Below are 230686 nucleotides of genomic sequence, written 5' to 3' on the forward strand. Positions count from 1 at the left end.
AACGGATTTATTCTGTTTACCGTGAACTGCGTTAGGGATGGCAGCGGTATCCTTTTGTGACACCTTTAATCTTCTTATAATCTCCAAAAACTTTTATCGCAAAAGATTTAGCGGACAGCCCGACCCGGAGGGGAACGCCATAGTTATCTTATTAGTTTTGATTCTGTTAAATTATAGTCGATTTTAGTTTTTTAAGTTGGTATGGTAGTTTTTTTTAAAAGTGAATCAGTATTTTTGTTTGAAACATTATAATTTAAGTATGAAAAAAACTATTGTATTGTTGACACTATTTGTAATCTCAAATTTAAGTGCTCAACAGCGCCCTAAGTTGGTGGTAGGTATTGTGGTAGACCAGATGAAAATGGAATATTTGTATCGGTTCTCAGATGATTTTTCGTCTAATGGATTTAAACGATTGATGAATAATGGATATACTTTTCAAAATATGCATTATAATTATATGCCTACCTATACTGCGCCCGGGCATGCTTCTATATATACCGGAACTACGCCTGCAACTCATGGAATTGTTGGGAATGAATGGTTTAGCAGAACGCTTGGTAAGGAAACGTATTGTACGGATGATGCAGGTGTGAAAACAGTAGGAGATGGTACGGTAGAAGAAGGGGCTATGTCGCCTAAAAACCTGCAAAGCACTACTATTACCGATGAAGTGAGAATGGCAACTAATTTTGAAGGAAAGGTGATTGGTATGAGTCTTAAAGACCGTGGAGCGATCTTGCCGGCTGGGCATTTTGCAAACTGGGCTTTTTGGTACAGTAAGACAGGTTCGTTTATTTCGAGTACTTTCTACGGTGAAAAGTTACCGCAATGGGTTTCAGATTTCAATAATGAAAAACATTATATGCCATATATCAATAAGGGATGGGATTTGTTTAAGCCAGCTTCGGTTTATAACGAGAGTTTACCGGATAATAATCCTTATGAAGGAAAGTTATACGGAAGTGCTGCTCCGGTTTTTCCTTATGATTTAAAGAATATGTATGAAAAGAATGATGCCGGAATCTTAAGAGCTACACCTTACGGGAATGATTTATTAGCAGAGTTTGCTATGAAAGCTATCGAGAAAGAAGAATTAGGAAAAGATAGTATTACAGATTTCTTAACGGTTAGTTTTTCTTCTACAGATTACGTAGGACACTTACTTGGGCCAAGATCAATGGAGCTTCAGGATACGTATTTGAGACTGGATCAGACAATCGCTGACTTTTTGAATTATTTAGACAAGACTGTTGGGAAAGACAACTACTTACTATTTTTAACAGCAGATCACGCAGGGGCTGAAAATGTAATTTACTTAAAAGACAGAAAATATAATGTGAATAATTATCCTGCTAAGGAAGTAAAAAAGAGTTTGCAGGATTTCTCTGTAAAAACATTTGGTGTGGATTTAATTTTAAATTATTCCAACTTTAATGTGTTTTTGAATAAACCAGTTCTTAAGAAAAAAGGACTTGAATTAACTAAAGTAAAACAGATTTTCAAAGAGTTTCTGATTTCACAGCCTCAGGTGAAGCGAGTGTATACAGAGGAAGAAATTTTAGCCAATTCCGGTAAAGATTATTACCTTGATTTTGTGGCAAAAGGTTACGATGTCACTCAAAATGGAGACTTAATTATTTTGGATAAACCTGGAGATATCGAATATTCTAATACAGGAACCTCACACGGAACGCCTTATAGTTATGATACTCACGTTCCTGCTATTTTTTATGGATGGCACATTAAAAAAGGAGAATCCTATGATAAAAAAGCGATTACAGAAATTGCTCCGACAATAGCACAAAAAATTAAAGTAACTTTTCCAAATGGAACCGAAGCAAAAGTATTGCAGGAAGTTTTGGATGAAAAATAGTTCATACTTATAAAATAATAAAAAAACCTGTCTTGTTTTTCATGACAGGTTTTTTTGTGGGTGTAAAAAAAGGCTTCTCAATTAAGAAAAGCCTTTTGATAGTGTTTTAGTAAGCACTTATTTTAATGTTAACACCTATGCGTTTGTTAACACTAATTCTTCGTTGAAAGGTAGATTCCAAGCTTCTGCAACTCCTTTGTAAAGGATTTTTCCATTAGCGATGTTTAATCCTTTTTTCAATTCTTCGTTTTCATTACAAGCTTTTTCCCATCCTTTGTTTGCTAATTGTACAGCGTATGGTAAAGTTGCATTTGTTAAAGCTAAAGTAGAAGTGTAAGGAACAGCTCCCGGCATATTAGCTACACAATAGTGAACAATATCGTCAATGATGAAAGTTGGGTTTTCGTGAGTTGTAGGAGTACAAGTCTCGATACATCCACCCTGATCTACAGCTACGTCAACAACAACAGTTCCCGGACGCATTAATTTTAACATATCACGAGTGATCAAGTGAGGTGCTTTTGCTCCTGGAATTAAAACTGCACCAACAATTAAATCAGCTGTAGCGATTGCTTTTGTGATGTTGTAGTGGTTAGACATTTCTGTGTTCACGTTAGCTGGCATGATATCATCTAAATAACGTAAACGTGGTAAGCTTAAGTCCATGATAGTTACCTGAGCACCTAAACCAGCAGCCATTTTAGCAGCCTGAGTTCCTACGATTCCACCACCTAAAACCAATACTTTTGCTGGTGGTACACCTGGAACACCTCCTAAAAGAATTCCTCTTCCTTTTAATGGTTTTTCAAGGTATTTTGCACCTTGTTGAATAGCCATACGTCCGGCTACTTCAGACATTGGTACTAATAATGGTAAACTACGATCTGCTTTTTCAACTGTTTCGTAAGCCAAACATACAGCACCTTTTTCAAGCATAGCGTGAGTTAATGGTTCTGATGAAGCAAAGTGGAAATAAGTGAATAATAATTGATCTTTCTTGATTAATGGATACTCAGAAGCAATTGGCTCTTTTACTTTAATAATCATTTCAGCAATTGCATATACTTCTTCAATAGTTCCTAAAACTACCGCACCTGCATTTGCATACTCTTCGTCAGCGAAACCACTTCCTAGACCGGCAGTAGCTTGTACATAAACAGTATGTCCGTGTTTTTTCATTTCAGAAACTCCTGCAGGAGTTAATGCTACACGGTTCTCATTATTCTTGATTTCTTTTGGAACACCTATTATCATTTTGTTATCTTTTTTATTTTTTGTTGAAATTGTTTTACAAAACTACAGATAGAGAATATATTATTGATTAATGAGTAATAAATAAGAAAATATTATTTTATTTTTTACTTTTACAGAAAAATATACTGTTTAAGGAAATTAAATTGCCTCTAAAAAGAAAAAATGACTAAATTTTATTAATCAATGAAAACGATTTCGTTATGGCTTTAGATGATATTGACAAGAAAATCTTACGACTTTTACAGGAAAATGCGCATTATACTTTAAAAGATATCGCAAACAAAATAAACCTGTCCCTGACACCTGTTCATGATCGGGTCAAACGTCTTGAAAAAGAGGGGGTTATAGAGAAGTATGTTTCTATTTTAAACAAGAAAAAACTAGGTAACAATCTGACGGTGTATTGCCAAGTCACGCTAACCAAACAGACTTATGATACGTCGGAAGGATTCAATCAGTCGATTTTAAACTTGCCGGAAGTGGTTGAGTGTAACTATGTTTCGGGAAATTTTGATTATATGTTAAAAGTGATCATTCCTGATATGGAAAGCTATCATCATTTTCATCAAAAAAAATTATCTGTCCTTCCCGAGGTTTCTCTTATTAATACTGTTTTTGTTATTTCTGAAGTAAAGAGCACTACGGTTTTACCAATATAATTTAAGGAAGTGATGTGAATCTATTTTAAGAGAGTAGAATTGAGCTCGCTTATAATTAAAAAAGCAAAAGCCATCAGGAAAACTTGATGGCTTTTGCAGTATGGATGGTTTTGGTATATCCTAGTAGTAAGTAAAACGTCTTACTTTGGCAATGTATTTTGCCAAACGAATTACCTGGTGGCTATAACCGTATTCGTTATCGTACCAAATGTATAATACAATATTTTTCCCGTCTTTAGAAACAATTGTAGCGTTACTGTCATAAATTGAAGGAGCTGAAGTTCCTACAATATCAGAAGAAACCAATTCGTTATTCAATGAATATTTGATTTGTTCTACCAATTCGCCTTCTAAAGCGTATTTTTTCATGATCTTATTGATCGCCGGGATCGTAGTTGCTTTTTTAACTTCTAAATTAAGAACTACCAAAGAACCGTTTGGAACAGGAACTCTAATCGCATTCGAAGTTAATTTTCCTTCCAATGATGGCAATGCTTTTGCAACAGCACTTCCGGCACCAGTTTCGGTAATTACCATATTTAAAGCTGCTGCTCTTCCACGACGGTATTTTTTATGCATATTGTCGACCAAATTCTGATCGTTTGTATAAGCATGGATAGTTTCTAAATGTCCTTTTACTACACCTAATGTATCTTCGACAGCTTTTAAAACTGGCGTAATTGCATTTGTGGTGCAGGAAGCAGCTGAGAAAATATCAATTTCGTCAGGATTGTATTCGTTATGGTTTACACCATGAACAATATTTGGAACTCCTTTTCCAGGGGCAGTCAATAAAACTTTACTGGCTCCTTTAGAAGTTAAATGTCTTCTTAAAGCTTCTTCTGTAGTAAAAGCTCCTGTATTATCAATTACCAATGAATCATTGATTCCGTATAACGTATAATCAATTTCTTCTGGTGAATTTGCAGTAATGATATGTACGGTGGTTCCGTTGATAATCAATGCATTGTTTTTTGGATCGGCAGTAACTGATCCCTGAAAATCTCCGTGAATTGAATCGTATCGCAATAGAGAAGCTCTTTTCTCTAATGTTGAAGCATCATTTTTATCTCTGGTAACAATTGCTCTCAATCGCAATTGATTTCCTTTTCCGGTTTTAGACATTAATTCTCTGGCTAATAAACGGCCAATTCTTCCAAAACCATATAAAACAACATCTTTTGGTTGAATTTCTTCTGAAGATTTTGCTTCTTTCAATTTCTCGATTACAAAATATCGCGCATCAGGATATTTTTCATCTTCCAAACGATATTCATAAGTTAGTTTTCCAAGATCTAATTTAGCAGGCGGAAGATCTAAAGACAAAACAACTCTGGCGATTTCAACTGAATCAAAAATGGTGATAGGCTTCCCTACAAATTCACCGGCATATTGATGCAAATTGATAATATCGCTGACATTTTTATCCAGTAATTGGTTTTTGAATAGAACCATTTCGATGGATTTGTCATACCATAAATCGCTTATGATTTTAATTAATTCGACACCAGCTCTTCTTCGGTCGACTTGTAATGATACCTCTTTTTGGTACAAAGATTTTTTGCTCATAATTGATTAAATTGAAAAAATAAATACACGACTATTTTTAAATTTTGCGCAAAAGTACCCATTTCAATCGATTTCGTAAACTATTTTATGATTTATTTTTGAATTGGCTGTAAAAAATAATTTTTTTCGAGGAGTAAAAAAGAGGGCTCCGATTAACAAAAATGCAGCTTCGTATTTGGATGAAAATAAAAAAAGTCACCTTATTTCTAAGATGACTTTTTTTGAGTTTTCAGTCGCAGTTTTCAGTTTTCAGTGCAAAAAAACTGAGAACAGTGACTGTAAACTGCGACTGTAAACTGCGACTATAAACGAAGACTTAAATAATAATTCTAAGTATTTCACCTGACTTACTGATCATTTCAAGACGTACGCTTTGTCCTTCATTTTTTCTGTTTAATAACTTAGAAACCGTTTCGATATTGGTTGCTTTTACATTATCAATACTTAGTATGATATTACCTTGCAGCTCATTTTGATACTGCATTAAATTTTCATTCGTTATACTTCTGATTTTTACACCATAGTCAATTTTGAATCTCTTTTTATCCGCAGCATCGATATTTTCTAATTCAATTCCCTTAAATTCAGTACTGAAAAATTCATTTTTACTTAAAGTTACCGGAACTGTTTTTGTTTTTCCATCTTTAATATAGGTCACTTTAACGACATCATTTGGACGTTTTGTATTGATGTAACCTGACAGGTCTGCATAAGTTGCAATATTTTGGTCGTCAAGCTTCACGATAATATCTCCTTTACCAAGTCCGGCTTTTTCGGCACCGGAGTTTTTGGATACCTTACTAATGTAGAAACCTTGTGTCTCTGTAATTCCTAGCTCTTTAGAAGCGGTACTGTTCAATTCGCCACCTTCAACCCCCAGGATACCTCTTTGTACATTTCCGAATTCCATAATGTCTTCGATTATTTTTCGGGCAATATTAGACGGAACGGCAAACGAATAACCTACATAAGAACCGGTCATAGAAGAAATCATGGTATTAATCCCAATCAATTCTCCTCTGGTATTGACTAAGGCACCACCACTATTTCCGGGGTTTACCGCAGCATCGGTCTGAATGAAAGACTGGATTCCGTTGGTGTCCAGATTTCTGGCTTTCGCCGAAACAATTCCGGCCGTAACAGTGGAAGTTAAGTTATACGGATTTCCCACGGCCAAAACCCATTCTCCGATTTTTACAGAATCAGAATTGGCAAATGCGGTATAAGGTAATTTTTCGTCGGCATTAATTTTCAGTAAAGCGATATCCATTTTAGAATCGGTACCTATTAATTTAGCCTTGTATGACTTTTTATTGTTCAGTGTGATTTCAATTTCTGTAGCATCTTTAATCACGTGATTGTTGGTTACAATGTATCCGTCTTCTGAAATTATAACTCCGGATCCGGTTCCAACTTGCTCTTGCTGCTGTTGACCTCCATAACCATAGAAAAATTCCATCATCGGATTGCTGACTGTTCTTCGCGAAACATTTTTTACGTGTACAACAGTGTGAATGGTTTTGTCTGCGGCCGCTGTAAAATCAACCGTTTCAGCAGATAAAGCTACGTTTCTTCCAAATGAATTGGGGGCAAGAGTAACAACAGAATTTCCTCTTCCAAAAAAAGAATTGTTGCTTTCAAATAACAATTTGTAAGCACCAAGGGTAGTCGCACCACTAAGCAGTGAAACTAAAAACAAGGTTGAAAATCTTTTCATATTGCAGTTTATATTATTGGTTATTTTAACGTAAAAATACTTCAAAAAATTATTTGGAAAAACGGTTTAACGCTCTTTAACATTGATTAACATTTCATTAATTATTTGTTCGTACTTTTGTGGTTATTAATGAGAAAAAAATGCAAATAGAATTTTATAAATATCAGGGTACAGGGAACGATTTTGTCATGATTGACAACCGATCAGAGTTCTTTCCAAAAGACAATATTAAATTAATTGAACGCCTGTGCGACAGACGTTTCGGGATAGGTGCAGACGGACTTATTTTGCTGGAAAATGATACCGACACTGACTTTAGAATGGTCTATTATAATTCAGATGGAAATCAGAGTTCGATGTGCGGAAATGGTGGTCGTTGTCTGGTTGCTTTTGCCAATCAGTTGGGGGTAATTGACGATAAAACTACTTTTATTGCAACCGACGGTTTGCATCATGCTTCGGTAGGAGAGGATGCTATTATTTCGTTACAAATGATTGATGTTGATGAAGTGCAAAAGAAAGAGGCTTATACTTTTTTGAATACAGGTTCGCCACATCACGTACAGCTTGTGGATGATTTAGAGCATTACAATGTCAAAGAAAATGGTGCCGCAATTCGTTATGGCGAGTTGTATGGCGAAAAAGGAAGCAATATTAATTTTGTAAAAAAAGTAGACAACAGTACTTTTTCATTGCGTACGTATGAAAGAGGTGTTGAAGATGAAACTTTAGCTTGTGGAACAGGAGCAACCGCAGTAGCAATCGCGATGAATGCTATTGGGTTAACCGATGAAACTTCCATTAATTTGAATGTTGAAGGCGGTAAGCTGGTTGTTTCTTTTGACAAATCAGGAGATCATTTTACAAACGTTTTCTTGACCGGACCCGCTAAGTTTGTTTTCAAAGGAACTATTGAAATTTAAGCACAAAAATCAGAAATCTACAATCAACAATTTACAATTAAATGATAACACTCAAAGGCGACTCGATTTATCTGCGTGCATTAGAACCCAATGATTTGGAATTTGTGTATGCTATGGAAAATGATGAAAGCATTTGGGAAGTGAGTAACACACAAACCCCTTACAGCAGGTTTTTGATACGCCAGTATCTTGAAAATGCACAACAGGATATTTACGAGGCCAAGCAACTGCGTTTGGCTATTTGTCAGGATCAGGACTTTCCGGCGATTGGATTAATTGATTTGTTTGAATTTGATCCGAAAAATAACAGGGCAGGTATTGGAATTGTCATTCAAAAGGATGAAAATAGAAATCAAAAAGTTGGATCTGAGGCATTAGGGCTTTTAATTAACTATGCATTTCACAATTTAAATTTGCACCAATTATATGCAAATATTGCTGTGGGAAATGTACCAAGTGTAGCTCTTTTTACTAAATTTGGCTTTGAGAAAATAGGAATTAAGAAAGATTGGATTTTGCTCCAAAACCAGTATCAGGACGAAGCAATGTTTCAGTTAATTAACAAACACATTTAAATTTAAAACTTTGAGCATAAAAAAAATCATCACGTTAGCTGCTGTTGCCGTAATTTCAGTTTTAATGGTTTACGGATTTATTTTAATTAGTAAAATCTTCAGTGCCAATACCAAATTCGAGAAGAAAGAATTGTACGTGTATGTTCCTACAGGAGCTAATTATACCGATGTAAAGAAAATATTAGAGCCCTATATCAAGAATTTTGAAGATTTTGAGATGGTGGCCAACAAAAGAAGCTACCCTGAAAATGTAAAGTCAGGTCGTTTTTTGCTTAAAAAAGACATGAATAATATGGATTTGGTTCGCGCCATGCGTTCTAATGTTCCGGTAAAATTAGCTTTTAACAATCAGGAGCGTCTGGAAAATTTTGCAGGAAGAGTAGGTTCTGAAATCGAAGCCGACAGTTTGTCTTTGATGAAAGCCTTTAAAGATCCGGAATTTTTGAAAGCAAACGGTTTCAACGAAGACAATGTCTTTGCCATGTTTATTCCGAATACTTATGAAATTTACTGGAATACTTCTGCAGAGAAATTCCGTGATAAAATGATCAAAGAATATCATAATTTCTGGACTGCTGAGAGAATTGAAAAGGCAAAAAAACAGGGATTAACTCCGGTTCAGGTTACTATTTTAGCTTCGATCGTTCATAAAGAATCCGTAAAAAAAGATGAAAGACCCCGTATTGCCGGTGTTTATTTGAATCGTTTGCGTTTAGAAATGCCATTACAGGCAGATCCAACCGTAATTTATGCTTTAAAACTAAGAGATAACAATTTTGACCAAGTGATCAAAAGAGTATTCTACAACGACTTGCTTATGAGATCTCCGTACAATACCTATGTGAATATTGGACTTCCTCCAGGACCGATCGCGATGCCTGATATTACAGCTCTTGAAGCGGTTTTAAATCCGGAAAAAAACGATTATATTTATTTTTGCGCCAGTGTTGAACGCTTCGGATACCACGAATTTGCTGCTACTTTAGCCGAACATAATGTAAATGCAAAAAAATATTCAGACTGGATTGCCAGTCAGGGCGTAACAAGATAGTTTTGAGTTTTAAAAATATATTTTTCTTATCGGTTTTGATGTTGCCGGGTGTTTTTTCTGTGAATGCCCAAAGCAGGTTCGAAAGTTTTTTAACCCCTTTGGACAGCTTAAATAAGAAACGACAAAATACAGTTATCGTTACTGAAGCTGCTCTGGCTTCAGTAACATTGCTAGGTTTAAACCAGCTTTGGTATGCCGATTATCCGCGTTCTAATTTTCATTTTATAAATGATAATAACGAATGGCTTCAGATGGATAAAGTAGGGCATATGTATTCAGCATATCATTTGGGAAGGTTTGGTGCTGAAATGATGAACTGGAGTGGTGCCGATCAAAAAAAGCAACTGATTTACGGAGCAGGTTTAGGTTTTGCCTTTTTAACGGCTGTTGAAGTTCTGGATGGCTTTTCGGCCGAATGGGGCGCTTCTTCAGGTGATATTATTGCCAATGCAACCGGTACTGCCTTATATGTTTCTCAGGAATTACTTTGGAAAGAACAGCGCATTGTTCCAAAATTTTCTTTTCACACTACACATTACGCAAATTTAAGACCTAAGACATTGGGAAGTTCTTTAAATGAACAGCTCTTAAAAGATTACAATGGACAGACGTATTGGCTTTCTGTAAACCTTCATTCTTTCGCAAAACAAAGCAAAATTCCAAAGTGGTTAAATCTCGCTTTTGGTTATGGAGCGGAGGGAATGTTAACAGGAAATTTACAAAAAGATAATCTGGATTTCGCTCAAAACCCTGAAAGATTTCGTCAGATTTATCTTAGTTTTGACGTAGATTTGACAAAAATTGAAACAAAATCGCATTTTTTGAAGACTATTTTTTCCGTTTTTAGCACTATAAAAATTCCGGCTCCAACTCTCGAATACTCCGCCAATAAAGGGCTTAAAGCACATGCCTTCTATTTTTAGAAAATCTTAACTTGTTGATTATCAGTATTGTTTGTTTTTTATTACCTTTGCACCGTAGAAATTTCAAAAAGGTGACAGCGTTTTGAAGAAAAACAATTTATGATAAAGAAGTGGTATTTTTATGCGAGTTTGATCGTTATTATTACATTTTTGACTTTGGGTTTTAAACCCTTTAATCTGGAAACCAAACCGTGGTTTCTAATAGAAAAAACAGATGGATCTGAATACCTGTTTCCATCGCAGGAAGAGGATGATTATCCTACCTTACACAAATTAAACACCCCATTTACCGGAAAGCGTCTTATTGGTTTTAAAGAAGCCGTCGCTTTTAAAGAATCTCAAGGAAAATACCGTTTGGTAAATTCACTTGGTTATATGGGAAAATATCAATTTGGGACTCAGGCACTGAGAGCCATTGGTGTTCGAAACAACAAAGCCTTTTTAAAGGATCCTGCCTTACAGGAAAAAGCTTTTATTGCGCTATTGTCCAAAAACAAATGGATTTTGCGTAATGAAATCGAAAAGTATGAAGGGAAAGTGATCAGTGGTATTGAAATTACCGAGTCTGGTATTTTAGCCGCTGCACATCTTGGAGGTGCCGGTTCGGTTAAAAACTTTTTTAAGAACAACGGAGGCAGACATTTTAGGGATGCTTACGGGACTTCATTAAAAAGTTACCTGAAAGCCTTTGCAGGTTATGATCTTTCTTATATTGAAGCGGATAGTAACGCTACAATACACCGTTAAAAACATCAAACAGAAAAACAAAAAATCCCGAGTTTATCGGGATTTTTTTATTTTAGTCAATTAGAATTTCTAAGATTTTAATAGCGGCTTCACTAATTTTTGTCCCGGGACCAAATACTGCTACTGCTCCGGCATCAAAGAGAAATTGGTAATCCTGTGCCGGAATTACTCCACCCACAATAACCATAATATCTTCTCGTCCGTGTTTTTTAAGTTCTTCAATTACCTGAGGTACCAAAGTTTTATGCCCGGCAGCGAGTGATGAAACACCTAATATGTGTACGTCATTTTCGACAGCTTGTTTGGCAGCTTCAGCCGGCGTCTGGAAAAGCGGACCTATGTCTACGTCGAAACCTACATCGGCATAACCGGTAGCCACTACTTTTGCGCCTCGGTCATGTCCGTCCTGACCCATTTTTGCAATCATAATTCTCGGACGTCTTCCTTCCTGTTTAGCAAAGGCATCCGCTAATTGTTTTGCCTTTTCAAAATTCTCGTCGTTTTTTATTGCTGCACTATACACACCGCTAAAGGATTTAATTTGTGCTTTGAATCTGCCGAATACACTTTCAAGAGCATCGCTAATTTCTCCTAAAGTCGCTCTGTTTCGGGCGGCTTCAATTGCAATTGCTAGTAAGTTTCCTTCTCCGGTTTTTGCACAATGAATTAATTTTTCGAGTGATTGATTTACTTTTTCAGTATCTCTTGTTGCTTTAATTGTTGTAAGCTGATCGATTTGCTGTTTACGTACCATCTGGTTGTCAACATCCAGAATATGCAAAGGATCTTCTTTTTCTAAGCGATATTGATTGACACCTACAATTATATCTTGTCCGCTGTCTATTCTTGCTTGTTTTCTGGCCGCTGCTTCTTCAATTCTTAATTTCGGAATTCCGGCTTCAATGGCCTTTGTCATTCCGCCTAGTTCCTCGACTTCTTCAATCAGTTTCCAGGTACTTTTCAGGATTTCATCGGTTAGGCTTTCCACATAATAACTACCTCCCCACGGATCAACCGTTTTGGTAATTTTAGTTTCCTCCTGTAGAAAGATTTGCGTGTTTCGGGCAATTCTTGCCGAGAAATCAGTAGGTAAAGCAATAGCTTCATCTAGTGCATTGGTATGCAATGACTGTGTTCCGCCAAAGGCTGCTGCTGTGGCTTCGATACAAGTTCTGGCTACATTATTGAAAGGATCCTGTTCTGTTAAACTCCAGCCACTGGTTTGACAGTGTGTTCGAAGCGCTAAAGATTTGTCACTTTTTGGATTAAATTGCTGGACTAGTTTCGCCCAGATCATTCGGCCCGCTCTCATTTTGGCAATTTCCATAAAATGATTCATTCCAATCGCCCAAAAGAAAGACAATCTTGGCGCAAAATCATCAATAGTCATTCCGGTTGAAAGTCCGGTTCTGATATATTCAAGGCCATCGGCTAAGGTGTAAGCCAATTCAATATCGGCCGTGGCACCGGCTTCCTGCATGTGGTATCCTGAAATAGAGATAGAATTGAATTTGGGCATTTTTTTGCTCGTAAATTCAAAAATATCAGCAATGATTTTCATGGAAGGAGTTGGAGGATAAATGTACGTATTACGCACCATAAACTCTTTCAGAATATCGTTTTGTATGGTTCCGGATAATTTTTCGATAGCTACACCCTGTTCTTCGGCTGCCACAATATAAAAAGCCATAATAGGTAAAACGGCTCCGTTCATCGTCATCGAAACCGACATTTCGTCAAGTGGAATCTGATCGAACAATACTTTCATGTCTTCAACAGAATCGATCGCTACTCCGGCTTTTCCAATATCCCCAACTACTCGTTCATGATCAGAATCATAACCGCGATGGGTGGGTAAATCAAAAGCAATGGAAAGTCCTTTTTGTCCGGCAGCTAAATTTCTTCTGTAAAAAGCATTGCTTTCTTCTGCGGTTGAAAATCCTGCATATTGACGAATCGTCCACGGACGTCTCACGTACATTGTAGCATAAGGTCCGCGTAAATTTGGTGCAAATCCGGCTCCGAAATTCAGGAACTCTAAATCTTCAATATCTTTGTCAGCGTACTTTTTTTTGAGCTCAATCCCTTCAGCTGTTGTAAAGTTCTGAAGTGCGGATTCTGAGTCAGGCTTCTGCACGTCTAACTTTGCACTGTTGACATCTAACGTAATATGTGTAAGGTCTTTTCTAATCATGGAGACTCTTCGTTGTATGGTTTAATTAACTACTTTAAAAGATTATTCAAGTTCTAGACGTTCCTGCTCGAGTTTTTCGGCCAGTCTTTTTTCTATTATTGGAGTAATTAATGTTTTTCTTGGTTTTACTTTTACGAAAGGAAACAATTCTAAATCATGTTTCATTTTGTCTTCTTTGTTGGGATGTTTGTTGGTTCCTAACAAAATTTCTTTTTTAGAGTCGAACAATTCCTGCTCTTTTGCGGCACTTTCCTGGATTTTCTTTTTGATCGATCCGTCGTTTAAAAGTTTTAGGAAACCTCCGTTTGCTTCAATGTCTTTAAACAAGGCTAAGCTTTTTTCGGCCAGCTGCAGGGTCAGACTTTCAATATAATAACTGCCATCCGCCGGATTATCGACTTTGTCAAAGTAACTTTCGTGTTTTAAAACCAGCAATTGATTGCGGGCGATTCGGTCACCAAATTCATTGTCTTTATGATACAAAGAATCGTAAGGTAAGTTGGCGATAGCATCTGCACCACCCAAAATAGCCGACATGCATTCTGTTGTGGTACGCAGCATGTTAACGTTATAATCGTAAATCGTTTTATTTCGTTTGGTTGGAGTGACCAATAAATGACATTCTAAGTCGGAATTGTATTCCGCGGCAATTAAGTTGAAAAGCATTCGCAATGCACGAAGCTTGGCAATTTCAAAGAAATAATTGGTGCCTACCGAAACTTCAAAAACAATGGGTTGGGTCGTAGCGGGAAATCGGTTCAGGTATTCGTTGGCGTGTGCTAAACTGTACGCGATTTGCTGTGTGATATTGGCACCGGCATTTTGATATAAACCTAAATCTACGCTTAAAACGGAGATATTGGTTACGGCTTTTGTTATTTTTTCAAGAGTATCAAAATTGCTTTTATCGGCTGTCGTAAACCAGTTTCCTTCTCGCGCCAAATGACCAATAGGGTCAAGGTTACAATAAAAAATCGCTTTCTTTTCAATTGAAATGCGGTCTAATAGTTGTACGAAATCGATTGAAATGAAATTCAAATTAAAGTAAACAATTCTGTTTTCTAAAGGAAGCGCTTCGAGTAATTTCTGAACATCAGTAGTTTCGTTTTCGATGGTAAAACGTAAGCTTTCGGCACCTCTTTCAAGTGTATTGATGGCTCTTTGAATTGATTTCTCGATATCGTAAACAAAAATGTTCTGGCAGATTTTAAAGTTTGAAACCTGCGTTTGTACAGGTGCAGCCTTTGTGAATTCATCACGGTCGTAAAACGGTTTTACCTGAATGTCTTCGGGAGAATTCCAAATTACGGTCTGGTTGTAATCGGCTCCATCTAATTCAAACTGAATTTTTTGTTTCCATTGTTTGGATGAAATCGGGTTAAAATCGTCGAATAGGGTAGTGGCCATTGGGTATTTTTTCGGGTTATTCTTTATCTTGAATGGTGTCTCCTTCAAATTGGATGATGTAAATATCTTCGCTGTCTTTTTTCATAAAGTACTTCTCGCGGGCATATTTCTCTATTTGTTCAGGATTTTTAAGCTGTTTGATCTGTTCCTGATCCTTTTTTATTTCGTCCTGATAGTATTTTTTATTGTCTTGTAATTCGTGGATTTGATTGTCCAGAAAACGATGATCAAAATAAGAATAATTATCTAAGAATAACATCCATACCACAAAAAACAATAACACCCAAACATATTTGTTGCTCAGGAGTTTGAACCATTTTTTGTCTTTATATGGATTTTTCATTTTAGTTTTTATTTAACCGCTTGTGTTGTGTAATTTCGATTGGTGTTTTGATTCTGGCAGAAGTGATAATCCTTTTGTGCCTTGGTCAGGCACAAAAGGTTAAATGGATCTTCTAATTTTGATGCAATAAATTTACAATAAAAATTATAAAATTCGTTGATTAATTACAGCCCGGACAACATCAATGGCAACGGTATTGTATTTGTCGTTTGGAATGATAATGTCTGCAAAAGCTTTAGAAGGTTCTATAAACTGTTCGTGCATTGGTTTTAAAGTGTTTTGATAACGAGTCAAAACTTCGTCAATATCACGTCCGCGTTCAGAAATGTCTCTTTTTAAACGACGGATTAATCTTTCATCTGAATCGGCGTGAACAAAGATTTTAATGTCAAAAAGATCACGTAATTCCGGATTTGTTAAAATTAAAATTCCTTCCACAATCATAACTTTTCTCGGGTGAGTCGAAACCGTATCGTCGGTTCTGTTGTGTTGTATGAAAGAATATACAGGCTGATCGATCGTTTCGCCAGCTTTTAATGCTTTAAGGTGTTTTACCAGTAATTCAAAATCTATCGCACGCGGGTGGTCAAAGTTGATTAATGCTCTTTCGTCAAACGACAAATTCGTAGTCTCTTTATAATACGAATCCTGAGAAATTACGCCCACTTCAGTGTCCGGTAATTCATTCATGATTTGGTGTACTACTGTTGTTTTTCCACTTCCTGTTCCTCCTGCAAGTCCAATAATGAGCATAAAATTTGTGTTATATATTTGTACGGCAAAAATAATAATTTAAGTGGATTGATAATGGAATCCGAACTTTAAAATTGAATTTATAAGAAGAAGTTTAACGGAGATTCCGGATTAATTAAGAAAATTGCGAATGGTGTAAATAATACAACAATTTTGATTCTCCGGTCAGCGGAGCAATACAAGGAAATGTGTGCTGAACCACTTCTGTTGCCGGTTTGCTGGTAGGAGTTAGTATTACGCAAAAAAAATCCCGATAGCAATGCCATCGGGATTTCGTGCAATCAGTATAGTTTTAATAAAGTATTCTGAATTTAGTAAGCACTTGTAATTATTTATTCTTTTTTGCTTTAATCATCATTTCAAGCTGGTCCCAAAGTTCTTCCGGAATTGCTTCCAACAGATTAAATTGTCCGGCACCTTTAAGCCATTCACCACCATCAATGGTAATAACGTCTCCGTTTACATAAGCTGAAAAATCGGATACTAAATAAGCAGCCAGATTCGCCAGTTCCTGATGATCGCCCACACGTTTCAAAGGTACTTTTTTGGCCATATCGAATTTTTCGGCTAGATCTCCCGGTAATAATCGATCCCAGGCTCCTTTTGTAGGGAATGGACCCGGAGCAATTGCATTCGAACGGATTCCGTATTTTGCCCATTCAACAGCCAGACTGCGTGTCATGGCAAGAACTCCTGCTTTTGCAGTTGCGCTTGGTACTACGTATGCTGAACCTGTCCAGGCATAAGTGGTTACAATATTTAAAATCGTAGCCGAGGTTTGTTTGGTATCGATCCAGTGTTTACCAAAAGCCAGTGTACAGTTTTTAGATCCTTTTAATACAATATCGATAACAGTATCAAAAGCATTGGCAGATAAACGTTCTGTTGGAGAGATAAAGTTTCCGGCAGCATTGTTTAAAAGAACATCTACTTTTCCAAAAGTTTTTAAAACTTCCTGAAGCATGTTCTCTACTTCTTCGTAATGACGAACGTCACATTGAAGCGGTAAACATTTTCCTCCGGTTTCGGTTTCAAGTTCGGCAGCAGTATTTTTAAGCTTTTCTAAATCTCTTGAAGTAATGGCTACCTGAGCCCCTAATTCCAGGAAGTATTTGGTCATAGCTTTTCCTAAACCGCTTCCTCCGCCTGTAACAACAATGACTTTGCCTTTTAAAGCGTCATCTCTTAACATTTTATCTGTATAGCTCATATGATTTTCTTTTTATTACAATATTAATTAAATAAATAGGATGCACGCATAATAATGTTATAAATTTTTGATAAACTTTAAATATCACATAGTTTTTTTGCAGCTGCTTCGAGAGTAGCATTGTCTTTGGCAAAGCAAAAACGTATTAGCTTTTGATCTTTGTGATCGGAATAGAAAGAAGAAATTGGAATTGCGGCAACGCCATGTTCGGTGATTAATTTTTTACAGAAAGTAACATCGTCTTCATTTGAAATGCCGGCATAAGAAGCCACCTGAAAATAAGTTCCTTCGCAGGGTTTCAATTCAAATCGGCTGTTTTGAAGCAGTTTTTGAAAATAATCTCTTTTTTCCTGATAGAATTTCCCAAGCAGGCTGACATCCACAACATCTAAATACTGACTGATAGCAGCCTGTAAAATACTATTCACGCTAAAAACCAGAAATTGATGTACTTTTTTGATCTCTTTCATTAAATGTTCCGGAGCAACGGTATAGCCAATTTTCCAGCCCGTAATGTGGAATGATTTTCCGAAGGAAGAAACCATTATACAGCGATTTAGAAGGAATTCTTTGGTGTGAGCTGAAATGTGTTTTTCTTCAAAAGTGATGTACTCGTAAACTTCATCAGATAATACCAGTATATTCGGGTGTTGCTCTAATAATGTTTCAAGTTGAAGAAAATCATTTTGGGTCAAAATTTTTCCTGTTGGATTGTGCGGATTATTGATGATAATCATCTTCGTTTTTGAAGAACAGGCTTTTGCTATCGTTTCCCAGTTAGGCGTATAATCGTCATTTAGTGCGACACGAATTGGTTTTGCATTGCACAATAAAACCGGAGATTCGTACGAATCATAACTCGGATCTAAGATAATGACTTCATCTCCTGTTTTTACCAAAGCCAGTATGGTAGTAAAAATTCCCTGAGTGGCTCCGGCTGTAACCAGTATCTCGGTTTCAGGTCTGATGATTCGGTTATAGGAGGTGTGAACCAATTTTGCGATTTGCTCCATCAATGGCGGATAACCGGCCATTGGAGTGTATTGGTGCACGTTTTCTTTTGTGAGTTTCGCCAGTATGTCTGTTAATCTTTCGTCTACAGGAAAATTCGGAAATCCCTGTGAAAGATTAATCGCATTGTGTTCTGTTGCCATTTTAGACATGACCGTAAAAATACTGGTGGTAATGTTTGGGAGTTTACTCATCTTGATATACGTCTATTGGTATTGTTAAGTAATAACGAACTCTTACGGAATCATTATTATGCATTCCGGGAAACCATCTAGGGCATTTTTTCATAAGACGAACGGCTTCTTTTCCTGTTCCGTAACCTGCGTCTTTGGTGAATTTTGGATCACTCAGAGTGTCATCTTTTTCAACTATGAAATTAACATCGACTGTTCCTTTTACCTGAAGCTCGTCTTCGGGATAGTGATAATTAAATCTGATAAATTTATGAAGTTTTTTTAGTCCTCCTTCAAAATCAGGTTTTACATCTATTGAATCAATATTATAGACTGTGGTGTCTTCTTTTATTTGAATTTCACTATCGTCTGTATGGGTATCTATTTCTGAAACAGCGTTTTCATCGTCATTGGCTGTAGTAACATTTTGTTCTGCGGTTGTATTTTTTGATACTTTTTTAGTGTCAGAAGAGGAAATACAATGTGTTAAACAAAGGAATAGCAGAACTGATATTTTTTTCATAAATAAGATTTAGAAGTCAAATTTACATTTTATGGATGATAAAAATGGTTGGCCTGTTGTGTAAATCTACTTTTAATTTTTTCCAGTCCGAAACACGCATTGTTTTGATGAATTCTGTTGGTAATGTAATGTCTGTTGCGATACACAGATGCGTAGAAGGATTCAGAATTTGTAAAATGTCTTCGACTAATTTATTGTTTCTATAAGGCGTTTCAATAAAAAGCTGAGACTGATTTTTATCCTGAGACAGTTTTTCAAAATACTTTAATGCCGATTTTTTCTCGTCTTTATCAATTGGTAAATAGCCATTGAAAGTAAAACTTTGGCCGTTCATACCAGAAGCCATCATAGCCAATAAAATAGAGGACGGACCAACCAATGGTACTACCTGAATTCCTTTTTCATGTGCCAGTTTTACAATTACAGCACCTGGATCGGCAACTCCCGGACAACCGGCTTCGCTCATTAAACCTACATTTTTCCCTTCGAGTAAAGGTTTGATGAAGTCTAAATGTTCGCTTGGCTCTGTACGTTTATTAAGCGTAAAAAGAATTAGTTCGGATTGCTTTTTCTCCGGAGATACCGCTTTTATTGATTTGCGGGCCGTTTTTTCGTTTTCAACAATATAGTGGTCTATAAAATCGATACTTCTTTTAACAGTTTGAGGTAAAACATCCATCGGATCGCTTTCACCCATTGTTGTTGGAATTAAATAAAGTTTTCCGAGAAGTTTCATGTCTGTCTTTTTATGTTGTTAGGAAAAGAAGAACTTATAAGTGTTTTTCGATAAGTTTCTTCGAAATGATATCGGTTACTTCGTCTAACATTTGATATACATTATCAAATCCGTTGGTGACACCGAAGTAGGGGTCCGGGACATCTACATTTTCGCCCGGAAATAATTCGTCTAAAATGAGACAAACTTTATTTTTTTGTGCTTCGTTCTGAGCCAGTTTGATAACGTCGTCATAATTCGAAGAATCCATCACATAGATGTAATCAAAAGTAGTGAAGTCAGCAGTTTTGAATTGTCTTCCTTTTTGGTTTCCAATGTCGAGGCCGTTTTTTTTGGCAACTGCTATAGATCGTTTGTCAGGGGAGTGGCCTACATGCCAGGATCCGGTTCCGGCTGAGTCAACGATGAAATTATTTTTGGGCAATTTTGAAGCTAAAATACCTTCAGCTAAAGGGGATCTGCAAATGTTCCCCAAACAAACCATTAAGATTTTTACTGGCATGGTGCGCGTTTATAGCGTTAGTTTTTTGTTAATGTCTTCGACAAATTTTTTGAATTGTTTGTCTGTAGAAACTAAATTATCAACTGTTTTGCAAGCGTGTAATACGGTAGCGTGGTCGCGATCTCCAATTTGTGAGCCAATGTTTGCCAAAGAAGCTTTTGTGAATTTCTTTGCAAAAAACATGGCCAATTGTCTCGCCTGTACCACGTGCCTCTTTCGGGTTTTCGATTGAAGCGTTTCGATATCAAGCTGAAAATAATCAGATACAATTTTTTGGATATAATCGATAGAGATTTCTCTCTTTACGTTTTTAACAAATTTCTCTACAACGCTTTTGGCCAATTCAATAGTAACTTCTTTTTTATTGAAAGAAGACTGAGCGATTAAGGAAATAATAGCACCTTCTAATTCTCTAACGTTACTTTTGATGTTGCGCGCTACATATTCAATAATATCTTCCGGCATCTCAACACCATCGCGATATAGGATGTTTTTTAAGATCGAAATTCTGGTTTCGTAATCCGGTTGGTGCAATTCAGCAGACAGTCCCCATTTGAAACGGGATAACAAACGCTGCTCAATATCCTGCATGTCAACAGGAGCCTTGTCAGAAGTTAGAATTACCTGTTTTCCGTTTTGGTGTAAATAGTTGAAAATGTGGAAAAATACGTCCTGTGTTCCTGATTTTCCGGATAAAAACTGAACGTCGTCAATAATTAAAACATCGATTAATTGGTAAAAATGGATGAAATCATTACGATTGTTCTTTTTTACCGAATCAATATATTGTTGTGTGAAAATCTCGGCAGAAATGTATAAAACCGTTTTTTCAGGATATTTATCTTTTACTTCCACACCTATAGCGTGTGCAAGGTGTGTTTTTCCTAATCCAACTCCTCCGAAAATCAATAACGGATTAAAGGATGTTCCTCCAGGTTTGTTGGCAACAGCCATACCTGCAGAACGGGCCAAACGGTTGGAATCTCCTTCAAGGAAATTGTCAAAACTATAATTAGGATTTAACTGTGATTCAATTTTTAAATTTCTGATCCCCGGAATTACAAACGGATTCTTAAGTTCAGGATTTAAGTTTTTAAACGGAGCATCAACCTCTTGCGGTTTCATTGGAACTCTGTTGGAACTTGGCAGCTGCTCGGTAAAAGGCTGTTTATTTCCATAAGTGTTCTCCATTTTAATTTTATAGAGTAACTTTGCGTTTTTTCCCAGTTCTTTGGTAAGCGCAACTTTCAATAATTTTACGTAATGCTCTTCGAGCCATTCATAGAAAAATTTACTTGGTACTTGAATGTATAACGCGTTGTCGGTTAGCTCAACTGATTTGATTGGTTCAAACCAAGTTTTGTATGCTTGATCTTGAATATTGTCCTTTATAAAAGACAAACAGTTTTCCCATACCGATTGAGCAGTTTTAGTCATAGATTCAAATAAATTTTCTTATTATTGATAAAGATTCTCCTAATAAAAAAGGAGCAATTTTATTCCGTATTTCGGGATAACAAATATGTGAACAAATTTCTGTAAAAAAAAATATTTTGAACTCTAATTTTATAAAAAAAAGTTGTAAGTAAACTTTTTAAACTTAATTTTTTTTAATCTGAAAATAATGAAAAATCATCAAACGCAAGTGCGTGTTCGTTACTCGGAAACCGATCAAATGGGCGTTGTTTATCACGGAAATTATGTACCCTATTTTGAGATCGGACGCGTGGAATGGCTTAGAAATAAAGGGATTTCATATAAAAGCATGGAAGAAAGCGGTATTGGACTGCCGATTGTTTCGATGCAAATAAATTATAAAAAATCAGCGCGTTATGATGAGCTTCTTACAATTCATACTGCTTTCAAAAGTCAGTCGTCTGTCAAGATTGAATTTGATTGCGCAATCTATAACGAAGCAGATGAGTTATTAACAACTGCTGTGTTTATTTTAGTATTTATTTCGTTAAAAACGGGTCGTCCTACAGCACCTCCAGATTACATTTTAGAATTATTTAAAACACTGGTATAATTGTTAAAATGTGATGCCTTTTACTGTCAAATTATATAATTTTTATATCGATTTCAAACATTAAATCAAAAATGTCGAATACTGATTCGGCATTTTTTTTTCGCGTTTTAGTCGTTATTTTGCCAATAGGGAGCCCTGTGTCTTCGTTAATTTCCATTTCCTGAGCCGTAATTTCCAGTTTTTTCTCTTTAATAACCCGCATTACTTTGTTTATATTTTTGTAATCAAAAGAGATTAAAAAATGAACATCAATTGTCTTTTCAATGATCTCACATACTTCAAGCGTCATTTGTGCCGTTGTTTTGTATGCACTGATTAAGCCGCCAACACCTAATTTAATTCCTCCAAAAATGCGAACCACTACAACTAAAACGTTGGTTACGCCAAAAGATTGTATCTGTCCGTAAATTGGTGCGCCAGCTGTGTTGCCGGGCTCTCCGTCGTCATTAGCGCGATACGAAATTTTTGGAGCCGTCCCTAATTGATACGCATAACAAAAGTGTACGGCATGGGGATGCTGTTTTTTTAAGTTGTCGATAATGGGTTTTACTTCCTCTTCGCTTTCTATGGGAAAAGCGTAGCCAAAGAACTTACTGCCTTTTTCTTTCAAAAGCATTTCTTCAGATTCAAAAGCAATGGTTTGGTACGTATCGTTAATTTCCAAATTGAGTTTGATTTTTTAAGCTGTGGCAAAAATAACAGCTAAAGTATTTGTTTGTCAAATAAATCAACAACATCTTCCTGTCCAACTTGTAAATTCCAGACATGAAAGCCCAGGGCTGCTGCCGAATCTGTGTTTTCTTTTTTATCGTCTACAAACAAAGTTCTCTTGGGTGACAGTTCGTGTTTGTTGATCAGGTACTGAAAAACTTCAGCATTGGGTTTTCGCATTCCAATTTCAAACGAAAAATAGACCTTTTCAAAACACTGATAAAAATCGCTGTAAAACGAAATGCCGGTTTTGTTTTCGAAAGTTTCGATATGAATAGCATCTGTATTGCTCAATAGAAACAAGCGGTATTTTTGAGAAAGTAGTTGTAAAAACTCCAGTCGGTACAAAGGAAAATCAGCTAGAATGGCATTCCATGCTTCCAGGATTTCTTCGATGGTGGCATTTGGAAGCTGTTTTTGAAAGCCTGCCAGAAAAGCATCACGCGTAATGTCTCCGGTTTCAAACAAAAGGTTCAGACGGTCCAGCTCGGAAGTCCATTCTGTTAATCCTAATTTTTGCAATCCCCAAATAGTGGCTTGTTTGTCTAAATTGATAAAAATATCTCCAAAGTCAAAAATGATAGTATCAATCATGATTTCTAATATTTAATAATTCGTCGCTGAGAATATTAATTTTCGTTAGGTTTTCTTTTCGAATCAGTGGTGCTTTAGTTCCATTTTTGAAAATAGCTTGTCCGATAAAAATTCGGGCTTCGTCCCAAATATTCTGATCGATAAAAGACTGTAAAGTTTGAGCGCCTCCTTCGATAATAACAGACTGAATTTGATTTTGATGTAAAACAGCTAAAATTTGCGGTAGCATATTGCTGCTAAAATCGATTACTGTAAAGGTAGTGTTTTCTGCCGAAAAGCCGGTTTCGGATTTTGTAAATACAATGGTTTTTACGCTCCCGTCAAAAACAAAACTCTCTTTTGAGATGCGATTGTGTTGGTCCAGAATAACACGCACAGGATGATTTCCTGACCAATCCCGGGTGTTTAATTTCGGATTGTCATCTATCACGGTCTGTGTTCCAACCAGAATAGCCTGCTCTTCACTTCTCCATTTGTGAACCAATTGTCTGGAATAGGGATTGGTGATCCAAATGGTTTTTCGTTCCGCATTTTGCTGTTTTTCAGGAGACAGAAATCCGTCCTGACTTTCGGCCCATTTTAGAATGATGTAAGGTCTCTTCTTTTGATGAAAAGTGAAAAAACGCTTGTTGAGTTCGTGACATTCTTTTTCTAAAACTCCAACCGTAACATTGATTCCTGCAGCAATTAACTTTTTAATACCGTTTCCTGCCACTTTTTCATTAGGATCAACAGTCCCGACAACAACATGTGGAATTTTATGTTCTATAATTAAGTCGCTGCACGGAGGTGTTTTTCCAAAATGACTGCAAGGCTCTAAACTAACATAAATGGTAGCTTTGCTTAACAGCGATTTGTCTTTTACCGAACGAACGGCATTGACTTCCGCATGCGGTTCTCCTGCTTTTTTATGCCAACCCTCTCCGATAATCTGATTGTCGTAAACGATTACACTTCCTACCATAGGATTTGGGTAAGTGGTGCCAAAACCATTTTGAGCCAACTCGATGCAACGTTTTATGTATTTTTCATGTATATTCACGATACAAAAGTAGTTATTTTTGAGTTTAGTCCGGATAGTTTTGGGGTAGTTAAGAAACTATCGAAAAACTATTTTTACTTTTGTATAGACATTAAAGGAATAAGGAAATATGGAAAATTGGACGATCAGAGCCATTAAAAAAGAAGACAATCAGGCAGTTGCACATTTAATACGCTCTGTATTTGATGAAATGGAAATACCTAAAGTAGGAACGGCTTATGAAGACCCGTATTTAGACTTAATGTTTGAAGAATACAATAAGCCGAAGTCGGTTTATTTTGTGGTGGAAAAAGACGGCGAAATTATTGGTTGCTGCGGAATTGCGCCCTTAGAAAATGGTGCTCCGGAGATTTGTGAGTTACAGAAGATGTATTTTTTACCGAAAACCCGCGGTTTGGGAATTGGAAGTAAAATGATGGAAAAATGTTTAGAACAGGCAAGAATTTTTGGTTTTGAAAAATGTTATATCGAAACAATGCCTTTTATGCATGCCGCGCAAAAGTTATATGTAAAATCAGGTTTTGAATATTTAGAGGCGCCTTTGGGCAATACCGGTCACTGTTCCTGTCCTGTCTGGATGTTAAAAAAATTATAGGATAATGTTGTAGTGAATTTGCATTACAATACTTACCTTGTAATACCGTTGCCCCTATCTAAAGAATAATGTTCAAATACCTAAAATGAAAATCAAACAATATCGGACTCAGTTCATTAAAGAATTGTCACCTTTTTACGATGCCTACGAAGCGGAGAGTTTTTTCTATTTAATTTTAGAAGACAAGCACCAATTGCGACAAATTGATCTGGCATTAAATCATGAATTGGCTTTTACAGAAGATGATTTTGTAGTATGGAATTTTTTATTACTGCAGTTAAAGAAAGAAGTTCCGATTCAGTATTTATTAGGTAAAACTAATTTTTATGGTTTGGACTTCGAAGTCAACGCACATGTTTTAATTCCTCGTCCGGAGACAGAAGAACTGGTAGAATGGATTATTAATGAGAATTCAGGAAAGGATAAAACAAAAAAAATAAAAATTCTGGATATTGGAACAGGAAGTGGCTGTATCGCCATTTCATTGGCAAAAAACATTCCCAATGCGGAGGTTTATGCGATTGATGTTTCTAAAAAAGCGATAGAAACGGCCAAAAGAAATGCCATTCAAAATAAAGTTGAAGTTACTTTTATGCTTCAGAATATTTTAGAAGCAGAAGCCTTAAAGCATGATTTTGATATCATCGTCTCGAATCCGCCTTATGTCCGGAATTTAGAAAAAGAAGAAATCAAAAAGAATGTTTTGGATTATGAGCCGCACTTGGCTCTTTTTGTAGAGGACAACGATGCTTTGATTTTTTACAGAAAAATTGCCGAATTGGCCAAGAAAAACCTTTTGCAAAACGGACAATTGTATTTTGAAATCAATCAGTACTTAGGCACAGAAATGACAGATTTACTTGAAAAAATGGATTTCAGGAACATTGAATTACGCCGAGATATTTATGATAACGACCGGATGATGAAAGGGGTTGTTTGAGTTTTCAGTCGCGGTCTCAGTTTTCAGTCTCAGTCACAGTTTTCAGTCGTTCAATTAACTGCAAACTGTGACTGAATACTGCGACTGTAAACCGCGACTGCGACTGCATACTAAAAACCTATTCGTAGCGCAAAGCCTCAATAGGATCCAGTTGTGATGCTTTTATTGCCGGATACAAACCAGAGACAATGGCAACCATAAAACTGGTACCAAAAGCGGCAAAAATGGCCATCCACGGAATTACAAAAGCAAAATTCATTGCGGCGGCAAAACCAAAACCTACCAGGATTCCCAGTACAATTCCGACCAAACCGCCAATCTGACCAATTAATAAGGTTTCGATAAAAAACTGTACCGAAATAGTGATTTTAGTCGCGCCTAAAGCTTTTCGAACACCAATTTCACGGGTTCGTTCTGTAACCGAAACGATCATAATGTTCATCAGAGCAATCGACGATCCTAAGATGGTGATGATACTGATGATCCAGGAGGCCCAGCCTAAATATTTGGTAATACCCAGAATTCGGTTAATTAAATCATCGCTTCGGCCAATACCAAAATTGCTTTCGCGAACCGGACTCAATTTGCGAACCCTGCGCATCGTACTTGTGGCATTGTCTACAGCTTCATCCAAAAGCTCTTTTTTAGAAACCATAACACTAATCGTGTAGTTGATTTTTGGTGCTGTAAATAAAGAACGCGCTACCTGAATTGGAATTAATACTCTTAAATCCTGACTGTTTCCAAAAGTGGAACCTTTTTCTTTTAAAACGCCAATAACTTTAAAACGTGCCCCTCGTATCGAAATGATTTTATCAATTGGGTTGACATCTTTTAGTAAACCTTTTTCAAAATCAGAGCCCACGACGCAGGAATAAGTATTGTTGTCAATATCAAATTGATTGAAAGAACGGCCTGAAGTTGTTTCTAAACCCGAGTTTGAGATATAGTGCTCATCAACTCCAAGTATAGTAATTTCGGGATCGGTTTTTTGATCTAGGTATTTTACTTCGGCTTTGGATGTCGCCGTAAAAGAGAGGGATGTTTCTGTAAAAGGGTATTTGAATTTATTTTTGAACGCTACCGCTTCCGGGTAAGAAATAATAGGGTTGACGATTTCACGCTCATTTCCGCCACGATTTTTAACGGTGTTTTCGTACTGATTGATGTTAAAGGTGTTAGCTCCCATCGAAGCAAAGTTGGTAGAGACCGTGTTTTCAAGTGCTGTAACTACGGTCAGGATTCCCACCAAAGCGGTAATTCCGATAGCAATAATAACTACTGTAAGAATAGTTCGTAACAATTGAGTTTTGATAGAACCAAAAGCAATTCGGATATTTTCTTTAAATAATTTTAGCATCATGACCAATTTGTCACGAAAATACGTTTTTTGTTACAAGTTTGTTTTCGAACTGTTATTATTTATTTTAAAAAGTGAGATATTTGCAGACTTAATTAAGTCGAAAGGCTAATGATCCGATAATCTAAAAATATAGAAATAAAATAATTTTAAAGGTTTGCGAATTTAAGTTTCAGAAGAAATCTAAAATCTAAGATCTAAAATCTAAAATCAAAAAAATGGCTTCAAAACCAAGCATACCGCAAGGAACAAGAGATTTTTCGCCTGCAGAGGTGTCAAAACGTCAATATATCATTCAGGTTATAAAAAATAATTTTGAAAAATTTGGCTTTCAGCCGATCGAAACCCCTTCTTTTGAAAACTCAGATACTTTGATGGGGAAGTACGGAGAAGAAGGTGATCGTTTGATTTTTAAAATATTAAATTCAGGGAACTTTTTCTATAACAAAAGTAAAATAGAATTGCCAAAATCTATGGAGCAGCTTCAGGCTTCTTCTGCAGATAAAATTACCATTGCAGAAAGAATCGAATTGAATTCTTTTACCAAACAAATCTCCGAAAAAGCATTGCGTTACGATTTAACCGTTCCGTTTGCGAGATACGTGGTACAGCACCAAAATGAAATTGAGTTTCCTTTTAAAAGATATCAGATTCAACCGGTGTGGAGAGCTGATCGCCCTCAGAAAGGACGTTTTAGAGAGTTTTTTCAATGTGATGCCGATGTGGTGGGTTCAAAATCGTTGTGGCAGGAAGTAGAATTGGTGCAGTTGTACGATACCGTTTTTACGGCTTTAGGTTTAGAAGGAGTTACCATCAAGATCAACAACAGAAAAATATTATCCGGTATCGCTGAAGTGATTGGAGCTTCTGATAAGTTAATCGATTTTACGGTAGCATTGGATAAATTGGATAAGATTGGGGAAGATGGTGTGAAAAAAGAAATGATCGAAAATGGTATTTCTGAAGAAGCATTGGTAAAAGTACAGCCGCTGTTTAGTTTTACAGGAACCTTCGCGGATAAAATCAAGCAGCTTTCCGATTTGTTAGCAGCCTCAGAAGAAGGAATGAAAGGGGTGGAGGAGCTTCAATTTATTTGTGACAATGTGGCAACTTTAGGGTTGTCAACAGCGACTTTAGATTTGGATGTGACGCTTGCCCGTGGATTGAATTATTATACCGGAGCCATTTTTGAAGTAGCAGCTCCAAAATCGGTTGCGATGGGTTCTATCGGAGGTGGTGGAAGATACGACGATTTGACGGGTATTTTCGGATTGAAAAATATGAGTGGTGTTGGTATTTCTTTTGGATTGGATCGTATTTATCTGGTTTTAGAAGAATTGCAGTTGTTCCCGGAGACTGTTTCGGCAACTTCAAAAGCGTTGTTCATCAACTACGGAGATGCTGAGGCGTTGTATGCGTCGCAAGCTATTCAGAAATTAAGACAGGAAAACATAAAAGTAGAGCTTTATCCGGACAATGTAAAAGTCGGGAAACAGTTTCAGTATGCCGATAAGCGTTTAATTCCGTTCGCAGTTATTGCGGGAGATCAGGAAATTGCTACAAAATCGTATGCACTTAAAAATTTAGTGACAGGCGAGCAGGTTACTGTTGATTTTGAGGGACTGAAAAATGCTTTGCTGGCATAATTTGAGGGTAAAGTGTTTTGCCACAGATTAAAAGGATTATTTAGGTTTTTGTTTCCTGCAGGTTTTACAGATCAAAGCAGGGTTAGTATTAAGCAAATCGGCGGTATTTGGCCAAAATCTTTTTTAAAATCTGCCTGAAATAATTGCTTGGGAAGAAAAAATACTTTTAATTTGCCGCTCTAAGTTACGGGCGTAGTTCAAGGGTAGAATAGCGGTCTCCAAAACCGTTGATGGGGGTTCGAATCCCTCCGCCCGTGCAATAAAAAATAACAACCGTTATTAAATTTATCAAAGACTTTCGAGGAGTTACAAGGTAAAAAAGCAACATAAAAAAAAGCTTCGTCTCAAATTAGGCGAAGCTTTTTTTAATATAAGGTAAATTTGAATTAATAATTATTTATGAAGCCGAGGCCAACCCTTAAATTCAATTTTGATAGGTAATAATTTAGTTTTCAATTGTATCTCAAATATACTATAAAGGATATCGTGATAGTCTTAAAATTATACTAAATTTTAAAAAGCTGTTTTTAGTTTTTAAACGGCTCAGTTTTAATAAAGTGACAATTTGACATTTTGAAAGATTTGGCAGTACTTTTGCAATCCAAAAGAAAGAATAAAAAATGAAGTTTAAGAATATTTTTAAAAATAAAAGTAATATGACTACTGAAAATACAGAATTCGATCAGGAATTAGATGATGTAACGTTAGAGAACAATGCCAACGGTGAGCAGTTAATTGTTGAAGAATTAAGTGTTGAAGAGCAATTGGCTCAAGACTTGGCAAAAGAAAAAGATAAGTTTTTGAGACTATTTGCCGAATTCGAAAATTACAAAAAAAGAACTTCAAAAGAGCGTATCGACTTGTTTAAAACGGCAAACCAGGATGTTTTATTGGCGATGCTGCCAGTTTTAGATGATTTTGACAGAGCAATAGTAGAAATCAACAAATCGGAAGATGAAACCTTGACAAAAGGAGTTGAGTTGATTCACGAAAAATTAAAAAGCACTTTAGTTTCTAAAGGTTTAGAGCAAGTTGAAGTAAGAGCAGGTGATGCTTTTAATGCTGATTTTGCTGAGGCAATTACCCAAATTCCGGCTCCGTCTGAGAAATTAAAAGGGAAAATTGTTGATGTTATTGAAAAAGGATACAAATTAGGAGACAAAATTATCCGTTTCCCTAAAGTTGTGATCGGAAACTAAAAAGAGCAAATGACATATTCTGAAAGTCAATTTTTTAAGTATTGGAATTCGGAATTTTAAATTTGGACACAAGCGCTAGCGAACTGGCGAAGCAATTTAACCTAAATTATGAAAAAAGATTTTTACGAAATACTAGGCATTTCAAAAAATGCGGATGCTGCCGAAATTAAAAAAGCTTATAGAAAAAGTGCATTGAAATATCATCCGGACAAAAACCCGGGCGACAAAGAGGCAGAGGAAAACTTTAAATTAGCGGCAGAAGCTTATGAAGTACTAAGCGATCCTAACAAAAAAGCGAAATACGATCAGTACGGACATCAGGCTTTTGATGGTTCTGGCGGATTTGGCGGTGGTCACGGTGGTATGAATATGGATGACATTTTCAGCCAGTTTGGTGATATTTTTGGCGGTGGATTTGGTGGTTTCGGCGGAGGCGGAGGCGGTGGCCCTCGTCGTGCTAAAGGAAGCAATCTTCGAATTAAAGTAAAATTGACTTTAGAAGAAATTGCAAATGGTGTTGAGAAAAAAGTAAAAGTAAAACGTAAAGTTCAGGCTAAAGGAGTTACCTACAAAACGTGTTCGACTTGTAACGGTCAGGGACAGGTAATGCGTGTAACCAACACTATTTTAGGAAGAATGCAGTCTGCGTCAACTTGTCCTACTTGCGGCGGGTCTGGCCAGATTTTAGATAAAAGACCAGCGGAAGCGGATGCACAGGGAATGATTTTAGAAGACGAAACCGTTTCCATCAAAATTCCTGCGGGAGTTGTAGATGGAATGCAGTTGAAAGTTTCTAATAAAGGAAATGATGCTCCCGGAAATAGTATTCCTGGTGATTTAATTGTAGCTATTGAAGAATTAGAGCATGAGTTTCTGAAACGTGAAGGTGAAAACATTCATTATGATTTATACATCAGTTTCCCGGAAGCCGTTTTAGGAGTTTCTAAAGACATCGAAGCAATCAATGGAAAAGTTCGTATCAAATTAGAAGAAGGAATTCAATCCGGAAAAATCTTAAGATTAAAAGGAAAAGGTATTCCGAGTATCAATGGATATGGAAGTGGAGATTTGTTAGTTCATGTAAATGTATGGACGCCAAAAACACTGAGCAAAGAGCAAAAACAATTCTTTGAAAACGCATTGAACGACGATCACTTTATTCCAAGTCCTGAAAAATCAGAAAAATCATTTTTTGAAAAAGTAAAAGATATGTTTTCATAAACAGAGCTTTTTCTAAAATGGAACAATAATAAATTTCAAAACCCATTCTATAGTAAATCATAGAATGGGTTTTTTGTATCAATAGTACAAAATTTCGATACTATTTATTTACTTTTACACTCGTAATGCCGCAATGGTCAAACTGACGCAGAAAATCTTAATTATAGCATGAGCAACTTACTCGAAGTACATAAAGTCGTAAAACAATACGGTGATTATGTAGCGCTTAACGAAGTTTCATTAAATGTACCAAAAGGTAGTATTTATGGACTATTAGGTCCGAATGGAGCCGGAAAAACTTCCCTGATCCGAATTATAAATCAAATTACATTGCCGGATAGCGGTGAAGTAATTTTGGATGGAGAAAAATTGCAGCCCAAACATGTACAGCATATTGGTTATCTTCCTGAAGAAAGAGGGTTGTATACTTCTATGAAAGTAGGAGAACAATGTTTGTATCTGGCGCAGATGAAAGGACTCTCTAAAGCCGAGGCAAAATTACAACTGGAATATTGGTTTGACCGTCTTGGAATTCAGGGCTGGTGGAACAAGAAAATTCAGGAACTTTCGAAAGGAATGGCCCAAAAAATTCAGTTTGTGGTTTGTGTGCTGCACAAGCCTAAATTGCTGATTTTCGATGAGCCTTTCTCCGGATTTGATCCGGTCAATGCAAATGTTATTAAAGATGAGATTCTGGCATTAAAAGAACAGGGAGCCACCATTATTTTTTCGACACACCGTATGGAAAGTGTGGAGGAACTTTGCGATCATATTGCTTTAATTCATAAATCGAATAAACTGATTGAAGGTAAGGTAAGCGATGTAAAACGCCAGTTTAGAACCAATAGTTTTGAAGTTGGAATCCTGACGGATAATGTAGAAGGTCTGATGTACGATATCACACAAAAATTTACCGTTTCGCCTGCTAATTTTAAATCCTTAAATGATGATTTAAAACTGGATATTCAAATTGGAAACGCTGCACCCAACGAGTTACTGCATTTGCTTACACAACGCGGACAGGTGACCCATTTTGTGGAGAAAATACCTAGTGTGAACGATATTTTTATTCAAACAGTTACCGAAAACAAAAATTAAACTCCAAAAAATAAATTCCAAATTCCAATGTCAGAGCGATCAAAATTGGAATTTGGAATTTGAAAATTAAAATATTTATGAGCATCATTTCATTAATTATAAAAAGAGAATTTATTGCAAAAGTGCGCAATAAATCTTTTGTTGTCATGACGTTTTTGAGTCCGTTATTGTTTGTGGCAATTGCAGGTTTTATTGGTTATCTGAGCTCCATGAAAGCAGAGACAAAAAGAATCGCAATTCATGACGAAACGGGTTTGTTTGCCCAGGATTTTGTCAAAAAGAATAAGAAAGAAGCCGAGTTTAAATACCTCAATGTGTCTGAAATTGATACAAAAGCATTAAAAGACAGCATCACTAATGAAAATTATGACGGTTTAATTGTAATTCCAAAAACCAATAATTTATCCGATTTAGAAAGTAAAATCGAGTTCATTTCCAATAACAGTCCGAGTATTTCTTTTATCGAAAAAACACAGCGTGTTATTGCGTCAAAAATTACCAAAGTAAATCTTGAGGCGGCGAAACTGGATACGACGGCCATTCAAAAAGCACAGTCGGAAGTTAATATACATTTGGTAAAAGCATCCGGAGAGGAAAGCTTAAAAGGATTGAATGAAATAAAAATAGGAATCGGCGGGGCGTTTGGATATCTGATCATGATGTTTATTATCATTTATGGTAATATGGTGATGCGAAGTGTGATCGAAGAAAAAACGAACCGAATTATCGAAATCATTATTTCCTCCGTAAAACCTTTTCAGCTGATGATTGGTAAAATCGTGGGAACTTCTCTTGCCGGATTGCTTCAGTTTATCATCTGGGCGATTATTGGTCTGGGATTGATGTTTGCGGCTTCGGCCTTTTTTGGAGTTAATGTCGGACCTACGGCCAGAATCTCGCCAGAATTAATGCAGTCGGCCCAGCATGAAATGTCGGGAACAGCTCAAATGTACATACGCGAATTATGGAATTTGCCTATTGCCAGTATTATCATTGGTTTTGTTATTTATTTCATCGGAGGATACTTTTTATACAGTTCCTTTTATGCAGCCATTGGTGCAGCAGTTGACAACCAAACCGATTCACAGCAATTTCTATTGCCTATTTTAATGCCGCTTATTTTAAGTGTTTATATTGGTTTTTTCACCGTTGTCAATGATCCTCACGGAACCATTGCGGTTGTTTTTTCCATGATTCCATTGACCTCGCCAATTGTAATGTTAATGCGACTTCCGTTTGGAGTGCCGTGGTGGCAAATTGCAATTTCGGTATCATTATTGTTTGCTACCTTTTTCCTTGTAGTATGGTTCGCCGCCAAAATTTACCGAATAGGTATCTTGATGTACGGCAAAAAACCAACCTGGAAAGAATTGTATAAATGGCTTAAATATTAGTTTTAAAAGTTGCAAAGGTACAGAGAGACAAAGGTTCAAAGTTTTTTTGAAAACTTGAATTTAGTACCTTAGAATAAGCAACTTTAAGAACTACACAAAGAACACAATATAAATGTATTACTAATAACAGGTTAAAAGAGGTACCATATCGGCAAAGATTCGAAACTTTGTTCCTCTGTACCTTTGCAACTTTGAACCTTAGAAAAAGAATGAGTAAAATACTAATTATAGAAGACGAAGCATCCATCAGAAGAGTTTTGGTAAAAATTTTATCAGAAGAAAATGATACGTATCAGGTAGATGAAGCTGAAGATGGTGCGGCGGGTCTTGAGAAAATAAAAAACAACGATTACGATTTGGTTTTGTGTGACATCAAAATGCCAAAATTGGACGGGGTTGAGGTTTTAGAAGAAGCAAAAAAAATCAAACCGGAAATTCCGATGGTTATGATCTCCGGTCATGGCGATATGGAAACCGCGATTCATACGATGCGTTTAGGCGCTTTTGATTATATTTCGAAACCACCTGATTTAAACCGCTTACTGAACACTGTTCGTAACGCTTTAGATAAAAAACAACTTGTGGTTGAAAATAAAATCCTAAAGAAAAAGGTCAGTAAAAACTACGAAATGGTAGGAGAAAGTGAAGCAATCAGTCATATCAAATTAATGATTGACAAAGTTGCTCAAACCGAAGCCAGAGTTTTGATTACAGGTCCGAATGGAACAGGGAAAGAGTTGGTAGCGCACCAATTGCACGAAAAAAGTGAGCGCTCTAACTTTCCATTAATCGAAGTAAACTGTGCTGCAATTCCGAGTGAACTGATCGAAAGTGAATTGTTCGGTCACGTAAAAGGAGCTTTTACATCGGCGGTGAAAGACCGTGCCGGAAAGTTTGAAGCTGCTGACAAAGGAACGATCTTCTTAGATGAAATTGGAGATATGAGTCTTTCGGCACAAGCCAAAGTGTTACGAGCGCTACAGGAAAGTATGATTACGCGAGTAGGAGCTGAAAAAGACATCAAAGTTGATGTGCGTGTAGTAGCAGCAACGAATAAAGATCTAAAAACTGAAATTGCAGAAGGCCGTTTCCGTGAAGATTTGTACCATCGTCTGGCTGTTATTCTAATTAAAGTACCACCATTGAACGAAAGACGTGATGATATTCCGGCGTTGATTACTCACTTTACAGAGAAAATTGCTTCAGAGCAAGGAAATTCGGTAAAAGTGTTTTCGCCACAAGCGATCAAGTTACTACAAGAGTACGATTGGACAGGAAATATTCGTGAACTTCGAAATGTAGTCGAAAGATTAATTATTTTGGGAGGAAATGAAATTTCTGAAACCGATGTTAAAATGTTTGCAAGCAAGTAAAGGCAATAGGCTTTAGGCTGGTGTGAGCATAAGAAATAAAATGAATTTTGGCTTGAAGGTTAAGGCTTAAAGCGTAAAGCATAAAAAAAATGAAACTAAAAAAAATAAACGAGAAGTTACAAGAGGCTCTAATTGAAAACGGTTTAACAGAAGCAAATGTTTTGCAGCAGGAAACTTTTTCGACTATTAAAAGCGGGGCTGATTGTATCATTCTTTCTCCGGCAGGGAGCGGAAAATCTACAACAATTGTATTGAATGTGATTCAGCAACTGGCAGGTCACACAGAAGAATCGCCACGTGCGCTGATTTTTGTAGAGGACAAGGCCAAGGTACTGGAAATGGAAGAGCTTTTTGAAAAATACGGAAAATATTCCAAGCTTGAAGTTTACGGAGTGCACGACAAAGGCGACATGGATTACGACAAAAACTATATCTCTACAGGGATTGATGTTTTGATTGGAACGCCAAATAAATTGAGCGACATGTTTACAACAGCGGGCTACAATGTAAATCGCTTGAAAATGTTTGTTCTGGACGATGCCGATCCTATTTTGAAGTTGCGTCACGAAACAAAGATCATGCGTATTTCAAACAGTATCGCCAAAACACAACGCATTATTTTTGCAGAAACCTTAACAGAACGCATTGAAATTTTGGCCGACAAAATGTTGTTGGAGCCTTATGTGTTTGATATGGAAGATGAAGAGGAACTTGAAGATGAAGAGGAAGAAGATATTGAAGAGGAAGAATAATTAAATAACAATAAAAATAAGATGTCATGGGATTAATGAAAGTGTATTCAGGTAGTGAAGTGTTAGCAATTGCTTTACAGGAAAGATTGGAAGAGGCAGGATTGGAAACAGTAAAGAAAGATAACATTCAATCGGCCCGTATGGCTGGTTATGGCGGATCAGATTTGGCAGTAGAGGTATTTATTCAGGAAACTGATTTTGCAAAAGCAAATCCGATTATCGAAGAGTTTAGAATGAGCCTTTAATAATTGTGGTTGTTTGTGAAGTGTGAAGTGTGAGATGTTAGATGTGAAATGTAAAGAAGCACTGCGACCGGGCACTAAGACCAAGAACTGAAAATAAAAAATATGCAATATAAAATGTTAGTGCTTGACATGGATGATACCTTGTTAACCGACGATCATAAAATTTCCGACCTTAATAAAAAAGTACTTCTCGAGGCACAGGCAAAAGGCGTGTACGTGGTTTTGGCTTCCGGCAGACCTACATCTGCAATGACGGCTTATGCTAAGGAATTAGAGTTAGATTTGAACAACTCGTATATCATTTCGTTCAACGGAGCGATCATTAGCACGGTGAAAGACGATGTGATTTTGTTTGAACAAAAATTAACGGTAGAGCAAATTCATGAATTGTACGACTACAGTGTAAAAAAGAACACCCATATCATTACCTATCTGGACGGTCAAATTATAAGTGAAACCGATTCGGAATACATTGAGGTTGAAAAAGAAATTACCGGATTACCTCACAATAAAGTCTATAGTTTTAAAGAAGCTGTGACAGAAGCTGCCGTAAAATGTATATTGCTGGCAGAACCTTCTTATCTGAAAGAAGTCGAAAGTGATTTGAAAGCAGCAATGCCACATTTGAGTGTTGCCATGTCAAAGCCTTTTTTCCTGGAAGCAGCGCAAAACGGAATTGATAAAGCCGCCAGTTTAAAACTTTTAGCCGAAAAGCTAAACATTCATCAAAGCGAGATTATTGCCGTTGGAAATGCGGGAAATGATCTGACCATGATCGAATATGCCGGACTTGGTGTTTGGGTAGACAATGTAACACCGGAATTGCGGGACAAGGCAGATGTAATCGTAGCTTCAAATAATGACGATGGCGTAGCTGAGGTAGTGCAGCGCTATATTTTAAATTAAATTTTTATGAAAGATCCAATTGAAACTGAACGACTACTTTTAAGAGAATTACTTCTCTCGGATGTTGATGGGATGTTTGAATTAGATTCTAATCCCAACGTGCAGCGTTTCGTGGGAAATAAACCCGTGAAAGAAATTGAGGAAAGTGTTGCCATGATAAAACACATTCAGGGGCAATATGAAGCTTATGGAACAGGGCGCTGGGCGGTAATTTTAAAAGAAACCAATGAGTTTTTGGGCTGGTCCGGAATAAAATTTATTACTACGGAAATCAACAACCATAAAGATTTTTATGAAATAGGATATCGTTTCATCGAAAAACATTGGGGAAAAGGCTATGCTACCGAAGCTGGAATAGCATTTGTGAATTATGCTTTTGATGTGATCAAAGCAGAAACTCTTTATGCTTATGCGGATGAAGGAAATAAAGACTCAAGAAAGGCTTTAGAAAAACTGGGTTTTCGTTATGTCAATTCCTTTGAGTATGAAGGGGAGTTGGAAGTCTGGTATGAATTAAAGAATCCCAACATATAAAGAGAATCCTAAGAAATGTGTTCCAAATCTTTGTAAACTCAACATGTATAAGATTTGCAAAGATTTGGAAAACAGCCCATAGTTTTTAATACTTAGAAAAAAGAAAGTATCAGGTATTATTTTTTAGCTACCGAAACAAAATATTTATTTCCGTCACCCATTGTCAGTTTTACGCGTTCGTCACAAAGATCGATTGCAAAATTGGCACTTTCGTAACAAGTACAAGTTGTATTTTTGTCTTTAGACATTTCAGTTTTACAATTGTTGTTTTTAAAAGTTGACAATTGCGGTGTGTATAAGCTTACTAAATCAGTAGAAGCGGTTACCAGTGAAATGATACTTGCTGAATTATTGTTTGTAATTCTGTAAACAATTCTGTCTGTATAGTTTACTTCGTTTACCGTTACTTTACGAATATAAGTGTAAGCTGTTGAGCCTTCACCCGGTTCTTTTACTTCAAATTTAAATCCAACCGCACGAATGGCAATATCAAATTGAGATTGAGAGTTTAAGCTCGCCCAAGTTGTCAATGTGCTGATAGATGGAAATGGATTAGCGGCAGGAGCAGTTTGTGCCTGAGCGCTAAAAAGGGTTAAGAACATCAAGCAGATTGTGGGTAAAAATGCTTTCATATGGAGTTTTAATTTTTAATTTTTGCCTACTCTTTCTGGTTTTCGGCCTTCCCATTTTTTACTGTAACAAAACAACAACATAACGACGGAAAATCAAAATTGTTATGTGCTATTTATAATTTAAACAATACAATTTTCGCTCCCTGTTTTTTGGAGAAGTGAAAGTACTTCTAAAAACAATTCAAACAAAGTTAAATGTAAGAAAATTTCAATTTAACAGCTAAAAAAATGTACTTAATCGATATTATTTGCGTTTAATCGATTTGTTTGTCAATTTATTCTTATCGAATTGCGGCTTTACTTTTTCCGGAGACTTTTTTTTAAAACCGTTATTTTGTTTGATTTATGGTTTTTTAAAATGAATTAAAATAGAGGTTCGTTGCAAAATGTTGATATATAGTGTATTATTGATTTTATTTTAAAGAATATTGTACGTAAATTTGCAAACTCTTCAAAAGAGATGTAAATGTAATATCTTACTACTTAAAACGTAGTTTATTCCTATGGAAAATAGAAAAAAAGTTGCCTTTTATACGCTTGGATGTAAACTGAATTTTTCAGAGACTTCAACTATTGCCCGAAACTTTAACGACGAAGGTTTTGATCGTGTTGATTTTGAGGAAATAGCCGATATCTATGTCATCAATACCTGTTCTGTTACAGAGAATGCCGATAAACAGTTTAAGCAGGTTGTAAAAAAAGCAATGAAACTTAATGAAAAAGCTTTCGTAGCGGCAGTAGGCTGTTATGCCCAGTTGAAACCAGAGGAATTAGCGGCTGTTGATGGGGTTGACCTGGTTTTGGGAGCTACAGAAAAATTTAAAATTACCGACTATATTCACGATTTGAGCAAGAATGATATGGGAGAAGTACACTCCTGTGAAATTGCCGAAGCTGATTTTTATGTGGGAAGTTATTCTATTGGAGATCGTACCCGTGCTTTCCTGAAAGTTCAGGACGGTTGCGATTATAAATGTACCTACTGTACCATTCCGTTAGCAAGAGGAATTTCGAGAAGTGATGCTTTGGAAAATGTATTACAAAATGCAAAAGAAATCTCAGCTCAGAACATCAAAGAAATTGTTTTAACCGGAGTGAATATTGGAGATTACGGAAAAGGGGAATTTGGAAATAAAAAACACGAGCATACCTTTCTGGAACTGGTTGAGGCTTTGGATCAGGTTGACGGAATTGAGCGTTTGCGAATTTCATCTATCGAACCTAATTTGCTGAAGAATGAAACGATTGAATTTGTTTCAACAAGCCGAACTTTTGTACCACATTTTCATATCCCGTTACAATCCGGAAGCAATGACATTTTAAAATTGATGAAACGCCGTTATTTGCGTGAAGTTTATACCGAACGTGTTAATAAAATTCGTGAAGTAATGCCTCATGCCTGTATAGGAGTCGATGTTATTGTAGGTTTCCCTGGTGAAACAGACGAACATTTTCTAGAAACCTATCATTTTCTTAACGAAATGGATATTTCGTACCTACACGTATTCACTTATTCGGAAAGAGACAATACCGAGGCTGCAAACATGTCCGGAAGTGTTCCGGCAAATGTAAGAGCGAAACGCAGTAAAATGTTACGCGGATTATCAGTTAAAAAACGCCGTGCTTTTTACGAAAGTCAATTAGGATCTAATAGAACTGTTTTGTTCGAAAGCGAAAATAAAGAAGGATACATTCATGGTTTTACGGAGAATTACGTAAAAGTAAAAACACCATGGAATCCTGAATTGGTCAATACCTTACAAGAAATAAACCTGACTAAAATTGACGAAGACGGAAGTGTTCGTCTCGAGTTTTTGAATAAACTGACAGAGGCTTAAACTTACATTTGTCATTTCAATTTCTAGTGTCATTTCGACGTAAGGAGAAATCACACAAGAAACACGACAAAGATTAGAGTTCCAGACCAAGTAACCCCCAATCTTGTCATTTCGACGAAGGAGAAATCACATAAGAAACTCGACAAAGATTGGCGAATTTAGGAACGGAGTTATTGATAAAAGACAAAAAAAACAGAAAAGCCCTTTGTTACAAAGGGCTTTTCTGTTTTTAAAATAATTACTGCTGATTTTCCGGAACTACCAGTTTCAGCGAATTGATATAATCGGTATCAAATTCAATTACTCTTATCTTTTGTGGATTAAAGCTTAATTCTCCGCCAAATTGACCTTTTGTATCCAGGAAATCGATGGTAAGTTCCTCCTCCGTCAATTCGATTAGCTTTCCTAAATAAGCCGATTTTGCTGATTTTTTAGAAATCTGAAAAATACCATACTTGCTGGTAATAAAATTTATAATGGAAGTTAAATCCCTTATTGGGATGATATCTTCGGCATTGGTTTTTAGCCCTTTCAGACGGATAATTTTTTCTGTAAATGCCAGATCCTGATCCCTGTGAATGGCTTCGATATTTTTATTTTTCAGCACTACAAAACCATCCAGAATAAAATCTACCGGATTGTTTCGCAATAAAATCCACTCATCCGAATAGTCAATTAGAAATCCTGTAAAAAGTTCTTTCTTGTCTGTGAATTCTATGGCGATTAATTGTCTTAAATATTGTTCCATCATATAAAGTTTTTGAAATCCAAATGGTAAAATCTTAAATATCAATACTAAAATTCCAAATTCCAACATTTTGCAAAAACTCCAAAAATTGGAATTTGGGATTTAAAAAATATTAGAATTTAAATTTAAAGCCTGTTGTATTGGAATTTGGAATTTAAAAATTTGGAATTTTATTATTAAGGGTTAGTAGACCAGATGCTGCTGTTTTTAATGAAAACGCGACGATTCAATTTCAATTGTGCGATAATCAATTCGGCTACATCTTCAGCCTGCATTACTTTCTCCGGATTTCCGTCGGTTAATTTTAAGTCGATAGCCAAATCAGTTGCTACGGTACTTGGTGTTAAGGCGGTAACACGAATGTTGTGTTTTCTCATTTCGTGCATTAAAGAATCCGTTAGTCCCAAAACAGCAAATTTTGAAGCGCTGTAAGCACTTGTAAGGGCGTTTCCGTTTAGTCCGGCTGTTGAAGAAATATTGATAATGTCACCTGTTTTTCTTTCAATCATGTTTGGAACAACAGCGCGGGTGGTATAATACGTTCCCATTAGATTTACTTTGATAATATTTTCCCATTCTTCCGGTTGCAATTCCAGAAAATTACCGAATTTACCGGTACCGGCATTGTTGATCAGAATATCAATATGTTTGAATTCAGCTAAAGCTTTTTCTACAGCCGTATTTATTGAATTAATATCCGATACATCGGCAGTTAAAGCCAGAGATTTTACACCCAGATTAGTGGTTTCAATGGCCAGTTGGTCTACATCGGCCTGTGTTCTTGAGACTAAAATTAAGTTAACGCCTTCTTTGGCAAGTGCAATTGCAATTGCTTTTCCTATCCCTTTTCCTGCTCCTGTAATCAGAGCATTTTTATTTTTTAAGTCTGTCATCATTGTAATATTAGAAATGCCAAAAGCATCATTTTAGTACAACAAAAATAAGGCTTTTGCTTCCTAAATGATGCTTTTAAGTGTTTTCTTAATCTAAGTTTAACAACTTTTTTATTCTTTCAAAACCATGTCGATACACATTACTGCTGCCATGATTAATTGTCTTTGCGGACTGTCAGCCCCTACAGTTTCTTCAATTTGAAGCACATAATTATCTGCACTGGTGAAAAGTTCTTTCCCCATTCCGGCCCATTTTTTGCTTACCTGTGCCAGTTGTTTGTTTTCATGCGTAAACTTAAAATCCCAACCGGTCCATTTTCCCTGAAGTGTAGCAACCGGTTTTTCGTTTTTATCTAAAATCTCAAATCTGCCGCCAAAAGAAAAGAACTTTTGTTTAAAGGTTCCTACCAGTCTGTCTTTCTCGTCAAAAACGGTAACAGTCGATCTGAGCCAGGCAATACCTCTTTTAACTGTAATTACTTTCTCGCCCGAAGCAGTTGTAATTTCAATATCAAAAGGAGTCATTCTTTTGTAATCGGTAAAGCGAAATATTTTGGTAAAAGTTCCCAGGTTATTTTCCCTGCAATTCAGAATGATCTGATTGCTTTCGGGATTGTAAATGTCGTAATTGTTTGCTGCTTTAAACATGCCAACATGTTCTTTCACAAGAAATAAATTCTGATTTAAGATAGGGTTCATTAAATGGGGTTTGAAATTGATTTGTAAATGATTTTTTAAAGATTGTAGTTTCAATTTTCTTTAAAGTAGATCAAATGTAAAAATAATTTTGTTAATAAACCCCTGTTAAAATAAAATCGACATCATTAAATCTTTAATTATTTTCCTTTGTTGTTATAATTATAGCACCATTTTTTCCTTTATCTCCATAGAGAGAAGTTGCTTCCGTTTCTTTTACAATTTTGATCTCTTTGATATCATTCGGATTTACTTTAGAAAATTGTTCCGAATTTATTATAACTCCGTCCATAATTACCAAAGGTGCATTCATAAGAGATTTTTTTGATGGTGCACATATTATGATCCGATTATTGGCATTTGCAGGCTTTGTATCAGAAATGGCTTTCTCCTGTGCATGTGAGATAAAGCAAAGAAATAGAGAAAAAGCCAGTGAAATGCGTTTTATATTTTTCATTATAATGTTTTAGATAAGTATTGAGATTCCCATCAGATTGATAACATCATTGTCATTCCGGTGAAGGAGAAATGACAATGATGTTTTTTAAGGTTCTTTCAAAAAAAAATAGGATCAGAGTTTAATTGAATTTAGCGGTTTCAATCAAACGAATAAATTCTGCTTTATATCCTTCGGCATCATTAGAAAGGCCTTGTCTGGCTAATTTCAAAATGGCATCCGGAGATTTATCTGAAATGAGTTTTGAATCTCTTAGTTTTAATCCGAACCAGGCTACCGAAGAACTGAATTTAAAATCATCAGAAGCTTTTTCTAAAGCAACAGCTTTGTTTTCAATTACCTGCACCATTTCGATACTTTTGTTACCATCCGGTTTTTTGTAACGGAATTTTATAGTTGCCAATTCATTGTTGTAGTTTGCTCCGGCTTCTTCTACTTTTGTATACTTCAAATCGTCCGCTTGTTGTACTAAATAGTCACTTTTTACTCCTGCAGGAATAATTTCGTACAAAGCCGTAACCGTGTGGTTGCTCCCCAGTTCGCCCGCATCAATAGCATCGTTCTTAAAATCTTCCGGACGTAACTTTCTGTTTTCGTATCCAATTAAACGATAGGCCTGAACTTGTTTCGGATTGAATTCGATCTGAATTTTTACATCTTTAGCAATGGCAAACATAGAACCTTTAAATTCTTTTCCTAAAAAGCGATTGGCTTCTTGAATGTTATCGATATAGGCATAATTTCCATTTCCTTTATCGGCCAGCGTTTCCATTTTGCTGTCTTTATAATTCCCCATTCCGTAACCCAGACAAGTAAGGAAAACACCGGTTTTTCTTTTGTCTTCAATTAGTTTTTCCATGTCAGAATTAGAAGTGTTTCCCACATTAAAATCTCCGTCGGTGGCCAGAATTACTCTGTTGTTCCCGTCTTTGATGAAATTTTCTGCTGCGATTTTATAAGCCAGTTCAATTCCGGCTCCTCCGGCAGTGCTTCCTCCGGCATTTAAATTGTCGAGAGCATCAACAATTGTTTTTTTCTCGTCACCGGAAGTCGGAGGCAAAACCAATCCGGCTGCACCGGCATAGACCACAATGGCTACTTTGTCTTTTCGGCGTAACTCATTTACCAGTATTTTCAAAGATTGTTTTAGCAGAGGCAATTTATTCATATCGCTCATCGATCCTGAAACATCAATCAGGAATACCAGATTGGAGGCAGGTAAGTTCTCTGTTGGAATGTTTTTACCCTGTAGACCAATTTTGAGGACTTTGTTTTTTGTATTCCATGGAGAATCGCTCAGTTCGGTGTGAATCGAGAACGGATTTTGATCCTTTGGCTGTGGATAATTGTATTTAAAGAAATTGACCATTTCTTCTACACGAACAGCATCTTTGGGAACGGCCTGACCATTATTGATAAAACGTCTCACATTGGTGTACGAAGCATTATCAACATCGATAGAAAAGGTAGAAAGCGGTGCGGTTTTTGGGCTCTCAAAAGCATTTTCTACAAAAGTATCATAATCTTCCTGATTGGGTTCTACCGGTTGAGGAGTGGGTATTTTTTTTAGTTTGGCATTTAATTCTTTCTCCGTAAGGTTTTTGTAAAGACCATTTTTGGTCTCAATTAATACGACCCCTTTTGAGGCTCTGCTTCCATAAATAGAAGTGGCAGCTGCATCTTTTAAGATTTTTACCTCCTGAACATCATTGGGATTGATCTTTGAAAATTGCTGTGATCTTACCGGAACGCCGTCAATAATATACAAAGGTTCATCTTTAGAAGAAACAGATCCCGTTCCTCTTATTATAATGTTTTGATTGGGAGACGGCTGAACATAATTGGGGGTGATTTGTGGTCCTGCAACTCTTCCCTGAAGCGTGGAGGTAATGGTTTTAGCCGCCTTTTTTTTGTCACGGCGACTGTATCCTCTACTTTCATATTCGGTATCTGATGTACCATAGGCGACAACCACCACTTCGCTCAGAGATTGATTTTGAGTAATTAACTTGACATTAATAACATTTTGATCACCCACAGTTTTAGTTTGAGAGCTGAATCCGATATAGCTGAATACCAAAACATCGCCTTTTTGAGCCTTGATAGAATACTTTCCGTCAAAGTCAGTTTGTGCTGTGGTTTTGGTATTTTTAACCACCAAGGTTACGCCCGGAAGCGGAATATTGGTTTCGTCGGTAACGGTTCCTGTAATGGTTTTCTCCTGTGCTGATGCTACGAAACATATAAGCATAGATAGGGCTAATGAAATAAGTTTTACGTTTTTCATGGTAGTAATTTTTAGATGAATAATCGGGTTGAGCGCGGTCAGAACTTAAAGCCCTGACCAGGATTTTTTGAAATTAAATGAGTGTTTTGCTGTTAGTCTTTTGCTGCAGGTTTTCCTTTTCGGGTCGTGATGATTACCACTCCTTTTTTTCCCTTTTCACCATATTTTGAGGTGGCTTCAAGATCCTGAAGAACAGTAATTGTTTTGATCTCCTGTTTGTTTAAAGGAGCATACGGACTGGTTGGGTTTTTGCCAAATAAGTCATCTTCAGAATAATATATTCCGTCGATAATGTACAATGGGGCATCCAGTACGACAAGAGAATCTACATTTTCAGGCTGTAAATTCGGAAGCTCTGCCTGCATCATCTGATCCCTTTTGGCATCGTCCTTGTGCGAGATGGCATTTCCATTCAAAACAATTAGAGGAGCACTTTTTTTGGCCATTGATACCTGCTTTTCTGCATAAGCCATTTTAGCTGACTCTCGCTGCATCGATCCGGCATAACCATAATTTGGAATGGCTTTGTCTTTTGCGACACTGCTTTCCTCTTCTTTATTTTTATAAGATTCGGATTGTACAGCTACCGGAGCAGCAATTTGATCTGGAACAGCTGATGGAGCGACTTCCGTAATTACGGCATTGTTGGGAGCAGATTGTATTTCCTGTAACGCTACTTTTTGTTGTTGTTTGATTTGCTGGTCTAAAATTTTTACCGCTTCTGCTTTCGGAACTATTATAGAATCGGAAGAAACAATTGCATTCTCTTGTTCCAAAGCAGGCTGCTCTGTTTCGTTAACTACAACTTTTGGGGTTGCAAGAGGAGTTGTTTTATCTGATTTTAAAAATTGGGCTCCTAAAGAAATGAGCAATAAAAGAGAGGCTGCGATGGCAATTTTTTTCCATAACGAAATGGTTTTTTTATCTTCTTTTTTGTCCAGTTTATCTTCAAGGCGCGACCAGACTTTTTCCATTCCCGGGAAATCTTTAGTTTCCGAGTGCTGTGCGGCCTCTTTAAATTTATCGAATACTTTATCTTGATTGTCCATGACTATTTTGCTTTTTGGTAATACAATTTATTGACTAACTCCTTTAGTTTGGTTTTAGCGGCATTCAATTGTGATTTCGATGTGCCTTCAGAAATGTTCAGCATAGCGGCTATTTCTTTATGTCCGAAACCTTCAATAACAAAAAGGTTGAAAACCGTTTTACAGCCGTCCGGAATATGGTTTAGTAAATTCAGTAAATCTTCTTCTTCCAATGCGTTCACTTCCTCGGTAAAAGGTTGCGAAAGCAGTTTGACATCATCAAGGTACATATTGAAATTGGTGTTTTTCTTGATGGTTGCCAAACAATGGTTGACGGTAATTTTTCGCGCCCAGGCCTCAAAAGCCAAAACTTCTTTAAGTTGCTCCAGCTTTGTAAATATGGTATAGAAAGCGTCAGCTATAGCTTCTTCTATTTCTTCTTCCTTCTTAAGGTATCGTTTGCAAACGCGATACAGTTTTGGAGCCATGTGCTCATACACCTGACGCTGGGCGTCACGATGCATTTTTTTGCAGTTGGAAATTAGAGTTTCGTTTATCACAATTGTTGTCTTTATACTAAAGAGGGCTTAAAAGATAAAAAGGTTGGGAGAGAAATGAAAAAAAGTTCAAAAAAGGCATTTATTTTTTTAATTTTTATTCGGTAGAGGGGTCTACTAACACATCTAAAGTACAATAAATTATCCACAAAGTTGTCATTCCGAGGAACGAGGAATCTTCGTAAAAAAGAATTCCGCAGCGACATCATGTGTTTCGCTGCGGAATTCGTTTGGAGAGGCTTTAAATATAAAAAGCTATTTCTTATCGGAAATATTTAGAATTATTTAATTTGAAATTTTGAATTACCAACCTGCCACAATGCAAAAGCAAACATATCGGCAGCATCGCCGTAGGTAATATTTAAATCGTTGGAAAAATGTCCGTTGGCATAATTGACATGCAATAAGATTGGTTTATCCGATCCATTGTCATTTTGTAAGACAGCGGCAAATTTTCCGGGTTCCCAAGGAGAAACTCTCGGGTCATTGATTCCGGTACGCAGCAATATTGCAGGATATTTTTCTCCTTTTCTAACTTTGCTCTGCGCATCCATTTCTAAGATGTGTTTGACATCTTCTTCCTTTTTTAAAGAACCGATTTCAGGTATCTGATTAGGACCATTTGGGGTTGTTTCCATTCGTATGGCATTGGTGCAGCCAACCTCAATAAGCGCCACTCCAAAAAGATCAGGACGTTCTGTAACGGCTCTTCCAATCAATATGCCGCCCATACTAACCCCGTTCCCGATAAGTTTATCAGCAGAGGTGTATTTTTCTTTGATCAGGTATTCTGAACAGGCAATAAAATCTTTCCAGGTGTTTGGTTTTGTTGCTTTCATACCACCTTTATGCCACTCATTACCTTTTTCACCACCACCTCGTACATGTGCGATGGCGATTATTGTGTTTTGTTCTAGCAATGCCATTAAGGAAGGGCCAATAAAACGTGGAGTTCTGCTGATCCCGTATGCACCATAACCCGAAATGTAACAAGGTGTAGAGCCATCCATTTTTATGTTTTTAGGATATATAACAGATAGCGGAACCATTACACCGTCATGACTTGGTACCTCGATTTCTTTTACGGTATAGAGTTGCGAATAGTCAGGATAAGCTTTACTGGATATAAATTGTTCAGCCTTAGTTAATTTTTCTGATACAGCATTATAATCATAATCTGCGGCAGGAGTAATCCAGCCAATATTGGTGAAGCTCATGTTGTCATTCTCACGAGGGGATAGCGCAGAGCCACCATTAGAGCCTTTTGGTAAAGGAATCATTTTAGTTTGCAATGTTTTTGCGTTAATTTGATATTTGTCCTGATTGATTCCGTCACTCAATGAATAATAAATAAAATTTTTAGATTGCTGCATTCTGCGAAGCACTTTGCTCGTTTCAGGAACCAAAATTGTCGCTTTACTAAAATCAGGATTTTTGATGTCTATAAAACCTATTTTGTAGTTTGGTGCATTTTTATGAGACAGGAAAAAAACTTTATCACCAATTATAAGACTGGTAATTACTTCATCTTCAAATTTAATTAGTGGTTTCCAGTTTATTTTGGCCTTATTTATCTCTGAGAATGGGGCATAAAAAGACAGTTCTTCATTTTTTGTAGATCCTATACGAAGTATGACATAGGAATAATCGTCAGAGAAGGATGTTTCCGGAAACTGCTCCGAAAGAAGATTTAAATTAGGGTTATTGTTTTTTGATGCCAGAATTTTGTCCGTTTCCGGATTGGTGCCAATAACATGAATCAAGGCTTTCATGTTTTTTAAAAATTCGTCGCTATTGCTATCCCCACTGCTCATTTTTGTGTAGGTTATAGCTTTGCTGTCCGGCGTAAACTCAAAATTAAATTCGCTCCAAACCGGGGTCAGTTTATCGGCAAGAAATGTTTTTGATTCGAGATCCATGATACGGAGTTCACAAACTTCGGAACCATTTTCGGCTAAAGTAATGGCTAATTTCTTTCTGTCAGGACTTATAACATATGCTGTAATTGTCGCTCCTTTTTTGAAGGTTTCGGGATCCAGCAATAAAATTTCGGCTCCATTGATTCCTTTTCTAAAGTACAATTTATCAATACCTTCTTCCTTTTTGTTTTTGGTATAATAATAATTTTCGCCTAATTGTTTGACTTCTCCATAGCTGTCTCCGCCTAAAGACTGAATTTCTTTCATTCTGTTAAAAAGAGCATCACGTCCGGGAATCTTTTTAATAACAGTATTGGTGTAATCCCCCTGATCTTTGAACCATTTTTGAACCTCAGGATTTTTCATGTCTTCAAGCCAGCGGTATGAATCAGTTATCTTAGTGCCAAAATAATCATCCACTACGGGATGCTCGGGAGTCGCCGGATATTGGTATTGTGCATGTGTAATTTGACTTGTAACAAAAATTAGAAGAGCTAAAGTGGTTTTCCGGATCATTTTTTTGTGGTAGTTTATAGTTTGTTGGGTAAAGTTAATTTATAAATCTTCGTTTCGAGAACTTCTGTGTCATTATCCTCACAAAGTAAAAACTCGATGGTATTATTTGACTTTTGGTAGAATGTCAGACCTTCAAATTTATTGGTTGAGGTGATTTTTTGAGTGAAATCGATTTTCATAGTTTTAAGGTCGATTCTTCCTATGAAACTTCCGAGAATCGCACCATCGTCATAGGTTGATTTGGTGTCTTCCGCGGTGGAAAGAAAATAGATTTTGTCTTCCACCAGTATAGCGTCGGTAAAACTAGAGCGAACGCCTTTTATTTTTGGAAGCTTATAATTGGTCGCAACCAGCGCAAATTCTTCTCCCAGACTTTTGGCGTGAATCGTAAAAATGGTGTTTTTGTTAGAGATTCCGTTACCGCGATTGAACAGGTACCAGTTCTCACCGTCGAAAATAGCACCTTCGAGATTAAAGTCTTCCGGTTTTATGTCGCCAAAACTCTGCATTAAGGCATATAAATCAACCAGATTATTTTTCTGTAAAATGCTTTTGTTTTTAAGATCGAATGCAATCATTTTGTTTCGGTTTTCGGTAGATCCGGAACCAAAAACATAAAGTGTATCGTTATGATGTGTCAAAGACTCAAAATCGGGTTTGAGATTTTTGGCAATATTTTGTGTTGGATTGTCAATTAACGGATGCTGATTTAATTGCTGATCCTGCATATGGTATTCGTATAAAAAACCGCTGTTATCGCCAATAATATAAAGTGAATTGTTGTTGAAAAATAATCCTGATGCTGACCCGATTCCGATGATTTGAAATAATATTTCTAAGGTGAATTTTTCCATGAATGTTGTTTTGTAAATAAAATTGCTGACTCCGAAAGTATTACAAGGAACAGCAGGAATATGCTTTGTAAAAATAGTATATTTACTATTACGAAAAAACTCATAAATATGAAATCAATAGATCCAAATGATTTTAAAGTCACAGATAAAATAAAATTGTCAAAGATTCCTACTTTGCTCGATCTTGATGCAGACAGTGAGGAGAAAGAAGCAAAACTCGATAAAGTTCAGGCCAAATTGAGTAAACAGCAGGATGCCATGTATGCGCATAACCGGTACGGTGTTTTGATTTGTTTGCAGGGAATGGATACTTCCGGAAAAGACAGTCTGATTAGGGAGGTTTTTAAAGAGTTTAATCCGCGTGGCGTGGTGGTGCATAGTTTTAAAACACCTACTTCGGCAGAGCTGGAACACGATTATTTGTGGAGACATTATATGGCTCTACCTGAAAAAGGGAAATATGCGATTTTTAACCGTACCCATTATGAGAATATTTTGGTAACCCGTGTGCATCCTGAGTTTATACTGAATGAAAATTTACCCGGAATTGAAACGGTAGAAGATATTCCGAAGGATTTTTGGAAAGACAGAATTGAACAAATCAATAATTTTGAAAAGCATATTACGCAAAACGGAACTATTGTACTGAAGTTTTATCTCCATTTGAGTAAAGAGGAACAACGTAAACGTTTACTGCGAAGACTGGAAGAAGAAAAACACAATTGGAAATTCTCGCCGGGTGATTTAAAAGAACGTGCACATTGGGAGGAATATCAGCATTATTATGAAGAAGCGATAAACAAAACTTCGACAAAAGATGCTCCGTGGTACGTAATTCCGGCCGATGATAAAGAAATGGCACGATACATTGTCGCCAAAACCATTTGGGAAGAAATGCAGAAGCATACCGACATTAAAGAGCCTGAGTTACCGGAGAGTATAAAGGTTAATATTAAAATGTATAAAGAGCAATTAGAAAACGAGTCTTAAAATAAGGCTCTTTTTTTTTGCGCTAATGTTACTGTAAGTTTATGAGTGTTTTGTAGTACTAAATTAATGTTAACATTTTTTTGCTTTGTAGCATTTTTTTAGCGAACAGTTGTTTTTTTGATAATATCTAAATCATTTTAAGTTAAAGAGCAGGAGGTTACTTTGTAAAAAAAATAGAAACCAACTTTTTAACTACATGAAAAGAATTATTTTACCCCTAATTATGTTAGGTTCGTTGCTTACATCTTGTAATAACGATTCTAAAGACGAAGCAGAAGCAACAAGTGTTGTACTGAAGGATCAATCTGTAACACCAAGTTTAATAAAAGCTCAGGCAGGATTTGAAAGTTTGAAAATTTACTCTCTTTTTAGTTCAGATGATGTTTTTGCAGATAGTCCTAATTTTGTTTTTGGAGGTTCTGCTGATGGTTCAGGTCTATTGAAAAATACAGACGGAACTTTTACTTTTTTAGTAAACAACGAAGACAATTTTGCGGTTTCGAGAATTACTTTAGACAAAACATTCAAACCGACAAAAGGAGAATATTTGTTAAACTCTAGTGGAGGAACCTGGAGATTATGTGGAGCTACTATGGCTACTCAGGCTGAACACGGTTTTGGACCACTTTATTTAACTTGTGGAGAGTCTGGAGAAGAGTCTCGTACGCATGCTTTAGATCCGTACGCTAGTGCAGGAGGAGCATCAGTATCTAAAGAATTAGCAGGTTTCGGGCGTTTAAGCGCCGAGAATGCTTTACCATTACGTTCTTCTGCTTACAAAGGAAAAACAGTTGTCGTAATTGGCGATGATGATTCAGGAACTTACGGAGGTCAGGTTTTTATGTATGTATCAAACACTGTTGGTGATTTAGCCGGAGGATCTTTGTACATGCTAAAAAGAAATGACAGCAACCAAAGAGAGAAAGACATGGAAGTAGACAAAACATATCCTGTTTCTTTTGTGAAAATTGACAATCATACTACTTTAACAGGAGCTCAAATCAATGCCTCTGTAAATACTTTGAAAGCGATTAAATTTGGTCGTGTGGAAGATTTAGATTACCGCAAAGGAGGTAACAATGCTGACCGTGAATTGTACTTTAACGTAACAGGACAAGATATTACCGGAACAAATGCTGATGGTTCAAGAACAAAATACGGTAGAGTTTACAGATTAAATCTTGATGCTGCCGATCCGTTAAAAGGAACTTTAGAACTAGTTTTGGATGGTGACGTTCGCAGTGGAAAAGCTGGGAAATTTCAAAACCCGGATAACATTTGTGTAACTTCTAACTACGTTTACGTTCAGGAAGATGCAAACGGATACGGTGACGAAACACACGATGCTTACATTTACCAATACAATATCGCTACAAAAGAGCTAAAAGTGGTACTGGAATTAGACCACCGTCGTACTCAGGCTGATGCTTCGAAATACAACGTAGGGAAACTATCTAAATTCGGAGACTGGGAATACGGTGCTATGATCGATGTTTCAGATCAGTTGGGTATTCCGGATACTTTTATGTTAAGCATACAGCCTCATACCTGGACTGGTGATAAATATAAAGGAGTTGACGGAGGAACAAATCGTCCGAACGAGCAACAAGCAAGTCAAATCGTAGTCATTAAAGGTTTAGCGAGATAAATTTTTAAAGCATTACCAAACAGTCATCCACTACTTCAATTTGAGGTAGTGGTTTCTGTTTTTCTGAATATTCCCCCTTTTAATTTATAATACAAGATGAAAAAAATATACGGTTTGTTTTTTCTGTTGGCGTTTGTTGCCTGCCAGAAAAAGGACAAACATCAGGAAGTAAACGAACTGTTTCAGTCCGATATTACTTTACTGATTGAAAAAGTAGCCAAACTGAAATATTCCGTACAGTCGGATTCTACCGAAGCACAAATTCAGCGACAATTTCTCGAAGCACATCAAAGCTATAAAAAGGTTGAAATGATAAGTGAGTATTATTCGCCGGCCGTTTCCAAAGCAATAAATGGTCCTGCAATACCGGAGTTTGAGGAAAACGATAAAGTGACAGTTCCGCCCGAAGGATTTCAGGTTATTGAGGAATTGGTTTTTCCGAAGTACAGCAAAGAAAGCAAAAAAGATCTGTTGCAGGAATTGGGTGTCCTTTCGGCTAATTTGGTTCGTCTGGAGAAAGTTTCCAGTTCAAATCAATTAACAGACGCGCATGTTTTTGATGCGATGCGGCTGGAAGTATACCGAATTGTTACCTTAGGAATTACAGGATTTGATTCGCCTGTTGTGCTGAATTCACTTCCCGAAGCTTTGGTCGCTTTAGAAACCATCGAAAAATATTATCAGGTTTACGTGGAGAATAATGCGGTTTCCAATTCAGGTCAGGTACTTGGAATATTAAAGAAAGGGCAGCAGTATTTAAAAACAAATACCAACTTTAATGCTTTTGACCGTGCTTATTTTATCAAAGAAATTGCCAACCCGCTAAACAAAGGATTGTTTCAAACCCGATCTGAATTGGGGATTCCGCTCATGAAAGAGCAAAGAGGTTTAAAAGTAACAGCACAAACTTTATTCGATCCGGAGGCATTTGATCCCGAAGCTTTTTCCGGTTTCCCGGATTACAAAACAACGCCGGAGAAAATTGCTTTAGGAAAAAAACTGTTCAACGATCCTGTTTTGTCGGGTAATAACACCCGTTCCTGCGCCTCGTGCCATCATGCCGATAAAGCTTTTACAGATGGTTTGGAAACCGCGGTTTCATTAGACGGAAAATCAATGCTTCAGCGCAATACGCCCACACTGAACAATATCGCTTTTCAGCGTGTGTTTTTTGCAGATTCAAGAGTCAGTTATCTCGAAGATCAGGCAGTCGCCGTCATTAAAAATGAAAACGAAATGCACGGTTCTCTCGAGAAATCTGCTTTAGTACTTCAAAAGGATGCGAACTATGTGAGAGACTTCAAAAAAGCTTTTCCAAAAGGAACAATAAACGAATTTGAGATCAAAAATGCTTTGGCTTCTTATATTCGTTCGCTAAGTCAATACGATTCGAAGTTTGATGGGTATATGCAAAACAAAGCGTCTTTTACAGCGGATGAAAAAGCAGGTTTTAACTTGTTTGCGGGGAAGGGCAAATGTGCAACCTGTCACTTTATTCCGCTTACCAACGGAACAGTTCCTCCTAATTTTGACCGATCGGAAAGCGAAATATTGGGCGTTCCGAATAAAAGTAAAAAACTAGACGGAGATCTGGGGAAATTTGTGATTACTCAGGCAGCGATTCATAAACATTCGTTTAAAACACCAACCATCCGAAATATAACACTTACCGCTCCCTACATGCACAATGGCGTTTACAAGACACTGGAAGAGGTAGTTGATTTTTATAATGAAGGAGGAGGGTTAGGCTTAGGATTTGATGTTCCGAACCAAACCTTACCCGAAGACAAATTAAACTTATCCGACTTGGAGAAAAAACAGCTTATCGCCTTTATGAGAACGCTTACCGATAAAAAGTATTTGAAATAATAAAACGTTTTTTTTAAAATTAAACCCGACAGGTTTTTAAAACCTGTCGGGTTTGTTTTGTAATAGTTCAATAATTCCGTTAGTCAACACCCAGCTGCCGTTCATCAAACTAATTTTAAAAGCGTTTCAGATTTGTACTCCTTTGCATCAAATTAATAAAAACTATTATCATGAACACGTACAAATTAGTATTGCTTACAACGGTTTTCGCATTTGCCTTATTCTCTTCTAAAATGCATGCACAATCTCCGCTTCCCATTCACATCGGAATAAAAGCAGGGTCAAATTATGCTGAACTTCCAGTTTCAAACGGTTTTGATTCAAAATATGCCGCTGGTTTTTTTGGTGGTGCCATGGCTCGATTTGACTTCAAACGTTTCTATGTTCAAAATGAAATTTTGTATAGTGAGAAATCTTCTAAAATTGAAAGAACAGCCCAATCGTCTTCTAAAAATGCAACCTGGAGAAGTCTCGAAATGCCACTGTTAATTGGGTACAAAGTAATTGATCAATCTGTTCTGAAGGTAAAGGTTTTTGGAGGTGGAGTCTATTCTTATGTACTGGATGAAAATTTTTCTTCACTAAATCAATTAAAAACGTCCTACGGGAAATTTGATAAATCAAATATAGGCTATCAGGTTGGGGCAGGAATCGAAATGTGGAAGTTTACTTTTGATGTTACCTATCAGGGAGGATTGAATAACCTGAGCAAAGAATTTAGCTCGAAACCAAATTCGTTTAACGTCAGCGTTGGTTATTTTATATTTTAAGCGTTCATTATGGAGTGAACCTTGTCAGCAGCAAAGAATCTTTTGGGTTCTTTGCTGTTTGTTTAAAAAATATAGGGCTATTTTTGGACCTAAAGTTTCTTATGAATTTTATATTCTTTATTAAATGATTACAAAAAGTAAAAACAGACACTGGATATTTTTAGTCTTTTTTTGGTGCATACTCGGGATAACGATCTGGTCGCAGATGATAGAGGCTTATGGCTTTTTATCAGCTGCTTCTCAGGCTTTTTTGGTTTTATTATGTTCTTGTCTTTTGGCACATTTTTTAAGTGATGTGTTATTACCATATGCCTTGCGCAAAAGAAGAATGGCGCTATTTGCCGTACAAAGCGTTATTATAGTTTTGGTACTTTCCTTTTGTCTGGCCATTGTCTATGCTGTTTTTTCCAATACCTATTCTCGCGCACGTTTATATCCGGATGAAGCCCACATGACTTCAATGCAGTTTTTATGGGCAAGATTTTTTGGCAGCATTCCCGCAGCCATTTTGATTTGCGGTACGGCCTGCGGACTTCGATTTTATCAGGAACATAATGTAATCGAACGCAACCATGCACAGCTGCAACAGGTACATCTCGAGGCGCAAATCAGGATTTTACAGGATCAGATCAATCCGCATCTCATGTTTAACGTACTCAATCACATTCATATTTTAATGCAGAGCAATGTGAAACTGGCTTCGGATTTACTCGTTCAGTTCTCCGATATTTTAAGGTATCAGCTGTATGAATGCAACAAAGAATATGTGCCGCTGCAGCTTGAAATAAAATACCTCAAAGATTTAATTGCAGTCGAAGAAACGCGATGGGGCAACGAATTAGAAGTAAAATGCAAATGGAGAATCGAAGATGCTCAGCTTCAGATTGCGCCCTTGCTTTTGGTTCCGTTAATCGAAAATGCTTTTAAACACGTTTCAAGACTTCCCAATCAAAGAGGTTATGTGCATTTGTCGTGCAAACAGACGGCTAAACAATTGCATTTTAAAATCGAAAACTCCTATACCGAGCAATATAAAATCCCTTCAAAAAACCAGGGACTTGGACTTGAAAATGTCAAAAAAAGACTCGCGATTCAATACCCCGAAAAACATCAGCTCAAGATCAACAAAACCGATGCGGATTTTACGGTGACGGTGGATTTAGATTTAAAATAAAAGGGTGTAACGTTCACAATAGCTCAATGCCCTTAAGTTAAAAGATTTTAGATTGAAGATTAACGATTGCAGATTTTTGATTGGGTAAAAAGAAAGAAAAAATCTGCCTGATCTGCGGGATCTGCGAGAGAAAAAAAAATAATAAAAAACAGCAAAATATGAACATGAAATGCCTTGTTATCGACGACGAACCTATCGCAAGAAACGGAATAGTAGATTTTGTTTCTAAAATTGATTTTCTCGAAGTGGCGGGTACTTGTGCCTCCGCTTTAGAAGCCACGTCCTACATTCAGGAAAAGCAGGTCGATTTGCTGTTTCTGGATATTAACATGCCCTATCTCTCCGGATTAGAGTTTTTAGAATCGCTGGACAATCCGCCTTTGGTCATTTTTACAACGGCTTATTCGGAATATGCCTTGGAGGGTTACCGTTTGCAGGTTGTTGATTATTTATTAAAACCTATAACGTTTCAGCGTTTTTATCAGGCCGCTCTAAAAGCAAAACAATGGCATCAGATGACAGCTTCTCCAAAGCAAAATCAATTAGATCCCTATTTGTATGTGCGTCAGGAGGAAGGTTTTCAAAAAATTTCCTGGCTGGATATCCTTTATATCGAAGGCATGCAAAACTATGCAAAACTACATTTTAAAGACAAGGTTCTTGTCATTCACCAGACAATGATCTCATTAGAAGAAACACTTCCAACAGAGATTTTCTTCAGAATTCACAAATCGTTCCTTGTTAATATTACCCATATTGATTCTGTTGCGGGTGGACGATTGTTTGTAAAAGGACAAGAACTACCCATTTCAAGAACGCGCCGCGAAGCATTGTTGAAAGAGGTAGTCTATAAAAATTTATTAAGCCGTTAATCCTAGAATGCCCATTTTAGGGCTACGGCTCCGTAAAATGTAGTAGTAAATCTTGGGTTGGCCATATCTTTTTCCTTAAAAATGTCCTTGATTTTTCTATTGGTACTGGAGAAATTGCGTAAAAGTGTTGTCCCCGCTGTTGGTTGCAGTCTCCAGTGTTTACCCAATTTGATCTCAGGTTGTATACCGGCAATAATTTGCTGGTAACCCAATAGTGTTGATTTATTGTTGACTCTCGTTTCGGCAGTCATTCCGCTCAATTCGACAACCGTTTTTAAATCAAAAGTGTCAGATATGCGATACCCAAATTCCAAACTTTCCGGAAAAGTAATTTTGAAATGCCAGGCACCTCTTGATTCCCAATTAAAATAAATTCCGGGAAGCACCATCGGAACACCAAAACTATTGGTTAAAACAGGCCCCATACCAAAAGACATGTTTGGATTGAATTGTTTAATAAAAAAGACACCTCCCTGAAACAATACATCCTCTTTGTTAATTTCGACCATATCGGTGTAAACTCCCACCGAAGCTACAATCATCAAAGACCAGGATTTAGAAATAGAGCGTAAATGTTTAACTCCCACCTGGGCGTTCAGCAATTCATTAGGAAAACCATTCTGAAACTCTATAGGAAGAGAGGGAGCCTCATAATTTTTATTTTCCATTCGGGCATAACTCCCAGTTGCAAAAAGCGACCAGAGTTTTGGACGATTGTATTGGTCCATTTCCAGCGATAGGGGTAGCTCAAAAGCAAGCTGAACTCTTTTAAAATTACTTTCAGCGTTTGTTTTGGTACTGTCCATTGGTCGTACGTAATTGGAAAAAGGGACATAATCGACTTTAAATTCTCCAGAGAATTTTGATTGTGATCGGACACAAGTGCTGATCAGTAAAAAGAAAAAAAGCTGTGCTAAATAAAAAACTGTTTTGTTCATGATTGGATTAATTTTTCTGCGAATTACCGCGTTCTAAACCAATCACGAAAAATCATTTGACTAATGGCAGTTATCTTTTGACCAATGGTATAAAAAAAACAAAACCCGATAGATCTTACTCTCTACCGGGTTCATACCAAAAACAAAAAAATAAATTAAACTCAATCTCTATAAATTAAAACCATAGGCTAAGCGCAAAGCAACCTGATTGGTTTTGAATTTATTATAATCTTCATAACGAACACTAATGTCAATGTATTTATTGGCGTACCCAATTCCAGGTGCCCATAAAAAAGTAGTATCGTCATAACCGTTTGTAACGGCAAAACCAGCTCCCACTTCTCCTAAAACATAAAACTGATCTTCCCAGATAAAAGCTTTAAAACCCGCTTTCGCCGGAATAAATCCAAGATCTTTTGCTTCGTCTTTCATAAACAGATTGGTAAAACCTGTAGTCAGGGTCAGCGATGTTTTTTTAGATAAATCATATTGCAGACGAACATCCCCGCCAAGTGACCATTTATAGTCATTGTCGGTTGGGATACCACCATTTAAACCAAAGCCTAATCTAAAACCCTGATTGTAATCTTTAACGGCATTGTCCTGAGCAAAAGTTGTATTGGCGTATAGTAAAGCGAAGGCAGCAAGGCATAACATTTTTAAATTTCTCATGACCATCTATTTTGAATTTCTAATACTGTAAAAATACTTTCAAGACCTCAGGAGAGCGTTATATAATTTTTCATAATTGTTATATAATATCAGGTTAGTTAAAAAATGCCTTAATGTTTGCTTATGTTTTTAATCGTACCAAAGAATCCAAAGCTTCTGATTATCTTTGCCGACTAAAATAGAAGAGAAGTGAATTTAAAGCAGTATACCAAAGAGTTTTCATATAATTTAAAATTAGCATACCCCATTATATTAGGAATGGTCGGACATACCTTAATTGGTATCGTCGACAACATAATGGTTGGAAAGTTAGGAAGTACGGAATTAGCGGCAGTTTCATTAGGAAACAGTATGATCTTTATCGCCATGTCGTTGGGGATTGGTTTCTCTACCGCCATCACACCAATCGTAGCAGAAGGAGATGCCGAAAAAAATGATGGTAAAATTCGCTCTGCATTTCACCACGGATTGTTTTTGTGCATACTGTTAGGATTGTTTCTTTTCGGAATTATAGTGCTCGCAAAACCTATAATGGAGTTGCTGCAGCAGCCTGCTGATGTAATTGCGCTTGCAAAACCTTATCTGGATTGGGTTGCTTTCTCTTTGATTCCGCTGATTGTATATCAGGGATACAAACAATTTGCTGACGGACTTTCGATGACCAAATATTCAATGTACGCCATGATTATGGCCAACGTACTGCATGTTGGAATTAACTATGTATTGATTTACGGGATCTGGATTTTTCCAAAAATGGGAATTATTGGTGCTGCTTTGGGGACTGTAATTTCAAGAATATTTTTGGTCATGTTCATGCACATCATGCTTTCCAGAAGAGAAGATTTGAAACGTTTTTTCAAAAACTTCAGCTTTGATGAAATTAAAAAAGAAACTCTGAAAAAAATAATCAATATCGGATTTCCATCGGCCATGCAAATGCTTTTTGAAGTAGTTTTGTTTACAGCGTCGATCTGGCTTTGCGGGAACATTGGAAAAACCAGTCAGGCAGCCAATCAAATTGCTTTAAGTCTGGCGTCTATGACCTTTATGTTTGCGATGGGATTGAGTGTGACTTCGATGATCAGAGTAAGCAATCAAAGAGGTTTGATGGATTATAAAAATTTAGTTGTGGTGGCCCGTTCGATCTTTTTACTGGCGATTATAATTGAAACCTTTTTTGCGATACTGTTTGTAGCGTTTCACGATTTCCTTCCACATATCTTTTTGAATATGGAAAACGGAGGTCAGCTTCTCGATAACAATGAGGTAATTGGTATTGCTTCAAAATTACTTTTAATAGCGGCCGTTTTTCAAATTTCTGACGGAATTCAGGTTGTCGTTCTGGGGGCTTTACGTGGTTTGCAGGATGTGAAAATCCCGATGTACATTACCTTTGTAGCCTATTGGATAATTGGTTTTCCAATTTCATATTATCTGGCTGAATATACCGAATTAAAAGCACAGGGGGTTTGGATCGGACTTTTGGCCGGATTGACCACAGCCGCAATATTTCTTTATATTCGTTTTCATTACCTGACCAAAAAATTAATCAGAAATTCAGTTTCAAATACTTAAATTTGAACGGCAAAAGAATCAGCCACAGCTAAAAAGGATTCGCAAAGTATGCTGAAAGCACTTTAAACCATTGCAGTCTGTGAACCAATAAATAAAATAATAAATAAATAAAAATGGAATTACCTAAATTTTTACTCGGAGACAATACTGATTTTCCAGATGATATTTTCATCATTCACCTGGATTATCCAAGATTCATAATCAACTTAAAAGATGATGAGGTAGAATTCATGGAAGAAGCAGAAGATCTTGACGAAGCAGAATTAAATGCGGAGATGGAAGGTTTAATTGTTTTGGCCAATGAGTTTTACGATAGGGAAATAAATCGTTACGAAGAGTAAAGACATCCGGTGTCTTTAGAATAGGCCCCAATCCCAAAACATTTAAATCTTTCTAATGAAAAAATTAAGTTTTTTAAAACCCATCATCAATTTCATAGCAATCGGATTGTTGATTACTACTTTAAGCCGACTATTTTTGTTCTTTATTTTTAAAGACAGGGTAGTAGAAACGCCAAACTTTTGGTACATCTTCCCAATCGGATTGCGAATGGACATGATTTTATTGTGTTACTTGTCTTTCCTGCCGGCAGTCTTAATTACTTTTCTGCCGAATAAAGCACTGAAGTTCACCAATAATTTTTTGGTCATTTACAGCTTTTTATTCCTGTTTCTGATTCTTTTTGTAGAGTTGGCAACACCCGATTTTGTAAAACAATACGACACACGTCCGAATAAAATTTTCTTAGACTACCTGATTTATCCTAAAGAAGTAGTCGGAATGCTTTTAAAAAGTTATCTGACTTCGATCATCGTGACTTTTATAATTTTGGGAGTAGTCTTGTATTTTGCTTTCAAAAAAGGGAAAAAGTATTTCTATACCAGCAGTACCGACTATAAATTTAAACTGATGCTTTTTCCATTAGTGGCTTTTTTATTGTTTTTTGGAGCGCGTTCAAGTCTTACTTCAAAACGTCCGATCAATGCTAGTAATGCAGTATTTTCAACCGATCAGTTAACCAATACTTTGGGATTGAATTCTTTTTATACGGTAGCTTTTGCGGCTTATTCGATTAAAAATGAAGGAAACACCAAGATGTACGGTAAAATGGAAGAAGCCGAGGCGATCGCCCGTGTAAAAAAATACATGCTGGCAGGACCTGGTGATTTTACAGATGCCGAAATTCCGTTTTTACATGTACAGCAACCGGACACACTATTGAAGAAACCATACAATTTAGTTATTTTTCTACAGGAAAGTTTAGGAGCGGAGTACGTTGGAATTTTAGGAGGAAAACCATTGACGCCCGAATTTGATAAACTGTCTAAAGAAGGTTTGTTGTTCACCAATTTGTATTGCACAGGAACGCGAAGTGTACGCGGAATCGAAGCGGTAGTAACCGGATTTTTGCCTTCACCTTCAGAAAGTGTAGTGAAATTAGGAAACTCACAGCAAGGATTTTTTACGTTGGCCGATGCGTTAAAACAAAAAGGATATGACACCAGTTTTATTTATGGTGGAATGGCAAATTTTGACAATATGGCTTCCTTTTTTAACGGAAATGGATTTCAGGATATTGTAGATCAGGAAGATTTTGAATCGGATGGAAACAAATATGCTTTTAAAGGAACCTGGGGATATTCAGATGAAGATCTGGTAACCAAAGCCAATAATTATTTTAAAGCAAAAGGAGACAAACCTTTCTTCTCTTTAATGTTTTCGACTTCCAATCATGAGCCTTTTGAATATCCTGCGGGAAGAATCAAACCTTACGATGCCAAACCGGCAACCGTAAACAATGCTATGAAATATGCCGATTTCTCTATTGGGAAATTTTTCGAAATGGCTAAAAAAGAACCGTATTTCAAAAACACCATTTTTATCGTAATCGCGGATCACAACACCAGAACCTACGGTAAAAATTTAGTGCCGATTAACAAGTTTCACATTCCGGCTCTTATCATGGGGCCTGGCGTTCAAAAAGGAGCTGTTTACAGTAAATTGGCCAGTCAGATCGATATTCCGCCAACTTTATTGAGTTATTTGGGACTTCCGTTTGAAACACCTATGGTAGGAAGAAACCTGAACAAACTGGATGCGAAAACACAAGGAAGATCCATCATGCAATTCAACGATATCAATGCTTTCAGAGTCGAAAATCAGGTCGTAATTATGCAGCCTAATTTGAAACCCTTACAGTTTGAAATTAAAAACGACACTACTTTAATTCCAGTTAAATTAAATGAAGACTTAGCAAAAGATGCTTTGGCACATGTTATAACTGCAGGCAATTTGTACAAGCAGAATAAATATAAACTTAGGGATAAGAAAAAGTAATTTTCAACTTATTGTAAAAAAAAGCTGCTAAGTAATTTCATACTTAGCAGCTTTTTTTTTGTTAAAATTTAAAAATAGGGGGTAACATAAAATAAATTTAATTGATCTATACTAAACCAAAAGGCGTAACCTGAAAAGCCAGTGATAGAGTAGGGACCATTAAATTTATTTATTATGAAAAAATTACCACAAAAAAAATCTGAAGTGTTAAAAGTAATGTTAGTTGTTGTATCTGCCGCTCTTTTTATAAGCTGCAATAACGAATCTGTTGAAGATCAAAATACTCAATTATCAGACACAGAGCAGCAAAATCAACCCAATACTCAAAGAATCTACTTCCACGATTCATTTATTGTACGAAATTGGGGATCGCATAATATTGACTGCAGTCAGCCAAACGGGTTCTGTCCTGATATTTATACCTTTGATTGGCACTACCTTAACCTTTTTAAGCCAAATGCTACCGGAACACCAGTACGTGTTAGAAATGAAAAAGGAAATTTTGTTATGGAAATTCAAAAAAGTGCTTTGACTACTGAGCATCACAAAGATTTAGTAAGAGATGGAGAAGTTTTTGTAATACCTGAAGGACAGACTATAGCTCCGGAATTAGTTAAAGATTTAAAATTCAATTCAAACATTTTAGTTCCCGGTAAATACCTTATTCAACAAAGTGAAACGACTTATACAATTTCAATTAATGTAAAGTAAATGAAAAATAGCTTTAAGAAATTAGAAGCTGTTTTTATAGGTATCTAATAAAAACTGAGCGGCTGCAAAAGGTGATATTTCATCATTTTGCACCGCTTTTTTGATTTGTAGCAATTGCCCAATAATCTCAGGATGATTGTAAAAGTTTGATTTCAAATGCTCATCAATGGTTTCCATCATCCAGAATTGGTTTTGTTCTTTTCGTCTTTCCTGGAAGAAACCAGTTGAGGTAGTTGTTTCCGTATAATCAGAAATCGTAGTCCAGATCTCCGAAATACCTTCTTTGGTGATGGCACTGCAGGTAGTGACTTTTGGCTGCCAGTTTGATTTTTTGGGAGGGAATAAATGCAAAGCCCTGTTGAATTCCAGTTTGGCCTGATTGGCTTTTTTGATGTTGTCACCATCGGCTTTATTGATTACGATAGCATCGGCCATTTCCATAATGCCGCGTTTGATACCCTGAAGTTCGTCGCCGGCACCGGAAATTTTTAGTAGTAAGAAAAAGTCCACCATGCTGTGAACAGCGGTTTCACTTTGCCCTACACCAACCGTTTCAATAACAATCGTATCAAAACCTGCGGCTTCACATAAAATAATCGATTCTCGTGTTTTACGGGCTACACCGCCTAAAGTATCTCCCGAAGCACTTGGTCTGATAAAAGCATTTTCATCTTTTACGAGTTCTTCCATACGGGTTTTATCGCCTAGAATACTTCCATGCGAAATAGAGCTGCTGGGATCAACTGCCAGAACCGCGACTTTTTTCCCCAATTGGGTTAAATAGCTTCCAAAAGTTTCAATAAAAGTACTTTTACCAACACCGGGAACCCCCGTGATTCCGATTCGGATGGATTGATTGGCATGCGGTAAACAACCTTTTATAACTTCGTTCGCTTTTGCAGTATGTTCCGGATTGGTACTTTCCACCAGTGTGATAGCACGACTCAGCGCCGTAATATTTCCCGATAAAACACCCGCAATCAATTCAGATGAAGAAGGTTGCTGTCTTCTGTTTTTTTTAATTTGTTGAATAGCCGAAACATTGGTGATTTCTGGAGGAGAAATTCCGGCTTTTTCGTGCAAACTACCTGATCGTTTTTTTGAAGCTGACAAAATATACTTTTTGGTAGTGTAAAAGTACAGAAAACAAAAACAGTTTCAAAAAGGATTTTTTTTTTACAAAGGGGCAGAGGTTCAAAGGGACAGAGGTACAAAGGTACAAAGGGACAGAGGTACAAAGAGGAAAAACCTTTGCAACTTCGCCTCTTTGTACCTTTGCCCCTTAAATACTTAATAAGCTGCTGTAAAACGAACCTGATGGTGTTTTGGGGTTTCGGTTTCGTCAGCAATTACAACGGCTAAATCTTCTACAGATAAAATACTTCTCTGATCATCATTAAAAACAGGATTGTCTAATCCTAAACGGTATTTTCCTGTTCTTCCGGTGGTGATACCATGATGCATTTCAAAAGCCGGACTAAAGAAAGCCCAATCCAGTTCTTTTTCTTCTTTCAGTATATTTAAATAATCTCTTGCTGCGGTTGCTCCGGCATAGTATTCTTTTGGAAAATCGGGAGTGTCAACAGCTTGTAGACCAGGAGCTACAAATAAACTTCCTGCTCCTCCGATCGTAATAAAACGTTTTACACCGGATTGTTTTACGGCTTCCTGAATTGCTTTTGATCCGGCAATAAAATCGTCGTAGATGTTTGGGTTGGTCCATCCTGCGTTGTAAGCATTAACAACGACATCATTTCCTTTTAAAATTGCTGCGAGAGCAGGTACATCAAAAATGTCTGCGCTTTTCCAGTTTACATTTGAGTTGTCTTTCGGATTTCTGGCAATAGCCGTGATCTCATGATTTCTGCTTGCTAATTCGTTTAAAATGGCAGTACCAACAAATCCGGTTGCTCCAATAATTGCGATTTTCATAATATATAAATTTAATTAGTAATAAAAAATGTTACAGTTTAGTGTAAAAAAATAGTTTTAGAATTGATTAGAAAAATCTTCCAATGAGATTCCGTCTAATTGTAAACTAACTTTTTGATTCATCTCAGCATATAAAGAACTCAAATTTTGATTGATCTTTTTACCAACCGGACAATCCGGATTAGGCTGATTTTTGGCATAACCCAGATTAATGGTCTCAAAAGTCATTTCAAATATTTCCTTTAATGTAATTTTCGAAGGATCAACAGCCAGTTTTGTACCGCCGTTTTTGCCCTCTTTGCTTTCAACAATATGATGTGCTTTTAAATTGGCAATTTCTTTTCTCACCAACACCGGATTCAGATTGATACTCCCTGCAATAAATTCCGAGGATAAAAAATCATTCGGGAATTTAGTGAGTAAAGTTAAAATGTGAATCGTTATGGCAAACTTACCTGAAATCATACTGTAATAAAATATGTTACAAATTTAAGGTGTTTTTTGAAATAAAAAAAAGTTTTAACTAAAAATTAATTTTTCACACAGAAAAACCACAACCTAATTTTAGAACAAAATGTGGTAAAGGGCCTGTTTTAGTAGGCGGTAACAGGTTTATGCAGTGCCTGATTTCTGATCGAAGAAAAATAAACCCAACCGATAAACAAAAGCTGCAACGGTACTCTAAACCATAAGTAAGATAGCCCTTTGCCGTTGTAACTGGCTGTTTGCAGATTGATACTATGGCTGGCGGCATAGATGTTCGCGGGAAGTAAAACGATAAAAAAGAGCACAAGTAATTTAGCAGTAAGCAATCTTGTTTTCGGAATCAATAGCCCCACTGCTGCGACCAGTTCTATAACTCCTGTCGCATAAACAATTACGGTTGGCCAAGGCAAAAAAGAGACCATCATGGCCATTCCTTTGGTAAATACAAAATGGCTTACAGCTGTAAATGCAAGCATGGCTGCCATGGCAATTCTGGCCGCGGTTGAAATTTCAAATCTTTTTGAAGTAAGCTTTACGAAGAGCAGTGCAATTGTAAAGACACCTAGTAACACAATTAAAGTTTCCATATCTTTTTTTTACAAAGTTGCGCAGTAAAGAGATCTCAAACAATGAACCTGGGTTAAGAAATACGTTTTCTTATTCTGCTCAATGCCTGTGGAGTGATACCAATATAAGAGGCGAGGTATTTTTGAGGAATCCTTTGTATGAGTTGTGGCTGCTCGGTAAAAAGATTAAGATAACGCTGCTCAGCCGAGTCGTTAAGCAGTGAAAGTTCTCTTTTTGCTTTTTTGAGAAAGAGTCCTTCGCTTGCAATGCGTCCAATGGTATTGCCAATTTTAGTTTCGGCATATACCTCCTGAAGATCGTCATAGGATATGCGCCAAAGCACCGTTTCTGAAAGCGTTTCAATGGTATAATTTACCGGTAATCTGGTGATAAAGGAATCGTAACCGCTAGTAAATTCACCATCAAATACAAAGGTAAAAGTAAGATCATGGTCTTCGCCGGGGATGTAATATCTCACCAGACCTTTTTCTACAAATGAGAGGTAATTTTCGACTGTGCCCGTTTCAAGTACTGGCGTTTTCTTTGGAAATTCCTGACGTACAAGTTTGGATGAAAAAGTATGCCATTCGGCATCTGTAAGCCTGGTCATTCGCTCAAAATTGTCTCGTATTAGCTGCATTTGTTTTTTGGAATTAGAACTTAAAAATAACAAAAAAACTTAAGGAAGTGGTTTAAAATGTTTTACACATCAAGCAATAAATGTCTATTTTTGTCAGGACTCAATGATATGAACAACTTTATTCAAATATTTCTATTTCTTGCTTTGGGCTTGCTTTTGCAGCATATAAAGCAATTTCCAACTCATATTTATAAGGTTTTAAATAAGGTAGTACTTTATGTTTGTCTGCCCGCAATTACGTTGTACCATATTCCAAAAATAAAATGGAGCAATGAATTACTGTTTCCGATACTCTCGGGCTGGATTAGTTTTTTACTGGCTTTTGTATTTTTTCACTTTCTGGGCAGAAGATTGGGCTGGTCCAACAGATTAATTGGCTGTTTGATTTTAACTGCCGGATTAAGTAATTCTTCTTTTTTGGGATACCCCATTATTGAGGCTTTGTTTGGGAAAAAAGGTTTAGAAACGGCAATTCTTGTCGATCAGCCGGGTACTTTTGTGGTGGTTTCGACGCTGGGAGTTTTTGTAGCCGCTTTTTATTCTAAAGGCAGTGCGGATTCTTTTAGTATTTTCAAAAAAATAATTTTATTTCCTCCGTTTGTTACTTTTGTTACAGCCTGTCTGTTGAATGTCTTCGAGTACGATTTAGATGTAAATATTCAGTCTGTTATGTTAAAAGTGGGAAGTTTGGTAACTCCTTTGGCTTTACTTTCGGTGGGATTACAGCTTACTTTCGACCGAAAAAGCCAGCATTGGCAATTTTTGCGACTCGGACTTTTCTTCCGGCTTATAGTAGTTCCGTTTGTTATTTTGGTTTTGTATGTTTTTATTTTCAAACAACATTCTGAAGCCATTCAAATAACCATTATGGAGATGGCAATGCCTCCCATGATTACGGGAGCTATCTTAGCTTCGACCTATGGATTGAAGCCAAAATTGAGCAGTATGATGATTGGTTTCGGAATCCCGATTTCGTTTGTAACCCTTGCGGTCTGGTATTGTATAGTGCGTTTTATTTAGTTTTAAATACTAATTAGATAGAGCAGATAGAACTTTAACGTTTTTTTAGAAAATCAGTGTTTTCTTTGTTCTTTTTTTGACTAATTTTAGAGAAACTAAAAAATATACAATTATGTCAACATTAAGATTAGGAGATATTGCTCCGGATTTTCATGCAGAAACAACCGAAGGACCAATTAATTTTCATGAATGGTTGGGAGATTCCTGGGGTGTTTTATTCTCGCATCCCTCTGATTTTACTCCGGTATGTACTACCGAATTAGGAACAGTTGCCAATTATCTTCCGGAATTTACCAAAAGAAATACAAAAGTTATCGCACTGAGCGTGGATGGTTTGGAGTCTCATTTAGAGTGGATCAAAGACATCAACGAAACCCAGAATACAACGGTTAATTTTCCGATAATTGCCGATGAAGATAAAAGAATCGCTACTTTATACGATATGCTGCATCCTAATGCAAGCGACAAATTCACCGTACGCTCTGTATTTGTAATTGGTGCCGATAAAAAGATAAAATTAACGTTGACGTATCCGGCTTCAACAGGAAGAAATTTTGATGAATTGCTTCGTGTGATTGACAGTCTGCAATTAACAGCCAATTATAGTGTGGCAACTCCTGCCAACTGGAAAGACGGAGAAGACGTTGTGATTACACCGGCAGTTCCGGATAGTGATATTCCTGCGAAATTCCCAAAAGGATATACTCCGATAAAACCTTATTTGCGTATAACTCCGCAGCCTAATAAGTAAGGGGCTAAGCTACTGAGGTTCTGAGGGACTAAGTTTTTGAGTCGCAAAGTCTTTTCTTGTGGATTTTTGTAAATATTAACTAAGGTTCTAAGGTAAGAAGTTTTAATAACTCCAAACCTTAGAACCTTAGTAGCTCAGTACCTTAGCACCTCAGTACCTCTTTTATAAACTCGACCATTCGTTTTTTATCGCCAACGACCCAGATAATATCATCTTTTTCCAAAATCAAGTGAGATTCCGGTTTTCTAAGAGTTCTGTCTTAAAGACCCGGATTTTTTTTTGAGATTCAAGAGTAGAGAATAATAATTTCGGGATTATGTTGTTTAGAAGAGAGGTATAAAGAAGTGAATTGACCATTTATGAAACAAAAGCTGCCAGGTATTGAATTGGTCCCCATAATAAAAGATTGGTATGGTAACTTTGCTGCAGGAATGCATCAATTAAGGAGTTTTGTCACCCGTATACCTATACAAGGAATCAGTGCAGGGGATTACTAGCTTTAACAATTGGTAATTTGGAGAAATCCAAAGAATAAAACTCCATCATGATTTAAAAAAAATAACATTAATTGTACAGTGAATGTCCCACACAAAAAACGTATTAATGAAATTTACACGACTTGCTTTTTTGCTTACTTTATTTAGTTTCCTTTTCTTATTATCTTCTTGCAGTGATGATAATCTGGAAGAAAAGAAGAATCCAACGACCGAAAATCCTAAACCTGATCAAGAACCTGATCAAGAACCTGTAAAACCGGATACTCCGGATACCTCAGGGAATAATGCGGGGCTAAAAGAGCTTATAAGTCAACAGCAATTTTTAGAGTTGTTCCCTTACCGTTATGGAGCAGAGCAGAGTAATAACTGGATTGTGAATCCTTCAAAAGATTTTTTTACCTATGATGCGCTGATGAAAGCGACGGATCTTATGGCCGATATAAAGGTTGTAATCGAAAGAAAAGGATGGTTTCAGAAAATAACCCGTACTAAAAAATCCACTAATGAGACCAAAGTGATTAAAGAAGATGCTGATTTCAGTGCTTCCTGGAATACTACCGCTATAGTTAAACAAGAAGTTGATTATGCAGATTTTATAAGAAGTGGTTCTTTGGAAGTTCGTAAAAGAGAACTAGCTGCTTTTTTGGCCAATATATCTCATGAAACCACAGGGGGCTGGTCGACAGCACCCGGAGGAGCTTATTCATGGGGTTTACACTTTCGTGAAGAGGTAGGGTATGATAGTAATAGTACCACTGGTTATAGAGATGAGAATAACAAGGATTATCCTCCGGTTGCCGGGAAGTCCTATCACGGCCGAGGGCCAATACAGTTGAGCTGGAACTACAATTATGGGCAGATAAGTGAGTTTTTATATGGAGATAAAAACATATTGCTTAAAAATCCTGAAAATGTAGCCAAAGATGCTGTTTTGGCGTTCCAGACTGCAATATGGTTTTGGATGACCCCACAGGCTCCTAAACCTTCTTGTCATGTCGTGATGGTGGGTAAGTGGGTACCTGCCCAAGTGGATATTAATGAAGGGCGTAAACCAGGTTTTGGAGCTACGATTAATATTATCAATGGTGCTTTGGAGTGCAATAAAGCTGATAATGACAAAACACAATCCAGAAGAGGTTTTTATCAAAGATATTTAACCGTTCTGAATACCAGTGATCCTAATTGTGAATGTCAATGTGATAAAATGCAGCCGTTTAAATAATTACTGTCAAAACCGAAATATAATAAAACAGCTCACTATCAAAAATGTTTTTTGATAGTGAGCTGTTTTTCTGAGCAGCTTATTTTTTTAAGTTATTTTACTTTTAATAAATCTGACATTCGTTTTTTATCACCAACGACCCAGATGATATCATTTTTTTCCAGAATTAAGCGAGATTCAGGATTTAAAATACGATTACCGTTTCTTTCAATCCCTACAACAAGTCCACCGGTTCTTCCTCTAAATTGTCCGATACTTTTTTGAATAAAATCCTCATTGGAAATCTCCAGTTGGCGCAGTACAACTTCAGATTCTTCTACGTTTGCAGGAGCTTCAATTTCGTTTTGGTTGAGATATTTATTGAATTCAGTAACCTGGGCATCTGTACCAATAACGCAAATTTCATCACCAGGAAACAGACGTTCGTTTTTAGTCGGAATAGGAATCGTGATATCTCCTCTTTTGATGTAAGCAATATTGATTCCCATTGATTCTCTAATACGCAATTCTTCAAGGGTTTTACCCACTAAATTTGATTCGGTTCCAATATCAAAAAATGACATGTGACCGTCCCATGGCATTAAATTAGCATAACGTCTGTCGATTTTTTTGTTTTCACGATCGTGTAAATTCTTAAGAAAGTGATTTTCAATTTTATGATATTGTTCGTTTAGTTTTTTCGGGAATATTTGGTAAACTACAACAGCAACCACTAAGGCAATCAGGGCAACCAAAGGAGAGAAGAAGATGTTTAGCAAGAATCCAATTAAGAACAGTCCAAGACTCATTCTAATCAGAATCAACATTAAAATGGCACCACGGTATTTGCGTTCTTCCCATAAAGTATCCACTTCTTCTACCGCAACTCTTCGAAGGGAAAGTGCCCATAAAAACGGAGCAATAATCACCAGAGTAATAAGGGCTGCCAATGCATTTCCGAATCTTGTTTCTGCCACTAAAGGCGCAACAAATTTTACAGATAATAAAATAATGGCTGCGATAACAATAGTATGTAAAACGATTTGAATGATATAGGCATTCAGTACTTTTTGCCACGTACTGACTGATTTTATGGCCTGAGCATTGACACTATAACGGTTGATGTTTTTAACCCATTTTCGAGGAAGCTTTCGTTCCAGGAAATCAGAAAACGGCACCGCATATTTTACCATAAATGGCGTTGTAAAAGTGGTGATGGCCGAAACAGCAACAACTACAGGATATAAAAAGGAACTTGTTACGTTCAGCGTCATTCCCAAAGTAGCAATGATAAACGAGAACTCCCCAATTTGCGACAAACTCATTCCCGTTTGTACCGATTGTTTTAAAGGCTGACCGGCCAGTAGCGCCCCAATAGTCGAACTCACCGATTGACCAATGATGGTTACAAAAGTTAAAATGGCAACAGGCAACGCATGTGTGTATAACATTTTAGGGTCAATAAGCATACCAACTGATACAAAGAAAATAGCCCCAAATAAATCTTTTACAGGTTTAATAAGGTGTTCAATATGTTCTGCCTGTGTGGTTTCGGCAATAATAGAACCCATGATAAAAGCACCCAATGCCGGTGAAAAACCTACGTTTGCAGCAAAACTCACCATCGTTAAACAAAGGGCTAGCGATATAATCAGCAGCATTTCGTCAGTCAGTAAATGCTTGGCTTTTTTAAGCAATGTTGGGATAAAAAAGATTCCGCCCAGAAACCATACGGTCAGGAAGAAAATCAGTTTCAAAACAGACATCATCAATTCACCTCCCGAAAACTGCTGGCTTACCGCAATAGTAGAAAGTAATACCATCATTAAAATTGCAACAAGATCCTGCACAATTAAAGACCCGATTACGATTCCGGCAAATTTTTGAGCTTTTACACCCAGTTCATCAAAAGTTTTTAGAATAATGGTTGTGGAGGAAATAGAGAGTATGACTCCTAAAAAGATGCTGTCCATTTGTGCCCAGCCCATCCAGCGCCCGACCATATAACCAATGACGACCATAGTGATAATTTGGGTAATGGCTGTTATAGAGGCTGTTCCGCCGACTTTCATTAGCTTTTTAAAACTAAATTCGAGACCTAAGCTAAATAATAAGATGATCACACCAATTTCTGCCCAGACTTCAACACTTTTCATCTCGGTAATGGTAGGGAAGAAATCAAAATGATTTCCTGCCAGAAAACCGGCAATTAAATACCCTAAAACTAAGGGTTGTTTGATTAATCTAAATAATAAAACAGCAATTCCTGCAGTCAGCAGGATTAGACCTAAGTCGCTAATTAAGGGTTGTAAATGGTGGGTAGTTTCTGCAGCGGCATTTAAGGCGATCATAGAGTAGTGTTTTTTGTTATGGAAATCATTCAGCTTGTTGTTTCAGTTTTTGTTAAAAAAATAGTTTCCTGAAAGAACAGCTTTTCAATGTAAATTATGTTCACTCGCAACTCCTTCAAAAAATAAAAAGGGGAGTGAAATCGTGTGGCTAATTTTTTAGTACGATTTGTAAATAAAAAAAGCTATCGATAAAGATAGCTTTTTTTGCGAAAATATGATAGGTTTTCTTTAGATTCCTACATAGTTGCTAGGGGTAATGGCCATTAATTCGGCTCTTACAGCATCAGAAACTTCTAAAGTGGCAATAAAATTATGAATGGCTTTTTTGTCAATTGCTTCATTTGTTCTGGTCAGACCTTTCAAAGCTTCATATGGATTTGGATAAGCTTCACGACGTAAAATTGTCTGAATCGCCTCGGCTACAACAGCCCAGTTTTTCTCTAAATCTTCGGCAAATTTAGCCTCGTTTAACAATAGCTTGTTTAAACCTTTTAAAGAAGCTTCAAAAGCAATAATCGTATGACCTATAGGAACTCCGATGTTACGCAAAACAGTACTGTCTGTTAAATCACGCTGCAATCTTGAAACCGGTAATTTTGCGGCCAAATGTTCAAAAATAGCATTGGCAATTCCTAAGTTTCCTTCTGAATTTTCAAAATCAATCGGGTTAACTTTATGTGGCATAGCAGAGGAACCAATCTCTCCTGCTTTGATTTTTTGTTTGAAATAATCCATCGAAACATACGTCCAGATATCACGATCTAAGTCGATGATAATGGTATTGATTCTTTTTAAAGCATCAAAAAATGCAGCAAAATGATCGTAATGTTCAATTTGAGTGGTTGGAAATGAATGGTGTAAGCCTAAATCGCTTTCTACAAACTTATTACCAAATTGTTTCCAGTCAATTTGTGGGTAAGCTACGTGATGTGCATTGTAATTTCCGGTTGCACCACCAAATTTAGCGGCAAACGGAATATTAAATAACAAACGCATTTGCTCTTCTAAACGCTCTACAAAAACTAAAATTTCTTTTCCTAAACGAGTAGGTGAAGCAGGCTGTCCGTGTGTGCGGGCCAACATTGGAATATCTCTCCATTCTACGCTTAATTCTTTCAATTTAGAAATTAAGGCAATTAATGAAGGCATATAAACCTGCTCAAAAGCTTCTTTTGTAGAAAGCGGAATCGCGGTATTGTTAATGTCCTGAGATGTTAATCCGAAGTGAATGAATTCTTTGTATGGAGATAAACCTAATTTTTCAAAAGCGTCTTTGATAAAGTATTCCACAGCTTTTACATCGTGGTTGGTTACTTTTTCAGTTTCTTTAATCCAAAGAGCGTCTTCAGTAGAGAAATTTTTGTAGATATTTCTTAAGCTGTCAAACAAATCAGGGTTTATACCTGCAAGCTGCGGTAAAGGCACTTCGCATAAAGCGATGAAATATTCAACTTCAACCAATACGCGGTATTTGATTAGAGCTTCCTCTGAGAAAAATGGTGCTAATGAAAGGGTTTTATTTCTATATCTTCCGTCAATTGGAGATATAGCGTTCAATTCGTTTAAAGTAGTCATTGTTATGTTGTTTGTTCGAAAGGCACAAATATAAACAGAATTTGCGGATAAAAACAGATAAAAAAGGTTAGTCTTTAGTCCCTAGTCCTTAGTTGTTAGTCTTCGGATCTTACTTCTAAGGACTAGGGACTAACAACTAAGCACTAATCAAAAACTAGAGCCCAGATTTTAAGCAATCTCTCAAAGTCGCCACACCTTGTGATGCTACTTTGGCAATTACTTCCACTTTGTTCTGAATATTCGGAATCGCAATTGGATTTGGATCAATATAAAAAACGGGTGTGATCGTATAGGTGTATGAAATTAACCCTGCCGCTGGATATACCTGTAAGGACGTTCCAATGACTGCAAAATAATCGGCTGTTTCGGTAATTTCGATTGCTTCTTCAAGTGCCGGAACAGCTTCGCCAAACCATACAATATGGGGGCGTAACTGATGTCCGTTTTGGTCTGTGTCGCCGGTATGCAAATCCTCTGTCCAGTCTAAAATTATATTTTGGTTTTGAGTGCTTCGTACCTTTAGCAATTCCCCATGCAAATGCAGCACTTTTGTACTTCCGGCGCGTTCGTGCAAATCGTCTACGTTCTGAGTGATAATGTGTACATCAAAATCCTGCTCTAATTCGGCCAGAATTTTATGCCCGGCATTGGGTTCTACTTCTTTAAGTTGCTGACGCCTTTTGTTGTAAAAGTCCAGAACCAATTCCTGATTTTTTCTCCAGCCTTCAGGGGTAGCCACCTCCATTACATCATGGCCCTCCCATAAGCCATCGCTATCGCGAAAAGTTTTGATTCCGCTTTCGGCACTAATTCCGGCTCCGGTTAAAACAACTAACTTCTTTTTCATTTTGTTCTAATTAAAGGATGAAAATAGTGATTTACTGATTCATATTTTGAAGAAAAGCGTACGGCCTGCACAATTCTTTTAGTAGTTTAGAGGTACCATAAAAGCGTATTTATACTTGTTGTCTGAATCTTGCAAATGATTTAGTTTTAGTGAGGAATAAAAAAAAGAGTTTTTCAATGATTTTAATACAATTCACAGGATTATCGGGTTCAGGTAAAACCACATTGGCTGAAAATGTTCGTCAGTTATTAGTAGAAAAAAACTATAAAGTAGAGATAATTGATGGCGATGTCTATCGAAAAACAATCTGTAAAGATCTGGGATTTTCCAAGGAAGACCGCTGTGAAAACGTCAGACGGCTTTTTAATGTCGGGCGAAATTTTGTAGTGTCGGATACCATTGTTTTGATGTCAGTCATTAATCCCTATGAAAATCTGAGAAATGAGTTGAGAAATCATCAGTTTGTCAGAACGGTTTATTTAGATTGTTCCATCAATAACTTAATCAAAAGAGACCCAAAAGGACTGTATAAAAAAGCATTGTTACCCGACAGTGACCGTGACAAAATAAATAATTTTACCGGAATAAGTGATGTTTTTGAGGTTCCTGTAAACGCCGATTTAGTACTGAATACCGATTTCGAAACGGTTTCTTTTTCAACCCATAAACTGTATGATTTTATTATAGACAGTTTGCCTGATTTGGCTTAACATTAAATGGCCGCAGGTTTTCAAATTCGAACTGTTTTACTTATTTCTTTGATGGTAAAGCGTTTGTAAAATTTATATATTTACAAGCCCCAGGAATACTTATTAATTTAATCTTTAAAAACGCATATGAATCCTTCTTCGAGTAAACTTCCCGTTTCTTTTTCAATAGATAAATTGCAGAAAGAATTCGCTTTATGTGAAAACGATTTATGGACGCCTCATTTTAATACCGGCCGCTACGAAGGCAATTGGACAAGTGTGTCCTTAAGATCACAGTCGGGTCTAATAAATGATATTACTTCTTTTGCCAACGAAGGCTATAAAAATACGGAGCTGCTGGATCGGTGCCATTATTTTAAAGAGATTATGGATTGGTTTCAATGCGAAAAAGAGGCTGTGCGTTTGCTTCGGTTAGGGCCTCAAAGCGAAATAAAAGAGCATACCGATAATGATACCTCTTATGAAGATGGCTTTTTTCGAATTCATGTTCCGATCATAACAAATCCTGACGTATTTTTCTATGTGGATAAAAAATTGGTTCCTATGAGAATGGGGGAGTGCTGGTATGCTAATTTTCAGCTTCCGCATAGCGTAGCAAATAAAAGTGCTGAAGCGCGTATCCATCTCACGCTGGATTGTATCCGAAATGAATGGTCGGATCAATTATTCACAGAGATGGGTTTTGATATTCATTATTCCCGAAAAAAAGAACAGTATTCTGAGGAGATGAAACAACAGATTATTGCAGAACTTTCCAGAAATCCTTCGGCAGCAGGAGCCCAGATTATTGCCGATTTACAATCCAAATAAATACTGAAAATGAAAAATACAAATCATCCTTTATTTAATTGGATTCCCTATAAGTTGATTGAGAAAGAAAATGACGTTTATCTGGAATGGCTGTACCTGGGCGACAAAAGGTACATTGATCCTTTTTTTGATGAAACCATTTCTAAATGTAAAAGCCATGCGTATAATTCCAGTTCGTTTAAAGCCGTTAGTACGGTCGAAAATTTAATTGAGTGGTCTCAGGAGCTTGCTTCGGTTGAGTTAAAAGCTTTGGTGTTTCATGTTTCGAGATGCGGATCTACAATGTTAAGTCAGTCACTGGCTACTTCGGCTGAAAACATCATGATTTCGGAAGCACCTCTTATTGACGAAATTTTAAGAAGTCACAATTTTGGTCTGGAGAAAAAAAGTGCGCTTTTAAAAGCATTACTCACCTTTTTAGGTCAGAAAAGATTTCCGGAGCAACAGAATTTAATTGTAAAACTGGATGCCTGGCATATTTTTAAAGCCACTTATCTGAGATCGATATTCCCGGAACTGCCTTTTGCTTTGCTTTACAGAAATCCGACAGAAGTTTTAAAATCACATCAAAAAATGATGGGAATGCATATGGTTCCGAATTTATTGCCTCCTGAGGTTTTTGGAATTTCTGCTAAAGAAATTAGTGAAATTAGTTTCCAGCAATATGGAGCTCTGGTGCTGGAGAAATATTTTCAGGGCTTTCTGGATTTTTATAAGACCGATCAAAATGTTGTAAAACTCAACTATAACGACGGGATGAAGAGTGTCATTGAAAAGTTTATCTCCTTTATGGCAGTCGATTATAGTAGCAAGGAACTTGAGGGAATGTACGAACGACTCCAGACACATTCTAAAAATGAAAAAGCGGTTTTTACAGGGGACTCTTTTAATGAAGAAGTTTTAGAGATCGATTTAACAGGGGTAAACAGTTTGCACGAGAGGCTGGAGAATATATTTTTAGAGGACGCAGCACATTGAAAATAATCCTGAATTTTTCTTTCTGTTTTATTTAAAATGTATTTTTGTCACAAATAAGATTGAAATGATTGATTTAGATTACCTCGCTTTCCTTGAAAATATATTAACCGATAACCGAAAAGAAAAATTTCTGAAAGTACTCGGAAACCGTACAAAGCACTTTACAATTGCGGTAGAAGATGTTTTTCAGATGCACAATACAAGCGCTGTGATGCGTAGTTGTGAGGTTTTTGGAATTCAGGAACTTAATGTGATCGAACAGCGTTACGGAAAAAAAATCGATAAAGAAATCGCGATGGGAGCCCAAAAATGGGTGGATATTCATCAGTATGACTCCGTTAGTACCTGCATTTCGACGTTAAAAAATCAAGGCTATCAGATTATTGCTACCACACCGCATGAAAATGACTGTTTGCTGGAAGATTTTGATATTACAAAACCCAGTGCATTATTCTTCGGAACCGAGAGAGACGGATTGTCACAGGAAATTTTAGACAAAGCCGATGGTTTTCTTAAAATTCCAATGGTTGGTTTTACAGAGAGTCTGAATATTTCAGTTTCGGCGGCCATTATCATTCAAAACCTAACAAACCGACTGCAAAAATCAGATATCGACTGGCATTTATCCGAAGAAGAAATTCTGGAGAAACGTTTGGCCTGGGCGAAAAATTCGATTAAAGATATTAAACGAATCGAAGCAAGGTACTACGAAGAAAATCCCAGATAGAAAATATTTAGCCACGAATTCACGAATGTATTTTGATTAAACATTCGTGAATTCATGGCTAAAAAACTTTGTCCCTTTGCTACTTTGTCCCTTTTTTAAAGCGATATTTGTGGCTAAAAACACCTATCTTCCAAAAGAGTCGTAATTGTCTTCGGCATATTTTTCAAAACGTTTTAATAAAACAATATTTTCTTTTTCGACCGATGTTAATTCACTATTAACATCATCCGAAACAGGGATATACCATTCAATATTATCAAAAAACTGACGAACTGTTTTCGTTTTAAAAGTAAGCCCATGTCTGGCAAAAATGGTATTTCTAAGAATCTCTAAATCAATTTTCTTTAGGTTTTTAATATCAGATTCTTTTAATTTTTGTGTGGAGGAATTTAGTAAAATAATACTTTCTGACGCGGCTCTATATACCGTTTCCATATAAGTTTCGGTCTCTTTAACTTCAGGATCATCATTTACCTCTGTTACTTCTTTCTCTTTTGGATTTGCATAATCGATATACATTCCTTCCTCCGGAAGCATTACATTCGGGTTATACTTGAATTCTTTTTTGGTGAGTTCAAATTTTCTTTTCCTAACTTCTTTTTTAGTGTTGTTAGCAGTCCATGTTCCTACTAAAAGCGTGTCATTTTTTATTTCAAAATCAAAAACGCCATCATTTTTATCGTCGCCAGGTTCATTTAGTCTAAAATGAACAGTGTTTCCTTTTATAGTCATTTCACCAGTAAGTCGTCTGCTGTTTCCGGCAACTATACTTTGCCCTGTAACTTCCGAGGATGTGATTTTTTTGATCACAATGTTAATCTTATTGATATGGTTTTCTTTTTCAGGTCTTGTTGTATCGCGTTCCAGAATTGTAAAATCACCTACGTAGGAGCCATATAAATCGGTTCTAATTTCTTTAGGTTGATCTTCGGCGATGTCTTTTGTCATTTTTTTCTCTTTAGAATTACAGGAAAAAAGTAATATTGATACTAGTAGACAAAAAAGGTTTTTCATTTTTTTAATTGGTTATAAAGATAATACTCAACGATTAATAAATTAGGAATCCAGCCCAGCCATGCAATAATTTGATAGACATCCATAGGTGCTGGCTGAAACAAATATACAAGAATAACCTTCCAAAAACGTAATGTTATTGCAGAAAATGTTAAAGCAAAACTTCGCAACATAAAGGCCTTATGCTGCTCGATGTTTTTGTTTTTTATAGAAGAGAAACCTTTGAGTGTAAAATAAAACCAAAGAAGAGACAAAGTAGTAAAAGAGATTTTAGAGTAAAGACCACCGTTTGCAAAAAGACCAATAAAGAAGCCAGAAGGCGCACTTAAGAAAAGCACAACAAGAACATAAAATTTACCGATATTTCTATGTGTCGCGGGATATTTTTTTAAAATAGTAGCATTAAACTGAAAGAAACCGGCAAACAAAATAAAAATAGCCGAATAGACATGAACGTAAAATATTGGATAATAAAAAGGAATCTGGCTAATCTCGGTTTGCTTTATTTGAAGAAAAGCAACGTCACTTTTTAGCGGTATGTACTGCCATGTTATTTTAATCATTAGAATGAAAAAAAAACTAAAGCAAATAGTCCAGATGAGTCGCAATGAGTGCCAAAGATTCTTTTTCAATTTTTGATTGAGTGTATTTAGGTTGTTCAAATATAAAAAATCCCTAACTACATTTGCAATTAGGGATTAGATATTATTTCTGGATTTTGTACAGAATCAATGTCAAGTTTATAAAGTATAATTCAAATTAATACTCCATCTGTAATTGGCTTCCATATTGCCATTGGACAGATTCTGAGTAATAGGCAGCATTGCATTTACACCGATCGAAAATTTATCTTTTCCGGCTTCAATACCAAATTTTCCAAACAAAATATCACCGGCCGTATTGGGTAAATTCAGATTGTGCTGTTTATTCGTTTGGTAAAGTTCTCCTGCCAGTCCGGCTTGCGGAACAATCTGAATCGATTTTGTATCAAACAAGTAAAAGAAGGTAGCGGCATAGTTAAACTGATCGCCGTACTGGTAATTTTTGCTGTTTTGTGTCTTAAAAATATAATTCAGCGTAGTGTTTAACCCCAGATTTTTATGTTTCACTACATATTCTGAAACCAATGGGAAATCCCAGCTCCCGGTTCCTAATTGAAAACTCTGGTTGACGCTTCCTAAATTGTTGGCTTCCGTAAATTTTCCCGTGGGAATTTTAACACCACCACCCAGATTTATTTTATGCGTAAAGAATGTACTGTCCTTTTGTGTTTCAAAAACCGTGTACAAAGCCATTACCGTAATATCTCCTAAACCGGCGATGCTTTCGGTTCCGGCGGTTAGTTTTCTTTCATGAAAATGATACGGAACCAATGCCGAAATTTGTACTTTCTCTGTAAGCGGGATGCGCGCCCATGCCTGAACCGTATTGAAATTTTCATCAATCCAGGGAGAGTTTGCAAAAATCCCGTCGCGGCTGGTATAACTTTGTTTGAAATATCTCAGCCCCACAAAATTATTGTTCAGCATAGAACTAAACCCCATACTTCCGCCACTTGCAGAACAGCCGCAGGCATCACAGTCAAAATCTTCCATCAGGGCCATACGTTGGAAAGTGAAGGCAGAAATACTGTCTTTTGCGGTGAAACTAAAGACCGATAAACCAGTCAAAAGGGTGAACATTACTAATATCTTTTTCATTTTAATTTTTTTTAGAAGCTAATCCCGCTTTCGGCTTTATCTTTTGTGGTGAAAAAAATCACCCCAAAAGGATACCGCCTCTATCGGGGCTAGGACTTCGGTTCTCATTATGTTTTTTTGGGCTACAGTCTGCACAAATTTTCACAGAAGAAAGTATCGGGTAGACTATTACCGTATTTTTAATATTCAGCAAAACGTTTGTTGGTCAGGTAGTCTGTATCGGTTAACGTTTTAAGGAAAGCGATGATTTGTTTTTTATCCGTTTCAGAAAGTGTAATTCCAAACTTTCCGTTTTGTTTTAATATCGGATCCAGAGTTGGCGAAGATTCTATGCCACGTGCATAGTGCTCTAAAACACCTTCCAAAGTGCCAAATCGTCCGTCGTGCATATAAGGTCCTGAGACTTCTACATTGCGTAAACTGGGCACTTTAAATTTGTAATAATCGCTTGCTAGCTCAGTGACTTTATATCTTCCAACATCATTGATCATTGGGTTTACGGCCAGGCCGTTGTTGCGAAATGAGTTGTCTGTCTGTAAGTCGGTGGCATGACAGGAAGCACATTTTGATTTGAATAAATCATATCCGGCCAATTCATCAGCGGTTAAAGTTCCGCCGGCTTCCTTACGTCTGTATTTGTCAAACTTTGAATTGGAAGAAGTTACCATAACCATAAACTGCGAAAGCGCTTTCAGCATATTTTCGGTTGAGATTTCTCCATCGGTAAAAGCCTGTCCAAATAATTTTTGGTATTCCTTGTCGCCTTTCATCATTTTTAAAATGGCATTCAAATCGCCATTCATTTCGATAATACTTGTTAAGGGAACGATAGGTTGCAGGTCTAAATGGTCTGCAGCTCCATCGTACATAAATATTGGCTGATAGGCCAGATTCTGAATCGATGGCGTATTTCGGGTTCCCTGAGCATCGTTTACACCGTGACTTACGGTGTGTCCGTGATGGGTAAAAGCATTGGCCTGTATGTGACAAAAGCCACAGGAAACTACTCCGTCTGACGCTAAACGTCCGTCATAGAATAGTTTTTTACCCAGTTCAAATCCTTTTTCGGTTGGGGGATTTTGCGCAAGATTATAGGCTAAAGCAGGAAAATTAGAAGGTACTGTAAATTCTAAAGGAAGGTTTACATACTCCTCTTCCTGATCAGAGCAGCTCCACATCAGCGGAAGCAGCAACCATAGAAAATGTTTTATTTTCAGCATGATTTTTTAAGTGTAAAAAGAGTAAAGAGAATTTTTCCGCCGCCGTTTATACGAGTTGACGCAAAGCAGAACTGGCCGGATTTTTTACGAGAATTACTCTTTGATTTGCAGAAGCAGCAGTGTTATTTTCCGTTACCAGTATCCTTTTGTGTCCATTTTAGCGGACACAAAAGATAAGGTAGGTTGGAAAAGTTCAGGTTTTGTTTCGCCTGAGGTTTGTACTTCTTAAAAATAAATTAGTCGTTATGTACGTGGTCTACTCTAAACATTGTCGAAATGTTTTGAGTGATCAATGGCAGTTTTGCACCACCCATAATCATAGCGCCCATACCGCCCATATTGTTATCGGAAAGTTTGATTTTGTTCTGACCGTCAATTATTTTAGAAAGATCTGTAATAATATGAACCGCTGGAGTAATGTTGGAACGAACCAAAGCTTTTGTTGGAAAATCTACAGTTACCTCAGTGTAGTTGTAATCTGTTCCTGTTTTTCCGGTATGAATCATAAATGGGGTAGCTTTTGTAACCGTTTCAGAGGTAAAAGTACCTTCGAAAGCAAGAAATTTATATCCTGCAGCCCATGACCACATCATACCGGCAGCGTCTGCTTGTGCCAGAAAATCTCCCTGACCCGCAGCACCCAGTTTCCATTGCGCTTCGTCAACTCCGATTCCGAATTTTACCTTAACATAATCACCTGCAGGAACATCTGTTAGTTTAAATTGCTGACCGGCAGCAGTAGATTCATCGGCAATAAAATAACTTTTGCTTTTTGGATAGGTAAAAGTAGTACCGTCCGCTTTTGTGAAAACAACATTGCTCACGATATACTTTACCAGGTTGATTTTTAGTACTTCGTTGTTTGAAGTTGTATTGCCTTGTGTGTTTAAAATAAGATCGTTGGCACCATAAGCGTTGTCGAATTTTAAGGTAATGTTTCCGCTTCCTGAAACAGTTTCGTTATTGTCATCGTTTGAACATGAAACTAAGGATATAGATAGTGCTACAATAGTAAGGGCTTTGTATAAAGTATTTTTCATTTTGTGAATTTTATATAATTGTAAATTTAAATGTAAGGTGTGCGTAGACACGTTTTCATTGTTTTTTGGGTACAATGAAAATCATTTCAATTGGTATTGAAATGTGATTTAAAAATTATATAAAATAGGATGGAGGGCGAAAGGTCGCGATAGAAACCGAAATTGGTTTTTCGTTTAAAGAAGCATAAATTTTTGCTGCAACTGTAATAGGTGCTACCAATTTGAAATCTGCTGTACTGGTATTTTGAATGTAAACAACTTCTGATTTTTCTTTCAGGTTGTTTTGCATCTTCTTTTCATTATCGGCGTATTTTTTTAAACTTTTTTGAAGTTCACAACGACCGTTACAGGTATTAAAAACCATTTTGCGCTGCACACAAATTGTTTTTGATATTTCGTCCTGATTTAATTTGAAAGTGGTATAAACAACAAAACTGCCGAATGAGGGCACTAAGAGCATACAGCAAAGAAATATGGTAAATAACTTCTTCAAGAGTTGATTTCGTTGTTTCGATTGCAAAAATACATTATAATCATTTTTTGAACGAACAAAAATTGATTTTTTTCTAAAAAAATATCCGCAGGTATTTTACACTTGCGGATATTCTAAAAATAACAAACCCGACAGGTTTCAAAAACCTGTCGGGTTTACTTAATTAAAAGTCTTTATTATTTAACGATAACCCATTCGCCTGAGGCTACTAAAGATTCCGCTTTTTTAAATTTCATTGTTTCTGTTTTGCCGCTTGCAACTTCCTGAACGGTTACAGTATCATTACGGTTGATTTTTGGCATGTCTCTCACAATTGTTTCTGTAACCTGGCGTTGTTGGGTTTCTCCCGCTTCACGGTTGATTTCTTCGCTGTTTACAATTTCATCTTTGCTTAATTTGAAGTTTTCTTTTTGACGTACTTCTTTAGCTTCGTGAATTTCAGGAACGTTTTGAGCCGGTAAATCACCTTTGAACAAGAATGAAATCACTTCTTTATTAACGTTGTCTAACATTCCTCTGAACAAATTGAAAGCCTCTAATTTGTAAATAAGCAATGGATCTTTTTGCTCGTGAACGGCTAATTGAACAGATTGTTTCAATTCGTCCATTTTGCGTAAGTGTTTTTTCCAGGCCTCATCAACAATAGAAAGGGTGATGTTTTTCTCGAAATCAGCGATTAACTGAGCTCCTTCGCTGTCGTATGCTTTTTTCAAATCAGTTACCACATTCAGCGTTTTGATACCGTCTGTAAACGGCACTACGATACGCTCAAAATGATTGTTTGGCTCTTCGTAAACTCCTTTAATGATTGGGAAAGCTTCTCTGGCGCTTCTTTCTGTTTTTTCAGTATAGAAAGATAAAGCTTCTTTGTACACTTTTCCGGTAACTTCAATATCCGTTAATTTTGTAAAATCTGCTTCAGAAATTGGAGATGTAATTCCGAAATAACGAATTAAATCAAAATCAAATGTTTTGAAATCATTGGCTATTTTATTGTTGCTTACGATTAATTCGCAAGTATCATAAAGCATGTTTGCAATATCCAGTTTCAAACGCTCACCAAATAATGCGTGACGACGACGTTTGTATACTACTTCACGTTGAGAGTTCATTACGTCATCATATTCTAATAAACGTTTACGAACACCAAAGTTGTTTTCTTCTACTTTTTTCTGTGCACGCTCGATAGATTTAGTCATCATCGAATGCTGGATAACTTCACCTTCCTGAAGTCCCATTCTGTCCATAACTTTAGCTACTCTTTCAGAACCAAATAAACGCATTAGGTTGTCTTCAAGTGAAACATAAAATTGAGAACTTCCCGGATCTCCCTGACGTCCTGCACGACCACGTAACTGTCTGTCTACACGACGCGAATCATGACGCTCTGTACCAACGATTGCTAAACCTCCGGCAGCTTTTACTTCTGGAGATAATTTAATATCGGTACCACGACCAGCCATGTTGGTTGCAATAGTTACCACTCCGGCTTTACCAGCTTCTTCAACAATCTGTGCCTCTTGTTTGTGCATTTTAGCATTCAAAACGTTGTGTGTAACGCCTCTCATTTTCAACATTCGGCTTAATAATTCTGAGATCTCTACAGAAGTTGTTCCAATCAATACTGGTCTTCCTGCGTTTGATAATTGCGTAACGTCTTCAATAACAGCGTTGAATTTTTCACGTGTCGTTTTGTAGATGTAATCTTCTTTGTCTTGTCTTGCAATCGGACGGTTGGTTGGAATTTCAACAACGTCTAATTTATAAATCTGCCATAACTCTCCGGCTTCAGTAACAGCCGTACCGGTCATACCACCTAATTTGCTGTACATTCTGAAATAATTCTGTAATGTAACGGTTGCAAAAGTTTGTGTAGCAGCTTCGATTTTTACGTTTTCTTTAGCTTCGATCGCCTGGTGTAAACCGTCAGAATAACGACGGCCATCCATGATACGACCTGTTTGCTCATCGACAATCATAATCTTGTTGTCCATGATCACATATTCTACATCTTTTTCAAAAAGTGCGTATGCTTTTAAAAGTTGGGTAAGGGTATGAATACGCTCGCTTTTTACTCCGAAATCCTGGAATAATCTTTCTTTAGCTTCCGCTTCACCATCTTTGTCCAGTTTTTGTTTTTCGATAGCGGCAATTTCAGTTCCAATATCCGGAAGTACGAAAAAGTCCGGATCAGTATCTCCTGAAAGGTATTGGATACCATTATCGGTTAATTCAACCTGATTGTTTTTTTCTTCAATTACAAAATACAAAGCTTCGTCTACTTTGTGCATTTCGCGATTGTTATCCTGCATGTATTGATTTTCGGTTTTTTGAAGCAATTGTTTGATTCCTTCTTCACTCAAAAATTTAATTAATGCTTTGTTTTTAGGTAAACTTCTGTAAGCTCTTAACAATAAGAATCCACCTTCTTTAGTGTTTCCTTCTTTGATTAATTTCTTAGCTTCTGCCAGGAAACCATTTGCTAACTGACGTTGCTGTGCTACTAAGTTTTCAATTTTTGGTTTCAATTCATTAAATTCATGACGGTCTCCTTGTGGAACCGGCCCTGAAATAATAAGAGGAGTTCTGGCGTCATCAATTAATACAGAATCGACCTCATCGACAATGGCATAATTGTGTTTTCTTTGTACTAAATCGCTTGGCGAATGTGCCATGTTATCTCTTAAGTAGTCAAAACCAAATTCGTTATTGGTTCCGTAAGTGATATCAGCGTCGTATGCTTTTTTTCTTTGTTCTGTACTTGGCTGGTGATTGTCGATACAATCAACTGTTAAACCGTGGAATTCGAATAAAGGGGCTTTCCAGGTACTATCACGTTTTGCAAGGTAATCATTCACAGTTACTAAGTGAACTCCGTTTCCGGTTAAAGCATTTAAGTAAAGCGGAAGTGTAGCTACTAAAGTTTTACCTTCCCCTGTTTGCATCTCGGCAACTTTACCTTCGTGTAAAACCATACCACCAATTAACTGAACATCATAGTGAATCATGTCCCAGGTAATATCTTTTCCGGCAGCATTCCATTTGTTTGCCCAAACTGCTTTCTCACCTTCAATAACAATATAAGGTTTGGTAGCCGAAAATTCACGGTCTCTTGCAGTTGCACTAACTTCGATAAACGAGTTGTCTTTAAAACGACGTGCAGTTTCTTTTACGACAGAGAAAGCTTCCGGAAGGATTTCCAGTAAAGTTTTTTCTGAGATTTCGTAAGCTTCTTTTTCAAGAGCATCAATTGCATCATAAAGATCTTCTCTTTTGTCGATGTCTTCGATGTTTTCTACTTCTGCTTTAAGCGAAGCAATTTTAGCATCTTTATCAGCTCTGGCTTCTTTTATTCTCTCCTTAAAAAATACGGTTCTGCCTCTTAATTCGTCGTGAGACAAACTCATTAAGCTAGTTTCGAATGTTTTAATTTTGTTTAAGTAAGGCTGTAAAGCTTTGACATCTTTCTGTGATTTATCACCTACAAAGACCTTTATAATACTGTTTATGAAACTCATGATTTATTGTATTTCTATTTTATGTAAATGTGTATTTGAACCAAAAAAAAAGCCTCGGTGATGAGACTTTTTCCTTTGGTTTATTTTTTAATATTCATCCTCATTCCAAAGATAATCTTCGTCTGTTGGATAATCAGGCCAAATTTCTTCCATTGATTCATATATCTCCCCTTCGTCTTCAATTGACTGAAGGTTTTCTACTACTTCTAATGGAGCACCAGCTCTAATAGCGTAGTCAATAAGTTCATCTTTGTTAGCAGGCCATGGCGCATCACTTAAATAAGATGCTAATTCTAATGTCCAATACATCTGTTATCTGTTTAGTTTGTGCAAAAATAAATTTTTTACTGAAAAAGACAAGTAAAATTTGATTTATTTTAATAAAATTTAAGAACGTCCTCTTTAAATTCCAAAAATGAAATTCCAAATTCCCGAAAAAGAGCCTGAAATTACCACTATGAGGAACTTTGTATACTATTTAAATTCGCAGAATTTTTAAATTATTTCTCTCGAATTCGGGAGTTGAGAATAGAAATTTAAGAAAGTTTACTTTCTCGGAATCCATTTTACTTCCTCCGCCTTTAAATCAGAGGTCAACTTCCGTGCCAATACAAAAAGGTAGTCAGAAAGTCGGTTTAAGTATCGGATTGCGATTTCAGGAACGGGTTCATTATGGCTTAAATGTACTGCCAAACGCTCGGCACGACGGCAAATACAACGTGCTATATGACAATGTGACACAGTGGGATGTCCGCCAGGTAAAACAAAATGAGTCATTTGTGGAAGACTTTCTTCCATTTTGTCAATTTCATTCTCTAATAATTCGATATCACTATCAATAATTCCGAGATTTTTAAGACGAAGTTCCCCGTTTTTTAATACTTCTTTTTCTGCCGGAGTGGCCAGTATCGCACCAACGGTAAACAAACGATCCTGAATTTCGATTAAAATGGTTTTATAATGGGCATCCATTTCCTGATCACGAATAAGTCCTATATAAGAGTTTAGTTCGTCGACAGTACCATAACTGTCAATTCGAATGTGATCTTTAGGAACACGTGTACCGCCAAAAAGAGCGGTTGTTCCTTTATCTCCTGTTTTTGTATATACTTTCATTTTTTTTTAAAGGGGCTAAGGTTCTGAGGTACTAAGGTTTTATTTTAGATTGTAGATTTTAGATTTTTTTCTAAATCTAAATTTTGAAGTATCTCATTCTAATCTAAAATCAGAAATCTAAAATTACTTCGTGGTGTCGCTTTCAATCAAGCCGTCTCGCAGTCGGATCACGCGATGTGCGTAAGCGGCAATATCTTCTTCATGAGTTACCAGAATTACGGTATTTCCCTGTGCGTGAATGTCGCCAAAAAGCTTCATGATTTCTACCGAGGTTTTACTGTCTAAGTTTCCGGTTGGCTCATCGGCCAAAATAATAGACGGTTTGTTTACCAAAGCTCTTGCAATGGCAACACGTTGGCGTTGTCCTCCGGATAACTGATTCGGCTGATGATCCATTCGGTCTGCCAGATTTACCTGTTTTAAAACTTCTTCAGCACGTTTGGTACGATCCGCCTTTGAGTATCCCGCATAAATCATAGGTAAGGCAACATTATCTAAGGCAGTCGTTCTCGGCAGCAGATTAAAAGTCTGAAATACAAAGCCAATCTCTTTGTTTCGAATTCCCGCCAGTTCATCGTCTCCCATTTGGCTGACATCTTTTCCGTTCAGAATATAATGTCCCGAAGTTGGCGTGTCCAAACATCCCAACAGATTCATTAAAGTAGATTTTCCAGATCCCGATGGCCCCATTAAAGCCACATATTCACCTTTGTTGATTTCTAAATTGATTCCTTTCAAAACATAAACAATTTCGTTGCCTAGCACAAAATCTCGTTTGATCTTGGTTATTTTAATTAATGGATTTGCCATTTCGATTTACAATTTTGGATTTAAAAGTACAAAACACTTTTCAATAAACGATAAGTAGCCTGAAATTGATTTTTGTTACACCAATTGCCGTTTCTGCAAAAGCATTCGGTTGTCGCATCGTTTTTATTTGATTAAAGGGTAGGGACTAAAAATTTGTTACATAATTTTGAGGTGAATTTATATAATTATCATTTTTAGTATTATTTTGTTGTTTTATTTTTAATTTAAATGTTAAAATATTTATAAGTATTGATTTTTTAAATGTTTTTAGGGCTATATTTGAAATCTAACTTTAAAAGATCAAATTATGAAAAATATAGCATTATTATCCGGAATTGCGGTAATCGCGTTAGGTTTTGTGTCCTGTAAAGATGAAAAACAAGAACAGGCTGAAAAAACAATTGACTCTTATGTTACTTATGTCGACTCCGTCAAAAATGTTAAAGCTGACGATTTAAAAGCCGATTGGAAAGCTGTTGAGGCCGAGTATGAAAAAAGAGCTGCCAACGCTCAATTGGCACTCGCTGATATCAAAGAAAATAGTGTCGCGACAGAGAAAATAAATACGAGTAAGATTAAATACGAAGAATTTCGAAACAATATGGTAACTATTCTTGCTCCTCCAGCGCCAAGTCCGAAACAGCAATTGCGTAATGCTTTGTTTGGTGAAGGAAAAATTGGAGAAGATATGAGTTTTGCCTGGGTGAATGCTAAAAACATTCATAGTGTTTACCAACAGTTTGTACATACGGTTGAGAAAAATAAAGACAGTTACTCTCGTGAAGACTGGGACGAAATTAAATTGATGTATGAAGCACTTGACAGCCGAAAAAATACGGTGGAGAAAGAAGGATTAACAGGTGAAGACAATCGAAAAATTGCCGGTTTGAAGCTTAAATTTGCTCCAATGTATACACTAAACCGAATGGGAGCGAAGTCTGAAGAAACGGCGGCAGCTAAAAAGTAATACGTAAAAAGTAAAGGTATATGAAAAGGCCAATCAGCGATGATTGGCTTTTTTTATGTACGTATTACAAAATGTTCTTTTTCCTGTTCGTATCTGAAAAAGACAAATCCCCATTGAAAAGTATCGATGGTAACGGTTACTTTAGGATGATTTTTTATAATGTCCCAGGCTTCTTCCATTTCTTGTGACCAATGGATATCATCAAAAATCCAAACAGAATCATTGTGAATTGTGGAGAGTAAAAGCTCAAAATAGGTCAAAGTTGCTTTCTTGGAATGATTGCCGTCGAAATAGATCAGATCATAGGTTTTAGATCTTAGATTTTCAGGAACTAAAAAAGATTCAAATTCACCGATGACATTTTCTACTTCGTTGCAATCGAATTTTTGCAATTGCAATTGCGCTTGTTTGGCAGTTTCCGGACAGCCTTCTAAAGTGGTTACTTTTGCATTTGTATCTCCTAAGGCGAGGGCAGAAGTGGCTAAACCTAATGAAGTTCCTATTTCCAGGATGTTGTTCGGCTCGAAATATTGGGTAACCCTGAATAGTAGTTCCGCTCGTTTTGGAGAAATTCCGGCAGTGGAAGCAATTTTAGAAATTTGTCTTCTATTGGATTTAAAAACTTTTGAACCGGCTCCAAAATCAGTTACTTCAATGAAATTTTTATTTTCTAAAAGCGATTTTCTGTAGTTCTTAAGAATCAGATACTCGGGTTTAGGTTTCTTATCGTAAAAACATTTTGTCAATAAATGAAACACGAAGGGCGAATGTACTCCGTGTTCGTTTTTTGAATTCCAAAGAAATTTTAAATAAGACTTTATTTGAAACAACATCTATGAATTTACAATAAGTAATTAATTTACTTTGATCAGTTTTACATCAAAAATAAGTACTGAACCAGCAGGTATTCCGGGACGTCCAGAACTTCCATAACCTAAATGTGATGGAATTAGCAATGATCCGCTGCCACCTTCTTTAAACAATTGAATTCCTTCTGTCCATCCTTTAATTACTTCGTTTAAAGGAAATGTAAGACCGGCACTAGTGCTTTGGTCAAATGTTTTTCCACTAGTAAAAGCACCCGTGTATGCCACTGTAACTGAAGATGAAGCAGTAGGTCTCTTACCTGTTCCTTCTTCTTTTATAATATAATATAAACCTGTACTGCTTTTTATCGCGTTTAATTTGTTTTGCGCAATATAATCTGTGATTTCTTTTTCATTCTCAACAGTATAGTCTTTTGCTATTGGTTGTTCTTGTTCTTTGTCATTGCTAATACAAGAGGTAAATAAAGTGAATACGAATAGGGCAGATAAAAGGTATTTCATGTGGTATTTTTTTTGTTTTTGTTTTTTGTTTAAATAAATATAAAAAAATGATCTTTTTTCAGCTTATGGTTTTAAAACTTGAAACTTGAAACTTGAAACAAATAAAACTTATCCTTCAATCTTCGCCGAAAGCTCAAACCAGCGTTCTTCTTTCTGATCTATTTTATTGATGATGTTTTGCAATTCGTTTGCTTTCTTTTCGATATCGGCATCGGCAACTTTTCCATCAGAGAATAATTGTTCGATTTTGGTTTTATCAAGTTCAAGATCTTTAATTTCTCTTTCCAGTTTTTGATATTCTTTTTGCTCGTTGAAAGTTAGATTTCCGGTTGGATTATTTTGTTTCCAGTCTTTCTTTTCGGCTTTGTTTTCTTCCTTTTGAGCAACATCGGCACTGTCCTCATACGCTCTGAAATCAGAATAGTTTCCAGGGAAGTTTTCAATCTCGCCATTTCCTCTGAAGACAAATAAATGATCGACAATTTTGTCCATGAAATAACGGTCGTGCGAAACCACCAATAAACATCCCGGATAATCCAGAAGGAAGCTTTCTAAAACGTTTAGCGTTACGATATCTAAATCGTTGGTAGGCTCATCTAAAATTAAAAAGTTAGGATTCTGAATCAAAACAGTACATAAATACAAACGTTTTAATTCTCCACCACTTAATTTTTCAACAAAATCATATTGTTTTTTGGCATCAAAAAGAAAACGTTCCAATAATTGCGAGGCCGAGATCATTCGTCCTTTTGCCAACGGAATAAATTCTCCGTATTCTTTAATGATATCAATTACACGTTGGTTAGGTTTCGGGTTGATTCCTGTTTGCGTGTAATAGCCAATTTTGATGGTATCTCCTTTTACGACACGTCCGCTGTCTAATGGAAGTGTTCCGGTAAGCAGATTCAGGAAAGTTGATTTTCCGGTTCCGTTTTTACCAATAATTCCAATACGTTCGCCACGTTGAAAATCGAAACTAAAATTATCCAGAATTACATGATCCTTGAATTTTTTGGAAATTTTGTGAAGCTCGATAATTTTGCTTCCCATACGTTCCATGTTGATTTCAAGTTCAACTTTATTTTCACGACGACGGCTTTGTGCTTTTTCTTTGATTACATAAAAATCATCCTGACGGGATTTTGACTTTGTAGTTCTTGCTTTTGGCTGACGGCGCATCCATTCCAGTTCTTTTACAAACAAGTTTTTGGCTTTGTCAACACTGGCATTTTCAGAGGTAATTCGTTCTTCTTTTTTCTCTAAATAGTACGAATAATTTCCTTTGTATTGGTATAGTTTTCCGTTGTCTAGTTCGATGATTTCGTTACAAACACGCTCTAAAAAGAAACGGTCGTGCGTCACCATAAACAAGGTAATATTTTCTTTGGCAAAATAGCTTTCCAGCCATTCGATCATCTCCAGATCTAAGTGGTTGGTTGGCTCATCAAGAATTAACAAATCAGGGCGATTGATCAAAATGATCGCCAGTGAAAGACGTTTCTTTTGCCCTCCCGAAAGATTTTTAACCTTCAGTTTGAAGTCCTCCAGTTTTAATTTGAAGAGAATCTGTTTGTATTGCGTTTCAAAATCCCAGGCGTTATGCTGATCCATACCGTCAAAAGCTTTTTGGTAGGCTTCTTCATCGTCGGGGTTTTCAAGTGCTTTTTCATAAGCCTCAATAATTTTAAGCGTCTCATTGTCTGAAGCAAAAATACTCTCTTCAATGGTTAACTCCTCTTGTAAGTTGTTATCCTGTGAAAGAAAAGCCATTCTGATTCCTTTTCTCAAAACAACCTGTCCGGTATCCGGTTCGTCTAAACCATTGATAATGCTCATAATGGTTGTTTTTCCTGAACCATTTTTTGCAATAAAGGCAATTTTTTGATCTTTATTGATTCCGAAAGAAATGTTGTCAAACAAGGTTCTTTCACCAAAGGATTTCGATATATTTTCGACTGATAAGTAATTCATGTTGTAAAAGTGCCTGAAATAAGGCTTTTTTATGTATTAAAAATTGTAACGAGGTCTTTAATTAGATCTCTAAATTTTTAATAGGAATTTAATTTTGACGGTGCAAAGATACCTTTTTGAGTCAAACAAAAAAATAGCTTAACATTAGCGTTCAGACATAAAAGACGCCACAACTTTAGAGGTCAACTTTTGAATAGATCTTCTTTGCGAGCAAGAAGTTTAAGACAGCCAATCGGGAGTTGTTATCACACGGTTGTAACTGGTATGGAATACCATGAAATTACCTTATTCCGGTTCTCTCTTTTTACACCTAAAACGGAGGTAGCTGCGATATCATTTTTTTAAGAGGCCGCTTTATCACAGTTATGCATTAAAAGATAACGGTTGTTACATTTAAAAAAAGGATACTAACGCTTTGGTTAAATTTATTTTTTGATGGCCAGATAAATAGGGCTAATCACAGCTTTAATGATATCTCCCTAATCTAAAAATTTTAATGAAAAAACTTTATTTTTTAGTACTCTGTTTTTCATTGGTTACTTCTTTTGGGTATGGCTTTAATAATTTCAATGCTTTTAGAGACAGTCTTTCAGATCGAAATTATAATCAGCTGTCAGTACCTCCCACTGTTGATTTTAACTTCACCAACGACAATTCCTGTTCAGGGACTCTTATTACCTTTGTTTCAACGGTAAGTGGTAGTGGTCCTTTTCAATACTCTTGGGATTTTGGAGACGGAAGAGGTGCAACGAGTAATAACCCAATTCATACTTTTGATGCTGTGGGTTGCGGGACTCAAAATTTCACCATAAAATTGACGGTTACCGATGCCAATGGTAAAACAAGTACCATTGCAAAGACGATTACAGTAAAACAGAAACCAAATCTAAGGTTCACCAACTTAGATAACTCAGGTACATCTTTTGAAAAATGTGGAGACAACCTGAATCCCAAATACACTATTAATGTTGGCAATATATCGAATTCAGCCTCATGCGTTTCATCCTATAATGTCGATTGGGGTGACGGAAGTTCAGAAACCAATATTACTTTTCCCAAAACACATGATTACCTAAAATTAGGATCTTATAAAATGGTGATTACCGGAATTGGTGCTAATGGCTGCAAAAATTCGCTTACCTATATCGTTAGTAATTCGACTAATCCAAAAGGAGCTTTGATCACTCCGGGGAATACGACCAATTTATGTCTTCCGGTGGATACAATGGAATTTTCGATTGCAGCCTGGGGTTCTAATCCATCCGATACAGAATATGAACTTAATTTTGGAGATGGTACCATTGAAAAATACAGTCAAAAAGATTTAGAAAGTTCCAAACAATATAATGCTGCAAATCCTGCGGCTTCTCTAAATTTTCCGGTATTACATGAATTCAAAAAGACAAATTGCCCCGGAGGAAATACGGTTAGTTTAAATATAACAACAGCATGCGGACTCAGTAACCTGACAGCAGGTCCTATTATTATATTAGGGATTCCTCAGGTAGATTTTGCCGTCAACAACATCTTATGTTCGAATACACCTATAAATTTCGTCAATAAATCGACTGCAGGCTATGGTAATAATTGCAGTACTGCAAATATTTACACCTGGGATTTTGGAGACGGAACCATATCAAATGATGTTAATCCAATACATATCTATACTACATCGGGTACCTATACCATTAAATTAACAGCAAGAACACCTTGTGGTGTCGGCAACGAAGTCACAAAAACAGTCTGTGTTGAACCGGTATTGCAACCTAAATTTACATACAGTAAAGCATGTGCTTTGAAAGATGTTACCATTACCAATACAACCAATGCGAGCCAGGGATGTGATGTTGAAAGTTATAATTGGAAAGTTATCAAATACAACGAAGGATTTTGCGGTACATCAGAAGAATGGAGTTTTGTAAACGGAACAAATGAATCCTCTAAGAATCCGGTTTTTAAGTTTGCAAATCCCGGAACCTACTACGTGCAGTTAACAGCCAAAAATGCCTGCGGAATTTCCCAATCGGTAACCGAAATGATACAGGTGAAAAATCCGCCTGTCATTACGCTGAACCCTATTCCTGATTATTGTAATGCTACAACGGTCAACCCTGTTGGAACCGTAGATCAAAGCTGCTCTCCGGAATCAGAAATCAGCTATCTCTGGAGTTTCCCCGGAGCTACACCGGCCTCCTCTACAGCGCTTAATCCCGGACCCATAACTTATGCAAACAGCGGTAACTATACTGTTACTTTTAGTGTGACCAATAGTTGTGGAACTACTACAAAGACAACTCCTTTTACAGTAGCTTTAACCCTGAAGGCTAGTATAAAGGCAAAGGCAATAAAGGTATGCAGCAAGAACAGCTTTCAGGTTGCACCCATTACCAATACAACAGAGAATGTACCGGCAGGAACGACTTATGTTTGGTCGGCCCCTGTAATTTCCCCCGCCGGAGCTGTAAGTGGTGCGAGTGCACAATCTTCACCACAATCCGATATCAGTCAGACTTTAATAAATAATACCGACAGTCCCGCAACAGTAACCTATACGGTAACACCTGCATCAAAGACTTGTACCGGGGCAGATTTTACAATAACAGTTACAGTCGATCCAATAATAGAAGTAAAAGAAGTGGTGAAAAACGGTACGTGTTTTGGGGCAAATGACGGTTCTATTGCTTTGGATGTAGAAGGAGGGATTCCTCTTGGAAAAGTAAATCCGTATACCTTTTTATGGACAGGACCTGATGGTTTTTCAAGCACTAATGAAGATATTTCCAACCTAAAACCCGGAGACTATACTTTAACTGTAAAAGACAATGGCAATTGCCCATTTATAAAAACTTACAAAATTAAGGAACCGGAATTATTTCAATTTTCAGCAGTTAAAAATGATATAAGCTGTTTTGGATTAAATGATGGAAATATCAGGCTGTCAGTCAAAGGAGGAACACAGCCTTATACCTATGTATGGACAAAAAACGGAAAGCCTTATTCTGCAACTGCTGAATATACAGATAATCTCAAACCTGGAACTTATGAGGTAACAATTACAGAAGTAAACGGCTGCAACACACTCAAAGGAAGTTATACCATCGAAGAACCTCCTGTGTTAAAAGCAAGCCTGATACAGCAAAAGAATGTTTTATGTTATGGTTATGCTACCGGTGAAATCGAAATAAAGGCAACCGGTGGCAGACTTATGGAAACCTCTTCGGGAGTCTTTGATTACCAATACAGATGGACAGGGCCAAATGGTTTTACCAGTAAGCTTCAAAATATAAAAGATTTAGCAGCAGGAACTTATAATTTGACCGTTACAGATCGTTCTGGCTGTACAGATCAATTACAAGTTGTACTAACCCAAAACACAGAAATAGTTTTTGATTACACTAAAACGGAAATGACGTGTTTTAATTCTGCAAATGCTTCAATTGTTATAAACAATATAAAAGGAGGAGTTCCCTTTACAACCGGAGATCCCTATATCATAAAGTGGAATAATCTGGGTACAGGACTTGTACAAAATAATTTATCACCAGGAACGTATATCGTTACAGTAACAGATGCATTAGGCTGCACAAAAGAATCTACAATAAGCATCGAAAGTGCTCCCGTTTTTAGTATAAAACCGGATGTTAAAGACGTTTCTTGTTTTGGTGCCAATGATGGTTATATTCATTTGAATCTTTTGGGAGGTAAAGCACCGCTTACTTTGGTTTGGGATGATAATCCATCAGCTGGAATAGAACGTAATAATATAGGACCGGGAAAATATAGTGTTACCATTACAGATTCTAAATCATGCGTGATAAAACAAAGCTTTATTGTTTCAGAACCTTTAGTACTGGAATTAAATGCTGATGTTTCGAACCCGTTAGATTGTGCAGATGCCAATACAGGAATTATTAATTTAATTGTAACAGGTGGTAAAGCTCCATTTACATACTCCTGGTCCAATGGTACCAAAAGCGAAGATTTAAATAAACTTCCGCCCGGAACCTATCAGGTTGCCGTTACTGATGCTAATGGCTGCAAAAAATCTGGCGAATGGAAAATTACCCGATTCGAACAACTGACACCTACTATCGAGCTTAAAACAGATTTTAATTGCGAAACCAGATTTGTAAATCAAACATTTACAGGACATGTAAGAGGAGGAGTTCCACCGTATAAACTAAGTTGGTCTGATGGGGATGTCAGAGGAGACAATAATGAAATAATGACTACAAATAAAGGCGGATTGATTCTGTTTAGTGTAACGGACAGTTTTGGCTGTACCGCTGCTATCCCGTATAAAATTAAAAAGACGGTTTTGGGTGTTGCCAGTTATACTACGGGTTCGTATGCTAAAGATGTTTATGATATATATTCGGTTTATGACCCCATTTTATTCACCAATTTAGCTACCGGAGATGTTGTAAACACCTCCTGGGACTTTGGTGATGGTACTTTTTCTAATGAAGAAAATCCAAAACACATTTATACAAAAGAAGGAACGTATGCCGCTACACAGACTGTTACTTATCCTTTTGGATGCCAGTACAGATACACATCAACATTGATAATCAAAAAAGGATACAGCATAATGATGCCGAACTCCTTTACTCCAAACAATGACGGTTACAATGATATATTAGCACCGGTATTTCTAGGTTTAGAGGATATTAGCTTGACTATTTTTGATACCTGGGGAGGGGTTATATATACCGAAACGGGGAAAAATATTAGAGGATGGAACGGAAAGATAAAAGATATGGATGCCCAAAATGGGAATTACTATTTTACGCTCACTGCAAAAACTTTTTACAATCACACCGTAACCGAAAAAGGAGGATTTACATTAATTAAATAAAGCACAGTATGCGATTAAAACTTTTTATCATAATCCTTATGTGCTGTTTTTTTTCAGAAACAAGAGCGCAGGATCCCATTTTTACACAGTATTTCTTAATTCCGGAAACACTTAACCCCGGTTTCTCAGGGTTTATGGAAACTACTTATGCGGGTATTATTCATAGAGAACAATGGCCAGATTTAGACTTAAAAATAGATACCGATTATGCCTTCGTTAACACCTGGAACGAAAATATTAGCAGCGGTTATGGACTAAGTGTTTTAAATCACAGACAAAATTTAAATCACTATACGTATACACAAATCAACGCCAATTATGCTTATAAAGTAGAATTGAATGACACCTGGTCTTTTAGACCGGCAATAGAAGCAGGTTTCGGGTTAAAATCATTCGCTTTTCAAAACCTGCTGCTTGGCGATCAGATAAACATTCAAACCGGCACAATAAATCCAGCTTCAATTGATCCGATACTAAAAAATGATAAAATCAATTTTTTTGATGTATCAGCTGGAATGGTTTTCAATACCGAAAGTCTATGGATTAGTTTAGCCATGAAACATCTTAACAGACCCGGTATTTCTTTTGCAACAGACGGAAATGCACGCTTGGATTCTTTCTTTTCGTTAAGCACAGGTTACAAATTTTTATTGGCTGATTATGTCGATGTATTATTTCTTCCGTATGAAACCACTATGCTTGTCACATCAAATTATATGCAACAAGGGCGTTACAATCGATTTGATATAGGAGTATCAATTCTATTCGAAAAAATATATTTTGGAGCAACGGCGGCTACGAACCCGTCAAAAAACAATGCAGGAAATCAATTACTTACTTCATTAAATTTGTTTACAGGCTTACAGTACAAAAATCTGAAATTGGGTGTTTCTTATGATCTGAATACCTCCAAAATTGGAAGGACAGGGGGTGTTTACGAAGTTTTATTAACCTATCAATTTGATTCGTACGCAAAATGTTTCGGCTGCCCGTATTGAATAGAAAAGTAAGGATTATTACTTTAATAGTTTCAATAGGGCTATTGGCGAATTATTTACGGAGATGGGAATTCAATACAGGACTCAAATCAAAATAATGAATCTGCTGAGGTACATTGATAAGCGGTTTTCGAACCAATGCTTCACTTGTCAGATAATAATGCAGCCCATCTGATGTTGCGATTCCTTCTATTTGATGAAAAGGAAGCTTTAAATTGATTCTTCGTTTGTTGCCCGATACAAAATCAGTGTTTTTAAAATCGTATAAAAGGTACAAAAACGGTTTGCCTAACCTGGAATACCCACAAAGCACAATTCGTTTTTCGGAAGCGAAGTATGAGGCTCCGGTTACCAGGCCTTTTATATTCAGGCTATGTTTTAGCTGTGCAACGTGACTGCCCGAGCGGTTGGGCAATACATAAATGTTTGTTTTGGATGTCTTCCATTGCTTGGTAAACAAATAAATGCTATCTTTAGTTACTATAAAGGCCTCGCAATCAAAACGGGCAGTGTTTGGTTTTTTAGAGGAGAAATCTGTTTGATCGGCATATCGAAACGAAATGTTTTCAATCGTTGGACTTCCTTCTAAAAACGACTTTTTTTCTATTTTTAAAATGTGCAGATCACTTCTGTTGTCTGACAGGTTATTTCCAAAATCTCCAACATATATAAAAGAGCTGTCTTGCGAAATCTCTTCCCAGTCGTGATTTACGGCTTGCTTCAGCACAACTTTTTTTCGAATTTCCCCCAATGTATCTAAGCCGTAGAGCGTTTGATCGTGATCGTCATTGTGCGTCCACAGCAAATTATCGAAAGCTATTAATCCCGAGGTTTCTTTGATCGAATCACTTAGGGGGTTAGAATATACAGGTTTTAGAGAAATCTTTTTGTAGTTACAGCTTCCGTCATTGACTGTTGCACTGGGATTGTAAATTTTAGAAAGAGGGTCGGTACAGCCCAAAACCTGTGCATTTGCAAAAGAAATAGTGAGGCAAAAGAGTAAAATAGTCTTAATCATGGTCTGCAATATTAAATTTGCATAACATAAAAGTAAACTTTTAAAGATAGATTTTAAATAATGCCCAGAAATATAATTAAAGTACTATTTTGCACTACTAATTTTTAACGGATTTTTAATCAGTTTTTATTTCGCTTAGAATAAGTATATACCCAGATATGGAAATTTTACAGAAACTGTCGCATTATCGTTTTTCGCGCTATTTCAAGCTTTTATTTGTTTGCGTTGATGTTGTATTGCTAAACTTAGCAACACTGCTGTCTGCACTGACCAGATTTGGCAGCTTAGACATACTTTTATCAAAAGAAGAGCGAACCGTTGCATTATTGTCGATTTTAATTTGGGTAGGATTGTTGTTTCAAAATGACTCGAACAGAAGTGTAAGGGTCGAACCTATAGAATCGATATTGGTCAGAACCGTAAAGAAATTAGTCATTCACGCCGCCTTAATTTCAATTTTTGTAGTGTATCTTAAATATTACGATATTTCAAGACTCAGACTGCTTTCTTTTTATCTGATCTTTTTCGGATTATTGATGATTTCCCGCTATTTGTCAATGAAACTCTTAAAGTATATCAGGGCTAAAGGCTATAATTTTAAAACATTTGTGATTGTCGGAGCAAATGAATCGGGAGAAAGAATGCGTAAGATACTGGCAAAAGACCTGACTTATGGGTACAAATTTTTAGGCTTTTTTGATAAAAATACAGATACTTCAATTGTTGATTCAGCGGCTGTATTGGGCGATTTTGATGCGATTTATAAATTTGTTACTGAAAGAAAAGTCGATGAAATGTATGTGGCATTGCACATCGATCAAATTGAAATCATTAACAGGCTCACACAAATTTGCGAGCAAAACATGGTGCGTATTAAGTTTATTCCGGATTTTCAGTTGTATACAAAATCGAGTAAAGTAGAGGTTACGTTCTATGAAAATACACCGGTTTTGATGTTTCGAACCGAACCTCTGGAATTTGCCATAAACCGACTGGTGAAAAAAGCATTTGATATTGGTTTCTCCCTTTCCGTAATCTTACTGGTATTTCCGTGGCTGTTTCCTATAATTATGCTGATTATTAAAATTGAATCGCCGGGACCTGTATTTTTCAAGCAGGAAAGATCAGGTCGTGATAACCGGACGTTTATGTGCTATAAATTCAGAAGCATGTATGTCAATCGTTTGGCACATCGAAAACAAGCCGAAAAAGGAGATAGCCGTGTGACGAAATTTGGTTCTTTTATTCGAAAAACCAGTATCGATGAGCTGCCGCAGTTTTTCAATGTTTTTTTAGGCGATATGTCAGTCGTGGGGCCAAGGCCTCATATGATCAATCTTGCAAAAGAATACAGTGATCTGATTAATAATTACTTAGTGCGTCAGTATGCTAAACCCGGAATTACGGGCTGGGCACAGGTAAACGGTTACCGTGGCGAGACCAAAGAATTAGTGGATATGGAAAACAGGGTAGAATATGATATTTGGTACATCGAAAACTGGAGCCTGATGTTAGACATTAAGATCATTATAAAAACGATCATCAACATCGTAAAAGGCGAAGAAAATGCATACTGATATCGCTTAAAACTTAAAAAACTGATTGTTGGCAATAACTTCTTTTAGGTTGGAAATGCTGTTGATTTTTATTTTCTGATCAAAAGCTCTGATGTGGTTCATATGATGAACATCGGTACCGGTAAAATCATACATTCCTTTTTTGAGAAGCTCTTCTGCCGTTTTGCCAATTCGTTCTCCATAGTAACCCACAACAGCCAACAAATTGAGCTGAAACAAACAACCAGCTTTTTTTAGCTTTTCATATTCATTAAAATCTTTTCGATAATACAAATAACGCTCCGGATGTGCCAGAACCGGAATGTATCCGGCTACCTGTAATTCAAAAAGAGTTTTGTACAGCTGGAGAGGGGCGTTTTGATACGAGATTTCTACCAGTACATAATTGTCTTTTAGCGTTAGAAGTTTTTCGTTTTTAAAGTGATTCTCAAACCAGTCGTCTATAAAATATTCTGCAGCAGCCCGAAAAGGAACCTTAAGCTGATTTTTTTCTAACAAAAGTTGAGTCTCCTGCTGTTTTGCTGTAATAAGCTGAGCCGAATTATTCCACACATAATGATGGATGTGGGGAGTAGTCGTAAATTGCGATACTCCTATTTCGCGAAACGCATTGACAAGTTTTATCGTGTCGGTAATAGTTTTGGCGCCATCGTCAATTCCCGGCAATACATGCGAATGGATATCAATATAATGATCCGACAACAGATCTTTTAACAGAGGCTTTGGTTTTAAAAAGGATAACATGTTGCAAAAGTATGTAAATAAGAAGAATTTGTGATGCTTTAATTTTAATGTAAGGAATGCAATTGGTCATTTCATAAATATATTATATTTGAGATTCCTAAAAATCGAATCATTTATGAAAATAAAAGAAAATTTATACAATCAAAGAATTATTTCGATAGACGCTTTACGCGGAATCACAATTTTTGTTATGATTTTTGTAAATGAGCTGGCCAGTATCACCAATGTACCGCAATGGATGAAACATATGCCCGCAGATGCTGATGCCATGACTTTTGTAGACCTGGTTTTTCCCGCTTTTTTATTTATTGTAGGAATGTCTGTTCCGTTTGCTTTTAATGCCCGATTAATCAAAGGAGACAGCGTAAAAACGATTTGGACACATACTTTAAAAAGAGCTTTGGCACTCATAATTATTGGCGTTTTTATGGTCAATGCTTCCGAAGGTTATGATGGGGCTAAAATGATTATTTCACCTGCATTTTGGGGATTTTTGGCCTTTTTGATGCCAATTCCAATTTGGAATAAATATGCCAAAGATTTTCCGACAGGATTAAAAAATACGCTTCAATACGGTGGAATGGCAGTTTTAATAGCACTTTACTTTTTATATGTTCAGGACACCGGCAACATCGGGATCACGCCAAAATGGTGGGGCATTCTGGGGTTGATAGGCTGGGCTTATCTTTTTACAGTGGTGTATTATTGGCTGGTTTCCGGGAAATTAGTGGCAATGATTGTTTTTTTAGTGGTGTGTGTGGTCGCAAATTCTGTAAATCTCATAGAAGGATCGGTTTTACACCAAACACCATGGTTGAGTTTTATTGCGGGACATTTAACGCACGCTTCCTTAGTTGCTGCCGGAGTAGTAATTTCGTTATTGTTTTTTGATCGAAAAGTACCTGCTAAAATCAATTGGGGAGTACTAGGTTTTATCGTCTTGTTTTTTGTAACGGGATATTTATTACGACCGTATTTTGGAATTTCAAAAATAAAAGGAACGCCATCCTGGACCATGTTTTCGGCTGCAATTTGTACCGTACTGTTCTATTTTCTGTATTGGCTCATGGAACTTAAAAAACAAACCAAATGGAGTGATTTCTTTATGCCCGCCGCCGCAAATCCGTTATTGATTTATATACTGCCGGGCGTGATCTATTATTTCTGCAAGACCATTAATATTCATATTATTCCGGGTTATTTCCGTGAAGGAGTTCCGGGAATCATCTGGTCCTTAGTTTTTTCTACAATCATGCTTTATGTGATGAAAATTTGTAACAAGTATGAGATTCAGTTGCATCTTTAGAGAGATGAGGTTTCAGGTTTCAGGTTTCAAGTTGGTACTGTACCTGAAACTTGAAACCTGAAACTTGAAACCTTCCAACAAAAACAAATACTCAACGTACTCTTTTAAACGCAATCGGTCCGGTTCTTTTCTTGTTATCGATAAAAGTACCTTCGAGTGTATTTCCGTCTTCAGATAATGTCAAAGTATGCGTTCCCTGTGTCGACCAGCCTTCAATGGGTAATGTGACGTCTACGGCATAGACAATAGTGTTTCCGGTTCTTTTTCCCGTACCGCTTTCCACAAATTTCTGTCCTTTCCATTCCAGGTAATGCGAGAAAATAACCTTCCCGTTTTGCTCTGATACAATTGCGACAGCATTTTGCACACCCGGATTAATGTCTTCCCAAACGCCATTAATATCAATTTTTTTCTGGCTGTAGCCGCTATTTGAAAAGAATAGGGCGGTCATTAGTAAAAGATAAAGCCTTGTTTTCATATTTCTTAAAATTAGAGAGTAACTGATTTTATTTCTAAAAAAGCTCCTGAAACTGGATTGTAATTCACAAAGTTGAATTTGCATAAATTATGAATGTTGAGAAGCTTTCCGTTGGGTAAACCATCCTGTCTGAAAGCGGTCCACGGAATTTTGATGGTTCTAAGTTGATTTGGAGAAGGCGCCAGATCAACTCTTGGATGAGATCCTCCATGCACACAACCCGTTCCTTCTTCGTTTCCTTCACGTGCCTGAAGTTTGATTAGATGCGAAGATTTATAAGTAATACGCACAAATCGGGAATCATCCGGTAAATTAGTGGGCGCACCGTCATTTGAATTAGAAGGTGTAATCAGGACATTCAGTTCAATTTCACCCAAAGGATTGTCTTTTGCAGTAACTTTTACGATCCCTTTTTCTTCACGAACCTTATTAATCGTCTCCTGATTTTCTACAGCAGGACCAGCTATGTACCAGACCGAGGTTTTGACTAAGTCTTTACCCGGATCTTTAACAAAAGTAAAACCAGACAGGAAAAATCCAAAACTTAGTAATACAAGTAAAGAAGAAATCTCAATCGGGGTTTTGATTTTCATGTGGCCGTTTTTTTCAATTCAAAAATAGGTTTTTTGGGCTGGTAATCAAATTAGAGACTTACAATTTCAGGAAATGGAATTCCGTTGTTGGAACAGGTAAAAGAACATTAAATTGGTACTGGATTTTAGGGTCAGTAAAAACGATGGGTCATTACGGCCAGATTTGGCTGAAAATTTCTAACTTTCCCAAAAATCTATTCCCTTATTTTTCATGCAACTATCGGTAATTATTCTGAATTATAATGTTCGTTACTTTCTGGAACAATGTGTTTTAAGTGTTCAGGATGCCATTGTGTCGCTTGATGCCGAAATTATTGTAGTCGATAACAATTCATCAGACGAGAGCTGTTTGATGATGAAAACGAAGTTTCCAACTGTAAAATTGATTCAAAACGATACCAATTTTGGGTTTCCTAAAGGCAATAATATTGGAGTTGCTGAGGCTAAAGGAAAGTATGTTTGCATCTTAAATCCGGATACCGTTGTTGGCGAAAGTACCTTTAAGAAAATTATCGCTTTCGCTGAGAGACAAATCAATTTAGGAATTGTAGGCTGCAAACTAATCGATGGTACCGGAGCTTTTTTACCCGAAAGTAAACGCGGAATCCCGACGCCCTGGGTGGCCTTTACTAAAATCTTCGGATTGTATAAAGTTTTTCCAAAATGGAAACTTTTCAATCAGTACTACGCGCAGCATTTAGGAACAAACGAAAGCGGAAAGGTCGATATTTTAGTGGGTGCTTTTATGTTGATGACGCGCGATTTGTATTTGGAATTAGAAGGTTTTGATGAAAAATGCTTTATGTATGCAGATGATATTGATTTGTCGTATAGGGCATTGCAAAAAAAGAAATCCAATTATTATTTTCATGAAACCACTGTTTTGCATTACAAAGGCGAAAGCACGATAAAAGATGAAAAATACATGAAACGCTTTCAGGAGGCCATGAGTTTTTTCTATCAGAAGCATTTCAGGAAATCATGGTTTTTTGAATTTTTCATTCAAATCGGAATCTGGTTCTTTTCATTTGTGAAAATGTTTCAGGGAAAAACAAAATCAAAACCACTGCCGGAAAGAGTTGTTTTTTACTCTTCAAATCGAATTTTGTCTGAAAAATTACCTCAAATTTTAAAAAATAAAGTCACCTTTTTAGATTTCAAAAAAGAAAAAATGGTAAATTCGTGCCAGGTTTTTAAGAGTAAAAGAGTTGAACTTATTTTAGATAATCACTATGTTTCATTCGAAAAATGTATCAAAATCATAGAAACTATTAAAGATAAGAACATTACTTTTAAGATTTTCCCCAAAAATGCAAATTTTATTATTGGGAGCAATTCGCGGAATGACAGGGGGCAAATTGTAAAAATCGAGTAAAAAATTATATTAAGTGTAATTTATATTCAAAATATTCAGTAATTTCGCAATCTGAAAATCAAAATCACCTTTTAGATTAACAATATGGCAAGATTTGAATTGAAACTTCCTAAAATGGGAGAGAGTGTCGCTGAAGCAACTATTACAAACTGGTTGAAAGAAGTTGGAGACAGAATTGAAGCTGATGAAGCAGTACTGGAAATTGCAACTGATAAGGTTGACAGTGAAGTGCCAAGCGAGGTATCAGGAGTTTTGATTGAGCAATTGTTCGGTAAAGACGATTTGGTTCAGGTAGGGCAAACTATTGCAATTATCGAGACAGAAGGTGATGCGCCGGCTGTAAAGGCAGTAGAAACTGCTGCTCCGGCAGAAGTCGCTGAAATCGAAAAAACAATCGAAGTTGCGAAAGATGCAATAACTGCACCGCAGGATTTTTCAGGATCGGATAAGTTCTTTTCTCCATTAGTAAAAAACATTGCTAAAGAAGAGGGAGTTTCTGTTGCTGAACTAGAAAGTATTGCAGGTTCAGGTAAAGACGGTCGCGTAACAAAAGAAGATATTTTAAAATATATTGAAGCTCGTAAATCGGGTGCTCAGGCTCCAAAAGCAGTTGCAGAAACGCCAAAAGCGGTTCAGCCTGCGGCTCCTGTTCAAAAAAGCCAGCAAGCAGTTCCGGTATCTGTTAACGGAGGCGATGAAATCGTTGAAATGGACAGAATGCGTAAACTGATCTCCGGATACATGGTAGCTTCGGTACAAACTTCGGCACACGTACAGTCGTTTATCGAAGTAGATGTAACAAACATTGTAAAATGGAGAGATAAAGTAAAAAGCGCTTTCGAGAAAAGAGAAGGTGAGAAGCTGACTTTTACACCAATTATGATGGAAGCAGTGGCAAAAGCCTTAAAAGATTTCCCGGGAATGAATATTTCTGTTGATGGTGATTACATCATCAAAAAGAAAAATATAAACTTAGGAATGGCGGCAGCTTTACCAAATGGAAACTTGATTGTTCCGGTAATTAAAAATGCAGATCAGCTGAATTTAGTTGGAATGGCAAAAGCGGTTAACGATTTAGGAAACCGTGCAAAAGCAGGAAAACTAAAACCAGACGATACACAAGGTGGAACTTATACCGTAACCAATGTGGGAACTTTTGGAAGTGTTTTTGGTACTCCGATTATCAATCAGCCGCAAGTTGGAATTCTGGCTTTGGGAGCTATTCGTAAAGTACCTGCGGTTATTGAAACTCCGGAAGGCGATTTTATCGGGATCCGTCAAAAAATGTTCTTATCGCACTCGTACGACCACAGGGTAGTAGACGGGGCTTTAGGAGGAAGTTTTGTAAAAAGAGTAGCAGAATATTTAGAAGCTTTTGATGTAAACAGAGATTTTTAATTCTGCTTTAAAAATAAATTCAAACCCGGGAAATTTTAATGATTTCCCGGGTTTTTTGTTTTGTAAGAAAAGGTTAAGAAAGCGAACGGAAGCTTGCTTTTCAAATGAATTTAAAAGTTAAAATCGAGCAATTGCAGCCCTTTTTGTTTAAAAAAGTCAAGAATAAAAGAGGAAATTCGGCTTTAAAAATTACATTTGTAATCTTATAAAAATTAAAAATGGAACTCAAACTCAACAAACCAATTTGCTTTTTTGATCTTGAAACAACCGGAATTGACATCGGTAAAGATCGAATTGTAGAAATTTCGATATTCAAAGTTTTTCCAAACGGAAATAAAGAAAGTAAAACCTGGTTGGTGAATCCTACGATTCCAATTCCGCCACAAACAACTGCTGTTCATGGTATCACGGATGAAAAAGTGGCCAATGAGCCTACTTTTGCTGAATTGGCACCACAGGTTTACAATATGATTAAAGACAGTGATTTAGGCGGTTTTAATTCAGATCGTTTTGATATTCCGTTATTGGCGGAAGAATTGCTGCGCGCCGGAGTTGATTTTGATATGAAAAACAAAGTTTCGGTAGACGTACAAACGATCTTTCATAAAATGGAAGAACGTACTTTAAGTGCGGCACTAAAATTCTATTGCGGAAAAAGCCTAGAGAACGCGCATTCGGCAGAAGCAGATACAATGGCTACGTATGAAATTTTAAAAGCGCAGCTGGACCGCTATCCGGAGTTGGAAAATGATATGAAAGCATTGTCTGAATTTACAACCCGTAAAAAAATCGCTGATTTTGCCGGAATGATTGCGTTTGATAAAGACAACGAAGAAATCTTTACCTTCGGAAAACATAAAGGCGCTAAAGTGGATAAGATTTTAGAAAGCGAGCCGGGCTATTTCAGCTGGATTCAAAATGCTGATTTTCCTTTGTATACCAAAAAAGTCTTAACGGCAATTAAATTAAGAAAGTTAAACACAAAATAAGGTTCTGAGATACTAAGGTTCTGAGGTGCTAAGTTTTTTTGCATAAAGTTTCTCAGAACCTTAGCGACTCAGTGCCTTAGTAACTTATATAAGAAATGAAGATTATTTGTATCGGTAGAAATTATACCAATCACATTGAGGAGTTAAAAAACGAGCGCCCGACCGAGCCGGTGGTTTTTATGAAGCCGGATTCGGCAGTTTTATTGAAACAACATCCGTTTGTAATCCCGGAATTTTCTGAAGAAATTCATCACGAAATTGAGATTATTGTTAAAATTAGTAAAGTGGGGAAGTATATCGAACCTAAATTTGCGCACAAGTACTATGACGAAATTAGTGTAGGTATCGATTTTACTGCCAGAGATTTACAGGAAAAATTAAAAGCAAAAGGATTGCCGTGGGAAAAAGCAAAGGCTTTTGACGGTTCTGCAGTTATTGGAGAGTTTTTGCCAAAGACTGATTTTGTTTCGATGGAAAATCTTACATTTGAATTGACAAATAATGCTAAAACGGTTCAAAAAGGAAATACCGGTTTTATGCTTTGGAAAATTGACGAGCTGGTTTCGTATGTTTCGCAGTTTTTCACGCTTAAAATTGGCGATATCATTTTTACGGGAACACCGGAAGGTGTCGCGGGGGTTAAACCAAATGACGTTTTAGAGGGCTTTTTAGAAGATAAAAAATTATTCAGAATACAAGTAAAGTAATGGCTTTAAAATACAACCTTTCGAAAGTATATGCGCTTTCAGACAATGATCCGGAATTTGTAAACGAAATTCTTAAATTATTTGTTACTGAAGTTCCGGAGGATTTGAAACAAATCAAAGAAGGAATTAAAAAGAAAGATCATAAGTATGCCTATTCATACGCGCATAAAATAAAACCTACATTGGATTTGATGGGGTTGAATGTCGCTTTTGAAGAAATTCTGCAAGTTGAAGCCTGGACCAAAGCCGAAGGCAAGAAAAAAGAAATTATCGAAACTTTTAAAAGCATTAAGGTGCAGGTTAAAGAAGCGATCAAGGAGATTAAAAAAGACTTTGATTTGTAGGTCTTTGGAGTAATCTTGTTTGTTTTCTTTTGTTGGTGCCGGAAGACAGGGATTAGTACAGATCAGAACGCTGTATCCTTTGTGCTGAAAATTTTGTTTAAGGGCTATTTCAATTCTTGTAAAAGTATGTCCTGTCTGTCTTTTGTGCGAATCGCTGCAACAACAACCTTATTTTTTAATAATGGCTTACGATAAGTAAGTGAAAATATTCTACCGCTATGAAAGCAACCATCATTACTATTGGGGATGAAATTTTAATTGGTCAGATTGTAGATACAAACTCAGGTTTTATCGCAAAATCACTTGATCGCATTGGTGTCGAAGTACATGAAATGATTTCGATTAGTGATGATAAAAAGCACATTTTAGACACATTTGCCCAATTGCAGAATAAAGTTGACGTGGTGATTGTAACGGGTGGTTTAGGCCCGACAAAAGACGACGTCACCAAAAAAACATTCTGCGATTATTTTAATGATGAGTTAGTGATAAATCCTGATGTTCTGGCTCACGTGACAGAATTGATCGAGGGATTTTACAAGCGTCCAATTTCGCAATTAAATAGAGATCAGGCCTTAGTGCCGTCCAAATGTACCGTTTTGCACAACAAAATGGGAACAGCTCCGGGGATGTGGATGAAGAAAGAAAACACCGTTTTTGTTTCGCTTCCGGGAGTTCCGTACGAAATGAAATATTTGGTCGAAGAAGAGATAATTCCTAAAATAGTTCGCGAATACGAACGCCCATATATCCTTCATAAAACAATTTTAACCTATGGTCAGGGTGAGAGCCTAGTTGCGGAACGTATCGAAGATTGGGAGAACAATTTGCCTGATTTTATCAAGTTGGCCTATCTGCCTAATCCGGGACGGGTACGTTTGCGTTTGTCTGCCAGAGGAACCGATAAAGAAGTGCTGGAAGCAGCAATTGAAGAGAATGTAAAATCTTTAGATGCTATAATCAACGATATCATAGTGGGTTATGAGGAAAATGAAACCATTGAATCCGTAGTCGGGAAGGTTTTAGCCAAACAGCATAAAACGATTTCGACGGCCGAAAGTTTTACCGGAGGAAAAATTGCTTCGCTTTTGTCGTCTATACCGGGAGCTTCTGCTTATTTTAAAGGCAGTGTGGTTTCCTATGCGACAGAGGCTAAGGTCAGTGTTCTCGGTGTTTCACAGGATTTAATTGATCAATTTTCGGTCGTAAGTGCCGAAGTTGCATCGGTTATGGCTTTGAATGTGAAAGAGATGCTTAAAACGGACTATGCAATTGCGACAACAGGGAACGCCGGACCGACAAAAGGAGACTCCGATGCGGAAATTGGAGCTGTTTTTATCGCTTTGGCCACTCCGAACGAAATAATTGTCGAAGAATTTAACTTTGGCCAACCACGTGAAAAAGTGATAGATAGAGCAACTATCAAGAGTTTAGAAATTTTACAGAAAGAAATTTTAAAATTTGTGCAATAATTTTTTGCTACAATGGTTTATTTTTCTTTTCTTTGCACCCTGATTTTGAATAACGATAAAAGATAAGTATAATGTCAAGAGTTTGTGACCTTACAGGTAAAAGAGCGATGGTAGGAAATAACGTTTCTCACGCTATGAACAAAACTAAGAGAAAGTTTTCTGTAAACTTAGTTAAAAAGCGTTTTTATCTTCCAGAAGAAGATAGATGGATTACTCTTAGAGTAGCAGCATCTACGATAAAAACAATTAATAAAAATGGAATCACTGCTGTTTTGAAAAAAGCACAGTCAGAAGGATTTATCAAATAATCTTTTCCTAAATAAATATATAGCAAGATGGCAAAGAAAGGTAATAGAATCCAGGTAATTTTAGAATGTACTGAGCACAAGACTTCTGGTGTTCCAGGTACTTCTAGATATATAACAACTAAGAACAAGAAAAATACTCCGGACAGATTAGAGATTAAGAAATTTAATCCAATCTTGAAACGCGTAACTGTTCATAAAGAAATTAAGTAATTAATTAGAAATTTTTAGTAATAATAAAAATTTCAAATAACATTTGAATCATGGCAAAGAAAACCGTAGCATCGTTACAAACATCTTCTAAGAGATTATCAAAAGCCATCAAAATGGTTAAATCTCCTAAAACTGGTGCATATACATTCGTAGAATCTATTATGGCTCCTGAAGAAGTTGATGAATTCTTGAAAAAGAAATAATAACAATCACAGTATATAGAAAAGCTACTTTCATTCGGAAGTAGCTTTTTTATTTTTTATATTTGTCTAAAATTTAAAGAAACATGACTAATTTTAGGTTTCTTTAAATATTAAAGATTATTTGGATTGTAAAATCATATAATCTAAAAAACTAACAACCTATAAAAATGAGTTTTTTTAAAAAATTATTCTCTACTGATAAAAAAGAGACTTTAGACAAAGGTCTTGAAAAATCAAAAACTACTTTTTTCTCAAAGTTAAGCAAAGCCGTTGCCGGAAAGTCTAAAGTCGATGACGACGTACTGGATGATCTGGAGGAAATTTTGGTAGCTTCTGATGTTGGAGTAAATACCACACTAAAAGTAATCTCCAGAATTGAAAAACGTGTTGCTGCAGATAAATATTTGGGAACAGATGAACTGAATCAGATTCTTCGCGAAGAAATTGGTGCTTTATTGTCTGAGACTAACACAGGTGAAGCAACGGAATTTGAAATTCCAAAAGATAAAAAACCATACGTTTTAATGGTTGTTGGCGTTAATGGAGTAGGTAAGACTACTACAATTGGTAAATTAGCGTATCAGTTTAAAAAAGCCGGTTATAAAGTCGTTCTGGGAGCTGCCGATACTTTTCGTGCCGCTGCTATCGATCAGTTACAGGTATGGGCAGATCGCGTAGACGTTCCAATTGTGAGACAGAATATGGGGAGTGATCCTGCTTCTGTTGCTTTTGATACCCTGCAATCTGCGGTAGCTCAAAATGCCGATGTAGTGATTATTGATACTGCCGGGCGTTTGCACAATAAAGTCAATTTGATGAATGAGCTTACAAAAGTAAAGCGTGTGATGCAAAAGGTAGTTGCCGATGCTCCTCATGATGTACTTTTGGTTTTAGACGGTTCTACAGGTCAGAATGCTTTTGAGCAGGCCAAACAATTTACTGCTGCGACCGAAGTAACCTCGCTTGCTGTAACTAAATTAGACGGAACGGCTAAAGGTGGTGTGGTGATCGGTATTTCAGATCAATTTCAGATTCCTGTAAAATACATTGGTGTTGGAGAAGGAATTGAAGATTTACAGGTCTTTAATAAATATGAATTTGTCGATAGTTTTTTTAAATAATATTTTTTAGATCATTCAATGAGTTTTTCTTCTTTAAAAAATATAACGCCGGTAACTTTTTATTTCGCGAGTGTGGTCTGTTTTGTTTTAGCGAATGTTTTAAAAGACAATAGTTTGTCTTTTTATTATATTTTATTGGTTTTCGGACTTGTGCTGTTCTTCGCAGGCATGCTTAAAAGGATCCGGACAAAACGTTAAAAAATCTCCTTGAGATTTAATTTTTACCTTTAATATTCGAAATTTGTAAAATGCCGTAACAGACATTTTACAAATTTTTATTTTTTTTGAATTTAATACACCTATTTATGAGAAACACTTTTATAATTTTGGTTTTATCGCTTTTGTTGGTAAGCTGTAAACAGGAAATTAAACCAGCAGATATTGCAAAGCTAAACGGTTATTGGGAAATTGAAAAAGTAGTTTTTGATAAAGGTGAGGACAAAGATTATGGAATGAACGAAAATTTCGATTATTTCAACATCAAGGGGATGAAAGGAACACGAACGAAGGTTATGGCGCAGCTTGATGGAACCTTTTTAACCACGGATACTTTTGAGAATGTATCGGTTCGATTTAAAGGAGATCAGGTTTTTCTCGATTATAAAACAGCTTACGCCAAATGGAGCGAGGAACTAATTTCACTTTCCGATCAGAATTTTGTAGTGAAAAACGACCAGAATAAAGAGTATCATTATAAAAAAACAGGACCAGTAAATTTATTAGAAGATGGCAAAAAGACTAAATAATCAAAGTACGATTGGGGCTGTTTTGCAACAGATTATTCAGGTTAATAAATTGCAGCCCGGAATGGATCAAATCGACGTAAAAGAGGCGTGGAGACAGCTTATGGGAAATGGTGTGAATACCTATACCAAGAATGTAGTCTTAAAAGGCAGTACTTTATATGTAGAGCTCGGATCGGCAGTTTTACGGGAAGAACTAAGTCACGGAAAATCTAAAATTGTTAAAATGATTAACGAGGAATTAGGACGTGAAGTGGTTAAAGAGGTAGTTTTACGTTAGATTTTTAGACTGACTTAGACTCGCTTAGACTTCTTAGATTGTTGGATTGTTAGACTTTTTTAAAATAAGATAAAAAGAAAACCCGTTTCGAATGAAACGGGTTTTTTTGTGTTTAAAATCAGAAATCTAAACTCGAAAATCTGAAATTAAAATTGCTCTCTACCAGCAAAGTGGAATGCACCTTCGATAGCTGCGTTTTCGTCGCTATCAGAACCGTGAACTGCATTTTCTCCAATAGAAGTAGCGTATGCTTTACGAATAGTTCCTTCAGCAGCTTCAGCTGGATTTGTAGCTCCAATTAAAGTTCTGAAATCTTCTACTGCATTGTCTTTTTCTAAAATTGCAGCAACAATAGGTCCGCGAGACATGAATTCAACTAATTCTCCGTAGAAAGGTCTTTCTGCGTGAACTGCGTAGAATGCCTGAGCATCAGCTACAGTTAATTGAGTTAATTTTAATGAAACGATTTTGAAACCTCCATTAGTAATCATTGCTAAGATATTTCCGATGTGTCCGTTTTGAACAGCATCCGGCTTAATCATTGTAAAAGTTCTATTAGTTGCCATTTTATTGCTTATTTTTAATTTTGTGCAAAAGTATACTTTTTTTATGAAATGATTTTAATAAATTCATAATTAAAACTATAAGAAATGCTGTTTTGGTAAAGAAAAATGAAAATTATCAGGGTCTGTAGCGGTGTCCCTTCGTTTTGCATTTGTACAATAAAACAGAGACACGCTGTGGCGTGCCTCTGTTAATAAGGGTTTATGTCGTTTAAGGGATAGTTTTTAAACTTTGAAAATCAGTTTGTTTTTGTAGAAAATCCACAATATAAAAGTCCAGATGCCAACATATACTAATGCTCCAGCCAAAGAAGCGGTCATTGGATTGCTGAAAAACGGTGCGATCCCAAAATGGTACAGATAATTTAAAAGATTAATCTGTTCCTCCGGATGATCCGGATTTTTAAACTGAACCATTACCAAAGCCTGAGGGATAATCTGTGAAAAGAAAAACACAATCATCGGATTAACTCCCCAAATCAGGAACAATTTGAATCCTTTTTTGTATTCGGCAATATCAATTACGTAGTAAAGGAAAGCTAAACATGTTGTTCCTAATCCTGTAGTGTATAAAACATAACTGCTGGTCCAGAGCGATTTGTTGATAGGGAAGATAATATCCCAGAGTATACCGGCAATAATTAATGCGATACCTGCAATTGCCATTTTTGCAGCCCTCTGTTTTTTGGAAATTTCACGTTGTAATACCTGGCCAATTAACAAACCGATGATTCCGTTTACGATGGATGGAATAGTACTTAAAACCCCTTCAGGATCCCAGGTTATCGTTCCGCGATACATATGTCCTTCCAATAAAACGCCATCAAGCCATGAAGCTAAATTGGTTTCTTTGTCTAAATTGGCCGCTCCGATTCCGGGAACAGGAACTAATGTCATTATCGCCCAATAGCCTAGCAATAAAGCTGCGCCGGTTATAATTTGTGTTTTTTGAGTTGTTTTTAAGTACAATAAAGAAACCACGAAATAAACAATTGCAATTCGTTGTAAAACTCCCGGTAATCTCACATCATGGTAAGCTTCGATGCCGCTGTAAGCCAGAAACAGATAAATAAACAGAATGGAGAAGGCTAGTATGTTTTTAACTCTGGAACTGAAATTGCCCATTAAAGCATAACCAACAACAACAGTAATAATCAGTCGGCCAATAAGAAGCGGGATTCCTTCTAGACCGAACAGCTGTATTTTGCCAAAATAATTAAAGAAAATTCCAAGGCAAAGCATTCGGAGTGAACGAACCAGAATTTTGTTGAAAGTAGTACCGTCCCAGGATTTGGTGGGCATAGCCAGGGGAACCGCAACCCCCATAATGAAAATAAAAAACGGAAAAACTAAGTCGGTTGGCGTGCAGCCATGCCATTCGGAGTGTAACAAAGGAGCGTAAACGTGGCCCCAGTCTCCGGGATTGTTTACAATAGTCATTAATAAAATAGTCAATCCTCTAAAGACATCTAAAGATATCAGGCGCTCTCTGGTCATAATTTTGGTAAATAGGTTAATTTTTTTTTTAAAGGTTACTATTTGGTTAGAGCTGCAATAATTTCAGAAGAGGCGGTTATTTATTCTGATGACTATTACTTTTTTGTTGCAATTTAAAGCGGAAAACTTTAAATTGGAGATTGTTTTTTATATCGTGATAATATTAAAATTAGTTTCTAAAGGTTTTAAGTTTTGTACTAAAAGCGGAATTAATTGGTCGCCTTTTTCGAGATAAAACTCCGAAAAGTTGGTCTGACGTTCCTGTAAACTCTGATTTGGAAATAGTTCGCATTGCAAATCAACAACACGCTGTATTTTAGAATCCAGTTTTCGTTTTTGTGCCTTCAGTAATCTTTTCTCCAGATTGTCCAGGCCTTTCTTTTGTTTAACCTCCTGAGCTTTTACAGCTCCGCTAAAGGATTTATCCGTTTGTTGCGCTAATTCGTAAAGATATTCAAATTGTTTTACCAACGTTTCTTTTTGAGGCGTTAAATCAATTGGAAAAGCAGATAGTTTGTGCGTAACTGCATTGACTAAATCAGCAGGCTTAGTAAACAAATCTTTCCACTGAAGACCAAGCTGATCCGCTTTTTTGGCTTGTTTTTCGGTACTTAAAAGCACTGAATTACGAACCAATAACATCGGGAAAGTAATGTTTACAGCCTCAAAGAATGATTTTAGCTCAAGCCAGTAAGCAATTTCCCCGCCTCCACCAATATAGCATAAGTTAGGCAGAATAATTTCCTGATATAACGGACGCATAATTACATTTGGACTGAATTTCTCCGGATTACTTTCCAGTAATTTTAAAATTTCTTCTTTTGAAAATGAAATTTTAGTATGGTTGACAAAATAGCGGTCTTTCTCCAGAATAATTCGTTCGCGCAGTTTATCTTCAATATAAAACAGATTGATTTCACGTGGATTTACCTGAATCGTATAATTATTTAATTTTGCGATTGTTTCCTGAACAGCTTTGAAGGACGTTTGCTGTTCCAATTCTTCTTTGATGTAAGGAATGAAAGCACGCTTTAAATCGGCAGCATCGGCATCTAAAATCACCAGACCATAAGTGTCAAACAAACGATTTGCCAGAAAACGTGTCGCATCGGCAAGATTTTCATGCTTTATATAAGCTTCTTCAAAGAGCTTTTTTAAGAAACCTGCGTTTGTACTCGAGCCTAATTCTTTGGAATAGATTTCTAAAAAATCTTTTAAACCTTCTGTCGAAAGTCTTCCCACAGGTCCTGTGCTCTCTTTATTCCATCGAAACTTCTTTCCTTTAAAATTAAAATAATTAATCTCTTCAAAATCATGATCCTCCGTTGCCATCCAATAAACGGGAACAAAATTATGAGCAGGGTATTTTGATTTTAATTCTGAAGTGAGATTGATTGTCGAAATGATTTTATATAAAAAATACAAAGGGCCGCTAAACAGGTTTAACTGATGCCCGGTCGTGATGGTAAAAGTATTTGGGAGTGCTAAAAGCTCAATATTCTCTTTCGTTGCATTTGAAATTTCAATATTCTGATACTGCTTTTTTAACGTCTCAACAAGAGGTACGCGGTTTGCATGGTCAAAATTGGCTTGTTTTTCACTGATTTGCTTTTCAAAATTTTCAAGCGTGGGGAAGTGATTGTATAGGGATTGTAATTCGGTTTTTTGACCTAAATAGTCTTGTATCAATGTAGAGAAATATCCTGAGTTTTGGTAGCTGATACAGTCGGTGGGCATAATTTTAGATTTACTTTTGATAGCTGTAAATTTAATCAAAATATATACTTAAAACTTTTTTTAACGAATGCTTAAGACTTGATTTTTGAGTTGAGATTTAAATGATTGTAAATCAGTATTTTAATTTTAAGTCAATTTAAAAAGAGTAGGAATTTTTTTGTGAAGCGGTAAAATGTTTGTTTTGTTGATTTTGTTAAAACTTTAGGACTAATGTAAAACTATTGTTCTAAAGAATGAGTTTTTAATAATGAAATTCTATTTTTGCAGACAAATATTTGTTGTGTAAAAATGAGGAGATTCATTTTTTGTAGCAGTATTTATAAGAAAAACGATAGCAAAGCCAGATGAAAAATAACCCTAAGCAGAAGAACTCTTTAAAACATGTTCTTTTTGGTTCCTTGATTGGTACCACCATTGAATTTTTTGATTTCTATATTTATGCCAACGCAGCCGTGTTGGTTTTCCCGCAATTATTTTTCCCCGGTTCAGATTCGACTATGGCAACGCTGGAATCTTTGGCTACTTTTTCAATTGCCTTTTTATCGCGCCCTTTAGGTTCCGCGTTTTTTGGACACTATGGAGATAAAATCGGACGTAAATTCACTTTAGTAGCCGCTTTATTAACGATGGGTATTTCAACAGTTGCCATTGGATTTTTGCCAGGTTATGCCAGTATTGGGGTAGCTGCGCCTTTATTACTAATGCTGTGTCGATTTGGGCAAGGTGTAGGTTTAGGCGGCGAATGGGGTGGTGCTGTTTTATTGGCGATTGAAAACGCTCCACCGGATAAACGAGCCTGGTACGGAATGTTTCCGCAATTAGGCGCTCCCATCGGATTGTTGCTTTCGGGAGGAACTTTTTTAATTCTGACCGACACGATGACTAATGAAAATTTTATGGATTATGGCTGGAGAATTCCGTTTATAGCAAGTTCGCTTTTGGTTGTTGTTGGATTTTATATTCGAACAAAAATTACAGAAACTCCTTCATTTGAAAATGCTAAAAAAGAACAGGAAGAGGTTAAAGTTCCTTTTTTTACTTTGACTAAGTCTTACCGAAATCAATTGATTTTTGGAACATTGGCGGCTGTTACCACCTTTTTGGTTTTTTATCTGATGACGGTTTTTACTTTAAGCTGGATTACTTCAGATTTAGGGATTACCAAAAGAAATGCCTTGTTGGTTCAGTTATTCTCCGTTTTGTTTTTTGCACTTCTTATTCCGGTTTCGGCAGTAGTGGCGGATAAAATCGGGCGACGTAAAATGCTAATTATTGCCACGATAGCGATTGCACTTTTCGGATTTTCGTTTTCTTATTTTCTGAGCGCCGCAAATATGGTTCTAATTACCACATTTGCCTGTATCGGAATGGCTTTAATGGGCTTCACTTATGGCCCTTTAGGAACTTTTCTTTCGGAATTATTTCCAACAAATGTTCGTTATTCTGGAGCATCTTTGACCTTTAATTTGGCGGGAATCCTGGGGGCAGCGTTTGCTCCAATGATTGCCATTTGGCTGGCCAGTACCTACGGCTTGAGTTATGTAGGGTTTTATCTGACTGGTGCTGCGGTAATTTCATTGGTTTCCTTTTTAGTGGTTTCTAAGAAAGTGCATCAGTTTTAAGATCCAATTAAAATATAAAATTCTCTATAGGGGCTATGATTTAAAATTATAGCCTCTTTTTTTTGCTAATTAGAAAAGTATTTAGATATTTGTCTAAATATATAAATGATGAACGATATTTTTAAAGCCCTTAACGATGCAACGCGAAGAGAAATTCTGGAGCTTTTAAAGCATAAGGATTTGTCTGCGGGAGAAATTGCTGATGCTTTTAATATATCAAAACCCAGTATTTCGCATCACTTAGATATCTTAAAACGTGCCGATCTAATTACTTCTGAAAAAACAGGGCAATTTATCATCTACTCCATCAATACCACCATTATGGAAGATGTTTTGCAATGGATACTAACTTTTAAAAAATAAAAAATGAATTTAGAATTGAAAAAAGAGCTTCCAATTATTGGAATTGTTATGATTCCGTATGCATACTTAGCATTTATCTGGAACAGCCTTCCGGAAAGAGTTCCGATTCACTGGAATATGAACGGTCAAATTGACCGATGGGGCAGTAAACCTTTTTTGATTGTGTTGGTTTTTTTATTACCGGTTCTGACTTATGCGATAATGTCTTCAGCGGCACTACTTGACCCTAAAAAAAGACTTTCGTTAATGGGAAAGAAGTTTTATCAATTGAAGTTTTTTATGGTTCTGTTTATGTCTTTATTGTCTTTATTTCTTTTATATGTCACAAAAAATCAGTCCGTTTCAAATCCAAATTTGATTTATGTTTTGGCGGGATTTTTAATTATGGTTTTGGGGAACTATTTTAAAGTAATTCAGCCCAATTATTTTATTGGAATTCGCACACCATGGACCCTCGAGAGTCAGGAAGTTTGGAAGGCTACACATGCATTTGCAGGTAAACTTTGGTTTGTGGGTGGGATCATCATCATTTTAGGAGGATTGATTTTTTCAGGTTTTGTTTTCTCAAAGGCATTTGTCACAATCGGGATTGTTTTAGCATTTGTGCCGGTAGCCTATTCTTTTATCAAATTCAAACAATTGGAGAAAAAACAAGGGAAGTTGTAATTCCTGATCATTAACAAAGCAATCTTATTTATTTCAATAAAAATGATAAAAACAATACTCACTTTAATAGTAGCTTTAGTTTCTTATATAATGAACGGACAAGAAATTTCAGGGCAATGGAACGGACTTTTAAAAATACAGGGGACTCAACTTCGGGTTGTTTTTCATATTGCTAAAACAGAAACGGGATATATTTCTACAATGGATAGCCCGGATCAGGGAGCAATAGGAATTCCTGTTGCAAAAACCTCTTTTGAAAATGCTGTTTTGAAATTAGAAATTGCTGCCATAAGAGGTTCTTATGAAGGAATTTTGAACAGTAATAATGTTGTTGAGGGAAAGCTTACACAAGCAGGGAAATCAGTTGACATCAACTTGTCAAAAGAAATAACTCAGAAAGAAGTGTCCAGGAAACCTCAGGAGCCGATAAAACCATATCCGTATTATACCGAAGATGTGAAATTTGAAAACAAGGCAGCCAATGTAACTCTGGCTGGAACATTATCTCTGCCTAAAAAGGAAGGGAACTTTCCGGCAGTAATTCTAATTACAGGAAGTGGACCACAAAATAGAGATGTAGAAGGCTTAGGGCATAAAACATTCTTGGTATTATCGGATTATTTGACAAAAAAAGGAATTGCTGTTTTGCGTTTTGATGATCGTGGTGTTGGTGAATCTACCGGAGATTTTTCGAGCGCAACAACATTTGATTTTGCAAAAGATGTTCAGGCAGGAGTGGAGTATTTAAAAACAAGAAAAGAAATTAATAAAAGTAAAATTGGCCTAATAGGCCATAGTGAAGGCGGAATAATAGCCCCGATCGTTGCCGGAAACTCAAAAGATATTGATTTTATTGTTTTATTAGCCGGTCCCGGACTTAAAGGAGACAAGTTGCTTTTGCTGCAAAAAGAATTAATTGAGAGACAAAGCGGAATGCCGGAAGAAGAAATTCAAAAAGGTCAGGAGATTTTTAGAGGTGCTTATGATATTTTATTGGCTTCTTCTGCTTTTGACGATACTTTTAAAAATAAAATCACGAGTTATTTCAAATCAAAATTTCCAGGTACCAAAAATGAAGCTATGGCAAAATACTGTGCCGATTTTATCAATAATATTTGGTTTTATAATTTTATAAAGATTGATCCGGTTTCTGTTTTAGAAAAAGTAAAATGTCCTGTTTTAGCGCTTAACGGAGGCAAAGATTTACAGGTTCCGGCCGAAGTGAATTTAGAAGTTATAAAAAAGACGCTAGTGAAATCAGGGAATAAAAAAGTGACTACTAAAATTTTGCCTGATATGAATCATTTGTTTCAGGAATGTAAAACCGGTTCACCAAATGAATATGAGAAAATAGAACAAACATTTTCTCCAATTGCGTTAGACGAAATTTCTAGTTGGATTTTGTCGCAGGTAAAATAATTATAAAATAGAAAAGCCCTTCAGTGAAAGGGCTTTTTTATTTATCGTTTCAGACTAAAATGTCCTCTGAATTCTTTTCCATTTGAACGTGTAGCTGTAAACCAATAATCTGAAGTAGGTTCATTTTTTCCGAGGTATGTTCCATCCCAAAAGGCATCCTTAGTTATTTCTTTAATGAATTTACCGTAACGATCAAATATTTGAATCACGGTGTTAGGTGCCAGATATCCAAAATCTATTGTCCAGGTATCATTATAGCCGTCATTATTTGGCGTGAAAAATTTAGGAAATGGAATTTCGTCAACTAAGTGGATACAATTTTGATTGGTAGCTTCAAGAATATTTATAGCAACTGAAATTCTGTCGCTTTCACAATTCGAAATGGTTTGAGAGGCATAATAGGTCATTCCATTTTTAAGTGGAGTTGATTCTAATAACGCTACAGTAGAAATGTTACTTTCAAACCATTTTATATTTTGCCCAATGATATTGATGTCTTTTATGGAAGCATTCTGCTGGAAACAGAAAGTTTGTCGTGATTCAGCTATTGGTTTTTGAGTATCCTGTATTTTTACAATGATTGCAAGTCTTTCGCTTTCGCAGTTGTTTAGTGTTTGTGTTACGTAGTAAGTTTGGTTTTTTAATAACGTTGTTTCCTGTAAAATGTTTCCATTTATAGCAGAATCATACCACTTCAAAGCTGTTCCTGTTATAGCAAGATCTTCAATTGTAGCAATCTCGTCGATACAGAATTGTTGATTGTTATTTCCGGTTGGCAAAGGAGTATTATGAATTTTTACTAAAATTGGAGTTCTGTCACTCTCACAACCTGTAGTTTGTGATGCGTAGTAGGTTCTGTTGTTTTCAAGTAAAGTTGTACTTGGTAAGGCAGCAGCAGAGAAACCGGTGTCATACCATTTTATATTTTGCCCAGTTATTTGAATATCATTAAGCGTTTTATTCTCTTTTTTACAAAATGCCTGTCCTGTAGTTGCTGTAGGAGCAGAAGGCATATTTACAGAAAAAACTGTAACCCCAAATCGTGGTCCTTCACAATTATTTACAGTTTGCGAAGCGTAGTAAGTTTTACCATCTTCAAGATTTGTAGTTTCTACTAATGATGAACCATTGTTTGCGGCATTATACCATTTTATGTTTTGGCCAGTAATCTGAATACTTGAAATTGTTGCATTTAGCTCTGTACAAAAAGGCTGATTTGCATCCCCCGTTGGCGCTGTCGTATTTTGAATGTTAACAGTAACAGGAATTCTTTCGCTTTCACAACCGTTAATCGTTTGAGTTGCATAATAGGTTACTCCATTTTGAAGTAAAGTTGTATTTGATAAAAGCGTTCCGGCTGTTTGGGTGTTGTACCATTTTATATCTTGTCCCGAAATTTGAATATTATTTATAGTTGCATTTTTATCGATGCAAAAAGTTTGAGGGCTATTAGCAGATGGAAGTGGCTGATTTGTTATGGTAACCATTTGATTTTGATGAGAAATATTCCCGTTTCCATCATTATAATCCCAGATAATGGTATAATTTCCGGGCAAACTGAAAGATAAAGGACTTGTAGTTGAACCAGTAATTGAACCCATACAAACATCTGTTGCAGTAGGAATTATGGTTATGGTCGTATTACAGTCTCCTGTTATAGTTGGGAGAGTTGTTGTGTCAGGAGTTGGTGCCTGAATGTCACCAATTACTACTTCAATATCATAATTTTTTTCACATCCACAATTGTCACTTGCTTTTAAATGATATGTACCATTGTATAGGCTAGACACATTTATAATACTTGGGTTTTGTAGGGTACTAGTAAAAGTATTAGGTCCTGTCCATGAATAATTATATCCCGATTCAGCTTTGAAGTTTAATATGTCTCCAATACAAACAGGAGAATTACTTGTTGGGTTTGCATTAATATTGCAAGTGCTTTCTTCTGAAAAACCCATCAGATAAAAATTTGAGCGGCCATTTATGTTTTGTTGGTATGAATTAGAATCTGTTATCCTATCATCTTGTGCTGTTTGCCCACCAATGATTATATTATTGTTTTCAAAGCATATTTTATTTTTTGAATATTGATCAAAACCATTAACATAAGTTCCGAATAGTAATTGTCCGGATTTTGTAAATTTTCCAATGTATCCTTCTGCAAAACCATTTCTTTTATAAGTACAAGGGGTAGTTATTGTATTATCTCCACCCATTCCTCCAAGATATAACGAGTTATTCTTGAAAATAATTGAATATATTATGGAAGATTTTCCTAAATATGTTCCCCACATCCTTTGTCCATTACTATTTAATTTAGCTAAAAAACCTGCTTCCGTCCATATTTTATAATCATCAAAACTTCCCGGAGTAGCAATATTGTCACCAGTATCACTGCTGCTTACTGTTCCGCCGATATATACACTGTCTTCATCATCAATCTCGATAGTTTCAATTCTATTTCTGGCTCCATAGTAAGTACTCCAAATTCTGTTACCGTCTAAAGTAAACTTATAAACAGTACCACCAATATAGTTAGTCGTTCCGAGAGGGAAAGGATTCTCCTGAAAAGTTCCCGGAGTAGAAATATAATTTTTACTCATTGTTTTCCCCCCCTAAAACGAGATAATTTGAACCTATTTTAATTGTTTCGATATAGTCTAAAGATTCTCCACCAATATAGGTTCCCCATAGTATGTTTCCATTTGGATTAAATTTTATCATAAAACCATCATTCGAAGAATTAGATATGGTACCCGTTTGATTTAATAGTGTTTGGAAAGTATTATTTGTAGAAATTCCGGAATAACTATTTGTATTACCTACTACATAGATGTTATTATTAGCATCAGTATCAACATCAGCCGCAACATCAGTTCCTCCTGTTCCAAAATAAGTCCCCCAGATTCTGATTCCGGAAGAATTAAATTTAGTCACAAATGCATCAGTTGAATTATAATCTATTGCAGGTTTGAAAGAATTCGGAGTTGCTATATTTTTATTACTCATTGTTTGACCAACAATAACAATATTATTTTGTTTGTCAATTTTTAATGCGTGTACTCGATCCCAGCTTTCTCCTCCATAAAATGTGCCCCAAATGCGCTTTCCTAGCTTATCAAACTTAGCAATTATAATGTCAGATTGCATAGAGGAAGCATCTCCAACAGCTGTTTGATGTGCTCCTGCCGTTGCATAAATCGAAGACGTACTGATAGTATATCCAGTAAAATAAATATTGCCATCGCTATCACTGCCTATATCTGCAAAATCATTGCTAATGCCTTCACCATAATAAGTCCCCCAAAGTCTAGTTGGTACAGGGTCAATAACAATCATTTTTCCATTAACAGGATCGGTCGAATCAAATCCATAAACATCTTTTTTAATTTTTCGATACCCGACAGCAATCTCCTTTTTACTATTTCCTTCTTCAATCCAGCTTGCAGGAAGTGTTTCTTCCATTTTTCCGAAGCGAACATTCATCTGAATTTTATTATCAACCAAATCAGTTTCAGCGCCATTAAACTTTAATTGAATATCAGAGATTTTACCTTTTGGATGAATTATAAAATTGTATTCGACGATTTTTTTGGGATCATTCGGAATCGTAAAAACAACATCAATATCAGGGTAAATATTTTTATAAGTTATTTGTTTGAATTGATAAACACCAGTAATTCCTTCCGGTTTATTGGGAACATTATAGTAATTATCAAAATCTGTTGATTTTTGTTCTGTAATTAATTCAACTTTTGAATTTGAGTTTACAAAATCAATGTCAATTCGATGAAAAATATATTCTAAATCAAACTCTGGTTTTTCTTCATTATCCTTTTCGGGAATTCGATACGGAAGTATTTTGGCTGTTTTTGGAGTTTGTCGATGAGGAGTTTTCTTAACTTCATATACGTCATATGAAAAGCCATTTTTCTTTAACTGAACATTTAATCCGTTAGAGTTTAGTAAATATTTTACCTCCGTATTTGGTTTTCCTTTTTGATCGATAATCTGTCCTTTATTTTCTTTAAAACCAATAGATTGGTTTTTATTTTGTGAAAATAAGTGAAGTGTGAACAGAAAGAAAATAAAGAATAATTTATGCTTCATTATAATGATTTGGATTTTCGCAAATGTAATTAATTATCCATAAAGGAGACCCCAAAATCGCAAGTTGAATCTTTTCCTGAAAAGTCTCTAAATATCCCGTATTTTTGCAAAAAAATAATGCCGTCTTGAAAACGAAACTCTTCATTGTTACTCCGCCTTTTACGCAGCTGAATACACCGTATCCGGCAACAGCCTATATAAAAGGATTTCTGAATACCAAAAATATCGAATCGGTTCAGGCTGATTTGGGTATTGATGTGATTCTGGAATTGTTTTCGAAGAAGGGTTTAATTGATTTGTTTCTTTATTCGGAGCGTCTTTTTGCAAACGGGTCTTCCAGAGCGGAGTCGAAGGATGGCGTTTCCGATAATTCAAAACGTATTTTTGCTTTGCAGGACGAATACATCAAAACAATTGATGCTGTAATTCAGTTTTTGCAGGGAAAAAATCCAACTTTGGCTTTACAGATTTGTCAGGAAGATTTTTTACCCGAAGCTTCTCGTTTTGCGCAATTAGAAGAACTCGATTGGGCTTTCGGAACAATGGGAACGCAAGATAAAGCCAAACATTTGGCTACTTTATATCTCGAGGATATCTCTGATTTTATTGTAGAATGTATCGATGAAAATTTTGGTTTTAGCCGATATGCAGAGCGTTTAGGCCGAAGCGCCAATTCGTTTGACGAATTGTACGAAGCCTTACAGCAGAAACCAACCTACATCGATTCTATTTTAATTTCGATTCTAAAAGAAAAAATGGAAGCGGTAAAGCCCACTTTTTTTCTAATATCTGTTCCCTTTCCGGGGAATTTGTACAGTGCTTTTCGCTGTGCCCAATGGATAAAACAACATCATCCCGAAGTTAAAATTTCGATGGGTGGAGGTTTTCCCAATACCGAATTGCGTTCGCTTTCTGATGCGCGTGTTTTCGAATTCTTTGATTTTATCACTTTAGATGATGGTGAAGTTCCAATTGAAGAATTAATATTCAATTTAGAAAATTCAAATTCCAATTCATATAAAAGAACTTTTCTACTGGAAAACGGAGAAGTAGTCTACAAAAATAATTCGTTAAAACACGATTACAAACAAGCCTATGTAGGTACTCCGGATTATTCGGATCTGCCTTTGGACAAGTACATTTCGGTAATCGAAATTGTAAATCCAATGCACAGAATGTGGAGTGACGGCCGTTGGAATAAACTTACTATGGCGCATGGCTGTTATTGGGGAAAATGTACTTTTTGTGATATTTCACTTGATTATATAAAGGTTTACGAACCGGTCGCGGCTAATTTGCTCTGCGATCGTATGGAGGATTTGATGCTGCAAACTGGGCAAAATGGTTTTCATTTTGTCGATGAAGCTGCTCCGCCGGCTTTGATGCGTGCTTTGGCGTTAGAAATTTTACGTCGAAAATTGGCGGTAACCTGGTGGACCAATATCCGATTTGAGAAAAGTTTTTCAAAAGATCTGTGTCTGCTGCTGAAAGCCTCAGGCTGTATTGCTGTTTCCGGTGGTCTGGAAGTAGCTTCTGACCGATTGCTAAAACTAATTGATAAAGGAGTTACGGTAGAGCAGGTGGCAAAAGTGACCCGGAATTTTACCGAAGCCGGAATTATGGTTCATGCTTATTTGATGTATGGTTATCCCACCCAAACGGTTCAGGAAACGGTCGATAGTCTCGAAATGGTACGCCAGCTGTTTGAGGCAGGAATCCTGCAGTCGGGATTTTGGCATCAATTTGCCATGACAGCTCATAGTCCGGTTGGATTGTATCCGGAGAAATTTGGTGTGACCAAAGCGACGGAAGCAATCGGAACTTTTGCTAATAATGATATCGATTATACCGATTCTACAGGAGTCAATCACGATAAATTTAGTTTCGGATTAAAGAAGTCACTCTTTAATTTCATGCATGGCATCTGCTTTGATTATGAATTGCAGGATTGGTTTGATTTTAAAATCCCGAAAACAAAAATAGACCCGGATTTTATTTTTAATGCCCTTGAAGAAGGAAATGATTTTAATACAAAACCCAATGCCAAAGTAGTTTGGTTAGGCGGAAAGCCATTTGTGGAGGCTTTTACAAAATCTAAAAAAGGAAGAACCTGGGAAATGATGGGGTTCACTTTTCACGATAAAAAAGAAAGTTTCAACATTCAGACGAATAAAGAGGAAGGCGAGTGGCTGGTTGAAATTTTAAGTAAAATTGCCATTTCAAACAGCAAAAATTACACTTTTCAGGAAGTGAAAAATGATTTTGAGACCCATTTGGATGATTTTGAATTGTTTTGGTATTCCAAGCCTGTCAATACCTTACGTGAATTCGGATTGTTGGTTTTATAATTCGAAAAAGGGTAAACATAACCTTAATATTCTACACTAGTTCCGTCATTCGGAATCGAAACTTTGTCCAGAAGATCATTGTCAGAAAGAGCCTGTTTTAATTCGGTTCTAGTAGTAGGGCAATGATTTAAAGCCTCTAAGTGATTGGCGAAAACTTTTCCGGGTGCAAGTGCGGCAAATTTCAGGATGTCATTCATTCGCATCAATAGGGGCTGGCCAATATCTAACCTTGCAGTTCCACAGGCTACAATCGAAATATCGGGCTTAAATTCAATCAGTACTTTTTGTACATGTTCTGTAAAAATGGTGTCAGAGCTGATGTAAACCGATTTTTGAGCGGGTAATTCGATATGAAAACCCATTACATTTCCCATAAGTTTAGCAATAAACCCATAACCGTGAATGGCCGGGATTCCTGTGATTTTGCCTCCGAGAAATTCCTGAGGATCCCAATAATTTAAGGTTTGTATGATGTTCAATCCTCTTTTTGATAAAGCATCTTCATCTTTACTGCTGCAAACAACAGGAATACTTTTTCGTCTTAAAAAAATCTCGCCTGCTTTGTCGATATGATCAGGGTGTAAATGCGTAATCAGACAAATTGTTACTTTGCTTAAAATATCTCTGCTGTTTTTAGGCAGGGCAACTAACGGATTTCTTTTAGGTTTATAACGAAAAATGGTGAAGGGCGGAATCGTTTTTCTTTTCCCTAACATTGGATCGACCAATATAACATCGGTTTCAGTTTCTATAACTAAAGTGGCGTTGCGTAAATGATGTAATTTCATATCGGGGAAAAATTATAGATACTAAAATACAAAAAATATAAAAGAATTAAAAGGGATAAATTACATGGTAAACCGAAATCCAATTCCGTGTAAGTTTTCAATAGTGATGTCTTTTTCGTTGCTTAAAATCTTACGGAGACGTGAAATAAAAACGTCCAGACTGCGTCCCATAAAATAGTCATCAGTGCCCCAAAGCGAGGTCAGAATCTGTTCTCTTTTTAAAACAGAATTTTTGTTGTCCAAAAACAACTTCAATAATTCGGCTTCACGTTGCGTAAGGCTGATTTTTTCGCTTTCATTGAAAAGAACAAAGTTGCTGGTATCAAATTGATATTTTCCAATTTCATAAACCAGTTTTTCAACAGGGACGTTTTTCTGCGAACGTTTTAGGAAAATTTCAATTTTTAAAAGCAATTCCTCAATGCTAAAAGGCTTTACGAGATAATCATCGGCACCTAAACGCAATCCTTTGATGCGATCTTCTTTTAATGTTTTGGCTGAGAGAAAGATAATCGGAATATCGCTGTTGCTCTTTCTGATTTCGGTGGCTAGCTCAAAACCGTCCATTTTGGGCATCATGATGTCAAAGATACAAATGTCAAAATTCTCTTTTTTAAAGTTTTGCAGACCCGTTATTCCATCACTACAATGATGTACTTCATAGTTGTTTTGTTCCAGATTGTCTTTGGTCAGGAACGCGAGGGTCTCATCGTCTTCAGTATAAAGTATTTTGAATTGTTTCATTTTTTATAGGGAATTGATAAAGTTATAGTGATGCCTTTCTCCGAATTGTTTTCGGCTTTTATTTTCCAGTTATGCAAGTTGCAAATTTCTTTAACATAATACAAGCCAAGTCCAAAACCATTTACCTCATTGCTTTTTTCGTTTGGAGCGCGATAGAATTTATCAAAGATAAAAGAAATGTTCTTAGGAGAAACTCCAATTCCGTTGTCTTTAAAAGTTAGTTTTAAAACAGAGTTTTCGACTGCGATTCCAATTACAACCCGCGACTTTTCGGAGCAATATTTAACCGCATTATCAAGTAAATTATAAACTAAATTGGAGAAATGAAAAACGTCAGTTTCTATTTTATATTCTTTGGAGACCGTCTCAATTTTGACGTTGGCTTCAGGATATTTTAAAAGGATGTTCTGGATGATTTCTTCAATAATAGGGACAAGTATAACCGTTTCTTTTTGTAACTCCAGAGGAGCATAATCTGACTTGGCAACGTTCAGGATCTTCTCAATATGACCGTTCAGTTTGTGGCTTTGATTGATAATAATGTCAGTATAGGTATAGAGTTTTTTATCGTCTTTAATCGGTTTTTGCTCAATTAAGTATTTCGAGGCAATTAGAATAGAGGACAAAGGTGTTTTAAATTCATGCGTCATATTGTTGATGAAATCACGCTGCAGTTCTGAGTATTTTTTGTGCTGTAAAAGCGTAAAAATAGAATACACATAAATCAGCAAAATAAGAATCAAAGCAATCGAAAGTATGAACCAAAATCGCATCGAACTAAACAAATAGGTCGTTTCATTTGGAAAACGTATGGCAAAATAATAAACCAAATTTTTATGTTTTGGAAAATAAACCGATTGCTTAACTTTAGTTTTTTCAGATAAAGAAATATAATTTCCGTAAACCATCTCGTCACTTTGGCAATTGTACATGGCGTACTCAAAATCGGTGGTGATATTCATTTTTTTGAATTCGTTTTTCAGATAAAATTCTAAAATATCGGGTTCGAAATCATTATCAATATTTACGATATAATAGTCGTTTGCAATTTTTTGAACAGGATTTTGTGCAGGCAGCTCATGATTGGTTCCTTCGTATAATTTTTTGGCTACTTCGAGTAAAGCGATATGTGCTTTTTGATTGAGTTTTTTTTGCTCTAAAGTAAAAGCCTCTTTAGTCCAAAGCAATTGTGCTACCAGTATACTTATAATGGCGATTAATCCTAAGATGATGATGCTATTGAGTTTGTTGAGTTTCAAGAAAAAAGTGGTTTTTGATGGTGTAATATTAATCAAATTTATAGTTAAAAACACCAATTAACAAGTCGTTAACAAAGATTTGAAAGCGGTTAACAGCGTCTTGCTCAGTTCGGGAGTACTTTTGAAATATCATTAACCAATAAAATATTTAGCTATGAAAATGATTAAAATTTCGATGTTGTCTTTGGCATTATGTTTAATGTCTTTTTCGGCGATTGCACCACTAAAATCTATTAGTTCAGAAACAAAAGTTGCTGCAGTAGCTGCTTCATCTGTGGTATGGAAAGCAGAAACTATAGATGTGGGTGAAATTCCTCAGGGAACTCCAAAAGTAATTGTTTACGAATTTAAAAATACTGGAAAAACGGCTGTTGTCATTACAAACGTACAAGGATCTTGTGGCTGTACAGCGACAGATTACACTAAAGAACCGGTTTTACCTGGAAAATCAGCTAAAGTAACTGCTACTTACAATGCAGCGAACAAAGGTGGTTTTACAAAAACAGTTACTGTGACTACAAGTGCCGAGAGCACTCCAAAAATCCTTACTCTAAAAGGCACAGTGATTTAAATTTAGAGGTTAGTTATAAAGCAGGGAACTCCGGATATCATATGTCCGGAGTTTTTTTTGGTTTTATTTCAGAGGATTAAAGGAGCAGTAATATTTTGTACTGTAGGTCAATCTTCAGCAAAACTTTTCTACTTTTATTGTAAAAATAATAGTTATGAAGTTTTTGTACCCCCTTATTGCTGTTGTCCTTCTTTTAAGCGTTGTTTCCTGTAATAAGAAATCGGAAGAAAAGGGTGAAGAATCCAAAAAAGCAGCGAAGCAAATCATGCCGGAACTTAAAATTAAAATTGACAGCTCAGGTATTGTCGGTTTTTATCAGGCCTATCCCAAGTTAATTAAGTTTCAGGAGGACGTTCTGGCCTTGTACAAAAAACACAATTCTACTCAATTATGGCTCGACAATAAAGGAGTTGTAGAATTTGGAAATTTATTATTCAACAAATACAAAGGACTGGATCAGGAAGGGCTGAAAGCTAATTTCCCTTATAAAGAAATGATCAGTCCAATATTTGAGCACACTGCTGACAACAAACTATCGAAAGCCGATACCGATTTGATGATTACTAATTTGTATTTCTACTACGTCAAAAAAGTATCCGGAGTCGACGAGAAAACCACAAAGTCTCTGGAATGGCTTTTGCCGCGAAAAAAAGTAAACTATCAGGTATTTTCTGATTCGATTTACAAAAAGGCTACGATTAGTGACGATAAGAAAAGCAAAATGTTCAGTCAGTACTACAAACTACGCGATGCACTTCATCAATATAGAGAAATAGAGAAAAAAGGAGGATGGAAAACCATAGAAACAGAAGAAGGTTTTAAAAGCTTTAAAACAGGAGATTCTGTAGCGGCTATTGGACAGATAAGGGCGAGACTTTATGCAACAGGTGATTTAAAGGAGAACACTAACAGTAATGTCTGTGATTCCGTTTTAATTGCAGCGGTTAAGAATTTTGAATCACATCATGGTTTAACACCTAAAAATATAATCCTGCCAGAGCATATTGCCGAACTGAATGTGCCTGTTTCTGACAGAATCAAAACGATTATTGTCAATATGGAACGCTGTCGATGGATCGATCCGGAACTTGAAAAAGGAAAAGAATATATAGAAGTTAATATTCCTGAGTTCAGATTGTATTTGATCCGAAATGGAGAAATTGCTTTTGTGTCGCCGGTAGTAGTGGGCAAAGCGATGACACAAACCGTTATTTTTAGCGGTCTGATGAACAACATTGTTTTTAGTCCGTATTGGAATGTACCCACCAGTATAATCAATAAAGAGATCAAACCCGGAATGGCCAGGAACAAGAATTATCTGAGAGAGAAAAACCTTGAATGGAATAACGGTGCGGTTCGTCAGTTACCCGGAAAAAACAACTCGCTTGGTTTGGTGAAGTTTTTGTTTCCAAACTCAAACAATATTTACCTGCACGATACACCTGCCAAAAGTTTGTTTGAAAGAGAAAACAGAGCTTTCAGCCACGGTTGCGTGCGTGTAGGGAAACCAAGAGAACTTGCGATCGAACTCTTGAAGCAAGATCCTTCCTGGACTCCGGCACGAATCGATAAAGCCATGCATACCGGTAAAGAAAACTGGTATACTTTAAAAAGGAAGGTGCCTGTTTATATTGGCTACTTTACCGCCTGGGTAGATCGCAAAGGACAATTGAATTTTTATAAAGACATCTATCAGAGAGACGAAAGTTTGATAAAACTGCTGACGGAAGAATAAAAGAAGCGTTTAAAAAGATAGCAAATAGGAAATAATAGATTTAAGTTTGTTTTCTTTTTTATGATTTTCTCTACTATGGCAGCAAATGTAACACTACCGAATATTTTTGGCGACAATATGGTCTTGCAGCGCAATTCCGAAGTAAAAATATGGGGTTGGGCGAATCCAAAAGAAGAAATCGCATTAATTTCCGGTTGGGATCATCAAAAGTATCAGACGACTGTAAACCAGCAGGGACACTGGGAGATTACGATCAAAACTCCCGAAGCAGGCGGTCCTTATACCATTTTTTTGATAAAAGGGAAAGAGGAGATTTTACTGAACAATATTCTCATTGGAGAAGTATGGGTTTGTGCAGGACAATCAAATATGGAAATGTCGGCAAGCTGGGGAATCGATAATGAAGAAGAGGAAGTAAAAAAAGCTACTGACGGCGCTATTCGCTTTTTTACTGTTCCTCAATTAACCGCTTCAAAACCACAGTCTGTACTTTTAGGAAACTGGACAGAATCGACTCCGGAAACCATGAAAAATTTTAGCGCAATCGGCTATTTCTTTGCAAAACGTTTGCGTGAGGATTTGAAAAATGTTCCTATCGGATTGATATCTTCCAATTGGGGAGGAACCACGGCTGAAATCTGGATGCCGGAAGAAATTGTTCAGAATGATCCTGTTTTAGCAGAAAATGCCAGAAAATTTAATGAGCAGGAATACGAGCCACGCCAACCCGGACGGGCCTATAACGCAATGATTCATCCAATTGTTGGGTTTAAAATTGCCGGAACTATCTGGTATCAGGGAGAATCGAATGTCGGTTCGCTGGTTTATGATCAAACTATGGCGGCTTTGATTGCCTCCTGGCGGGAAGTCTGGAAAGATGATTTCCCTTTTTATTATGTTCAGATTGCCCCTTATAAAACCAGAGGCAATAACTTCTTTAATGTCATTTTAAGAGACTCACAAAGAAAATTGCTCCATAAAGTTCCTAAAACCGGAATGGTCGTGATCAGTGATGTTTCAAATGTGAAAGAAATTCATCCAAAAGATAAAAAGCCGGTGGGAATCCGTCTGGCGAATCTTGCTTTGGCTGAAACCTATAAAATCAAACCGAATTTGGTAAACGGACCACTCTTTAAGGATTTTATAGTAGAAGAGCATAAAACAATAGTTTCTTTCGATGCCGCTGATGGATTGCATTTTAAGAATATAAACTCCAGTCAGTTCGAAATGGCCGGAGCCGATGGGATCTTTTATTCTGCCGAAGCTTCTATACTAAAGGATCAGGTTATTTTGACCAGTAAAAAAGTATTACATCCGGTGAAAATCCGTTTTGCCTGGGGAAACACAATTCAGTCGGATCTTTTTAATGAAGTGAATTTGCCTGCTTCTTGTTTTAGTACCGATTGAAAGTTGAAATGCCGAAAAAAGAAGTTTATTTTTTTTATCTTTAAAACTATAAAATGTACACCTTTTAAATTATAATAATGAAATACAACAGATGTGGAAAAAGTGGGTTGTTACTGCCGCAGATTTCTTTAGGATTGTGGCATAACTTCGGATCAGTAGATAATTTTGATACTGCAGAATGTATTGCTGTGGAAGCTTTTGATAAAGGAATTACACATTATGATCTGGCCAATAACTACGGACCAGTTCCGGGATCGGCGGAAACTAATTTTGGAAAGATTCTCTGGCATAATTTTCAGGGAAATTTAAGAGACGAAATTATTATTTCAACAAAGGCCGGTTATACAATGTGGGACGGACCTTATGGAGATTGGGGTTCCCGTAAATATTTGTTATCGAGTTTGGATCAGAGTTTGAAAAGAATGAAGGTCGATTATGTGGATATTTTTTATTCGCATCGCCCGGATCCGGAAACTCCAATTGAAGAAACCATGATGGCTTTAGATTATACCGTGAGAAGCGGAAAAGCTTTGTATGTGGGAATAAGCAACTATTCGGCAGAGCAAACCAGCGTTGCGGTTGATGTTTTAAAACAATTGGGAACACCGTGTTTGATTCATCAGGCAAAATATTCCATGCTGGAGCGTTGGGTAGAAAACGGTTTGCTTGATGTTCTGGACGAAAAAGGAGTGGGGTGTATCGCTTTTTCTCCTTTGGCACAGGGGCTGTTGACGGATAAATACCTAAACGGAATTCCGGAAAACTCCAGAGCACATAATCCAAACGGACATTTGAAAGAAGATGAGGTTACACAGGAGCGCATCCAAAAATTAGTTCAGTTGAATGAAATTGCTAAAAACAGAAATCAGTCTTTGGCTCAAATGGCTTTATCATGGCTGCAAAAAGACAAACGAATTACTTCGGTTTTGATCGGAGCAAGTTCTGTGCGTCAATTGAATAATAATATAGAGTGTTTACAAAATCTTGATTTTACACAAGATGAATTAAATGCAATCGAGAAAATTTTAGCATAATCCGGTTTTTAGATTCCTGGAGAAAGGCGCACAACTGTGCGTCTTTTTTTTGCGCCAAGTTTATCAGCATTCTTAAAAGAGGAATTCCTATAGAGTCTTAAGCTGATCGGGTATAGAAGCTCTTAGTTTAGTATAGCGCATTGTAATTTATTTTTTAGTTAAGCATAGTGGAACTTTTTTAAGAAAGTCTGTTCGAAATGGAACAGGCTTTTTTTGTTTTTAGTAGCGGTTATTTTAGGGGGTAGAGCGGTTGTGTTTTTAGAGTTGTTTCTTGTTTTTCGGGTTGTGATTTTTGTAAGAATTTTTACTTTTTGAAATTGTCCTTTTTTGCATAGTATGGTTTTTTAGGTTTTATCTTTTGTTTTGTTTTATTTTTTGTTAAACCTATGTTTTTTATGGGGTATGTTATTTTTTAAATTTAAATTTTGGTAATTTTTGGTTAATTTTTTCCTGTTATTTTATTTATACCCTGTAAAATTTAATTGTTTTGATAAAAAAAGAGTTGTTGATTTTTTAAAAATGAATAGTTAATAATGCTGAATAACGATTATAGAGAGATTAATTTTTGTAATCCGTAATTCTTCTTTGAAAACAGTAGAAAAGTAGATTTGGATTCTTTTACTCATACAAAAGTTAATAAATTCGCTACTGAAAATGAAGGAGTTTTAGAGGGAATAAGAGGTTTTAAAAATGGCTTATAGTATTCAATTACCTATATAAAAGATTAACTAACCAGAATCAATTAATAACCAAAACCAATTAAAACATGAAAAAAGTATTGCACATTTTAGCCGTGATGTTAACGAGTTCTTTTGCTTTTGCCCAAGAGGAAACTGAAACTGCGACTTCACCGGCAACCACCTGGGGAGGATCAGCAGATGCGTATTATAAATATGATTTTTCAAAACAAATGAATGGATTGACAAGTTTTACCAATTCTCAGGATTCGTTCGAATTAGGGATGGCCTCTGTTCAGGCTGGACATACCTTCGGAAAAGCTTCGGTTTTTGTCGATTTAGGCTTTGGCAAGAGAGCGGGGGAGTTCTCTTATAATGAAACAACAGATAAAGATATAAATGCAAAATTTTTAATTAAACAATTATTTTTCACCTACCAGGTTACCGATAAATTTAAGTTTGTAGCGGGTAGTTTTGGAACTCATATCGGGTATGAAGTACTGGATGCGATCGGGAATAAAAACTACAGTATGTCTTATGCTTTTTCTTATGGCCCTTTCTTTAATACCGGACTAAAAGCGCAATATACTTCAGGTAAGTTCACCGCGATGTTTGGTATCACAAACCCAACCGACTTTAAGTCGGCAATGGACGCAGGTTCAAGTCAAAAGACATACATAGCACAAGTGGGGTACATAGGTGATACAGGCAGCGCTTATTTGAATTTTACTTCAGGCAGCAGCAATCCTGCTTCTGATGAGAATAAAACTCAAATTGATTTTGTGGCCTCTAAAACGATAACGGATGCATTTTCTTTAGGATTTAATGCTACTTATGCCAAAACAAAGAATGATATTGACAGTGCTTTAGACGGCGATTGGTTTGCCTTGGTAGGATATGCAAACTATGCTTTTAAGCCATCATTGAGTTTGGCTTACCGCATGGAATATTTCGATGCGAAAGATGCTGCGGGCAGTTTGGGTGCCTTAACAGGATCGAATGTTTTTGCCAACACCGTTTCTTTAAATTACAAGGTAGGGAAATTAACAATTATTCCGGAATTACGATACGACGCTGCTTCTCAGGATATCTTTTTAGATAAAGATGCTGCTCCAACAGGAGGATCATTCTTCGGATTAGTCGCTACAACATACTCTTTCTAGAGATAAAGATTGATATTTTTTTTTTTTTTTGGAGCTGTCGAAACCTACTTGTGTTTTGGCAGCTTTTTTATTGGAGCCTTTTGCATTGATTACTGAAAAACAACTACTTCACTTTTATTTAGTGTCGGGTTTCTTATCATAAAAAAAGCGCGTTTCTAAATTTTTAGAAACGCGCTTTTGTATGGTATTGCTAGTTGTACTACTGAAGCTGTTTTTTATAAATCGAGTAAATAGTATCTATTGTTTTTCGATCTAAAGTTGAAGTTACATCAGTTTGAATATAATGTAATTTGAAGGCCATGATCGCGGCTGAAAGATTTTTGGTATTGTATCCGATAATTCTTAATGCGGGTTCAATTTTAAAATCAAAAGGTGCTTCTTCAAGAACTGCGTCGGGCCAGATTCCAAATCCTTTTTCAGCCAAAGTTTTCCACGGAAATAAAGCACTTGGGTCCTGTTTTCTTCCCGGAGCAATATCTGAATGTCCTATAATATTCTGAGTAGGGATGTTGTAATCTTTCTTTAATTTGGTTAAAAGCGCTACTAAACTGCTAATCTGAGCTTCTGTGAAAGGTTTAAAACCGTTATTGTCAATTTCAATTCCGATCGAAGAAGAGTTTAAATCCGTATTTTTCCCCCAAGTTGATGCTCCTGCATGCCACGCTCTTAAATAATCGTTTAGCATTTGAACTACTTTTCCGTTTTCAGAAATAATATAGTGCGCACTTACCTGAGTTCGTGTCTTGGTAAACGTATTGATCGTTTGCTGAAGAGAATCCTGAGCGGTATGATGAAGGATAATGAAACTTGGTTTTCTTAAGTTGAAGTTTACGGTTCCAATCCATTCTGTATTAATACCATTTAGTAAAGCAGTTGATCCTGTTTTAGATAACGTATCTTTTACTATACCAAGTTGCTGCGCATAAGTAGTATCAATAACTACAGGGCTTACAACCGGAATTGGCTGAGCTTCTTTACTGGTAATTTGTCCCTCTAAAGTTTTAAGCTGCTGGTCGTAAGCTTTTTCAGTATTTTTATAAGGATTTGTGGAGCAAGAAGTAATAACAATTGCTATGATCAGGTAACAAAAATGTTTTTTTGTCATAATAGTATTTACATTTTTTAGATGAGGTTGAAACAATTATTCCTGAGTTTTTGCTGTTTCAGAATCTTCTTTAACTTCTTTTGCGTCTTTTGAATCTTTATCTTTCGAGTCTTTTTTCTTTTTTGATTTGGATGTTTTTTTGATCTCTTTAAAGTTATCCATAAATGCGGTGTACTTCGGGATCTGATCCGGATTTAAGAAAGCGGTTATTTTTTTAGTAGTGCTTTCTCTTAATGCTTTAATCTGTTCGATTTTTTGATCCTGATTACTGCTTTCATTTTTTAATAAAATACCCTGCTCTCTCATGCTGTCGACTAAAACATTTCCAATCGCTATAGCTTGTAATTCGTCAAGGTTTATTTCCGGTTTCATTTGCTCTACAATTTGAGCAACAGTTTCTTCAACAGGAATTTCTTTTGGTTTGCTGGTATTTCCCTGAGGGCCTCCCATCATACTTCTGTCCATACCCATTCCGCCACCTCTTCCGCCGTAGCCATTGCCATAACCACCACCGCCGTAACCATTATTGTAGCCGTTTCCGTATTGAGCTGAAACAGAGTTAAAGCATAATAAGGTAAAAAACAAAATAAATAAAGATTGTATAGGTTTCATAAAAATGTATTTATCTAAAATTAAAAAATGTTTAGCGTAAATTTAAGCAGGTTCTCCGTATAAATCAAATTCTGTTGCTTCTATTATTCTTATATTAACAAACTCTCCGGTTTTTACATAATGTTTAGACGCATCAATCAAAACTTCGTTATCAACATCCGGGCTGTCAAATTCCGTTCTCCCTACAAAGTGAGCACCCTCTTTTCTGTCAATAATACATTTGAAAACCTGTCCAATTTTTTCCTGGTTTAAATCCCATGAAATTTGCGACTGTAATTCCATTATTTCATTAGCACGTGCTTGTTTTACATCGTCCGGAACATTGTCTTCCAAAAGATAAGCATGCGTGTTTTCTTCATGAGAATAAGCGAAACAACCCATTCTGTCAAATTTCATTTCCTGAACAAAATCTTTCAGAATCTCAAAATCTTCCTGAGTCTCACCAGGATATCCAACAATTAGAGTAGTTCTGATGGCCATTCCAGGAACAGCAGCACGGAAATCTTTCAATAATTGTGTTGTTTTCGCCTGAGTGGTACCACGACGCATTGATTTTAATATAGAATCAGAAATGTGTTGTAGCGGTATATCGATATAATTACAAATTTTAGGCTCACGTTTCATTAATTCTAAAACATCCATTGGGAAACCTGTAGGGTAGGCATAGTGCAGACGAATCCATTCGATACCTTCAACATTAGCAAGGGCTTCCAGAAGCTCTGCAAGATTTCTTTTTTTGTAAAGATCAAGACCGTAATATGTTAAGTCCTGAGCAATTAGGATTAATTCTTTAACGCCATTTTTAGCTAAACCTTGTGCTTCCTTCACTAATTTTTCAATTGGCTGAGAAACATGCGAACCTCTCATTAACGGAATTGCACAAAAACTACAAGGTCTGTCGCAACCTTCAGCAATTTTTAAGTACGCGTAATTTTTTGGAGTTGTAGTCAAACGCTCTCCAAGCAGTTCGTGTTTATAGTCGGCTCCAAGAGCTTTCAATAATTGTGGTAATTCTGTAGTTCCAAAGTATTGATCTACATTTGGAATTTCTTTTTCCAAATCCGGTCTGTAACGTTCAGATAGACATCCGGTCACAAACACTTTATCTACTAATCCTTTGTCTTTTTTATCAGCATATTCCAAAATCATGTTTACAGACTCTGCTTTTGCATTGTCGATAAAACCGCAAGTGTTGATTACGATAATGTTTCCTTCTTCTTTAGCTGGTGCTTCGTGTTGTACTTCCTTGCCATTAGCACGAAGTTGACCCATCAACACTTCACTGTCATATACATTTTTCGAACACCCAAGAGTGATTACGTTAATTTTGTTCTTTTTTAAAGACTTGGTTCTCATACTTTTATAAATTGGAGTGCAAAATTACACTTTTTTATTCAAACACCGCTCGTTTCCCTTTTTTTTAGGTGTTTTTTATGGGGTGAAGCACTGTTATTTGTTGTTTTTTCCTGCTAATAAAATAACGGGGAGGCAATTGCGGCGATCGGGGTAAAAAAAAATCCGTCAGTTAAAGGTCTGACGGAAGTTTTAATTTGTTCTGTTTCGTATTTATTACAACTCAAACAATAAAGTAAGTGTTACGTTATTTAGTTTTGAGGTGATGTTTGCTCCGTCTGTGAATCCGGTTGCGAAAAATCCCTGATTTGATTTTCTTTCCAAATAAGAATAAGCTAAATCTACTTTGGTACCACCAAAATTATAGCCCAGACCTCCTGAGTAGCTGTTTAAATCTCCAATTGTAGTTCCGTTTTTGTATGGGCTTTGTTCAAAACGATATCCACCGCGTAAACTCAATTGTTTTATTTTGTACTCGGCACCCACTCTTAATTCACCTGCATTTGTCAATTGATTGCTGAGGTCGCTGTTTACTCCTTTGAAACCGGCATCGTTTGTTGGTTTGTATTTGGTGTTTCCGTAATCTTTGATAGCGTAATCGATACTGATCAACCCTGATTTTCCAAACACATAAGCAGCACTAAAAGTTGTTTTTCCTGGTGTTTGTAAAGTGTAAGAATCATAAACGTTTACAATTTTTGGATTAACAGTCTCATTAATGTCTTGTCCTCCCTGTGCTTTTCGTGTGCTGTACAAGCTTTGTGAAGTTTCATCGTTAAGCTCGTACCAGGTGTTAGATTCGTAGGCCAGACCCAATCGGAATGACTCAGTAACTTTGGCAATAGCTCCAAGTTGGAAAGAGAAACCGTTACCATACGTATATAATTCGTTGTTAAAACGCAAGCTGGAAATTGTTTCTCTTGCTTCTAACGGATTGTCGTTGTCTTCGTAAAAACTTGTTGATCTTCTGAAGTCGGTAACGTGAACATTCAAGTTAGCTCCAAAATAGATTTTGTCTTTGTAAGACGTTGCAAGGTTAAAACTCAGTTTGCTGTTGTAGCCACTGGTAAATATTTCATTCTCCTGATAGTACTTGCCACCTGCAGGAACGTTGCTGATGTATTGTGTATTGTCGCCGTTGTTGCTTACAGGGTCAATTACATGTCCCCAGTATCCCATATAGGCTTGTTGTTCGTTGTAAAAAAGGTCTTTGTAATTAAGGCCGTCTATAACGTTTAAAGGTATTCCGTTTGCAAATTTTAGAAAATACTTGTCAATAGAATTTGTTGGGTTTGTTCCGGCTGAAACAATGCGGTTGTCAAAATTGTTAGTGTTTTCGTAAGAAGCTCCAATCGCAATCTTTTTCCAGTTGTTGCTTGGGTTATGATCGTGAAAAACAAAAACAGCTCCCGCCTGATTTATTAAAAAAGCATTTTTATTATCGCTAATTTCTGTTCCAAAATAATTAGAGTTGTTTTTGATGCTTTGATTGCTAAAACTTATTCCAACCTGATTATTAGAGAATATTGCCGACCCTGCTGGGTTGACGCTTATTGCAGATAAATCTCCGCCAACGGCTCCAAAGGCACCACTCATGGCTCTGAATCTTGCAGTTCCGGTTAAATTGTCTTGCGCATAACGTACCGCGTCAGATACTTCCTGAGAATGTGAGACGCTGACAGTTAGTCCTGTAATAAATAGGAATAATATTTTTTTCATTTGGATAGTTTTAAGTATGATTTTTTTTGATTAGCGAAAGAAGCGGTTATCTTCTACCGCCTCCACCGCCGCTGTATGATCTTCCGCCGCCGCCGCCTCCGCCGCCAGATGATCTCATGCTTCCGCCTCCGCCGCTATTCATAGAACGGGATGGGCTAGGAGAGTAGTTTCTGGATGGTGCCGAATTATTGTTGTTATAATTGTAGCTTCGTGTGGTATTGCTGCTTGATCTTCTGTTGCTGTAATCAGCACCGTTGTATTGGCTTGCGTTTCCTCTGTTTGTAAATGTTGGGCTTGAAGAGTTGTTGTAGTTTCTTCCGTTTGCAGATGAATTTCTTCTTGTATCAGAGAAATCGCTTCTGTTGGTGCTATAAGTTCTGTTTGAGTTAAAGCTTCGGTTGGTACTTGTGTAATCTCTGTTGGTGCTGTAGCTTCTGTTGGTATTGTTATAACCTCTGTTTGTAGCATAGTTTCTGTTAGAAGAATAAGTTCTTCCTCCGTAATAAGCAGCAGATCCTCTTCTTCCGTAGTTGTAAGAGTAGTTGTTGTATCGGTAGCCAGATCCCCAGTAACCAGGGTAACCCCATCCCGGATATCCCCATCCTGGGTAGCCCCAACCTGATCCCCAATAATTTGGGTAGCCCCAGTATCCTCCTCCATAACCCCATCCGTAACCCCATCCATAATAAGGATATCCGAAACCAAGTCCGAATCCAAGTGACCAGGAAGGGTCAGAATAAACGTTTACGGCAACTTCTGTATTGGCACTTCCCCAAGCAGGGTAAGAGTTAGTAGCTTGTGTGCTGTCGTTTACGGCATAATTTCCGTAGTTGTCAACATCTGTGAAGATTTCAGTTGACTGATTATCGTCTTGTAACGATCTGAAATAGTCTTTATATTGATTATTTGTGCTGTTTGTTTGAGCATACGTTCTTGGTGAACCTCCGTAAATTCCATCATTATCATGATAAGAAGTGTTTTGGTAAGAACCACACGATGCCAGTAGAAAACTCAATAATCCAATTAAGTAAAAATGACTTGAGTTTTGGCGGAGATAAATAGAAGTTTTCATATCTGTGGTGTTTTTTATTGTTGCACATTACAAAAATAGTTAGTTTTGTCAAACTATTTAGTTAAAATTATTAAAACAAAATTTGTGCCAAACTATTCGATATGAGTAAGAACCTCACTACAAGATCAGAAGATTATTCAAAATGGTATAACGAGCTGGTTGTAAAGGCAGATCTAGCCGAAAATTCAGGAGTTAGAGGATGTATGGTTATTAAGCCGTACGGATATGCTATTTGGGAAAAAATGCAGGCGGAATTGGATCGAATGTTTAAAGAAACAGGACATCAAAATGCGTACTTCCCTTTATTTGTGCCTAAGAGCATGTTTGAAGCGGAAGAAAAAAATGCTGAAGGATTTGCAAAAGAATGTGCGATTGTAACGCATTATAGATTAAAAAATGATCCGGACAAACCCGGAAAGTTAATGGTGGATCCAAATGCTAAATTAGAGGAGGAGCTTATTGTTCGTCCAACAAGTGAGGCGATTATTTGGTCTACTTATAAAGGATGGGTTCAGTCTTATAGAGATTTACCTTTATTAATTAATCAGTGGGCCAATGTGGTGCGCTGGGAAATGCGTACGCGTTTGTTTTTAAGAACTGCTGAGTTTTTATGGCAGGAAGGGCATACCGCGCATGCAACAAAAGCAGAAGCATTAGAAGAGTCTGAAAAAATGATGCATGTTTATGCTGATTTTGCCCAGAACTTTATGGCGATTCCGGTTGTAAAAGGTTTTAAAACCGAAACGGAGCGTTTTGCCGGTGCTGATGAAACCTATTGTATTGAGGCTTTAATGCAGGATGGAAAAGCGTTACAGGCTGGAACGTCTCACTTTTTAGGTCAGAACTTTGCAAAAGCATTTGATGTTAAGTTTGCGAATGCTGAAGGAAAGCAAGAACATGTTTGGGGAACTTCCTGGGGAGTTTCGACCCGTTTGATGGGAGCGTTGATTATGACGCATTCAGATGATCAGGGATTGGTATTGCCTCCAAATTTGGCGCCAATACAAGTTGTGATTGTTCCAATTTATAAAACGGATGAGCAATTGGCTGAAATTACCGCTGCGGTTAATGAGCTAACAGCTAAATTGAGAAAGTTAAAAATCTCCGTTAAGTATGACGACCGTACGACTCAAAAACCAGGATTCAAATTTGCTGAATGGGAATTGAAAGGGGTGCCGGTTAGAATTGCTGTTGGTCCAAAAGATTTAGAAAATGGAACTTTTGAAGTTGCCAGACGTGATACATTGACTAAAGAGGTGGTTTCTGCTGAAGGAATTGTGAATTATGTAAATGATCTTTTAGAGCAGATTCAGACTGATTTATACAATCGTGCCTTAAACTACCGAGATACTCATATTACGGAAGTAAATAGTTTTGAGGAATTTAAGCAAATTTTAGACGGAAAAGGTGGTTTTGTGTCGGCTCATTGGGACGGTACAGCGGCTACTGAAGAGAAGATAAAAGACCTGACAAAAGCAACGATTCGTTGTATTCCTTTGGATGCTGTTGAGGAGGCGGGAACCTGCGTGTTTACTGGGAATCCATCTGCCAAAAGAGTGCTTTTTGCGAAGGCATATTAAAAAAAAATAAAAAAAATTGCATCAGCTATTGTGCAACTAAAAAATAGATGTATCTTTGCATCCGCATTAGAGAAATACACGGTCCGTTCGTCTATCGGTTAGGACGCCAGGTTTTCATCCTGGTAAGGGGGGTTCGATTCCCCCACGGACTACTTTTTTTTCTGCAAGCAAAGTTATTTAACTTGATGTAATGGTCCGTTCGTCTATCGGTTAGGACGCCAGGTTTTCATCCTGGTAAGGGGGGTTCGATTCCCCCACGGACTACAAATTTCAATTTTATTTAAATTGAAGAAAACTTAGAACGATGATGGTCTGTTCGTCTAGGGGTTAGGACTCCAGGCTTTCGTCCTGGTAACAGGGGTTCGATTCCCTTACAGACTACAAAATTAGTTGTGAATAAGTTTTATAAAATAAAAATTGGTGTCTCGATTTTTATTTTATTAGTTAAAACCAAAGTGATTGCTTAGCAATTGTGGGAGGTTTTTCTTTTTTAACTAGTATCTATAATAATTATTACATCTAAAATTAAAAGAAAATGGCAAATCATAAGTCAGCATTAAAAAGAATCAGAAGTAACGAAAAAAGAAGAGTTCTTAACAGATATCAGCATAAAACTACTCGTAATGCTATCAAAGCGTTAAGATTAGCTACTGATAAAACTGATGCAGCTTCTAAATTATCAACTGTAATCTCTATGATTGATAAATTAGCTAAAAAGAACATCATTCATGATAATAAAGCTTCTAACTTGAAGTCTAAATTAACTAAACATGTTGCTAAATTGTAATTAATTACAATTTCCTAAAAAATATAAAAGTCCTCAAAGAGGACTTTTTTTTGTTTATACTACAGGTGAAATTTCAAACTCCAAATTCCAAATTCCAAATCTCAATATTGCTTGATTGGTTATTGAAGTTTGGAATTTGGAATTTGAGATTTACGGTATTAAATGCCGATCTTCTTTTTAAGATATTCCAGCATAGGCTGGGTAATGGGTTTTGAGAGAAAATCGATTATAATGGGGTATTTTTTAGCTTTGGCCAGATCATCGGGGTCGATAGTAGAAGAGAGTACAATTACACTTGCGGTATTGAATTCTTTGTAAGCCGGAGAGGTAAAGTGATCCAGAAACTCCCAACCGCCCATTACAGGCATGTTTAAGTCTAAAAAAATCAGTTCCGGTTTTTTGTTTGCTTTGTTTTTGTTGTTCGTGTATTTAAGTGTGTTGAAATGGTGTAATGCTTCCTCGCCATTTTGAGCTGTGATAATTTCATTGGAGAAGGAGGCCTTCGAAATTACTTTTTTGCATAACATCAACGTGATTGGGTCATCGTCAATACATAAAATTTGCTCGAGCATATGAGTTAGTTTTTGAATGTTATCGTAAATGTGGTGCCTTTGTTGACTTCGCTGTCTATACTGATGGTTCCTCCCATGGTTTCGACTTGCGATTTTACAAGATACAAGCCAAGACCTTTGCTGTCGGGGTAGTTATGGAATCGTTGGTATAGCCCAAAGACTTTGTCGCGGTTTCTTTCTAGATCAATTCCTATTCCGTTGTCTTTGAAAGTTAGAATTGCTTTATGGTCGATTTGTTCTGCTGTAATGGATATTTTTAGTTTTCTGTTTTCTGATTTGTATTTTATCGAGTTGGTTAGTAGGTTGAGTAGAATGCTTTCGATATAAGCTTTGTTGGTGTTTAGCAGCGGGACTTTGTCGAATTTGAGCTTAATGATGGGTTTGTGCAGTTCGATCTGGAAAGACAGCTGGCTAAATACATTTTCGAAAACTTCTTGCAGAGAGACTTCTTCTTTTTGCATAGAAGGATTGTCTTTGATGATGATGACCTTTACTAAGTCATTAATAGTTTCGTTTAACAAATGGGTCGATTTGGTAAATCCGGTTAGGATTTCTTCGAGTTCTTCATTCTCGATAGGGATGTCTTCGATTAGATTTAAAAGTCCGATTAAATTAGATAATGGGGCGCGTAAATTATGTGAAGTAATGTAGGAGAATTGTTTTAAGTCTTTGTTGTTTTGAGTTAGTTCGCGAATCAGATGTTCTTTTTCTGTTTCTAGTTTCTTTTCGTCTGTAATGTCTCTTTGTATGGAAATCCAGTGCGAAATTGTGCCTTCAGTGTTAAAAATTGGAATCATCGAAAATCGTACCCAATATTCTTCGTTTGATTTGGTATAGGTGATGGTTTCGATCAGACACTCTTCTTCGTTTTTTATGGCTTTTAAGAGTTTTTTTAATTCTTCAGAGTCTGATTTTGGTCCTTTGAAAATATTTGGCGATTTTCCGATTATTTCATTCGATAAATACCCGGACATTTGTGAAAAGGCCGGATTTACATAAACAATTTTAGGTATTTTTCGATCGGTTGAATTGGCTTCTGTTATTAATATGGAGTCCTTAGATTGTGTAATTACGGTTTCTAATAGTCGTAAACGTTGCTCTTCTTCCTTTTGTTTGGTGATGTCCTGAATGGCTCCGATCATTCGTATGGCTCTTCCGTTTTCGTCTTTCAGTAAAAAACCTCGGTCTAAAACGTATTTATAACTGCCGTCTGCACATTTAAAGCGATATTGATCTTGCCATTTCTCTGTTTTTTGCTCGATAAAAGAGTATAATTTGATCGACATTCTGATACTGTCTTCGGGATGAATCTTGTCAAACCACCACTTAGATGTCTTTCCAACTTCTTTCGGATTGTATCCAAAAACACTTTCTATTCCTTTGTTCCAGTTGATGCTGTCTTCCTGGATTTTCCAGTCCCAAATCGTGTCGCTGGTTGCTTTGGCTACAATGTCATATTTTTCGTTTGATTCTTTTATTTCTTCGTTGGTTTCTTTTAGTTTTTTGAAAATGGTGATGCTTTTTTTCTCGTTTTTAGAAAGTATGTATTTGAAAAACAGTGCGGTAGTCAGAATGAAAAAAACATCTTTTAAGAAGAAAACAGTATAATAATCGGCCTTGGAAAAGTAAGTTGTGAGTAATTTATGACAGATGGTTGCCACAAATAACGATATGATAATATAAACTAGAGTAATTTGGAGAGTTTTACTTTTCATCACTCAAATATAGTTAATTTAACTATAATTAAACAATAAGAAAAGTTCAAATTAGACTTAAATTTACATTGTTTTTGGGGAACTAAATACTTGTCTTTACGCAAACTATCGCAGAAACGTTTTTTATATCAAAATAAAGTGTACCTTTGCACCCATTAAAAATCACAGATGGAATCTATTAGAAACATTGCAATTATTGCCCACGTCGATCACGGTAAAACCACTTTGGTTGATAAAATTATGTATCACTGTCAATTATTTCGTGACAACGAAAACACAGGTGATTTAATTCTTGATAATAACGATTTAGAGCGTGAGAGAGGTATTACTATTACTTCAAAGAACGTATCAGTTCAATATAAAGGAACAAAAATCAATATTATTGACACTCCTGGCCACGCGGATTTTGGAGGTGAAGTAGAACGTGTATTGAACATGGCCGATGGTGTATGTTTGCTAGTGGATGCTTTTGAAGGTCCAATGCCACAAACTCGTTTCGTATTACAAAAAGCGATTGACTTAGGTCTTAAGCCATGCGTAGTTATCAACAAAGTTGATAAAGAAAACTGTACTCCGGAAGAAGTTCACGAAAAAGTTTTTGACTTAATGTTCGAATTAGGAGCAACTGAAGAGCAATTGGATTTCCCAACGGTTTACGGTTCTGCTAAAAACAACTGGATGTCTGACGATTGGAAAAACCAAACAGAAAACATCGAGCCTTTATTAGACATGGTTTTAAACAATGTGCCTGCTCCTAAAGTTTCTGAAGGAACTCCACAAATGTTAATTACATCTTTAGATTTCTCTGCTTTTACAGGTCGTATCGCTATTGGTCGTCTTGAAAGAGGTGTTTTGAAAGAAGGTATGCCAATATCTTTAGTAAAAAGAGATGGTGCTGTAACGAAATCTAGAATTAAAGAATTACATACTTTTGAAGGTCTTGGACGTAAAAAAGTTGCGGAAGTAATCGCTGGTGATATTTGTGCTGTAGTAGGTGTTGAAGGTTTTGAAATTGGAGATACTATCGCAGATCACGAAACTCCTGAAGGTTTAGCTTCTATTGCTATTGATGAGCCTACAATGAGTATGTTGTTTACAATCAACGACTCACCTTTCTTTGGTAAAGAAGGTAAATTTGTAACTTCTCGTCATATTAGAGAAAGATTGACAAAAGAATTAGAGAAAAACTTAGCGATGAAGTTAGGTGAAACTGATTCTGCTGATAAATTCATGGTTTTTGGCCGTGGAGTACTTCACTTATCTGTTCTTATTGAAACAATGAGAAGAGAAGGGTACGAGTTACAAATTGGTCAGCCACAAGTTATCATCAAAGAAATTGATGGTAAAAAATGTGAGCCAATTGAGGAATTAACAATCGATTTACCAGAAAACCTTTCAGGTAGAGCAGTTGAATTCGTAACACTTCGTAAAGGTGAAATGTTAAGTATGGAAACTAAAGGTGAGCGTATGATCATTAAATTTAATATTCCATCTCGTGGAATTATTGGTTTAAGAAATCAATTGCTTACAGCTACTGCTGGTGAAGCTATTATGTCACACCGTTTCATTGGATATGAGCCTTACAAAGGAGAAATTGCAGGACGTAACAAAGGTTCATTGATTTCTATGGAAAAAGGAAAAGCTATTCCTTACTCTATCGATAAATTACAAGATCGTGGTAAGTTTTTCGTTGAGCCAAATGCTGAAATCTACGAAGGTCAGGTAATTGGTGAAAACTCTCGTGGAGATGATATGTGTGTAAACGTAACGAAAGAGAAAAAACAATCTAACGTTCGTTCTTCTGGAAATGACGAAAAAGCGAGAATTATCCCTCCAATCATTTTCTCATTAGAAGAAGCATTAGAGTACATCCAAAAAGATGAGTATGTAGAGGTAACTCCAAAATCTATTCGTCTTAGAAAGATTTATTTGACTGAAACAGATAGAAAAAGATTTAAAATCTAATCTATCCTCCAAATAAAAGTAAAAGCCATTCGATATCGAATGGCTTTTTTTATTGCTGAACGTTTGTCGTAGAATTGTTATTTGGGATATCTAATAGAGAAGTAGTGTATTTATCTTTTTAAGCTAAAATGACCTTTAACAACTCTTCCATTGCTAAATTGTATGTCAAACCAATAATCGTCTGCTGGCAATTGCTGGCTATTAAAGAAGCCGTTCCAGCCCAGCATGTTTTGGTCCATTTGTTTGAGTAGTTTTCCGTAACGGTCAAAAATAAAGATCTTGTAATAAGGAAGCTGATCGGAGTTTTTAATAACCCATAAATCGTTGTAACCATCGCCATTTGGCGTAAAGAATCGAGGATAATCTACAACGTACACCTGAAACAGATTAGACGGCCCGCAGCCGTTTTTGTCTCTTGCGATAGCATTGTAAACTCCGGGTTTGACATTAGTGAATAATGGGGCATCCTGAAAAAAACTTCCATCCAATGAAAATTCATAATTACCAACCCCTGTGTATTGAATTAAAACTGAATTCTCATCACCAGAGAAATCTTTTGTATCTGCGCCTGTTATCAATGCAGGTTCGGAAAGAATTACTTTAAATTTTTTGGTTTTTTCGCAGCCGTTTGCATTTGTTACAAGTACGGAATAATCACCGGCGGTGCCTACTGTAATTGAGTTTGAAGTTTCTCCGGTACTCCATAAATAGCTGGCAAAACCGCTGGCAACACTTAAGGTAATCGGTTCTTCTTTACACAAATATTTGGATTCATCTTCAAAATTAGCCGCATCAAAAGTATTCACCACAAGAGTAATGGGAAGTATGTCGTAACAATCCGATCCATTTGTTGCTTTTGCATAAATGATTTGAGTAAAGGGGGTCGTGTTCTTAAAGATATTAGCTAATGCGTTTGCATCCGCTAAAGCATCGTTGGCGTTTAAAAAATAGCTAAAAGTTAAACCCGGTGGTAATCCGGTAGACAGTCGTGGAGTTACTTCGGCATTAAGGTCAAATTGGTACAGACCATCTTGTTTGTCGTCTTTGTCACAAGTGGCAAAAGGGGGCTGAGTGGCAATCGTAGTGTTGGAAATCTGTAACGTTATCTGCGGAAATTTAGCACAGCCGTATTGGTTTTCAAGTCTTACAAAAATAACCTGATTCAGGGTTTTATTGCTGTATTTTTCCGGTGTGGCAATTGGGTTGGTTTTGGCCTGTGCATCGGCTAGTGATTCGTAGTACCCTTTGTTCAGTGTTTCGGCAACATTGTTTTTAATACTATTGGCAACCTTTGTGAGGTTGAAGACTGATATTCCGTCGGAATCCTCATCACATTGTGTTAAGGAGCTGTTGGTTGATAAGATTTCGGGTGCAAACTCAATTTTAATTTGTCCGGTGGCCACACAGGTGGTGCCATTTCGGGTGGCTTCTACTTTATAATTCCCTGCTGCTGTTACGGTATAGGTCGCGCCTGTTGCTGCGGGTGAAACTTCTGTATAATTGTTGGCTGTCGTTTCTTTTAACCATTTAAAAGTGTAGAGACTACCGTCAAGATGTGTATCTAAAACAACACCTTCATCAAAACAGGCCGGGTTTTTGTCGGCAATTGTTCTGTTTGCTCCAAAATTTATGGTAGAGGTAAAGCTACCGCCTTCTATAAAAACGGCGGAGTTGTATTGTCCTGTCGGGTCATCAGCAATGACCAGCTTTAAGTGATAGGTTTTATTCGGAATTACTTCGGTATGGGCGTTCATCACAACAGTTTGTCCGGCATAATTTATCGGACTATTAACGTTGTTGTAGCCATTGAAAAATTGTTCGTTTAAAGGATCACAGCCCGGATAGTTTGTACCATTCGCAAAGGCAGGCTCAATTTTAGTGTGCACTGTTGTTGAAGAAACAGGTATGGCTGTATTGGGTAAAACCGCTAAATTTTTATAGGGAGCAGAGGTGCCTGCTTCTTTTATCAGAAAAGCAAATCCATCCGAATAGATACACGGATAATACGTTTGATACTCGTTTGATGCGAAAATATAATTGAAACTGATGGAGTTGGTTAAGGCCGTAAAATCAAATTCCAGTACAGTTGCCTGTTGGCTTTCGCTATTTTGTAATGCCTGATTTAAGTCGGCATCTCCCAACCAACTGTCATTGATAGCACCTTCTGAGTTTGCTTTTATAAAAGGTCCTTCGGCATTTTTACTTGGTGATGTACTTAAAACAATTCCTCCTGAAAAGGGAAAATTGCTGCTGCCTGAAGTAAAGTAAGCATAACTTTTACCAGAACTTGTAGGGTTTCCGGTTGCACTAACAGTACCAATATCAATACAGGAGCTGTTTATTAAAACGTTTTTTGCTAAGTCTTCGGGAGTTCTTGAATCGTCTACATTAATATTCTGTGCTTCTGTCTTAACAGATAAGAAGCACAGAAAAAATACTAGCGATAATGCATTAAAGTTGTTCATAGTACAACAAATATACTATAAATCTCTTTTTTTTAATAGTTTGTAAGAAAAGTAAATAAATAAGAATGTCCAGATCAAAACAATTAAAATTGCGGTATAGTGTACTCCGTAATCTTTTGTGTTCTCAACGCCTATTTGTGTTCCGATCGATCTAATTACAGACAATCTTGAAAAAGGCTCTATAATAAGGTTGGACATGGCTTCTAGCGGGAAAAAATTCATTATTTTTTGACCTATCGTGCTTTCCGGAAAAACTTGGAAGATCAGGAGTCCTTTTACAATTCCTTCTATGATACTCCATACCAAAAGAAAACCTAAGGCAAAAGCAGAGCGTTTTACCAGAATTCCAAGAAACAAACAGAATGCAAAAAAGCCCGAGAGTTTTACAAAAAAGGCAAGAAGGTAATCCAAATCCATGAAAATAACGTCAAACTCTGTATATGATGAAAAACAGAATCCCAGAATTAAGCTCATTACAAATACGAAAATAGTCGAGCCTAAGGCAAATAATACGACCGTCAGGAATTTGGATAAAATGAATTCTTTTTTGCTTAAACCGTCAATTAAGTTTTGTTTTAACGTACCATAACTGTATTCATTGGCCATCATAGAAACAATGACAATTGCCAGGAAAAGTTTGAGTAAAGCAGCTACATAGGTGTTGAAATGCCAGATAAATGGGAAGTTAAAGATGCCCATTTCTGCCAAATGAAATTTGAATGGTCCTATGTCAAATTTTATAGAAGCCATTAAGGCGATAAACGAAAGGAGTACAAAATAGGTTAGCGTCAGGACACGGCTAGCTTTGTTTTTCCAGATTTTTTGTAGTTCTATAGAGATTAGTCTGTTCATGGTTTAGTTATTTTGGATAATGGCGTTCTTGGTTAATTCTAAAAATTGTGCTTCTAAGCTGTTTTTGCGTTTGACCAAATGGCTTAAAGCAATATTTTTAGAAAACAGGAAATGATTGAGCTCTGCCGCTGATAGATCAGAAGCCAGATAGACTAAAACTTTGCCGTCTTCTTCCGTGATTTTGTCTACAGCCGGATGTGTCTCCAGGATGTTTTTCAGTGTCTCATTATCATCTGCCTGAAGTTCAAAGAAACCTTCATTGGCTGACATTCCGTCTACTGAACCGGAATACAGGATTTCTCCTTTTCTCAAAACAATGACATGCGAACATACTTTTTCGACTTCATCCAGCAAGTGGGAGGCTAATAAAATAGTCGTTCCCTGTGACGCAATTTTTCGGATAATATCTCTGATCTGGTGAATTCCCTGTGGATCCAATCCATTTGTAGGTTCGTCTAAAATTAAAATTTCGGGATCATTTAACAAGGCCGATGCAATGGCCAGACGCTGTTTCATACCCAAAGAGAAAGTGCTGAACTTACTGTCTTTTCTTTCGGATAAGCCTACTAAATCTAGTTTCTCATTGATTTTAGAATAGTTGATGCTTTTTATTTTACAAACCAGTTTCAGGTTTTCTTCCGCCGTCATGTACGGGTAAAAGTTGGGTCTTTCGATAATCGCACCTACCTTTTTTAAGGCTTCGTGTGTTTCTACTTTTCCGCCAAACCAACTGTAGTTTCCGGAGGTTCTGTTCACCACATTGAGGACAATTCCCAAAGTGGTCGATTTGCCGCTGCCGTTTGGGCCTAAGATGCCATAAACGTGGCCTTTTTGTATTTCAAAAGAGACATTTTTTAAGGCCTGAATACGCCCGTATCTTTTGTGAAGATTCTCAATAGTAAGTATGGTTTCCAAATTTATTTCGGTTTTAGTTTTATGTATGACGATTCAACTTGTATATTGTTACGCTAAATTTATTTTTATCAGACGATTCATGTAAATTTGTAATAAAGATATTCAAAAATATGAGCGAACCTTTAATGGTTTTGAAAAAACCATCTTATCCTTTAATGCCATCTCTGCTGAGTTATTTGGAACGATACGAACGTATTTCGAAAGTGTCAGTGTTCTATGATGATTTATTGCGATTTACGGGTTCTGTAAATGTTTATGATAAAAACGAAACGGATACCTTATGGATTAGGGTGTATTATAGTGAATTTGAGCGAAATGAAATCGATCTGAATCTGAAAAAAATATACTCCCTTTTACATTCTGATGGAAACAATGAGATCATTCAGTACTTAAACATTGATGCTATTGATTATTGTACTTTCGGAAATTCTAAACCTTTCCGAATAAAAGTTCGTAATATTCTCAATGATAATTATGTACATTTTTATATCAAAAAAGCAGATGCTTCAAGAATCTACGGTTTGGAGCTGGAAGACATTCTCTCGCCGGATAAAATCAACTTTTTGGTTTTTAAAGACACTTTAATTGAGGAGCACATTATCGGGATTCCGGGTGATGTTTTTATGGATACTTTACTGGATGGCTGTACGGAAATGGAAAAGTCGCAAATCGCAAAAGAATTTGTGAAGTTCAACGAACGCTGTATGATCCGGCTTTTAGGTGATATGCGTGCTTATAATTATGTAATTGTACCCATTCATGATTTTGATCAGGTGGTCTATAAAATACGCCCCATTGATTTTGATCAGCAATGTTATGAAGGGAACTTTAAAGTATATCGTCCACAGTTCTTTAAAGAAAATTATCCGATGATAAAATTGATTAAGGAGAAATTAGAAGACCGTTCCATTATTCAGTATAAGGATGAAGAAAGAGCGATTTTGGCAAAACGTATACATTCTGCCGAGAACAGAATCAAAAAGCTGCTGAATATCATGTGTCACGATACGATTTCAACAGAAGAGCATTTGAATCAACTAAAAATGGAATTGTATCGTTATACCAATGATATGAAGTTCAAAAATGCCAAATCGATGGGACACATTATGTTTGCCGCTTTCGAATTTATTACTCGTAATTTTAAAAATACCAACCTGGTTTAAGTACAGAATGGGTTAAAATGTTAAAAAGAAAATATCATGAAAAAGTTTTTACTTGGAATCTCTATTGCTTTATTGGCTTGTCAGCAACAGTCCAATACAAATTTTAAAACACTTTATGCACTGCCGAAGAAATTAAAAGAAGTTTCGGGAATTACCTATTTCCCTGAAACAAATTTAATTTATGCTTTGGAGGACAGTGGTAATAAAAATGAGATTTATGCGATAAAGTCAGATGGGAAAATGGCAAAAGCAATCACAATTTCAAATGCGACAAACGTAGATTGGGAAGATATTACGAAAGACAAAAGCGGCAACATCTATATTGGCGATTTTGGGAATAACGACAACGAACGCAGAGATTTGTGTATTTATAAAGTCAATAAGAACCAGTTGAATAAAGCTCAGGCAGTAGCAGAATATAAAGTTTCGTTTTCCTATCCGGAGCAAACGGAGTTTCCACCAAAGAAAAAAGCACTGTTTTTTGATGTCGAAGGCTTTTTTGAACACGGAAACTACTTTTATCTTTTTACCAAAAACCGCAGTAAAAACTTTGATGGAACTGCTTTTATTTATAAAATTTTAAATGCACCCGGAACGCAGAAAGCGACTAAAATTGGAGAGTTTAAGACTTGCGACAACTACAATCATTGCGTTTTAACCAGTGCTACGATTAGTCCCGACGGGAAAAAAGTAGTTTTGTTAAGTCATGATAAAATTGTTTTGTTTAAAGGCTACAAAAACGATTTGTTTCATAAAGGATCTCAAACCGAAATTAAACTGGACCACTTTTCGCAAAAAGAAGCCATCGTTTTTAAAGACAACAACACCTTGCTGATCGCCGACGAGAAGGCCAATAAGACTGGTGGGAATGTTTATGAGTTTAAACTCTAAGGTTCTGAGATACTGAGTTGCTAAGGTTCTAAGGTTTTTGCCACGAATTCACGAATGATTTTGTAAACTAAAATTCGTGAATTCGTGGCTAATTTTTAAACTCAGTACCTTAGAACCTCAGTCTCTTAGTCCCTATAAAAATCAAAAGCTGTACGCCGCTCCAAAAATGACTCTTCCTGTTTCGTCAGGAGATTTGAAATAAGTGATTCTTGCGGTTAGCACATTGATTGCATTCAGCCAAAGTCCGCCACCGTAATCCTGATGCCATTTTCTGGAATTTTCACCGTCCAGCCAGATTCTTCCATAGTCAAAACCACCCAAAATTCCGTAAGTGAACGGAGCAATTGTTTTTTGAATTTTACCAATACTGAATCGCAAATCGGTACTTTGAGAAAAATAAGAGCTTCCTAAAAAGCGTTCGTTTCTGTAACCACGCAAGTCAGTATCGCCACCTAAAGCAGCCCCCTGATAAAATTCGTAATTATTGTTCAGCAGTGCTTTTCCTTTTAAAAGAGTAGCCAAAACCAGCTTTCCGTTGGAATCAATTTTATGGGTAAATCCTAAAAGGCTTTCAAGAGTCGGGAAGTTTTGTTTTGTTTCATTTAAATTTGCTAACCAGGTTGCCGAGATCATGAAAGTAACTCCCAAAGTAGGTTTCGCGGCAAAATCAGAATTTTTGAATTGGTACTTGATTTTCGCACCACCAAAGGTCTGACTTTGAAAAATCTCCGGATTAATGATGTTTGGAATGTCGATAAATCGGTTTTTAGTTTCTTCTACTCTCATTTGCTGGAACATGGGCTGGATGCTGAACTCGCTACCATATCGTCCGACATGTCGGATCGCTGCCGAAACATTAAATTTCTGGATGCGAACGCGGTTATAATCCATTCCAAACTGCTCTGTATTATTGACAGTTTCATTTCCATATCCAAAATAATTCATTGCAAAGTTCGGGGTGGTGTATTGCGATTCAACGTCAATAACCCATTTACCTAATAAGCCCGGAAAATGTGCAGCATAATTAAACTCTAAACCGCCCGTTGCGAAATAATAAAAACCATTTAAAACGTGCTTTTGGGTGTATGGATTTTGTTTGAAATTGTTGACGGTGTAGTTTAAGTTAAAGCCAAGTTTTACGCCATCGTCGGGATTGTAACCCATATTTGGAAGTCCTGAAACCACATTGTATTTCGGTTTTTCATAATTGTACAAGTTAACATCATAATCATCTGTCAGCTGCGTTTGCGTTTTTGAATCCAGATTATAGGTGTTTTCTTTTGATTTAAAGTCATATACAATAACTCTTTTTCCGTTTTCAATGTTGTACGTATCATTGTTTTGTCCGCCAATCAAACGAATTTTTATGTTTGATTTTTGCTTGCCTGTTACCTCAAAAACATCGTTATCGTCTAAACCGTAAATCCATAAATTGGAAGTTTTGGCATCTGTAACGGTTTTGATATACACTAATTCGTCGCCGTCCTTTTTTATTCTGAAAACCTTAATTTCCAGCGTTTTTTTAGCACTATGATTGATTACAAATTTGTCTTTTTTATCCGTTCCGGCAATCATCACCGTATGGCTTAAAACATCAAAGTATTCGGAAGCATATTTTTGAAGTTCTTTCTTTCGACTTTTTAACTTCTGTTGTATGTCTTTAATAGTCTCGTCCTGAACTTCTTTCGGCAGGCTTTTAAACGCATTGTCAATGTCAGCATCGGTTAAGTTTTCCTGAATGTATTTTGCCTGAGCGATCCAGTCTTTTTCGTCGGCAGTTCTCAAAAACGCCACATCGAGTGGGTAAGGTTCTCTGTTGAGCCATTTTACGTTGTCGATTTTGTCTTTGAATGTACGCATGTGACGCAGCGCAGGAATGTTCATCAACAGTGAAAGTAAAGTACCATCATATTTTGAAAAAGCCTGATCGCGATCGCGTGGAATTGGTTTGTAAGTAACCTTTCCGTCTTTTTTATACTCGCCCCAACGCCATTGATCGTCATGTCGGTCCCAATCGCCAATCAGCATGTCGAACAAACGTGCTTTTATGTATTCGTTTTCATCAACCGTATATTTTTCATCTTTATGAAGGTTTTTCATCATATCAGATGTGCTTATGATATCTGTTGGATTTCCAAAGTTTTTACCGTCCAAATGATTGTCAGCAGGTCTTTCTTCGACCATGTACAACTCATCTCCAAAATTCGAATTGAATTCTTTTAAGGTATTTTGTTTCGGAATGTAATATATGATCGGATTGGTATGCGCCAATCCTAGTTTGTCGGCCAGATTACCAACTGCAAAAGGTGTATAAGGATGTGAAGTGGTGTAGAAGTCTAACAAAAAGTTTTCGGCATAGGTGTTTTCAAAATCATTAACAATGTACTGATCTTTAAAGGCTACTGACTGTAAAAACTGTGTAGCACTTTTTTTCAACGCACGCAACACATATTCACGGCCTTTAGGATCAGATACTCTTAACGATTTGGATTGGTGCCCACCGCCTTCACGAATAGGTTTAAGTCCACCCATTAAAGTGTCTAAAGTGGCAGTTTTAGCCTCGATCGGTAAGCTGTAATATTTTCTGTGATGATTTCCGAAAAGGAATTTATGGAATAGACTTTTTTGGGTCATTTTTTCAGAATAGATCGAAGTGGTCATCGTAGCAGGGAAATTATTCGGAATATCAGCAGCCCAGTTGATTTCTTTTGCTTTTATGATTTCATGTTCAAAAAGTAATTTTTCGTGGTTGTTTTCATTTCCAAAGAAAGAAACCTTAGCGTCCCCGCTTTTAAACAAAGTTAAGGTCGCATAACCATTTCCGCCATAAGAGAAATCGTTTGAATTGATTGCCCTTGCAGCCTCCGATTTTGATCCAGCACCACTAATGATTTGCTTGATGTTTTCTTTGTTCACGTATTGCAGATTATGATCGTGTCCGGAAACTACAATTACATTTTTCTGCTTTTGCAAAAGTGTTTTAATGCGCTTGGCATAAATCGTATATTGTTTGTTTTGAATGTCCTGTGGACTTGCACCAGAAGTTTTTCGCAGTAAATTGATAAAGGAACCTATTACCGGAAGCGGGATTTTTTGCTCTAAAGGAAATAATTGTTTTTCTAGCGAGTACTGCCCGCCATGCGAGCCATTGCTCATCAGCGGATGGTGAATGGCAAGAATAACTGTTTTTTCCTGGTTTTTATTCAGGACGCTTTCCAGTTCGTCAAAGAAATCTTCTCTGGTTTTAATGTCACAATTGTCATTGATTGTGGGATGATTGTCCCAGTCTTCCAGAAACCATTCGCTGTCTATGGTTACTAAAGTGGTGGTGCTGTCAATTTTTACATCTTCTATGGCACAGCTTTTTCGGGGTAAGAAGGCTTTTTTATCATTCAAATATTTTGTCACAAATTCGGCCTGACGTTCCAGACCTTTGATGCCGCTGTACCAATCGTGGTTTCCGGGAATGACAATGGTTTTTCCTCTAAACCCTTTGGTTAGCTTTAATTGATTGGTAAGTTTTGTTTCGGCCAGAGCCTTTTCTGAGGCATCGTCATTAGCAGGAAAACCTTTCGGATAAATGTTATCCCCTAAAAAAAGTAAAGTCGATTTTTTACTCGCTTTTTTTAGTTTTTGGTGCAGTAGTTCAAGTGTTTGCTGGGCTTGTTCCTCATCGGCATTTCCGGCATCTCCTACTAAATAAAAAGTGTGGGCAATTTTTATGCTATCTGTTGCGTTTTCCGTTTCATTAGCGCTGACACTTTTTCCGTATTGCGCCTTATGCGTCGCACAGGAATAGGTGAGCAGCAATGTCGTTATTGCTAAAGAACAGGTTTTAATTTTCGCAATAAAATGATTATCCAAAAACAATTTCATAATTTAGTGGTGTAAAAATATTCTCTATGAATTTAATAGAACAATCCGAAGATTTTGTTAGTAATTTACTCAAAGATAAACTTTCTAATTTATATTCTTATCATAATTTTAACCATACTTTAACGGTCGTAAATGCTGTAAAAGAGCTTTGCAAAAAAGAAGATGTTACGGCAGAGGAGAAAGAAATACTTTTAGTAGCGGCCTGGTTTCATGATACCGGATATATTAACGGTTATGAGAATCACGAGCAGGAGAGCGTGAAAATTGCTACAGCCTTTTTGAAAGAAAAAGAATTGTCGGATGAATTTATAGCAAAGGTTTCAGGCCTGATTCTGGCAACGGTAAAAGAATACATTCCGAAAACACATTTGGAGAAAATAATTAAAGATGCAGATTTTGCCCATCTCATGGGGACTGAATATGCAACTACCTGTGAATTATTGCGTATTGAATTAAAGAATACCTGGAATTTGAATTTTTCGAATGCCGAATGGGCAAAGGAGAACCTGAATTTTTTAATGAATAAACATCGGTTTTATACCGATTATGCCCTTAAAAAATGGCAGCCTTTAAAAGAGAAAAACCTGCTTTTGGTTCAGAAGAAAATTGAAAAACAGGAAAAGAAGGAAGCGGATCGAATCGAAGAAGAAAACAGAAAAAAAGAGAAAGTGGAAAAGCCAGATCGTGGTGTTGATACACTGTTTCGTGTTACATTAGGAAATCATACCCGACTGAGCGGGATTGCCGACAGTAAAGCCAATATTTTATTGTCCGTTAACGCTATTATCATTTCGATTGCATTGTCTACGATTATCCCGAAACTGGACAGTCCGAAAAATGCACATTTGGTGGTGCCTACTTTTATTATGTTGATTTCGAGTGTGGTGACTATTATTTTTGCGATTCTTTCCACCAGACCAAAAGTAACTACCGGAGTGTTTACCCGGGAGGATATCGAAGCCAAGAAAATTAATTTGTTATTCTTTGGGAATTTCTACAAAATGCCATTGGAAGAATACGACTGGGCGATGAACGAAATGATGAAAGATCGCGACTATTTGTATTCCACGATGATCAAAGATTTGTACTATCTGGGATTGGTTTTGCAGCGCAAGTACAATTTACTGCGCATTGCCTACAATCTTTTTATGGTGGGGATAATTGTTACTGTGATCGCTTTTATAATAGCTTTCAAATCAATATAAGCTCAACTAAAATTTAGCTGAGCTCATCTAATAAGTCCTGATATGTAATTTTTTTCGCTATTGGATTTGCATTGTTGTTAATTACTTTTACCCGAATTGCCCTTAAACCTGAAACTCCCTGAAGATCCTCAACTTCAAATTGTTCAATGGAAGGCTCCAGAATTTTCTTGTGCTGTAGGTACTTGATGTATTTTAAATATTCGGCCTCTTCGCTGTTTTGAGAATAGACAATGGTAATTTTCTCTTTCTCGGTGATGCGGTCTTTTGTGCCTTTAATATTCGATTTATCGATACGTTTTTTTACCACTTCATATCTGGCATTGTACGTTCCGTCAACATCAAAACGTTTTTCATCCATTCTGAAACGGATGGAAAGCGGAGAGGTAAAAACTAAAATTAACGAGGTCACATCCAGTTCGTACGGAAGCGATTCTTTAAGTTGATGATGTTCGAGCTCCATCTCGCACAAGGTTTGCAGTTGCCACAAGCGCAAATTGTGCAAATACATCATATCAAATGGCTGGGTTGGAGCAATAGAAGCCCCAATATAGAGATTATGCTCTACACCATCGGTTTTAAACCGTTCGTAATAGTGCGGATAGATCTGCTGTGCTTCAACTTGTTTCCGGTCCAGAACAGAAGCGAGTTTTTTATTGATAATAGACATCGCATTATCAAATTTCTTTCTCTCCTGATAAAACAATCCGGTCTTAGCGTCCAGACTTTCAAAGTACTGACGTTCGAGTTTTTCGCTTTTTGCGGTCTCTTTCGTATTCTTTAAAAGCGGATGAATCTCTTCTTCGATATAACGTTGAATGTACTGTTCCGTATCTGCTTTTAAAGGAGCATCCAGTTCATCACGGAAGGATTCCAGCTCAAATTTCCGCTGTTCCAAAAGTACCAGATTGGTGTTGGGATCCTGTGATTCGAAAATCTTTAACAAAGCCGTCAATTGATTTTTAAGATCGATTTTGACCGTTTCATTTCGATGTTCAGAAGAACCTTTAATGTCGATTTGCCCATAAAGAGGGTATACATTTTTAAATGAAATTTCTTTAAAAATATAATCCTTCGTATGATTCATATTTTGGAAATAGTTTTGAGATTCTCTCCTAAATTTCCAGTAAACACTTGGGTGAATTGTGGTGTATTCGCGCTGAATAATGGCTTCAATCTGATGCTGCATGTCTGTATTGTAACGATCAATCGTATCGGTCAGATACGGCAGAACGAGCCCCAATTTTGTTGCATTAATCGTATTGAGCGCTTTTATTTCGGAGGAAACCAGTTCGACTACTCCCAATAAATGCCCGTCTTTTACCACCGGAGCAAAGATGCAGCTTTGAATCCCTTGTTTTAATAAATGTTCCCCCAGTTTTTTATTGGAAGATTCTTCAATGAATTTCTTTACATTAGAAACCACCAAAGGTTCTTTATTGTCCAATAATTTTTCGAAAGTACAGCCAAAAAAAGCATTCTTGCAATCAATCTCCTGATCTTTTGAAAGCAGAAAACTTTGCATCTGAGTTTCAAATTTAACAGGTCTGATGAATTTTTCTTCCTCAGGATTGTAAACAATAAAACCCACTTTTAAATCGGGAATTTTAAAGATAGATTTAAAAATGTTGAATACGATTTCATCCGTTGCGGCCGTTGACGAATCGGGTTTTAAGAGGTTACTTTTCAGATTTGAAATGGCACTTTCTGTGGTCGCATCAAACAAAGAAACGAGTCCAAATCCTTTCAGAATCCAGCTTCCCTTCGGAAATTTTGATTTCCAAAGTTCGAGATCATGGTAGTTGTCCAGCAACAGATCAATGTCGTCCTGAGTTAGATCGATTGATTTTTCTGTTGGAATGACATCTATGAAATCGGCATTGTACAGAATGCGATAGTGTTTTTCTATTCCATTTTCATCCGGAATATCATAGAAAAAGGGGTTGTTAAAATCGATACGCTGCTTGTAATGAGCACCTAAAATGATACAGCAATTGTTGACATAGAATTGGTGATCGTCGAAATCACGAATTTCCATATCAAACTCAGATCCTGCATTACTGAGGATTTTTTTAAAACGTTCGGTATAATTGAATGATAAATTCTGAAAAGGTATCGTAACGGCTTTTATTTCGTTGTGCGTCAAAGCGGTCGGAAAGATGTCGGCCAGTAAATTTTTGATTAAAGCTTCATTGTCTTTAATGGTGGCGTAGTCCTTAATTCCGGTTCTAAGTTCCGGAAGGGGTTCTATTTGTTTTAAAATGGCTTTTGCATAGTTTGCCCTGTAATCAACATCCGACAAAGCAATTTCCTCAAAAGATTTAATAAGCTTGTGGAAGGATATGATCGTTTCGAAAGGACTTTCGTTGTATAAATGAATATCCATCTGAATTGGTTTAGATTGCAAAATTAAGCATAAATTAAGAATCTTTTACAATTTCCTATTTCTTTCGTTTATGGTAGTATAGAGGTCAAGTCTTGGTATTACCGGGTTTTAAAAGCAGTTTTTTGTTTTAACTAAATATTAACATAATTAATAACGGAACGATCGTTCCGTTATTGTATCTTTGTACTGTAATAATGAAATAATCAATAATTTAAAAAACAAATAAGATGAAAAAATTAGAGAATAAAGTGGCTATTGTAACCGGTGGAAATAGCGGAATAGGGTATGCTGCCGCAGCCGAATTTGTAGCAAACGGTGCCAAAGTAATTGTAACAGGAAGAAACAAAAAGGCTTTGGAAAAAGCAGAAACGGAATTGAACGTAACCGGAATTGTATCGGATCAATCCGATTTAGAATCAATTGATCGTTTGGTTGCGGAGGTAAAAGCCAAATTCGGTAAAGTTGACGTACTGTTTCTGAATGCCGGAATTGCTGCTTTTGCTCCTGTAGATGCAGCCTCAGAGGAGCATTATGACAGTATCATGAATGTGAATGTAAAAGGAGTTTATTTTACCGTTCAAAAAATACTACCCATCTTAAATGACGGAGGTTCTATTGTTTTTAATACTTCGATAAATGCGCATGTGGGAATGCCAAATTCAAGCGTTTACGCGGCAAGCAAAGCAGCAGTATTGTCTTTGAATAAAGTATTTGCTACCGAACTGGCAGCAAGAAAAATCAGAGTAAATGCTGTTTCTCCTGGTCCGGTTGAAACGCCTCTTTATGGTAAATTGGGATTGGAGAAAGCAGAAGTTGAAGGTTTTGGTGCAGTTTTAAGTGAGAAAATTTTATTGAAGCGTTTTGGTCAGGCTTCTGAAGTGGCTAAAACAGTGCTTTTTTTAGCTTCGGATGATGCATCATTTATTACCGGAAGCGAAATTGTTATTGATGGTGGACTTACTGTAAATACGGTAGTATAATTTTTTTGACTAATTCAGGAACGATTGTTCCGTATTTTTGTATCTTTGAGGTATAATTTAATACTGAAGTTATGGCCAGAACAAAAGAATTTAATGAAGATCAGGCTTTAGATAAAGCGATTGAGATTTTTTGGCATAAAGGATACAATGGCACATCGGCCAGTGATTTAGTTACCCATTTGGGGCTGAGCCGCTCGAGTTTGTATGATACTTTTGGCGACAAGCAGCAGCTTTTTGTTCGGTCTTTAGAACGTTATCAGAAGAATGGTCAGGAACAAATAGCACAGCTTTTTGAGCAGTCAGCTAATATTAAGGAAACGTTGCTGGAGGTTTTTAAGCAGGCAGTGCTGGAAAGTCTGGAAGATCGTATTACCAAAGGTTGTTTTATGGTGAATTCTTCTGTAGAACTGGCGATGCATGACGAAGGGATTGCAAAAATTGTACAGAACAACAGACAGACTATGGAAGAGATTTTTACCAAAGCAGTTCAAAAAGGGCAAGATGCAGGACATATTTCCACGAAGAATGCTGCCAGAGTATTGGCACGGTTTCTTTTTAATGCGTATTCGGGAATTCGGGTTTTGGCCAGAACCGGAGAAAGAGATAAACAAGTCTATGACGATATTGTAAAAGCGACGTTTTCAATACTATGATTTTGAAACGGCACATAAATAAAAAAACGGCAATTACTAGTGTAGTTGCCGTTTTTTGCTTTAAGTAAGTAATAGAAAATGAATGACTCTTAGCTTTTTTCTTCTTTATTGAAATACACTAAGTAGTAATACATTTGTTTTTCTTCATCCCAGCCTTTTTCAACAAATTTCTCAGCGCTTTCCGGATTAATGAAATCCATTTTGATCTGAATGTGAGTGTCTAGATTGATTACGTTTTTGATTGATTTTCGGGCGTCTGAAACCGCTGCATTGGCAATAGGGAATGAGGTTACATCTTCGATGCTGTATTTTTCTCCCTTATCCACTTTATAGTTTTTGAATTCAGGAATTAAGTCCGGATTGTCTAATACTTCGTTTAAGAAATTTTGTTCTTCAAACTGATCGTTTTTCGCGAAATAATTCACAGATCGGTTCATGAACATTACTTCTTCTTTTTTGTCTTCTGCTGGTAAAACAACATCTTTAGCAAAGTTCTGGCAGAATTTTAAGTATTTTTTAGTGATGAAGTTTTCATCCTCAAAAGCATCAACAGATAAAAAGTGCTCCAACCAGTAACGCGCATCATAACGGTTGCTGTCAACAGTAAGGATTTTGTATCCTTCTTCTTTTTTATAGTTAAAAATCAAACAGCCTTTGTCTAATTTGCTTAGGTTGATCCCTTGTTGCAGGATCATTTCAAGGTTGCTGTCTTTTTCTTCAAATTGTAAAAAGTCGGCTTGCAACTCGCTTTTAAAAATTCCGATGGCATCCACAACATTGTTGTCAATACTTAAGTTCGTCAGATAGGTGATGTAAACCTCTCCGTTTTTAATATGTGGGTGATTGGACTGTTCGAATAAATGTGTCGTGATTCGCTTTGAGATCTCCTGTAAATTTCCGGGATTGTCAAAAATCTCTGTAGCATATTTAAACATATCGTTGTAATCCAAATCGACTTCGTGCGCAAACTGATAATAGTTTTCTTCCTTCTCTCTGAAAGGCTTAAAAAAGTATTCTTTTATCAAAGGAACGATCTCATCATTTAAGTTAAATGGCTGTTCCGATAAAAAAATCGCTTCGTTTCTGCTTTTGTTTCCTACGCGGTGTATCGCAAGCGTCTCGATGTGGGTGTTGAATAAGTTTATCATATTTTATTTAGGTTCAGAGAGGCAAAGGGACAAAGGAACAAAGTTTATTTTCGGGCTTTTATTTTTCTGATAAAAGCACTTAACATTCGTTCTATTTCCCTGCTTTCTCCATTTATTTTGTTAAAACGATTTTCGCTTAAGTATTTTAAATTGAATGAGATTTCAAGTTGGGTTTGCATTTCGAATAAAGAAGACATTGAAATATTTAAAAATTTCAGGTAATCATTATTTCCGTCCCTGCCATAACCTTCTGCAATATTACTGGGTATTGATACTGAACTTCTTCTGATTTGTGAAGATAGTCCATAAATTTCTTCTTTTGGAAATGAATTTGTTATTTGGTAAATCTCAGTAACCAAGTTCATTGATTTCTGCCAGATTAAAAGATCCCGGAAAGTATTCATAATCTATTATATTTAAAAAGTTAAATATAAAAATAAGAATATTCTTTCTTTTTGAAAAAAGTTTTATAGAAAATATCTTTGAACCTTTGTCACTCTGAACCTATGTACCTTAAAAACTAATTCCAATTCTCCTCAAATCCGTAATCTTCAAAACTGTCGTCGCCTTCAAACATGTCAAGATCGTCTTCATCAAGATCGTCTTCAAATTCTCCGTAGATGTCGTCGTGCATGTCGGCTTCAAAGCTTTTTTCGATAGCTTCGTCCGGCATTTCTCCGTGTGAGAATAAGGTTTCAGGGTATGGAGCTCCTGCGATTTGATCTTCAACAGCAGCTAATTCTACTAAGAATGTCCACATATTGATGAAATCATACACATAGATGATTTTGGTGTTTTCTTTGTCTAAAATAGAAGATAACGGATAATCGCCCATAGTTCTTTGCTCGCCAGGAACATCACCCGTATCAAAAAGTGGAATTTCATCCTCTTGATTCCAGGTTTCGTCGCAGGTATAAAACGAAGCTACTTCCATTCCGTCAAAACCAAAAGCGTTGAAGATCGCATTGTGTAAATCCTCAAGGGTATCATCTTCAAGAATTGCAATGTCTCTAAAAATATCTTCTTCGGCGTCTAGAATTACTCTAAATTTATAAACCATAATCTTTGTTTTTATTGAGAGGGCAAAGGTAAAATATAAATAATGATTTATGAATTGTGAAGCACGATTTGTTGAAAAGATTTTTTATTCGTCTAGTGCGACAGTGTGCCAGCCTTTTGCATGAAATAGGCGTTGACCTGACTCAGAAGGGCTGTCGTGAAAAAATGCAATTACTTTTTGATGAATCGTTTTCTGATTTTGTGATAATGCTTGTGGTAGGTACTATGGCTTGGATAACTTCTGCTTGACGTCATATTATTAAAAATTAATGCCGTTATAAACAAAAGAAGTACACCGTCTAAAACAGGAGAAAGCACATACATATAACCGAGGTCCTTTATCTGAGCAGAACCTGTAACCGCAATAAGTGCTGTTGCTCCTCCGGGAGGATGAAGTGTTTTGGTGATTTGCATAAAAATAATCGAAAAGGAAACGGCCAGGGGCGCAGACAGCCAAACGATGTCCGGGATTAATTGGTTTACCGTTACTCCAATAATTGCTGAGATCACATGGCCTCCAATTAAATTTCGGGGTTGCGAAAACGGGCTTTGAATGATTCCGTAAACCAGTACACTCGACGCTCCAAAAGAACCAATTAAGAAAACAATATCGGTGCCGGAAAAGCGAATAGATTCCAGATAAGAAAGGATTCCAATACCCACAAACGATCCTATAAACGACCAGAAATGTTCTTTATAATCGATTAAGGTTTCTTTGTAAAGTATATAACGGGTTTTGCGATAGCCTCTTTTTATTTTTGAAGTTGGCATATTTGTGAATTATTTGATGTGGTATTTTTTATCCGGGACTGACACCCGAACCAATATTAAGTTTTTGAAAATTTATTTTAGTGCCGCAGGTGCATACGAATAAACGGTATAAGGATAAATTGTTTTTGCGGTATATTTTGAGATCAGGCAAACCACCAAAATTGGTAAAAACAAAGTGTAGTCGTTGGTTAATCCGCAAACCAGGAATATAGCTGTAAAGGGCGCGTGAATGCTGGCGCTTAAAACAGCTGCCATTCCAATAATCATAAAGTTTACCGGAATTACATGTACCTGAAAAAAGGTATTTAAAACGGATGCCAGCAGCAATCCTAAAAAAGCACCAATAAAAAGACTTGGAGCAAAAACGCCTCCATCGCCTCCTGAGGCTAATGTTACAGAGGTTACAATAGGTTTAAGCAGTAAAATTCCAATAAAAGTAAGCGTCAGAGTAAGCGTCAACGGAATTTCAGCCGAATTGCTAAAAATACCTTTTATCGCATGATACCCTTCGCCATAGAGCTGTGGGAAAATAAATAAGGAAACGCTTAAAACGACAGAACCAATTAAGATTTTATAGTAATGGGTATCAATTTTTCCGAATTGAGATTTAAAAAACAACACACAACGGGTAAGGTAAACCGAATTTATTCCGGCCAGAATTCCTAAAAGAATAAAATACGGAATCGCTTTTAAATGCCAGGTCGTGATGGAGACTGCGAATAAAGGTTCTTCTTTTAAAATGGTAAGTAAACCAAAAGCAATTGAAACGGCAATGATATTGGAAATAACAAAAGCACGGGTTACTTTTCTCGAGATTACTTCTAAAGCAAATAAGATTCCGGCAATTGGGCTGCTAAATAAAGCGGTAACTCCTGCCGCAACTCCCGCGCAGATAAGCTCGGTTTTGTATTTGCGGAATACATTTTCTTTTTGTTGTGCAACAGACCCGATGGCAGCAGTGGCCACTACGGTAGAGACTTCGATTCCGGTTGAGCCTCCAAAAGCAACAGTCAATAAACCGTTGATAAAGTGGGACGGAATTTTATAGGAAGGTAAATTTTTGGAACTTGATTTTGTGCTTTCAAAAACTTCTTTGATTCCCTTGTTTTCTTTTTTCTTGAACAAATAATGTCGGAGAAAGTAAATAACAGACAATCCGAAGACAGGGAAGACGATATAAAAAACAGGATTTACGGAGACTTCATGAAAGAAAATTTCTTCGTAATATTCGGTAATTTTTTTGAGCGAGATTCCTAAAAAGGCCGAAAGAAAGCCAATTAATACCGAAACAATAACTAATTTTTGAAGGACAATAAATTGATGATTTTTTTTGATTCTAGCCGTTTTGTTCATCAGACGTTGATTTTTGAAATCGCATTTTTTCACGCGGATTACAAAATTAGCCAATCAAATTCGTTTTTTCATATAAATCACTCCTTATATTGTGTTAAAGTTGCTGATTTAAAGGAATTCTCTTAGTATTTTTTGAATTATCGTTCGTAAAACTCAATGGGCAGTTCATCCGGATCGGCAATAAAAGTGAATCGTTTTTCGGTAATTTCGTCAATTCGGATCGGCTCCGATTCGATATTTTTGGTGTTTAAAAAAGCGATGGTTTCTTCTAAGTTAATGACTTCGAAAGCCAAATGACGCAAGCCCACAGCTTCGGGTCTTGAAGGACGTTTTGGCGGATTGGGGAATGAAAACAATTCGACTACATACGTGCCATTCAAAGCCAAATCGAGTTTGTAAGACTGACGTTCTTCGCGATAGATTTCCCGAATAATGGTCAAACCTAAGACTTCGGTATAGAATGTTTTAGACTTTTGGTAATCTGAACATAGAATGGCAATATGATGAACTTTATTTAAGGTAAGCATTGTTTTTTTATTGGGGTTCCTGATTTAATTTTCGAATAACTTTTGCCGGATTTCCAACAGCCAGAGAGTTGTCGGGGATATCTTTAGTGACTACCGAACCTGCGCCAACCACACAGCCTTTGCCGATGGTTACGCCCGGACAGATTACAGAATTTCCGCCTATCCAGCAATCGTCGCCTATAGTAATAGGCAATGCATTTTCGAGTGTTTTTCTGAGTTCGGCGTCAAGCGGATGCGTAGCAGTGTAAATTTGAACGTTTGGCGCAAAAAACACATTTGATCCAATGTTTACCGGTGCACAGTCCAGAACGACACAATTTACATTAAAATAAACGTTGTCTCCGCATGAAATATTGTAGCCATAATCACAATGAAAAGGAGGTTCGATATAAAAACTTTTGCCGGTGTTCGGAATCAGCTCCGCTAAAATTTCTTTGGCTTTTTTGGTTAAGCGATATTCCGTTACGTTCAATCGATGCAGTAAATTTTTGGCTTTTCGACGTTCTTTTACTAAGAGAGGATCTCCCGCAGCATAATACTCTCCCGCAATCATTTTCTCTTTTTCTGTTTTCATAAAATGGCTTATATTTTTGTTTTGGCAATTTTTTCGTGAATTTTCAAGGTTTCCTGTAAAGCAGCTGTGGCGTACCAAGGCGTTAACTCGGCCTCCAGTAAATTTGCCTGTATGGCCGGATCTGTTGCAACGAGTGCTTTTGCTTCCTCGACAGTTGCGACATTAAAAATGTAAATTCCCCTGTAATTTCGGTCATTTTTCATAAAAGGTCCGGCGACAACCAATTTACCTTCTTTGGCCAGTTTACCGATGTTGGCCATATGACCTTCAAACAGCTTTTTGCTTTCTTCTTTGGAAGCTGTAGTGTTCGACCCTGATTTTAAAAGGCAAAATACATATTTTTTCATTCCGTACTCATCTGCATGGAGTGATTTTGCCAGACTTTCGTCGAATTTGCTTTCTGTTTCCTGAGCGAACCCAATTGTACCGAATAGCAGTAAAGCGAAAAATGAAAACATTTTTTTCATATCATAATTTGTTTTAAAGTAGTTTTTTCAAAATAACAATCTGCCCTAAATGATACACATCGTGCTGAATAATTCCGTGTATATGCTCGTAGTACGTGTGATTATTATTGAGGTATATTTTTTCTAAGTCGGCATCCTCAAAATCTTCAAAAAAAGCATGCCACAATTCCTGTGATTTCCCCAGACTCTGAAGTGACTGTTCCCAGGCTGCTTCGGATGAATCTAAAACGGGCACAAAATAATTGTGATCGGGCGTTATAATGGTTTCTCCCTGAACACGTCTTAAAATGTTTCTTCGCCATTGAATCAGATGATTGACAATTTCCCAGATCGTATTTAAATTGGGGTTGACTTTTTTGTAGGCCTGGTCGGCACTTACGTTTTGCAACGTATGAACCAGATTAACTTCTAACCAGGGATTTCCATTATAGATGGACTGATACAGATTTGAAATTCTTTTGCTTTCTGACATAATTGATCACTTTTAAAAGACACTAGCTAAGATACAAATAAGTAATTTACAACTCATCCTTAAAATTCTACAATTGGGTTATTTAATATTTTTTAACAAGAAATGTTAAAATACATTTGCTTCATCAAAAACTAATAAATACCATGAAAACCAAAATTACTTTTATTTTATTATTACTAAGTACTTTTTCTTTTGCCCAGAATACTATTTCAGGAAAAGTTGTTGATCAAAAGGGAAAGCCGGTTCAGGGCGCGAATATTTATATAGATGGAACTTATGACGGAGCTACTAGTTCTGAAACGGGTAACTTTTCGTTCGAAACCACTGAAAAAGGAAATAAATTTTTAGTAGTGAGTTTTTTGCTTTTTGAAACTTTTAAACAGGAAATTGATGTAGCCAATTATAAAGATCAAATCGTAAAACTTAGAGAAAATGTAAATGCTCTTGATGCGGTAGTGATTACTGCCGGAACATTAGAATCGGGTGATAAAGCGAGGGTTTCGGTTTTAAAACCTTTAGATATTGTAACCACCGCAGGATCGGCCGGAAATATTATTGCAGCACTGCAAACTTTACCGGGAACACAAACGGTTGGTGAAGACGGACGTTTATTTGTTCGTGGGGGTGAAGCAAGCGAAACACAAACTTTTGTAGACGGGCTTCGCGTCGCACAACCTTATGGAGCAACAACCAATAATTTGCCAACCCGTAGCAGATTCTCTCCGTTTTTGTTTAGTGGAATTGCTTTCTCCACCGGAGGATATTCAGCCGAGTACGGTGAAGCGTTGTCAAGTGTTTTGTTGTTGAACACACAGGATGAACCGGACCAGAATAAAACCGATATTGCTTTAATGACCGTAGGTTTAGGAGTAGGAAATACGCAAAAATGGAAAAAAAGCTCGTTCAGTATCAATACGAATTATATTAATCTGGCTCCTTATCAGGCCGTGATTCCACAAAATGTAGATTGGAACAATCCGTATCAGTCATTGGGAGGAGAAGCCGTGTATCGCTATCATTTTGAGAGAGGAATTTTTAAACTGTATGCCGCTTTTGATGCTGAAAAATTCGATCTGAACCAAAAAAATGTCAATTTTGTTGATCCGATAAGAACGGATTTAGACAATAATAACTTTTACCTGAATGCTTCTTATAAAGGAGATTTTGGAACGGGCTGGCAATTGACATCAGGAGTTAGTTACGGTTACAGTAAAAACAAAATCAAATTTGATATTAATGATGTAGACAGCAATGAGAATGCGGCACAGCTTAAATTGAAACTGAGAAAAAACATCTCAAATTACTTTAAATTGTCTTTCGGAGCAGATTATTTTATTACAAAATTTAATGAAAATTATACCGATAACATTGCTATCAAAACGGCAAATGGTTACGATTCAAACATTGCGGCTTTTTACACAGAAGGCGATATTTTATTCTCGAAAAAACTGGCCGCAAAAGTGGGTTTCAGACTTTCGAATAATAGTTTGTTAGACGAGACCAATATTGCTCCAAGAGCTTCTATTGCTTATAAAGTTTCAAAAAACAGTCAGTTTTCATTTGCCTATGGAGATTTTACACAAACGCCGGTAGTCGATTATATTAAATACTCAAAATACCACCAGTTTGAAAGCGAAAAGGCAAGACATTATATTTTAAATTACCAGTTTACAAAACCGGGACAGACTTTTAGAGCCGAGGCCTATTATAAAGATTACAGCAATTTAGTACAGTATGATACAAGAGATATTCAGTACAATTCGGCCTTCAATAATAACGGTTCGGGATATGCCAAAGGATTGGATTTGTTTTGGAGAGATAGCAATTTGCATAAAAATCTGGAGTATTGGATTTCTTATTCGTATATCGATTCAGAGCGACAATACAAGAATTTTCCAAACATGGTAACCCCAAGTTTTGTTGCCAATCATAGTTTGTCAGTCGTGACGAAATATTTTATTACCGACTGGAAATCTCAGATTGGTTTTACCAACAGTTTCAGCTCAGGACGTCCGTACAACGACCCAAATCAGACGCAATTCATGAACGGAAAAACAAAAGCATATAATAGTTTGAGTTTCAACTGGGCTTATTTGTTAACCACGCAAAAGATTCTGTATTTCTCTGTTTCAAACCTATTAGGAACTCAAAATGTCTTCGGATACGATTACGCCAGAAACCCTGATACAAACGGAGTTTACAACAGACAAGCCGTAATACCAACTGCTGACCGCTTTTTCTTCGTAGGTTTCTTCTGGACCATCAGCCAGAATAAAAACGAGAATCAGTTGAAGAATCTCTAAGGTGCTAAGGTTTCTTCTAAATAGCTCAGTGTCGTAATAACTTAGTCCCTTAGCCTCTCAGAACCTTAGCTCCTCAAAAAGAACAATTCAGTCACCAAAATCAACAACTCGGTATCATTTAATTTTAAAAGAATAAAATCCGATATACTTTTGAAGAGTAAATTAAAAGGAACACAGAAATAGAGGTTAAGAATAAGAAAATCAAATCTTTGCCCCTTTGTCACTCTGAACCTTTGAACCTAAAAAAAGAGAGTTTTAATCATCAATAAAATTTAGAATTTTAAAATCACAAAATAGTAACAACTTTAAAAACAAGAAATCATGACCAAGATTATTACAATTATTACCTTATTTGTTTGTAGTTTAATATCTGCACAAACACAGTTTGAACAAGGAATGGGAAAAGCTTTCGGGCTTTGGAAAGAAGGAAAGAATACGGAAGCTTCGGCATTGTTTGAAAGAATTGCTGCAGCAGAAAAAACAAGTTATTTGCCTAATTATTATGTAGCCTTAATCAACACTACAGCAGCATTTTCTGAAAAAGACAAAACAAAAATTGATTTATTACTGACCAAAGCACAGGATGCACTCGATACCGAATTGATTAAAGATCAAAATAATGCCGAATTGTATGCGATGCAGGCTTTGATTTATACCGCCTGGGTAGTCGCTGACCCGATGACAAACGGAATGAAATATTCGGCTAAAGTGATGGAAGCTTACGCTAAAGGAAAAGCGATCGATCCAAATAACCCGAGAATTGTTTTTGGTGAAGCGGATTATGAAATAGGAGGAGCAAAATGGTCAGGTGTGGATACCAAACCGTTATGTGCACAAGTGGATAAAGCTGTCGAACTTTTTGCTACTTTTAAACCGGCGACACCTTTTTCTCCAAAATGGGGATTAGAAAGAGCTTTGGAAACTCAGAAAAATTGTAAAAAATAATTTAATACCAATAGTATAGAATGAAAGATCATAGAAACTCGTTTGCTGAATTAAAAAGTGGAACCATCATGTGTTTCAAGATTTCTATGGTCTTTACCGTTTTGTTCTGCGCTTTTTTAGGCACCGATTTAAACGTAAAAAATGTACTGTTTACCTTCGGAATAAGCTGCCTTTATTCTTTCGGACTGGGCTTTGGCAATGGATTTATCAACGTTCTTTTAGATAAAAAGTGGGATTGGCTCGAACAAACTAATCTGAGAGTGTATTACGGAATTTTGATCACCGTACTTTATACCGTTCCTGTAGTTTTGGGAATCAATTATATAGTATGTGTATTTGTTCAGCATCTTCCGCCGGATCAGTTTTTTAGCGAAAGAATGATTTGGGCACATCTTTTCTACGTGATTTTGTCTTTAGGAGTTTCCACTTTCATGCAGGCACGAAGTTTTATGGTAAAATGGAAACAGGCATCCAAATTTGAAGTAACCCAACAAAAGATTATTGCAGGAACGGCAAATGCCAAATTCGAAAGTTTAAAAAATCAGATCGACCCACATTTTCTTTTTAATAGTTTAAACGTTCTTAGTTCTTTAATCGAAGAGAATCCGGATAATGCGCAGCGATTTACGACTTCGTTATCTAAAATTTATCGCTACGTTTTAGAGCAAAAGGATAAGGAATTGGTTTCTGTTGAAGACGAATTGTCGTTTGCTAAAACCTATATGAATTTGCTCAAAATGCGATTCGAAAATAGTTTGTTTTACGAATTACCAACTACAGACATTAATCCGGAGGCCAAGGTAGTTCCGCTCTCGCTGCAGCTTTTATTAGAAAACACGGTAAAACACAATATCGTCAGCGAGCAAAAGCCATTGCATATCAGGATTTTTATAGACGGAGATTATCTGGCCATACAAAACGATTTTCAGAAAAAAGAAGTTTTGCAGGACCGACAGGGAGTAGGATTGCAAAACATTGTTAACCGCTATTCAATTGTAACCAACAGAAAGGTTTTGATTGAGCAAAATGAGAAAAATTTCACCGTTAAAATTCCAATTTTAACCAAACAAATTACAGTTATGGAAACAAGTGCAGAATATAGTGACGAAAATAAAGCCTATTTCAGAGCTAAAAAGAGAGTAGAAGAGCTAAAAGGTTTTTACGGTAACGTAATTTCATATTGTTGTGTGGTACCATTTTTAATTTTTATAAATTTGAGGTACTCTCCTGGATTTCAATGGTTTTGGTTCTCGGCTTTAGGCTGGGGGTTTGGAGTGGTGATGCATGCTTTTAAAGTTTTTGGTTACAGCTCAGATTGGGAAGAACGAAAAATCAGAGAGATTTTGGAGCGCGAAAACAAGCAAAAAAACTGGAAATAGCTATGGAACCGGATTATACAGAAGCAGAACGTCTTTATCGGGCCCGAAAAAAAGTAAAAGAAATTAGAGAGTTTTACGAACATTTGACCGTTTTCATACTTGTAACCATCATTTTAATAACGATAAATCTCTTGACTTCGCCCGGTTATTTGTGGTTTGTCTGGTGCGTACTGGGCTGGGGAATAGGTTTAGTGCTACACGGATTGTCAGTATTTAATATCCCGCCTTTTTTTGGAAAAGACTGGGAAGAAAAGAAAATCAAGGAAATTTTAGAAAAAGAAAGACTAAGAAAATCTGAAAATAATTATGGAAACTAATTTTAATAAAGAACAGGAAGATTTCGAATTTCAAAAGATGGCAAGTAAAAAAGTCGTAAAGTTAAAGGCTTTTTACACTCATATGTTTCTTTACATCGTTGGTGTTATACTTTATGTCTTAAAAGATTATGTCGGACTTCCTCTTAATATCTTTCCCGTAAAATATCTGAACGGATTGGTAATGTGTATTTGGACTACTGCTTTTCTGGTATCGGCAATAGATATATTCGCTTCTTTTAAAATTTTTGGAGAAGAATGGGAAGAGCGTAAGATGAAAAGTATTTTAGAGAAAAAAGAAAAAAAACAAAAATGGGAGTAATCATGGAAGTAAATTTGAATGAAGAGGATAAATATTATCTCGCCAAAAAGAGAGTTGAGGAAATCAAAGGTTTTTACGGTAATTTAACGGCATTTGTAGGTGTAAATCTTGTCCTGATTTTTGTCAACTTATATACATCACCAGGGTATTTATGGTTTTATTGGCCATTAATGTGGTGGGGAGTTGGAGTCGTTTTTCACGGACTGAAAGTTTTTAAAGTATTTCCGGTTCTTGGAAAAGACTGGGAAGAACGAAAAATCAAAGAACTGATGGAGAAAGAAAGGGAGACTAAAAGTAAATGGAAATAATACAATCAAGGTAAAATGAGACGATATAGAAGAGACAGGTACAACGATTACAGAGATGAATTTAGTACAGACGAAAGCTATAATTTAGCATACCGAAAAGTGAAAAGGATTAAAGGCTTTTACTCACACTTAAAAGTTTATTTAATTGTAAATGTCATCATTGTGGTTTCCAATGTAAACAGAGACTACTTTGGACATAGTGCTTATGAAAACGGATTATTGGATTGGCGTACCTATTCGACCGCAATATGTTGGGGAATAGCTTTGGTAATTCACGCATTGACAGTGTTTGGGCCTGATCTTTTTTTCAGCAGCGAATGGGAGCAAAAAAAGATCCAAAAATATATGGAAAGAGATGCCCAAAACAACAATACAAAATGGCAATAATTTTAAATTAAAATAAAATGGGACAATTTAGAAGACAGATGTACGAAGATTACGCACAAGAATTTAGTACAGACGAAAGTTTCAATTTGGCATACAAAAAAGTAAAAAGAATTAAAGGATTTTATTCGCATTTAAGAGTTTATGTAATGGTGAACATTATCATCATTATTTCAAGTCTGAATAAACCTTATATGGTCGATCACTTTGTCATAAGAGGGTTTAGAGATTGGGAGATCTATTCAACTGCCTTTTTCTGGGGAATTGCTTTAGCGATCCATGCCTTTTCAGTTTTCGGACCAGATCTCTTTTTCAATAAAGATTGGGAGCAAAAGAAAATTCGAAAATATATGGAGAGAGAGACTCAGAATAAAAATAAATGGAAGTAATTTTAGACTAAATTTTAATTTTTGCATCTTAACTAAATGACCACATTAATTATAGAGGACGAAAAACCGGCAGCAAGATTGTTGCAACGAAAACTCGAAAAGCTGGATATTGCTGTAGAGACCATGTTACACTCTGTCGAAGAATCAATTTATTGGTTTGCGAATAATGAACATCCGGATTTAATATTTCTTGATATTCAGTTATCTGATGGTTTGTCGTTTGAAATTTTCGAAAAAATAAATATTCAAAGTGCGATCATTTTTACCACGGCCTATGACGAGTATGCCTTGAAAGCATTCAAATTAAACAGTATCGATTATCTTTTAAAACCAATTGACGAAGATGATCTCGAAGTTGCTGTTGCAAAATTTAAAACCAGATTACCAAAATCAAATGCTGAAACTTCAAACCTGCAGCTTGATTTTGAACAAATTCGTCAAATATTGTCAAACCCTTTTGAAAAGAATTATAAAAAACGATTTACAGTTAAAATCGGCCAACATTTAAAAGTTATTACTACAGACGAAATCGAGTGTTTTTTTAGCGAAAACAAAGGAACCTACATTCATACTTTCGACAATAGAAATTATCTAATCGATTCGACTTTGGAAATTCTGGAACAGGAAATAGATAAAAAAGATTTCTTCCGCGTTAGCCGGAAATTTATCGTTCCGCTTACCGCTATTAAAGAAATTCAGGTGTATACCAATTCACGCCTAAAAGTAATTTTACCGACTTACAAAGAAGATGAGGTAATTGTGAGCCGCGAGAAAGTACAGGATTTTAAAAACTGGCTAGGGTAAAATTTTTTAATAAATGTATCGTTCCTACGGAACTTTATTGTTGGTTGCCTTTATTTTTCAATGGATTAAAATCCATTGTTACAATATTTATCATTCCTTCGGAATTATATAATGTGTTGAAAAGGGTTTCAATAATTAAGATAGAGAGCCATCGGCTCGGCGCATTTTGTAGAGCCGTGGGCTCGGATCATATTCTAGATTATAATGTGTTTGAGCGGTTTCAATGATTAGGGCAGATAGAGCCATCGGCTCGGCGCATTTTGTAGAAGTGGATTTTAATCCGCTAAAAAAAAGGTTTTCAATATGGAGAGCCGTGGGCTCGGGACATATTCTAAATAAAAAAGAGCTGGAATTTCCCAGCTCTTTTTAGTATAATTTAAACGATTATTTACTCAATCGGTGCAAGGTATAGTTCATGGCACTCAAAAGGAAAAAAGCCATAATTTGATGAATTAATCCGAGTGCTAAAGGAACACTATATAAAAGTGTAAATACGCCCAGTAAAAATTGAATAAAAACAAAAACTACGAGAACTTTGATTCCGTTTGATTGATTTCTTGTCAATGAAAACTGGGTGCCTTTGTAATATAAGAAAAGGATAAGAGCCACTACTACATAAGCAAAAGTTCGATGTACAAACTGAACACCGCTTTTTCCTTCAATTAAGTTTTTGACCAAAGTAGACTGTTCAATAAATACAGAGTCGTGTATAAATTGCCCGTCACTCATCAAAGGCCAGTGATTGTGTATTAAACCTGCATTAAGTCCGGCAACAAACCCACCGTAAATGATTTGAATAAGTAAAGCCACCAAAGAGAATCTTGCAATATTGCGAAGTGGAATTACTTTATAAACATTGCGTTCCGGATAAATTAAATCTAAGGCTACCCACAAAGTGTAAGCAAAAGTAATAAAGGCAAAAGTAAGGTGTAATGAAAGTCGGAAATGGCTAACGTCCGGATTGTCAATTAATCCGCTGCGTACCATAAACCATCCCAGAAAACCCTGGAAACCTCCCATTGCCAGAAGAACAATACATTTGTTTATGGTTGGACGATCCAGTTTTTTTCGGATCAAAAAATAAACAAAAGGAACAAAGAAAACCAGTCCGATAATACGGCCGATGAAACGGTGAAACCACTCCCAGAAATAGATGAATTTATAATCTGAAAGCTGAAAATCGTTGTGTATGTTGATTTTTTGATATTCAGGGAACTTCTTGTACTGCTCAAAAGCTTCATTCCATTTTGCTTCTGTCAATGGAGGAAAAGTATCCGTTACCAAATGCCAGTCGGTCATAGACAAACCTGAATTTGTCAAGCGCGTAATTCCGCCTACAACAACCATTAAAAACAATAAAACACAACCTGATAGCAACCAAATGATTACTGATTTATTTCCTTTTTTCATTTTATAAAATAATACTTAATTCCCTATATTTTTTTTAAGCCTAATTTTTCAGCTCTTTTAATAACAAAATCATAAGCAGCCTGATATTCATTCGGAATATCACCTTCGAGGATCGCTTCTTTCACAGCCTCTTTCAAAATCCCGATTTCTCGTGAAGGTTTCAGATCGAAGATTTCCATAATTTCTTCACCGGAAATTGGCGGTTGAAAATTACGAACATGATCACGCTCCTCGACTTCAACAATTTTTCTGCGAACGAGCTCGAAGTTTTTATGGTATTTTTTAAACTTTGACGGATTTTTGGTCGTAATATCTGCCTCACACAAAGTCATTAAATTTTCGACATCTTCTCCGGCATCAAAAACCAAACGGCGCACTGCACTGTCGGTTACCACATCATCCGCCAGGACAATTGGACGTGAACTCATCACAACCATTTTTTGCACAAATTTCATTTTGTGATTCAAAGGCATATGCAGACGTTCAAAAATCTTTTTGGTCATTTTTCCACCTAAAAACTCATGTCCGTGAAAAGTCCAGCCTTGTTTTTTGTTGAAACGTTTTGTTGGTGCTTTTCCGATATCGTGTAATAAAGCCGCCCAACGCAACCAGACATCGTCTGTATTTGGACAAATATTATCAACCACTTCAAGCGTGTGGTAGAAGTTATTTTTATGGGTATGGCCTTCAATTTCTTCGACCTGATTCAATGCCGTTAACTCCGGTAAAATTAGATCTAAAAGTCCTGTTTTGTACAAAAGTAAAAAGCCGGTTGAAGGTTTAGGAGTTGATAGAATTTTGTTTAATTCGTCAACGATTCTTTCGCCTGAAATAATTTTGATGCGATCGGCATTTTTTGTGATGGCGTTTAATGAATTTTCCTCGATTTCGAAATTCAACTGTGTTGCAAAACGAATCGCACGCAGCATGCGCAGCGGATCATCAGAATAAGTAATATCCGGATCCAAAGGCGTTTTGATGATTTTATTTTCTAAATCGGTCAAACCATTAAAAGGATCGGAAAGATCTCCGAAGTTTTTTTCACTCAGGGATAAGGCCAAAGCATTAATGGTAAAATCCCGACGATTTTGATCGTCTTCCAGCGTTCCGTTTTCAACTAGAGGATTTCGACTGTCAGAACTATAAGATTCTTTTCTGGCTCCAACAAATTCAATATCGGTATCTTCAAAACGAAGCATTGCCGTTCCGTAAGTTTTAAAAACCTGAACTTTTGGTTTATTTGGAAGTAAATCAGAAACCTTAAGTGCCAATTCGATACCGCTACCTACAGCAACAACATCAATATCTTTCTTAGAGCCTCTGTTTAAAAGTAAATCCCGAACAAACCCTCCGATAACGTAACTATCGACGTTGAGTTCCTGAGATGCTTTCGAAATGATATCGAAGATTTTTGGTTGTAATGCAGTTTTATAATTTGTTTGTATAGCCACGAATTCACTAATTTTTAAATAAAAAAACATTTTCAATTTCTAAGAAATGAAATGCAGGCAAATTTACAACATAGAAAATGCCTATTATAATCTAAGGCTCACTTTTTTGAATAAATTCACAGTTTGAGCGCTGGAATTTTGTTAAAAGGAAAAAGGTTGCCACGAATTGCACGAATTTGCACAAATTTGCACGATTTTTTTGCCACAGATTAAAAGGATTTTCACAGATTTTTTAATCCTTCTAATCTTTTAATCTGTGGCGAAAATTAAGATTTATAATGTGAAGAGGTGAAGCAATTCACAGTTTGAGAGCAGGAATTTTGTTAAAAGAAAAAAGGTTGCCACGAATTACACGAATTTGCACATTTTTTTAATCCTTCTAATTCTTTTCATCTGTGGCGAAAATTTCGGCAATGTATATAAAGGAAAAATTCGTGCGATTTGTGGCGAAAAGAAACATTTATAATACAATCGAACAAATCAATTCGGATCTGTTATTTTTAGAATTTCAATTTGTATTTTTGAAGGATATAAAAATGCACACATGAAAATTGTTATATCGCCTGCGAAGTCATTAAATTTCGAAAAAGAATTACCTACAACTCAATATACAGAACCTGCTTTTTTAAAAGAAGCGCGTGTGGTTCATAAAATATTAAAGACTAAAAAACCTGCCGAATTATCTGAATTAATGTCTATTTCAGATAAATTATCTGATTTGAACTGGAAGAGAAATCAGGATTGGAAAACGCCATTTACACCCGAAAATGCCCGTCCGGCAGTCTATACTTTTGATGGAGATGTTTATACTGGTCTGGATGCTTATAGTATTCCGGTAGAGAAACTGGAGGTGCTACAGAATAAACTCCGAATCTTATCAGGGCTTTACGGAGTTTTGAAACCCCTGGATTTAATGCAGGCTTACCGTTTAGAAATGGGAACAAAATTGCCTGTAGGGGAGTATAAAAACCTGCACGAGTTCTGGAAACCAACAGTTACAAAAGCACTAAATAAAGAATTGACAAAAGGGGAATTGTTTGTGAATTTAGCCAGTAACGAATATTTTTCAGCAGTTGATGTAAAAGCGTTAAAAGTTCCTGTAATTACACCAGACTTTAAAGATTATAAAGATGGAAAATTAAAAATAATTAGCTTCTTTGCCAAGAAGGCGAGGGGAATGATGGTTCGCTATATTATCGATACCAATGCTGAAACGATTGAAGATTTAAAAGGATTTAATTACGAAGGATATCAGTTTGACGCTAATCTTTCGAAGGGGAATCATCTGGTTTTTACGAGATAGGTTTTTTAAAGGTGCTGAGGGACTAAGATGCTGAGGTGCTAAGGTTTTTTACGAAAGAGCTGTAGGATTGAAATGTATTGTAGCCAGGGATTTCAATCCCTGGGAATTTAGAGGGATAGCACAAATAATGACAAAAAATAAACGCCGAGTTACAGGAATGAACTCGGCGTTTTGCGTATTATAAATCAATTATTATTAATGCATTGCATCAGCAGGATTAATTTTGTTTTTCCCTTTTTTGATTAAAAGAATAATTGGGATACAGCATAAGAACATAATTCCGAGATACATGAAAATGTCCATGTATGCCATTACGGTACTTTGTTTCAATACAGAATATTCCAGAGCCTGATAGGCTTTTTTCAGTGCAACATCGGCTGAATATCCTTTAGACATAAAGGCTCTCTGCATTCCCGCAATACGTTGTTGTACATCGTATTTTGCGGGATCTAAATTGGTAAGTAAGTTTACTCTGTGTTCCTGACTCAAACGGGTGATGAAAGTGGTGATGATGGCAATACCAAAAGAACCACCTAATTGTCGCATCATTCCGGTAAAAGCAGCTCCTTCACCAATATGTTTTCCTTTTAAGGTCGAAAGAGATAGGGTGGTAATAGGTACAAAAAGCAGTCCCAAACCAATTCCTCTTAAAATTAACGGCCAGTACATATGTTCAACACCAGTATCAGGAGTCATTCGGGTTTGCATCATAAAGGTAAAGAAAAAGAAAACAAGGAATCCTACTCCTACCATATACCCCTGAGGAATACCTCTCTGGATCATATTCCCCACAAAAGGCATCATGATTGCCGTGGTAATCGATCCAGGAATCAATAATAAACCGGCATCTGTTGCAGTCCATCCTAAAATAGATTGCGTGTAGATTGGGATAATTAAAGTCGATCCGTACAGACCGAAACCAAGAATAAAACACATTACGGTTCCAATTCTAAGATTTCCATCCTTTAAAACACTTAAATTTACGATTGGATGTTTATAAGTAAGCTCTCTCCAAACAAATAAAATTAATCCAAGAACCGTAACCACACTTAATGTTACAATAGTCGAATCGTTGAACCAATCGTCTTGTTGCCCATGCTCCAGAACGAATTGCAAAGATCCGATAAAGGCCGCAAGCAATATAATTCCCCACCAGTCTACCTGATTGGCTTTTAATTTTTCTCCGTATTTTGGACTTCTTACGAAAGTTAATGCTAAAATAGTAGCAATAATTCCCAACGGAATATTGATGTAAAAGATATAAGGCCAGGAGTAGTTGTCTACCAAATATCCGCCTAATGGCGGACCTAAGGTTGGACCTACAATTACACCCATTCCGTAAATCGCCTGAGCCATTCCACGTTTTGCTACGGGATAACTTTCGGTAATAATCGTTTGGGCAGTTACCAGTAAGGCTCCTCCACCCATACCCTGTACAAACCTAAAAGCGACAAGTTCCCATATATTACTGGCGTTACCGCATAAGAAGGAGCAGACTGTAAATATTATGATCGAAGCCACAAAATAATTACGTCTTCCAAATTGTTGCGAAAGCCAGCTCGTCATCGGAATTACAATTACATTCGCGATTGCGTATGCTGTAATTACCCAGGCCACATCAGTTAAAGTAGCACCAAGGCTACCTCGCATGTCTGTTAGTGCTACGTTTACAATGGTCGTATCTACGATTTCAAGCAAGGCACAAAGTACCGCCGTAATCGTGATTATGACACGTCTGTATCCGTATTCTACTAAATCGTCATCTGCTTGTACTGCTGTTGCCATATTTTATTTTAAATGTACATCTACATCAACATTCATCCCTGGTCTTAGTAATTTTACTTTCTCCGGATCATTTGATTCATCCAAACTAATTTTCACAGGTAATCTCTGGATTGTTTTAACGAAGTTACCAGTTGCATTATCAGGTGGCAATAAAGAAAAACGAGATCCCGTTGCAGGAGAAAAAGAAGTTACCGTTCCTTTGAACTCATATTTTGGATAAGCGTCAACTTTTAAGCTTACTTTTTGTCCCACAACCATTTTATTTAATTGTGTTTCTTTAAAGTTAGCTACAACCCACGCTTCGTTGTTGTTGATGATATAAAATAAAGATTGTCCCGGCTGAACCAATTGCCCAGGCTGAATATCAACTTTAGAAACCTGACCGTCTATTGCAGCAGTTACAACCGTATAACTAAGGTTTAAATGAGCAACATCTAACATTGTTTTTGCTTTTTTGATGTTGGCAGCAGCCACTTCAGTTTGCTTGTCAGAAGCTTTAGATTTAGATTCAATTACCGATTTTTGGTAAGAACTTGCTCTTTGTTGTTGCTCTAAAACACGTACCTGATTTTCGGCTTCTTCTTTAGCAGTTAAGGCCTGCTCGTATTGTTGTTTTGTAATCGTATGAGTTTTGTACAAATTGTTGTAACGGTTATAGTCGCTTGTAATTTGTCTCAATCTGATTTTGGCACTTTCAATAGAACCTGTTGCCGATCTCATATTTGCGTCTGAAACTGAGATACTTGCATTTGCACTTCCGATATCAGCTTTTGCAGCTTCGTACTGACCTTCGGCACCTAACAAAGCAGCATTTGCCTCGTCAATTTTTAATTGATAATCTCTTTTGTCAATCGTAAATAAAGTATCTCCTTTTTTTACAAAGTCGTTATCTTTTACATACACTTTGCTAATATAGCCCGATACTCTTGGGATAATCGGATTCATTTTTTTCTCAATCTGAGCATCGTCCGTTTCTTCGTGAGCTAAAGAGTGCATGTACTTTGTTATTCCGTAAGTTCCGCCCACTAAAATCAAAACGGTTAGTATAATGATGAATTTAGTATTTGTTTTTTTCTTTTCCATGAGAGCTGTCGATTATATTTTAGAAAGATTGAATGATTGTGATAATTGTCCTGATACTGAAAGTAATTCGTAATATTTTTGGATAATAGTAGCTTTCGATAAAGCAGTGTTTATTTTAGCACTTAAATGTTCTACGTCAGCTTCAACCAAATCATTAGTGTCTGACAACCCATTATCAAATTTATCTTTTACCAGTCTGTAGTTTTCCGTAGCTTGTTGAAGTGCTTCGTCATAAACTACACTCTGATTGATCGCTAAGTCATAATCTTCAATAGATTTCTGAACTTCGATTTTAATACGATCCGTCATAATTGCTTCAGAGTTTTTGGCTTCAAGTGCTTTACTTTCTGCTACTTTTACCGAAGCACTGTTTTTATAGATGCCTGATAAATCATAGGTTAAACCTACTCCAAAATTCATAGCATATTTTACCGTAATAAAGTCTTTCAAATCAAAAGCGGTATAACCACCCAATAAGGCAAGAGAAGGATAATAACCGGCTTTTGCTATTTTGATATTGGCCTCACTTGCTTTTTGTTGAAAACGAATCGCTTCTAAATCTTTTCTGTTCTCCAGTGCCAATGCATCTGATGTTGGTGCATTGTTGGTTTTTAAATTGAAGAAATCAGCTTCGTTAACCTGAAGTTTTACACTTGGCTCCAGTTTTAATAGCGTAGTCAGGTAGAAATTAATATTATTGATGTTGTTGTTTGCTTCATCAATAGATAATTGCGTTTTTGAAACCAATAATTGCGCTTTCAATAAATCGTTTCTCGGGATAATTCCGTTCTTCTCTAATTCCGTAAAGTCAGTAACACGCTGTTTGGCCTGTTTTTGATTTTCGTTCAAAAGATCCAGTGTTTTTTGGGCCTTGTACAAAGCGGTATAATAGGTAACCACACGTAAAGCTACATCCTCTTTTGTTTTTTCGGCGTAAGCAGTTTCAGCTTCGTATAAGTTATCGGAAGCCTTAATGCTGTTCTGAATTTTGAATCCTGAGAATATTGGTAAACTAAGATTAGCCATTCCTATCAATGCCTGATCCGGAGATGCCATTGGTCCTGAATTTGCCTGATCACCATTATTGTGCATGTCGATAGAAGCTTTTGTCAGTCGTTGGTACTGGCCAGAAATTTTCAGGTCAGGATATTGATGATTTTTAACCTCTTGCAGTTCGTATTTTTTCGAGTTTACCTTAGTATTGGCAAGCGTAACTTCGTTGCTTTTTTCCCAAGCCATTTTCACGGCCTCGTCTAAGGTTAAACTTGTTTTTTCTTGTGCTTCTATTGACGAAATTCCGATGAAGAAAAGGCCAAAGAGCATTAATTGATTAATTTTCATAAACAAGTAGAGCTTTTATAGTTTGTTGAATGTGCTTTGTGAGACTGTTTTTGATGTAATCGTTGTACATCGCTTCTGTTTTTAAATTTAATAGTTCCTCAAAAAAAGGCCTATTCATATGAAAGTGAAAAAAGGTTCCAATAATAGTGGGAGTAATAAGCGGAATAATTACATCTTTTCTAAATACTCCTTTAGACTGACCTTGTGTAATAATACTTTCAACAGATTTTAAGTTTCCTTTTTTAAGTTCTGTAAAGGCAATCATGCTTTTTTCTCTTTTTTTAGAGTTGAGTTCAAAGTGTAAAACTCTGAAAATCCCTTTATTACAACTTATTCTGGTGATGTAAATTTCGATTAATTTATTGACTTTATCGAGAGGTTCGATATTTTCCTGTAATAAATTTTCGAGTTGTAGTTTTAAATCGGCAGTTTTGTAAATAATGAGAGCTTCCAACAGTCTTTCTTTAGAGCCAAAATAATACGAGACCATTGCAATGTTGATTTTTGCGTGTTTGGAGATGTCTCGTATTGAAGTACCTTCAAATCCTTTTTCAGAGAATAGCTTTTCAGCGACTTCCAGAATCTGAATTTTTTTGTCGTTTAATTCGAAGTTTAACATGGTATTGTTTCTAATCGGGTACAAAATTAAACAACCGTTTAATTTAAACAGTTGTTTAATTTTGTTTTAACAAAATATTAACATAAAGCAACGGGGTCGTCTTATGTTAAATTATGCTATTTGTAAGGCAGTATTAAGGCATAAAAAAAGCTGAACCTATTAGTTCAGCTTTAAGTTTTGCACAATTTTGTGATTCCAATGAGAGGAGGAATCTTCACAATATCATACTTTAATCTTCCTCTATTTTGTAATCGGTAAAAGTATAAGAGTTATCTTTTTTACCCATTAATTCAATTGATTTAAAATTTACGGTATTATCGTTGGCTACTTCATAATTGTAAACATCAATTACGCCATCATAATTATGTAACTCGTAATATTTTCCGTTTTCGACCCACCATTTTCCATTTTCTGTGGCTTGAGTGACTTCTCCAGCTCGATTTATCACGATAAATAATAATGTGCTTGTTCCATCTGCAAATTTACATGAAACCCAATATTTTTTTATTCCTTTTTGTTGTTGCCCAATTTCAGAGCCTTTCCAACAGCCTACTAATTTTGGATCGTAACTTTTTTGGCTAAAAGTTAAATTTGAGAGTAATAAAAATGATGCGATTAGAATCAGTTTTTTCATGATTTTTTTTGTAAAACTAATAAATTTCCCCAACAAATTCTTCAATTTTTCCAGAGCCGTTTTCGCTTAAATGTTTGATGAAAGCACTTCCAATAATAGCTCCTTTTGCAAACTTAGTAGCCTGATCGAATGTTTCTTTATTTGAAATTCCAAAGCCTACAATTTGTGGGTTTTTAAGATTCATTTGGGCAATTCTTTCGAAATAGCTTTCCTGAATATTTCCAAAACCTGCCTGAGAACCGGTTACACTTGCAGAACTTACCATATAAATAAAGCCGTTTGAAACGCTGTCGATAAAACGAATGCGTTCGTTTGAAGTTTGCGGGGTAATTAAAAAGATATTGATTAAGCCGTATTTTTCAAAAATCGCTTTGTATTGTTCTGCGTAAACATCTACCGGTAAATCCGGAATAATTAATCCGTCGATACCAATTTCGGCGCATTTTTTACAAAACTCTTCGATACCGTATTGTAACATCGGATTGAAATATCCCATGATAATCAACGGAATCTTTACGCTTTCGCGAATATCTTTCAGCTGCTCGAAAAGAATTTTAGTCGTCATTCCATTGTGAAGCGCCTGCGTAGAACTCGCCTGAATGGTCGGGCCATCAGCTAAAGGATCACTAAATGGCAAACCAATTTCGATTAAGTCGACACCATTTTTTTCTAAATCCTGAATGATCTGAACGGTATCATTTAAGTTTGGGTATCCGGCTGAGAAATAAATAGAAAGTATCTTTTTATCTTCTTGTAATTTTTGAGTTATTCTGTTCATTTTTAGTATATTTTAATTAAACCTGACAGGTTTTTGAAACCTGTCAGGTTTGTTTTCGATTATTAGTTTTCGATATAAACCCAGGCAACTACTCCGGAGTTTAGGGTTACCTGAATTCTTTTGTAAGCATTGGATTCGAATAAATCTACTTTAGCCAAATCAGAACCTGAAATATCGAAAACAACACCGTGTATAGGATCTGAAGGAGCTTCGGTTGGTACCACGACAACATAATCTGCCATTCCAAATTCTTCTTCTATTCGCAGACTTTTCAGCCTGTGACCAAGCAGTTGATCCGGAGTGCCGACTAACAATTTCTTAAAGAGTCGCATCTGAATTTCTTTTGACCGTAATGTTCCGTAAGAGAATAACTTTTCCATAGTTGCTATTGTATTACAATTTAAAATACTCAATATAATTGTCTAAATCCTTGTCTCCACGACCAGAAAGGCTAATCACCACAATGTCGGTTGGTTTGAATTTCTTCTGATCTAAAACAGCAAAGGCATGTGCGCTTTCGATTGCAGGAATAATTCCTTCTAATTTGGTAAGCTGCAACCCAGCATTCATAGCATCATCATCCGTAACAGAGAAGAACTCTCCACGACCGCTTTGTGCCAAATGCGCATGCATAGGACCAACTCCCGGATAATCAAGTCCCGCAGAAATGGAATAAGGTTCGGTAATTTGTCCGTCAGGAGTTTGCATCAAAAGGGTTTTACAACCGTGAATAATACCTACTTTTCCTAATTTACTCGTTGCAGCACTGTGCCCACTGTCAACCCCTTTTCCGGCTGCTTCCACTGCAATGATTCCAACTTCGGGTTCGTGTAGAAAGTGATAGTAGGTTCCGGCCGCATTACTTCCGCCACCAATACAGGCTACGACATAATCCGGGTTTTCACGTCCTTCTTTCTCTTTCAGCTGCCATTTGATTTCTTCTGAAATGACACTTTGAAAACGGGTTACCATATCAGGATAAGGATGTGGTCCAATTGCCGAACCTATAATATAATGAGTGTCTACCGGATTGTTGATCCAGTCACGAATTGCTTCATTGGTTGCATCCTTTAATGTTTTGGAGCCTGAAAGTGCCGGACGAACTTCGGCACCCAACATTTTCATACGGGCCACGTTTGGTGCCTGACGTGCGATGTCAATCTCACCCATATACACGATACATTCCAATCCCATTAAAGCACAAACTGTAGCAGTGGCCACACCATGCTGACCTGCACCCGTTTCGGCAATAATTCTTTTTTTACCCAGACGTTTTGCTACCAAAATCTGTCCGATCGTATTGTTGACTTTATGTGCTCCGGTATGGTTTAAATCTTCTCTTTTCAGATAGACCTTTGTATTGTATTTTTCTGATATTCGCTTGGCAAAATAAAGCGGACTTGGGCGGCCTACATAATCTTTTAATAATTGGTCAAATTCGGCCTTAAAATCAGGTTCGCTTGTTATTTTTAAGTAATTCTGACGTAATTCTTCTACATTCGGATACAGCATTTCGGGAATATAAGCCCCTCCAAATTCTCCGTAATATCCTTTTTCGTTCACATTATAGTTCATTGTATAATTGTTTAGGGTTTAAAGTCGCAGGTTTTAGGTTTTTCTGAAACTTTCTTAATAGACTTATATTTTTCAATCCCGGCTCTGTCTCAAATTTACTGTTTACATCTACAGCATAAATAGGAATTTTGAGATTTTTTATGGCAGGTACTTCTTCAATTCCAATGCCACCACTTAAGAAAATAGGTTTCTCCGATTTATAATTTTCTAATATTTTCCAGTCAAATGTGGTTCCGTTTCCTCCGGGTAGTTTTCCTTTTGTATCAAACAGAAAATAATCACATACGTTTTCAAAAGGGGTTAAAACTTCAAAATCAAAATTATCATCAATAGAGAATGTTTTTATGATTTCGATGGTAACATCAATTTTGGCATCAATTTTAGCTTTTAATTCCTGACAAAATTCAACAGATTCTTTTCCGTGTAACTGAACGGCTTGTAAATGATATTTGTCTGCTTTTGATAGAATACCATCAACGGTTTCATCCACAAAAACTCCCGTTTTTTTTATGGTATGAATCAATTCCGGAATCGTTCCGTCAAAATAGCGAGCGGATTTTTCCCAGAAAATAAATCCCATATAGTCGGGCAGGAGTGCTCCTGTCTCGAGTACATTGTCGGGATATTTCATACCGCAGATTTTTAGTTTCATTTTTTTTTATGCTTTAGGCAATAGGCAGTAAGCTATACGCTTTTGCTGCATGCCGTATTATTTTTTATCGATTGGTTAGAGTTTAAGCAATAAGCTTTAGGCTTACGGCTTATAGCCTAAAGCTTACAGCTGTTGAATAAATTCAGTTGCTGCCTGCCCGGCATTCTCTGTTTTCATGAAATTTTCACCTATCAGAAAACCATTATAACCGTAAGGTCTTAGTTCGGAAATGGCTTCAATAGTTGAAATTCCGCTTTCAGAAACCTTTACAAAATCATCCGGAATCTGTGATGCCAGTTGTTTGCTGAAGTCCAGACTTACTTCGAAGGTTTTCAGGTTTCTGTTGTTCACCCCAAGCATATCCAGGCTTGGCATGATCGATTTCTCTAATTCTTCCTGATTGTGTACTTCCAGTAAAACTTCTAAACCTAACTGTTTTGCAAATTCCGATAAGGATTTTATCTCTTCCCGGGTTAAAACCGCTGCAATAAGAAGGATTAAATCTGCTCCATACGCTTTGGCTTCTAAAATCTGATATTCATCAACGATAAATTCTTTTCGCAAAAGCGGAATATTTACGCTGGCTCTTGCTAAAAGTAAATCGTCTAAAGAACCTCCGAAATACTTCCCGTCGGTTAAAACTGAAATTCCGCATGCACCGGCATTTTCATATCCTTTAACCACTTCTTCAACGGTAAAACTCTGATTGATTACAGCTTTTGAAGGAGAGCGGCGTTTGTGTTCGGCAATAATTCCTGTCGAACTTGTTCTTAGTTTTTGACTTAAAGAAATCGTTTCTCTTCCAAAAAATACGGAAGCCTCCAATTGCGAAACCGGAATGATGGATTTCTTCAGAACGACTTCTCGTTTTTTATCTACAATTATTTTATCTAGAATGTTCATTGTTGTATTTGTTTCAGGTTTTAAGTTTCAGGTTCGCTTCAATAACTTGAAACCTGAAACTTAAAACAATTTTTTTACCTGCTTAATTCTTGTAATTTTTTAAGTACCTGATGTCCTTTTCCGGAAAACAGACTTTCTTTGGCCTGTTTAAAGCCTTCTTGCGGAGAACATTTTGTTACCGTCGAAATCGCCATTGCGGCATTTACGCAAACCACATTGTTTTGTGCTTCGCTTCCTTTACCGGAAATAATATTGACAAACATATCTGCTGATTCTTCAATTGTTCGTCCTCCTTCAATCTCTCTTTGTGATAGAAGACGAACGTTAAAATCCTCAGGTTTTAACATACCTTCCATATCACTTGTAATGATTTTTGTCGGACCTGTTAACGATATTTCGTCATAACCGTCAAGCGAATGCAGGATGGTAAAATTCACATCGGTGTTTTGATATAGGTAAGCATACATTCGGGCTAGTTCTAAATTGAAAACACCAACCAGTTGATTTTTAGGAAACGATGGGTTTACCATTGGCCCCAGCATATTGAAAAATGTTTTTACGGCCAGCTCTTTTCTGATTGGTCCGACATTTTTCATAGCAGGGTGAAATAGGGGAGCGTGTAAAACACAAATTCCCGTCTGATCGATACATTTTTCTAAAAATGCAGGATCATTACTGAATTTTATGCCCATTTTCTCCATAACGTTGCTGGATCCGGAAATCGATGAAACACCATAATTTCCGTGTTTTGCCACTTTTACTCCGGCTCCGGCCGCTACAAATGAAGCCAAAGTCGAAATGTTAAACGTATCTTTTCCATCACCACCTGTTCCACACAAATCGATGGCGTTATAGGCTGACAAATCAACGCGAATGCACAATTCTAATAAAGCTTCACGAAAGCCCGAAAGCTCGTCAATTGTAATACTGCGCATCATAAATACGGTCAAAAATGCCGAGATCTGACTTGGATTATAAGCGCCGCTTGAGATATTAATCAATACGTCCTTGGCCTCTTCTTTAGAGAGCACTTCGTGATTGATTAATTTATTTAGTATGTTTTTCATTTTTTTTTAAGTTGCTAAGGTTCTGAGATACTGAGGTTCTAAGGTTTCACTGCGACTGTATACTGTGACTGTATACTGAGACTGCGACTAACTACTAACTCTTTATCCAATTCTCTAAAATCCTTTTTCCATTTGGGGTTAAAACACTTTCGGGATGAAACTGAACGCCTCTAACATCAAAAGTTTTGTGCCTTAACGACATGATTTGTCCGTTTTCATCAACAGAAGTGGCTTCAAGAACATCTGGCAAGTTGGCATCAACAACCCAGGAATGGTATCTTCCTACTTCAAATTCATTTCCTAAACCTTCAAACAAAATTTCGTCTGAAACTACAGTTTTTACATTTGTTGCAACACCGTGATAGACTTTGTCAAGGTTTGAAAGTGTACCTCCAAAAACCTCCCCGATAGCCTGTTGTCCTAAACAAACGCCTAAAATACTTTTTGTTGGAGCGTATTTTTGAATCACGGCTTTCAACAACCCCGCTTCATCCGGAATTCCGGGACCGGGAGAAAGTAATATTTTATCAAAAGAGGCGATTTCTTCAATGTCAAATTCATCGTTTCTGTATACCGTAACTTCACAGTTTAAATCCTCCAGATAGTGTACTAAATTATAAGTGAAACTATCGTAATTGTCTATAACTAATATTTTTTTCATTGTGTTTTTTGTTTCAAGTTTCAGGTTTCAGGTTCCAGATTCCAATAACTTGAAACCTGAAACAAAGAAAACCTGAAACATTTTTTTTTATTTTTCTCGAACGTACTTTTCAGTAATAATACGATCTACGCCTAATTTTTCTATTTTTTCGATTCCCTTTTGAATCAGGGTGTCATTTTTAATTTTTATTACAAACTTAAAAGTATTGTTTTCCCACTGACGGTTGTTAAAGTATTCCAGATTTTCGGTGTAAGTACTATCCTTTAAAGTATATTTTCCACCTCCGCCGAAGAACAAAGCGGTACTGTCTTTTCCGTTGTTCAAATCATGATTGAAAAAAGCAAAATGAGTGTCATTGATAATTTTAATCATTTTTGTTTTTGGATTGAAAGTCGAGAAAGTGGAATCTTTTTCTGTGGTTTCAGCTGATATCAGACGCCAGGTTCCATTTAAAGGAAGTTTGTGTGATTCTTTTTTAGTTTCACAAGAAGCAAATAATACAATAGCAATCAAAAAAGGAATAATGTTCTTCATCGTTTTTTTAGTTTGTGTTTATGGTTGTTTTTTAGTTTTGTTTCAAGTTTCAGGTTCTTTTTGTTTCAGGTTTCAAGTTTCATGTTGTTGCAACGCAAACAAAACCTGAAACAAAAAAAACTTATATTTTCTCCGCCATCTCTAAGGCTGTATTCAATGCTCTTAGTTTGTTGTAAACTTCCTGCATTTCGCTTTCTTCGTCAGAGCTGGCTACAATTCCGGCACCGGCCTGACAGTGCAATTGATGATTTTTGCTCAGGAACGTTCGAATCATAATGGCATGATTGAAATTGCCTTCAAAATCCATGAATCCGATGGCGCCTCCGTAGAAATTACGATTGGTTTTTTCGTAATCTTCAATTAACTGCATGGCTCTGTGTTTTGGAGCACCGCTTAAAGTTCCTGCCGGAAAGGTATCGGCAACTACCTGCATGGTTGTTGCTTTCTCGTGTAAATAACCTGTTACTTTCGAAACTAGGTGAATGACGTGAGAGAAAAACTGAACTTCTCTGTACTTTTCGACTTTTACATCATGTCCATTTCGGCTTAGATCATTTCTGGCCAAATCGACTAACATGACGTGTTCGCTGTTTTCTTTTTTATCTTCTGAAAGCTGTTTGGCCAAAACCGCATCCTGTTCGTCATTTCCGGTTCTTTTAAAAGTGCCGGCTATAGGATGAATTTCTGCTTTTCTGTTTTTTACAATGATTTGTGCCTCAGGTGAAGAACCGAATATTTTGAAGTCGCCATAATCAAAGAAGAACAAGTACGGAGACGGGTTTATACTGCGTAAAGCACGATATACGTTGAATTCATCTCCTTTGAAACCTTGGGTAAAACGACGTGAAAGTACCAATTGGAAAACATCTCCACGGAAACAGTGTTTTTTGGCTAAAGCCACATTGTGTTTGAATTCTTCGTCGGTTAAATTAGAGAAACCTTCACCTTCTTTGGTAAATTTATACGAAGCAATATTTCGGGATTGCAGCAATTGTTCGATTTCCGAAATGTTGTTTTTTCCATCAACGCTGTGGCAAAAAATGTAAGCCTCATTTTTAAAGTGATTGATGGCAATGATGTTTTGATAAACGGCATAAAAAACATCCGGAATTAAAGTAGCCTTGTCTTTTTTGGCAATTGAAACTTTTTCAAAATAACGAACGGCATCGTAAGAAATGTATCCGAACAAACCATTATTGATGAATTTAAAGTCGTTTTTCTCTGATTGAAACTGACTTGAAAATTCCTGAAGTATTTCCGGAATATTTGTTGAACTGTCAATTGAAATTCGCTCCTTAGTTCCGTCAGGAAAAGTTTTTGAAATGGTTTCATTTTCAATTTTAATCGTCGCAATCGGGTTGCAGCAGATGTAAGAGAAACTGTTGTCATTTCCGTGATAATCACTACTTTCCAATAGTAAGCTGTTTGGGAATTTATCCCTGATTTTAAAATAAACACTTACCGGCGTAACGGTATCGGCCAGAATTTGTTTGTAGTGTGTGTTGAGTATAAAAGGTTTCAAAGTATTTCGTTTATTAAGTTTTTACTATTTTTTTTACTTGTGTTTCGACCAAAAAAAAAGGCTTGTCGTGATGACAAGCCTTTTATATTTATAGTTTACAATACCATAGGAAGCTTTGTTCACGACGTTCGACGTAAATTCTTCCACCACCAAGTATTGTTCATTATTGTTTTCATATCTTATTTTGATTTCACAAATATATAAATGTAATTTGAATTACAGGACATAAAAAATCAAAAAAAACTTTTATAATTTTTAAAATTTGTTAAATTTCATTGCAAATTAAGCTTTTTTAATGCCTTAATTACCAATAGCTATGGTGTTGTTTACGTTCATTCTAAAGTCCGGATTTCCTTTGATATTAGGCGTTGTAAACAATTCGCTGTTTTTAATTTTAGTAAAATTTATATCGAAAACAGGATTGTTGTAATAACTTTCAATTGCTGTATTTGCACCACCAGCTTCACTTGTAATTCCGCCATTGCAATTGTTAACAATTAGGTTTTTGAAGGTGATTTTGGCTAAATTAACTTCTCCGTTGCCAATATTTCCTTCTAGTAAAACAAAAGGAGTGAACCCCGAAACAATACTGTTACTTAAGTTAAAAAAGGTGTTTTCTCTAACATAAACCGATTCTCTTACAAGTCCCTGATTGTTTTCTTCCAGATTTACCAGCGTAATATTGCTGGCATTTATTTTGGTTAATTTCTTGCTCATATCGGTATTTCCTATTTTGTCATAAGAGTCAACTTCGAAACATCTTGAACCTGAAACGTCTGATGAAAAGGGGTGGCGAATGGCAATACTATTATTGATATTGATTTGTGCACCCTGAGTAAAATCAAAATCGTCATCGGTAGTCCTGTAAGAAACCAGATTGTTCAGGTTTAAATCTCCACCATAACATTCGAAAGAATCATCATTGGAGTAACTAATCTGAATGTTACTTAAAATTGTTTTTTTCCCTACGCCAGCTAATGACAGTCCGTTAAGTTCTTTTGCAGCACTTAATTTTCGACCTGAATATTCAATACGCACATATTTTAAAACTCCTGAGTTATCTTCTGCATCCTGACCTCCGTAATGGTTTAACATTGGTTCGAGATCAAAAGGAAGAACGTGTATTCCGCCTAAGGTATTAATAGGGGCTTTTCCCAGAATGATGATTCCGCCCCAGTCTCCCGGTTTTCTTTCTGAAATTTCTTTATTGGAAGTAAAAACGATAGGGTCTGTTTCAAGGCCTTCGGCAATAATTTTCGATCCGTTGGTAATCACCAGTGTTCCGCATGTTTTGTCGTCTCCTCTGATTACCGTTCCGGGTTCTATCGACAGTACGGCATTATTGGTAACATAAACAACTCCAACTAATTGATACGTATTGCGTTTTAGAAGTTTGGTGTCTTTATTGATCGTTCCTGCAATAATGTTTGTAGCTTCGCTATATTCGGTGTTGGCGGGTTTAAAATTGGTCCAGTTGTTCATCCAGTTTGAGTTACCAAAAATTCCTTTAGCCGGTTGCTGTGCCTGTAGTAAAAAAGAACTTAGAAGAGTGATGATTGCAAGTAGTATTTTTGTTTTCATAACTATGATTTTGATTTCTAGTTTTTGATTTTTAATAAGTTCAAAAGTAGAGGGCCAATGTTAATCAAAGTCCTGAATGGTATTACGAAAGCGTTAGGGGAGTATTAAGAATGTTATTTTTTTGAAAATAATGTAAAAATAAACCCCAATAGTCTTAAACTATTGGGGTTTTTCTTATAATATTAAGAATTGCTGCTTTTTCTGCGATTAGAATTTTAAAGCTACAGTCAATTCGAAATCGTCATTAATAGTTTTGTCTCCTAAGTTTTCGAAGAAGTTACCAGAGTTGTATTTGATACCGTATTTAGTTCTGTCTACTTTTAATGCAGTTGTAGCAGTATTTCCGCTTACAGTGATATCAAAAGTTACAGGTTTTGTAATTCCTTTAATTGTTAAATCAGCAGTTACAGTATAAACATCAGTAGATTTTGCTCCGATAGTTTTGAAAACTAATTTTGCAGTTGGGAATTTCTCTGTTCCAAAGAAATCGTCAGCTTTTAAGTGCCCGTTTAATTTTCCTTGGTATTCTCCGGTAATGTCTGTTGCTGTTAATGAAGTCATATCCACAGTAAAGCTACCACCTGTTAATTTTTTTCCTTTGAAAACTACAGCTCCTTCTTTGAAGTTTACTGTTCCTGAGTGTTCTCCGGTTACTTTTTTACCTACCCATTTAATCGTACTTGCTTTTACGTCGATTTTTTTAGTTTGTGCGTTTACTGAAACGCTAGCTACTGCTACGAATAATGCTATTGCAATTGTCTTTAAATTTTTCATTTTGTTAAAATTGATTTTGGATTAATAATAATTATATAGTGATAAATAAATTCTCGTGTGATTTTCTAACTTTTTTGTAGTGTTGAGTTTCGTCCTCATCATGTCTGTAACCTACTGTTGCGATAACAGAAGCGTTTAAACCTAATTTGTCAAAACCTAAGATTTCATTGAATGCGGCAGCATTAAATCCTTCCATTGGAGTAGCATCGATTTTTAATTCAGATGCTGCAGTTAATAAGGTACCTAAAGCGATATAAGTTTGTTTCGCTGTCCAGATGTTTTTAGCTTCAACAGATAAGTTCGCAATAGTTCCTTTCATCATGTCACTGAATCCGGCCAATGCGTCAGCAGGAACACCTCTTGTTTCGCTGATTGTATTGATATAATCGTCTACAGAATCTGCTCCAAGGTTTAAGTCGTTAGCAAAAATAAAAAGTTGAGAAGCGTCTGTAATTTGTGTTTGCCCGTAAGCGGCAGCTTTTAATTTTTCTCTTATTTCCGGATTTTCTACAACAATCACTTTGTAAGGTTGTAATCCGTAAGAAGAAGCACTTAATCTAACGGCTTCTTTTAAAGTGTTTAAATCTTGAGAAGATATTTTTTTTGTTGCATCAAATTTCTTTGTAGCATATCTCCAATTTAGATTGTCTAATAATGTACTCATAATTTTAATTTTGTTGGGTTCTGTATTTTTCTAATAATTGATTTAATAATTCTAATTCTTCGGCACTTATATTCTCAGCAAACAAACGCTCGTGTTCATCTACTTTCGGATCTAATTCTTTCAATACGTCTAATCCCTTTTGGGTGATTAAAACTTCAATTTTACGTCGATTTCCGGGACAAACATTTCGAGTAACAAAATCTTTTAATAACAGTTTGTCTACTAAACGGGTTGTGTTACTTGTTTTGGCCAGCATACGTTCCTGTATCACACACATATTAGCAGGGTTTCCTTTTTGTCCTCTTAATATGCGAAGTACATTATATTGTTCTCCGGACAGATCATAGGGTTTTATCAACTCGTTGAAATGATCCTGAATCACGTTTTGCGTGTACATGATATTCAGGATAACTTTTTTCGCATTATCCATCTTAACTGTACTTTTTATAACCTCTTCAATTGTCATAGTCGTAAGTGTATAATTTGTATATACAAATGTATAACTTTTAATATTTGTATATACAACAGTCATGTTAAATTTTTGTTAATTGAAATAACATGCGTTTTCTAGTTATATAAACCCTGTAGAGTTACTGTAAAAATACTATAAATTTTATTTGAAAAATTGATTTTCTAAAGTTTAATGATTTTTTAAAGCTGGAATAATCTGTTTCTTAAATCAGAAATCAGCTCCGACAGGTTTATCTAACCTCATATCATTTAGATTAAAATAGACGAAGTTAGTTAAGTATTAGGTACAACATTGCGGCTAAACTAGCTCCAATTATGGGCCCGATAATCGGAATCCAAGCATAACTCCAATTGCTGCTTCCTTTTATAGGAAGGATGGCGTGTACGATTCTTGGTCCAAGATCTCTTGCGGGATTAATGGCGTAACCAGTTGTACCTCCTAATGACAGGCCTATTGCCCATACGACTATGGCGACAGGAAGTGCGCCAATGGTTCCTAAACCTAGTGTTGCTTTTGGATCTGTGGCTATTTGCAGGTGAGGCCCGGCAATATAAAAAATGGAGAAGATCAGGACAAAAGTTGCTATGATCTCGCTTATTAGGTTCGATAAATTGTTTTTGATGGCCGGAGATGTAGCGAAACAGGCAAATTTGGCATTCTCATCTTCAGTTGCCGCAAAATGATCTTTGTGTGATAACCATACAAAAAAGGCACCCAACATGGCTCCAATTACTTGGGCAAGTATATAGGCAGGGACTAAGTTCCAATTGAATTTTCCGATAAGAGCCAAAGCAAGTGTAACAATAGGGTTTAAATGTGCCCCGCTAACAGGTCCTGCAATAAGTACGCCTGTAAAAACGGCAAATGCCCAGGCTGTAGTGATAACAATCCAGCCCGAATTGTTTCCTTTTGTATCTTTCAGTACGACGTTTGCCACGACGCCATTACCCAATAAGATCATTATCATCGTACCTAAAATTTCTGCTGTAAAAGGTGTCATATGCTGCTTTGTTTAAATTGTTTTATTCTTCGATCCAGTCTGATGCGCGGCCAATGGCCTTATTCCAGTTTTTAACCAGTTTATTGACTTCTTGTTTTGGCATTTTTGGAGAAAACACGCGATCTATAGACCATTGTTCTTTTAAATCATCGAGACCCGACCAGTATCCTACAGCAAGTCCTGCCAAATAGGCTGCACCTAAAGCTGTTGTTTCGAGTGTTTTTGGTCTGGTAACCGTTTTTCCGTAAATGTCTGCTTGAAATTGCATGAGTAGATTATTGGTAGCAGCACCTCCATCCACTTTTAATTCTTTTCCTTTTCCTCCAAAATCTGCTTCCATAGCTTTTAGCAAATCGTTTACCTGATAAGCAATTCCTTCTAAAGTGGCCCTGGCGATGTGCGCACTGGTAGTTCCTCTTGTAATTCCAAAAATTGCACCTCTGGCATATTGATCCCAGTGTGGAGCTCCTAAACCAGTTAGTGCAGGAACAAAGTAAACTCCTCCATTATCGGGCACACTGGCTGCCAGAGTTTCTATTTCTTCTGATTTGTTAATCATTTTTGCGCCATCTCTTAACCATTGTACAGCTGCGCCTCCAACAAAAACGCTTCCCTCTAAAGCATAGGTTGTTTTGCCATTAATTTTCCATGCTATAGTAGTCAATAAATTGTTGGCAGAACGAATTGGCTTTGCACCTGTATTCATCAATACAAAACAACCAGTTCCATAAGTATTCTTTATCATTCCTTTATTGGTACATAACTGACCAAAAAGAGCCGCTTGCTGATCTCCTGCAACACCGGCAATAGGAATTTTTGATGAAAACAGGGTAGTGGAGCTTTCGCCATAAATGGTGCTGCTTTCTTTTACTTCAGGAAGCATGGCTCTCGGGATATCAAACAATGCTAATAATTCATCGTCCCATTCTAAGGTGTTGATGTTGAATAATAAAGTTCTGCTGGCATTAGAAACATCGGTCATAAATAATTTACCTCGGGTCAGTTTCCATATAAGCCAAGTGTCTACAGTTCCAAAACAAAGTTTTCCCTGTTCTGCTTTTTTCCGTGCTCCGGGAACATTATCCAGGATCCATTTTACTTTGGTTCCGGAAAAATAAGCATCCAGAATTAATCCGGTTTTGGTCTGAATCATTTCGGCATGTCCTTGCGCTTTTAATTCGTCGCAATATTTAGCGGTTCTGCGATCTTGCCAAACAATGGCATTGTAAACAGGCTGGCTTGTTTCCCGATCCCAAACAATAGTAGTTTCCCGTTGATTGGTTATTCCAATTGCGGCTATTTCTCTTCCGGATATCCCCAATTTAGCAATTGCTTCTGCAGCTACACTAATTTGAGAAGACCAGATTTCGTTTGGGTTATGTTCGACCCATCCTGGTTTTGGAAAAATCTGTTTAAATGCTTTTTGAGAAATGCTTACAATTTCTCCTCCATGATTAAAGACTATAGCTCTGGAAGAAGTTGTTCCCTGATCAAGTGCCAGAATTAGTTTGTTTTGCATGACTTGTATTTTCTTAAGTTAATAAAGATCTATTGAAATTCTTTTAAAAGAAAACCTCTGGCTATTCCTTTGAAGTTTGAGATTTCTTTGTTTATCCAGGCTTCGTCATGTCCCAGTTCTTTTGCCAGCAATCGTGCTACTTTTTCAGATGATTGAATGGCAGCACGGGCGTCTAAGAATAATAATCGAACCCGTCTTGCTAAAACGTCGTCGACGGTTCTGGCCATTTCATACCGAATAGCCCAGGCTACCTCGGCCATTATAAATTCGTGATCCGCATGCAGTTTTTCTTTTAATTCAGGTTCATTTTGTTCCAGTTCGAGTATTTTAGGAATATCAGAACCATAAATATACAAATGATTCATTCTGTTTAAATCTGTAGTAGCCTGATTTCCATGGATGGGAAGATGCTCTGTAGTACAGACTTTTTTAGGTAATTTGCCTATTCTGATCGCTTTATCGATGATGTCTTCGGCAATTTTTCTGTAAGTAGTCCATTTTCCTCCCGTAATCGTTATTAAGCCAGTTTCCGACACAATAATTTTATGACTTCGCGAAACTTCTTTGGTACTTTTTCCTTCTTCTTCGGGAGCTGCCAAAGGGCGTAAACCTGCGAATACAGATAAAACGTCGGCTCTCGTAGGTTTTTTTGCCAGAAAGCGTTGAGCAGTCTCCAAAACAAATTCTATTTCACTTTCGAGTGCAATAGGTTCAAGACTGTGTTTTCTAATTAATGTATCAGTCGTTCCTACTACAATTGTGTTATGCCAAGGCACTGCAAATAAAACTCGTCCGTCACTGGTTTTTGGAATCATTAGTGCCTGCTGACCCGGCAAAAAGGATTTATCAAATACGAGATGAATCCCCTGACTCGGAACGATATATTTCTTGTAAACCGTGTCGTTTAGTTTCATGATGGCATTTGTAAAAACTCCGGTAGCGTTAATAATTGCCGAGCCTTTTATGTCATATTTGTGACCTGTTTCATGGTCTATGGCTTCAACGCCAATAATTTGATTGGTATCGTCTTTTAATAAGTTTACAACCTTGCAATAATTTAAAACGCAGGCCCCTTTTTCGATTGCGGTTTGAGCAATGTTTATGGCCATGCGTGAATCGTCAAATTGCCCGTCGTGATAAATAACACCACTTACCAGCCCTTTTTCTTCGACGGTAGGAAGCATTTCAATTGTTTTTTTCTTTGAAATATATTTTGAAGACCCTAAGCTTAAACGTCCTGCGAGTAAATCGTAAATGGTTAATCCGATCGTATAAAAGTAACCGCCCCACCAGTTGTAATTAGGGATTACAAAAGATTGGTTTTTAACCAAATGACCAGCATTTTTGGCCATCAAACCTCTCTCTTTTAAGGCTTCTCTGACTAAGTGAATATTGCCTTGCTCCAAATAGCGAACGCCACCATGAACTAATTTGGTACTTCTGCTTGAAGTTCCTTTTGCAAAATCTACCGCTTCAAGCAAGATCGTTTTGTATCCTCTGCTTGCGGCGTCAAGAGCAGTTCCAAGACCGCTTGCCCCTCCGCCAATTATAATCACATCCCACTTTTCAGTGCTTTTTAATTTCGTCAATTGCTCCGGGCGTTTCATAGGACTTCAGTTTATTTGTTTTTGTAAGATGAGATCTTGTATTATAAACTTAATGAAACTAAATGAATTGGAAGCAAAGTGAACCGATTATTTAAGTTTAATCCGTTGGGTGTAATTAAAAAAATGGTTTAAAATTGTTGTGAAATGTATCGTTCCGCTGGAACTCATTCTCAAGACGATTTATTGTCAACGGATTAAAATCCGTTGTTACAAAATTTGTCGTTCCTTCGGAACTTAATTATTCGATTGTTTTGTTGTTAGCGAACCATAATTCATGCATATAAACCAAATAGAATAATAGAAATAGGGTAGATTTTACATAATCGATTTTTATGAAATAAAGCGTTAACGTCGCAAAAGAGCCATCGGTTCGAATGCTATTGTAGCGACGGATTAAAATCCGTTGTTACAAAATTTGTCGTTCCTTCGGAACTTACTTATTCGATTGTTTTTGTTGTTAATGGACCATAATTCATGCATATAAACCAAATAGAATAATAGAAATAGGGTAGGTTTTACATAATCGATTTTTATGAAATAAAGCGTTAACGTCGCAAAAGAGCCATCGGCTCGAATTATAATTGTAGCGACGGATTTTAATCCGTCGTATAAAACAGACATCACAATAAAAAGAGCCGTAGGCTCGGTCCATATTATTTTGAGATTAATCTAACCCGTTGCTATAAAATTTGTCATTTTTTCAGAACGCAGTGAAAAAAAACACCCGTCAGATTTTTAAAACTGTGTCTTTATGCTAATTTTTTTTCATAGGCCTTTCTTGCGCCTCCTCTGAAAAAAACTTCACCACAATAGGTGTATTTTAGTCTGTCTAAAATTTTGAGCATCGGAATATTATCAAAATTCGTATCTACCTTTATACTGTATATGTTATGTTCGATGGATAAACCTTCTATTTTTTCAAACAGTTTTGTAGCAATGCCTTTGCCTTTTGCCAGTTTCGATACGGCTACCCTATGTACGGCAGTATAATCACCATCTGTGAGCCATTGGCCTTCTATGTCTTCGTAGGCCGGTTCTTTGTCGAAAAGAATCGCAGCGTAAGCTAAGATAATGTTGTTTTCTGTTAGCACATATCCGTGATCGTTTTCGATATCGGTATGAATGGTTAGCTCATTAGGATAACCGTCCTGCCATTGTGTACTTCCGTCCAGACGTCTTTGTTCAATAGCATCTTGCAGGATATTCCATATTTGTGGTACTTCAGAAATATCCACTTTTCTTAAAATTAAATTTTCTGTTATTTGGCTCATCTTTTGGGTATTAACGTGTAATTGGAAAATTAATGAATTTGTCTTTAAGGAAACTATAAATTAAGATCTAATAAATCTGTTATTCGCTTAAATACTTTTCAATGTATGTGTTTACTATTTTACGTTCTTCGATTGTGGCATCATTGTCCATGTCACTATGGTTGATAGGGGTTAACTGAACTGTCATTCTGTATTTTTGTTTTTCTTGTTCAGTTGGTAATACACCTTCGTCTGCAGAATAGTTTTTGGAGCGTAACGTATATACTGTTGGGTGGTTAACTCTAGGAAGAGGCATTCTTCGATTGTCCATCGTTATTATTTTAGAAACCAATTTAGGGTATTTACTCGCAAATAAAGCAGTCATATCTCCACCATTCGAATGACCAATTAGTGTTAAATGCTTAAAATCTAATTCTGGCTTTCTGGTTTTAAACTCATTTAAAACATAAAGAATGTTATCAGTGCCTCTTTCCCAATTTGGTTTTCTTGTAACTTTAAAATCTCCTTCCATTGCCAAAAGGTCGTCAGAAGGTAATTCGTGCTGAATACTAATAACAAAATATCCTTTTGAAGCTAAATTTTCTGTTAAATAAGAATAGATCATATTGTCTCCGCCTTTATTCTCTCCATATCCATGACTAAAAATTATTAGCTGCTGCTTATTAATTTTTGAGTCTGTTTTTGGGTAAAAGATGGCAACAGGAATTTTACGATTTCTGGATTTATCGAATAACTCTAAGGTATCAAGTTTAACGGGATAGGTATTATTTGATATTTGAGAGCTTGTTTTTTTACTATTCGAGCAACTTATTAATAATAAGCAACTTAAAATATTAAAATATATTTTGTTCATTTTTTGGATATGTGCAATAAAGCTACGAAAAATAATAAGGGATTTATCTTTAAAGAAACAGTAAATTAAGTAAACCCGACAGGTTTTTAAAACCTGTCGGGTTTGATGTGTATAATATAAGTGAAAATATTAATGAGGCAGTTTATCTTTAATCCAACCATAAAACCAGGTTCCGAAAATTGCGCTTAACAAAGTTACAGCAATAACGGTTACTCCGGTACCGATTTGGGCAAATAAGGGTCCCGGACAAGCTCCTGTAATGGCCCATCCAAAACCAAATAACAAGCCACCATAAATTTGTCCTTTACTAAACGTTTTGGGTTGAATTTCTATCTTTTCGCCTCGAATCGTTTTAATATTGAACTTTTTAATCAGTTGAACAGAGATCACTCCAACCGCGACGGCACTTCCAATTACGCCATACATAAAGAAGGATTGCAATTGAAACATTTCCTGAATTCGGTACCAGCTGATGATTTCTGCTTTTACGAAAACAATTCCAAAAACAATTCCCACCAAAAGATATTTTAGATTGGAGAATCCGGAGTCTTTCAATTGACTTCCATTGATTCCTTCAGTATCAGTATTTTTATTTTCCAGATTAGTCATTTTTTAAATTTTAAAGTGAAAGAATGTACGGCAGGATCAAATTGGCCATGATAAAACCTCCAATCATAAAACAAATTGTGGCTACCAATGACGGCCATTGTAAGTTTGAAATTCCCATAATGGCATGTCCGCTTGTACATCCGCCGGCATAACGTGTTCCGAAACCAACTAAAAATCCCCCTACCACAATCATGATAAAGCCGCGAAGGGTGAATAAACTTTCCCAGGAAAAAAGTTCTTTTGGTAACAAGCCCGAGTGATCGGTGATACCGTAAGTCGCTAATTGCTCTGAAAGTTGAGGTGTTATTTCAACCGGATTTGGATTCGCCAGGAAATAAGCAGCAATGACTCCGCCAAGAAAGATTCCGAAAACAAAGAATAAATTCCAGCTCTCTTTTTTCCAGTCGTATTTAAAGAAGGAAATATTAGCAGGAATACAAGCCGCGCAAATATGACGAAGCGAAGAACTGATTCCGAAGGATTTATTTCCGAGAATCAATAAAATAGGAATGGTCAAACCAATTAACGGACCCGAAACATACCAAGGCCAAGGTTCTTTTAAAATTTCTAGCATATTCTTTTAGGTTCTGAGTTACTGAGATTCTAAGGTGCTAAGGTTCTGAGTTACTAAGTTTAAAGACTAAAAATCTTAGTACCTTAGAGTCTTAGCACCTTAGCGCCTTAGTATAATTACTTTAATACTTTACTTTGACAAACAAAATCTGATTTTGGAATCTCTGTTTTTGAAATGGCTCCAAAACCGCCCTCAATTTCGCTAAAATTTCTGAAACCACGAGCTTGTAAAATTGAGGCTGCAATCATACTGCGATAGCCTCCGGCACAATGCAGATAAAAATGTTCGTTGGGGTTAATGTCTTTTACCCAGTCATTAATATAAGCAAGGGGTTTGCTGTAAGCATCTTCAATATGTTCTGCGCTGTATTCGGTTTCTTTACGAATGTCGATTACTTTGTCTTCAGAGGGTTTAAATTCAGTTGCAAACTGATCGGCCGAAATTCGGTTAACCGTATCAATTTCAAAACCGGCTTTTTCCCAAGCTTCAAAACCGCCTTCGAGGTGACCAATAATTGAGTCAAAACCTACACGACTTAAACGAGTTACAGTTTCTTCTTCAAGTCCGGTTTCGGTTACGAGTACAATAGGCTGTTTTACATCGCCAATTAGAGTACCCACCCACGGTGCAAAATCACCATTGATTCCAATGTTAATAGCTTGTGGAATAAAACCTTTACTAAAATTGGCAGCACTTCTGGTATCCAGTATCAAAGCTCCTGTTTCTTCGGCTACAGCTTCAAACTCTTCGGCTTTTATCGTTTTCATTCCGTTGTGCAAAACAGTTTCAAAACTCTCATAACCTTGCTTGTTCATGGCAACATTCATGCTGAAATAGGATGGAGGAGGCAATAAACCATCGGTAACTTCGGTAATGAATTCGGCTTCGGTCATATTGGCACGTAAGGCATAATTGGTCGCTTTTTGATTTCCTATAGTTGAAACGGTTTCTTTGCTCATGTTTTTTCCGCAGGCGCTTCCTGCACCATGGGCAGGATATACGATCACATCATCAGCCAAAGTCATGATTTTATCTCTCAACGAATGGAACAAAATTCCGGCCAACTGATCCTGTGTCATTCCGGCTGCTTTCTGAGCCAAATCCGGACGTCCAACATCGCCAATGAATAAGGTATCTCCAGAGAAAATGGCATGGTCTTTTCCGTTTTCGTCAACAAGTAAAAAAGTAGTGCTTTCCATAGTATGTCCCGGAGTATGCAATACTTTAATAGTCACTTTTCCAATTTTAAACTCCTGTCCGTCTTTTGCTGAAATGCAGTCAAATTCGCAGGCTGCGTTAGGTCCGTAAACGATTGGCGCCTGAGTTTCTTTGCTTAAATCGACATGTCCCGAAACGAAATCGGCGTGAAAGTGAGTCTCAAAAATATATTTCAACTTTACCTGATCACGTTCTAAACGATCTAAATAAGGTTGAATTTCTCTTAAAGGATCAATAATGGCCGCTTCTCCGTCGGAAGTAATATAATAGGCACCCTGAGCTAAACAGCCAGTGTAAATTTGTTCTATTTTCATGATGTGAAATCTAAAATAATGTGGCACAAAGGTAAGTCTGTTTTTCGGGAAATTAAGTGACTATTGTTACAGAAATTTGATTTCTGTGTGAAAAAAAGGGCAGATTTTGACATAGATGTTATATTAGTTGCGTTAAACTTGAGCAATTAAGCTTTAACTTATAATTTTGCATATGACGAATGTCATTTTAAAACAAATAAACAGTTAAACAGATGAACACAGAAGATTTATTGAGTCAGATTGCCTTTATAAAAGAAATTGATAAGGTAAAATACATTCAGCGCAAAACAAAGCTGTTTCATAGTGACCGAAATGAAAATGATGCAGAACACAGCTGGCATTTGGCTTTAATGGCGATCGTTTTGGCAGAACATTCAGATGAGCCCATTGATGTTTTGAAAGTTATAAAAATGGTTTTGATCCATGATATCGTAGAGATCGATGCCGGGGATACTTTCATATACGATTCGCAAAAAAATCATGATAATACAGAGGAGGAACGACTGGCGGCGAATCGCATTTTTGGTTTGCTTCCGGAAAAGCAGGCCGAAGACCTAATTTCGATTTGGGAAGAGTTTGAAGCAGGTCAGACCAACGAAGCAAAATTTGCAAAAGCAATGGACAGACTGGAGCCTTTATTGCAAAATACGTCTAATAACGGTGGAACCTGGAAAGAGTTTGGCGTGAACTATAATAAGGTTTACGAAAAAAAGAGTGTTATAAAGGAAGGTTCAGCAACGTTATGGAATTACGCCGAAGGATTGATAAATGAAAGTGTTGAGAAAGGGATTCTAAAGAAGGAGTAGAATTTTTGAGTATAGTTTCCATTACTATTTATGCGCAATCTTGTTATTTCGACCGAATGGAGACTCGAGCGATAGCGAATAGGCGAAGCAAATCACGCAAGAAACTCCGCAATATTTTGAGTATAGTTTCAATTACTATTTATGCGCAATCTTGTCATTTCGATCGAAGGGAGAAATCACGCAAGAAACTCCGCGATCAAAATCACTAAACTTTGTAGAATATTGGATGTGATTTCTCCCTTCGGTCGAAATGACAAATGTGGAGGAAGCTGCGAGAGAACAGAAGGTTGCCTTCCATCTTTTAATTGTTGAAAAGTTTAACAAATATCGGTCGATAAACTTTTTTTAAAGGCAGAGTTTTCGGGTTTTAATGGGTAAATTTGTGGGACTTCATAAATAAATTACCACTATGGAAGAAATGCTTTTTTATGACCGAATGCAATTTGCCTTCACAATTACTTTCCACTATCTTTTTCCGCAACTTACAATGGGTCTTTCGCTGATCATTGTTTACTTCAAATGGAAATACCTCAAAACTAAAAACGAACAATACAATCACGCCACCCATTTCTGGATGAGAATCTTCGCTCTGAATTTTGCGATGGGAGTGGTAACCGGAATCCCGATGGAATTTCAGTTTGGAACCAATTGGGCAAAATTCTCCGAGTTAACCGGAGGAATTATCGGTCAGACATTAGCCATGGAAGGCATGTTTTCGTTCTTTTTAGAATCTTCTTTTTTAGGACTGTTTTTGTTTGGAGAAAAATTACTGGGGCACAAATGGCATTTTGTTACCGGATTACTAATTTGTATTGGTTCCTGGGCCAGTGGTTATTTAATCATTGCAACACATTCGTGGATGCAGAATCCCGTAGGTTACGAGATTTTGGAGAACGGAAAATTTGTGCTGACCAATTTCAAAGCACTGTTTCTAAATCCGTGGTTATGGCCGTCCTATTTGCACAATCAGGCCGCCTCTTTAGTAACAAGTTCTTTTGTTGTGGCAGGAATAGGTTCTTTTTACATTCTAAGCAAAAAGAACATTGTTTTTGGAAAACTGTTTCTTAAAACGGGAGTGATTTTCGGATTGATAGCCAGCATGATTGTGGCAGTTCCGACAGGGGATTTATTGGCCAAAAATGTGGTAAAATACCAGCCTGTGACTTTCGCCGCAATGGAAGGAATTTTCCATACGGAGAAAAAGGGTTCTGAAATTGTTTTAATCGGTCAGCCAGATGTTAAAGATAAAAAACTGGACAATAAGATTGCCGTTCCAAACATCCTGAGTTTCCTGACTTACGGAAACTGGGAGCAGGAAATTAAAGGCTTGGATCAGTTTGAAGAAGATTTACATCCCACAAATATCTCAGGTTTATATTATGCTTATCACATTATGGTTGGACTTGGAACGCTATTTATTGGTTTGATGTCCTTTGCTTTCTTTCAATTGATTAGAGGCAAATTGTACGAAACCAGGTGGATTCTCTGGTCGTTGCTTTTTATGATGCCGTTTCCGTACATTGCCAATACTACTGGCTGGTACACGGCCGAGTTAGGCAGACAGCCCTGGCTTGTTTATAATTTAATGCGAACCGCAGCCGGTGCCTCTCCAACCGTTTCTTCGGGAAATACCCTGTTTACTTTACTGGGTTTTATAGGATTGTATCTTTTACTTGGAATGCTGTTTTTGCTTTTAATTGGAAAAATCATCAATAAAGGGCCTCACACTGAAGTCATAACTGAAAATATATAAGTATGGAATTTTTTTGGTACGTAGTTTTAATGGGAATTTTGGCCGTTTATATTGTTTTAGACGGTTATGATTTTGGAGCAGGAATTATTCATTTATTTTTTGCCAAAGAAGAAAAAGATAAAAAAGCAATAACCAATGCAATTGGTCCGTTTTGGGATGCCAACGAAGTTTGGATTATCGCCGCTGGTGGCGTTTTGTTTTTTGCTTTCCCTACTTTATATGCTTCCTCTTTCAGCGGATTTTACCTGCCTTTGATCATGATTTTATGGCTGCTGATCTTTCGTGCGATCGGTTTAGAAATGCGCGGACAGGTGCACCATCCGATGTGGGAGACGATTTGGGATAAGGCGTTCGGAATTGCAAGTTTACTTTTGGCTCTGTTCTTCGGAATTGCTTTGGGAAATATCGTGCGCGGAGTCAACCTCGGAATGGTAACCAACGGCGTTTCGACTCAGGAGGCACATTATTTCTTTTTGCCATTGTGGAATCCAACTTTTAGTCCACAAGCAAGTGAATTGGGAATTATCGACTGGTTTACACTTTTTCTGGGAATCGTGAGCGTGGTTGCCTTAACTATTCATGGTGCGAACTGGATTATTTTTAAAACCAATTCGGCTCTGAATCCACAGCTTAAAAATGTTGTTTTCAAACTCAATATTGTCTTGCTCGTTTTAGTTTGTATTTCACTGCAAATCTGGCATTTTATTGAGCCAAAGCCTTTTCATAATTTTATAGAAAATCCGGTTCTCTGGTTTTTTCCACTGATGACTTTTGTTGGAATTTTGGGATTGTTTAAAGTACGTTCGTGGCAAAAAGACGGTTACGGATTTTTGTTTTCATCCCTGTTTCTGGTGGGTGGGTTTGCCTCAACTGCCGTATCCATTTTTCCAAATGTTTTGCCTTCTACCAATACTGTAAATCCATCGTTAACCATTTATAACACTGCCGCCGGCGAATACGGATTGAATGCCGGAATGAGCTGGTTTTTTATCGCTTTGTTTTTGGTGATTATCTATTTTATTATTCAGTACCGCGTTTTTAGTGGGAAAATGGATGATATTGGGTATGGGGAGCATTGATTTTTTATAGCCACGAATTCACGAATTTTCGCGAATTAATGATATGAATAGCCGTTGGTTTCAACCAACGGTTTTTTTGTTTGATGGTGAGCTGGCTTTAGCCAAAAAAATAATGTAGTGCATCGCGCTGCAAATCAGGATAAATAATGCCCCGAAAAGACACAAGTAAATAGACAATCTGCAAGAAATAAAATTCTAAAACAAAACTTCTTTTGTAATAATATAAAATCCCATTACAAGAACAAACCATCCGAAAATAGGTTTTAGTTTTGCCCCGTCGATTTTTTTGGAAAGCCTACTTCCAATAAACATCCCAAAGAGTGCCATTGCAGAAACTCCCAGTAAAAAGGTATAATCGATTGGAGTTCCGATGTATAAATCTCCTCCAAAACCTATAGAAGAATTAATGGTAATAATCAGCAACGAAGTTCCTACGGCTTGTTTCATGGGTAAATTAGCGAAGAAGAGCAACGCGGGAATAATTAAAAATCCACCTCCGGCACCCAGAAAACCAGTTATGATCCCGACAATGAAGCCTATTAAACTCAACTGTAAATAATTGGTTTCGGTTGCTTTTATTTCGGGTTTGTTTTTTCGGATCATTGAAATTGCCGCTGTAATCATCAATACAGAGAAGATAATCATGATGAGAAAATCTTTGGAAACAGAATAGGAAGCTATAGAAAACAGGGTAGAGGCAATTTTTGGAAAAATGACCTCGCGAATAATCAAAATGGAGATTACAGAGGGAATTGCAAAGTACAACGCCGATTTTAATTTAAGATTCCCCATTTTGTAATGGCTGTAACTGCCGGACATAGCAGTTAATCCCACGATAAATAAGGAATAAGAAGTAGCCTGTTCCGGATTTACTTTGAACAGATAGACCAAAATAGGAATGGTTAGTATAGATCCGCCACCACCAATTAAGCCTAGTGAAATTCCAATAATGATTGAAGCGACATATCCTAAATATTCCATTGCAGTTGTTTTAACGCAAAGATGCTTGGTTTAAAAGAAACGCACAGTAACATTTATCACATAAGTAGTATTAAACACGAATTTCACTAATTGGCACTAATGTACTGTCATAATAAGGTAGTTTAAATGCTTTGAAGGTTTTCTACTTTGCAGGAACGGGTAATCAATGTCTATTATAGTAGTTGAACCAAAAAAAATCTTCGTGTTAATTAGTGAAATTCGTGTTGAGTAATTCAATCTGATTGCGATTGAGTTTGACCAGACCTCTTTGTTCCATTTTTTTGAGTAATCGGGAAACTACTTCTCTTGACGTATTTAATTCGGTTGCAATTTCCTGATGAGAGAGATTTACCTCCGAGCAGCCACAGGCATCAGCATGTCGTTTGAGGTAAAATTCCAAACGTTCGTCCATAGACCGGAAAGCGATATTGTCAACAACTTCAAGAACTTCTTCGAAGCGGCTGCGGTAGGTATCGATTACAAATTCGTACCAGGTTCTGTGTTCCATCATCCACTTATCCATCATTTGTAAAGGAATCATCATAACCGAAACATTTTCGACTACTTTTGCCATAATCTGGCTCTTTTCGCTTTTCGCGGTACAGATCATCGAAATGGCGCAGGCTTGTCCGGGTTGCAGGTAGTACATTAAAAATTCACCTCCATCTTCACCTTCACGGTAAATTTTAATTTTTCCTTTCGTAATCAATACGGTGTTTTTAATGTATTGTCCGGTACGCATTAAAATGGTTCCGGCCTCAAAATCCTGCTGACTTCCATTTTCTTCAATGGTTCTAATAAGTTCGTCGGAGAAATTAGGAAATATATTTTTTAGTGAGTTTTGCATTGATAATAGGAGGGAATTAATGCCCACGGATTTTATGATTTGAACAGGTTTACACAGATTTTATTTTTTGAAATCAAGGCTCAAAATATTTTAACACATAGAGACATAGTTTTTAAAACTTAAAAAAGGCATTTCACTTTACAGGAACACACATAGCTATGTGTAAATCCACGAATTTTCACAAATTAATTCGTGTTGATTCGTGCAATTCGCGGCGAACATTTTAATCCTTTTAAGCTGTGGCGAAAAAACATTCTTGAAGAACATTTTTACTAAATTAAAATTAAAACCTATAATTTATTACAAAGATAGGGGATTGCAATGGTATAAATTATCAGAAAATTATATTTAAGTGGTGTTTTGTGTAAATGAATAAATCCTATTTTCTATCGATTTTATAGGCTATATTTTTAAAAATAGTAAGTAAATTTGTTTTTCACTGATTATAGTACTTTCTCTAAAACGTTTTCTGAGAATAATAATCGAAATCGCATTTGGCACGTTTTTAATTAATAGAAACGTCGTAATTTTACAAAAACACATTTATTATGAATTTATCACAAGAAGATTGGGTTAATCAGCTGGCTGCTGACGAGAATGCAGTTATACTGGACGTAAGAACTGAAGACGAATTTAATGACGGCTACATTCAAAATGCCGTAAACATCGACATCAATAAAGGACAAGGCTTTATTTATGAAATCGAGGAGCTTGATAAAAACAAAAATTATTATGTGTATTGCCGTTCTGGTGCCAGAAGCGCCAAAGCATGTCAGATTATGAATGAGTTAGGGATTAACAATGCCTACAATTTGCTTGGTGGAATTCTGGATTGGGAAGGTGAAACCGTAAACCCATAAGACAGAAGAAGAGGCCTAAAAAGCCTCTTTTTTCTTTTTAAAATGCTATTAATAACCAAACTATAAAAGACCAAATTATGAGTTTAATACCCGAAGAATTTCAAATTAAAGATTTGATAAACCAGGATACCTATCTGGTAAATGGAGAATTAAAACCGTGGACAGGACAAACAACCCCCGTTTTTTCTACCATTTCATCTACAGAAAAATACGCGCCAACATTATTAGGGTCAATTCCATTCATGGAAGAGAAAGAAGCTGCCGAAGTGGTGGAAGCTGCCAATGCTGCTTATAATAAGGGTCAGGGGTTATGGCCAACGATGAAGGTAGTTGACCGAATTAAGTGCATGGAGAATTTCGTAAAACAGATGAAGGAAACCCGTGAAGAGGTGGTGAAACTTTTGATGTGGGAAATTGGAAAAAACCTTGGCGATTCGCAAAAAGAATTTGACAGAACTGTTGAATACATTCAGGATACCATTGACAGTTATAAGGAACTAAACGGACGCAGCTCACATTTTGAAAAAGTGCAGGGTGTAAATGCTATGATTCGTCGTGGACCTCTTGGAGTAGTTTTGTGCTTGGGGCCTTATAATTACCCTTTAAATGAGACCTTTTCACTGTTGATTCCCGCCTTAATTATGGGGAACACGGTGATTTTTAAACCTGCTAAACATGGTGTTTTGTGTATTTCACCTTTGTTGGAAGCGTTTAGAAGCAGTTTTCCAAAAGGAGTAATTAACATCGTTTACGGTCGTGGCCGTGAGGTGGCGTCACCGATAATGAAATCAGGTAAAATTGATGTTTTGGCTTTAATTGGAAACAGTAAGTCGGCTATCGCTTTACAGGACCAGCATCCCAATAAAAACAGATTGCGTTTGATTTTAGGTCTGGAAGCTAAAAACCCGGCGATTATTTTACCCGATGCCGATTTAGATCTGGCCATTCAGGAATGTATTGCAGGAACGTTATCGTTTAACGGGCAACGTTGTACTGCTTTAAAAGTACTATACGTACACGAATCTATAGCCGAAGAATTCAATAAACGTTTCGCTGAAAAAGTAGACGCTTTGGCATTTGGAAATCCTTGGGAAAAAGGAGTTGCTTTAACACCGCTTCCCGAAACAGAGAAACCAAAATATATTCAGGGATTAATTGACGATGCAACCCATAAAGGAGCAAAAATACTGAATGAAAAAGGAGGGAAACACACCGATAATTATATTTTTCCGGCTGTTTTGTATCTGGTAAACAAAGAAATGAGAGTGTATCACGAAGAACAATTTGGACCCGTAGTTCCAATCATTTCTTTTAAAGATATTAACGAACCACTTGAAGATATGGCCGAATCCAATTACGGACAGCAGGTGAGTCTTTTTGGAAAAGATATTAAAACTTTGGCACCGCTTATTGATGCCTTGGTAAATTTAGTGTGCCGAGTAAATCTAAACAGTTCGTGCCAAAGAGGCCCGGATGCCTTTCCGTTTACAGGCCGTAAAGATTCTGCTGTAGGAACTTTAAGTATTCCTGACGCTTTGCGTTCGTTCTCCATTCGTACGTTTGTAGCTTCAAAAGACATCGCTTATAATAATGAGATTTTGCAGGAATTGCTAAATAGCAAAGAATCAAATTTTATTAATACCGATTATATTTTGTAGTGATCAGAGTTATATATTAATTGTAGAAGCCGTCTTTTTCTTTTTGAATTGGGCGGTTTTTGTTTTTTTAAATCTTTGATTTTTTGAATACCTGCCGTTTTAAGTTTATTTTTAATAATTAATTTTAAAAGAAGTGTAACTTAAAGTAAAAAAAATCATCTAACCAGTATAATCAATCCAACCACCAAAATCTTAAAACAACTTTATGAAAAAAAAATCACCTCAATTGCTATTTATAGCCTTTTTGTTTTTAATGCAAAATAGTTTCGCACAGGAACTTTACATGCCAAGGAATGTTAAAGAGTCTTATACTAAGGGTGTTCGTTCTATGGATGGAAAACCTGGGAAAAATTATTGGCAAAATCATGGTAAATATGACATGGCTTTGACTGTAGATGCCAATACGAAAGTAGTTAGCGGAACTGAAACGATAGTGTATGAAAACAATAGTAATGATACACTGAGAACTTTGCGAATTAGATTTGTGAATAATATTCATAAAAAAACCTCGCCACGAGCGGTATTAAATAGTGAAGGTTTTTTTACAGAAGGTCTGACAATTACGAATTTGAAAATCGAAGGTGAAGTCTACAAAGAAGATGCTAAAAGCTGGGGGACAGTTGGGAATGTAAAAATGAAGAAACCTTTGCCGCCACATAGTAAAATTACGATTGCTATCGATTGGAATTATCCGTTATCAGAAGTGAGCGGGAGAGAAGGGCAGATCGATAACACTACTTTTTTTGTAGCGTATAGTTATCCTCGTGTTTCTGTTTTTGATGATTACAACAGATGGGACAATCTGCCACATACTTCTGGACAGGAGTTTTATAATGATTTTAATGATTATACATATTCTGTAAAGGCGCCTAAAAATTATGTGGTTTACGGAACGGGAGATTTATTGAATCCGGATGAAGTTTTACAGCCTGAATTTGCTGCACGTCTAAAAAAGTCATACGTGACAGATGAAATTTTACACATTGCCAATGAGCAGGAAATGAAAAGCGGTGTGGTAACAAAACAAAGTGACTGGAACGTTTGGAAGTTTGAAGCTAAAAACATTACAGATGTTTGTTTTGCTTTAAGTGATCATTATTTATGGGATGCAGGAAGTGTAATTGTAGATAAAAAAACAAAGCGACGTGCGAGCATACAAGCGGCTTATGATGTAAAAGGAACCGATTTTGAAAATTCTATTAAGTACAACCAATATGCTCTGGATTTCTTTTCACATAATTGGCCTGGAGTACCTTATCCGTATTCTAAAATGACGGCTTTTCAGGGTTTTGCCGATATGGAATACCCAATGATGTGTAATGATTCGCAAATGAACGATCCTATTTTTGCACAATTGGTGCAGGATCATGAAGTAGCGCATACTTATTTCCCTTTTTATATGGGAATCAACGAAACACGTTATGCGTTTATGGACGAAGGCTGGGCGACAACTTTTGAATATTTAATAGGAATCGCGGAGCACGGAAAAGAAGCGGCCGATAAGTTTTATAAAGAATTTCGAGTGGAACAATATATAAATGATCCCTCTACAGAAGAAGATCAACCTATCATTACGATGTCGTCGCAGTTATCAGATTCTGGTTATGGTAATAATTCATACGGAAAAGCTTCTTTGTCCTATTTGGCTTTAAAGGACTTGCTGGGTGATGATTTATTTAAAAAAGCATTACACGCTTATATGGACAATTGGAATGGCAAACATCCGGTTCCGTGGGATTACTTTAATTCGTTTAATACAGCTTCGGGTAAAAACCTGAATTGGTTTTTTAACAACTGGTTTTTCACGAATAATTACTTAGATCTTTCTGTTCAAAAAGTGGCTAAAAATGTTGTTTCGGTAGCTAATGTTGGTGGTTTTGCAATTCCGTTTGATGTGATCGTGACCTATGCAGATAATACCACAGAAACGGTTCATCAGACACCAGCTGTTTGGCAGGCAAATCAAAAACAGACTGCTGTTACCATAAAAGGCAATAAGCAAATCAAAAAAGTAGTGCTTGATGGCGGTATTTTTATGGATGCTACTCCTGCCGACAATACATGGTCATTAAAATAAAAAGAATACAACAGCAGTCGCCTTTTTTCAATTAAGAAGGCGACTGCTTTGTTTTGTAAAAGCAGCATAATAAATTTTGAATTTTTAGTAACGAATTGAAAAAAGTCAATAAGAAATGGATAGCTTACAAATTGTTTTTAGAAAAAAAATACTCTTCCTCAGTTTATTCACCTTGCTAACTAGTTTTGCATTTGCACAGCAAAAAAGTAAAATCGAAATAGGAACGATCGATAGTATTTCTTCTAAAGTATTGAACGAAAACAGAAAAATATGGATTCACCTTCCCAAAAGCGCGCTAAATGCGAGTCTTGCAAAACAAAAATATCCGGTCGTTTATTTACTTGATGCCGAAGGACACTTTAGTTCGGTTGTTGGAATAATTGAAGAAATGAGCGAAGTAAACGGAAATACAAATTGTCCGGAAATGATTGTAGTGGGTATCACGAATACCAATCGAAATCGCGATTTAACCCCTACACATTCGGAGGTTGATCCACCATTTGTGCCAAAAAGTCTAAGTGACCAATCTGGCGGAGGAGAAAAATTTGTCGAATTTCTGGAGAAAGAATTGATTCCGTATATCGATGGTAAATACCCTACGACCCCTTATAAAACCCTGATCGGACATTCTTTCGGAGGTTTGACAGCATTGAATATCCTGACCAATCATACTAATTTGTTCAATGCGTATCTCGCCATTGATCCAAGTATGTGGTGGGATCATCAGCAATTTTTAGCTCAAACTGAAAAAAAGTTAGAAAACAAAAAACTGGCAAATGTTTCCTTATTTATGGCATCTGCCAATACAATGGATGATAGTATGAATGTGGTAAAAGTTCGAAAAGATACCACGGTTTTTACCAGACATATCCGTTCTATTTTAGATTTTAATGATTTTCTGAACAAGAATAAAAAAAGCGGGCTGAATTATCAATACCAATATTACAATGATGATAATCACGGATCTGTGCCGTTGATTGCAACCTATGATGGTCTTCGTTTTTTATTTAAATTCAATCAGTTAAAACTTTCTATACCGGAGCAAATTAACTTTAATAAAGCTGTTTTTACTAAAATTGAAAAGCATTTCGAGAATGTATCAAAACACTTAGGGTACAAGGTAAGCGTTCCCGAGAACGTGGTAAATGCGTATGGCTATCAGTCTTTGGGTAAAAAAGATATGGAGCTGGCAGGTTATCTGTTCCGGTTAAATGTGACCAATTATCCTCAAAGTCCAAATGTGTATGATTCGCTTGGAGATTTTTATGAAGCAAATGGCGATAAGAAAAATGCCATTGTCAGTTATGAAAAGGCGCTGATATTGGATAAAAACTTTTCGGAAGCAAGAGGAAAACTCGAAAAACTAAAATAACTCGATTTAACAATAACTTAAAATGTCAGGAGAAAAAGATTTGCAAAAATTGCTTAAAAGCATGAAACCGGAACATAATGCAGGGGATTATGTTTTTTGTAAAGTCGAAAAATTAGAAGGTATTGATCTGAATGATGTTGTGATGTTTTTTAAAGAGAAAGAAGCCATCACGCTGATTTTGAAAAAAGAAACAGCAGCCGCATTAAAGCTGGAGTATTCCGTTGTAATGTCCTGGATAACACTTACTATACATTCGTCATTAGAAGCAGTTGGCTTAACGGCTGCCTTTTCGAAAGCACTTTCAGAGCATCAAATAAGCTGTAATGTTGTGGCTGCATTTTACCACGATCATATTTTTGTGGCTCAAAAAGACACAGAGAAGGCAATGGAGATCTTAAATTTATTTTCGGTCTAAATTAAGCTAAATCACTGGAGAATAGCAATAAACACAGGGGAATTAAAAATTTAACTTTTTTCAGATTTAATTTAGGTAGGTTTTTTATTACATTTGAATTAAAAAAAAGTTAAAAATCAAGCGGAAGTTTAATATTAAAAAACTACGTTTGCAAAAAAATGAAAACCCTGAATTATTAATGAAAAAGAAACTATTTTTTATTGTTTTATTAATCACATGTAAAAATTTTGCTCAAAACAACGCTAAAATCGCATTTCAGAAGAGCAGATATGAACTGGCTTTAGACTACTACGAAAAGGCAGATTATAAGAAAGCGATTGATTTATTTTACGTTGCTTCCAAAATTAAACCTGACAATACAATAGGTCAGGAATCGATTAAAAAAGTTGATACTTTACGAACAGTTTTGAGAGAAAACCTTTTAAAGCTGGCTGTAGGGACTTGGAAAATGATTGGAGATAAGCCAGTTTGGGCCGCCAATCAAACTACAACGACTTCACAAAAAGAGGTTGATGAGTTAATTGAAATCAAAGACGGTGAAATCTTTTCTTATGAGAAAAATAAGAAAACGCAGGAGAAAAAACTCATTAAGTCTGAGAAATTAGTGTATTACAACAAAGAGAACACAGATGCCTTGTTTTCAGATATTATTTTATCCGACGGAACCGTTTGGAATTGTACGATAAATGAAAAAGGAGATGAGCTGCATGTCATCAATGTGGGCAAAGTGACTGATGGAGTTATCGAAAAAATAACCAGCGACAATACGGAGCGGTTTTATATTAAAGTAGAATAGTAAAAAAGGGAATCAATTTTGATTCCCTTTTTTTATTTACGAAACTCGTTTGTACTTACGATAATACTCCTGCAAAAATGAATTTTTCTACAATTCGATTGATTTGTTGTAGGATTTTGATAATGAATGTTTTGGGATTGTTCGGGGAAGAATGAAATACAATTGTAAAATCGTGTAATTTTGATGCAATCCAAAAGAAGTTAAACAATGAAAATCAAAGCAATTAAAGCTTCTCAGACCTGGCAGATCAGACATGAAGTAATGTGGCCCGATCAGCCCCTTGAGTTTGTACAGTTAGAAGAAGATGTTTTAGGGCTGCATTTTGGTGTTTTTATAGCCGAAAAATTAGTGGCAATAGTTTCCTGTTTTGTGAATAATAACGAACTACAGTTCAGAAAATTGGCAACTCTGGAAGAATATCAGGGAAAAGGCATCGGATCTGAACTTGTAAAATACATTTTGCAGTTGGCAAAAGAGAAAAATTTGAAAAAAGTCTGGTGTAATGCACGAAGCAGTAAAAAAACTTTTTACGAGAAATTTGGATTGATAGATACCCATCAGACTTTTAGAAAAGCAGGACAGGAATTTACCATAATGGAAGTTTTGCTCTAGGAAACAAAATGAATTTTACGGAATAAAACATACAGGGTCAGATATTTGCGATTTTGATGTTTTTTTATTGATTTTAAGAACCTTATTAATTCGATTCTGATACGGATTTAATTTTTTATGATTTTTTAGCAAAAAACGATATTTTTTTATCAGAATTAGTGTGTAATAAAATCATGAAAACGTTTTCGTCTTTTTTAAATGTTAAAGCTTATAAAAAAATCTTTTTTTCTTTCGATACTTTCCTTACTTTCGCACCCAAATGAGAAAGTTAGTAGTATTTTTAGTATTCATGAATTTGCTTCTGTTAGGCGGAGGGCAATATCTTAATGCGGGTACTCCTAAAGACACTCATCCTCATAATCTTGAGAAAAAGCACCGAGTAAAATTCACCAATCAGGAACAAGGCAGTTCAATTATTGAAGATGCTGATATTGATACTGAAGAAGAATATCTTGGAAGTGATGATCTTAAAGATGGACTTACGAATAAGTTTTTTGCAACAAACTACAGTTTACTTGACAGTTGGTACCTTTCCTTTGCAAGTCAGACTGGTGTAAATGATTACAATCGTTTTAAAATCTTCCTGCCATTTTGTGGCAACTCAAATCCTATCTACATTACTCAACGAGTTTTAAGGATTTGATTCAACAGTATACATCGGTTACCTAAGTTGTGATCTGAATATTCTGTTGATGTATTTTTTTCTACCTCATCTTATATGAAAGTTAAGTTCTGACTAAGGCTGGCTGATGCATTTTTTCATCCAAGGGAATCTCTGTATTCCAAGCACTCAATCGCTTAATTTCCAATAAAATCATGAAAAGAATTATCTTGTTCACTGGCTTAATTGCCCTAGTGTGCCTTACTAGCTGTACAGCTAAAAAAGAAGAGAAAGAAGAAGTAGAAAAATTTACGGCTACCAATGCAGTAAGAATAGACACTTCGTTTACGAAACAGTACGTTTCACAAATTAAATCCGTACGAAACATTGAAATTCGTGCTCAGGAAAAAGGTTTTTTACAAAACATCTATGTCGATGAAGGACAATTTGTAAAAAAAGGGCAGCTGTTGTTTAAAATTATGCCAAACATGTATCAGGCAGAATTATTGAAAGCACAGGCTGAACAAAAATCAGTAGAAATCGAACTGCAAAATGCCAAATTACTGGCAGACAAAAATATCGTTTCTAAAAACGAACTAAGTGTAGCACAGGCAAAATTGCAATCTGCAAGAGCCGAAGTGGCATTGGCAAAACTTCATTTGTCATTTACAGAAATCAGAGCTCCGTTTGACGGAACTATCGACCGTATCCCTTTAAAATTAGGAAGTCTTATCGATGAAGGCGAATTGATGACAAGTCTTTCAGACAACAGTCAGATGTTTGCTTACTTCAATGTTTCAGAACCTGAATACCTGCAATATGAAACCAATGTAAAAGACCGTGCTGATAATAAAGTAAGTCTGGTTTTGGCTAATGGTGAAACTTTTAAGGAAAAAGGAAATGTAGAAGTTATTGAAAGTGAATTTAACAATGAAACCGGAAACATCGCTTTCAGAGCACGTTTTCCTAATTCCGGGAAATTGCTTAGAAATGGAGAAACCGGACAGGTTCAAATGCTTGTACCACTTAAAAATGCGATCGTGATTCCACAAAAAGCGACGTATGAAATTCAGGATAAAAAATACGTTTTTGTGATCGATAAAAACAATAAAGTAAACTCAAGAGAAATCACCATAACAGGCGAAATTCCTGACTTGTACGTGATCAGAACCGGACTTACCGAAAATGACAGAATTTTACTTGAAGGCGTTCAGAAAGTAAAAGAAAACGACAAAATCAAATATGAATTCCAATCTCCTAAAGCGGTAATGAACAATTTACGCTTAAAAGCAGAATAGGTTTAATCATTAAAATACGATAAAATGTTTAATAAATTTATTCAAAGACCTGTACTGTCGATAGTAATATCGCTTATAATCGTCTTTTTAGGAGTATTGTCGGTATTGAATTTACCTATTACGCAATTCCCTACAATCTCACCACCAATGGTGAACGTTACTGCTGATTATCCAGGATCTAATGGTGAATTGATGATCAAGGCGGTTATTATTCCTTTAGAAAGAGCCCTGAATGGAGTTCCGGGAATGAAATACATGGCGTCTGATGCCGGAAATGATGGTGAAGCAACTATAAAAGTAGTGTTTAACTTAGGAACAGATCCTAATCAGGCTGCGATTAATGTGCAGAACCGTGTGGCTTCGGTTACCAATAAACTACCTCCTTTGGTTATTAGAGAGGGGATTAAAATTACACGAGAAGTACCGAGTATGTTGATGTACGTGAATCTTTACAGTACAGATAAAAATACCGATATGAAATTCTTGTACAACTACGCCGATATCAACGTACTTTCAGAATTGAAAAGGGTAAACGGTATTGGTTCAGGAGATATTTTAGGAACTCGTGAATATGCGATGCGTATCTGGCTGAAACCAGATCGTATGCTGGCTTATAAAATTTCTGCCGATGAGGTAATGGAGGCATTATCAAGTCAGAGTTTGGAGGCTTCTCCGGGTAAAACAGGAGAAAGTTCCGGTAAACGTTCTCAGGCGTTTGAATATGTATTGAAGTATTCAGGACGTTTTACCACAAAAGAGCAGTATGGAAATATTGTGATCAAGTCAAATGCTAATGGAGAGCTTTTACGCTTGAAAGACATTGCTAATATTGAATTTGGCAGTTCGATGTATGATATTTACTCCAACTTAAATGGTAAGCCATCTGCGGCTATCGTATTAAAACAGTCTTTCGGAAGTAATGCCAATCAGGTTATTGAAGAGGTAAAGGCTAAATTGGAAAAAATCAAGCAAAAATTTCCAAAAGGAATGGATTATGAAATTTCATATGACGTTTCTAAGTTCCTGGATGCCTCTATCGAAAAGGTAATTCACACTTTGGTTGAAGCTTTTATTCTGGTAGGTTTAGTCGTATTCCTTTTCTTAGGCGACTGGCGTTCGACCGTTATTCCGGCAATTGCGGTACCGGTATCGTTAATTGGAACCTTTGTGTTCATGACATTCTTTGATATTTCATTGAACTTAATCACCTTGTTTGCCTTAGTATTGGCAATTGGGGTCGTCGTCGATGATGCGATTGTAGTGATTGAAGCCGTTCACGCCAAGATGGAAGAAGAGCATTTGTCGGCGTTTAAAGCGACTAAAAAAGCGATGCATGAAATTGCAGGGGCGATTATTGCGATCACCTTCCTGATGGCGGCAGTATTTATTCCTGTTGCATTCATGTCAGGTCCTGTGGGAGTATTTTACAGACAGTTTTCGGTTACTATGGCAACAGCAATTATACTTTCGGGTATTGTAGCTTTGACATTGACACCGGCACTTTGTGCGATGATGTTGAAAAATAATCACGGTCAGCCTAAAAAGAAAACACCGATCAATGTATTTATAGATGGTTTTAACAATAAGTTTAACCTGGCTCAGGGTAAATATCAAAATGTATTGGCCAAAATCGTAAACAGAAGAGCTGTTACTATAATCGCTTTGGTAGGATTTTGTGCCGGAACATGGTTAATAAGCAGTACCGTTCCGTCCGGATTTATTCCGAATGAGGATCAGGGAATGTTTTATGCGGTTATTCAGACACCTCCGGGTTCATCATTAGAAAGAACTAATAATATTGCAGAAAGAGTCCAAAAAATTGCTGAAGATATTGATGGGGTGAAATCGGTTTCCTCGTTAGCGGGTTACGAAATTCTGTCTGAAGGTACTGGAGCAAACTCAGGAACCTGTTTGGTAAATCTTAAAGACTGGAGCGAAAGAAAAGAATCTGTTTTGGAGATTATGCATGAGATGGAGGAAAAATGTAAAGACATTGCGGGAGCAAATATCGAATTTTTCCAACCGCCTGCTGTACCGGGATATGGTGCTGCGGGAGGATTTGAGCTTCGTTTATTAGATAAAACGGGTTCAGGAGATTACAAAAAAACAGAGCAGGTAAATAACGATTTTGTTGCTGAATTGAACAGACATCCGGAATTATCAAATGTCTTTAGTTTTTATAGTTCCAGTTTCCCTCAATACATGATGAAAGTCGACAACGATTTGGCACAACAAAAGGGTGTTTCTATCGAAAATGCGATGAACACTTTGTCAACTCTTGTGGGAAGTAACTACGAAATTAGTTTTATTAAATTCGGAATCAACTACAAAGTAATCGTTCAGGCTTCGCCGGAGTATCGTGCTCAGCCGGATGATATTTTAAAGCTGTATGTAAAAAACAACCGCGATGAAATGGTGCCTTTTTCTGCTTTCATGAGATTGGAAAAGGTATACGGCCTTTCTGAAATTACCCGCCACAATATGTACACTTCTACACAAATTAGTGGTTCTGCGGCACCGGGTTATAGTTCTGGTACGGCCATTAAAGTAATTCAGGAAGTAGCCGCCAAAAAATTGCCTAGAGGATATGACATTGACTGGGCAGGTATTTCTGCCGATGAGGTGGCACAGGGGAATCAGGCTATTTGGGTATTCCTGATCTGTTTGGGATTTGTGTATCTGGTACTGGCAGCGCAATACGAGAGTTTTATCTTGCCATTATCTGTAATTCTTTCTTTACCGGCAGGTATTTTTGGAGCTTTCCTTTTACTGAAATTAACCGGATTGGAAAACAATATTTATGCACAGGTGGCCATGGTAATGCTTATTGGTTTACTGGGTAAAAATGCCGTACTGATTGTAGAGTTTGCGATTCAGCGACATGCCGCGGGCAAATCAGTTCTTGAAGCAGCAATGGAAGGAGCTAAAGCGAGGTTCCGTCCAATTTTGATGACTTCATTTGCTTTTATTGCCGGTTTATTACCGCTTGCTTTTGCTACCGGTCCGGGGAAAATTGGAAACCGTACTATTGGTACAGCCGCTGCGGGAGGTATGCTTATCGGAACTATTTGCGGGGTCTTTGTAATTCCGGGCTTGTATTACATTTTTGGAAAAATAGCAGAGAAACACAAATTGGTGAAACATGAAGAAGAGAATCCATTAACAGAAGAAATTGATAACAATCATGTATAAATTCAAAACCTATCAATACGGTATTGCATTGAGTATATGTCTTACGGTTGCAGGGTGTAAAGCCCCTGCTCCTGAGACAGCAGTAACAAGCACGCCGGTTCCGGAGTCATTTGGTACAACAACCCAAACTCTAGATGCAAACAATAACACCTCAGCACTAAGCTGGAAAGATTATTTTAAAGATCAAAATCTGGTTGACCTTATTGATGTTGCCCTGAAGAATAATCAGGAGTTAAACATTACGTTGCAGGAAATCGAAATTGCAAGAAATGACATTCGTGTGAAAAAAGGACTTTTATTACCAACTGTTGGTGTTCGCGCCGGAGCAGGAGTAGAAAAAGTAGGTCGTTATACCAGTCAGGGTGCGGGTGATGCCAACACCGAGATCAAACCGGGTGTAGAAACCCCTGATCCGTTGGGAGATTTTACCATTTCGGCTTATGCCAATTGGGAGGTCGACATCTGGAAAAAACTGCGCAACTCTAAGAAAGCAGCTTTAAACCGCTATTTAGCAACTGTTGAAGGGAAAAACTTTGTGATTACCAATCTTATTGCTGAAGTGGCCGATTCGTATTACGAATTACTGGCTTTAGATACGCAGTTGGATATTGTAAAACAAACCATCAAATTGCAGAGCAATGCTTTAGAAATTGTAAAAATTCAAAAGCAAGCCGCCAGAGCTACCGAACTAGGGGTGAAGAAATTTGAGGCAGAGGTTTTAACTTCAAAAAGTCTTGAATTTGGAATTCTTCAGCAGATAAAAGAAACGGAAAATAAAATCAACTTTTTATTGGGAAGATATCCGCAGGAAATCAAAAGAACCAATACCAACAACTTCCTGAGTTTGTTACCGGCAGCGGTTAGTTCAGGAATTCCGTCTCAGTTATTGGCGAATCGCCCTGATGTTAAGCAGGCAGAATTAGAATTAGTAGCTTCAAAATTGGATGTAAAAGCGGCTCGTGCCGAGTTTTATCCTTCCTTAAATATTTCGGCTGCGATAGGAGTACAGGCTTTTAAACCTTCTTATTTGCTTACTTTTCCGGAATCTATTTTGTATTCGTTGGCCGGAGATCTTGCTGCACCTTTAATTAACAGAAATGCAATTAAAGCCGAATTTGCCAGTGCAAATGCAAGACAGCTTCAGGCGCTGTACAATTACGATCGTACCATTTTGAACGCTTACTTAGAAGTGTCCAACCAGCTTTCTAAGATCGAAAACCTGCAAAAAGGTTATGATCTTAAATCGCAACAGGTAGATGCCTTAAATACTTCAATAGACGTTTCTAACGATTTGTTTAAATCGGCCAGAGTCGATTATTTTGAAGTTTTAATGACACAACGTGATGCATTAGAAGCAAAATTAGAATTGGTAGATACTAAAAAAGAACAATTAAATGCTGCAGTCCATGTGTACAGAGACTTAGGCGGTGGTTGGAAATAGGAGTAATAGTTAGTTTGTAGATAAAAAGCCTTTCAGGAGTAAATTCCCGAAAGGCTTTTTTAGTTGATCGTGGAAGTTTAAATGTGTGCGATAGCGTATTACTCTTTTTTAGTATTGTTTATTAATTCTATAATCTTTGAAGCCACTCCGCTTGACGACTGAAAATTTTGTCCGGTGACAATTCTTCCGTCTGTTTCGACATGGGAGACGTTACGTGCCGAAAACTTAAAAGTGCCGCCTCTTTCTTCAATTGTTTTTTGAATTAAAAAGGGGAAGTACTTAAAATATTCGTCACCTTGTTTTTCATAGGAATCCGGGTAACCGCTAATTTTTTTCCCTGCTACCAAATAAGCACCATCACTCGTTTTTAAGTTCACTATTCCTGCAGTTCCGTGGCAAACAGAAGAGATAATCCCCTTGTTCTCCTCATATACTTTTAAAGCAATAGTCTGAATTTCTTTATTTTCAGGCACATCATACATCGCAGCTCCACCACCAATGTAATGAACAGCTTTGTAAATTTTGGAATCAATTTCTGCTGGTTTTTTGGTGTTTTTCAGGGCATACATAAAATCCGGATCAAATAAATATTGCTTTTGTAAAGCGTCGGAGGTGTTGATATAGGCTAATGGAGCACTTCCGCCTTCCGGGCTCACAAAATCAACCGTATAACCTGCTGTTTTAAAAGTATGGTAAGCGTTTGCGATTTCAGGAAAACTATTGCCTGTTGCCAGGTTCGATTTACCATAATAGTGCGCATTAGAAACAATAAACAGTATGCGCTGTCCCGACTTGTTCGTACTTAAACTACTCGCCGATTTGCTGATTATTTTCCATTCACCCTGAAGCTTTTTGAGTAAAAACAAATCAATAAACTCCATTTTTTTGTCGGGAATCAATATCTCTGCTTTGGCTAAAGCGATATTGTTATACAAATCAATTGAAATTATTCTGCCCAGACGGCCATTAAATTGTCCGGGATTGTCTTTCTTAAACCATTTAGCATATTCGCTGGCAGGTACAATCCAAAGCTCCTTGTCTTTATGACTTAAAAAGAGATTGGCCTCAGCATAAAATGCCTTTTCGATGTTTTCAGGTCTGTTGTAAGAACTGCCATCAATGTAATTTTCAATGCATTTTTTAATGGAAGCCTCTTCGGTCTGCGCCAATAAATAACCTGACGACAATAATAGTGCAATAAAATAGATAACTTTTTTCATAAGCTTTTTGAAATTTAATTTTTCGCAAAGCTATAGGGAGGGAAATTGAATGGGGAATAAAT

The 230686-nt window shown here is 36.6% G+C and carries 211 protein-coding genes and 4 tRNA genes; 101 read left to right on the forward strand and 114 right to left on the reverse strand.

Annotation, left to right across the window (positions count from 1 at the left end):
* Positions 1–259: 259 nt before the first annotated feature.
* Complete coding sequence (pafA, locus tag ACN1CN_RS11780; RefSeq protein WP_419135810.1) at positions 260–1876, forward strand: alkaline phosphatase PafA; 1617 nt, start codon at positions 260–262, stop codon at positions 1874–1876.
* Between the two features lie 135 nt (positions 1877–2011).
* On the opposite strand, the gene ald is transcribed toward pafA, so the two are convergent.
* On the reverse strand, positions 2012–3130 hold the full coding sequence (ald, locus tag ACN1CN_RS11785; protein WP_264525073.1) for an alanine dehydrogenase: 1119 nt from the start codon (positions 3128–3130) through the stop codon (positions 2012–2014).
* 200 nt (positions 3131–3330) lie between these two features.
* Here ald and ACN1CN_RS11790 point away from each other — a divergent pair, with 200 nt between their 5' ends.
* Positions 3331–3789: an Lrp/AsnC family transcriptional regulator gene (locus tag ACN1CN_RS11790; protein ID WP_264525072.1), complete on the forward strand. Its 459-nt coding sequence runs from the start codon at positions 3331–3333 to the stop codon at positions 3787–3789.
* 120 nt (positions 3790–3909) lie between these two features.
* Here the strand turns inward: ACN1CN_RS11790 and ACN1CN_RS11795 are convergent, their stop codons facing one another.
* Together ACN1CN_RS11795 and ACN1CN_RS11800 are read right to left on the reverse strand one after the other, a co-directional pair.
* Positions 3910–5358, reverse strand: coding sequence for a glyceraldehyde-3-phosphate dehydrogenase (locus tag ACN1CN_RS11795; protein ID WP_264525071.1), 1449 nt, complete (start codon positions 5356–5358; stop codon positions 3910–3912).
* 316 nt (positions 5359–5674) lie between these two features.
* Entirely contained in the window at positions 5675–7075 is a 1401-nt protein-coding gene (locus tag ACN1CN_RS11800; RefSeq protein ID WP_264525070.1) for a trypsin-like peptidase domain-containing protein, read from the reverse strand.
* Positions 7076–7215: 140 nt separating this feature from the next.
* Between ACN1CN_RS11800 and dapF the strand changes: the two genes are divergently transcribed.
* The 5 genes from dapF to ACN1CN_RS11825 all read left to right on the forward strand — a co-directional run bounded on the left by dapF (position 7216) and on the right by ACN1CN_RS11825 (position 11294).
* A complete protein-coding gene (gene dapF / locus ACN1CN_RS11805) occupies positions 7216–7998 on the forward strand; it encodes a diaminopimelate epimerase (protein ID WP_264525069.1) in 783 nt (260 codons plus the stop codon).
* A gap of 41 nt (positions 7999–8039) precedes the next feature.
* On the forward strand, positions 8040–8573 hold the full coding sequence (locus ACN1CN_RS11810) for a GNAT family N-acetyltransferase (protein WP_291285512.1): 534 nt from the start codon (positions 8040–8042) through the stop codon (positions 8571–8573).
* 10 nt (positions 8574–8583) lie between these two features.
* On the forward strand, positions 8584–9624 hold the full coding sequence (mltG, locus tag ACN1CN_RS11815) for an endolytic transglycosylase MltG (RefSeq protein WP_419135812.1): 1041 nt from the start codon (positions 8584–8586) through the stop codon (positions 9622–9624).
* Between the two features lie 2 nt (positions 9625–9626).
* Complete coding sequence (locus tag ACN1CN_RS11820; protein WP_419135813.1) at positions 9627–10547, forward strand: DUF2279 domain-containing protein; 921 nt, start codon at positions 9627–9629, stop codon at positions 10545–10547.
* 99 nt (positions 10548–10646) lie between these two features.
* Positions 10647–11294, forward strand: a complete 648-nt coding sequence (locus ACN1CN_RS11825; RefSeq protein ID WP_291285514.1) for a peptidoglycan-binding protein LysM — start codon at positions 10647–10649, stop codon at positions 11292–11294.
* Between the two features lie 52 nt (positions 11295–11346).
* On the opposite strand, the gene scpA is transcribed toward ACN1CN_RS11825, so the two are convergent.
* The 10 genes from scpA to dnaA all read right to left on the reverse strand — a co-directional run bounded on the left by scpA (position 11347) and on the right by dnaA (position 21583).
* Positions 11347–13488 (reverse strand): methylmalonyl-CoA mutase, encoded by a 2142-nt coding sequence (gene scpA / locus ACN1CN_RS11830; RefSeq protein WP_419135815.1) that lies wholly within the window; start codon positions 13486–13488, stop codon positions 11347–11349.
* 42 nt (positions 13489–13530) lie between these two features.
* Complete coding sequence (locus tag ACN1CN_RS11835; protein WP_419135816.1) at positions 13531–14895, reverse strand: methylmalonyl-CoA mutase subunit beta; 1365 nt, start codon at positions 14893–14895, stop codon at positions 13531–13533.
* A gap of 16 nt (positions 14896–14911) precedes the next feature.
* Positions 14912–15238 (reverse strand): FtsB family cell division protein, encoded by a 327-nt coding sequence (locus ACN1CN_RS11840; protein WP_264525062.1) that lies wholly within the window; start codon positions 15236–15238, stop codon positions 14912–14914.
* Positions 15239–15382: 144 nt separating this feature from the next.
* Positions 15383–15991, reverse strand: a complete 609-nt coding sequence (udk, locus tag ACN1CN_RS11845; protein WP_173966195.1) for a uridine kinase — start codon at positions 15989–15991, stop codon at positions 15383–15385.
* Positions 15992–16319: 328 nt separating this feature from the next.
* Positions 16320–17201: an SDR family oxidoreductase gene (locus ACN1CN_RS11850; RefSeq protein WP_264525061.1), complete on the reverse strand. Its 882-nt coding sequence runs from the start codon at positions 17199–17201 to the stop codon at positions 16320–16322.
* A gap of 77 nt (positions 17202–17278) precedes the next feature.
* On the reverse strand, positions 17279–18406 hold the full coding sequence (locus ACN1CN_RS11855; RefSeq protein ID WP_419135818.1) for a methionine aminotransferase: 1128 nt from the start codon (positions 18404–18406) through the stop codon (positions 17279–17281).
* Entirely contained in the window at positions 18399–18908 is a 510-nt protein-coding gene (locus ACN1CN_RS11860) for an energy transducer TonB (RefSeq protein WP_419135819.1), read from the reverse strand. The genes ACN1CN_RS11855 and ACN1CN_RS11860 overlap by 8 nt, the downstream gene beginning before the upstream one ends.
* A 22-nt stretch (positions 18909–18930) precedes the next feature.
* Positions 18931–19644, reverse strand: coding sequence for an SAM-dependent methyltransferase (locus ACN1CN_RS11865; protein ID WP_291285519.1), 714 nt, complete (start codon positions 19642–19644; stop codon positions 18931–18933).
* 34 nt (positions 19645–19678) lie between these two features.
* A complete protein-coding gene (locus ACN1CN_RS11870; protein WP_263361797.1) occupies positions 19679–20146 on the reverse strand; it encodes a low molecular weight protein-tyrosine-phosphatase in 468 nt (155 codons plus the stop codon).
* A 9-nt stretch (positions 20147–20155) separates the two neighbouring features.
* Positions 20156–21583 carry a chromosomal replication initiator protein DnaA gene (gene dnaA / locus ACN1CN_RS11875; RefSeq protein ID WP_065451227.1) on the reverse strand — a complete coding sequence of 476 codons (1428 nt, stop codon included), beginning with the start codon at positions 21581–21583 and terminating at the stop codon, positions 20156–20158.
* 187 nt (positions 21584–21770) lie between these two features.
* Between dnaA and ACN1CN_RS11880 the strand changes: the two genes are divergently transcribed.
* Positions 21771–22175, forward strand: a complete 405-nt coding sequence (locus ACN1CN_RS11880; RefSeq protein WP_070907522.1) for an acyl-CoA thioesterase — start codon at positions 21771–21773, stop codon at positions 22173–22175.
* Positions 22176–22206: 31 nt separating this feature from the next.
* Here ACN1CN_RS11880 and ACN1CN_RS11885 read toward each other — a convergent pair whose 3' ends face one another.
* From ACN1CN_RS11885 to ribD, 3 genes are read right to left on the reverse strand one after another with little or no spacing between them, the layout of a single operon-like run.
* Positions 22207–22839 (reverse strand): IMPACT family protein, encoded by a 633-nt coding sequence (locus ACN1CN_RS11885; RefSeq protein WP_419135821.1) that lies wholly within the window; start codon positions 22837–22839, stop codon positions 22207–22209.
* Between the two features lie 38 nt (positions 22840–22877).
* Positions 22878–23480, reverse strand: a complete 603-nt coding sequence (locus ACN1CN_RS11890; RefSeq protein WP_419135822.1) for an HAD family hydrolase — start codon at positions 23478–23480, stop codon at positions 22878–22880.
* A complete protein-coding gene (ribD, locus tag ACN1CN_RS11895; protein ID WP_419135823.1) occupies positions 23473–24522 on the reverse strand; it encodes a bifunctional diaminohydroxyphosphoribosylaminopyrimidine deaminase/5-amino-6-(5-phosphoribosylamino)uracil reductase RibD in 1050 nt (349 codons plus the stop codon). Before ribD ends, ACN1CN_RS11890 begins: the two co-directional genes overlap by 8 nt.
* Before the next feature lie 109 nt (positions 24523–24631).
* Here ribD and ACN1CN_RS11900 point away from each other — a divergent pair, with 109 nt between their 5' ends.
* Together ACN1CN_RS11900 and prmC are read left to right on the forward strand one after the other, a co-directional pair.
* On the forward strand, positions 24632–25117 hold the full coding sequence (locus ACN1CN_RS11900; RefSeq protein ID WP_264525053.1) for a GNAT family N-acetyltransferase: 486 nt from the start codon (positions 24632–24634) through the stop codon (positions 25115–25117).
* Between the two features lie 85 nt (positions 25118–25202).
* Positions 25203–26057 carry a peptide chain release factor N(5)-glutamine methyltransferase gene (gene prmC / locus ACN1CN_RS11905; RefSeq protein WP_419135824.1) on the forward strand — a complete coding sequence of 285 codons (855 nt, stop codon included), beginning with the start codon at positions 25203–25205 and terminating at the stop codon, positions 26055–26057.
* A 118-nt stretch (positions 26058–26175) separates the two neighbouring features.
* Here prmC and ACN1CN_RS11910 read toward each other — a convergent pair whose 3' ends face one another.
* Positions 26176–27420, reverse strand: a complete 1245-nt coding sequence (locus tag ACN1CN_RS11910) for an ABC transporter permease (protein WP_264525051.1) — start codon at positions 27418–27420, stop codon at positions 26176–26178.
* Positions 27421–27635: 215 nt separating this feature from the next.
* Between ACN1CN_RS11910 and hisS the strand changes: the two genes are divergently transcribed.
* From hisS to ACN1CN_RS11965, 11 genes are all read left to right on the forward strand, one after another.
* A complete protein-coding gene (gene hisS / locus ACN1CN_RS11915; RefSeq protein WP_291285526.1) occupies positions 27636–29063 on the forward strand; it encodes a histidine--tRNA ligase in 1428 nt (475 codons plus the stop codon).
* A gap of 186 nt (positions 29064–29249) precedes the next feature.
* Positions 29250–29320 (forward strand) — tRNA-Trp (locus ACN1CN_RS11920).
* Between the two features lie 363 nt (positions 29321–29683).
* The gene (locus ACN1CN_RS11925) at positions 29684–30262 is read left to right on the forward strand and encodes a nucleotide exchange factor GrpE (protein ID WP_291285527.1); all 579 of its coding nucleotides are present in this window, start codon (positions 29684–29686) and stop codon (positions 30260–30262) included.
* A 108-nt stretch (positions 30263–30370) separates the two neighbouring features.
* Complete coding sequence (gene dnaJ, locus ACN1CN_RS11930; RefSeq protein ID WP_264525048.1) at positions 30371–31483, forward strand: molecular chaperone DnaJ; 1113 nt, start codon at positions 30371–30373, stop codon at positions 31481–31483.
* Positions 31484–31651: 168 nt separating this feature from the next.
* Entirely contained in the window at positions 31652–32581 is a 930-nt protein-coding gene (locus tag ACN1CN_RS11935; RefSeq protein ID WP_264525047.1) for an ABC transporter ATP-binding protein, read from the forward strand.
* Between the two features lie 77 nt (positions 32582–32658).
* Positions 32659–33975, forward strand: a complete 1317-nt coding sequence (locus ACN1CN_RS11940) for an ABC transporter permease (protein WP_419135825.1) — start codon at positions 32659–32661, stop codon at positions 33973–33975.
* A gap of 209 nt (positions 33976–34184) precedes the next feature.
* On the forward strand, positions 34185–35348 hold the full coding sequence (locus ACN1CN_RS11945) for a sigma-54-dependent transcriptional regulator (RefSeq protein WP_264525045.1): 1164 nt from the start codon (positions 34185–34187) through the stop codon (positions 35346–35348).
* An 89-nt stretch (positions 35349–35437) separates the two neighbouring features.
* Positions 35438–36100 (forward strand): DEAD/DEAH box helicase, encoded by a 663-nt coding sequence (locus ACN1CN_RS11950; protein ID WP_419135826.1) that lies wholly within the window; start codon positions 35438–35440, stop codon positions 36098–36100.
* Positions 36101–36126: 26 nt separating this feature from the next.
* A complete protein-coding gene (locus ACN1CN_RS11955) occupies positions 36127–36345 on the forward strand; it encodes a putative signal transducing protein (RefSeq protein ID WP_173966174.1) in 219 nt (72 codons plus the stop codon).
* Between the two features lie 102 nt (positions 36346–36447).
* Positions 36448–37251 carry a Cof-type HAD-IIB family hydrolase gene (locus ACN1CN_RS11960; RefSeq protein WP_291285533.1) on the forward strand — a complete coding sequence of 268 codons (804 nt, stop codon included), beginning with the start codon at positions 36448–36450 and terminating at the stop codon, positions 37249–37251.
* Between the two features lie 6 nt (positions 37252–37257).
* A complete protein-coding gene (locus tag ACN1CN_RS11965) occupies positions 37258–37785 on the forward strand; it encodes a GNAT family N-acetyltransferase (RefSeq protein ID WP_419135827.1) in 528 nt (175 codons plus the stop codon).
* 116 nt (positions 37786–37901) lie between these two features.
* On the opposite strand, the gene ACN1CN_RS11970 is transcribed toward ACN1CN_RS11965, so the two are convergent.
* On the reverse strand, positions 37902–38417 hold the full coding sequence (locus tag ACN1CN_RS11970) for a hypothetical protein (RefSeq protein WP_264525040.1): 516 nt from the start codon (positions 38415–38417) through the stop codon (positions 37902–37904).
* Between the two features lie 503 nt (positions 38418–38920).
* Between ACN1CN_RS11970 and mtaB the strand changes: the two genes are divergently transcribed.
* Positions 38921–40255: a tRNA (N(6)-L-threonylcarbamoyladenosine(37)-C(2))-methylthiotransferase MtaB gene (gene mtaB, locus ACN1CN_RS11975; protein WP_419135828.1), complete on the forward strand. Its 1335-nt coding sequence runs from the start codon at positions 38921–38923 to the stop codon at positions 40253–40255.
* 238 nt (positions 40256–40493) lie between these two features.
* On the opposite strand, the gene ACN1CN_RS11980 is transcribed toward mtaB, so the two are convergent.
* From ACN1CN_RS11980 to ACN1CN_RS12020, 9 genes are all read right to left on the reverse strand, one after another.
* A complete protein-coding gene (locus ACN1CN_RS11980) occupies positions 40494–41003 on the reverse strand; it encodes a hypothetical protein (protein WP_264526353.1) in 510 nt (169 codons plus the stop codon).
* A 176-nt stretch (positions 41004–41179) separates the two neighbouring features.
* Positions 41180–41896, reverse strand: a complete 717-nt coding sequence (locus ACN1CN_RS11985; protein ID WP_419135829.1) for a 3-ketoacyl-ACP reductase — start codon at positions 41894–41896, stop codon at positions 41180–41182.
* 111 nt (positions 41897–42007) lie between these two features.
* Entirely contained in the window at positions 42008–42595 is a 588-nt protein-coding gene (locus tag ACN1CN_RS11990; protein WP_264525038.1) for an LURP-one-related/scramblase family protein, read from the reverse strand.
* 133 nt (positions 42596–42728) lie between these two features.
* Complete coding sequence (locus ACN1CN_RS11995) at positions 42729–43049, reverse strand: TonB-dependent receptor plug domain-containing protein (protein ID WP_419135830.1); 321 nt, start codon at positions 43047–43049, stop codon at positions 42729–42731.
* 121 nt (positions 43050–43170) lie between these two features.
* Complete coding sequence (locus tag ACN1CN_RS12000; RefSeq protein WP_419135831.1) at positions 43171–45336, reverse strand: YfbK domain-containing protein; 2166 nt, start codon at positions 45334–45336, stop codon at positions 43171–43173.
* Positions 45337–45428: 92 nt separating this feature from the next.
* On the reverse strand, positions 45429–46385 hold the full coding sequence (locus ACN1CN_RS12005; protein ID WP_419135832.1) for a hypothetical protein: 957 nt from the start codon (positions 46383–46385) through the stop codon (positions 45429–45431).
* A gap of 2 nt (positions 46386–46387) precedes the next feature.
* A complete protein-coding gene (locus ACN1CN_RS12010; RefSeq protein WP_419135833.1) occupies positions 46388–46888 on the reverse strand; it encodes an RNA polymerase sigma factor in 501 nt (166 codons plus the stop codon).
* A 314-nt stretch (positions 46889–47202) separates the two neighbouring features.
* Entirely contained in the window at positions 47203–49356 is a 2154-nt protein-coding gene (locus tag ACN1CN_RS12015; RefSeq protein ID WP_419135834.1) for a prolyl oligopeptidase family serine peptidase, read from the reverse strand.
* A gap of 14 nt (positions 49357–49370) precedes the next feature.
* The gene (locus ACN1CN_RS12020) at positions 49371–50210 is read right to left on the reverse strand and encodes a DUF6929 family protein (RefSeq protein ID WP_419135835.1); all 840 of its coding nucleotides are present in this window, start codon (positions 50208–50210) and stop codon (positions 49371–49373) included.
* A 108-nt stretch (positions 50211–50318) separates the two neighbouring features.
* Here ACN1CN_RS12020 and ACN1CN_RS12025 point away from each other — a divergent pair, with 108 nt between their 5' ends.
* The 6 genes from ACN1CN_RS12025 to ACN1CN_RS12050 all read left to right on the forward strand — a co-directional run bounded on the left by ACN1CN_RS12025 (position 50319) and on the right by ACN1CN_RS12050 (position 57533).
* Positions 50319–51200, forward strand: a complete 882-nt coding sequence (locus ACN1CN_RS12025) for a PPK2 family polyphosphate kinase (RefSeq protein ID WP_419135836.1) — start codon at positions 50319–50321, stop codon at positions 51198–51200.
* A 196-nt stretch (positions 51201–51396) separates the two neighbouring features.
* Complete coding sequence (locus tag ACN1CN_RS12030; RefSeq protein WP_419135838.1) at positions 51397–52848, forward strand: hypothetical protein; 1452 nt, start codon at positions 51397–51399, stop codon at positions 52846–52848.
* A gap of 96 nt (positions 52849–52944) precedes the next feature.
* A complete protein-coding gene (locus ACN1CN_RS12035; protein WP_419135839.1) occupies positions 52945–54717 on the forward strand; it encodes a cytochrome-c peroxidase in 1773 nt (590 codons plus the stop codon).
* A 170-nt stretch (positions 54718–54887) separates the two neighbouring features.
* Positions 54888–55487, forward strand: coding sequence for a porin family protein (locus tag ACN1CN_RS12040; protein WP_264525029.1), 600 nt, complete (start codon positions 54888–54890; stop codon positions 55485–55487).
* Positions 55488–55611: 124 nt separating this feature from the next.
* On the forward strand, positions 55612–56661 hold the full coding sequence (locus ACN1CN_RS12045) for a sensor histidine kinase (RefSeq protein ID WP_264525028.1): 1050 nt from the start codon (positions 55612–55614) through the stop codon (positions 56659–56661).
* A 158-nt stretch (positions 56662–56819) separates the two neighbouring features.
* Positions 56820–57533, forward strand: coding sequence for a LytR/AlgR family response regulator transcription factor (locus ACN1CN_RS12050; protein ID WP_264525027.1), 714 nt, complete (start codon positions 56820–56822; stop codon positions 57531–57533).
* A gap of 2 nt (positions 57534–57535) precedes the next feature.
* Here ACN1CN_RS12050 and ACN1CN_RS12055 read toward each other — a convergent pair whose 3' ends face one another.
* Both ACN1CN_RS12055 and ACN1CN_RS12060 read right to left on the reverse strand, forming a co-directional pair.
* The gene (locus tag ACN1CN_RS12055; RefSeq protein WP_419135840.1) at positions 57536–58471 is read right to left on the reverse strand and encodes a DUF6268 family outer membrane beta-barrel protein; all 936 of its coding nucleotides are present in this window, start codon (positions 58469–58471) and stop codon (positions 57536–57538) included.
* Between the two features lie 168 nt (positions 58472–58639).
* On the reverse strand, positions 58640–59143 hold the full coding sequence (locus ACN1CN_RS12060; RefSeq protein ID WP_264525025.1) for a hypothetical protein: 504 nt from the start codon (positions 59141–59143) through the stop codon (positions 58640–58642).
* Positions 59144–59332: 189 nt separating this feature from the next.
* Here ACN1CN_RS12060 and ACN1CN_RS12065 point away from each other — a divergent pair, with 189 nt between their 5' ends.
* The 4 genes from ACN1CN_RS12065 (at position 59333) to ACN1CN_RS12080 (ending at position 63766) form a co-directional block, all read left to right on the forward strand.
* Complete coding sequence (locus ACN1CN_RS12065) at positions 59333–60718, forward strand: MATE family efflux transporter (RefSeq protein WP_419135841.1); 1386 nt, start codon at positions 59333–59335, stop codon at positions 60716–60718.
* 113 nt (positions 60719–60831) lie between these two features.
* A complete protein-coding gene (locus tag ACN1CN_RS12070) occupies positions 60832–61059 on the forward strand; it encodes a hypothetical protein (RefSeq protein ID WP_017495128.1) in 228 nt (75 codons plus the stop codon).
* Positions 61060–61114: 55 nt separating this feature from the next.
* Entirely contained in the window at positions 61115–63055 is a 1941-nt protein-coding gene (locus tag ACN1CN_RS12075) for an LTA synthase family protein (protein ID WP_419135843.1), read from the forward strand.
* Positions 63056–63229: 174 nt separating this feature from the next.
* On the forward strand, positions 63230–63766 hold the full coding sequence (locus ACN1CN_RS12080; protein ID WP_419135844.1) for a hypothetical protein: 537 nt from the start codon (positions 63230–63232) through the stop codon (positions 63764–63766).
* A gap of 21 nt (positions 63767–63787) precedes the next feature.
* On the opposite strand, the gene meaB is transcribed toward ACN1CN_RS12080, so the two are convergent.
* The 5 genes from meaB to ACN1CN_RS12105 form a co-directional block, all read right to left on the reverse strand.
* Positions 63788–64879: a methylmalonyl Co-A mutase-associated GTPase MeaB gene (gene meaB / locus ACN1CN_RS12085; RefSeq protein WP_419135845.1), complete on the reverse strand. Its 1092-nt coding sequence runs from the start codon at positions 64877–64879 to the stop codon at positions 63788–63790.
* 177 nt (positions 64880–65056) lie between these two features.
* Positions 65057–65698 (reverse strand): NAD(P)-dependent oxidoreductase, encoded by a 642-nt coding sequence (locus ACN1CN_RS12090; RefSeq protein WP_419135847.1) that lies wholly within the window; start codon positions 65696–65698, stop codon positions 65057–65059.
* A 57-nt stretch (positions 65699–65755) separates the two neighbouring features.
* Positions 65756–66163: an Rrf2 family transcriptional regulator gene (locus tag ACN1CN_RS12095; protein WP_291285550.1), complete on the reverse strand. Its 408-nt coding sequence runs from the start codon at positions 66161–66163 to the stop codon at positions 65756–65758.
* Positions 66164–66291: 128 nt separating this feature from the next.
* Positions 66292–66771 carry a hypothetical protein gene (locus ACN1CN_RS12100; RefSeq protein ID WP_264525019.1) on the reverse strand — a complete coding sequence of 160 codons (480 nt, stop codon included), beginning with the start codon at positions 66769–66771 and terminating at the stop codon, positions 66292–66294.
* 53 nt (positions 66772–66824) lie between these two features.
* A complete protein-coding gene (locus ACN1CN_RS12105; protein WP_419135848.1) occupies positions 66825–67391 on the reverse strand; it encodes a Crp/Fnr family transcriptional regulator in 567 nt (188 codons plus the stop codon).
* Between the two features lie 108 nt (positions 67392–67499).
* Between ACN1CN_RS12105 and ACN1CN_RS12110 the strand changes: the two genes are divergently transcribed.
* The 3 genes from ACN1CN_RS12110 (at position 67500) to ACN1CN_RS12120 (ending at position 70881) form a co-directional block, all read left to right on the forward strand.
* Complete coding sequence (locus tag ACN1CN_RS12110; protein ID WP_264525017.1) at positions 67500–68411, forward strand: AEC family transporter; 912 nt, start codon at positions 67500–67502, stop codon at positions 68409–68411.
* A gap of 112 nt (positions 68412–68523) precedes the next feature.
* Complete coding sequence (locus ACN1CN_RS12115; protein WP_173966145.1) at positions 68524–69162, forward strand: peroxiredoxin; 639 nt, start codon at positions 68524–68526, stop codon at positions 69160–69162.
* Between the two features lie 603 nt (positions 69163–69765).
* Entirely contained in the window at positions 69766–70881 is a 1116-nt protein-coding gene (locus ACN1CN_RS12120; protein ID WP_419135849.1) for a chitinase, read from the forward strand.
* Positions 70882–70973: 92 nt separating this feature from the next.
* Here the strand turns inward: ACN1CN_RS12120 and ACN1CN_RS12125 are convergent, their stop codons facing one another.
* The 3 genes from ACN1CN_RS12125 to ACN1CN_RS12135 form a co-directional block, all read right to left on the reverse strand.
* A complete protein-coding gene (locus ACN1CN_RS12125; RefSeq protein ID WP_419135850.1) occupies positions 70974–73211 on the reverse strand; it encodes a cation:proton antiporter in 2238 nt (745 codons plus the stop codon).
* Between the two features lie 228 nt (positions 73212–73439).
* A complete protein-coding gene (purB, locus tag ACN1CN_RS12130; RefSeq protein WP_291285556.1) occupies positions 73440–74786 on the reverse strand; it encodes an adenylosuccinate lyase in 1347 nt (448 codons plus the stop codon).
* Between the two features lie 154 nt (positions 74787–74940).
* Complete coding sequence (locus ACN1CN_RS12135) at positions 74941–75633, reverse strand: SIR2 family NAD-dependent protein deacylase (protein WP_419135851.1); 693 nt, start codon at positions 75631–75633, stop codon at positions 74941–74943.
* Between the two features lie 149 nt (positions 75634–75782).
* Here ACN1CN_RS12135 and cysC point away from each other — a divergent pair, with 149 nt between their 5' ends.
* The 4 genes from cysC (at position 75783) to ACN1CN_RS12155 (ending at position 78858) form a co-directional block, all read left to right on the forward strand.
* Positions 75783–76343 (forward strand): adenylyl-sulfate kinase, encoded by a 561-nt coding sequence (cysC, locus tag ACN1CN_RS12140; RefSeq protein WP_419135852.1) that lies wholly within the window; start codon positions 75783–75785, stop codon positions 76341–76343.
* A gap of 126 nt (positions 76344–76469) precedes the next feature.
* A complete protein-coding gene (locus ACN1CN_RS12145; protein WP_419135853.1) occupies positions 76470–77153 on the forward strand; it encodes an aspartyl/asparaginyl beta-hydroxylase domain-containing protein in 684 nt (227 codons plus the stop codon).
* Positions 77154–77162: 9 nt separating this feature from the next.
* On the forward strand, positions 77163–78131 hold the full coding sequence (locus ACN1CN_RS12150; protein ID WP_419135854.1) for a sulfotransferase family protein: 969 nt from the start codon (positions 77163–77165) through the stop codon (positions 78129–78131).
* Between the two features lie 64 nt (positions 78132–78195).
* The gene (locus tag ACN1CN_RS12155) at positions 78196–78858 is read left to right on the forward strand and encodes a TrmH family RNA methyltransferase (protein ID WP_264526350.1); all 663 of its coding nucleotides are present in this window, start codon (positions 78196–78198) and stop codon (positions 78856–78858) included.
* Between the two features lie 123 nt (positions 78859–78981).
* On the opposite strand, the gene ACN1CN_RS12160 is transcribed toward ACN1CN_RS12155, so the two are convergent.
* From ACN1CN_RS12160 to ACN1CN_RS12205, 10 genes are all read right to left on the reverse strand, one after another.
* Entirely contained in the window at positions 78982–79806 is an 825-nt protein-coding gene (locus ACN1CN_RS12160) for a YARHG domain-containing protein (RefSeq protein WP_419135856.1), read from the reverse strand.
* Between the two features lie 62 nt (positions 79807–79868).
* Positions 79869–80435 (reverse strand): DUF2306 domain-containing protein, encoded by a 567-nt coding sequence (locus ACN1CN_RS12165; protein ID WP_419135857.1) that lies wholly within the window; start codon positions 80433–80435, stop codon positions 79869–79871.
* Between the two features lie 177 nt (positions 80436–80612).
* On the reverse strand, positions 80613–81572 hold the full coding sequence (locus ACN1CN_RS12170; RefSeq protein ID WP_419135858.1) for a transporter: 960 nt from the start codon (positions 81570–81572) through the stop codon (positions 80613–80615).
* Between the two features lie 179 nt (positions 81573–81751).
* Entirely contained in the window at positions 81752–82792 is a 1041-nt protein-coding gene (locus tag ACN1CN_RS12175; protein WP_291285564.1) for a cytochrome-c peroxidase, read from the reverse strand.
* 236 nt (positions 82793–83028) lie between these two features.
* Positions 83029–83832, reverse strand: coding sequence for an MbnP family protein (locus ACN1CN_RS12180; RefSeq protein ID WP_419135859.1), 804 nt, complete (start codon positions 83830–83832; stop codon positions 83029–83031).
* A gap of 115 nt (positions 83833–83947) precedes the next feature.
* Positions 83948–84292: a hypothetical protein gene (locus ACN1CN_RS12185; protein WP_264525003.1), complete on the reverse strand. Its 345-nt coding sequence runs from the start codon at positions 84290–84292 to the stop codon at positions 83948–83950.
* Positions 84293–84501: 209 nt separating this feature from the next.
* Positions 84502–87843 (reverse strand): preprotein translocase subunit SecA, encoded by a 3342-nt coding sequence (secA, locus tag ACN1CN_RS12190; protein ID WP_264525002.1) that lies wholly within the window; start codon positions 87841–87843, stop codon positions 84502–84504.
* 87 nt (positions 87844–87930) lie between these two features.
* Entirely contained in the window at positions 87931–88152 is a 222-nt protein-coding gene (locus tag ACN1CN_RS12195; protein WP_007138072.1) for a DUF2795 domain-containing protein, read from the reverse strand.
* A 237-nt stretch (positions 88153–88389) separates the two neighbouring features.
* Positions 88390–88959, reverse strand: a complete 570-nt coding sequence (locus ACN1CN_RS12200) for a cob(I)yrinic acid a,c-diamide adenosyltransferase (protein WP_264525001.1) — start codon at positions 88957–88959, stop codon at positions 88390–88392.
* Between the two features lie 123 nt (positions 88960–89082).
* Complete coding sequence (locus tag ACN1CN_RS12205) at positions 89083–89769, reverse strand: ABC transporter ATP-binding protein (RefSeq protein ID WP_264525000.1); 687 nt, start codon at positions 89767–89769, stop codon at positions 89083–89085.
* Between the two features lie 307 nt (positions 89770–90076).
* Between ACN1CN_RS12205 and ACN1CN_RS12210 the strand changes: the two genes are divergently transcribed.
* The gene (locus ACN1CN_RS12210) at positions 90077–90736 is read left to right on the forward strand and encodes a DUF6565 domain-containing protein (RefSeq protein ID WP_419135860.1); all 660 of its coding nucleotides are present in this window, start codon (positions 90077–90079) and stop codon (positions 90734–90736) included.
* Between the two features lie 53 nt (positions 90737–90789).
* Here ACN1CN_RS12210 and ACN1CN_RS12215 read toward each other — a convergent pair whose 3' ends face one another.
* The 3 genes from ACN1CN_RS12215 to ACN1CN_RS12225 all read right to left on the reverse strand — a co-directional run bounded on the left by ACN1CN_RS12215 (position 90790) and on the right by ACN1CN_RS12225 (position 94035).
* Positions 90790–91569 carry an O-methyltransferase gene (locus tag ACN1CN_RS12215; RefSeq protein ID WP_419135862.1) on the reverse strand — a complete coding sequence of 260 codons (780 nt, stop codon included), beginning with the start codon at positions 91567–91569 and terminating at the stop codon, positions 90790–90792.
* A 21-nt stretch (positions 91570–91590) separates the two neighbouring features.
* Positions 91591–92064, reverse strand: a complete 474-nt coding sequence (locus tag ACN1CN_RS12220) for an FKBP-type peptidyl-prolyl cis-trans isomerase (RefSeq protein WP_419135863.1) — start codon at positions 92062–92064, stop codon at positions 91591–91593.
* Between the two features lie 108 nt (positions 92065–92172).
* Positions 92173–94035 carry an ABC-F family ATP-binding cassette domain-containing protein gene (locus ACN1CN_RS12225; protein ID WP_264524995.1) on the reverse strand — a complete coding sequence of 621 codons (1863 nt, stop codon included), beginning with the start codon at positions 94033–94035 and terminating at the stop codon, positions 92173–92175.
* Positions 94036–94531: 496 nt separating this feature from the next.
* Here ACN1CN_RS12225 and ACN1CN_RS12230 point away from each other — a divergent pair, with 496 nt between their 5' ends.
* Positions 94532–98893: a PKD domain-containing protein gene (locus ACN1CN_RS12230; protein ID WP_419135864.1), complete on the forward strand. Its 4362-nt coding sequence runs from the start codon at positions 94532–94534 to the stop codon at positions 98891–98893.
* An 8-nt stretch (positions 98894–98901) separates the two neighbouring features.
* Entirely contained in the window at positions 98902–99891 is a 990-nt protein-coding gene (locus tag ACN1CN_RS12235; protein ID WP_419135865.1) for a PorP/SprF family type IX secretion system membrane protein, read from the forward strand.
* Positions 99892–99943: 52 nt separating this feature from the next.
* Here the strand turns inward: ACN1CN_RS12235 and ACN1CN_RS12240 are convergent, their stop codons facing one another.
* A complete protein-coding gene (locus ACN1CN_RS12240) occupies positions 99944–100909 on the reverse strand; it encodes a T9SS C-terminal target domain-containing protein (protein ID WP_419135866.1) in 966 nt (321 codons plus the stop codon).
* A gap of 158 nt (positions 100910–101067) precedes the next feature.
* Between ACN1CN_RS12240 and ACN1CN_RS12245 the strand changes: the two genes are divergently transcribed.
* Positions 101068–102486: an undecaprenyl-phosphate glucose phosphotransferase gene (locus tag ACN1CN_RS12245; protein WP_291285575.1), complete on the forward strand. Its 1419-nt coding sequence runs from the start codon at positions 101068–101070 to the stop codon at positions 102484–102486.
* Between the two features lie 6 nt (positions 102487–102492).
* On the opposite strand, the gene ACN1CN_RS12250 is transcribed toward ACN1CN_RS12245, so the two are convergent.
* Complete coding sequence (locus tag ACN1CN_RS12250) at positions 102493–103230, reverse strand: tyrosine-protein phosphatase (RefSeq protein ID WP_419135867.1); 738 nt, start codon at positions 103228–103230, stop codon at positions 102493–102495.
* A gap of 115 nt (positions 103231–103345) precedes the next feature.
* Here ACN1CN_RS12250 and ACN1CN_RS12255 point away from each other — a divergent pair, with 115 nt between their 5' ends.
* Positions 103346–104536: a DUF5009 domain-containing protein gene (locus tag ACN1CN_RS12255; RefSeq protein ID WP_419135868.1), complete on the forward strand. Its 1191-nt coding sequence runs from the start codon at positions 103346–103348 to the stop codon at positions 104534–104536.
* Positions 104537–104627: 91 nt separating this feature from the next.
* Here ACN1CN_RS12255 and ACN1CN_RS12260 read toward each other — a convergent pair whose 3' ends face one another.
* Positions 104628–105014 (reverse strand): hypothetical protein, encoded by a 387-nt coding sequence (locus ACN1CN_RS12260; protein ID WP_419135869.1) that lies wholly within the window; start codon positions 105012–105014, stop codon positions 104628–104630.
* Between the two features lie 11 nt (positions 105015–105025).
* Complete coding sequence (locus ACN1CN_RS12265; protein WP_419135870.1) at positions 105026–105607, reverse strand: hypothetical protein; 582 nt, start codon at positions 105605–105607, stop codon at positions 105026–105028.
* A 211-nt stretch (positions 105608–105818) separates the two neighbouring features.
* Between ACN1CN_RS12265 and ACN1CN_RS12270 the strand changes: the two genes are divergently transcribed.
* From ACN1CN_RS12270 to ACN1CN_RS12325, 12 genes are all read left to right on the forward strand, one after another.
* Complete coding sequence (locus ACN1CN_RS12270) at positions 105819–106982, forward strand: glycosyltransferase family 2 protein (protein ID WP_419135872.1); 1164 nt, start codon at positions 105819–105821, stop codon at positions 106980–106982.
* Between the two features lie 84 nt (positions 106983–107066).
* Entirely contained in the window at positions 107067–108380 is a 1314-nt protein-coding gene (locus ACN1CN_RS12275) for a dihydrolipoamide acetyltransferase family protein (RefSeq protein WP_419135873.1), read from the forward strand.
* Between the two features lie 218 nt (positions 108381–108598).
* Entirely contained in the window at positions 108599–109369 is a 771-nt protein-coding gene (locus ACN1CN_RS12280; RefSeq protein WP_264524984.1) for a 3'-5' exonuclease, read from the forward strand.
* Between the two features lie 95 nt (positions 109370–109464).
* Positions 109465–110076 (forward strand): fumarylacetoacetate hydrolase family protein, encoded by a 612-nt coding sequence (locus ACN1CN_RS12285; RefSeq protein WP_419135874.1) that lies wholly within the window; start codon positions 109465–109467, stop codon positions 110074–110076.
* Positions 110076–110420, forward strand: a complete 345-nt coding sequence (locus ACN1CN_RS12290) for an Hpt domain-containing protein (protein ID WP_173966111.1) — start codon at positions 110076–110078, stop codon at positions 110418–110420. The genes ACN1CN_RS12285 and ACN1CN_RS12290 overlap by 1 nt, the downstream gene beginning before the upstream one ends.
* 218 nt (positions 110421–110638) lie before the next feature.
* Positions 110639–111892: a CinA family nicotinamide mononucleotide deamidase-related protein gene (locus tag ACN1CN_RS12295; protein WP_419135875.1), complete on the forward strand. Its 1254-nt coding sequence runs from the start codon at positions 110639–110641 to the stop codon at positions 111890–111892.
* 71 nt (positions 111893–111963) lie between these two features.
* Positions 111964–112200: a 50S ribosomal protein L28 gene (rpmB, locus tag ACN1CN_RS12300; RefSeq protein ID WP_008468080.1), complete on the forward strand. Its 237-nt coding sequence runs from the start codon at positions 111964–111966 to the stop codon at positions 112198–112200.
* A gap of 27 nt (positions 112201–112227) precedes the next feature.
* Positions 112228–112410 (forward strand): 50S ribosomal protein L33, encoded by a 183-nt coding sequence (gene rpmG, locus ACN1CN_RS12305; protein ID WP_008253902.1) that lies wholly within the window; start codon positions 112228–112230, stop codon positions 112408–112410.
* A 50-nt stretch (positions 112411–112460) separates the two neighbouring features.
* The gene (locus ACN1CN_RS12310; protein WP_008468081.1) at positions 112461–112613 is read left to right on the forward strand and encodes a DUF4295 domain-containing protein; all 153 of its coding nucleotides are present in this window, start codon (positions 112461–112463) and stop codon (positions 112611–112613) included.
* Positions 112614–112780: 167 nt separating this feature from the next.
* Positions 112781–113734: a signal recognition particle-docking protein FtsY gene (ftsY, locus tag ACN1CN_RS12315; protein WP_264524981.1), complete on the forward strand. Its 954-nt coding sequence runs from the start codon at positions 112781–112783 to the stop codon at positions 113732–113734.
* A gap of 305 nt (positions 113735–114039) precedes the next feature.
* Complete coding sequence (locus ACN1CN_RS12320; protein WP_419135878.1) at positions 114040–114480, forward strand: hypothetical protein; 441 nt, start codon at positions 114040–114042, stop codon at positions 114478–114480.
* The gene (locus ACN1CN_RS12325) at positions 114461–114757 is read left to right on the forward strand and encodes a DUF721 domain-containing protein (RefSeq protein WP_173966107.1); all 297 of its coding nucleotides are present in this window, start codon (positions 114461–114463) and stop codon (positions 114755–114757) included. The genes ACN1CN_RS12320 and ACN1CN_RS12325 overlap by 20 nt, the downstream gene beginning before the upstream one ends.
* A 146-nt stretch (positions 114758–114903) precedes the next feature.
* Here the strand turns inward: ACN1CN_RS12325 and ACN1CN_RS12330 are convergent, their stop codons facing one another.
* The 3 genes from ACN1CN_RS12330 to bshC all read right to left on the reverse strand — a co-directional run bounded on the left by ACN1CN_RS12330 (position 114904) and on the right by bshC (position 118554).
* Complete coding sequence (locus ACN1CN_RS12330; protein WP_017495185.1) at positions 114904–115323, reverse strand: nucleoside-diphosphate kinase; 420 nt, start codon at positions 115321–115323, stop codon at positions 114904–114906.
* 222 nt (positions 115324–115545) lie between these two features.
* On the reverse strand, positions 115546–116817 hold the full coding sequence (locus ACN1CN_RS12335) for an acyltransferase family protein (RefSeq protein ID WP_419135879.1): 1272 nt from the start codon (positions 116815–116817) through the stop codon (positions 115546–115548).
* Between the two features lie 147 nt (positions 116818–116964).
* The gene (gene bshC / locus ACN1CN_RS12340) at positions 116965–118554 is read right to left on the reverse strand and encodes a bacillithiol biosynthesis cysteine-adding enzyme BshC (protein WP_419135880.1); all 1590 of its coding nucleotides are present in this window, start codon (positions 118552–118554) and stop codon (positions 116965–116967) included.
* Positions 118555–118898: 344 nt separating this feature from the next.
* On the opposite strand from bshC, the gene ACN1CN_RS12345 reads away from it, so the two are divergent.
* The 4 genes from ACN1CN_RS12345 (at position 118899) to ACN1CN_RS12360 (ending at position 122624) form a co-directional block, all read left to right on the forward strand.
* Complete coding sequence (locus ACN1CN_RS12345) at positions 118899–120176, forward strand: MFS transporter (RefSeq protein ID WP_419135881.1); 1278 nt, start codon at positions 118899–118901, stop codon at positions 120174–120176.
* Positions 120177–120284: 108 nt separating this feature from the next.
* On the forward strand, positions 120285–120539 hold the full coding sequence (locus ACN1CN_RS12350; protein ID WP_263361736.1) for an autorepressor SdpR family transcription factor: 255 nt from the start codon (positions 120285–120287) through the stop codon (positions 120537–120539).
* Positions 120540–120542: 3 nt separating this feature from the next.
* Positions 120543–121205 (forward strand): SdpI family protein, encoded by a 663-nt coding sequence (locus ACN1CN_RS12355; protein ID WP_419135882.1) that lies wholly within the window; start codon positions 120543–120545, stop codon positions 121203–121205.
* 42 nt (positions 121206–121247) lie between these two features.
* A complete protein-coding gene (locus ACN1CN_RS12360) occupies positions 121248–122624 on the forward strand; it encodes an alpha/beta hydrolase family protein (protein ID WP_419135883.1) in 1377 nt (458 codons plus the stop codon).
* A gap of 41 nt (positions 122625–122665) precedes the next feature.
* Here ACN1CN_RS12360 and ACN1CN_RS12365 read toward each other — a convergent pair whose 3' ends face one another.
* Together ACN1CN_RS12365 and ACN1CN_RS12370 are read right to left on the reverse strand one after the other, a co-directional pair.
* On the reverse strand, positions 122666–125227 hold the full coding sequence (locus ACN1CN_RS12365) for a T9SS type B sorting domain-containing protein (protein WP_419135885.1): 2562 nt from the start codon (positions 125225–125227) through the stop codon (positions 122666–122668).
* A complete protein-coding gene (locus ACN1CN_RS12370) occupies positions 125220–126734 on the reverse strand; it encodes an SBBP repeat-containing protein (protein WP_419135887.1) in 1515 nt (504 codons plus the stop codon). Before ACN1CN_RS12370 ends, ACN1CN_RS12365 begins: the two co-directional genes overlap by 8 nt.
* A gap of 125 nt (positions 126735–126859) precedes the next feature.
* Here ACN1CN_RS12370 and ACN1CN_RS12375 point away from each other — a divergent pair, with 125 nt between their 5' ends.
* Positions 126860–129082, forward strand: coding sequence for a B12-binding domain-containing radical SAM protein (locus ACN1CN_RS12375; protein ID WP_419135888.1), 2223 nt, complete (start codon positions 126860–126862; stop codon positions 129080–129082).
* Between the two features lie 23 nt (positions 129083–129105).
* Here the strand turns inward: ACN1CN_RS12375 and ACN1CN_RS12380 are convergent, their stop codons facing one another.
* The 3 genes from ACN1CN_RS12380 to ACN1CN_RS12390 are packed head-to-tail and all read right to left on the reverse strand — an operon-like array spanning position 129106 to position 131873.
* Positions 129106–129870, reverse strand: coding sequence for an MBL fold metallo-hydrolase (locus tag ACN1CN_RS12380; protein WP_419135889.1), 765 nt, complete (start codon positions 129868–129870; stop codon positions 129106–129108).
* 60 nt (positions 129871–129930) lie between these two features.
* Entirely contained in the window at positions 129931–130614 is a 684-nt protein-coding gene (locus ACN1CN_RS12385; protein WP_264524972.1) for a response regulator transcription factor, read from the reverse strand.
* Positions 130611–131873 carry a sensor histidine kinase gene (locus ACN1CN_RS12390; protein WP_419135890.1) on the reverse strand — a complete coding sequence of 421 codons (1263 nt, stop codon included), beginning with the start codon at positions 131871–131873 and terminating at the stop codon, positions 130611–130613. Before ACN1CN_RS12390 ends, ACN1CN_RS12385 begins: the two co-directional genes overlap by 4 nt.
* A 154-nt stretch (positions 131874–132027) precedes the next feature.
* Here ACN1CN_RS12390 and ACN1CN_RS12395 point away from each other — a divergent pair, with 154 nt between their 5' ends.
* The 5 genes from ACN1CN_RS12395 to ACN1CN_RS12415 all read left to right on the forward strand — a co-directional run bounded on the left by ACN1CN_RS12395 (position 132028) and on the right by ACN1CN_RS12415 (position 138460).
* On the forward strand, positions 132028–132444 hold the full coding sequence (locus ACN1CN_RS12395; RefSeq protein ID WP_291285594.1) for a DUF1573 domain-containing protein: 417 nt from the start codon (positions 132028–132030) through the stop codon (positions 132442–132444).
* 154 nt (positions 132445–132598) lie between these two features.
* Positions 132599–134179 carry a L,D-transpeptidase family protein gene (locus ACN1CN_RS12400; protein WP_419135891.1) on the forward strand — a complete coding sequence of 527 codons (1581 nt, stop codon included), beginning with the start codon at positions 132599–132601 and terminating at the stop codon, positions 134177–134179.
* Positions 134180–134254: 75 nt separating this feature from the next.
* On the forward strand, positions 134255–135586 hold the full coding sequence (locus ACN1CN_RS12405; protein ID WP_419135892.1) for a sialate O-acetylesterase: 1332 nt from the start codon (positions 134255–134257) through the stop codon (positions 135584–135586).
* A gap of 77 nt (positions 135587–135663) precedes the next feature.
* Entirely contained in the window at positions 135664–136620 is a 957-nt protein-coding gene (gene mgrA / locus ACN1CN_RS12410; protein WP_419135894.1) for an L-glyceraldehyde 3-phosphate reductase, read from the forward strand.
* 766 nt (positions 136621–137386) lie between these two features.
* Positions 137387–138460 carry an outer membrane beta-barrel protein gene (locus tag ACN1CN_RS12415; protein WP_419135895.1) on the forward strand — a complete coding sequence of 358 codons (1074 nt, stop codon included), beginning with the start codon at positions 137387–137389 and terminating at the stop codon, positions 138458–138460.
* 199 nt (positions 138461–138659) lie between these two features.
* On the opposite strand, the gene ACN1CN_RS12420 is transcribed toward ACN1CN_RS12415, so the two are convergent.
* The 5 genes from ACN1CN_RS12420 to ACN1CN_RS12440 form a co-directional block, all read right to left on the reverse strand.
* Positions 138660–139565 carry an N-acetylmuramoyl-L-alanine amidase gene (locus tag ACN1CN_RS12420; protein ID WP_291285598.1) on the reverse strand — a complete coding sequence of 302 codons (906 nt, stop codon included), beginning with the start codon at positions 139563–139565 and terminating at the stop codon, positions 138660–138662.
* Positions 139566–139601: 36 nt separating this feature from the next.
* Entirely contained in the window at positions 139602–140177 is a 576-nt protein-coding gene (locus ACN1CN_RS12425) for a hypothetical protein (protein WP_264524963.1), read from the reverse strand.
* Between the two features lie 42 nt (positions 140178–140219).
* On the reverse strand, positions 140220–141533 hold the full coding sequence (rimO, locus tag ACN1CN_RS12430) for a 30S ribosomal protein S12 methylthiotransferase RimO (RefSeq protein ID WP_395340101.1): 1314 nt from the start codon (positions 141531–141533) through the stop codon (positions 140220–140222).
* Positions 141534–141746: 213 nt separating this feature from the next.
* A complete protein-coding gene (locus ACN1CN_RS12435; RefSeq protein ID WP_419135896.1) occupies positions 141747–143249 on the reverse strand; it encodes an OmpP1/FadL family transporter in 1503 nt (500 codons plus the stop codon).
* A gap of 46 nt (positions 143250–143295) precedes the next feature.
* Complete coding sequence (locus ACN1CN_RS12440) at positions 143296–144321, reverse strand: hypothetical protein (RefSeq protein WP_264524960.1); 1026 nt, start codon at positions 144319–144321, stop codon at positions 143296–143298.
* Between the two features lie 101 nt (positions 144322–144422).
* Here ACN1CN_RS12440 and proS point away from each other — a divergent pair, with 101 nt between their 5' ends.
* The 5 genes from proS to rpsT all read left to right on the forward strand — a co-directional run bounded on the left by proS (position 144423) and on the right by rpsT (position 146688).
* Positions 144423–145901, forward strand: a complete 1479-nt coding sequence (proS, locus tag ACN1CN_RS12445; protein ID WP_419135897.1) for a proline--tRNA ligase — start codon at positions 144423–144425, stop codon at positions 145899–145901.
* A gap of 80 nt (positions 145902–145981) precedes the next feature.
* Positions 145982–146053 (forward strand) — tRNA-Glu (locus tag ACN1CN_RS12450).
* Between the two features lie 40 nt (positions 146054–146093).
* A tRNA-Glu gene (locus ACN1CN_RS12455) sits at positions 146094–146165 on the forward strand.
* Between the two features lie 45 nt (positions 146166–146210).
* Positions 146211–146282: transfer RNA gene (locus ACN1CN_RS12460), tRNA-Glu, on the forward strand.
* A 154-nt stretch (positions 146283–146436) separates the two neighbouring features.
* Positions 146437–146688, forward strand: a complete 252-nt coding sequence (rpsT, locus tag ACN1CN_RS12465; RefSeq protein WP_264524958.1) for a 30S ribosomal protein S20 — start codon at positions 146437–146439, stop codon at positions 146686–146688.
* Between the two features lie 158 nt (positions 146689–146846).
* Here rpsT and ACN1CN_RS12470 read toward each other — a convergent pair whose 3' ends face one another.
* Positions 146847–147260: a response regulator gene (locus tag ACN1CN_RS12470; RefSeq protein WP_264524957.1), complete on the reverse strand. Its 414-nt coding sequence runs from the start codon at positions 147258–147260 to the stop codon at positions 146847–146849.
* A 5-nt stretch (positions 147261–147265) separates the two neighbouring features.
* On the reverse strand, positions 147266–148975 hold the full coding sequence (locus tag ACN1CN_RS12475) for a PAS domain-containing sensor histidine kinase (protein ID WP_264524956.1): 1710 nt from the start codon (positions 148973–148975) through the stop codon (positions 147266–147268).
* Positions 148976–149143: 168 nt separating this feature from the next.
* On the opposite strand from ACN1CN_RS12475, the gene typA reads away from it, so the two are divergent.
* Positions 149144–150940, forward strand: coding sequence for a translational GTPase TypA (typA, locus tag ACN1CN_RS12480; RefSeq protein ID WP_264524955.1), 1797 nt, complete (start codon positions 149144–149146; stop codon positions 150938–150940).
* Positions 150941–151050: 110 nt separating this feature from the next.
* On the opposite strand, the gene ACN1CN_RS12485 is transcribed toward typA, so the two are convergent.
* Genes ACN1CN_RS12485 through ACN1CN_RS12495 form a run of 3 tightly spaced genes read right to left on the reverse strand, consistent with a single transcriptional unit; the run spans position 151051 to position 155172 of the window.
* Complete coding sequence (locus tag ACN1CN_RS12485; protein WP_419135898.1) at positions 151051–153405, reverse strand: choice-of-anchor L domain-containing protein; 2355 nt, start codon at positions 153403–153405, stop codon at positions 151051–151053.
* A gap of 15 nt (positions 153406–153420) precedes the next feature.
* Positions 153421–154257 (reverse strand): ABC transporter permease, encoded by an 837-nt coding sequence (locus ACN1CN_RS12490; protein ID WP_264524953.1) that lies wholly within the window; start codon positions 154255–154257, stop codon positions 153421–153423.
* A gap of 3 nt (positions 154258–154260) precedes the next feature.
* Positions 154261–155172 carry an ABC transporter ATP-binding protein gene (locus ACN1CN_RS12495; protein ID WP_419135899.1) on the reverse strand — a complete coding sequence of 304 codons (912 nt, stop codon included), beginning with the start codon at positions 155170–155172 and terminating at the stop codon, positions 154261–154263.
* A 110-nt stretch (positions 155173–155282) separates the two neighbouring features.
* On the opposite strand from ACN1CN_RS12495, the gene ACN1CN_RS12500 reads away from it, so the two are divergent.
* The gene (locus tag ACN1CN_RS12500; protein WP_264524951.1) at positions 155283–156335 is read left to right on the forward strand and encodes a hypothetical protein; all 1053 of its coding nucleotides are present in this window, start codon (positions 155283–155285) and stop codon (positions 156333–156335) included.
* Between the two features lie 36 nt (positions 156336–156371).
* Entirely contained in the window at positions 156372–157226 is an 855-nt protein-coding gene (locus ACN1CN_RS12505; protein ID WP_419135900.1) for a hypothetical protein, read from the forward strand.
* Positions 157227–157367: 141 nt separating this feature from the next.
* On the opposite strand, the gene ACN1CN_RS12510 is transcribed toward ACN1CN_RS12505, so the two are convergent.
* On the reverse strand, positions 157368–161102 hold the full coding sequence (locus tag ACN1CN_RS12510) for a metallophosphoesterase (protein WP_419135901.1): 3735 nt from the start codon (positions 161100–161102) through the stop codon (positions 157368–157370).
* Between the two features lie 26 nt (positions 161103–161128).
* On the opposite strand from ACN1CN_RS12510, the gene ACN1CN_RS12515 reads away from it, so the two are divergent.
* The gene (locus tag ACN1CN_RS12515) at positions 161129–162307 is read left to right on the forward strand and encodes a Pycsar system effector family protein (protein ID WP_419135902.1); all 1179 of its coding nucleotides are present in this window, start codon (positions 161129–161131) and stop codon (positions 162305–162307) included.
* Between the two features lie 13 nt (positions 162308–162320).
* Here ACN1CN_RS12515 and ACN1CN_RS12520 read toward each other — a convergent pair whose 3' ends face one another.
* Entirely contained in the window at positions 162321–164690 is a 2370-nt protein-coding gene (locus ACN1CN_RS12520) for a GAF domain-containing protein (protein ID WP_419135903.1), read from the reverse strand.
* 227 nt (positions 164691–164917) lie between these two features.
* On the opposite strand from ACN1CN_RS12520, the gene ACN1CN_RS12525 reads away from it, so the two are divergent.
* Both ACN1CN_RS12525 and ACN1CN_RS12530 read left to right on the forward strand, forming a co-directional pair.
* Positions 164918–165670, forward strand: a complete 753-nt coding sequence (locus tag ACN1CN_RS12525) for an SDR family oxidoreductase (protein ID WP_419135904.1) — start codon at positions 164918–164920, stop codon at positions 165668–165670.
* A 71-nt stretch (positions 165671–165741) separates the two neighbouring features.
* Positions 165742–166323 carry a TetR/AcrR family transcriptional regulator gene (locus ACN1CN_RS12530; protein WP_291286758.1) on the forward strand — a complete coding sequence of 194 codons (582 nt, stop codon included), beginning with the start codon at positions 165742–165744 and terminating at the stop codon, positions 166321–166323.
* Between the two features lie 89 nt (positions 166324–166412).
* On the opposite strand, the gene ACN1CN_RS12535 is transcribed toward ACN1CN_RS12530, so the two are convergent.
* The 9 genes from ACN1CN_RS12535 to ACN1CN_RS12575 form a co-directional block, all read right to left on the reverse strand.
* Complete coding sequence (locus ACN1CN_RS12535) at positions 166413–167471, reverse strand: nucleoid-associated protein (protein ID WP_173966345.1); 1059 nt, start codon at positions 167469–167471, stop codon at positions 166413–166415.
* A gap of 44 nt (positions 167472–167515) precedes the next feature.
* Positions 167516–167875, reverse strand: coding sequence for a four helix bundle protein (locus ACN1CN_RS12540; protein ID WP_173966346.1), 360 nt, complete (start codon positions 167873–167875; stop codon positions 167516–167518).
* A gap of 116 nt (positions 167876–167991) precedes the next feature.
* Complete coding sequence (locus ACN1CN_RS12545; RefSeq protein ID WP_264524941.1) at positions 167992–168531, reverse strand: plasmid pRiA4b ORF-3 family protein; 540 nt, start codon at positions 168529–168531, stop codon at positions 167992–167994.
* Between the two features lie 170 nt (positions 168532–168701).
* Positions 168702–169301 (reverse strand): HPP family protein, encoded by a 600-nt coding sequence (locus ACN1CN_RS12550; RefSeq protein ID WP_419135905.1) that lies wholly within the window; start codon positions 169299–169301, stop codon positions 168702–168704.
* A gap of 72 nt (positions 169302–169373) precedes the next feature.
* Positions 169374–170654: a chloride channel protein gene (locus ACN1CN_RS12555; protein WP_419135906.1), complete on the reverse strand. Its 1281-nt coding sequence runs from the start codon at positions 170652–170654 to the stop codon at positions 169374–169376.
* A 137-nt stretch (positions 170655–170791) separates the two neighbouring features.
* The gene (locus ACN1CN_RS12560; RefSeq protein WP_264524938.1) at positions 170792–171181 is read right to left on the reverse strand and encodes a VOC family protein; all 390 of its coding nucleotides are present in this window, start codon (positions 171179–171181) and stop codon (positions 170792–170794) included.
* Between the two features lie 7 nt (positions 171182–171188).
* A complete protein-coding gene (locus tag ACN1CN_RS12565; RefSeq protein WP_419135908.1) occupies positions 171189–171755 on the reverse strand; it encodes a sugar O-acetyltransferase in 567 nt (188 codons plus the stop codon).
* Between the two features lie 8 nt (positions 171756–171763).
* Positions 171764–172222: a YciI family protein gene (locus ACN1CN_RS12570; protein WP_419135909.1), complete on the reverse strand. Its 459-nt coding sequence runs from the start codon at positions 172220–172222 to the stop codon at positions 171764–171766.
* A gap of 13 nt (positions 172223–172235) precedes the next feature.
* Positions 172236–172694, reverse strand: coding sequence for a DinB family protein (locus ACN1CN_RS12575; RefSeq protein WP_419135910.1), 459 nt, complete (start codon positions 172692–172694; stop codon positions 172236–172238).
* Positions 172695–172837: 143 nt separating this feature from the next.
* Here ACN1CN_RS12575 and ACN1CN_RS12580 point away from each other — a divergent pair, with 143 nt between their 5' ends.
* The 9 genes from ACN1CN_RS12580 to ACN1CN_RS12620 all read left to right on the forward strand — a co-directional run bounded on the left by ACN1CN_RS12580 (position 172838) and on the right by ACN1CN_RS12620 (position 179842).
* Entirely contained in the window at positions 172838–174997 is a 2160-nt protein-coding gene (locus ACN1CN_RS12580; protein ID WP_419135911.1) for a TonB-dependent receptor, read from the forward strand.
* 321 nt (positions 174998–175318) lie between these two features.
* Positions 175319–175942, forward strand: coding sequence for a hypothetical protein (locus tag ACN1CN_RS12585; RefSeq protein ID WP_291286766.1), 624 nt, complete (start codon positions 175319–175321; stop codon positions 175940–175942).
* A gap of 20 nt (positions 175943–175962) precedes the next feature.
* The gene (locus ACN1CN_RS12590) at positions 175963–177321 is read left to right on the forward strand and encodes a 2TM domain-containing protein (RefSeq protein WP_264524932.1); all 1359 of its coding nucleotides are present in this window, start codon (positions 175963–175965) and stop codon (positions 177319–177321) included.
* A gap of 2 nt (positions 177322–177323) precedes the next feature.
* Positions 177324–177638, forward strand: coding sequence for a 2TM domain-containing protein (locus ACN1CN_RS12595; RefSeq protein ID WP_264524931.1), 315 nt, complete (start codon positions 177324–177326; stop codon positions 177636–177638).
* Positions 177628–177957 (forward strand): 2TM domain-containing protein, encoded by a 330-nt coding sequence (locus ACN1CN_RS12600; RefSeq protein WP_264524930.1) that lies wholly within the window; start codon positions 177628–177630, stop codon positions 177955–177957. Before ACN1CN_RS12595 ends, ACN1CN_RS12600 begins: the two co-directional genes overlap by 11 nt.
* A 2-nt stretch (positions 177958–177959) precedes the next feature.
* Complete coding sequence (locus ACN1CN_RS12605) at positions 177960–178265, forward strand: 2TM domain-containing protein (protein WP_264524929.1); 306 nt, start codon at positions 177960–177962, stop codon at positions 178263–178265.
* A gap of 15 nt (positions 178266–178280) precedes the next feature.
* Positions 178281–178652 carry a 2TM domain-containing protein gene (locus tag ACN1CN_RS12610; protein ID WP_264524928.1) on the forward strand — a complete coding sequence of 124 codons (372 nt, stop codon included), beginning with the start codon at positions 178281–178283 and terminating at the stop codon, positions 178650–178652.
* A gap of 17 nt (positions 178653–178669) precedes the next feature.
* The gene (locus ACN1CN_RS12615; RefSeq protein WP_419135913.1) at positions 178670–179038 is read left to right on the forward strand and encodes a 2TM domain-containing protein; all 369 of its coding nucleotides are present in this window, start codon (positions 178670–178672) and stop codon (positions 179036–179038) included.
* Positions 179039–179074: 36 nt separating this feature from the next.
* Positions 179075–179842 (forward strand): LytR/AlgR family response regulator transcription factor, encoded by a 768-nt coding sequence (locus ACN1CN_RS12620; RefSeq protein WP_419135914.1) that lies wholly within the window; start codon positions 179075–179077, stop codon positions 179840–179842.
* Between the two features lie 384 nt (positions 179843–180226).
* On the opposite strand, the gene ACN1CN_RS12625 is transcribed toward ACN1CN_RS12620, so the two are convergent.
* Entirely contained in the window at positions 180227–181252 is a 1026-nt protein-coding gene (locus ACN1CN_RS12625) for a COX15/CtaA family protein (RefSeq protein WP_419135915.1), read from the reverse strand.
* Positions 181253–181275: 23 nt separating this feature from the next.
* A complete protein-coding gene (locus tag ACN1CN_RS12630) occupies positions 181276–182733 on the reverse strand; it encodes a CCA tRNA nucleotidyltransferase (RefSeq protein WP_291286772.1) in 1458 nt (485 codons plus the stop codon).
* A 514-nt stretch (positions 182734–183247) separates the two neighbouring features.
* On the opposite strand from ACN1CN_RS12630, the gene yaaA reads away from it, so the two are divergent.
* The gene (gene yaaA, locus ACN1CN_RS12635; RefSeq protein WP_419135916.1) at positions 183248–184006 is read left to right on the forward strand and encodes a peroxide stress protein YaaA; all 759 of its coding nucleotides are present in this window, start codon (positions 183248–183250) and stop codon (positions 184004–184006) included.
* A 195-nt stretch (positions 184007–184201) separates the two neighbouring features.
* Here the strand turns inward: yaaA and ACN1CN_RS12640 are convergent, their stop codons facing one another.
* From ACN1CN_RS12640 to ACN1CN_RS12765, 26 genes are all read right to left on the reverse strand, one after another.
* Positions 184202–185791 (reverse strand): MDR family MFS transporter, encoded by a 1590-nt coding sequence (locus tag ACN1CN_RS12640; protein ID WP_419135917.1) that lies wholly within the window; start codon positions 185789–185791, stop codon positions 184202–184204.
* 3 nt (positions 185792–185794) lie between these two features.
* Entirely contained in the window at positions 185795–186874 is a 1080-nt protein-coding gene (locus ACN1CN_RS12645) for an HlyD family secretion protein (protein WP_264524921.1), read from the reverse strand.
* A 12-nt stretch (positions 186875–186886) separates the two neighbouring features.
* A complete protein-coding gene (locus tag ACN1CN_RS12650; protein WP_419135918.1) occupies positions 186887–188215 on the reverse strand; it encodes a TolC family protein in 1329 nt (442 codons plus the stop codon).
* Entirely contained in the window at positions 188205–188834 is a 630-nt protein-coding gene (locus ACN1CN_RS12655) for a TetR/AcrR family transcriptional regulator (protein WP_264524919.1), read from the reverse strand. Before ACN1CN_RS12655 ends, ACN1CN_RS12650 begins: the two co-directional genes overlap by 11 nt.
* A gap of 229 nt (positions 188835–189063) precedes the next feature.
* Entirely contained in the window at positions 189064–189468 is a 405-nt protein-coding gene (locus ACN1CN_RS12660) for a hypothetical protein (protein WP_419135919.1), read from the reverse strand.
* 16 nt (positions 189469–189484) lie between these two features.
* The gene (gene trpA / locus ACN1CN_RS12665) at positions 189485–190246 is read right to left on the reverse strand and encodes a tryptophan synthase subunit alpha (protein WP_419135920.1); all 762 of its coding nucleotides are present in this window, start codon (positions 190244–190246) and stop codon (positions 189485–189487) included.
* A gap of 62 nt (positions 190247–190308) precedes the next feature.
* The gene (locus ACN1CN_RS12670) at positions 190309–190626 is read right to left on the reverse strand and encodes a gamma-glutamylcyclotransferase family protein (RefSeq protein WP_419135921.1); all 318 of its coding nucleotides are present in this window, start codon (positions 190624–190626) and stop codon (positions 190309–190311) included.
* Between the two features lie 13 nt (positions 190627–190639).
* Positions 190640–191821: a tryptophan synthase subunit beta gene (trpB, locus tag ACN1CN_RS12675; protein WP_291286776.1), complete on the reverse strand. Its 1182-nt coding sequence runs from the start codon at positions 191819–191821 to the stop codon at positions 190640–190642.
* Positions 191811–192473, reverse strand: coding sequence for a phosphoribosylanthranilate isomerase (locus ACN1CN_RS12680; protein WP_419135923.1), 663 nt, complete (start codon positions 192471–192473; stop codon positions 191811–191813). The genes trpB and ACN1CN_RS12680 overlap by 11 nt, the downstream gene beginning before the upstream one ends.
* 123 nt (positions 192474–192596) lie before the next feature.
* Complete coding sequence (gene trpC, locus ACN1CN_RS12685; protein WP_419135924.1) at positions 192597–193376, reverse strand: indole-3-glycerol phosphate synthase TrpC; 780 nt, start codon at positions 193374–193376, stop codon at positions 192597–192599.
* Positions 193377–193450: 74 nt separating this feature from the next.
* Positions 193451–194443 (reverse strand): anthranilate phosphoribosyltransferase, encoded by a 993-nt coding sequence (gene trpD, locus ACN1CN_RS12690; RefSeq protein WP_419135925.1) that lies wholly within the window; start codon positions 194441–194443, stop codon positions 193451–193453.
* Positions 194444–194537: 94 nt separating this feature from the next.
* Positions 194538–195104, reverse strand: coding sequence for an anthranilate synthase component II (locus ACN1CN_RS12695; protein ID WP_264524911.1), 567 nt, complete (start codon positions 195102–195104; stop codon positions 194538–194540).
* 87 nt (positions 195105–195191) lie between these two features.
* Positions 195192–195638, reverse strand: a complete 447-nt coding sequence (locus ACN1CN_RS12700; RefSeq protein ID WP_419135926.1) for a hypothetical protein — start codon at positions 195636–195638, stop codon at positions 195192–195194.
* A gap of 121 nt (positions 195639–195759) precedes the next feature.
* Entirely contained in the window at positions 195760–197160 is a 1401-nt protein-coding gene (locus ACN1CN_RS12705) for an anthranilate synthase component I family protein (protein ID WP_264524909.1), read from the reverse strand.
* Positions 197161–197460: 300 nt separating this feature from the next.
* Positions 197461–198741 carry a hypothetical protein gene (locus ACN1CN_RS12710; RefSeq protein WP_419135927.1) on the reverse strand — a complete coding sequence of 427 codons (1281 nt, stop codon included), beginning with the start codon at positions 198739–198741 and terminating at the stop codon, positions 197461–197463.
* Between the two features lie 207 nt (positions 198742–198948).
* Positions 198949–199515, reverse strand: coding sequence for a YceI family protein (locus ACN1CN_RS12715; protein ID WP_264524907.1), 567 nt, complete (start codon positions 199513–199515; stop codon positions 198949–198951).
* A 31-nt stretch (positions 199516–199546) separates the two neighbouring features.
* A complete protein-coding gene (locus tag ACN1CN_RS12720; RefSeq protein WP_264524906.1) occupies positions 199547–200179 on the reverse strand; it encodes an NAD(P)H-dependent oxidoreductase in 633 nt (210 codons plus the stop codon).
* Between the two features lie 4 nt (positions 200180–200183).
* Positions 200184–200645 (reverse strand): MarR family winged helix-turn-helix transcriptional regulator, encoded by a 462-nt coding sequence (locus ACN1CN_RS12725; protein ID WP_264524905.1) that lies wholly within the window; start codon positions 200643–200645, stop codon positions 200184–200186.
* A gap of 274 nt (positions 200646–200919) precedes the next feature.
* Positions 200920–201651, reverse strand: coding sequence for an MIP/aquaporin family protein (locus ACN1CN_RS12730; RefSeq protein ID WP_419135928.1), 732 nt, complete (start codon positions 201649–201651; stop codon positions 200920–200922).
* Positions 201652–201673: 22 nt separating this feature from the next.
* A complete protein-coding gene (gene glpK / locus ACN1CN_RS12735) occupies positions 201674–203170 on the reverse strand; it encodes a glycerol kinase GlpK (RefSeq protein WP_419135929.1) in 1497 nt (498 codons plus the stop codon).
* A gap of 29 nt (positions 203171–203199) precedes the next feature.
* Positions 203200–204777 (reverse strand): FAD-dependent oxidoreductase, encoded by a 1578-nt coding sequence (locus ACN1CN_RS12740; protein WP_419135930.1) that lies wholly within the window; start codon positions 204775–204777, stop codon positions 203200–203202.
* A 749-nt stretch (positions 204778–205526) separates the two neighbouring features.
* Positions 205527–206048: a GNAT family N-acetyltransferase gene (locus ACN1CN_RS12745; protein ID WP_419135931.1), complete on the reverse strand. Its 522-nt coding sequence runs from the start codon at positions 206046–206048 to the stop codon at positions 205527–205529.
* 79 nt (positions 206049–206127) lie between these two features.
* Complete coding sequence (locus tag ACN1CN_RS12750) at positions 206128–206901, reverse strand: alpha/beta hydrolase family protein (RefSeq protein ID WP_419135932.1); 774 nt, start codon at positions 206899–206901, stop codon at positions 206128–206130.
* A gap of 129 nt (positions 206902–207030) precedes the next feature.
* Positions 207031–207510: a DUF6691 family protein gene (locus ACN1CN_RS12755; RefSeq protein WP_419135933.1), complete on the reverse strand. Its 480-nt coding sequence runs from the start codon at positions 207508–207510 to the stop codon at positions 207031–207033.
* A gap of 10 nt (positions 207511–207520) precedes the next feature.
* Positions 207521–208084, reverse strand: coding sequence for a YeeE/YedE family protein (locus ACN1CN_RS12760; protein ID WP_419135934.1), 564 nt, complete (start codon positions 208082–208084; stop codon positions 207521–207523).
* Positions 208085–208200: 116 nt separating this feature from the next.
* Complete coding sequence (locus ACN1CN_RS12765) at positions 208201–209616, reverse strand: MBL fold metallo-hydrolase (RefSeq protein WP_419135935.1); 1416 nt, start codon at positions 209614–209616, stop codon at positions 208201–208203.
* A 212-nt stretch (positions 209617–209828) separates the two neighbouring features.
* Between ACN1CN_RS12765 and ACN1CN_RS12770 the strand changes: the two genes are divergently transcribed.
* The 3 genes from ACN1CN_RS12770 (at position 209829) to cydB (ending at position 213254) form a co-directional block, all read left to right on the forward strand.
* Positions 209829–210422, forward strand: coding sequence for an HD domain-containing protein (locus ACN1CN_RS12770; protein WP_419135936.1), 594 nt, complete (start codon positions 209829–209831; stop codon positions 210420–210422).
* 409 nt (positions 210423–210831) lie between these two features.
* A complete protein-coding gene (locus ACN1CN_RS12775; protein WP_419135937.1) occupies positions 210832–212175 on the forward strand; it encodes a cytochrome ubiquinol oxidase subunit I in 1344 nt (447 codons plus the stop codon).
* Between the two features lie 2 nt (positions 212176–212177).
* Entirely contained in the window at positions 212178–213254 is a 1077-nt protein-coding gene (gene cydB, locus ACN1CN_RS12780; protein ID WP_419135938.1) for a cytochrome d ubiquinol oxidase subunit II, read from the forward strand.
* Positions 213255–213449: 195 nt separating this feature from the next.
* On the opposite strand, the gene ACN1CN_RS12785 is transcribed toward cydB, so the two are convergent.
* Positions 213450–214235, reverse strand: a complete 786-nt coding sequence (locus ACN1CN_RS12785; protein ID WP_291286793.1) for a sulfite exporter TauE/SafE family protein — start codon at positions 214233–214235, stop codon at positions 213450–213452.
* A 205-nt stretch (positions 214236–214440) separates the two neighbouring features.
* The gene (locus ACN1CN_RS12790; protein WP_419135939.1) at positions 214441–215082 is read right to left on the reverse strand and encodes a Crp/Fnr family transcriptional regulator; all 642 of its coding nucleotides are present in this window, start codon (positions 215080–215082) and stop codon (positions 214441–214443) included.
* A gap of 548 nt (positions 215083–215630) precedes the next feature.
* Here ACN1CN_RS12790 and ACN1CN_RS12795 point away from each other — a divergent pair.
* The 11 genes from ACN1CN_RS12795 (at position 215631) to ACN1CN_RS12845 (ending at position 229404) form a co-directional block, all read left to right on the forward strand.
* Positions 215631–215942: a rhodanese-like domain-containing protein gene (locus tag ACN1CN_RS12795; protein ID WP_173966399.1), complete on the forward strand. Its 312-nt coding sequence runs from the start codon at positions 215631–215633 to the stop codon at positions 215940–215942.
* A gap of 77 nt (positions 215943–216019) precedes the next feature.
* Positions 216020–217600 (forward strand): NADP-dependent glyceraldehyde-3-phosphate dehydrogenase, encoded by a 1581-nt coding sequence (locus tag ACN1CN_RS12800; RefSeq protein ID WP_419135940.1) that lies wholly within the window; start codon positions 216020–216022, stop codon positions 217598–217600.
* A gap of 205 nt (positions 217601–217805) precedes the next feature.
* Positions 217806–219677: a M1 family metallopeptidase gene (locus tag ACN1CN_RS12805; protein ID WP_419135941.1), complete on the forward strand. Its 1872-nt coding sequence runs from the start codon at positions 217806–217808 to the stop codon at positions 219675–219677.
* 115 nt (positions 219678–219792) lie between these two features.
* The gene (locus ACN1CN_RS12810; RefSeq protein WP_419135942.1) at positions 219793–221049 is read left to right on the forward strand and encodes an alpha/beta hydrolase-fold protein; all 1257 of its coding nucleotides are present in this window, start codon (positions 219793–219795) and stop codon (positions 221047–221049) included.
* 22 nt (positions 221050–221071) lie between these two features.
* Positions 221072–221464, forward strand: coding sequence for an ACT domain-containing protein (locus tag ACN1CN_RS12815; RefSeq protein WP_419135943.1), 393 nt, complete (start codon positions 221072–221074; stop codon positions 221462–221464).
* Between the two features lie 178 nt (positions 221465–221642).
* On the forward strand, positions 221643–222260 hold the full coding sequence (locus ACN1CN_RS12820) for a hypothetical protein (RefSeq protein WP_264524886.1): 618 nt from the start codon (positions 221643–221645) through the stop codon (positions 222258–222260).
* A 207-nt stretch (positions 222261–222467) separates the two neighbouring features.
* The gene (locus ACN1CN_RS12825) at positions 222468–222872 is read left to right on the forward strand and encodes a GNAT family N-acetyltransferase (protein WP_419135944.1); all 405 of its coding nucleotides are present in this window, start codon (positions 222468–222470) and stop codon (positions 222870–222872) included.
* A gap of 259 nt (positions 222873–223131) precedes the next feature.
* On the forward strand, positions 223132–223515 hold the full coding sequence (locus ACN1CN_RS12830) for a hypothetical protein (protein ID WP_264524884.1): 384 nt from the start codon (positions 223132–223134) through the stop codon (positions 223513–223515).
* Positions 223516–223688: 173 nt separating this feature from the next.
* Positions 223689–224771, forward strand: a complete 1083-nt coding sequence (locus tag ACN1CN_RS12835; protein ID WP_264524883.1) for an efflux RND transporter periplasmic adaptor subunit — start codon at positions 223689–223691, stop codon at positions 224769–224771.
* A gap of 24 nt (positions 224772–224795) precedes the next feature.
* Positions 224796–227963, forward strand: coding sequence for an efflux RND transporter permease subunit (locus ACN1CN_RS12840; RefSeq protein ID WP_419135945.1), 3168 nt, complete (start codon positions 224796–224798; stop codon positions 227961–227963).
* The gene (locus tag ACN1CN_RS12845) at positions 227956–229404 is read left to right on the forward strand and encodes a TolC family protein (RefSeq protein WP_419135946.1); all 1449 of its coding nucleotides are present in this window, start codon (positions 227956–227958) and stop codon (positions 229402–229404) included. The genes ACN1CN_RS12840 and ACN1CN_RS12845 overlap by 8 nt, the downstream gene beginning before the upstream one ends.
* Positions 229405–229502: 98 nt before the next feature.
* Here ACN1CN_RS12845 and ACN1CN_RS12850 read toward each other — a convergent pair whose 3' ends face one another.
* Positions 229503–230624 carry a nuclear transport factor 2 family protein gene (locus ACN1CN_RS12850; protein ID WP_419135947.1) on the reverse strand — a complete coding sequence of 374 codons (1122 nt, stop codon included), beginning with the start codon at positions 230622–230624 and terminating at the stop codon, positions 229503–229505.
* Positions 230625–230686: the final 62 nt, after the last annotated feature.

The sequence above is a fragment of the Flavobacterium sp. T12S277 genome (assembly GCF_048514875.1).
Classification (GTDB): Bacteria; Bacteroidota; Bacteroidia; order Flavobacteriales; family Flavobacteriaceae; genus Flavobacterium.

Bases quoted from the DNA above. Each gene is read 5' to 3' on its own strand.
- rpmB (WP_008468080.1), top strand. From the start codon at position 111,964: ATGTCAAGAGTTTGTGACCTTACAGGTAAAAGAGCGATGGTAGGAAAT.
- prmC (WP_419135824.1), top strand. From the start codon at position 25,203: ATGAAAATCAAACAATATCGGACTCAGTTCATTAAAGAATTGTCACCT.
- ACN1CN_RS11945 (WP_264525045.1), top strand. From the start codon at position 34,185: ATGAGTAAAATACTAATTATAGAAGACGAAGCATCCATCAGAAGAGTT.
- ftsY (WP_264524981.1), top strand. From the start codon at position 112,781: ATGAGTTTTTTTAAAAAATTATTCTCTACTGATAAAAAAGAGACTTTA.
- ACN1CN_RS12525 (WP_419135904.1), top strand. From the start codon at position 164,918: ATGAAAAAATTAGAGAATAAAGTGGCTATTGTAACCGGTGGAAATAGC.
- ACN1CN_RS12005 (WP_419135832.1), bottom strand. From the start codon at position 46,385: ATGGACAATCAAGATAAAGTATTCGATAAATTTAAAGAGGCCGCACAG.
- ACN1CN_RS12055 (WP_419135840.1), bottom strand. From the start codon at position 58,471: ATGAACAAAACAGTTTTTTATTTAGCACAGCTTTTTTTCTTTTTACTG.
- ACN1CN_RS12040 (WP_264525029.1), top strand. From the start codon at position 54,888: ATGAACACGTACAAATTAGTATTGCTTACAACGGTTTTCGCATTTGCC.
- ACN1CN_RS12415 (WP_419135895.1), top strand. From the start codon at position 137,387: ATGAAAAAAGTATTGCACATTTTAGCCGTGATGTTAACGAGTTCTTTT.
- pafA (WP_419135810.1), top strand. From the start codon at position 260: ATGAAAAAAACTATTGTATTGTTGACACTATTTGTAATCTCAAATTTA.
- ACN1CN_RS12150 (WP_419135854.1), top strand. From the start codon at position 77,163: ATGAAAAATACAAATCATCCTTTATTTAATTGGATTCCCTATAAGTTG.
- ACN1CN_RS12475 (WP_264524956.1), bottom strand. From the start codon at position 148,975: ATGAAAAGTAAAACTCTCCAAATTACTCTAGTTTATATTATCATATCG.
- purB (WP_291285556.1), bottom strand. From the start codon at position 74,786: ATGACTACTTTAAACGAATTGAACGCTATATCTCCAATTGACGGAAGA.
- ACN1CN_RS11950 (WP_419135826.1), top strand. From the start codon at position 35,438: ATGAAACTAAAAAAAATAAACGAGAAGTTACAAGAGGCTCTAATTGAA.
- ACN1CN_RS12510 (WP_419135901.1), bottom strand. From the start codon at position 161,102: ATGAAATTGTTTTTGGATAATCATTTTATTGCGAAAATTAAAACCTGT.
- ACN1CN_RS12395 (WP_291285594.1), top strand. From the start codon at position 132,028: ATGAAAATGATTAAAATTTCGATGTTGTCTTTGGCATTATGTTTAATG.
- ACN1CN_RS12105 (WP_419135848.1), bottom strand. From the start codon at position 67,391: ATGCAGCTAATACGAGACAATTTTGAGCGAATGACCAGGCTTACAGAT.
- ACN1CN_RS12275 (WP_419135873.1), top strand. From the start codon at position 107,067: ATGGCAAGATTTGAATTGAAACTTCCTAAAATGGGAGAGAGTGTCGCT.
- ACN1CN_RS12745 (WP_419135931.1), bottom strand. From the start codon at position 206,048: ATGAGCCAAATAACAGAAAATTTAATTTTAAGAAAAGTGGATATTTCT.
- ACN1CN_RS12330 (WP_017495185.1), bottom strand. From the start codon at position 115,323: ATGGCAACTAATAGAACTTTTACAATGATTAAGCCGGATGCTGTTCAA.
- ACN1CN_RS12380 (WP_419135889.1), bottom strand. From the start codon at position 129,870: ATGAAATTACATCATTTACGCAACGCCACTTTAGTTATAGAAACTGAA.
- ACN1CN_RS12570 (WP_419135909.1), bottom strand. From the start codon at position 172,222: ATGAAAAAAATGTTTTCATTTTTCGCTTTACTGCTATTCGGTACAATT.
- ACN1CN_RS11795 (WP_264525071.1), bottom strand. From the start codon at position 5,358: ATGAGCAAAAAATCTTTGTACCAAAAAGAGGTATCATTACAAGTCGAC.
- ACN1CN_RS12020 (WP_419135835.1), bottom strand. From the start codon at position 50,210: ATGGAAAAATTCACCTTAGAAATATTATTTCAAATCATCGGAATCGGG.
- ACN1CN_RS12710 (WP_419135927.1), bottom strand. From the start codon at position 198,741: ATGAAAACAAAAATACTACTTGCAATCATCACTCTTCTAAGTTCTTTT.
- ACN1CN_RS12180 (WP_419135859.1), bottom strand. From the start codon at position 83,832: ATGAAAAATACTTTATACAAAGCCCTTACTATTGTAGCACTATCTATA.
- trpA (WP_419135920.1), bottom strand. From the start codon at position 190,246: ATGAACAGAATAACTCAAAAATTACAAGAAGATAAAAAGATACTTTCT.
- ACN1CN_RS12090 (WP_419135847.1), bottom strand. From the start codon at position 65,698: ATGAAAATCGCAATTATTGGAGCAACCGGATTTGTTGGTACTGCCATT.
- ACN1CN_RS11925 (WP_291285527.1), top strand. From the start codon at position 29,684: ATGAAGTTTAAGAATATTTTTAAAAATAAAAGTAATATGACTACTGAA.
- ACN1CN_RS12590 (WP_264524932.1), top strand. From the start codon at position 175,963: ATGAAAGATCATAGAAACTCGTTTGCTGAATTAAAAAGTGGAACCATC.
- ACN1CN_RS12145 (WP_419135853.1), top strand. From the start codon at position 76,470: ATGAATCCTTCTTCGAGTAAACTTCCCGTTTCTTTTTCAATAGATAAA.
- ACN1CN_RS12605 (WP_264524929.1), top strand. From the start codon at position 177,960: ATGGAAGTAAATTTGAATGAAGAGGATAAATATTATCTCGCCAAAAAG.
- ACN1CN_RS12230 (WP_419135864.1), top strand. From the start codon at position 94,532: ATGAAAAAACTTTATTTTTTAGTACTCTGTTTTTCATTGGTTACTTCT.
- ACN1CN_RS11980 (WP_264526353.1), bottom strand. From the start codon at position 41,003: ATGGAACAATATTTAAGACAATTAATCGCCATAGAATTCACAGACAAG.
- ACN1CN_RS12825 (WP_419135944.1), top strand. From the start codon at position 222,468: ATGAAAATCAAAGCAATTAAAGCTTCTCAGACCTGGCAGATCAGACAT.
- ACN1CN_RS12210 (WP_419135860.1), top strand. From the start codon at position 90,077: ATGAAAAATATAGCATTATTATCCGGAATTGCGGTAATCGCGTTAGGT.
- ACN1CN_RS12405 (WP_419135892.1), top strand. From the start codon at position 134,255: ATGGCAGCAAATGTAACACTACCGAATATTTTTGGCGACAATATGGTC.
- ACN1CN_RS11825 (WP_291285514.1), top strand. From the start codon at position 10,647: ATGATAAAGAAGTGGTATTTTTATGCGAGTTTGATCGTTATTATTACA.
- ACN1CN_RS11995 (WP_419135830.1), bottom strand. From the start codon at position 43,049: ATGAAAAATATAAAACGCATTTCACTGGCTTTTTCTCTATTTCTTTGC.
- ACN1CN_RS12615 (WP_419135913.1), top strand. From the start codon at position 178,670: ATGGGACAATTTAGAAGACAGATGTACGAAGATTACGCACAAGAATTT.
- ACN1CN_RS12325 (WP_173966107.1), top strand. From the start codon at position 114,461: ATGGCAAAAAGACTAAATAATCAAAGTACGATTGGGGCTGTTTTGCAA.
- ACN1CN_RS12820 (WP_264524886.1), top strand. From the start codon at position 221,643: ATGAAAAAGAAACTATTTTTTATTGTTTTATTAATCACATGTAAAAAT.
- ACN1CN_RS12680 (WP_419135923.1), bottom strand. From the start codon at position 192,473: ATGAAACTAAAAATCTGCGGTATGAAATATCCCGACAATGTACTCGAG.
- ACN1CN_RS12285 (WP_419135874.1), top strand. From the start codon at position 109,465: ATGAAGATTATTTGTATCGGTAGAAATTATACCAATCACATTGAGGAG.
- ACN1CN_RS12110 (WP_264525017.1), top strand. From the start codon at position 67,500: ATGAACAACTTTATTCAAATATTTCTATTTCTTGCTTTGGGCTTGCTT.
- ACN1CN_RS12125 (WP_419135850.1), bottom strand. From the start codon at position 73,211: ATGATCGCCTTAAATGCCGCTGCAGAAACTACCCACCATTTACAACCC.
- ACN1CN_RS12555 (WP_419135906.1), bottom strand. From the start codon at position 170,654: ATGAACAAAACGGCTAGAATCAAAAAAAATCATCAATTTATTGTCCTT.
- ACN1CN_RS12235 (WP_419135865.1), top strand. From the start codon at position 98,902: ATGCGATTAAAACTTTTTATCATAATCCTTATGTGCTGTTTTTTTTCA.
- ACN1CN_RS12025 (WP_419135836.1), top strand. From the start codon at position 50,319: ATGAAATCAATAGATCCAAATGATTTTAAAGTCACAGATAAAATAAAA.
- ACN1CN_RS12195 (WP_007138072.1), bottom strand. From the start codon at position 88,152: ATGTATTGGACATTAGAATTAGCATCTTATTTAAGTGATGCGCCATGG.
- ACN1CN_RS12425 (WP_264524963.1), bottom strand. From the start codon at position 140,177: ATGAAACCTATACAATCTTTATTTATTTTGTTTTTTACCTTATTATGC.
- ACN1CN_RS12435 (WP_419135896.1), bottom strand. From the start codon at position 143,249: ATGAAAAAAATATTATTCCTATTTATTACAGGACTAACTGTCAGCGTC.
- rpmG (WP_008253902.1), top strand. From the start codon at position 112,228: ATGGCAAAGAAAGGTAATAGAATCCAGGTAATTTTAGAATGTACTGAG.
- dnaJ (WP_264525048.1), top strand. From the start codon at position 30,371: ATGAAAAAAGATTTTTACGAAATACTAGGCATTTCAAAAAATGCGGAT.
- ACN1CN_RS12700 (WP_419135926.1), bottom strand. From the start codon at position 195,638: ATGAAGAACATTATTCCTTTTTTGATTGCTATTGTATTATTTGCTTCT.
- ACN1CN_RS11955 (WP_173966174.1), top strand. From the start codon at position 36,127: ATGGGATTAATGAAAGTGTATTCAGGTAGTGAAGTGTTAGCAATTGCT.
- ACN1CN_RS12060 (WP_264525025.1), bottom strand. From the start codon at position 59,143: ATGAGAAATTTAAAAATGTTATGCCTTGCTGCCTTCGCTTTACTATAC.
- ACN1CN_RS12755 (WP_419135933.1), bottom strand. From the start codon at position 207,510: ATGACTAATCTGGAAAATAAAAATACTGATACTGAAGGAATCAATGGA.
- ACN1CN_RS12620 (WP_419135914.1), top strand. From the start codon at position 179,075: ATGACCACATTAATTATAGAGGACGAAAAACCGGCAGCAAGATTGTTG.
- scpA (WP_419135815.1), bottom strand. From the start codon at position 13,488: ATGATTAGAAAAGACCTTACACATATTACGTTAGATGTCAACAGTGCA.
- ACN1CN_RS12830 (WP_264524884.1), top strand. From the start codon at position 223,132: ATGAGAAAGTTAGTAGTATTTTTAGTATTCATGAATTTGCTTCTGTTA.
- ACN1CN_RS11840 (WP_264525062.1), bottom strand. From the start codon at position 15,238: ATGAAAAATCCATATAAAGACAAAAAATGGTTCAAACTCCTGAGCAAC.
- ACN1CN_RS12500 (WP_264524951.1), top strand. From the start codon at position 155,283: ATGAGCGAACCTTTAATGGTTTTGAAAAAACCATCTTATCCTTTAATG.
- glpK (WP_419135929.1), bottom strand. From the start codon at position 203,170: ATGCAAAACAAACTAATTCTGGCACTTGATCAGGGAACAACTTCTTCC.
- ACN1CN_RS12670 (WP_419135921.1), bottom strand. From the start codon at position 190,626: ATGGAAAAGTTATTCTCTTACGGAACATTACGGTCAAAAGAAATTCAG.
- ACN1CN_RS12770 (WP_419135936.1), top strand. From the start codon at position 209,829: ATGAACACAGAAGATTTATTGAGTCAGATTGCCTTTATAAAAGAAATT.
- proS (WP_419135897.1), top strand. From the start codon at position 144,423: ATGAGTAAGAACCTCACTACAAGATCAGAAGATTATTCAAAATGGTAT.
- ACN1CN_RS12575 (WP_419135910.1), bottom strand. From the start codon at position 172,694: ATGTCAGAAAGCAAAAGAATTTCAAATCTGTATCAGTCCATCTATAAT.
- ACN1CN_RS12335 (WP_419135879.1), bottom strand. From the start codon at position 116,817: ATGACCAGAGAGCGCCTGATATCTTTAGATGTCTTTAGAGGATTGACT.
- ACN1CN_RS12535 (WP_173966345.1), bottom strand. From the start codon at position 167,471: ATGATAAACTTATTCAACACCCACATCGAGACGCTTGCGATACACCGC.
- ACN1CN_RS12800 (WP_419135940.1), top strand. From the start codon at position 216,020: ATGAGTTTAATACCCGAAGAATTTCAAATTAAAGATTTGATAAACCAG.
- ACN1CN_RS11890 (WP_419135822.1), bottom strand. From the start codon at position 23,480: ATGATTGATACTATCATTTTTGACTTTGGAGATATTTTTATCAATTTA.
- ald (WP_264525073.1), bottom strand. From the start codon at position 3,130: ATGATAATAGGTGTTCCAAAAGAAATCAAGAATAATGAGAACCGTGTA.
- ACN1CN_RS12000 (WP_419135831.1), bottom strand. From the start codon at position 45,336: ATGAAAAACGTAAAACTTATTTCATTAGCCCTATCTATGCTTATATGT.
- rimO (WP_395340101.1), bottom strand. From the start codon at position 141,533: ATGAGAACCAAGTCTTTAAAAAAGAACAAAATTAACGTAATCACTCTT.
- mgrA (WP_419135894.1), top strand. From the start codon at position 135,664: ATGAAATACAACAGATGTGGAAAAAGTGGGTTGTTACTGCCGCAGATT.
- ACN1CN_RS12355 (WP_419135882.1), top strand. From the start codon at position 120,543: ATGAATTTAGAATTGAAAAAAGAGCTTCCAATTATTGGAATTGTTATG.
- ACN1CN_RS12715 (WP_264524907.1), bottom strand. From the start codon at position 199,515: ATGAAAAATTTAAAGACAATTGCAATAGCATTATTCGTAGCAGTAGCT.
- rpsT (WP_264524958.1), top strand. From the start codon at position 146,437: ATGGCAAATCATAAGTCAGCATTAAAAAGAATCAGAAGTAACGAAAAA.
- ACN1CN_RS12010 (WP_419135833.1), bottom strand. From the start codon at position 46,888: ATGCATCGTGACGCCCAGCGTCAGGTGTATGAGCACATGGCTCCAAAA.
- ACN1CN_RS12035 (WP_419135839.1), top strand. From the start codon at position 52,945: ATGAAAAAAATATACGGTTTGTTTTTTCTGTTGGCGTTTGTTGCCTGC.
- ACN1CN_RS12260 (WP_419135869.1), bottom strand. From the start codon at position 105,014: ATGAAAACAAGGCTTTATCTTTTACTAATGACCGCCCTATTCTTTTCA.
- ACN1CN_RS12295 (WP_419135875.1), top strand. From the start codon at position 110,639: ATGAAAGCAACCATCATTACTATTGGGGATGAAATTTTAATTGGTCAG.
- ACN1CN_RS12730 (WP_419135928.1), bottom strand. From the start codon at position 201,651: ATGACACCTTTTACAGCAGAAATTTTAGGTACGATGATAATGATCTTA.
- ACN1CN_RS12585 (WP_291286766.1), top strand. From the start codon at position 175,319: ATGACCAAGATTATTACAATTATTACCTTATTTGTTTGTAGTTTAATA.
- ACN1CN_RS11810 (WP_291285512.1), top strand. From the start codon at position 8,040: ATGATAACACTCAAAGGCGACTCGATTTATCTGCGTGCATTAGAACCC.
- ACN1CN_RS11855 (WP_419135818.1), bottom strand. From the start codon at position 18,406: ATGAGTAAACTCCCAAACATTACCACCAGTATTTTTACGGTCATGTCT.
- ACN1CN_RS12095 (WP_291285550.1), bottom strand. From the start codon at position 66,163: ATGATTTCAGGTAAGTTTGCCATAACGATTCACATTTTAACTTTACTC.
- ACN1CN_RS12520 (WP_419135903.1), bottom strand. From the start codon at position 164,690: ATGGATATTCATTTATACAACGAAAGTCCTTTCGAAACGATCATATCC.
- ACN1CN_RS12840 (WP_419135945.1), top strand. From the start codon at position 224,796: ATGTTTAATAAATTTATTCAAAGACCTGTACTGTCGATAGTAATATCG.
- ACN1CN_RS12540 (WP_173966346.1), bottom strand. From the start codon at position 167,875: ATGAATACTTTCCGGGATCTTTTAATCTGGCAGAAATCAATGAACTTG.
- ACN1CN_RS12750 (WP_419135932.1), bottom strand. From the start codon at position 206,901: ATGAACAAAATATATTTTAATATTTTAAGTTGCTTATTATTAATAAGT.
- ACN1CN_RS12795 (WP_173966399.1), top strand. From the start codon at position 215,631: ATGAATTTATCACAAGAAGATTGGGTTAATCAGCTGGCTGCTGACGAG.
- ACN1CN_RS12835 (WP_264524883.1), top strand. From the start codon at position 223,689: ATGAAAAGAATTATCTTGTTCACTGGCTTAATTGCCCTAGTGTGCCTT.
- typA (WP_264524955.1), top strand. From the start codon at position 149,144: ATGGAATCTATTAGAAACATTGCAATTATTGCCCACGTCGATCACGGT.
- ACN1CN_RS12550 (WP_419135905.1), bottom strand. From the start codon at position 169,301: ATGCCAACTTCAAAAATAAAAAGAGGCTATCGCAAAACCCGTTATATA.
- ACN1CN_RS11970 (WP_264525040.1), bottom strand. From the start codon at position 38,417: ATGAAAGCATTTTTACCCACAATCTGCTTGATGTTCTTAACCCTTTTT.
- ACN1CN_RS12080 (WP_419135844.1), top strand. From the start codon at position 63,230: ATGAAAAAATTACCACAAAAAAAATCTGAAGTGTTAAAAGTAATGTTA.
- ACN1CN_RS11880 (WP_070907522.1), top strand. From the start codon at position 21,771: ATGAAAAATCATCAAACGCAAGTGCGTGTTCGTTACTCGGAAACCGAT.
- ACN1CN_RS12120 (WP_419135849.1), top strand. From the start codon at position 69,766: ATGAAATTTACACGACTTGCTTTTTTGCTTACTTTATTTAGTTTCCTT.
- ACN1CN_RS11990 (WP_264525038.1), bottom strand. From the start codon at position 42,595: ATGAACCCTATCTTAAATCAGAATTTATTTCTTGTGAAAGAACATGTT.
- ACN1CN_RS12720 (WP_264524906.1), bottom strand. From the start codon at position 200,179: ATGAGTACATTATTAGACAATCTAAATTGGAGATATGCTACAAAGAAA.
- ACN1CN_RS12290 (WP_173966111.1), top strand. From the start codon at position 110,076: ATGGCTTTAAAATACAACCTTTCGAAAGTATATGCGCTTTCAGACAAT.
- ACN1CN_RS12420 (WP_291285598.1), bottom strand. From the start codon at position 139,565: ATGACAAAAAAACATTTTTGTTACCTGATCATAGCAATTGTTATTACT.
- ACN1CN_RS12695 (WP_264524911.1), bottom strand. From the start codon at position 195,104: ATGAAAAAAATATTAGTTATAGACAATTACGATAGTTTCACTTATAAT.
- ACN1CN_RS12270 (WP_419135872.1), top strand. From the start codon at position 105,819: ATGCAACTATCGGTAATTATTCTGAATTATAATGTTCGTTACTTTCTG.
- ACN1CN_RS12815 (WP_419135943.1), top strand. From the start codon at position 221,072: ATGTCAGGAGAAAAAGATTTGCAAAAATTGCTTAAAAGCATGAAACCG.
- ACN1CN_RS12490 (WP_264524953.1), bottom strand. From the start codon at position 154,257: ATGAACAGACTAATCTCTATAGAACTACAAAAAATCTGGAAAAACAAA.
- ACN1CN_RS12255 (WP_419135868.1), top strand. From the start codon at position 103,346: ATGAAAATAAAAGAAAATTTATACAATCAAAGAATTATTTCGATAGAC.
- secA (WP_264525002.1), bottom strand. From the start codon at position 87,843: ATGAGTTTCATAAACAGTATTATAAAGGTCTTTGTAGGTGATAAATCA.
- ACN1CN_RS12515 (WP_419135902.1), top strand. From the start codon at position 161,129: ATGAATTTAATAGAACAATCCGAAGATTTTGTTAGTAATTTACTCAAA.
- cydB (WP_419135938.1), top strand. From the start codon at position 212,178: ATGGAATTTTTTTGGTACGTAGTTTTAATGGGAATTTTGGCCGTTTAT.
- ACN1CN_RS12370 (WP_419135887.1), bottom strand. From the start codon at position 126,734: ATGAAGCATAAATTATTCTTTATTTTCTTTCTGTTCACACTTCACTTA.
- ACN1CN_RS12310 (WP_008468081.1), top strand. From the start codon at position 112,461: ATGGCAAAGAAAACCGTAGCATCGTTACAAACATCTTCTAAGAGATTA.
- ACN1CN_RS12175 (WP_291285564.1), bottom strand. From the start codon at position 82,792: ATGCTGAAAATAAAACATTTTCTATGGTTGCTGCTTCCGCTGATGTGG.
- ACN1CN_RS12045 (WP_264525028.1), top strand. From the start codon at position 55,612: ATGATTACAAAAAGTAAAAACAGACACTGGATATTTTTAGTCTTTTTT.
- ACN1CN_RS12640 (WP_419135917.1), bottom strand. From the start codon at position 185,791: ATGGCAACAGCAGTACAAGCAGATGACGATTTAGTAGAATACGGATAC.
- ACN1CN_RS12155 (WP_264526350.1), top strand. From the start codon at position 78,196: ATGATTGATTTAGATTACCTCGCTTTCCTTGAAAATATATTAACCGAT.
- ACN1CN_RS12280 (WP_264524984.1), top strand. From the start codon at position 108,599: ATGGAACTCAAACTCAACAAACCAATTTGCTTTTTTGATCTTGAAACA.
- ACN1CN_RS12215 (WP_419135862.1), bottom strand. From the start codon at position 91,569: ATGTTGTTTCAAATAAAGTCTTATTTAAAATTTCTTTGGAATTCAAAA.
- ACN1CN_RS12810 (WP_419135942.1), top strand. From the start codon at position 219,793: ATGGATAGCTTACAAATTGTTTTTAGAAAAAAAATACTCTTCCTCAGT.
- ACN1CN_RS12030 (WP_419135838.1), top strand. From the start codon at position 51,397: ATGAAAAGAATTATTTTACCCCTAATTATGTTAGGTTCGTTGCTTACA.
- ACN1CN_RS12725 (WP_264524905.1), bottom strand. From the start codon at position 200,645: ATGACAATTGAAGAGGTTATAAAAAGTACAGTTAAGATGGATAATGCG.
- ACN1CN_RS11910 (WP_264525051.1), bottom strand. From the start codon at position 27,420: ATGATGCTAAAATTATTTAAAGAAAATATCCGAATTGCTTTTGGTTCT.
- ACN1CN_RS12350 (WP_263361736.1), top strand. From the start codon at position 120,285: ATGAACGATATTTTTAAAGCCCTTAACGATGCAACGCGAAGAGAAATT.
- ACN1CN_RS11800 (WP_264525070.1), bottom strand. From the start codon at position 7,075: ATGAAAAGATTTTCAACCTTGTTTTTAGTTTCACTGCTTAGTGGTGCG.
- ACN1CN_RS11850 (WP_264525061.1), bottom strand. From the start codon at position 17,201: ATGAGCTATACAGATAAAATGTTAAGAGATGACGCTTTAAAAGGCAAA.
- ACN1CN_RS12775 (WP_419135937.1), top strand. From the start codon at position 210,832: ATGGAAGAAATGCTTTTTTATGACCGAATGCAATTTGCCTTCACAATT.
- bshC (WP_419135880.1), bottom strand. From the start codon at position 118,554: ATGCCCACCGACTGTATCAGCTACCAAAACTCAGGATATTTCTCTACA.
- trpC (WP_419135924.1), bottom strand. From the start codon at position 193,376: ATGAACATTCTAGATAAAATAATTGTAGATAAAAAACGAGAAGTCGTT.
- ACN1CN_RS12245 (WP_291285575.1), top strand. From the start codon at position 101,068: ATGGAAATTTTACAGAAACTGTCGCATTATCGTTTTTCGCGCTATTTC.
- ACN1CN_RS12075 (WP_419135843.1), top strand. From the start codon at position 61,115: ATGAAAAAATTAAGTTTTTTAAAACCCATCATCAATTTCATAGCAATC.
- ACN1CN_RS12250 (WP_419135867.1), bottom strand. From the start codon at position 103,230: ATGTTATCCTTTTTAAAACCAAAGCCTCTGTTAAAAGATCTGTTGTCG.
- trpB (WP_291286776.1), bottom strand. From the start codon at position 191,821: ATGAACTATAATGTGAACGAAAAAGGATATTACGGAGAATTTGGAGGG.
- ACN1CN_RS12220 (WP_419135863.1), bottom strand. From the start codon at position 92,064: ATGAAATACCTTTTATCTGCCCTATTCGTATTCACTTTATTTACCTCT.
- ACN1CN_RS12530 (WP_291286758.1), top strand. From the start codon at position 165,742: ATGGCCAGAACAAAAGAATTTAATGAAGATCAGGCTTTAGATAAAGCG.
- ACN1CN_RS12610 (WP_264524928.1), top strand. From the start codon at position 178,281: ATGAGACGATATAGAAGAGACAGGTACAACGATTACAGAGATGAATTT.
- ACN1CN_RS12600 (WP_264524930.1), top strand. From the start codon at position 177,628: ATGGAAACTAATTTTAATAAAGAACAGGAAGATTTCGAATTTCAAAAG.
- ACN1CN_RS11960 (WP_291285533.1), top strand. From the start codon at position 36,448: ATGCAATATAAAATGTTAGTGCTTGACATGGATGATACCTTGTTAACC.
- ACN1CN_RS12115 (WP_173966145.1), top strand. From the start codon at position 68,524: ATGTCAACATTAAGATTAGGAGATATTGCTCCGGATTTTCATGCAGAA.
- ACN1CN_RS12805 (WP_419135941.1), top strand. From the start codon at position 217,806: ATGAAAAAAAAATCACCTCAATTGCTATTTATAGCCTTTTTGTTTTTA.
- ACN1CN_RS12545 (WP_264524941.1), bottom strand. From the start codon at position 168,531: ATGGTTTATAAATTTAGAGTAATTCTAGACGCCGAAGAAGATATTTTT.
- ACN1CN_RS12360 (WP_419135883.1), top strand. From the start codon at position 121,248: ATGATAAAAACAATACTCACTTTAATAGTAGCTTTAGTTTCTTATATA.
- ACN1CN_RS12740 (WP_419135930.1), bottom strand. From the start codon at position 204,777: ATGAAACGCCCGGAGCAATTGACGAAATTAAAAAGCACTGAAAAGTGG.
- ACN1CN_RS12660 (WP_419135919.1), bottom strand. From the start codon at position 189,468: ATGAAAAAACTGATTCTAATCGCATCATTTTTATTACTCTCAAATTTA.
- ACN1CN_RS12135 (WP_419135851.1), bottom strand. From the start codon at position 75,633: ATGAAAAAGAAGTTAGTTGTTTTAACCGGAGCCGGAATTAGTGCCGAA.
- ACN1CN_RS12185 (WP_264525003.1), bottom strand. From the start codon at position 84,292: ATGCTCTTAGTGCCCTCATTCGGCAGTTTTGTTGTTTATACCACTTTC.
- ACN1CN_RS11985 (WP_419135829.1), bottom strand. From the start codon at position 41,896: ATGACAGACTTAAAAAATAAAAATGCTCTGATTACAGGAGCAGGAAAA.
- ACN1CN_RS12385 (WP_264524972.1), bottom strand. From the start codon at position 130,614: ATGAAACAATTCAAAATACTTTATACTGAAGACGATGAGACCCTCGCG.
- ACN1CN_RS11940 (WP_419135825.1), top strand. From the start codon at position 32,659: ATGAGCATCATTTCATTAATTATAAAAAGAGAATTTATTGCAAAAGTG.
- ACN1CN_RS11835 (WP_419135816.1), bottom strand. From the start codon at position 14,895: ATGGCCACTACCCTATTCGACGATTTTAACCCGATTTCATCCAAACAA.
- ACN1CN_RS11865 (WP_291285519.1), bottom strand. From the start codon at position 19,644: ATGAAACTTCTCGGAAAACTTTATTTAATTCCAACAACAATGGGTGAA.
- ACN1CN_RS12070 (WP_017495128.1), top strand. From the start codon at position 60,832: ATGGAATTACCTAAATTTTTACTCGGAGACAATACTGATTTTCCAGAT.
- ACN1CN_RS12850 (WP_419135947.1), bottom strand. From the start codon at position 230,624: ATGAAAAAAGTTATCTATTTTATTGCACTATTATTGTCGTCAGGTTAT.
- ACN1CN_RS12160 (WP_419135856.1), bottom strand. From the start codon at position 79,806: ATGACAAAAGACATCGCCGAAGATCAACCTAAAGAAATTAGAACCGAT.
- ACN1CN_RS12560 (WP_264524938.1), bottom strand. From the start codon at position 171,181: ATGCTTACCTTAAATAAAGTTCATCATATTGCCATTCTATGTTCAGAT.
- ACN1CN_RS12790 (WP_419135939.1), bottom strand. From the start codon at position 215,082: ATGCAAAACTCACTAAAAAATATATTTCCTAATTTCTCCGACGAACTT.
- ACN1CN_RS12345 (WP_419135881.1), top strand. From the start codon at position 118,899: ATGAAAAATAACCCTAAGCAGAAGAACTCTTTAAAACATGTTCTTTTT.
- ACN1CN_RS12265 (WP_419135870.1), bottom strand. From the start codon at position 105,607: ATGAAAATCAAAACCCCGATTGAGATTTCTTCTTTACTTGTATTACTA.
- hisS (WP_291285526.1), top strand. From the start codon at position 27,636: ATGGCTTCAAAACCAAGCATACCGCAAGGAACAAGAGATTTTTCGCCT.
- ACN1CN_RS12505 (WP_419135900.1), top strand. From the start codon at position 156,372: ATGAAAAAGTTTTTACTTGGAATCTCTATTGCTTTATTGGCTTGTCAG.
- ACN1CN_RS12400 (WP_419135891.1), top strand. From the start codon at position 132,599: ATGAAGTTTTTGTACCCCCTTATTGCTGTTGTCCTTCTTTTAAGCGTT.
- ACN1CN_RS12845 (WP_419135946.1), top strand. From the start codon at position 227,956: ATGTATAAATTCAAAACCTATCAATACGGTATTGCATTGAGTATATGT.
- dnaA (WP_065451227.1), bottom strand. From the start codon at position 21,583: ATGACTAAAACTGCTCAATCGGTATGGGAAAACTGTTTGTCTTTTATA.
- ACN1CN_RS11935 (WP_264525047.1), top strand. From the start codon at position 31,652: ATGAGCAACTTACTCGAAGTACATAAAGTCGTAAAACAATACGGTGAT.
- dapF (WP_264525069.1), top strand. From the start codon at position 7,216: ATGCAAATAGAATTTTATAAATATCAGGGTACAGGGAACGATTTTGTC.
- ACN1CN_RS11900 (WP_264525053.1), top strand. From the start codon at position 24,632: ATGGAAAATTGGACGATCAGAGCCATTAAAAAAGAAGACAATCAGGCA.
- ACN1CN_RS11870 (WP_263361797.1), bottom strand. From the start codon at position 20,146: ATGCCAGTAAAAATCTTAATGGTTTGTTTGGGGAACATTTGCAGATCC.
- ACN1CN_RS12320 (WP_419135878.1), top strand. From the start codon at position 114,040: ATGAGAAACACTTTTATAATTTTGGTTTTATCGCTTTTGTTGGTAAGC.
- ACN1CN_RS12205 (WP_264525000.1), bottom strand. From the start codon at position 89,769: ATGGCAAATCCATTAATTAAAATAACCAAGATCAAACGAGATTTTGTG.
- yaaA (WP_419135916.1), top strand. From the start codon at position 183,248: ATGAAAATTGTTATATCGCCTGCGAAGTCATTAAATTTCGAAAAAGAA.
- ACN1CN_RS12170 (WP_419135858.1), bottom strand. From the start codon at position 81,572: ATGAAAAAGATATTAGTAATGTTCACCCTTTTGACTGGTTTATCGGTC.
- ACN1CN_RS12630 (WP_291286772.1), bottom strand. From the start codon at position 182,733: ATGTTTTTTTATTTAAAAATTAGTGAATTCGTGGCTATACAAACAAAT.
- udk (WP_173966195.1), bottom strand. From the start codon at position 15,991: ATGCTCATTATTGGACTTGCAGGAGGAACAGGAAGTGGAAAAACAACA.
- ACN1CN_RS12100 (WP_264525019.1), bottom strand. From the start codon at position 66,771: ATGGAAACTTTAATTGTGTTACTAGGTGTCTTTACAATTGCACTGCTC.
- ACN1CN_RS12785 (WP_291286793.1), bottom strand. From the start codon at position 214,235: ATGGAATATTTAGGATATGTCGCTTCAATCATTATTGGAATTTCACTA.
- ACN1CN_RS12595 (WP_264524931.1), top strand. From the start codon at position 177,324: ATGGAACCGGATTATACAGAAGCAGAACGTCTTTATCGGGCCCGAAAA.
- ACN1CN_RS12580 (WP_419135911.1), top strand. From the start codon at position 172,838: ATGAAAACCAAAATTACTTTTATTTTATTATTACTAAGTACTTTTTCT.
- ACN1CN_RS12200 (WP_264525001.1), bottom strand. From the start codon at position 88,959: ATGAAAGTATATACAAAAACAGGAGATAAAGGAACAACCGCTCTTTTT.
- ACN1CN_RS12225 (WP_264524995.1), bottom strand. From the start codon at position 94,035: ATGAATTACTTATCAGTCGAAAATATATCGAAATCCTTTGGTGAAAGA.
- ACN1CN_RS12625 (WP_419135915.1), bottom strand. From the start codon at position 181,252: ATGAAAAAAGGAAATAAATCAGTAATCATTTGGTTGCTATCAGGTTGT.
- ACN1CN_RS12050 (WP_264525027.1), top strand. From the start codon at position 56,820: ATGAACATGAAATGCCTTGTTATCGACGACGAACCTATCGCAAGAAAC.
- ACN1CN_RS12765 (WP_419135935.1), bottom strand. From the start codon at position 209,616: ATGAAAATAGAACAAATTTACACTGGCTGTTTAGCTCAGGGTGCCTAT.
- ACN1CN_RS11790 (WP_264525072.1), top strand. From the start codon at position 3,331: ATGGCTTTAGATGATATTGACAAGAAAATCTTACGACTTTTACAGGAA.
- ACN1CN_RS12645 (WP_264524921.1), bottom strand. From the start codon at position 186,874: ATGGAAAAGAAAAAAACAAATACTAAATTCATCATTATACTAACCGTT.
- trpD (WP_419135925.1), bottom strand. From the start codon at position 194,443: ATGAAAAACATACTAAATAAATTAATCAATCACGAAGTGCTCTCTAAA.
- ACN1CN_RS12470 (WP_264524957.1), bottom strand. From the start codon at position 147,260: ATGCTCGAGCAAATTTTATGTATTGACGATGACCCAATCACGTTGATG.
- ACN1CN_RS12015 (WP_419135834.1), bottom strand. From the start codon at position 49,356: ATGATCCGGAAAACCACTTTAGCTCTTCTAATTTTTGTTACAAGTCAA.
- ACN1CN_RS12440 (WP_264524960.1), bottom strand. From the start codon at position 144,321: ATGAAAACTTCTATTTATCTCCGCCAAAACTCAAGTCATTTTTACTTA.
- ACN1CN_RS12165 (WP_419135857.1), bottom strand. From the start codon at position 80,435: ATGATTAAAATAACATGGCAGTACATACCGCTAAAAAGTGACGTTGCT.
- ACN1CN_RS12485 (WP_419135898.1), bottom strand. From the start codon at position 153,405: ATGAACAACTTTAATGCATTATCGCTAGTATTTTTTCTGTGCTTCTTA.
- ACN1CN_RS11965 (WP_419135827.1), top strand. From the start codon at position 37,258: ATGAAAGATCCAATTGAAACTGAACGACTACTTTTAAGAGAATTACTT.
- ACN1CN_RS12650 (WP_419135918.1), bottom strand. From the start codon at position 188,215: ATGAAAATTAATCAATTAATGCTCTTTGGCCTTTTCTTCATCGGAATT.
- mtaB (WP_419135828.1), top strand. From the start codon at position 38,921: ATGGAAAATAGAAAAAAAGTTGCCTTTTATACGCTTGGATGTAAACTG.
- ACN1CN_RS12760 (WP_419135934.1), bottom strand. From the start codon at position 208,084: ATGCTAGAAATTTTAAAAGAACCTTGGCCTTGGTATGTTTCGGGTCCG.
- ACN1CN_RS12240 (WP_419135866.1), bottom strand. From the start codon at position 100,909: ATGATTAAGACTATTTTACTCTTTTGCCTCACTATTTCTTTTGCAAAT.
- ACN1CN_RS11860 (WP_419135819.1), bottom strand. From the start codon at position 18,908: ATGAAAAAAATATCAGTTCTGCTATTCCTTTGTTTAACACATTGTATT.
- ACN1CN_RS12655 (WP_264524919.1), bottom strand. From the start codon at position 188,834: ATGTTAAACTTCGAATTAAACGACAAAAAAATTCAGATTCTGGAAGTC.
- ACN1CN_RS12565 (WP_419135908.1), bottom strand. From the start codon at position 171,755: ATGAAAACAGAAAAAGAGAAAATGATTGCGGGAGAGTATTATGCTGCG.
- ACN1CN_RS12365 (WP_419135885.1), bottom strand. From the start codon at position 125,227: ATGAGTAAAAATTATATTTCTACTCCGGGAACTTTTCAGGAGAATCCT.